Genomic DNA, 229,481 nt, shown 5'->3' with positions numbered 1-229,481 from the left:
GCCACGGGCGCCACGGCAAAGCTGGCGTGGCCGGCGCCGCAGCCCAGGTCCAGCACGACGGGATGTTGGCCCAGACCAGCGGCGATCTCGCGCAACTGCGCCAGGTCGGCGCCTTGCGCATGGACGGTACTGGTCAGGTAGGCACTGGCGGTATTGCCGAACTGTTGGGCGACAACGGCTTGCTGTTGCATGATCTCTCCTCAAAATGGCGCAGTCAGTGCAGAATAGGCGTGTTCTTATCCTGTAACAAGGCAAGGACTTATCCTGGTATAAGGAACTACCATGCAAAGCAAACTTGGCGACTTCATCCGCGCCCATCGTGAACGGACTACGCCGGCCAGTGTCGGCTTGCCAGCGGGCGGCCGCCGCCGCACGCCAGGCTTGCGCCGCGAGGAACTGGCGCAGCTGTGCGAGGTCAGCCCGACCTGGCTGACGTGGCTGGAGCAGGGCAGGGAAGTGGCCGCCTCCAGCAAGCTGCTGGCGCGCATGGCGGAGGTGCTGCATCTGAATGCGGCGGAACGCAGCTACCTGTTCAGTCTGGCCGAACGCCTGGACCCGCAGCACGATGCTGACGCAGGCGAGGCCGACGAATCGTTGGACGCTATCGTTGCCGCTATCGATGCGCCGGCCTATATACTGGACCGGCAATGGGATGCTGTGGCCTGGAACGGCCACGCGCTGGCCTTGTTCGGCGGCTGGCTGGACGTCGAGGAGACTGCGCCTGCGCGCCCCAATCTGCTGCGCTTCATGTTCCGCAGCGCCGCCGCACGGGGCCTGATTGTCGACTGGGATGACCGCGCGCGTCGCCTCGCCGCCGAATTCCGTGCCGACATCGGTAAACACGCCAGCGATACAGTGCTGGCCGCATTGATCGCCGAACTGTCGCAAGACAGCCCGGAGTTTTGCATGCTATGGGCGTCGCAGGACGTCGTCAGCCGCGAGGGCGGACTGCGCCGCTTCCACCATCCCCGCGCTGGCGAACTGAGCTTCAACCAGGTGACACTCCACATAGCCAAGCGTCACGATCTCAAGTTGGTGATGCTGCTGCCTTAGTCTTCAGCAGCTCCGCCAATATCCATTGACATAAGTGCCATTTTTTCTTCTGTATCCATTGACCCAGCATTGTTTTACTGTTGGCGTAGAGGGGATGATTACTGGTGACTCAACTGCAATGTCGTTTGCTTCGCAAGGTTTGCCATCATGGTCACGGTCCAGATAGGTATGTCCAGCAAGGTATAGTGCCTGTGCTACGGACGGCGTCAGCTGTGAGCACTTGTAAATGCCGGTGTCTGGAATAGGTGCTATTGGTACTGCTGAAACAGAAATGCTTACGATTGCTGGGCGGCTAGCCCGGACACCGTCATTTACGGTTAGCGAGAACGTATAAGTACCTACGGCATCAGGGACAAAATAGGGTTTGCTTGCAGATACCGAGGAAAGTGTATTCAGGCTCGTGCTTGGCTTGTTTATCACCGACCATTCATATTTTATCGAATCGTTATTTGCATCGGTGCTCGCGCTGGCATCTAACGTGACAGTAGATTTCATCGTCGTTTGAACATTGCTGCCAGCATTTGCTACAGGGCGATAATTCACGCCGCGTTCGACGTATGCGATACCCTTTTCAACGGTTGAAGCTAATGCGTTTTTGTTCTCTGTACTTTCTGAAAATCCCACAAGCACCTGTGCTCTGGTTAGTCCCAGCTGCATCGCTCTCAGCCAGGAAGCAAGGCCAGCTGCATCTGGATCACGATGTAATGCGTTGTTGTATAACTTGGTGAGGAATAAGGTGTTATCGGGATTGACGCCGTAAAGCTGTTGGAACTCAGCGCTCCCCACAAAACTTTCGGCAATGGTGACAAGTGAGGTACCACTATCCAGTATTGCAAGCCAATGACCCAAACCGGCGAGATCTGGTTTTCGGTTAAACGCGGCTTGGTAGAGACGGTAGATCTGGCTGCTGTAGTCGACGTCCAAGGCGAGCGATACGTCGGCAAATTGTACTCGTCGCAAAACGCTATAAGAGCGACTAGTGCCATCGTCCGGAATGTTTGTGATGACATAGCCGGATTCTTTGCTCTCTATGAGATATTGAGAGCGATCATTGGGTAGTACGACGTCGTCGTCATCGGCAGTCGGAGATGAACCTCCTTGAGTTCGCTGGGCGGAACGCATTTGAACTGACGATGTATCTGATTGGCCGCCACAGCCAATCAGGCTAGTGGCGATAAGCAGTGCTAGAAGACCGGATTGGTAGCGCATAGAAAATCCAATGTGTAAATTGTAAATATAATAACATATTAATTTCCATTTAGACACTTTGAAGAGTTGTTATAATCCATGCGATAGCGTCATGCGCCGTCCTGGCTCCCAACGTCGCCATCATGACGTTCTCCGTTCAAGGAGCTTCTTCTGTCTTCCGTTAGCCGCCAAGAAAATCTGCGCGCGATCTACGCGATGCTGATTGCCGTTGCCATGTTCTCCTTCATGGATACCACCATGAAGCTGCTGTCCGAACACTATCCCGCCCGACAAGTCACTGCCATGCGCGCATTGAGCTCGCTGCCGCTGCTGTGCGCCTATATGCTGTACCGCGGCGCGTTCAAGGGCATCTTCCGGGTGCGCTGGCCCATGCATTTGCTGCGTAGTGCGCTGGGTGTCGGCATGCTGACCATGTTTGCTTTTGGCCTCAGCATGCTGTCGCTGGCGGAAGCGTATTCGATCTTCTTCATCGCGCCAGCGCTCATTACCGCGCTATCGGTGGTCGTGTTGAAGGAGAAGGTCAGCGCTGGCCAATGGGTGGCAATCGCGGTTGGCTTGATCGGTGTGATTGTGGTGCTGCGCCCTGAAGGGGCAGGCTTCCTGTCGATTGGCGGTCTGGCGATTCTGGGCTCGGCGTTCTGCTATGCGACCACCGCTATCGTCAGCCGCGTGCTGGCGCGCAGCGATACCAACGAGTCCATGATGTTCTGGTATCTGATCCTGATGTCGCTCGGCGGCCTGGCCATGTCTGTGCAGAACTGGGTGCCGGTGCGGGCCGAGGATGGCTGGGTATTGCTGGCATTGGCGCTGAGCGGTTTCTTCGGCCAGCTGGCGATTACGCGTGCGTTCAGCACCGGCAAGGCTTCGGTGGTGGCGCCGTTTGAATATTCCGCACTGGCCTGGGGCGTGGCGATTGACTGGGTGTTGTGGCATACGCTGCCGGATGGCTATACCTTGCTGGGCGCGGGCATCATCATTGCCAGTGGCATTTACCTGGTGCGCCGCGAAGCCGTCCATGTGGAAGCTGAGCACCCTTAACCGCAGTTCGCTATAATCGCTGGATGTTAAAACAACGCACTATCAAAGAACTGGTCCGCACCACAGGTGTTGGCCTGCACTCCGGCACCAAGGTTGAACTGACCCTGCGCCCGGCCGCACCGGATACCGGCATCGTGTTCCGCCGGGTTGACCTGAATCCCATCGTCGAGTTTCCCTCGAGCGCCATGGCAGTGGGCGACACCCGCATGGCGTCGGTGCTGGTCAAGGATGGCGCGCGTGTCTCCACGGTTGAGCACCTGATGTCCGCCTGCGCCGGCCTCGGCATTGATAATTTATACATCGAAGTCAGTGCCGAAGAAATCCCCATCATGGATGGTTCGGCCTCGTCTTTCGTATTTTTATTGCAACAGGCGGGCGTGCTGGAGCAGCCGGCGGCCAAGAAATTCATCCGCGTACTGAAGCCGGTCGAAATCCGCGAAGGCACGGGCGACAAGGAAAAGTGGGCACGCCTGCTGCCGCACGACGGCTTCAAGCTGGACTTCTTCATCGAGTTCAACCACCCGGCAGTGGACGGTACGCAGCAGCGCGCCCAGGTGGATTTCGGCGACGTCTCCTATGTGCACGATGTGGCGCGCGCGCGCACCTTCGGCTTCATGCAGGACGTGGAAATGCTGCGCGGCATAGGCCTGGCACGCGGCGGTTCGCTGGAAAACGCGATTGTGATGGACGAGTACCGCATCCTGAATTCGGACGGCCTGCGCTATGAAGATGAGTTCGTGCGCCACAAGATCCTGGACGCGATTGGCGATCTGTACCTGGTAGGCCATCCGCTGCTGGCCAGCTATGAGGCGCACAAATCCGGCCATGCGCTGAACAACCAGCTGCTGCTGGAGCTGCTCAAGCATCCGGATGCTTATGAAATTGTCACATTTGAGAGCAATGACGTGGCGCCACAATCCTATGTGCGCCAGATGGCGCGCGAGTGGGCGCTAACTTGATTTAGCCTTGTCCGGCGCGGCGGCGGGCCACCATGGCCTTTACCGCGTCGATCAGCGCGCTATTCTGCGGGCTGGCTTCCAATGTGGTGCTGAGCTGGTCGAACGCGTCCACGGCAGCCGGCGGCAGTTCCAGCGAACGCATCTTCTCCTTGATTTCGGCGGCCTTGGTCATCTGCACCTTGAGGCGCACGCCAGTCACCTGCCAGCCGCGCCGCCCCAGCGTGTCTTGTAATTTAGGTAATTGCTGCTTGAGTTTGGCGGCCAAGGCGGTGGTCGGCAGCGATAACAGCAATTGGCCATCCTCAAACGCCAGGATTTCGCAGTGCTTGAACATGGCCGGCAGGGTGTCGGCACAGTCCCTCTGCAAACGCGCCATGCGTTCAACCGCCGGCAGCAAGGCCGCCATGCGGTCGTTGCGGCGCAGGAAATCGGTGGCGCCCACGGCCGTCGGGCGCTTGAGCGAGATGTTGGAGGAGTTGAAACGCATGCGGCGAACCATATCACAGCGCCCCAAAATCGTCACCACCGGGTAAAATCGGTTGATTTTGTGACATTGTGAACGCTTGGACTATTGTTATATAGACCAATAACCCAATGTAGCACCGGACGCGTGATAAAATCACCGTCTTTTGCCATAGTCGAATTCCGTGCGGTAAGGCGTTTTTCCCCTAAACAGGCTTTTTTTAACGGCGTTTTTTCAAGAATTCAAGCATGTCTTTTCTGACCAAGATTTTCGGCAGCCGCAACCAGCGCCTGCTCAAGCAATACCAAAAAACGGTACGCGAGATCAATGCGCTCGAACCGGCAATGGAAAAACTGTCGGATGCCGAGCTGCAAGCCAAGACGCCGGCTTTTAAAGAGCGCATCGCCAATGGCGAAACGCTGGACCAGATCCTGCCGGAAGCGTTTGCGGTGTGCCGCGAAGCGTCCAAGCGCGTCATGAAAATGCGCCATTTCGACGTGCAGATGATCGGCGGCATGGTTCTGCACTACGGCAAAATCGCTGAAATGGGCACGGGAGAGGGTAAAACCCTGACCGCAACCCTGCCAGCCTATCTGAATGCACTGTCCGGCAAGGGCGTGCACATCGTGACCGTCAATGATTACCTGGCACAGCGTGACGCCGACACCATGGCCAAGCTGTACAGCTGGCTGGGTCTGACCACCGGCATCAACCTGTCGCAGATGGAACACGCGGCCAAGCAGCAGGCTTACGCGTCGGACATCACCTACGGCACCAACAACGAATTCGGCTTCGACTACCTGCGCGACAACATGGTGTTCGACGCCAAGGACCGCGTCCAGCGCGTGCTGAATTTCGGCATCGTCGATGAAGTGGACTCGATCCTGATCGACGAAGCCCGTACCCCGCTGATCATCTCCGGCCAGGCCGAGAATCACACGGACCTGTATTACAAGATTAATGAAGTGCCACGCTTGCTGACGCTGCAGGTGGGCGAAGAAACCCCGGACGGCAAAGGCAAGGTCGACGTCCCGGGCGACTACACCAAGGACGAGAAGGCCCACCAGGTGCTGCTGACCGAAGCTGGTCACGAAAAAGCCGAAGCGATCCTGACCAAAATGGGTCTGCTGCCGGAAGGCGCGTCGCTGTACGACTCGGCCAACATCACGCTGGTGCACCACCTATACGCGGCGCTGCGCGCGCACGCGCTGTACTTCAAGGATCAGCACTACGTGGTGCAGAACAATGAAGTGGTGATCGTCGACGAATTCACCGGCCGTCTGATGACGGGCCGCCGCTGGTCCGATGGCCTGCACCAGGCGGTGGAAGCGAAAGAGGGCGTGAAGATCCAGAACGAGAACCAGACCCTGGCCTCGATCACCTTCCAGAACTACTTCCGCATGTATTCCAAACTGTCCGGCATGACCGGTACTGCGGATACCGAAGCTTACGAGTTCCAGGAAATCTACGGTCTGGAAACCGTGGTGATTCCACCTAACCGTCCCTCGCAGCGCAAGGACCGTCAGGACCAGGTCTACAAATCGGCACAAGAGAAGTACAACGCCATGATGCTGGAAATCCGCGAATGCTACGACCGCGGTCAGCCAGTGCTGGTGGGTACTACCTCGATTGAAAACTCGGAACTGCTGTCGGGCATCCTGACCAAGGCCGGCCTGCCGCACAACGTGCTGAACGCGAAACAGCACGCCCGCGAAGCAGAGATCATCGCCCAGGCAGGTTCGCCGAAAGCCATCACCATCGCCACCAATATGGCGGGCCGTGGTACCGACATCGTATTGGGCGGTAACGTTGAAAAACAAATCCAGTTCATCGAAGCCAATCCTGAGCTGAGCGATGCCGACAAGGCGGCGCAAGCGCAGGCGCTGCGCGATGGCTGGCAAGCGCTGCACGAGCAAGTGGTGGCGGCTGGCGGTCTGCACATCGTCGGCACCGAGCGTCACGAATCGCGCCGCGTCGACAATCAGCTGCGCGGCCGTGCTGCGCGCCAGGGTGACCCGGGCATGTCGCGCTTCTTCCTGTCGCTGGACGATCCGCTGCTGCGCATCTTCGCCGGCGACCGCGTGCGCGCGGTGATGGAACGCCTGAAAATGCCGGAAGGCGAACCGATTGAGGCGGGCATTGTGTCGCGCTCCATCGAGTCCGCTCAGCGCAAGGTGGAAGCACGTAACTTCGATATTCGTAAGCAGCTGCTGGAATACGATGACGTTGCCAACGACCAGCGTAAAGTGATTTACCAGCAGCGTAACGAATTGCTGGAAGCGACCGATATTTCGGAGCTGATCCAGTCGCTGCGTCATGGCGCCTTCACCGATCTGGTACGCGAATACGTGCCGGAAGAGTCGGTGGAAGAGCAGTGGAATATCAAGGGTCTGGAAGCTGCGCTGGCATCCGAGTGGCAGATCGACGTGCCGCTGCGTGCCATGCTGGAAAAGGATTCCAGTCTGAACGACGAAGAGATCCTGCACGCCGTGCTGGCGGCAGCGGATGCGCTGTACCAGTCGAAAGTGGATATCGTTGGCAAGGAATCGTTCGGCGGCTTTGAGCGCAACGTCATGCTGCAGTCGGTGGATTCGCACTGGCGTGAACACCTGGCGGCGCTGGACCACCTGCGTCAGGGTATCCACCTGCGCGGCTACGCGCAGAAGAATCCTAAGCAGGAATACAAGCGCGAAGCGTTTGAGCTGTTCGGCCAGATGCTGGACATGATCAAGAACGAAGTGGTCAAGCTGATTATGACCGTGCGTATCCAGTCGCGCGAAGAGATCGACGCAGCGGAAGCCGCGATGCAGCAGTCGCATGTTGAGAACGTGAGCTACCAGCACGCGGACTTCAATCCGAACGCCGCACCGGAAGACCTGCTGGCGCCAACGCCATCGCAGCTCGGCGGCCTGCCGCCAGAGCTGCAAGGCCTGAGCGGCGAGCAGCTGATGGAGCTGGGCCTGAAGGTTGGCCGCAACGATCCATGCCCATGCGGCAGCGGTAAAAAGTACAAGGCTTGCCACGGCAAGCTGGCTTAACCGTTTAAGCCACTCATGAAGACCCGCAGCGCCGCAAGGCCTGCGGGTTTTTTTATGTGTATTAGCTCATACTCGACCTGACACAGGGTGTCTGACTGATGACCGGCAGCATCCGCCCCTGACCTGCTACCCCAACTCGGACCTTCGTGCTTATTGTCGAATTCGCCCCATTGTGGAAGCCCAGCATTCCTAATTTTTAACCTTTCTTTTTGATGTAAAGGTGAAGTCGCGTAGCCAGTATTCCGCAGTACATTGAAGCTGCATTCTCCAATTTCCCATCTTTTCGAAGGAGACCAGCCGCCATCAACTTCGAGTCAGTGTCATCTTCAATATCCTTGCTCCAATATGCGTCACCAATTGCATCAAGCCCTCCTCGGCATATCTCAATGGCACTTTCAAATTTGCGTTGAGAAATCGCGGACTCGCCATCCTTTAGCTGCCTGCTGACTTCCTCAACATCAGGCGAATGCCCTGGAACTATCCCCTCACCATTTTCTCGCAGCCGAGAGGACACAACCCACGCCGTAATCTCTCGGTCACTCTTCTTCATGGCGATGAATGAGACTTTTGTAAATCCCTTGTAGACGAACTTTGCAAACAGAGTATCTCCGGGAAGGACAAACCAGCCAACCATCTTGCAACTTACGTCCGGTGCCGAGTAAAACTGCAACCGTCCATTACCCACGATATCGCGACCAGAGTCGAAATCTGGAATGACGTTTGCAATATTTTCACCAACTTCGTTCAGCTTGTCACAATCGACTCCGGCAAACGCTCTGAAGGGCAACAAAACTAGTGCGATAAATAAAAGCTGGACTCTGCTCATGCTGTGTTTAATTGATAAAATTTTTATAAGGCTAAATGCACACCGGAAGTTTAAGGAAACGGCTGTTTTTGGTTGCGGCATCATCGCTCTAGCACTTGAACCGTATGTTCGTGACCCGTTTTGAACATTTGCGCAAACGCGACTACCTCTTCTAGCGATTCGTTCCGATGACAGGTAGTGATGATGAGATGCTGTCCATTCCCGTCCTCACCAACACAAATCCAGTCCAAAGCATCCTCCCATTTATCAGCGTCCTGACCGAGTACACAGAAGAGCTCAATACGGTCCTGTAGTAATTCACGCAGAAAGCCATCGTCCTGCTCTGAACGATACCCAGATTTCGAAAGCAAAACAATTTTTCCAGAGTGAGCCATATTCTCAAAGGGTCTGTATTTGGCCGGTACACGTCATGTGCATAATTAGTTGTTCAGACGATAGATGCCCTCAATTTCATCCGAGGCCAACTTGCTAAGGCTATCTTCTATGTCAGCTAATAGTGCAGACTCAGGGAAATGTAAGGTGATAATTTCGCCTCCGGGCCGTTCGGCGGTGGTCCGGTAATCGTAGGGTAAGTCGCATTTGTCGCCGAGATAGTCTTCGATGAAGTCAGCCAGCTCATAATCGCCCACAATGACAACGACATGCTCATCGTTGTGCAGTCCGATTTGAATATGAGGTAAAACCTGCTTCATCTTTTCCCTACGAATTCATATAAAAACGCCGACGTGACCGGCAGCTTATGGCCGAACGCAGCCTTCAGCCAATACCCTGTCATTGATAACGCTGCCATTCCGCCCAAACTTTTGAGGCGATATCAGTATATGCCTCAGCAGGTCCGGCAGTTTCAACATCGAACCATTTGCAAAATTCGTCGTGAATTATGTGCTGCACTTCATCTTCAGAACTTGCGTGTCTTAGCCGTGATTATGCTACCGACTTCGGGCTCGTACTCGTCAGTATTCGTTTCAAAATTGATGCCAAGCGGATCGGCTTCAAACAATATCTTCGAGAGCGCATCGAACAGGACAGCATACTCTCTGCGGATAGCCTTCCGCTTCTCCACTTCGGCGCTACTGACCATGAATCTTTTCCTATGTATTGTTACCGACCGGCGGCTCCTGGCCGCCTGCCGTCGAATCCATTTATTCTGGTAAGGATTGGTCTCTCATCCATCGAAACAATTCACCGCCGTACGTATCAGGAACGTTAAATAATGCGTCACCTGTCGTAAGATCCAAAGATCTACTCAATATCTTGATGGGCCCTTGATCAGTTTCCATGCTCCACGGCGACGCCTGAAATAACCTGTCTGGTGGCAGCCGCTCACCCGCTCGATCTAAGTACCAGTCTTCGGGCTCAGACTCAACCAGCTTTCGCAACTGAACCTTTTGCTCCAAATTGAGCAGGAAGATACCTTCAAACGGAGAGCGGATGATTCTAAATTCAAATTTCTGGTTGCTGTGAGTCAATATCATTGAGATCGATAGCGCAGTTGAGTAAATTTTGTCCGCTTCTGGCCGACTCCTGCCTGTCGTGAGCGGCAAAACCTGACCCTTAGCGGAAGTTGAAGTAAAAATGAATGCGCCTAGTCTTCTTCATGCTTTAGAGTTTCCAGTCTCACACCCACTGCCGACAACTTGGCTGTGAGCTCCTGCTCACGATGTAGCGGAATGTCGCCGACCATTAGACCGCCGTCCGATATCAGCTCGTTGCGTAAAGCTCCCAGGGACATAACCCTTGCAGGCAGATGCTCCGCACGAATAACTTTCAGCGCATCTGCAGACACTGGAGGCGCTGCCTTAGCAACGAGAAATTTCGTGTGTATTGAAGAAAATAGTGGCTGACTACACGTGCCCTCTTCAGACCAGCCACAAAAATAGCATTTAATTAAAAACAATCCGCCTTGCGTTTCCATTGAAACGCGAGCGTGACATTGCGGGCAAGACGGCTTCATAAGCCAAGTCCAAGGCGAAATAATTGAGGATACTCAGGGAAATAAGCTGTCATTTAAATCTGTCTAGTGACTGTCTGCTGCTGGCCGAATGTGGGATCGTACATTCTAACCCCAATGCGTAGGTACAAAAAACGCGACAGTTGCTGCAAATAGACCGATACTAACGCCTGTCGAAAATGCGTACGCTACTGGGCCTCTCGACCAAGGAAAATAGTGCCATACGCCCCTGCCAACAAAGGCAAAAACAATTAACATAACTCCGAATAGCAATCGAGTTTGTAGCACATGCGTGAGAGCATAGAACGATAGTGCAGCGGAGCTGACTTTATGCGCTGAATAGATGTTTCAGCGATTCGGCTTCGGGTAGTCCATCGCTCCAGGTGCCCAGTTGCGCCATGCTGGCTTTGGCGAGCTTTTTGCGCACGGGTTGTGGTAACGGACCGAAGCGCCGGGTGAGTTGCCTTTCCAGTAACGCCACGGCGCCTTCCTGGCGGCCTTGCTCCAAACCTTGCTCCAGGCCTTTTTCCAACCCTCTTTGCCACCCTTTGTCGATAAACGACTGTTCCAATGAATTGAAAAGTTCCATCTCATGCTCCTTTTCAAGCTCAACGATCGCCTGCCAGTAGCGTTCCTGATATGGCTCCGGCAGGGCCATCATCCAGTTAATGACGTTGAATAATACGATTATGCGCCGTTTGCTCCACCCGTGCAGATAGAGGAGTTTCGTCAACTGCCATTTGGCGGCGTAGAGTTCTTCCGGGTCATGATGAGCCTGCTGCGTGCGCAAGTGGGCCAGCGTCACCCAGGCAAAAGGGTTGCGCGAGGCGAGCAATTCCTCACTGCGGGCGGCGTAATCGAGCAGCTTGGCGGTGGCGAAGGAAATGCCCATGCTGGTCCCCAGCAACTGGTTGTGAAAAGCGTGCGGACGCCAGTTGGGTTCATCATCGGCCAGTAGCACGAGGCTCGCCACTGGCCGTTCATACTCTTTGAAAATCCGGTAGTTGTAGTCGAGTACGCGCCGCGCCAGCGCGGGATCGCGTTGCGCCTGCACTTCAATGTGGATCAGCACCCACTGCAGGCGACCGTCATGCAGACACACCTCGATCAGTTTGTCCGCGACCAGGCCGTCCGGCGTGTTGCCTACGCCAACCCGCATCAACTCCTTATCGCGGAAGCGTGGCTTCTTTGACCAGTCTATCTGGGCGCTGAGATCGCTAAAGAAAAACCCCATGAAGGCTCTGAAGGCGTGCGTTAGTGCAGCTTTCCACGGCAGGTCGTAGCGTGCGGGAGGGTTCGGCATCTATCGAGTCTACGACCAGGCGCTGGCTGGCCGTATTGATGCGCTGCAAAGCTTATTTGCCGCTGCGTGTGCTGCCCATGGATGCGAGGATAATCAGGCCGATCGCCAGCCATTGCAGTGCGCTCAGATACTCGTCGAGCAGGATCAGCGCAAGGACGGCGGCTACCGCAGGTTCGAGGCTAATCATGATGCCAAAGGACTGGCGCGACAGACGCTTGAGCGCCACCATTTCCAGCGAAATCGGAATCGCGCTGGACAGCAGCGCCACGCCGACACCAACCGCGAGCACCGTCGGCGACAGCAAGGCGCTGCCGACGTGGATGACGCCGACCGGCACCACCAAGAGCGCCGCCATCAGCAGGCCCAGTGGCACTGACAGCCCGCTATGCAAATGACTGGCCCGCTTGCCGAAGACGATATAGGTACCCCAGCACACGGCAGCGGCGATGGCATAGGCAAGCCCGGCCGGGTCCAGCGCCTCGGCACTGGGGACAACGGGCAACAACAGCCCCAGTCCAGCGGCGGCCAGCGCCACCCACAGGAAGTCGATCGCGCGCCGCGACGACAACAGCGCGACGGTCAGCGGCCCGGCAAACTCGATGGCCACCGCTATCCCGAACGGAATCGTACGCAAGGCCATATAGAAGCACAGATTCATCGCGCCCAGCGCCAGGCCATACAAGGCCACCGTTCTGGCATCAGCCCAGCTGAGCTGGCGGCGCCACGGCCGGTAAAACAGCAGCAACAGCAGGGCGGAGAAGCCGACCCGCACCGCTGTCGTTCCCTGTGCCCCGACCAGCGGAAACAGCACGTGCTTGGCCCATGAGGTGCCAATGCCAAGAAAAGTCACGGCGCCCAATATGGCAAGAAAGGGAATCAAAGCACTGCGGGAAGTCGTCATGATGAAATGCCGGTTGAAAACAAAGTGATGAAAGTTTATTGTGTATGCGTGCTTATTTGGACTCGATTTTCACCCAGTTCATGCAACTTTCGCTCACTATGGACCTCGACACCTTCGATCTGGCGATACTGGACATCCTCCAGCGCGACAACACAAGCTCCCAGCGCGAGATCGCGCAGCGGGTGCATTTGTCCGCGCCTGCCGTACAGCGCCGCATCCAGCGCCTGCGGGACAGCGGGGTCATACGCGCCGAGGTGGCCGTGCTGGACGCGACCCTGCTGGGCCGTCCACTGACGTTGACAGTGGAAGTCCACCTGCATGAGGACCACCCGGACCGTTCAGCCGCGCTGCGCGCACGCATCAAAGCCGAACCGGCAGTGCAGCAGTGCTACGTGATTACCGGCGAAGCCGACTTCCTGCTGATCGTCACCGCCGCCACCATGGCGGATTATGAAGCGCTAACCGAGCGCCTGTTTGGCAAGGATGACAATGTGCGGCGCTACCGCACGTCTGTGGCATTGGGATGCCTGAAAGCCGGTTTTCATGTGCCTCTTGGTAACACAAGTTGAATTTCTGCTAGAATTGCGTTACCTACCTTAATTCGGCAGAGAAGCACCTCGTCGAATGCCCCTCGGCCCAAAAATCGCCGATAGCTGATTAATCCCTATCTGTCATTTTTGGAGCATTGCGTCATGCGCATTCAATCTATTTTGTTGTCTCTGTCCGCCGTTGCCGCCTTGAGCGCAGGCATGGCCCAGGCCTCGACCAACCTGGTGACCAACGGTAATTTCGAATCGACCACCAACGGCACCAACAAGCAGCTGTCGTCCGTGATGACGCTGGATGCCCACCGCACCACGCTGACTGGCTGGACCAGCAGCAATGGCAACGACGGCGGCTACAACTTCGTGTTGAGCAGCGGCCTGGCCAATACCTGGGATTCGGCCATCTGGCTGAAGAACAGCTATACCTCGTCGGCCAATGGCGGCAACATCTTCGCTTCCGACGCCCTGTACTACCCTGGCACGCTGTCCCAGTCCATCAGCGGCCTGACGGTTGGCGGCAAATACACGCTGACCTTCGATTACGCGCTGGGCCAGCAGGTGGGTTTCGATGGCGCCAACAGCAATAACTACTGGCAGGTTGGCCTGGGCGGCAGCACCCAGAACTCCACGGCGCTGAGCATTGCCAACGGCGGCTTCAGCGGCTGGAAAACCGCCAGCATGACCTTCACCGCCACCAACGCCAGCGAAGTGCTGTCGTTCCTGGCCAAAGGCGCCTCGCCAGGCGCGCCGCCATTCATGCTGCTCGATAGCGTATCGCTGACCAGCGCCGTGCCTGAACCGACGACCTGGGGCATGCTGCTGGGCGGCCTGGGCCTGCTGGGCTTCGTGGCGCGCCGCCGTTCGCAACAGGTCTGACGCACCCCGCATCAGCCATGGATACCGTACTGCGCCTCTTTCTGTGGCTGGTGCTGCTGTCGCTCCTGTTCGTTCCACTGGAACGCTGGTTCGGCGCGGCGCATGCGCCGCGTTCGCGCCGCGAGCAGTTGCAGAATCTGGCGTACTACGTCATCAGCAGTCTGGTGCCCATTGTCCTGTTGAGCGCACCGGCGGCATTGCTGGCGGTCGCGGCGCGGCATGTGGTGCCGGACGCGCTAGTCCTGGCAGTGCAGTCCTTGCCGCTGGCAGTACGCCTGCTGCTGGCTTTCGTCGTCGGCGAAACCGGTTTCTACTGGGGCCATCGGCTTAGCCATGAGCTGCCGTGGTTGTGGCGCTTCCACGCGCTGCATCACAGCACGGAGCATATGCATTTTCTGGCGAATACCCGCACGCATCCGGTGGACATGGTGGTGACCCGCCTGTTTGGCCTGGTCCCGCTGTATTTGCTGGGACTGGCCAGTCCCAATGTCGCTGGCAGTGGTGCACCTGCGCTGCTGCTGGTATTGGGAACACTGTGGGGCTTCTTCATCCACGCCAATCTGCGCTGGCGTCTGGGGCCGCTGGAGTGGCTGGTCGTCACGCCGGCCTTCCACCATTGGCACCACAGCCGCAACGACCATATCAACCGCAACTACGCCTCCACCTTGCCGTTCCTGGACCGGTTGTTCGGCACGCACTATCTGCCGCGGCACTGGCCGGCCGAATATGGCACCGATACGCCACAGGCGCCGACCTTGAGCGGCCAGCTGCTTGATCCGCTGCTGCCGGCCAAGAAGACCGCCGCCAGTTAGAGCTGCTGCTCGTACACGGCGCGTATGCCCACGCGGCCTGGCGTGGTGCTGTTGCGCGTGATCGCATACACACCGTCATCGTAAGCTTGCCCCGCCAGCTGCTGCTGGTGCAGCATGTTGAGCAGCGCGAAGCGCAGCTGCCGTTTGCGGTCGATTTTCCACAACGCGTAGCTGTCCAGCGTGCGCGTGACACCGGTATAGCTGCTCAAGCGGTCGCTCACGCGCACCGTTCCGCCGGTCTGGATGCCGGCGTTCAGGCCCAGTGTCCACGCGGCGCTTTCCTGGTAGTCCATGCCAATGTTGGCGCTCAGCGGCGTTTGCGTCGCGAGGCGATTGCCCGGCCCCGGTACGGCGTCAAGCCGCGACCAGTTGCGGGCCGCGTTGGCGCGCAAGTCTATTGGCGGTGCGCCGGGCAGCAGCGTGGACATGCGCGCGTGCATATCGAATTCCACGCCCATCGTGCTGGCTTTGCCGTCGTTGGCAGGTGTCGTCACCCATGTGCCGTTTTGCTGGAATAGCCGCTGCATCGTGACGTCGCGGATGCTGCGCGCATAAGCGGAGATGCTCAGCGAGCCGTTTTGCGCGAAATAGGATTCATAGGCCGCATCCAGTCCCCACGCCAGTTCCGGCCGTAGATCAGGATTGCCTTGTACGTCCGGCGTGGCGGGGCTGTTGCCGTTGTTGACGGTGTAGCGGCGCGGCAGCAGATCGCGTGTCGGCGGCGCCTTGTAGGTGCGTGCCAGCGCCAGGCGGATCTGGTCGCGCTCCTGGTTCGGCAGCTTCCACATCATCTGGGCGACGGGGCTGAACACGCCGGCGCGGTTGCGTACTGGCGTCAGGGCTGCACCTTCGGTGCGCGTATCCAGCGTTTCCCAGCGCAGGCCAAGGTAGGCTTGCAGGCGCGGCGTAACATCCCATTCATCCTGGGCGAACAATGCCATGCGGCGCACGCGGGCCTGGTAGGCTTGCAGCAGCTCGCCAAGGAAGGCGCCATCGGCGGCGCTATCGTGCTGCTGGCGCACTTCGCCGCGGCGTGTGTCTGCCCCATCCCAGCCCAGCGCCAGGCTGTGAACCGCGCCGATGCGGCTCAGGTACTTGCCGCTGGTGGTGACGCTGTCGTCGTTGGCGCTGGAGATGACGCTGCGTGCCAGGCGCGGCGTAGCGTCGGCCGCTGCGCCTTGGAATAGATAGTCGGTGTTGCGGTGGTTGTAGTCCCATCCCAGTTTGGCGGTCAACTTGCCCGCGCTGAGATTGTGCATCCACGTCAGGCCGCTGCGCAGAAAATTGGTGCGGGATGCCGAGCGCCAGTGATTGAGGGGATAGGTTGTCGCCGGACCTGAAACGTCGGTTTCGTGTGAGTCGCCATGAGCGCGTGTACGCACCACGTCCAGCAGATTTTGCCACGCCAGCGTATCGCCGCCGTCCAGGCTCCAGTTCAGGCGCGGCGCCAGATTCAGCTTGGCTTGCCGTGAGATGTTCAGGTCGACGATGTCGCGCAGCGCGGCCGGGCCGCGCGTCTGTTCGGTGGTGCCGGAGGTGTTGCGGAAGCCGCTATCACTGATGGTGCCCGTCAGCCCGTAGGCAAGGGCGTCATCGCGGCCGGCGATTTGCAATGTCGCGGCTGGGCTGTCGATGCCTTGCAGGTTTTCGTAAGCGAGTTTGATGTCGCGCTGCGGGCGAGTACTGCGGCGCAGAATCACGTTGATGCTGCCAGCCATCGCCTGCGCACTGTATTCCGCCGACGCCGTACGCAGAATTTCGATACGCTCGATCAGTTCCGGCGCGACGCTGTCAATGCTCATGCCCTGTGGCGCCGGTTCGCCATTGATCAGCAATTGCGTGTAGCCAGCACCCAGGCCGCGCATGCGGACCTCGCTGCCGCTGACAGTGATGCCCGGCTGGCGCTTGAGCAAGGCAGTAACTGTGGAGTCGCCGTACTGTTCGATATCGGCGCGGCCGATGACGATTTTGGCGGCAGTATCATTGCGGCGCAGCGCTTGCGTGGCGGAGCCGCTGATTTCTACGCGCTGTATTTCGTCCTGCGCATGGGCGCTGGCAGCCAGAAAAAGTAGTAACAGATGTTTCATGATGGGGGGCGTGAGTTGTTCCGGCGCCGAGTATCCAGCCTTTGCACGCACCGCCGAATACCTGTGTGACGAGTGGGCCTAACGCCGTGACGAGGGCGGCGAAAGCGGTGCAGGGCGCTGCTATACTCGCCGCCATGGAACGACATCAACTCACATTGCGCGAGGTGCGCAATACGCTGCTGATTAACCTGCTGGTCTGGGGCGTAATTTGCGCCAGCGGTGCAGGAGGCGTATATAGCGATGCACTACGTGCCGGTGATGGCCGCAGTTATGACCACATCATGTCGGCATGGGTTGCAAATCATGCGCTGATTGCGCTGTTCAGCTTTGGCCTGTACCTGGCGCTGCGCCACTGGCCCGCACTGGCGGCCAGCATGCAAAACATCCTGCGCAGTTACTTGCTGGTGCTGCTGATTTTCCTGCCGCTGCAACTGCTGTACATCGCGGCGCTGGATGGCGTACGCGAAGGAGGCGGACCATTGCTGGTGGCACCGCGTGGCTTCAATGTGTTTCTGGAGCTGGCCTGGACCACGGGCACGTTCACGGCGGTGACAGCCATCTGTCTCTGGCGTCGGGGCCAGCAGCGTGAACGCGCCTGGCAGCAGGCGCAGACCGAAAATCTGCAACTGAGCCTGGCGCTGGAACAGCAGCGCATGCAGGCCCTGCGCGGACAGCTGGAACCTCACTTCATCTTCAATGCGCTGAACGCCATCAGCGCCATGGTGCGTACGGGCGATGGGCAGCTGGCGCTGGGCGGCATACATCGGCTGAGTGATTTGCTGCGTTATGCTTTGGCGGCCAGCAGTTGCGATCACGTGAGCGTGCGGGAGGAGCTGGATTTCGTACGCGATTATCTGGCCTTGCAGGGGCTGCGCTATGGGGAACGGCTGCAGGTGCGGCTGGATATCGATGATGCGGTACTGGACGCTGTCTGCCCGCCGCTGCTGCTCCAGCCATTGGTCGAAAACGCCGTACGCCATGACCTGGAGTGCCATGAGGGCGATAGCGACATCCACATCAGGCTGTGGTGTGACGATGCGCAGCTGCTGGTTTGCATCAGCAATCCGGTGACGGCCGATGCACCGCCCAATCCTGGCTTGGGCATGGGCTTGTCGAACACGCGGGCGCGCTTGCAGCTGGCCTATCGTGGCGAGGCGGCATTGCAAAGCGGTGAGCAGGATGGACGCTTTGTGCTCCAGATCCGCATGCCGCTGGAATAAGTTCAGCGCGCAGGTTCGCGCTGCGGCGCCACCAGCGGCAGTAGCATGCGGACCGCAGTGCCGGCGTTGGGAGCGGAATCGATGGTGATGCGGCCACCCAGTACGCCAGTCACGAGGTTGTAGACGATGTTCATGCCCAGGCCCGTGCCGCCCTGGCCCATTTTGGTGGTGAAGAAGGGATCGAATACCCGCTTCAGGACGTCATCCGGCATGCCGCAGCCGTCGTCGCTGAACATCAGCTCCACGATGCCGTCGTCCACCCGCTCTGCGCGGACGGTGAGGGTGCCGCCGTGGCGATGTTCAAAAGCGTGGTTCAAGGCGTTGTTAATCAGATTGTTCAGGATCTGATACAGCCCGCCCGGATAGGAGTCGAATACCAGCCCCGCTGGAATTTGCAGCACCACTTCGCATTGCAGGCGGCGCAGGCGCGGCATGTAGGTGGCGACGGTGTCCTGTACTGCGGCCAGCAGGTCAAAGGCGCGGCGCTGGTCGTTGGTCTGATCGACGGCAATCTGTTTGAACGACGATATCAGCTCGGCGGCCTTGTGCAGCGAACCGGAAATCAGTTCGCTGGCCGTGCCAACTTCCTGCAGGTGCGTATTCAGTTCGGAGCGGCGCAGCGCGCCAGAGGCAACGTGCGCCTCGAATTCGTGCACGCGGTCGCGCAGGGCGGTGGAGGCCAGCAGGCTGTTGCCGATCGGCGTATTGAGTTCGTGGGCGATGCCGGCGACCAGTGAGCCCAGCGAGGCCATCTTCTCCGATGCCAGCAGTTCGTCCTGCGTGTGCTGCAGTGTCTCCAATGCCTTGCTGAGGTCCGCGTTGGCGCGTTCCAGTGCGGCCGAGCGTTCGCGCACGCGGCTTTCCAGCGAGACGTTGAGGTCTTTCAGTTCGCGCTTGGCGTTGAGTTCTTCCGTCAGGTCCAGCAAGGCCCAGATGATGGAGGCATTGCCGTCCAGCGTCAGCGAGGAGGACCAGATGGCAACGCTGCCCACGCTGCCGTCGGGCAGCAGCACGCCCGCCACGGCGCCATCTACGGCGCCATCGTCGCGGTACATTTTCCAGATGCGTTCCCGTTCCAGCCTGCTGGCCCAGAATGGCACTTCGTCGCTGCGCTTGCCGATCAGGTTGAGGGCATTTGAGCCAAAGGTCTGTATCAGCGCGCGGTTGGCGGTGATGATGCGGCCCTCGCGATCGGATACGGTCAGCGGCAGCGGCGCCATGTCGAACAGGGTCTTGAAGCGCGCTTCCGATTCCGACAGGCGCTGCTGCGACGTCTCCAGTTCGGCGATACGCTCGCGCAGCGTCGCGCTCATGGCGTTCAGCGTGCGCGTGAACACGGCGATTTCATCATCGCCGTGCACCGGCAGCGCCTTGTTGTAATCGCCCAGCGCCATCTGCTGCGAGTCGCCGGTCAGCGCTTCCAGGCGGCGGCCGATGCCGCGCGTGAAGATGTAGAACATGAGCATACCGGCGGCAAAGCCGATCAGCGAAATCGCCACGCCTTGCATCATCACTTCATCCCGTGCCTGCTTCAGGTCTTTGGTGGTGAGGCCGAAGTTGATGCTGCCGATGCGGTTATCCTTGAGCAGCAGCGGCGAACGAGCGTGGATGGTGGCGTCGCTGATGATGGTACGCACACCTTTGAAACTGGTGCCGCCGCCGTTCCGCAGCACCTCGGGCAGCGGCATGTCACGCTTGCCCACGGCGATGATGGGATGCCCGTTTTCGTCGAGGATGGTCAGGTAGCGCAGAAAGCTGTCGTCCGGGTCGGACAGCATTTCGGTGAGGTAGCTATTCAGCTCGGGCAGGCGCCCGCGCGTGGCATAGGGGCTGAGGGAGAGATTGAGGGTGACGGCGTATTCCTGGGCGACGCGTTCGGCATTGGTATTGACCGCGTGGTTCATCAGGCGCAGGCTGTTCCAGATCAGCAGGCCAACCACCAGCGCCTGGATCACGGCGCTCAGCATCAGAAACTTCGCACGTAGCGAGAGACTCAAAACGTTCACTCCTTGTTGGGCAATGCCAGGAGCTCACGCGCCTGCCGCACGGTGAGCGCGGCAGGCTGGCAGGGCGACCTGGGATTAAGGCAGGGTCAGAATCACTTTGACGGTATCGTCAACTGCCGATTTATCAATATACCCGATTGCCTTCGGATCGGCAGCAACTGCTTTCTTCACCTCGGCGCTGTTCGGGAATTCTTTCGGCGGCGTGGCTTTACCGGTGAACACCAGTTTGGACCACAGCGCCTTTACCTGTGCGGCATCCTTCTCTGCCACCTTGTGGTAGAACTCATTGCGGATGGCCGAACCGTCAGCCTGGTCGACAGGCGTGAACAGGTTGGATTTACCCAGGAAGAACTGCGATGCCTGTTCCGAGAACATGCGCGTCGCAGGATTCTGCTTGCTGACGATGACGACGATTTCCGCCGATGCCGGCGCGGAGGCCAAGGCGGCTGCTGCAGCCAAAGAGGACAGCAGGAGGGTGCTCATTATCTTTTTCATTGTGTAGTTTCCCCGATCAGAATACGAAGTCCAGCGCGACACCAACCACGGTCAGGTCCTTGTTGTAGCCAGCGGCTGGCACGTTCTGCAGCCAGCCCGATTTGGCCTTAGGATTGACGCGGTCGATTTGTACTTTCAGTGCCAGCGATTTGGCGAAGTCCCAACGCACGCCGATCAGGTCGGAGCTTTGTTCGGACGACGACAGCAGGCCGGCAACGGCGGCGTTCAGTGGCGGCACCTTGGCCAGGCTGGCAGGTGCGGTCACGCTGGCGCCAGCGCCTTTCGACGATGCGTGCGCGTAGTAAGGCAGCACTTTGCCGATGCGGTAGCCCACCATGGCGTACCAGGCGTTGCTGTCGGCCAGGTAGACCGGGTCTTTGGCGCGGCGCTGGGCGTATTCGGCCTGGGCGACGATGTTGTTCCAGTCCATGGTGCCGCCGACCGAGGTGAAGGCGATCTTCTTGCCGCCGCTGAAGGTCAGGTCCGACGCCAGCTGGCTGAAGCCGTAGGTGTTCAGGGTGCTGGTCAGGCTGTTGATCGGCGCCAGGTCGTTGATGTTCATGTCAGCACGAGCGTGGGCAACGCGGAACAGGAACGGACCGTATTCGGCTGCCAGGCTCACGCCAGCTGCCGGTGCGCGGTAGGTCGCGGTCGAACCGGAGCCCGATGGGACGTACAGCTTGCCGCGGCTAACGCCTGCGAAAGCCTGGGCGGTGAAGTTCACATCGCCGAATGCGTGCTGGTAGTTGATGTCGGCGCCATCCGAGTTCTCGATCGGAGCCTGGCCGTACATTTCAATCGGTGGACGCATCATGGTGTTGGCGTAGCCAACGTTCTGGTAGTCCGAAATCAGGAAGGTTGGCACGACCACGCGGCCGACGCGCACCGAGACTTCATCGTTGATGCGGGCTTTCAGGAAGGCCCAGGTCAGGTCGGTGGTGAACGTCGGGCTGGTGTTCTTGCGGGTCAGTACTTGTGCGGTGCCCGACAGCCAGTCATTGATTTTGTAGGTGGCTTGCAGGCCCAGGTTGGTGTCCAGACCGATGCGGGCTTTGTTGCCGACGCCTTCGGCCTGGTTGTAACGCGCGAATTGTGCCTGGTCGGTATCGCCTTTGGCGACGCCCAGGGTGCCGAAACCACTGATGCTCAGGTTGCCGTCATCCATGGCGCCCGCTTGCGCCGGCATGGCGGCGGTGGCAGCGACGAATGCAGCGGAGACTGCAGCTACTAAAAGTTGCTTTTTCATGAGTTCTAATCCTAGGGGGTTATTGTGGTTTGACGGTTTTGCCGTCGAGTCTATCTAGTAAAAATGCGGGGATGGGGCATTGGTTGTTACCTTAGACCAATTTCCTTGGAGCATGAAATGAAATTTGAATAAATCGAACGAACGTACTAAATTTTGTATCTTTTGTGCAAAAATCGCTGCAAAAACAGTATGTTGTACGATATCTCTACAGTGATGTTTTAACAAATTTGAGGTTTTGCCATGTCTTGACTATTGGTTACAGACCGCGCACGCGGCATGTCAGGCATTACAATAGCGGCTCCCTCTTTCTACCCACGAGATCACGACTATGGCCGTCAATTCCCCTCTGCCCATTGCCTCCGAACTGAAGCCTGTCGCGGGCATTGAAATCGGCTTTGCCGAAGCCGGCATCAAGAAGCCGAACCGCAAGGACGTATTGGTCATGAAACTGGCGCCGGGCGCGACTGTCGCCGGCGTGTTCACGCTGAACCGCTTCTGCGCCGCGCCGGTGCAGATCGCCAAGGCCCACCTGGCCGCCGCCAAAACCAGCGGCAAGCCGATCACCGCGCTGCTGGTCAACACCGGCAACGCCAATGCCGGTACCGGTGAACTGGGCCTGTCGCTGGCCAATGAAACCTGCGCCGCGCTGGCCTCGCAACTGGGCTGCGAAGCGTCGCAGATCCTGCCGTTTTCGACCGGCGTGATTCTGGAGCCGCTGCCGGCCGCCAAAGTGATCGCCGGCCTGCCGCAAGCCGTGGCCGGTCTCAAAGCCGACAACTGGTTCAACGCCGCTGAAGCCATCATGACCACCGACACGCAGCCGAAAGCCGGCTCGCGCACCGTGACCATCGGCGGCCATAGCGTGACCATGACCGGTATCTCCAAAGGCGCCGGCATGATCAAGCCAAACATGGCGACCATGCTGGGCTACCTGGCGCTGGACGCCAAAGTGGCGCAGCCGGTGCTGGATGAACTGGTCAGGCATGCGGCCAACCACTCGTTCAACTGCATCACCATCGATGGCGATACCTCGACCAACGATTCCTTCATGCTGATCGCCACGGGCGCCGGCTCGCTGGAAGTGAGCTCGGTCGACCAGCCGGAATACGCCGCGCTGCGCGACGCTGTGACCGAACTGTCGCTGTTCCTGGCACAAGCCATCATCCGTGACGGCGAAGGCGCCACCAAATTCATGAGCATCGTGGTGGAAGAGGGCAGCAGCGTGGAAGAGTGCCGCAAGATCGCGTACTCGATCGGCCACTCGCCGCTGGTGAAGACTGCCTTCTTCGCCTCCGACCCTAACCTGGGCCGCATCCTGGCCGCAATCGGCTACGCCGGCGTGGACGATCTCGACGTCTCCAAACTGAACCTGTACCTGGACGACGTGTGGGTGGCCAAGAACGGCGGCCGCAATCCAGACTACAAGGAAGAAGACGGCCAGCGCGTGATGAAGCAGAGCGAAATCACGGTACGCGTCAAGCTGGCGCGCGGCGCGGCGACGGCCACGGTGTACACCTGCGACCTGTCGCACGATTACGTGTCGATCAACGCCGACTACCGTTCTTAAGATGTCGGCCGCCCTCGAACAATTCCTGGTGCGTGCGGAGGCGCTGCTGGCGCGCGTGGAGGCGATCCTGCCGCCCGCCGCGCCGCAGGTCGACTGGGAGCGTGGCTACGCTTTCCGCTGGCGCCAGCGCAGCAATGGCGCCAGCTATCTGCAGGCAGTGGCGCATGTATCGTCGATCGCGCTGGACGACCTGCAGCATGTCGGCCCGCAGAAGGAGCAGATCGAGCAGAACACGCGCCAGTTCGTGGCGGGCAAGCCGGCCAATAACGTGCTGCTGACGGGTGCGCGCGGTACCGGCAAGTCCTCGTTGATCAAGGCATGCCTGAATCAGTTCGGCAAGGATGGCCTGCGTCTGATCGAGGTGGACAAGGCCGATCTGGCCGAGCTGCCGGATATCGTCGATCTGGTGGCCGGCCGTCCCGAGCGCTTCATCATCTTCTGCGATGACCTGTCGTTTGAAGAGGGCGAGAGCGGCTACAAGGCGCTCAAGGTGGCGCTGGATGGCAGCATTTCGGCGCAGTCGGACAATGTGCTGATTTACGCGACCTCGAATCGCCGCCACCTGCTGCCGGAGCGTATGTCCGACAACATGAGCTACAAGCATGACGAGAACGGCGACCTGCATCCGGGCGAAACGGTGGAAGAGAAGATTTCGCTGTCCGAGCGTTTTGGCTTGTGGCTGACTTTTTATCCATTCAGGCAGGACGATTATCTGGCCATCGTCGCCCACTGGCTGTCGTCGCTGGGCTGCACGGAAGCGCAGATTGAAGCAGCACGCGCCGACGCGCTGCGCTGGGCATTGCAGCGCGGCTCGCGCTCGGGCCGGGTTGCGTGGCAGTTCGCTAAAGATTACGCAGGGAAGCTCGCATGACCAAGCCCGTTGATGTTGCAGTTGGTATTTTGATCAAGCCGAATGGCGATGTGTTGCTGGGCCAGCGTCCTGCCGGCAAGCCGTACGACGGGTATTGGGAATTCCCGGGCGGCAAAGTGGATCCGGGCGAGACGATCCTGGAAGCGCTGAAACGCGAGTTCGTGGAAGAACTGGGCCTGACCATTCACAGCGCGGAACAGTGGTGCGGTGTCGAGTACGTGTACCCGCACGCGCATGTGCGGCTGCATTTCTACATCAGCCGCGACTGGTCGGGCGAACCCCAGAGTCTGGAAGGGCAGGCATTTGCGTGGCAGGGCACGGTAGGTGTTGAGCCGCTGCTGCCCGCGACGATTCCATTGCTGGAGTGGCTGGACCAGATGCGCTACAGCTGAACCCCGAACCGACGCCGGGTCTGACCCCGTACGGGGTCAGACCCTTGCGGCTGGTTTGCGGGGCTGCTTATTCTTCGTCGTGCGCGTCTTTGGGCGGTGCGGCGGGGATGGCGTATTTTTCCTCGGCCCAGGCGCCAAGGTCGATCTTTTTGCAGCGTTCCGAACAGAACGGGCGGAATTTGTTTTCCGGCTTCCACTCCACTTTGGCGGAGCAGGTCGGGCATTCAACTACAGTGGTCATGAGCGTACGTTAGAAGTTACAAAGCGTGAGCTCGAATGGTACATCATCTTCCAATGGCTTGGGTTTCAGGTCGCCGCCTTGCGAGGTAAAACGCACCCACAGCATGTACTTGTTGGCAGAAATTTCCGGAATCGCGCCCTGCGATTCATCCAGCGTCAGGCGCAGCATCTGGTACACCTTCCCTTGCAACATCTGCTGATAGCTGCCGGCCACGGCAATCATCTTGACCGGGCCGCCGGAATCGCGCAGCAAACGCAGCACCAGGGCCAGCGCGTCAAACAGCGGCGCCAGCGGCGTGAACCAGTTGATGATGTCGTTGAAACGGGCTTCCGCTGGCCGCTGCTGCCAGGCGTAGTAGGACGGCAGGTCGAATTCGCAGGCGCCGCCAGGGATGATGGTGCGGCCGCGGATGCTCATGAGCCATTCATTGTCGCGCACGTTCTGGCCGGTCTTGCCCTGGGCCGCGACCAGCGCGCTGCTCACGCCATCCAGCTCGGCCAGGATGGCGTCGAGCGCTTCCGGCTGGACATTGGGATTCATGCGGTAGCTTAACAAGGTCTGGCGCTGACGCTCCAGTTCTTGCAGCAGGTCGGATTTCAGGTCGGCGCGTCCCGCCACTTCCAGCATGTCGAAGATGGTGGCCAGCGCCACATGGTGCTGCATGGGATGTTCTTGATGGACGAAGAACTTGAATTTCTCGTACAAATCCTCCAGGCGCAACAACGTGCGTATGCGCTCGTTGAAAGGATATTCGTAGACGATCAAAATAACATCCCTCTATAGATGGACCTGAATTCTCGTGATTTTGAAGCAAGCCAAGCAAAATTACAAACGTTGCGAAGGCATTATTGCCGTTCTTTGTGAAAATGCCAGATATAAATTGTGCAAACGGTCGATTTGGGGCGTCAAATCGGCAATTCCTGCATTATTGATAATCACATCGTCCGCTGCGGCCAACCTTTGCGCGCGGCTCACCTGCGTCGCCATGATGGCGCGCACCTGTGCTTCCGGCAGATTGTTACGCGCCATCACGCGGGCAATTTGCACTTCCTCGGGACAGTCTACCGCCAATAGCCGCGTTACGCGTGCACGCCACGTTCCCGATTCGATCAGCAGCGGCACGGCGTAGATCACATAGCAGCCGGTTGCGGCCGCGCCAGCCGCCAGTGCGGCGTCGCGGATGCGTGGATGGAGGATGGCTTCGAGCCGGGCCTTGGCGGCGGCGTCGCTGAACACCAGCGCACGCATGCGGGCGCGGTCCATGGCGCCGCTGGCGTCGGCAAACTCGGGGCCGAAGGCTGCGACAATGGCCGGCATGGCCGGGCCGTATGGCGCTGTCATGCTATGGGCGATGGCGTCGGTATCGACGATGGTGGCGCCGCGTTCGGCAAACAGGTCAGCCACGGTGGTCTTGCCGCAGCCGATGCCGCCAGTCAGGCCGACAGAAAAGGGCAGGGCTTCCATCAATGGCTCAAGCTCATGGTCAAGCCCAGCAGCGGGCCGCCGTACAGCATGGCGATGAGGCCGGCCGCCGCCAGATAGGGGCCGAAAGGAATCGGGTTGTTTCGGCCGCGCTTGGCAAACACGATGAGGCAGATGCCGACCACCGCGCCCACCACCGAAGACAGCAGGATAATCGCCGGCAGCATGGTCCAGCCCATCCACGCGCCCAGCGCGGCCAGCAGTTTGAAGTCGCCATAGCCCATGCCTTCCTTGCCGGTCGCCAGCTTGAACAGCCAGTAAACCGACCACAGCGCCAGATAGCCGGCCGCCGCGCCAATCACGGCGTCCTGCAATGGCACATAGGTGCCGTTGATGTTGATGAGCAGGCCAGCCCAGATCAATGGGTAGGTCAGGTCGTCCGGCAGCAGCTGGGTGTCGGCGTCGATGAACGTCATGGCGATCAGCGAATACAGGAAGAACAGCGCAGCCAGGCCGGCATAGCCGCTGCCGAAGCGCCATATCACCAGTGCGGACAGCGCACCCGTCAGCAGTTCCACCGCCGGATAGCGCGCCGAGATGGGCGCCTTGCAGTTGCTGCATTTACCGCGCAATACCAGCCAGCTGACCACGGGGATATTCTCCATGGCGGTGATCTGGTGCTGGCAATGCGGGCAGGCCGAGCGGGGCACCATGAGGTTGTAGCGTTCCGTGTGCGGATGCGGCTTGCCGCTTTCTTCCGCCACGTAGTTGTCCGATTCGCGCTGCATCATGATCGGCAACCGGTGGATCACCACGTTCAGGAAGCTGCCGAACAGCAGGCCGAACAGGCCGGCGATCAGACTGATGGCCAGGTCGCCCGCAGGGGCGAACAACAGGGTGGATTGCAGCATGGCGTCAATAGGCGTAAATAGTCACTGGCCCATATTAAAGCATTACAGCAACATCGCGCTGGCTTTTTCAGAATGCACTCCCCCGTCAGCCAGATGGGAAAAACCGGATATTGGTGGCAAGGTGTCAGCTCTGTTTTTCCGCTCCTGGAGCACTCTTTGCCGTCGTTTTCCCAGACACCGTTATTCCTGATGCTCGGGCTGCTGCTGGTCTGCCTGGCGTTTCTTGCCGCGCTGGTATTCTGCCTGCGCCGATTGCGGCGCGGCTACGAGGCGCGCCTGCGGCTGCTGGCCGAGCGCGAGCGCATCGCTACCGGGTTGCACGATACGCTGCTGCAAAGCATGCAGGGCTTGATCCTGCGCTTCCAGGGCGTCAGCGACAAGCTTGCTGCGGACAGCCCGCAGCGCGCCGCCATCGAACGCATCCTCGACCAGGCGGACGACGTGCTGGCCGAAGGCCGCCACCAGATCCTGGCGCTGCGCATGCCGGTGGTGTACGGCGATAACCTGAGCCAGGCCATGGCGGCCATGGGCAAGTCCTTGCAGGACAGCTTTGGCATACCGTTCCGCATGGTGGTCAGCGGCTGTCCGGTCACGATTGATGGCGACCGTGGCGAGGACATCTACTGCATCGTGCGCGAAGTGCTGTACAACGCCTTCCAGTACGCGCAGTCCAGCGACGTGGAGCTGGAACTGACGTATGGCCGCGAGTTCTTCATGCTGTACGTGCGCGACAACGGCAAAGGCATGGCGCAGCCGCCGTCCGGACTCAGCGCCCTGCAGCAGCGTGCCGCGCAGCTGGGCGGCAGCATCGAGGTGCTGAGTCTGCCGGACCAGGGAACCGAGGTGATCCTCAAGGTGCCGGGCGAAGTCTGCTACCAGACGCCACGCCGGCGTGGCTGGCGGCACTGGCTCAAGGCCTGGCTGGGCCGCACGGAAACGCAGGGTTAGCCGAGCACGGGCCGTGGCCGGTTACGGATGCTGATGATGCCGCGGCCCAGCGCAAGCAGCACGGCGTGGGTGCGGTCGTTGGCCTGCAGCTTGGCCATCAGGTTTTTCATGTGCACCTTGACGGTTTCTTCGGCGATGCACAGCTGCTGGCCAATCAGGCGGTTGCTCTTGCCCAGCGAGGCCAGTTCCAGTACCTGGATTTCACGCGGGGTCAATTCATCGCCGGGCGTCTGGCGTGCCACGGCCTGGATCAGCAGCGGCGGCACATGGCGCTGGCCGGAGTGAATGGCGCGCAGCGTCTCCAGCATCTCGTGGCGCGCGGCGCTTTTCAGCAGATAGCCGGCGGCGCCGGCCTTCATGGCGCGCATTACCAGCGCGTCGCCTTCGTAGGTGGTCAGCACGACGATGGCGGCGTGCGGGAATTCATGGCGGATGCTGTGGGTCGCTTCGACGCCATCAAGGTCGGGCATCTGTATGTCCATCAGCACCAGGTCCGGGCGATGGCTGCGATACAGGGCAATCGCCTCGCGGCCACCCGTGGCTTCCGCCACCAGGCGAAATCCCGGCGCGCTGGCCAGCACGCTGGCGATGCCTTGCCGGAAGACCGGATGATCGTCTGCCGTCACCACCGTAATCGGAGCCTGTTCCATCGCATCGCCATGTAGTCGGAAAAACGTAAAGTGCCACAACAGTAGCACTTTTGCCATAACCCGGTGGTGGTAGTTACACCACCGAACCCAGTTTGAAGATGGGCAGGTACATGGCCACCACCAGGCCGCCGATCAGCACGCCCAGGATGACCATGATGGCAGGCTCCATCAGGCTGGACAGCGAAGCGACGGCCTCGTCGACTTCCTCCTCGTAGAAGTCCGCCACCTTGGCCAGCATGGCGTCCAGTGAGCCGGACTCTTCACCGATGGAAACCATTTGCGTGACCATATTGGGGAAGACATCGGCGTTCTGCATGGCGACGGTGAGGCTGGTGCCGGTGCTGACTTCGGTCTGGATCTTGCGTGTCGCATCCAGGTAGACCGCGTTGCCGGCAGCGCCGCCCACCGAGTCCAGCGATTCCACCAGCGGCACGCCAGCCGCAAACATGGTCGACAGCGTGCGGGTCCAGCGCGCCACCGTGGCCTTGCGGATCACGTTACCAAAGATCGGCAGCTTGAGCAGCAGCTTGTCCATGAAGCGCTGCATCTGCAGCGAGCGCTGCCACGCACGGAAGAAGAAGTAGATGGCCGCGAACAGGCCGCCAAAGATCAGCCACCACCACTGCACAAAAAATTCCGACACGGCCATCACAAACAGCGTGGGCGCAGGCAGGTTGGCGCCAAAGCTGGTGAACACCTCCTTGAAGGCCGGCACCACCCAGATCATGATGACCGCCGTGACGATGAACGCCACGGCCAGGATGGACACCGGGTACATCAGCGCCGACTTGATCTTGGCCTTCATGGCCAGCGTCTTTTCCTTGTAGATGGCCAGCCGGGTCAGCAGGTCTTCCAGGATACCGGCCTGTTCGCCAGCGCCCACCAGGTTGCAGAACAGCGGATCGAAGTACAGCGGGAATTTGCGGAAAGCCTGGTTCAGGCTGGTGCCGGTCTCAATATCGGCGCGCAGGTCCATCACCAGCTTGGAGACGGACGGATTGGCGTGGCCCTTGCCGACGATGTCGAACGATTGCAGCAGCGGCACGCCGGCTTTCATCATGGTCGCCAGCTGGCGCGTGAATAGCGAGATATCTTTGTCGGTGACTTTCTTGCCCGAGCGGTAAGCCTTCTTCTTGACCTTGGTGACCATGATGCCCTGGCGGCGCAGGGTGACGTTGACCACCGCCTCGCCGCCGGCCCGCAGCTCACCGCGCACAGTCTTGCCGGTTTTATCCTTGCCTTCCCAGGCGAATACCGATTCCTTGACCTGATTGCCCGATGTCGCCATGATCGTCGTCCTATTCGTTGGTACAGCCTAGCACTTCTTCCAGGCTGGTCAGCCCGGCCTTGACTTTGACCAGGCCGGACTGGCGCAGCGACTTCACGCCTTCCTGCTCCGACTGGGCGGCGATGTCCATGGCGTTGCCGTGGGCGAGTATCAGCGCTTCGATCGCTGGTGTGATCGGCATGATCTGGTAGATGCCGACCCGGCCTTTGTAGCCGCCGCCGTTGCAGCGTTCACAGCCGACCGGGCCGTAGGGTTTCCAGCTGCCGTCCAGCTCTTCCGGCTTGAAGCCGGCCTTGACGAGCAGGTCGGGCGCGATCTCCACCGGCTGCTTGCAGGTGCACAAGCGGCGCGCCAGGCGCTGGGCGGTAATCAGGATCACCGACGAGGCGATGTTGAACGGCGCCACGCCCATGTTCATGAGGCGCGTCAGCGTGGACGGCGCATCGTTGGTGTGCAGCGTGGAGAACACCATGTGGCCGGTCTGCGCCGCCTTGATGGCGATGTCGGCGGTTTCCAGGTCGCGGATCTCGCCGACCATGATGATGTCCGGATCCTGGCGCAGGAAGGACTTGAGCGCGACCGGGAAGGTGAGGCCGGCCCGGTCGTTGACGTTGACCTGGTTCACGCCAGGCAGGTTGATCTCGGCCGGGTCTTCCGCCGTGGAGATATTGATGCCGGGCTTGTTCAGGATGTTGAGGCAGGTGTACAGCGATACGGTCTTGCCGGAACCGGTTGGCCCCGTCACCAGCACCATGCCATACGGGCGTTCGATGGCGTCCAGCAGCAGCGCTTTCTGGTCGGGATCGTAGCCGAGCGAATCGATGCCCATTTGCGCCTGCGTGGCATCCAGAATCCGCATCACGGTTTTTTCGCCGAACAGCGTGGGTAGCGTCGAGATGCGCAGGTCGATCGTCTTGGTGGGCGAGACGATCAGACGCATGCGGCCGTCCTGCGGTATGCGTTTTTCCGAGATGTCCAGCTTGGCCAGCACCTTGATGCGCGACACCAGCTTTTCCTTGATCGAGATAGGCGGCTGCGCGTGTTCGATCAGCACGCCATCGACGCGGAAGCGGATGCGGTAAAACTTCTCAAACGGTTCAAAGTGCAAGTCGGACGCGCCCATGTTGACCGCGTCCATCAGCATCTTGTTGAGGAAACGGACCACGGGCGCGTCTTCAACCTCGTTGGCGGCGGCTTCGGCAGCGTTGACGGCTGCGGCCGGTTCCTCTTCCTCCGCGAATTGAATATCCGCCTCTTCACCGGCCAGGTCGGCGATGCTTTGTTCGCTGCTCTTGTTGATGCGGGCCAGCAGTTGCAGCAGGGCGTCGTGCGCGACGATGACCGGCTCCACCGTGGACTCGGTCTGGAACTTGATCTGGTCCAGCGCCTGCGTGTTGGTGGGATCGGAGATGGCGACCGACATCTTGTTGCCGCGTTTGGACAAGGCTAGCACGCGCTGCGTCTGCATGAGCTTGTTGTCGATGACCTTGGGCGGCAGCGCTTCAATGCTGAGCGCGCTCACATCCATGAGCGGATAGGCAAAGGTTTCGGAACAGAAGGCGGCGAGCGCCTTGGATTCGATGGCGCCGCTGGAGAGCAGCACGTCAATAAAGGCTTGCTTCTCCGCGACCGACTTTTTTTGCAAGGTCTCCGCCTGCGTGGCGGACAGGCGTCCGGCCTGCATCAATGCCCTCGCCAACCCCGGCATCGGGGTGCCTGGCGCTGCGTTCGGAAGGACTGCTGCCATAGTAGCGTCTATCACATGGGGGAGAGCGGATCAAGGAATGATGCTCTCGGGCATCACTTTTGTAAAGCCGTTTGTCGCCATCGAGAAACGATTGTACTCCGCTCTGCCGCGTGCGCCCACGCGTTTGGCGTACCTAGCGCCTGGCCGGCTGTCGCAATTTGACGACTTTGATGGACTGACCGTGAACCTGCACCACCTCAATGATGCACTGGTCGACCTTGATGCTGATGGGCGCGTCTGGAATTTCTTGCAACAGTTCCAGCAGCATACCATTCAGGGTCTTGGGACCGTCGAGCGGAAAATTCAGGCCCAGGCGCTTGTTGACGTCGCGCAGCGGCGTGGTGCCGTCCAGCAGGCACTCGCCATTGCCGTCCCAGCCGAAGCTTTCCGCCTTGCTGGCGCTTGGCGTGGACGTGGTGAATTCACCGATCATCTCTTCGATGATGTCATCCAGCGTGACCAGGCCCTGCACCTCGCCATACTCGTCAACGATGATGCCCAGGCGTTCCTTGTTCTCCTGGAAGTACTGCAACTGCGTGAACAGGCGCGTGTCTTGCGGGATGAAATACGGCGTGGTCAGCAGTTCGCGCAAATGGTCGGTGGTGAGTTCGTCTTCCTGGTTGAGCAGGGCCACGGCCTTGCGCACATGCAGGATGCCGATGATGCGGTTGATCTCGCCTTCGTAGACGGGCAGCTTGTTGTGGTAGCAGGTGGTCAGCTCGCGCATGATTTCTTCGACCGGCATCTCCAGATCCAGCGCTTCGACTTGCGCGCGTGGCGTCATGATGTCCTCGACCGAGATGGTTTCCAGGTCGAACAGATTGAGCAAAATGCTCTTGTGCTTTTGCGGAATGAAATTGCCGCCTTCCAGCACAATGGAGCGCAGCTCTTCCGGCGACAGGCGCGGATCGTGCGCGTGCGAACCGGCCTTGATGCCGAACAGCTTCAACAGCATCGACACGAACAGATTCACAAACCAGATGATGGGTTTGGAAACCGACATCAGCGGCTTGAGCACCATGCTGGTGGGCTGGGCGATTTTTTCCGGGAAGGTGGCGCCGATCACCTTGGGCGAAATCTCCGCAAACACGATGAGCAGGAACGCCACGGCGCCGGTGGACAGCGTGATGACGTTGTCGTCGTGACCGAACGCCTGAATGGCAATCGACGTGACCAGCGCGGTAGCGGCGGCGTTGAACAGCGTATTGGCGATCAGCACCAGGGACAGCAGTTTATCGGTACGGTCGAGCAGCCACAGCGTCGTGATGGCACGCCGGCTGCCGCGTTTGGCCTCGTGGCGCAGGCGATAGCGATTTGCCGCCATCAAAGCGGTCTCGGCCATCGCGAAGAAAGCCGAACAGAGTATCAAGAGGAAGAGTGCAAGGAATTGCACCCAAAAGGGCACGGTATCCAAGGGTCACCGTAAAGAATCTTGCATGGGGATAGTAGTCGAGGCAACAGCTTTGAATTCTAAGGCAATGATGGAACGCATGCAAGTTCCTGCGGATTTAGAAAAGCTCGTCGAGTTGTTCGAAGAACTGGCGTCTGGAGGGGGAATCGGGACGGTCAAGGTTTTTCAGGAACTGGGTGGCGGCTTTGGCGGAAAGGTCTTCACGCAGGTTGCGGTGGATGAAGGCGATGTCCAGCCAGCGGTCGGCTTTGCCGCCGCGGCCCAGGTCGATGAAGTAGAGTTCGTCTTTGTCGGTGACGAAGATGTTGCTGTCGCCCAGGTCGCCATGGGAGAAGACCAGGTCTTCCTGCGGCATCGTTGCGTGCAGGCGGGCCAGCAGGTCTTGCGGGGTGTCGAGGCCGGGCCAGGCGTCGAAGTCGTAGTCTTCGTCGATCAGGCCCTGGCTGACCAGGAATGCCAGTTCACGCAGGCGTACGGCGGCGGTGGCGTCGAATGGGCAGTCGGTGATGGCGATGGATTGCATTTGCCGCAGCGCTTCTTCAAACAGCGCTACTGACAGGCGTTCCGCCAGCGGTACGCCGGGCACGGCGCGCGTAATCATGTATTCCTGCTGTTCATCCTGCGCGGTGAGGATGACTTCCGGCACCTTTACTTTGCCGGATAGCCACTGCAGCACCGCAGCTTCGCGCAGAACGCTGTAGGTGGTCGAGGCATAGACCGTCGGCGAAGTCTTCAGGAAATAAAGTTCGTTCCCGCGTTTGAAACTGTGGACCTGGCATGGTGACTCGCCGATTTCGTCGCGGTGAAGTAATGCATCTCCAATAAAGCGTTTTACGGTAGGCGTCATGTCATCAATATTTGAAAATGAGGGGCAGGTGCGGACGGAAGTCTTGCGTCAGGCCGCGCTTTTCGTTGTCAAAGCTGATTTCCAGCAGGTGCTCATTGGCTGGGATGAAGTGTAAGCCGGTGGCCAGCGCTGCTGCTGACAGTGGCGCTGTTGCCGTAAGTCTGATGCCGCTGATCTGCGTCAGTCCGTGGTGTGGTTGCAAGGGCTGGCGGCGCTCGGGCGGCCATGCTGCCGGCGCCTTGGCACTGGCGAGGAAGAACCACATCGGTTCCGACAATGGCGCGTCGGATGCGATGCCGATGCTCATGCCCGGCGGCAGATAAGCTGGCGCGTAGTCGAAGGTGGCGAATGCGGCGCGTTCTTCTGCGGCGCCCGGGCGGAAGCAGACGCCGAACGGCGATGCGGTGCTGTCGGACAGGCGTTCATGCAGCATGGTCGGGCGGGTTTGCTCGCTGCCGGCTTCCGCCGCATCGGCGATCCATAGCAATTCAATGAACGCATTGTTGAAGAAGAAGCGGCGGTTCGCTGTGCCCTGGCCTGGGTGCCGGTTGCCTGATCCTTCAATAAGGCCGAAGTCGCGCAGGGCCTGGCCTTCCGGGCCGTCGGCCTGAACGCGAATGAAGAGATGGTCTAATTCCATGGCCACGGTGCGAAGGTGTCGAGGAATGCGTGGCTGGCCCGGTTGTTCCCGCCCAAGTCGTCATGGTGTGCTTGCACGTTCACTTCCTCATGATGATGGCGTGGGCGGCGATGGGGGCGCCGTTTTCCTCGCGTGCCACCAGTGCTTGTGAGGCGAGGACGGTGAAGCCGGTGTCCGCGGCCAGGCGCTGCAGGTATTCCAGCGTGTGGGCGTAGCGGTTCGATGGTCGCAGTACATAGTCGGCGTCGTCGCCCGCTTCGACCGAGAAGCAGAAGCGGCCGCCGGGCCGCAGCGCGGCATGGACCGCGCGGAATACTGGCGCCAGATCGCCGATGTAGACGAAGACGTCGGCCGCGACGGCAAGGTCGTACGCGGCGTTGCGGTCATCGAGGTAGGCCAGCAGGTCGGCGCAGGCCAGTTCATCGTACAGCTGGCGCTCGGCTGCTTTGTCCAGCATTGGCTGCGACAGGTCGACGCCATCGAGCCGGCGCGAATAGGCGCGCAGGTAGGGGCCGCACAAGCCTGTGCCGCAGCCCAGGTCCACGGTGTTCAGCTCCGATGCCGGTGCGACGTGGCGCAGCAGGGCGTCCAGCACGGCGGGCGTTTGGTAGCCCAGCACTTCGGTCAGATGCTGGTCAAAGTGGTTGGCGTACTGGTCGAACAGCGAGCGGACATAGTCATTCGGCAGGGCCGGCGGCGTTGTGCCTTCGCCCACCGAGGCCAATGCGAAGGCGATGGTTTCGGGGTCGTCGCCATGCGCCAGTGCCGCGCGATAGGCGGCGACGGCTTCTTCACGACGGCCCAGCGAACGCAGGGCATTGCCGCGATGGTAGTGGGCCAGTGCGTAATCCGGCTGGTGTTTGAGTGCCTGGTCGTAGCTGTCGAGCGATGCCGCGAACTCGCCCAGCTTGTGCAGCGAGGCGCCTTGCGCGCTGTAGGCTTCCGCCCAGTCGGGACGCAGGTGGATGGCGCGGTCGAAGCTTTCCACCGCTTCCGGCAGGTAGCGCAGGCAGTGCAGCGCGCGGCCGCGCGCCAGCCAGGCGTCGGCATAGCGGTCCTTGATGGTGAGCGCAGCTTCGGCCGCGCCCAGGGCGTCGAGATAGCGGTTGAGGTCCTGCAGCACGATGGCGCGGTTGCAGTGGGCTTCGGCGTACTGCGGCTGAATCTCCAGTGCGCGCTGGTAGCTGAGCAGCGCTTCGTCCAGCCGTCCAAGGCGGCGCAGGGCGTTGCCGCGATTGCTCCAGGCCATGGCGTAAGCTGGATTCAGGGCCAGTGCGCGTTCGTGGCTGGCCAGGGCGTCTTCGATCCGGCCGGCGTCCAGCAGGGCCGCGCCCAGATTGCAGTGTGCATTGGCCTGCGCACTGTCGATGGCGATGGCGCGGGAAATGAGGCCGATGGCGGTGACGGCGTCGCCCTGCTGGCGGGCGATCACACCCAGCAGGTGCTGGGCATCGAATTGTTGGGGATTCAACGCCAGAACCTGCCGGTACAGCGCCTGCGCCGGTTCCAGCCGTCCCTGCTGATGCAGTTCGACGGCCTGTTGAAGTAAGGATGCGGCCAATGTGTCAGTCATAGTGCCCGCATCTTATCAGACGCTTAACTGCCCCGGTACGTGGAGTACGCCCATGGCGATACCACCAGCGGCACGTGGTAATTCTGGTCGGCGTGCGCGATGCCGAAGGCGATGGTCACTTCATCAACAAAGCGCGGTTCCGGCAGCGCGACGCCCTGCGCGGCGAAATAGTCGCCGGCGCTGAAAATCAGTTCATACTTGCCCTGTTTCAGTGCATCGCCCTCCAGCAGGGGCGTGGAGCAGCGGCCGTCGCTGTTGGTGACGTCGGTTTTCAACAGCTCCCGGCCCTGCGGCCCCACGGCGTACAAAGCCACTTTGACGCCGGCGCCCGGCTTGCCCTGCGTGATGTCGAGAACGTGCGTGCTGAGTTTGCCCATGATCGGTCCTATATTTGCTTGTAACAGGTATCTATTGTCCAAATCATATACTGCCATGGATCTGGGCATATATGATTAGCGTTATATTCCCCATAGACTTGCCAGCGCCATGACCACTTACGATAACTACCCGCGCGACATGATCGGCTACGGCCCCAAACCGCCGCACGCACAATGGCCCAACAAGGAACGCGTCGCCCTGCAATTCGTTTTGAATTACGAAGAGGGCGGCGAAAACAATGTGCTGCACGGTGACGCTGGTTCGGAGACTTTCCTGTCCGAGATTATCGGCGCCGCCTCGTTCAGCAACCGCCATATGAGCATGGAGTCGCTGTACGAGTACGGTTCGCGCGCTGGTCTGTGGCGTTTGCTGCGCATGTTCGAAGACCGCAAGCTGCCGCTGACGATTTTTGGCGTGTCCATGGCGTTGAAGCGCAATCCGGAGGCTGTCGCCGCATTCAAACAGCTGGGTCACGAAATCGCCTGCCACGGCCTGCGCTGGATCTCCTACCAGAACATGGACGAAGCCACCGAGCGCGCCCACATGAAGGAAGCGGTGGACATCATCCGCGAGCTGACCGGCAGCGCGCCGCAGGGCTGGTACACGGGCCGCGATTCGCCGCAGACGCGCCGGCTGGTAATGGAGCATGGCGGCTTCCGTTACGACGCCGACCACTATGGCGATGACCTGCCGTTCTGGCAGAAGATCGATTACACCGACGAGCAAGGCAAGGCGGCCAGCGCGCCGCAGCTGATCGTGCCGTACACGCTGGATACCAACGATATGCGCTTCGCCGCCGCGCAGGGCTTCAACTCCGGCACCCAGTTCTTCGATTATCTGAAGGACGCGTTTGATGTGCTGTATGCCGAGGGCGACCCGAACGGCTTGAATCAGCCCAAGATGCTGTCCATCGGCCTGCACTGCCGCATCGTTGGCCGTCCGGCGCGCGCGGCCGCACTGGCGCGCTTCCTCGACTATGTGCAAAGCCACGAGCACGTGTGGATCACACGCCGTATCGATATCGCCGAACACTGGCGCAAGGTTCACCCATTTGTAGATTGAGATTGTGATGTCCGAACCAATTCGCTTTTACTTCCGTGGCGCAGTCCAGGAGATTCATCACGCCGCGCCGACGCGCACCGTGCTTCAGCACCTGCGCGAAGACCTGCATTGCACCGGCACCAAAGAAGGCTGCGCCGAGGGCGACTGCGGCGCCTGCACGGTGGTGGTGGGTAGCCTGAACGCGGCCGGCCAGCTGGAGATGAAGGCGGTGAACTCCTGCATCCAGTTTGCGCCTACGCTGGACGGCAAGGCCCTGTTCACGGTCGAGGACATGCAGCAGCCGGATGGCGCGCTGCATCCTGTGCAGCAGGCGATGGTGGAATGTCACGGGTCGCAATGCGGCTTCTGTACGCCGGGCTTCGTCATGTCGTTGTGGGGCATGTACCTCGACAAGGATGGCCAGCCCGCGCAGCGCAAGGAGATTGACGACTGCCTGTCCGGTAACCTGTGCCGCTGCACGGGCTACCGTCCCATCATCGATGCGGCGCATCGCATGACGGAACTGCCGAAGGTGGACTTCGACCGCGCTGCGCTGACGCTGCAGTTGCAGGCCTTGCAGCGCGATGCTGGCGCCAGCTATACCGCGCAAGGACAAACCTTCCATGCCCCGCGCACGCTGGAAGAGCTGGTGGCGCTGCGCGCTGCGCATCCCAAGGCCACCTTGCTGGCCGGCTCCACCGACATCGGCCTGTGGGTGACCAAGCAGATGCGCGAACTGGGCGACATCATTTATCTCGGCCACGTCACGGCGCTGCAAAGCGTGGAGCACAAGGACGGCATGCTGGAAATCGGCGCCGGCGTGTCGCTCAACGATGCGTACGGGGCACTGTGCAAGTTGTATCCGCAGGAGCTGGGCGAGTTGTGGCAGCGCTTTGCGTCGCTGCCGATCAGGAATGCCGGCACCTTGGGCGGCAACGTCGCCAATGGTTCGCCGATCGGCGACTCCATGCCGTGGCTGATCGCGCTGGGCAGCGAGGTGGTGCTGCAAGGCGCCGCCGGCCGCCGCGTGCTGCCGCTGGAAGCGTTCTATCTCGGCTATCAGAAGAAGGATTTGCAGGCTGGCGAATTCGTCGCCGCAGTGCGTGTGCCGCTGCCTCGCGCCAACGTGACATTCCGTACCTACAAACTGGCCAAACGCTTTGACCAGGATATCTCGGCAGTGTGTGCGGCGTTTGCATTTACGCTGGACGGCAACACCGTGGTTGACGCGCGCATCGCCTATGGCGGCATGGCTGCGACACCGTGCCGTGCGCCACGCGCCGAAGCTTCGCTCACCGGCTTGAGCTGGAGTGAAACCAATCTGCGCGTGGCGATGGATATGCTGGCGCAGGATTATGCGCCACTGTCGGATATGCGTGCGTCGAATACTTACCGCATGCAGACGGCGCAGAACCTGTTGCGCCGCTTCTGGCTGGAGACGCGCGCCGATGCGCCACTTGCGGCCGATGCCGTCAACGCCTTCGCTTGCCGCGCCTGAAAGGAGCCATCATGAATCAACCCGTTGCTCCAGCTGCGATTGCCGAATCGGCGTGGAAAGCCGTCGGTGTCGCGCGTCCGCATGAATCAGCCGAGCTGCATGTGCTGGGCCAGGCCACGTACACGGACGATATCCCCGAGCTGCAAGGCACGCTGCATGCGGCGCTCGGCCTGTCGTCCAAGGCGCACGCGCGCATTACAGCGATGGATCTGTCGCCGGTGCGCAGTTCGCCGGGCGTGGTGGCGGTGTACACGGCTGCCGATATTGTCGGCACCAATGACTGCGGTCCGATCATCCACGACGATCCTATCTGGGCGGTGGAAGAGGTGATGTACGTCGGCCAGCCGATGTTTGTGGTGGTCGCCGATACGCACGACAACGCGCGCCGTGCTGCGCGACGCGCCGTGGTGTCGTATGAAGAACTGCCTGCGATCTTTACGCCGCAGGAAGCCAAGGCTGCCGGTTCATACGTGCTGCCGCCGATGCAACTGAAGCGCGGCGATTATCAGGCCGCGTTCGAGCAGGCACCGCACGTGGTGAAGGGCCAGCTGTTTGTCGGCGGCCAGGAGCAGTTCTACCTGGAAGGGCAGATCGCCTACGCGATTCCGAAAGAAGATAACGGCCTGCTGGTGCAGTGCTCGACGCAGCACCCGAGCGAGATGCAGCACGTCGTGGCGCATGCCATCGGTGTGCATTCGCACAAGGTGCAGGTGGAGTGCCGCCGGATGGGCGGCGGCTTTGGCGGCAAGGAATCGCAGTCGGCACTGTGGGCAGCTTCTGCCGGTATCGCTGCTTCCAAGCTGCGCCGCCCCGTCAAGCTGCGCGCCGACCGCGATGACGACATGCTGGTCACCGGAAAACGCCACTGCTTCTATTATGAGTACGAGGTGGGCTATGACGACAACGGCAAGATTCTGGCCGCACGCGTGGACATGACTTTGCGCGCGGGCTTTTCGGCTGACCTGTCCGGCCCCGTGGCGACGCGGGCCGTGTGCCACTTCGATAATACTTACTACCTGTCGGACGTGGATATCCGCGCCGGCTGCGGCAAGACCAACACGCAGTCGAATACGGCGTTCCGTGGCTTTGGCGGCCCGCAGGGCGCGATTGCGATTGAGTACATCATCGACGAGATCGCGCGCAATCTGGGGCGCGACGCGCTGGACATCCGTTGCCTCAACTTCTATGGCAAGACCGAACGCAATGTCACGCCCTATGGCCAGGAGATTGTCGATAACGTCATCGAAGCGCTGACGGCGGAACTGGAGCAAACCAGCGAATACCGCGCGCGCCGCAAGGCGATTGACGCATATAACGCCACCAGCCCGGTGCTGAAAAAAGGCATTGCATTCACGCCGCTGAAATTTGGCATCGCCTTCAACGTCACGCACCTGAATCAGGCCGGTGCGCTGGTGCATGTGTATGTCGATGGCTCGGTGCTGGTCAACCATGGCGGCACGGAGATGGGGCAGGGCATCAACACCAAGGTGATGCAGGTGGTGGCGCATGAACTGGGCCTCGACCTGTCTCACGTGCGTGCGACGGCAACGGATACCAGCAAGGTGGCGAATACCTCGGCTACGGCGGCATCCACAGGGGCAGACCTGAACGGCAAGGCGGCGCAGGATGCGGCGCGGCAGATACGCGAGCGCTTGGCGGCGTACGCGGTCAAGCTGTATGGGGATGAAGACGGCCAGCCGGTGCGCTTCTTCGACAATCACGTACACGTGAATGGCCACACGGTGGCGTTTGCGGAGCTGGTGCAAAAGGCTTATCTGGCACGCGTGCAGCTGTGGTCTGACGGTTTCTATGCGACGCCTAACCTGCACTGGGATCCGAAGACCATGAACGGCCACCCATTCTCCTATTACGCTTACGGCGCGGCTGTCTCGGAAGTTGTGGTCGATACGCTGACGGGCGAGTGGAAGCTGCTGCGTGCCGACGCACTGTACGACGCCGGCCGTTCGCTGAATCCGGCCATCGACCTTGGCCAGGTGGAGGGGGCGTTCATCCAGGGCATGGGGTGGCTGACCACGGAGCAGCTGTGGTGGAACCCTGCCGGCAAGCTGATGACGCACGCGCCTTCGACCTACAAGATCCCTGGCATCTCGGACTGCCCGGAAGACTTCCGCGTGAAGCTGTTCGATAACGGCAATGTGGAAGACAGCATTCACAGCTCGAAGGCGGTGGGCGAGCCGCCGTTGCTGCTGCCGTTCTCGGTGTTCTTTGCGATCCGCGATGCGATTTCGGCGGTGGGCGGGCATCGCGTCAATCCGCCGCTGAATGCACCGGCAACCAGTGAAGAGATACTGCGGGCCGTGTCCGTGGTGGAAATGGCGGCGTGATGAACGAGTGGCTGACAGCGCAAGTGTCGGAACCGGCAGTGCTGGTGACCGTGGCAATCGTGGAAGGCTCCGGCCCCCGCGAGCCCGGCGCCAAGATGCTGGTGACCGCGCGCGGCCAGCACGATACGATAGGCGGTGGTCATCTGGAGATGTGCGCCGTCGAACTAGCGCGCGCGATGCTTGCGGCGCCGCCTGGCAGCGCAGCCATGGCGCGGCTGGAGCGCTATCCGCTCGGCCCCAAACTGGGGCAATGCTGCGGCGGCGTCGTGCATCTGGCGTTTGAGCTGGTGACGCCGGCCTTGGGCGCGGTGCTGGCCAGTCTGAATATGCGTCGCCGTGAGGACGGCTGGCGTGTTAGCGCCATTGATGGTCCGGCAGCCACGCTGCTGCTGGATGCCGATGGTCTATTCGTGGTCGGTTCACCGCAAGCGCGCAGCACAGGGGCGAAGGTGATCGATGGCGCTGTCAGCGTACCGGCCGTGGACCGTGAACGGGGCACGCATATTCTGCGGGACGCCGCCGGCCGCCGCTGGCTGGTTGATCCCTGTCTGGCTCCGCGCGCGCATCTGGTGTTGTTTGGCGCCGGTCATGTTGGTGCGGCCATCGTGCGGATGTTGGGTGAGCTGCTTTGCACCGTGACCTGGGTGGATGAGCGTGACGAAATGTTCCCCGCCAGCGTACCAGCCAATGTCAGCGTCGAAGCGACTGATATGCCGGAAGCCTGCGTGGCCAGCGCGCCCGCCGGTGCCAGCTATCTGGTCATGACGCACAGCCATGCGCTGGATCAGCGCCTGTGCGAAGCCATCCTCGCGCGTGAGGATGTGGGCTGGTTTGGTTTGATCGGTTCGCAGACCAAGCGCGTGCAGTTTGAACGCCGCATGGCCGTGCGCGGCCTGCCGCAAGAACGCATCGACAGCATGGTTTGTCCGATCGGCCTGCCCGGCATTACCAGCAAACTCCCTGCTGCCATCGCCGCCTCCGTGTGCGCCCAATTGCTGATGGTGTGGGAGGCGCAGCAGATCGCAGCGCTGAATGCAGCAACGCCGGTCCGCCTGGTTGCCGTGCTATAGCGCGCCCGCGCCGCTTCTCCGCTAATATTCGAATTCAAGCTTAGAAAGAACGACATGAAATCCAACCTGCAAGCCTACCGTGGCAGCTTGCTGCACTTTCTCGCCGATCCGGCTTTCAGCGACCAGTCACACGACTGGTTTGAAGATGGCCTGCTGATCGTTGAAAATGGCAAAGTCAATGCGGTGGGCGACTACGCCGCGCTGCATGCCAGCCTGCCGCCAGGCACCGTGGTGCATGACTACAGCGGCAAGCTGCTGATGCCGGGCTTTATCGACACCCACATCCATTATCCGCAGACCGACATGATCGCTTCGCCGTCGGAAGGTCTGCTGCCATGGCTGGAGACCTACACTTTCCCGTCCGAACGCCAGTTCGAGGACAGCACGCACGCAGCCAACGTGGCGGACTTCTTCCTCGATGAGCTGCTCCGTTGCGGCACCACCACTGCCATGGTCTACTGCACGGTGCATCCGCAATCGGTGGACGCGTTCTTCACCGCCAGCGAACAGCGCGGGCTGCGCATGGTGGCGGGGAAGGTGATGATGGACCGGAACTGCCCCGACTTCCTGCGCGATACGGCCGAAACCAGCGCGCGCGATACCGAGGCGCTGATCCAGCGCTGGCACAAGCGTGGCCGTTCGCTGTACGCGATCACGCCGCGCTTTGCGCCGACATCGACCGAACAGCAGCTGCATCTGGCCGGTGAGCTGGCACGCGCCTACCCGGATACCTTCATCCAGACGCACGTGTCGGAAAACGAAGCGGAATGTTCATGGGTGCGCGAGCTGTTCCCCGCGTCGCGCAGCTACATCGATGTGTACGACAGCTACGGCATGATGCGTCCGCGCGCGATGTACGGCCACTGCATCTGGCTCAATGAACGCGATCGCGAGCGCATGGCGGAAACCCAGTCTGCCGCAGCGATCTGCCCGACCTCCAACCTGTTCCTCGGTAGCGGCCTGTTTGACTTTGAACGCGCCGACCAGGCCGGCGTACTGCTCTCGCTGGCGACGGACGTTGGCGGCGGTACTTCCTTCTCCATGTTGCAAACGATGAATGAAGCCTATAAAGTAGCGCGCTTGAAGGGCAGTTATCTGCCCGCGTTGCGGATGTTTTACCTGGCCACGCTGGGCGCCGCGCGCAGCATGCAGCTGGAAGGCACGATCGGTAATTTCAGCACAGGCGCCGAAGCGGATTTCATCGTGATCGATCCGCAGGCGACGCCGCTGCTGCAGCGCCGGACTTCGCGTAGCGGCAGCCTGGAAGAGCTGCTGTTCGCGCTGGCCCTGCTCGGCGATGACCGCGCAATTGCTGCCACCTATGCCAATGGCCGCCAGGTGCATGTCCGCGAAACGACTTAATTAAGGAAAGCCTCATGAAGAAAAACATCGCCAGTCTCAAAGCCGCTGCGCTTGCCGCCGCTGTGTTCTGCGCCATGCCGCACGGTGCGCAAGCCGCCAATGCCAACGAGGAGGCGACCAAGCGCCACTTCGCCTCGCTGGTCGCGCCAGGCAAGGAGCCCAAGCTCGCCGAACTGACGATGTTCTTCACCATGATGCCGAAAGGCGGCGACCTGCATCACCATTACTCCGGCGCGCTGTATGCCGAGCAGTATCTGGAGTGGGTGGACAAGGAAGGCTTCTGCGTCAACAAGAATACCTATCTGATCGACGTCAGCAAAGCGGTGGCGCAGGCGGAGCAGGGCAAGCCGCTGGCGGACCGCGCGTGCCTGTCCGGTCAGGATGTGATGAACAATAACACCGTGCTGGCCAACCTGCTGCAGCGCTGGTCGGACAAGGACTTCTACAACCACAGCGGCCTGCAGTCGCCGCCGGACCGCCAGTTCTTCGACACCTTCGGCTACTTTGGCCCGGTATCCTCGACCAACACGGCGGATGGCCTGCAGCGCCTGAAGCAGCGCGCGATCCAGGAAAACGTCAGCTACATCGAAACCATTTTCGAGATCGCGCCGATTGCGATGGATGCGGACTTCGACAAGAAGGCGCAAGCTGGCGCCCTGACCGACGCCGACTTTGCCGCGCTTGGCGCCAGGCTGGATCAGGACAAGGCCTACCAGGGCTGGATCGCTTCCTATATCGACAACGTTGACAAATCCGGCGCCGGCATCGACGACGCCAATTTCACGCTGCGCTACCAGCCGTTCGCGCTGCGTTTCCTGACGCCGTCGCAGGTGTATTCGCAAATCCTGTCCAGCTTCAAGCTGGCGTCCACCCATCCTAAGATCGTCGGCATCAACATCGTGGGCCAGGAGAGCGTGAACGTGTCGATGCGCGACTACGCGCTGCACATGCAGATGTATAAATTCCTCAAGGCCAAATATCCAAAGGTGAAGCTGGCGCTGCACGCGGGTGAACTGGCGCTGGGCATGGTGCCGCCGGAGGGCCTGACCTTCCACATCAAGGATGCGCTCGATGTCGCCGGCGCCAACCGCATCGGCCACGGCATGGATATCGCCCACGAAAGCAATCCGCTGGCGATCATGAAAAAAATGCGTGATGAGAAGATCGCGGTGGAGGTCAACCTCAGCAGTAACGACTTCATCCTGGGCATCAAGGATCAGGCTCACCCTGTCACGCTGTACCGCAAGTATGGTGTGCCGTACGTATTGTCGACCGATGACGCCGGCGTATCGCGTAATAATCTGTCCGGCGAGTACGTGCTGTATGCGGCCCGCTACCAGCCGGATTACGCGGAAGTCAAAAAGCTGTCATATGACAGCATCCGTTATTCCTTCCTTGCGGACACCGACAAACAGCGCCTTTTGAAGGCATTGGACGACAAATTCGCCAAATTCGAAGCGGAAATTGCCGGTTCGAAAACCAAACCGGCCCGCTGATCCCGGCCGTCAGGCGCGCGATGTGTGGGATGCATGCCACACATCGCCGCTTTGTTACAAACTATCCCACCTTTTAACGACCACGCTGTCGTTGTCATAAAACACAGTAATTATCAAAAGCAAGAGTTTTCTTGTTAATGCTGTTGTCTTTGCGCCACAATATTTAGTGGCCACACTCGGTCTTTTTGTGCATTTGGCAATGAAAGGAATTCATGCTGCGCTGCGTGGCATATAATTCCGCCTGCTTATTATCAGGCTGGCATGAAGGGCATTTTTTTATGACCTAAGTATGACTTATTTATACGTTTATCGTCTGAATTCCTAAGCTAAAACGTATTTGTCACGCATTTTTCCTTAATGGCATAGTTCGGGAAATGATCCAAAAAAGCAAGTTTATTGCTTTCTCTATAGTCCAGAATTCGTAAGTATTGCGGATGACGCGGCGCGCAAGATGCGTGGGTTTATGTCACAAAGTTGTCATAAACGCGTCATCGTCATGACATATTCGGTCGTTACACTCACCCGCTGCCCTTGGCACGCCGGGAAATATAACGGCCAGACCAGTTGCAGCAAAAGTAAGAGGGAATACCTGCTATCCGCAAGGGTTTCATATAACTATTAGTTAATTTAGTCTTTTTTGGGGTTATACAATGATCAATCATAAACGGCTCAAGCTGACGCAAATTGCGCTCAGCCTGTCTATCGCGCTAGCGGCAGCACCGGCCTTTGCACAGAACACCACCTCGGCGATTGGTGGCCGCATTTCCGTGACCGATGGCAAACCAGCCTCCGGCGCGACTGTCACCATCACCCACGTTGAATCTGGCACGGTCAGCAGTGTTGTTACCGACGCCGAAGGCCGTTATGTACAGCGTGGTCTGCGTACCGGTGGTCCATTCACCATCACCATCACCAAAGATGGCGTGACCGAAACCCGTGAGAACGTGTTCACCCAGCTGGCGGAAACCGCCACCGTGGACGCGACCCTGGGTCCAGTCATGCAAACCGTGACCGTTGCTGGCTCCGCTAGCCGCTCGGAACGCTTCTCGAAATCGAACATGGGCGCCGGCACCAGCATCACCGCGACCGAACTGGCGATCCAGGGTTCGATCAACCGTAACCTGCAAGACTATGCCCGTTCGGACCCACGCGTTTCGCAGACCGACAAAGAGCGCGGCGAAATGTCCGTGGCCGGCCAGAACTCGCGTTACAACTCGCTGACCATTGACGGCGTGGCCGTGAATGACACCTTCGGTCTGGAATCGAACGGCAGCCCGACCGCCAAGCAGCCGATCTCGATCGAAGCGATCCAGTCGGTGCAGGTCAACGTGGCCAACTATGACGTCACCCAGAAGGGCTACACCGGCGGCAACATCAACGCCGTGACCAAGTCCGGTACGAATACCGTCAAGGGTAACGTCTACTACGTGTTCCGTAACGACCGCCTGGCCGGCGACCGCTACAACGCGTCGAACGACACCTACACCGCACCAGCACCGTTCAAGGAAACCACCAAGGGTGCGACCGTTGGCGGCCCGCTGATCAAGGACAAGCTGTTCATCTTCGCGGCCTACGAAAAACTGGAATCGACCCGTAACGCGCCGTCCTTCGGCCCGATCGGCAGCGGTTACACCAACGTCGGTATCAACCCGTCGGCCATCAGCGCGGCGCAAGACATCGCCAAGAACACCTACGGCGTCAACATCGGCGACTCGACCCTGACCGCCGGTTCGCAGCTGACCGTGGATGACAGCCTGGTGAAACTGGACTGGAACATCAACGACAACCACCGCGCCATGGTGCGTTACTCGAAGACCAAACAGGCAGAACCACAATTCACCGGCATGAGCGCCACTGGCCTGTCGCTGAATTCGGAATGGTTCTCGCAAGGTAAAACCATCGAGACCCTGGTCGGCCAGTGGACCGCCGACTGGAGCCCGAACTTCTCGACCGAGTTCAAAATCTCCTCGCGCGATTACGACAGCGTTCCTGCGCTGAACTCGACCCTGCCGCTGATCAACCTGTCGTTCACCGGTAACAACGCGCCAGGCACCCCGGCTTCCGTGCCGACCACCGCGCGTACCCTGTCGTTCGGTACCGACAACAGCCGTCAGCGCAACATCCTGGGCACCAAAACCAAGGATGCCTACCTGGGCGCCAACTGGAGCATCGGCGACCACGAAATCAAATTCGGCGGCGACTACAGCAAGAACGACGTGTACAACGCCTTCCTGCAAAACATCTGGGGCAACTACACCTTCTCGTGCGTCCAGAACTGGAACTACGCCTTCCTGGGCGGCGGCAACCTGGCTGATTGCAGCAAGCTTAGCAACGCTGACATGCAGGCTGCCGTGCTGGAAAACTTCCGCATCGGCCGTCCATCGTCGTACACCGTGCAGACCCCGAATTCGGGCTACTCGCTGGATCAGGCAGTATCGAACTTCAGCATGAAGAATCTGGGCGCCTTCGTACAGGACACCTGGAACGTCAGCAACAACCTGACCGTGAGCTACGGCCTGCGTCTGGACGCGACCCGCATGGGCGACCGTCCACTGCGTAACGTACTGGTGGCTGCACCGGTGGGTCCGGTCGACGCCAATGGCCGTCAGACCGGCGGCTTCGGCATCGACAATACCCAGACCTTCGATGGCCAGAACGTATGGCAGCCGCGCGCCGGCTTCAACTACAAACTGGACCGCGAACTGCCAACCCAGGTACGTGGCGGTGTCGGCCTGTTCCAGGGCGCGGCAGCGACCGTATGGCTGTCCAACCCGTTCTCGAACCCTGGCGTGGCGACTTCCAGCATCAGCTGCAACTCGTCGACCAAGGCTTGCCCTTCGGTTGGTGGCACCTTCACCCCGGACATCACCAAGCAGCCTACCGTCCTGAGCGGCGGCACCAGCTCGGCGCAGATCAACGTCGACGCCCTGGCGCCTGGCCTGAAACAGCCTTCGGTCTGGAAAGGCAATATCGCGTTTGACACCGAACTGCCATGGTATGGCATGGTGCTGGGCCTGGAAGTGCTGAAAACCCAGGTTAAAGACGGTATCTACTACCAGAATATGAACCTGGGCAAAGCCACCAAGATCGGTACCGATGGCCGCGAACTGTACTACACCTCGGGCGGCTACAACACCGCTTGCTGGCAGTCGACTGGTTCGTTCGTGACCACCGGCGGCGTCTGCGGCACCACCGGCACCACCCCGGCACGTAACAAGGCAGGCAGCAACCCAGCCTACAACAACGTGCTGGTTGCCACCGGTACCCATCAAGGCGGCAGCAACGTGATCACCGCCTCGCTGAGCCGTCCAATGACCAACGGCATCCAGTGGTCGGTGGCTTACTCGTACACCGAAGCACGCGAAGTGTCGCCACTGACCTCGTCGACTTCGAGCTCGAACTTCTCGGGCCGCTCGGTACTCAACCCGAACGAAGAAGTTGCCGCCAACTCGGGCTACCTGGTGAAAGACCGCGTCAACGCGCTGGTCAACTTCCAGAAACGCTTCTTCGGTACCTACAAAACCACCTTCGGCATGTTCTATGAAGGCCGTACCGGTAAGCCATACAGCTGGACCATCAACAATGACTTGAACGGTGACGGCCTGTCCGGTAATGACCTGATGTACATCCCTTCGGCGCCAGGTTCGGGCCAGGTCGTGTTCTCTGGCGATACCGCGACCAACCATGCTAACGAAGACAAGTTCTGGTCGATCGTCAATGCCAACCCAGTGCTGAAGAAAGCTGCTGGCGGCGTTGTAGGCCGTAACACCGACTTCTCGCCATGGACCAACACCTTCGACCTGCGTATTGCCCAGGAATTCCCAGGCTTCTTCAAAGGTCACAAAGGTTCGTTCTCGCTGGACATCTTCAACTTCGGCAACCTGCTGAACAAGCGTTGGGGCCGTATCAACGAAGTGGGCTTCCAGGCTGCTGGTGCGCAAGCACGTAGCTTCGTCGACTACGTTGGTCTGGATTCGGCTGGCCGTTACGTCTACAAAGTACGTGACACCGTTGAAGCCCTGGACGTACGTCAAGTCAAAGGCGAATCGCAGTGGGCGATCCAGGCTACCGTCAAGTACGAGTTCTAATCTCGACAAGACTGGTCTGAACCACACATGACAGAAAACGGCTGATGGCAACATCAGCCGTTTTTTTATTTGTAACGTAGTCTGCCTGGCATTTTTGAAGGCGGCGTTGCGCTGTACAATATTCGATTCCAACCCAGTTAGTTCGCAATGAAAAAATATCTGAGCCTGGTGGCGGTGACAGCACTGGCAGGCTGCGCATGGCTGCAGCGCACCCCATCCTTGCCGCCCGGTGTGGCGGAAGTGCAGCTGGTGACACTGAACGATTTACACGGCAATCTGGAAGCCAGCAAATTCAGCTGGGACAGCGCAGCCGGCGGCGGTGAGCGCATCATCCAGGCCGGCGGCATCGATACGCTGGGCGCGGCGCTGCAAGCGTGGCGCAAGCAGGACCCGGAGCTGCTGCTGGTCGGCGCCGGCGATCTGATTGGCGCCAGTCCCGCGATCTCGTCGATGTGGGCGGATGAGCCGACCATCGGCGCCCTCAACCTGCTTGGCCTGCGCGCCACCTCGGTGGGCAATCACGAATTCGACCAGGGCCGCATCGAACTGCTGCGCCAGCAGAAGGGCGGCTGCGTGTCGCCGCGCGCGGACAAGGCCTGCCAGTTTGACGGCCCATACAAGGGCGCGCAGTTTCAGTACCTGGCCGCCAACGTGATCGACATGGTGACGCGCAAGCCGGTGCTGCCGGCCTACAAAATCGAGACCGCGCATGGCGTCAAGGTGGCCTTTATCGGCACGGTGCTGCGCGATACGGCGGAATCGTCGCTGGCGTCGGGCATTGCCGGCCTCGAGTTCATCGATGAAGCGGACGCCATCAACCGCCAGTTGCCGGAATTGCGCCAGCAGGGCGTGGGCGTGTTTGTGGTGCTGATCCATCAGGGCGGCCGCACCACCGATAAATTCGACCAGCAGGACTGCGCCAATCTCAAAGGGCCGATTGTGGACGTGGTCAAGCGTCTGGATCCGGCGATTCGCGTGGTGGTCAGCGGGCATTCGCACCAAGGCTATCTGTGCAAGGTGGATGGCCGCATGGTGACGCAGTCCGACATGGGCGGCCATGTGCTCGGCCGCATCAAGCTCACGGTGGACACCAATACCAACACGGTACGCAGCGTCAGTGCGGGTCAGGAGGTGATGATGCCGGGCGCCTGGCCAGCCGATCCCGTGCTGACGGCCTATATCGACAAGGCGCGCCAGCGCAGCAACGCCGCATTGGCGAAACCAGTGGCCAGGCTGGCCGTTTCCGGCATCAAGCGCGAGAAGCACCATGACCGCGAGTCGGCACTGGGCGATCTGGTGGCGGATTCCATGCTGTACGCGGGGCGTTCTTTCGGCGGCCAGATTGCGCTGCAAAATCCCGGCGGCATCCGCCAGGACCTGGAGACGCTGGGTGGCAATCATGTGACGCTGGGCCAGGCCCTGGCCGTGCTGCCGTTTGGGAATACCCTGATTGCCATGAATCTGCGTGGTGCGCAGGTCGTGCAGCTGCTGGAAGAGCAATGGATGGGAGGACGCGCCACCTCGCGCGGCTTCCTGCAAGTGTCGGACGGCTTTTCGTACGAGTGGGACGCGGCGCAGCCCGAGGGCCACAAAATCGTACCGGGCAGCGTCAAGCTGAATGGCGTGCCGCTGGAGATGGATGCGTCTTACCGCGTCATCACCAATAACTTCCTGGCCGAAGGCGGTGATGGCTTCCCGACTTTCACCAAGGGCAGCGGCCGCGCGCCGACCAATATCCGCGATATCGATGCGCTGACCGGCTATCTGGCCCGGCGCGACCAGGACGGCAAGCCTGCCGGCGCCACCGCGCCAGCCGTCCGTTTCAAGAGCATACAAAAGGAGTAAAGATGCGTCGTATTTTGATTTCCACCCTGGTCGCGGCTAGCGTGCTGGCAGCGCCGGCCTACGCCGAATTTGCCATTCCCGGCTATGAGCTGGTGCAGACTGCACCGGTAGAAACCCCGCTGCACAGCGATGACCTGCGCAGTGCCGCGCAAGTGTGGACCGAACTGTTTGACAACGCCAAAAGCGAAATCGTCATCGGCCAGTTCTATGCCGTCATCAAGCCTGGCAGCGTGTTTGAAAAAGTGGTGGAGCATCTGGAAGCCGCAGGCAAGCGCGGTGTGAAGATCCGCTTCCTGCTGGACCAGAAAGGCGTGAACCTGTCGGAGCAGCCCAGCATTGAACGCCTGAAGGCGATCCCGAATATGGAGTTCCGCGTCCTCGACTTCAACAAGCTGACCGGCAACGGCATCATTCACGCCAAGTATCTGGTGGTGGATGGCGCGACCGCCTATATCGGCAGCCAGAACTTCGACTGGCGCTCGTTTGAACATATCCATGAAACCGGCTTGCGCATCACCGATCCGAAGGTGGTAGGGCAGGTGCTAGCCATCTTCAACCAGGACTGGCGCGCGCAGGCGCTGACCTCGCAGGGCCAGACCGCGCCGGCGCTGAATGCGAAGACCGTCATGGCAGACATTCACCAGAATGCCTTCCTGCTGTCCAGCCCTAACCAGTACAACCCTGCCGGCGTGGGCGATTCCGAGACCGGCCTGCCTGCCCTGCTGGCGGAGGCCAAGGAGGAAGTCCGCATCCAGCTGCTGGACTATGCGCCGCTGAGCTATGGCCCGAAAGGCACGCGTCCCTACTACGCAGTCATTGACAACGCGGTGCGCGCCGCTGCCAACCGTGGCGTCAAGATCAAGCTGATGGTCTCCAACTGGAACCTGGAAAAGCCGGCGCAGGCCTACCTTAAAAGCCTGGCGGTGCTGCCCAACGTGGAGATCCGCATTGTGACGCTGCCGGTGGCATCGACCGGCTTCATTCCGTTCGCGCGCGTCATCCACAGCAAGACCATGGTGATCGATAACCAGATCGCCTGGGTCGGCACCAGCAACTGGTCCGGCGGCTATATGGACCTGTCGCGCAATCTGGAAGTGGTGATGCGCAACGAGAAAATGGCGCAGCGTCTGGCGGCCTTGCAGGAGCAGACCTGGAGCTCGTCGTATGCACAGCCGCTCGACATCAACAAACAATATCCGAAACCGGCAAAAGGCAGCCCTGAATGAACAAGCTTGCATGCATCCTGGCGCTGAGCAGCGCCTTCGTATCGTTCAACGCCCACGCCTGGGGCAACGATGGCCACCGCACGGTGGGCGCGATTGCCGATCAGCTCATCAAGGGTAGCGCTGCCGAGAAGCAGGTGCAGGCCTTGCTGCTGCCGGGTGAAAGCCTGTCCAGCATTGCTACCTGGGCGGACTGCGTGAAGGGTACTTACTGCGGCCCGCAGTCGGACGAGATGGTGGCCTACACCACCGCCAATCCCAAACACGCCGAGTATCACTACACGGATGTGCCGTATCAGCTGGCGCATTACGAAGACCATGGCGTGGGCACGGCCGATCATGACATCGTGCAGACGCTGAAGCAGTGCATCGCTGTACTGCAAGGGCAGGGCAATGCCACCACCAATCCGCACAACTTCACGCCGCGCCAGGCGCTGCTGATGCTGACCCACCTGACTGGCGATATCGCTCAGCCGCTGCATGTGGGCGAAGGCTATGTTGGCAAGAGCGGCGGTTTCGTGGTGCCGACGCAAAAGCAGCTGGACGACAAGGAAGCCTTTGCCACGCAGGGTGGCAACAATCTGCTGCTGGATGATATCCGCCTGACGGCCAGCAGCACCAGGCTGATGCCGCCGGACGACAAGCCGGCGCCGGCCACGCCACAAGCCACGCGCGCCTTCCATTCCTACTGGGACACCACGGTGGTGAACTACGCCTTCCGCCGTCTCGGTGTGCGTACGCCGGAGCAGTTCGCGCAGAAAGTCATCGCGGACAATCCTGTTGTCGCGCCCAACAGCGGCGACGCCGTCACCTGGCCATACCAGTGGGCGGATCAGACGCTGGTGGTGGCCAAGCTGGCCTACGCCGATACGCTGCCGGGTGCCATGGCCCAGCAGACCAGCAAGACTACCGGCGAACTGTATAACGTCTGGCCGCTGTCGATTCCTGACAATTATCCGGTGCCGTCATCGGCGGCCGCCAGATCGCAGCTGATACAGGGCGGCTACCATCTGGCCTCGGTGCTGAAGGCGATCTGGCCCTGATTACTTGCCCGTTAGTGGATTGAACCAGAGTTCGCTGCGTGACAGCGGCGTCTCTGGTGTCAGGTGCGGATTGCGTACGTGGAGTACGCGCCGCTTCTGTAGCTCTCCCGCCTTGATGCTCGCCCCTTTGTATTGCTGGAACAGGGTGTTGAGCGATCCATCCCTGATCATCACTTCCACCCCTTCGCTGATGCGCCGCGCCAGCAGCTTGCCTTCGGCATCGCGGCGCAGGAAGAAGTACAGCGGCAGGGGATATTGCAGCAGCAGCGTCGGCTCCACCACCAGATGCGGGTGCACGCCGCGGCGCTCCCGGTACTCGCGTTGCGCCTCGTCGATGCCGCGTGAGAAAAAATCAAAACGGCCCGCGCTCAGCATGCCGAACAGACCCGGGTAGTTGGTGCCTTCCACTACATTGAATCCCGCCGCGCGCAGGATGGGAACATCAATCCAGTCTTTGCCTTGCCCCACACTCAGCTTGCGCAAATCGTCCAGCGTGCGTACGGCCGCAAAACGGGGCAGGTCACTGTCGCGTACCAGGAACATGCGATAGCCCAGCAAGCCTCTGTCTATCGGCAGGCGCACCGGCAGGAACTGCTGTTCCAGTTCCGGCGATGTCGCGCGTGCAAAGATGTTGATACGGCCACCTGGCGTGAACAGTTCCTGGGCCACGCGCTGCGACGACATGGGATGTGTGGACTGGTGCAGTTCGAACGGACCATAGCGCGCTTCGGTCTTCTGCAAGGCCACGCGCAGCACCGCCCAGTCGTATTCGTAGCGGCTGTCGGCATCTTCGCTGGCCGTCAGCGGATACACCACGCGCGCCATGGCGGCGACCGCGTTGGTACTGGACAGGCAGCAGGCCAGCAATAACAGGCAGCGCGTCAGGTTTTTTTTGTATCCAGGCTGGTTCATCCCAGCAGTGTGCCATGCCTGCATCGCCTCTATCAAGTCGCTATGGCCGTGCAGCTTAACAACGAATGATTCCCGCCTGGGCGGGTTCAGTTGACTTAGTCATTCCTGACTGTCTATGCTAGGGCATCTCGGCCCAGACCCCGCCGTTCTTATTGTATTTTCAATCAGATCAAAGTTGTCAGACAAGGGGAGGCTTCATGAAGTATGCCTGGAGTGCATGTGCATTGATGATGCTGTTCGGTGGCGCGGCGCCAGTCCGTGCGCAGACGGCGCCAGAGGTATCACCGTTCACCGCGAACGTCACGCTGGCTTCACAGTACATCTCGCGCGGCTTCCGCCAGACCTGGGGCAAGCCCGCACTGCAAGGCGGTTTCGATTACGCCGCCCCGAACGGATTTTCGGCCGGCACCTGGCTGTCCACGGTCAGCAATCGCTTCGTTGAAAACGGCACCGTTGAATGGGACGTGTATGGCAATTACGGCGCTACTGTCGGCGATGTGGGCTACAGCGTCGGCTACTACCACTACCTCTATCCGGGCGCCGAATACAACGCCACCCACACCACGTATAACTACGGCGAAGTGGCGCTGGGCCTGACCTACAAGTTCGCCTACGCCAAATACAACTACACGGTGACGCCGGAATTCTTCGGCATCGAGAACGCGCGCGGCACCGGCTATCTGGACATCGGCGCCAATCCGGACTTGGGCAATGGCTGGACGCTCAATCTGCACTTTGGCCATGGCCGCGTGGCCCACAACAGCATGTGGAACTGGCGCGATTACAAGGTGGGTGTCAGCAAGCTGGTGGCGCCTGGCTGGACGGTGTCGGCCGCCTACACCAGGGCGCATGCACTGACCAACGCCTATGACAACTACACGCTGGGCATTCCCAATTCTGCGGGCGTGATCGAAACCTCCAATCCCGCGCAGGGCACGCTGGTGCTGGCGCTGACCAGATCCTTCTGATTCTTACAGCGATTATTTATGGCGATTTCACTTTCCTTGAATGGCAAAATCTGCGCGGCGGCCACCGCGCTGGTGGTCCTCAGTCTGGCGGTCACGGCCACCGTCACCGGCATACGCAGCAGCGCCAGTGCGGAAGCGGCGGCGATGAATCTGGCGCGGACCTCGGCGCGCGAAGTGGCCGGGACGCTGCAAGCGCGTATCGCCACCAATCTGTCGGCGGTGATCAACCTGTCGGCGGCCATGCGCAGCACGCGCGGCGCCAATCAGACACTGGCGCGCGACCAGATCAACGAGATGGTCAAGGCGACGCTGGCGGGATCGGATGACCTGATCGGCGCCGCCGTCACCTGGGAGCCGAATGCGCTGGATGGCAAGGACGCCGAGTTCGCCGGCAAGCAGCCGCTGTACGATGCGAGCGGGCGCTTCATGCCGTACTGGACGCGCACCCCGAGCGGTACGCCGCATGTGGAGCCGATCGTGTTTGACAGCGCGCCCGGCGCCAACGACTGGTATGACATCCCCAAGCGCAGCGGCAAGGTGTTCTTCACCGAGCCGTATATCTATCCGGTGGATGGCAAGCCGACGCTGATGGCGTCGCTGGTGTCGCCGATTATGATAGGCGGCCAGTTCAAAGGCACGGCCAGCGCGGACTTCATGCTGACCCGCCTGGGCAAGATTCTCGCTGAGCTGAAAGTCATCGAAGGCGGCAAGCTGACGCTGATCTCCAGTGGCGGCCTGTATGCCAGCCATCCGGTGGCGGAAAAGCTGGGCAAGAAAGCGGATGACCTGCCGCCAGCGGCGCTGGAACGCATACGCCAGGGGCAGACCTATGAATACGAGGATGACCAGGGCACGGTGCACTTGCTGCAGCCGCTGTTCATCCACGCCGAGACGGCGCCATGGTCGGTGCAGCTGACCTTCCCGAAACGTGTGGCGACCGCGCCGGCGCGCGAACTGCTGCTGTACACGCTGATTGTCTCGCTGGTGTGCGCGGTGGCGACGGCGTTTATCCTGATTACCGTGGTGTTCCGCCTGACCGAGCCGCTGCGCAAACTCGGTGAACGCATGACGGCGCTGGCCGGCGGCGATGCGGACCTGAGCGTGAAGCTGGAAGTGAGCGGCAACGACGAGCTGGCGGTGATCGGCACCGGCTTCAATCAGTTCGTCGGCAATATCCATGACGTGCTGTTGCAGGTCAGCGCCAGTGCCGAGAATGTGGAGCGCGGCAGTTCCGAGATCTCGCACGGGAACAGCGACCTGTCCGCGCGCACCGAGCAGCAGGCCAGCGCGCTGGAAGAGACGGCGGCCTCGGTGGAGGAGCTGACCAGCACCGTCAAGGAAAATGCCGACAATGCGCGCCAGGCCAATCAGCTGGCGGATTCGGCGTCCGCAGTGGCGCAGCGCAGCGGTGCGGTGGTGGCGCAGGTGGTGGCCACGATGGCGTCGATCAATGAGTCGTCCAGCAAGATCGTCGATATCATCAGCGTCATCGATGGCATCGCTTTCCAGACCAATATCCTGGCCCTGAATGCGGCGGTGGAAGCAGCGCGCGCCGGCGAGCAGGGGCGCGGCTTTGCGGTGGTGGCGTCGGAAGTGCGTAGCCTGGCGCAGCGCAGCGCCGCTGCGGCCAAGGAGATCAAGGTGCTGATCGATGACTCGGTCGGCAAGGTGGCCGATGGCAGCCGCCTGGTGGACGAAGCCGGCAGCACCATGGATGAAGTGGTGGCCAGCGTGCGCCGCGTAACGGAGATCATGAGTGAAATCACGGTCGCCACGGCGGAGCAGAGCCAGGGCATCACGCAGGTCAACCAGGCCATCACCGAGATGGATGGCGTGACCCAGCAGAACGCGGCGCTGGTGGAGCAGGCTGCAGCTGCGGCGGAAAGCCTGAAAGAGCAGGCGGCGACGCTGGCGCAGGCGGTCAGCGTGTTCAAGCTGGATCGTGGCGCCGCTGGTATGCCGGCCCGCGCTGCCGCCGCGCCGCAGGATCGCCTGCGTTTGCGCTAAGCGGCGTCAGTTTGTTGCTATAAAACAACTTCACAAAAAGCGATTATTGATGCTAGGATTGCATCATTGCACATTTTGCAATGTGTGCATTTCCTTTAACTTTTTGAGAAGAACATGACTGCTGTCGTAACCAATCCCAATCTGACCGGTGTCTGCACGACCAATGGTAATTCTAGTGAGATCACCATCATTCTGCCATTCAAAAATGAGAGCGCTGTCGATTCGAGCACTATCATAAATTCAACAAAACAATTTGTGGATGGAAATTATCATACAGCAGATGGCAGAGATATCTCGGTCAATGTGGCGCTGGTCGATGGCGCGGGCGGCACGGTGTTCCACAACGGCGTTGCGACCAACGATGCTGCGCCGCGCGCCTATGCTGAAGTTGGCGGGAATAATGTCTACCTTTACCCGTCTTCCGATAATTACACCGTTGCGCATGAACTGACCCACAATATCGGGTTGAAAGATAGCTATACCGAAGGTAGCGCAGGCGTTGTCAACCAGCCTGGCCTGATGGGGACCTATGGCGACCATATGAATGCGAACGAGGCGGCCGCCTTGTATGATAATTACTGCGGTGGTAACGCGGGTATCCAGATCATCGGTGGCGGCGGTGGCGGCGGTGGCCCGCGGGTTGAAGCGATGGACTCCGCAGACTGCATGTTCTTCGATAACTATTCCGGTATGCAAATTTACTGAAAATTCTCTATGGGAAATTTGAAAAGTATCGTTCTGGCGTTGGCCCTGGTTGGCGGGACTGGTTCCGCCATGTCGGCGGAGGCACTATGTTCCGGGAAGGCCATCCAGCCTGTTGCGCCGTCCGTCGCCGCTGACGGCGTGGTGCAGCTTACGGGTGAACAGTTGGTGAATGCCGAGCGCATATTAGGCGAGGCCAAGCTGAAAGAAGTCGATCCGGCGCTGATGGGGATGGCGGCGGTGCCTGGCCAACTGCATTATCTGGTGCGTGCCGCGGCTTTTACCAAAGCATCCAATCATTTCAAAGGCAGAATCCTCGACCATACGCTGTACATTTCGGCGCATATGCTTGGTCACGCGCGCGAAGTTGAACCGGCAGTGCTTAGCTTATCCTCGCCGGTGTCTGTTAATGCGGTGGAGTGTGCTCACTTCGCCACTGAATAAGGCTGGACCGGTTCGGGCAAGGCGCGCTTGCTGCCTTGCCCGATATGGCTCCGGGTTTTTTTATGCGCGCTTATTTTTTGTTGACGCTGTTGTTGGCCGGGCAGGCCGCTGCCGCCGGTGATCCAAAGAATGGTGCGGCGCTGTTCCAGCGTTGTGCTTCCTGTCATGCGGTAGGACCGTATGCGAGTGCGGGTTACGGGCCGCAGTTGAACGCCATCGTTGGCCGCCGCTCCGCATCGACCAGGGACTATAAATATTCGGAAGCGATGAAAAAATCCGGACTGGTGTGGGATGAGAAGACGCTGGCAGCATTCCTGCGTGCGCCGCATGATGTGGTACCGGGAACCAGTATGCGCTTCTGGGGAATCAAGGATGAACAGCAGCTCGCCGATCTGCTGTCGTATATGAAAAAATTTTAGCTAGGAGTGTGTATGCGCGCTGCGCTGATGGTCATTGATTTTCAAAATGCAGTCTTTACCGAATCGCCAGCGGGCTATCAGGCCGACGTGGTGATGGAACGAATCCGCAAGCTGATCGCAAAAGCCCGCGCCAGCGGTACGCAGATTATCTACATCCAGCACGATGAAGCTGGCACCGAATGGGCATTGAATGGCAAAGGCTGGGCGTTTCCGGAAGCGATTGCGCCGCAGGCAGGTGACTTTGTCAGTCCTAAAAACCAGTGCGACGGCTTTTTCAACACCGGGTTAACAGCGTTCCTGAACGAGCAGGAGATCCAGCGCCTGGTGATCTGCGGCTTCGCGACCGAGTTTTGTGTGGATACGAATGTACGGCACGCCGCCAGCAGCGGCTATCCGGTCACGCTGGCGATGGATGCCCACACCACGCGCGACCGCGCGCACCTTAACGCGGCCAGCATTATCGAACACCATAATGCGACCTGGCGCAATTTCGGCGGCATCCAGTTGCTGAACAGCGAAGAGATCGTTTTCTAGGATACAGACAGCAGGCCACCGGCCTGCTGTCCTGCAGGAAGAGGCTTTAGCGGGACTTGACGAACGGCGTACCCAGCGCTTTTGGCGCCACCGACTTGGCCATCAGGCCCGCCAGCACGATCACGGTCAGCACGTACGGTACCATCTGGATCAGCGCGCCCGGCAGGCGGCCAACCACAGGCAGTTCCACGCCTTCGATCTGGATCTGCACGGCGCCGAAGAAGCCGAACATCAAACAGCCCAGGAAGGTGTACAGCGGACGCCAGTTACCGAACACCATGGCGGTCAGCGCCAGGTAGCCCGCACCGGCCGACATGTCGCGCAGGAAGAAGCCACTTTGCACGATCGACAGGTAGGCGCCCGACAGCGAGCACAGTGCGCCCGCGATCAGCATGGCGAAGTAACGCTGGCGTTCCACGCTGACGCCGGCGGCATCGGCGGCATGCGGGTTCTCGCCACAGGCGCGCAGGCGCAGGCCGAAGCGGCTGTGGTAGACCACCCAGTGCACCAGCGGCACCAGCAGGAAGGCCACATACACCAGCACCGAATGGCCGCCGATCAGGTGCGCGTACAGCCAGCCGAGGAAGGGGATATTCTCCACGGCCGCAGAACCGGGCAGCACCACGTCGAACAGGCGCGCCGAGCCCAGGTCCGGCGTACGTCCGCCTTGCTGGAAGATGTACTGCGCCACCACGAAGGTCAGGCCGCTCATGGCGATGTTGATGGCGATGCCGGCCACCAGCTGATTACCCTTTTGCGAGATGGCGACATACGCCTGCAGCGTTGCCAGCAGCACCGACACCAGCATGCCGGCCATTACGCCGTACCATGGGTTCTGGGTGGTGAGGGCGACGGCGGCCGAGACGAACGCCGACGCCAGGATCTTGCCTTCCAGGCCAATGTCGATCACGCCCGAACGTTCGGCGAATAGGCCGGCCATGCCGGCGAAAATCAGCACCGGCGCATTGCGCACGGTCGATACCAGGATACTGCCGATATGCAGGTCATCAAAAGTCATATCGTCCTCACTTCTTCAGTTTGAGCATTTTGGCGATGGCCGGGCCGTACATATTTTCCATCGCGCCGCAGAACAGGATGATTACGCCCTGCACCAGAATCACCATCTCTGGCGGGATGTTCTGCTTTTCCAGCGACAGGTCAAAGCCGCCTTGCGTCAGCGCGCCAAACAGCACGGCCGACAGGAAGATGCCGACCGGATGCTGGCGTCCCATGAGCGCAATCGCAATGCCGATGAAGCCTGCGCCGCCAACGAAGTTGAGCGACAGGTAGTGGGTCGAACCCATGATGGAATTGACCGCGCCCAGGCCGGCCAGACCACCCGAAATCAGCATGACAATGATGATCATTTTGCTGATGCGGATGCCGGCGTAGTGCGCTGCATGCGGATTGAGGCCGGTCGCACGCAGCTTGAAGCCCCACGCGGAACGCGATACCACCACGCCGTAAATCACCAGCGCGATAATCGCCAGGAAGAAGCTGATGTTGAACGGCGTCTCGCCGAGGATGGGGAACCACTGGTTCAGGCGCGGCATTTCGGCAGCGGCGGCAAACGCGCGGCTGGCCGGATTCTGCTCGCCGTCCGGGATCATGTATTTCACGATCACGAAGTTCATGAGCTGCGAGGCGATGAAGTTGAACATGATGGTGGTCACCACCACGTGGCTGCCGCGCTTCGCTTGCAGGAAACCGGGCAGGAAGGACCACAGCGCGCCAAACAGCGCCGCGCCCAGGATGCCGACCGGGATCAGGATCCAGGCCGGCAGCGTGTGGTCGAACGCCAGCATGGCCCAGGCCAGACCCAGGCCGCCCACATACATCTGGCCTTCGGCGCCGATGTTGAACAGGCCGGCCTGCATGGCGATCGAAACCGCCAGGCCGGTGAAGATAAAGGTCGAGGCATAGAACAGCGTGTAGCTCAGGCCTTCCGGATTGACGACGGCGCTGTTGACCAGGATGGCCAGCGATTCGGTCGGGCTTTCGCCCAGCAGATGGATCACCAGTGCCGTCACCAGCATGGCGGACAGCAGATTCAGTACGGGCATGACAAACGCAGTGGCCCAGCGTGGCAGGTCTTTATTCATGATTTATGCATGCCCCCCATCAGCAGGCCGATGCGGGTGGTGTCGAATTCTTCAATTTTCAGTTCGCCGGTGATGCGGCCGCCGCACATGACCAGGATACGGTCCGCCAGCGCGCGCACTTCTTCCAGCTCCACGGAGACCAGCAGGATGGCCACGCCTTCATCACGCAGCTTGAGCAGCTGGGTGTGGATGCTTTCGATGGTGCCGATGTCGACGCCGCGCGTCGGCTGGCCGACCAGCATCAGCTTGGGCTGCGCCAGCACTTCGCGCGCGATCACCACCTTCTGCTGGTTACCGCCGGACAGCAGGCCGATACGCAGGTCGTGGTTGTTCGGACGCACGTCAAAGTTCTTCATCAGCTCCGCGCAGCGCGCCGCGATGGCCTTGAAGTCCAGCAGGCCCCAGCGATTTTTCAGCTTGTCCTGGTAGCCGAAGATGGTGTTGTGCATGACCGAGAAGGCCTTGATCACGCCATCGCGCAAGCGGTCTTCCGGCACGTGGGCGATGCCCAGTTCGCGGAAGGTGCGCGGCAGGCCATCGGCATCCGAGCGGCCGGCGAAGGGCAGGGCCTTGTTCAGGAAGTTCAGCTTGCCGGAGGTTGGCAGGCGCATGCCCGACAGGATCTCCATGAGTTCACTCTGGCCGTTGCCGGACACGCCGGCAATCGCGACGATCTCGCCAGCGCGCAGCGTGAAGCCGATGTCGGCCAGCAGCTTGACGCCCTGGTCGTCCAGCAGCTGCAGCTGGTCTACTTCCAGCACCGGTGCGCCCGGGTTGTACGGTTTGCGCGGCAGGTTGTTTTCAATCGGACGGCCGACCATCATATTGGCCAGGTCTTCCTTGGTGGTGCCGGCGGTCGGCACGGCGCCGATCACGCGGCCGCCGCGCATCACGGTGACGGTGTCGGTGATGTCGAGGATCTCTTGCAGCTTGTGCGTGATCAGGATGATGGTCTTGCCCTGTTCCTTGAACAGGCGCAGGATCTCGAACAGCGATTCGGTTTCCTGTGCAGTCAGCACCGCAGTCGGCTCGTCCAGGATCAGGATGTTGGCGCTGCGGTAGATCTGCTTGAGGATCTCCACGCGCTGCTGCGCGCCCACCGACAAATCATGGATGGTGGCCAGCGGATCGACTTCCAGGCGGTAGCGCTTGCAGATCTCGCGCAGTTCCGCTTCCACCTTGGCGCGCTTGGCGTTGAGTTTGAAGCCGCCTTCGCTGCCCAGCATGACGTTATCGAGCACGGTCATGTTCTCGACCAGCATGAAGTGCTGGTGCACCATGCCGATGCCGAGGGCAATCGCCTCCTGGCTGCTATGGATGCGGCGTGCCTGGCCATCGAGCAGGATCTCCCCGCCGTCGGCGCGGTAGTATCCGTACAGGATGCTCATCAGGGTCGATTTGCCGGCGCCGTTCTCGCCCACCAGGCCATGGATGGAACCCTTGGCAATGGAGAAGCTGACGTCCGTGTTCGCTTTTACAGCTCCGAAATGCTTGGAGATGCCGCGAAATTCTACTGCTGGCTGCATAGGATCGTTTTCGGTGCAGTTAATTAAAATGTTAAACGCGCCGCACGGGGGAAAAGCCCCGGCGGCGCGTTTCGTGTTCAAACAGATGTTAGACCGGGCAGGCAGTACCCGAACGGATATCGATGACCTTGACCTTGCCATCGATAATGTCCTTACGCGCACCCGTCACACGCTTTTCGATTTCCGGCGTGATCAGCTTGCGGTTGTTCTCGTCCAGCGCCCAATCGACGCCGCCTTCTTTCAGGCCTTTGGCGGTGACGCCGGCCTTCCAGGTGCCTGCCTTCATTTGCATGAAGGAGTCGTACACGGCGTTGTCGACGCGCTTGACCATCGAGGTCAGCACGCTGCCTGGGTACAGGTGATTCTGGTTGGAGTCGACGCCGATCGCCAGCTTGCCTTTTTCCTTGGCGGTCTGCAGCGTGCCCAGGCCCGAACCGCCGGCCACGGCAAACACCACGTCCACGCCGCGGTCGAACTGCGAACGGGCCAGTTCACCGCCCTTGGCCGGATTGTTCCACGAGTCGGAGGTGGTGCCGACCATGTTGGAGGTCACTTCCACTTTCGGGTTGACGGCCTTGGCGCCCTGCGCATAGCCGCACGAGAAGGTGCGGATCAGCGGGATGTCGACACCGCCGATGAAGCCGATCTTTTTCGACTTGGAGGCCAAGGCCGCAGCCACGCCCACCAGGTACGAACCTTCTTCTTCCTTAAAGGTGATCGAGTTGACGTTGGCGCCCTGCGCCACGCCGTCGATCAGCACAAAGCGGACTTTCGGGAATTCCTTGGCGACCTTCTGCACGGCAGCCTGCTGGGCGAAGCCGATCGAGGCGATCAGGTCCAGGTTCTTGCGGGCGAGGCCGCGCAGCACCTGTTCAGCCTGGGTGTCGCTGGAGGCTTGCACCTCGATGAAATTGATATTGGTTTCCTTCTTGAAGCGCGTGGCGCCTTCAAAAGCGGACTGGTTAAACGACTTGTCGAACTTGCCGCCCGCGTCATACACGATGCCCAGTTTTGGGTCAGCCGCGGACGCGCTGGCAGCGATAAACAGTGCTGCAACCGTCAAACTAAGTTGTGAAAGTTTCATGAATAGGCTCCTGGAAGATCGATATTGTATATTTTTATTGGCCGAAACATGTAATTCCGTGCCGTTAAATTCCTCTAAACCCCTGATTTCACTCGGTAAGCGCTAGCAACTTGCTAAAAGCTTGCTCGAATTGCAGCAGCCCGGCATCCAGCAATTGCTTGCCGATCGTCTCCAGATCGATGCCTTGATGGGCCAGTTGCGCCAGTACGGCGCGCTCGGCCTGGACCTCCGTGCTTAAGCTGGTTTCAGCCTCGCCATGGTCGCGGAAGGCGGCCAGGGTGGCGTCCGGCACGGTGTTGATGGTATCGGCGCCGATCAGGCCTTCGACATAGCGCACATCGCGTTCGGCCGCGGTCTTGGTAGCGGTGCTGGCCCACAGCAGCCACTGCGGCGTGGCGCCAAAGGCGGCAAATACGCCGAAACCGCTGTCATTCTTCCAGTCGGCGTAGGCGATGCGGGCGGCGGCGATGGCGGCCTTGCCGCGCAAGGCGTCGCCGGGTGGCAGCAGGGCGTCCACCGCGACGTCGATGCGGCTGATGAAGATACTTGCCACACTGGCAATACGTTGTACCGATAATTTGTCCTGCAGGCGGCGTGCCAGGCCGCGGCGGTGGGCGGCGCGCACGGCCTGGATCTGGCTGGCGCTGAAGATCAGCGTCATGTTGACGTTGATGCCGGCATAGATCACTTCTTCCAGCGCGGCGATGCCGGCCGGCGTGGCCGGAATCTTGATCATGGCGTTGGGACGGCCGATCAGCGCCCACAGGCGCTTGGCGTCGGCCACCGTGCCCTCGGCGTCGTGCGCCAGGCGTGGCGCCACTTCAAAGCTCACGAAGCCGGCGCGGCCGTGGCTTTGTTCATAGGTGGGCGCGAACAGGTCGCAGGCGCGTTGCACGTCCGGAATCACCAGGCCTTCAAAGCGCGCTTCCGGCGTCGCATGCGCCGTGCGCAGCAGGGGCAGGGCGGCCTGGTAGGCGGGATCGTTCTGGATCGCCTGGTAAAAAATGGCCGGGTTCGAGGTCAGGCCTTGCACGCCATCCTGGGCGATGAGCCCGGCCAGCTGGCCGGAAGCGAGCAGGTGGCGGCTCAGGTTGTCGAGCCAGATTTGTTGTCCCAGATTGCCGACCGCGCGAACGCGGCTCAAGCTGTGTTCCAAGGTGTTGTTCATCTACCGTTCCAAGAATAATGTCGCACTGCAACAACAAAGGCCGCCGAATTAAATATTTTTGTATTGTTGCTTTTTTGTCCGTTTGGAAAAAAAGTCAGGCGTTGGCGGTCCCTTGCTGCCATCTCTCTTTCATAGAGAAAGTGGCTGTCTGCCCGGTGTTAAAGGCAGTCCACTACTATGCCCCAGTGCCGATATGTACGACAAATTCGTTTTTTCTTGCTTATTTATACAAAACAAATATGAATCATTTGCCTGCAAAAGGGGGATTGGAAGCGTTTTTTTCCGTGCTAGCATGTTTGGTAATTTGTATATCGATATACGCAAATTGTTCATATTCGATACACATTTAATAACTAAAAAGCAATTTTGATCTACACAATATCAAGGGAGCAGGACATATGAGCAAGCAAAGCAGTTTCGCAGTGCGGTCGCTGATCGCACTAGCTGTCGCCAGCGCTTTCCCGCTGCATTCGGCCATGGCCGCAGAAGCCGCCGCCGCCGCCGCTGAGGCGCAGGACACCCCGGCCGCCGCTGAACCAGCCGCCAACAAGAACCAGCTTGAAACCGTGATCGTGACCGCACAGCGCCGCGCGGAAAACATCAAGGACGTACCGATGTCCATCGCCACCATCAAAGGCGACAAGCTGGACGCGCTGACGTCGGGCGCGGGCGATATCCGTGTACTGTCCGGCCGCTCGCCTTCGCTGAACATTGAATCGGACTACGGCCGCGCTTTCCCGCGTTTCTACATCCGCGGCCTGGGCAATACCGACTTTGACCTGAACGCATCGCAGCCAGTGGGCTATGTGATGGACGATATCGTCCAGGAAAACGCCATGCTCAAGGGTTTCCCGGTGTTTGACGTCGACCAGGTCGAGGTGCTGCGCGGTCCGCAGGGCACGCTGTTCGGCCGTAACTCGCCAGCCGGCGTGATCAAGTTCGACTCGGCCAAGCCAGTCTTCAAGCAGGAAGGCTATTTGCTGCTGGGCGTGGGCAACTACTCGGCCAAGAACGTTGAGGGTGCGTATAACTTCCCGATCAGCGACACCGTGGCAGTGCGTTTCTCCGGCACCAGCCAGCACCGCGATAACCGCGTGCACAATACCAATCCAACGCCGAACAAGGGCACCCAGGACTTTGAAGGCTACGGCGACAACGCCTTCCGCCTGCAAGCGCTGGTACAGCCGAACAAGGACTTCAGCGCGCTGTTCAATTACCACGAGCGCGACTACCACGGCAGCGCCACGCTGTTCCGCGCCAACATCATCAAGCAGGGCACCAACGATATCGTTGACGGCTTTGACTATGGTTCGTATCCGACCGATGGCGTCAACTACCAGCGCCTGAACACCAAGGGCGGCAGCATCCGCCTGAAGTACAACCTGAACGACATCACGCTGCACTCGATCACCGGCTACGAAAAGCTGAAGTTTGACAGCCGTGCCGACGTCGATGGCGGCTATGGCGCCGTCTTCGCGCCACCATCGGGTCCTGGCCGTATTCCATTCCCGGTCGAGACGGCCGACCTGCTGCCTAACCACAAACAGTTCACGCAAGAGTTCCGCGCCGAGTCGAATTACAGCGGCCCGCTGCAATGGATCGGTGGCCTGTTCTACTTCAACGAAGCGATCGAGATTGACAGTATCAGCTTCAATTCGCTGGCCCCAGGCAATCCACAGAACATCCCGTTTGCGCTGCAAAACCAAAAGGCGAAATCGTGGGCGGCATTCGGCTCGCTGAACTACACCGTGACCGACAAGCTGAAGGTGCGCGGCGGCCTGCGCTACACCTCGGACAAGAAGGACTTCTTCGCGTCGCGTACCGACTATGACGCCAGCAACACGCTGATCACCCTGCCATATAACCTGAGCAGCACCTCGCACAATGTCAGCTGGGATCTGAGCGGTACTTATGAGCTGGACAAAAACACCAACCTGTTTGCCCGCGCTGCTACCGGCTATCGCGCGCCATCGATGCAAGGCCGCCTGAATGGCCTCAGCGATGTGCCGTCGATGGCGGGTGCCGAGAAGGCCTTGTCGTTTGAAGCCGGTATCAAGCAAGACCTGTTTGACAAGCGTGCGCGTCTGAGCGCGGCGGTCTTCCAGTACCGCGTCAAGGACAAGCAGCTGACCGCAGGCAGCGGCACCATCAACATGAACCGTCTGATCAACGCCGACAAGGTCACTGGCCAGGGTATCGAGCTGGATCTGCAAGCGAACCTGGGCTATGGCTTCAGCGGCTCGCTGGGCTACAGCTTCAACGATACGGAGATCAAGGACAAGAATGTGCGCGTGGCTTACTGCGGTAACGTCGCCAACAATGCTGGCCTGGGCTGCACGCCGACCAACACTCCGGCGCCTGGCTACCCTGGCTACTCGCTGATCGATGGTAACGACCTGCCGCGCGCACCGCGCCACCAGGCCAACTTCTCGCTCAAGTACAGCACCGAAGTAGGCAATGGCGAGCTGTATGCGATGACCGACTGGAGCTACCGCAGCAGTTACAACTTCTTCCTGTACACCGCCACCGAGTACACCGCCAAACCGCTGACCGAAGGTGGCGTGCGTATCGGTTACAAATGGGGCGACGGCAAGTATGAAGTGGCTGGCTTTGGCCGCAACATCACCAACAAGATCGTCCTGCTCAGCGCAATTGAGTTCGATAACCTGACCGGTATGTTGAATGAGCCACGCACCTGGGGCGCGACCTTCAAGGTCAACTTCTAAGATAGCGTAAGCCAGAGTCCCCGCACATCCGGAAGGAGTGCGGGGATTTTTACATTGGAGACAGCAAGTGCAACACACCATCAACCTGTGGCCGCTGCTAGGCGTCGCCGTTATCGTTCTGGGCTTCGCGCTGCGCGCCCATCCTGTGCTGGTGGTGCTTGCCGCCTTTTTTGTCACCGGGATTGCCGCCGCCATGCCGATGGAGCATCTGCTGGCCTCACTCGGCACCGCCTTCATCAAGACACGCAATCTGCCCATCATCCTGCTGCTGCCGATTGCGGCGATCGGACTACTGGAGCGGCATGGCCTGAAGGAGCATGCGCAGGCGTCGATTGCGCGCATCAAGTCGGCCACCACCGGCCGTCTGCTGATCGTCTACCTGGCGATCCGCGAACTGGCTGCCGCTTTCGGCCTGACCAGCATCGGCGGCCATCCGAACATGGTGCGCCCGCTGATTGCGCCGATGGCGGAAGGCGCGGCCGAAGTGCGCTATCCCAACCTGTCCATCGAAATGCGCTACCGCATCCGCGCCATGTCCGCGGCCACCGACAACGTTGGCCTGTTCTTTGGCGAAGACGTGTTCGTGGCCTTTGGCGCCATCGTGCTGATGCAGACCATCCTGCGCGGCGAAGGGCTGGAAGTCGATCCGCTGCACATGGCCTTGTGGGGCATACCGACCGCGATTTCCGCTTTCATCATTCATTCGTGGCGGCTGTACCGTCTGGATAAACACATCGCCCGGAGCGCGGCATGATCATCAAGCTTGATTACTTCTTCTACGTGCTGGGTGCGATGCTGCTGATGGTGGCGTGGATGGCGCTACGCGACCAGCACAATCCCAAGCGCTACAGCAGCGCCCTGTTCTGGGCCTTGTACGCGGTGATCTACCTGGCCGGCGACCAGTTGCCGCCCGTGGCATCGGGCCTGCTGATGGTGGCGATGGGGTTGATCGCCGGCTTCGGCGGCGTCACCCTGGGCAGCTATGGCGACCGTAGTGTGGAAGAACGCCGCAGCAGCGCACAGCGCCTGGGCCACAAGTTGCTGATCCCGGCGCTGCTGATTCCCGTCACTACGGTCATCGGTTCCACGCTGTTCAAGGACGTCAAGCTGGGCGATTTGTTTCTGCTCGATCCCAAGAACCTGACCCTGGTCAGCCTGGGCTGCGGCTCGCTGTTCGCGGTGGCCACCGCATGCTGGCTCACGCGCTCCACGCCGATGCAGGCGATGCGCGAGTCGCGCCGGCTGATCGATCATCTGGGCTGGGCGGTGGTGCTGCCGCATATGCTGGCGGTACTGGGGCTGCTGTTCACCGAAGCCGGCATGGGCAAGGCGGTGGCGCATGTGGTCACGTCCTACATCAATATGGACATACGGCTGGTGGCGGTGGCGGTGTACTGCATCGGCATGGCGCTGTTCACGGTCATCATGGGTAATGGCTTTGCCGCCTTCCCGGTGATTGCAGGTGGCGTCGGCATCCCGGTGCTGGTCGGCGTGTATCACGCCAATCCGGCGGTGATGGCGGCAATCGGCATGTTCAGTGCTTATTGCGGCACGCTCATGACGCCGATGGCGGCCAATTTCAACATCGTGCCCGCTGCGCTGCTGGAACTGCCGGACAAGAACGCCGTCGTGAAGATACAGGTGGCGACTGCGTTGCCACTATTGGTAGTCAATATCGCGCTGCTTTATTTTTTGATGAATATGTGAGACGCTTCCGCACTTAAGCATCACCGGAGCTGTCGAGATGAAAAAGATAATATTGTTAACCGGCTTTGAACCGTTTAACAACGAGACTATTAACCCGTCGTGGGAAGCGGTACGTCAGCTCGATGGCTGGCATGAAGGTGAATTCGTGGTCCATGCGCGCAAGCTGCCATGCGTGTTTGGCCATGCCCTCAAGGTTGTGCATCAGGCGGTGGAAGAACTGCAGCCAAGTATTGTGATTGCGGTCGGCCAGGCCGGTGGCCGGGTCGACATGTCGGTGGAACGCGTGGCCATCAACATCGATGACGCGCCGATTGCCGACAACCAGCAGCGCCAACTGGTCGACCAGCCGATTGTGAACGGTGGTCCGGTGGCCTACTTTTCCACCTTGCCGATCAAGGCCATCGTGCACGAACTGCGCGAAGCGGGCCTGCCGGCCTCGGTGTCGCAGACGGCAGGCACCTTTGTCTGCAACCACGTGTTCTATGGCCTGATGCATCAGGCCCACGAGTGGGGCACCACCATGCGCGCCGGTTTCATTCATATTCCCTACCTGCCGCAGCAGGCTGCCAAACATCCCGGTTCGGCCAGCATGAAGCTGGAAGATGTGGTCGAAGGCTTGCGCATCGCCGTGCGTACCACGCTGGCGCATACGGTCGATATGCGCGAAGCGGGCGGTCTGACACATTAGTCAGATCAGTCGGCGCGGGCGGGCGGATTCAGGATGTTGAGGAAGGCCCGCACCACCGGCGCATCGTCGGTGGTGGTGTAGGTGATGTACAAATTCGCCGACGGCGGATTGCTGCGGATCGGCAGGAACACCACACCCGGCCAGCCGATGCGGCTGGTGGTTTCCGGGATCAGCGTCACGCCCAGGCCCGCGCCTACCATGGCCAGCAGGGTTTGCGGCTCGGACGCTTCCTGGAAAATGGTCGGCTGGAAGCCGGCATTCACACAGCACTGGATCAGGTAGCGTGGGAAGGACGACTTGTCCAGGGCCAGCGTCAGCATCGGCTCGTCCGCAATATCGATCAGTTCAATCGCATCCTGCTTGGCCAGCGGGTGGTGTTCGTTGATGGCCACGCAGACGTCTTCGCGGAAACACAGTTCCTGGCGCAGGTTGTCGTTTTTGAGGTCGTCCTCATCCAGCCTGGGTTCGCGCCAGAAACCAACGTCGATCTGCTTGGCGCGCAGCGCGTCATATTGCGCGGTCGGCCCCAGTTCGTGCAGGGTCCAGGTCACGCGCGGGAATTTGCTCTGGAATTCTTCCAGCAGGCTGGGTATCGGCCCCCACATGGCCGAACCGACGATGCCCACGCGCAGCCGGCCCACTTCGCCGCGGTCGATCTGGCGGATGGTGTCGATGGTCATGCGCATCTTGGCCAGCAGCTCGGAGGCTTCGCTCATGAGCGCCTTGCCGGCCACCGTCAGTTCAAAGGTGCGCGTGGTGCGCGCAAACAGTTTGACGCCCAGTTCACTTTCCAGTTTCATGATCTGCTGGCTGAGCGGCGGCTGCGATATGTGCAGACGCTCGGCAGCGCGGCTGAAACTCTTTTCTTCTGCGACGGCGAGGAAGTACTTTAGTTGTTTCAGATCGATGGACATGGCGTTTTGGCGTCAGTGTTTCAGTGCGTCGATTGCATGGCCACCGCCAGTGCGGCGCCGCAGCGGGCGTTGTTCTTGACCAGGGCGATGTTGGTTGCCAGGCTGCGGCCTTCGGTCAGCGCCTTGATGCGGCTGAGCAGGAAGGGCGTGACGTTCTTGCCGGTGACGCCTTGTGCATCGGCTTCCTGCAAGGCCTGTGCGGTGATGCGGTCGATTTCTTCCTTGGGCATCGCTTCGGCGGCCGGCACCGGATTGCTGACGACGATGCCGCCTTTCAGGCCCAGTGACCATTTGGTCTGGATGAAGGCGGCCTGCTCGGTCGCCGTGTCCAGCTGGAAGTCGGCATTGAAGCCGCTCTCGCGCGTGAAGAACGCCGGGAAGCCGCGCTGGCCGACGCTGACCACGGGCACGCCGAAGGTTTCCAGGTATTCCAGCGTCAGGCCGATGTCGAGGATGGACTTGACGCCGGCGCACACCACGGCCACCGAGGTCTGCGCCAGTTCCTGCAGGTCGGCCGAGATGTCGAAGCTGGTTTCCGCGCCGCGGTGCACGCCGCCGATGCCGCCGGTGACGAACACCTGGATGCCGGCCAGCTCGGCGCAGATCATGGTGGCTGCGACGGTGGTGGCGCCCAGCTTATTTTGCGCCAGCACGTAAGGCAGGTCGCGGCGGCTGACCTTCATCGCATCCGGCGAGGTGCCCAGCAGTTCCAGCTGTTCTTCCGACAGGCCGACACAGATTTTGCCGCCAATGATGGCGATGGTGGCCGGCACGGCGCCGCCGTCGCGGATGATCTGTTCCACTTCACGCGCCATCTGCACGTTTTGCGGATACGGCATGCCGTGCGAGATGATGGTCGATTCCAGTGCGACGATGGCTTTGCCGGCGGCGCGGGCGGCGGCCACTTCCGGCGAGAACAGCAGGTATTGGTGCATGGTTTTATCCTTTATTGGGGAAGAGCAGGGTTTCAAAAGGCTGGCTCATATCAAAGTCGTGAATCTCGTCGAGGACGTCGGCGGCCAGCACCGGCGACACCGTCTCCGGACTTTCCAGCGTCATCGCGGCCACTTTCAGGCCACGGCGGCAGGCCAGCGTCAGGTCGGGGCTGCCCTGGTAGAGCGACCAGCAGACGGCGGCCGAGAAGGCATCGCCGGCGCCGGTCACGTCGACCACGTGTACCTGGTGCGCGGCCAGCCATACCAGCTCCTGGCCGCGCGTGTGGTAGACGCCCTGGCTGCCGCAGGTGACGATGACATCCTGCGTGCCTTGCGCCTGCAGCTCGTTGCAGGCAGCGCGGACGTCGGCCTCGGTCGGCAAGGCGCGGCCGACGCGGGTTTCCAGCTCGCCGCGGTTCAGGATCAGCAGGCGCAGGCCTTGCAGGTGTGCGGGCAGGCGTGCCATCTTCGGCTGCGACACGGCCACAATCACCAGCGGCACGTTATCAGTGCGTGCGCTTTCCAGGAGCACGGTGATGCTGTCGGCGGGGAGATTGAGGTCGGCCACGGTCATGGCGGCGGCCGCGCGCTGCGGTGCGCGGCTGAGCAGGAAGTCCGGCGTGATGCGGTCATACAGCGCCATGTCGGCCAGCGCCACTACCATCTCGCCCTTGTCGTCGAGGATGGCGGTGTAGGTGCCGGTGGCGGCGTCCTGCAGTTTGAGGCTGCCGCGCGTGTCGATGCCGGCGCTCTCGGCGTGTTCCTGCAGGCTGCGGCCGGCGCCATCGTCGCCCAGCGCGGTCAGCAGCGCGGTCGGCAGGTTCAGGCGGGCCAGGTTCTCGGCGATGTTGCGCGCCACGCCGCCATACACTTCTTCGGCGGTGGCGGGATTCGAGGTACCCAGCTGCATGGTGGCGATGGTGCGCAGTTTGCGGTCCAGATTGGCGGCGCCGATGCACATGACGGGGCGCTTGTCCGGCAACACATAGGCGCGGCCCAGCAGGCGGCGCTCGCGGATCAGGCCCGCGATATGGCCGGCCACGGCGGAACGCGACAGGCGTAGCTCGACCGCCAGGTCTTGCTGGGAGATGAAAGGATTGGCGCGTATCAGCTGGTAGAGCTGTTCTTTTTTGGAAGAGTCGGTCACGGTAGTGGCCTCATAAAACATTTGTCCATCATGGTAAACATTTGTCCGAAATGAGTCAACGGCACGTCCACGTCTAAGTTTGCCTTGGTTTATAATACTCCTCATTCATATTTATTTAATATAAATGGCTAAGAAAAATGGTATTTGCCATACATATGGACGATGATGCATAGTGTCAGCTTCCCCAGCCATACCAAAAAACCAGAGGATACCCATGTCTAATAATTCCCCATTCCAGGCAGCTGACATCATTCGCTCCCGTCTCCCAGCTGGCTTCAAGCCGCGCGTCGCGATGATTCTCGGTTCCGGCCTGGGCGTGCTGGCGGAACAAATGACCGATGCCATCACCATCGGCTACGACGAACTGCCAGGCTTCCCGATTTCCACCGTACACGGCCACGCCGGTGAGCTGGTGATCGGCACCCTGTCGGGCGTGCAGGTGGTGTGCATGAAGGGCCGCGGCCACGTCTACGAAGGCTACGGCCTGGGCGTGATGACCAGCGCCGTACGCACCATGAAGCTGCTGGGCGCCGAGATGCTGTTCGTGACCAATGCAGCTGGTTCGCTGCGCACCGAAGTGGACGCTGGTTCGCTGGTGGCGCTGACCGACCATATCAACTTCCTGCCAGGCACCCCGATGATGGGCCCTAACGATGAGCGCTTCGGCCCACGCTTCTTCAGCATGGCCAACGCCTACGACGCTGACCTGCGCGCGCTGCTGCACACCTCGGCAAAAGAGAAAAGCGTAACGCTGCATGACGGCGTGTACATCGCTTACGCCGGTCCTAACTTTGAAACGCCTGCGGAAATCCGCGCGTTCAAGACGCTGGGCGCCGATGTGGTTGGCATGTCGGTGGTGCCGGAAGTGGTATCGGCCCGTCACTGCGGTCTGAAAGTGGTTGGCGTGTCGGCGATCACCAATCTGGCCGAAGGCCTGTCGCCGTTCCCGCTGTCGCATGACCAGACGCTGAAATATGCAGCCGTCGCAGCGACGTCGCTGATTGAAGTGATCCTGGGCTTCCTGGCAAACGTGGCAAAAACGCCGCAGGCTTAAGGAACCGAACAGGGGCGGCTAGTCCGCCCCTTTGCTTTTTAGGAGTTGATTATGAAACGCGCATTTATCCTGTTGCTCGATTCGTTTGGTCTGGGCGCGACGCCTGACGCGGCCAAGTACAACGACGCTGGCGCCAACACCTTCGGCCACATCGCCGAGCAAGTCGCCAAAAGCGGCAAGCCGATGTCGCTGCCGACCATGGAAAACCTGGGCCTGACCGCCGCCGCCCATCTGGCCAGCGGCGAGTGGGCCACCGGCTTCACCCAGCGCGAAGGCTTCACCGGTGCCTACGGCGCCGCGCGTGAACGTTCGACCGGCAAGGACACGCAGTCCGGCCACTGGGAAATCGCTGGCGTGCCAGTGGAATTCGACTGGGGCTACTTCCCGAAAACCGTACCATCGTTCCCGGCCGAGCTGACTGCCAAGCTGCAGGAGCTGACCGGCGTGCCGGGCTTCCTGGGCGACTGCCACGCATCGGGTACGGAAATCATCAACAAGCACGGTGACGAGCATGTCGCCACCGGCAAGCCGATTATCTACACCTCGGCCGACTCGGTGCTGCAGATCGCGGCGCATGAAGAATCGTTTGGCCTGGAGCGCCTGTATGAAGTGTGCGAGATCGCCTTCAAACTGGTTGAGCCGTACAACATCGGCCGCGTGATCGCGCGCCCCTTCCTGGGCGCGAACGGCAACTACACCCGCACCACCAACCGTCACGACTACGCCGTCGCGCCACCTGCGCCGACGTTGCTGGACCACGTGAAGAACGATGGCGGCGAAGTGATCGCGCTGGGCAAGATCAGCGACATCTTCGCCACCCAGGGCGTATCGCGCGTGGTGAAGGGCAAGGACAATATGGCGCTGTTTGACGCGCTGCTGAAAGTAGCGGATGAAGCAGGCGACAAGTCGCTGACCTTCGTCAACTTCGTCGACTTCGACCAGGCCTTCGGCCACCGCCGCGACGTCAACGGTTATTCGAATGCGCTGCACGAGATGGATGCGCGCCTGCCGGAATTCATCGCCAAGCTGCAAGAGGACGACCTGGTTGTGATCACCGCCGACCATGGCTGCGACCCGACCTGGCCAGGCTCCGACCACACGCGTGAACACATCCCGATGATCTTCTTCGGTCCGAAGGTGAAAGCGCAGTCGCTGGGCATTTCCGAATCCTTCTCCGATATCGGCCAGACCCTGGCCCATCACCTCGGCGTCAAACCACTCTCGAACGGAAGCAATCTGCTATGAGCATCATTACTGACTTCAAGCGCAACGAAGCAGTCCCGCTGGACCTGGGCTGGATCAATCACATCCACGTCAACAAGTCCGCCGCCGACCGCCGCGCCGCCAGCCTGGCGAACCGCCGCACGGTGAAGAAGGAATACCAGGCCGCCTGGCTGGTCAAGGCGATCGGCCTGATCGACCTGACCACGCTGTCCGGCGACGATACCCCAGGCCGCGTTGAGCGCCTGTGCCGCAAGGCGCTGCGTCCGCTGCGTACCGACCTGGTCGAGGCACTGGGCCTGCAGGACACCAACCTGGCCACCGGCGCTGTCTGCGTGTACCACGAGATGATCAAGCCGGCGGTGGATGTGCTGCAAGGCCGTCTGCCTATCGCTGCGGTGTCGACCGGCTTCCCGGCTGGCCTGACCAGCATGGAAACCAAAGTGCGCGAGATCGAATTGTCGGTTGCCGCTGGCGCTTCTGAAATCGACATCGTCATCACCCGTCAGCACGTGTTGACCGGTAACTGGCAAGCGCTGTACGACGAGATGCTGGCTTACCGCAAAGCCTGCGGCGAAGCGCACGTCAAAGCGATTCTGGCGACCGGTGAACTGGTCACGCTGGAAAACGTCGCCAAGGCATCGTGGGTGTGCATGATGGCTGGTGCAGACTTCATCAAGACTTCGACCGGTAAAGAGCCAGTCAATGCCACGATTCCCGTGTCGCTGACCATGGTGCGCGCGATTCGCGAGTACCACGAGCAGACCGGCTTCAAGATCGGCTACAAGCCAGCGGGCGGCGTCGGTACGGCCAAGGCCGCGCTGCAGTACCTGACCCTGATGAAGGAAGAATTGGGCAATGAATGGCTGGAACCGCATCTGTTCCGCATCGGCGCCTCCAGCCTGCTGACCGACATCGAGCGCCAACTGGAGCACTATGTGACCGGTAACTACTCGGCCGCTCACCGCCACGCGCAACCTTAATTACGGACACCGTCATGCCAACCATTAAAGAGATCCTCAACACCATGGAATACGGCCCAGCACCGGAAAGCACCAAAGAAGCGCAAGCGTGGCTGGAACAACGCGGCCGCCAGTTCGGCCTGTTCATCAACAACGAATGGAGCGAAGCCGGTGAACTGTTCGCGTCCATCAATCCAGCCGATGGCGCCAAGCTGGCTGACCTGACCCAGGGCAGCGCTGCCGACGTTGACCGCGCAGTCGCTGCGGCACGCGCCGCGCAGCCAGGCTGGCAGGCACTGGGCGGCCATGGCCGCGCCAAGGTGATGTACTCGATCGCCCGCCTGATGCAAAAACATGCGCGCCTGTTCGCCGTGCTGGAAACGCTGGACAACGGCAAGACCATCCGCGAAACCCGCGATGTCGACCTGCCGCTGGTGGCGCGTCACTTCTACTACCACGCCGGCTGGGCGCAGCTGCAAGCCGAAGAATTTTCGGCCTACCGCGCGGTTGGCGTGGTCGGCCAGATCGTGCCGTGGAACTTCCCGCTGCTGATGCTGGCGTGGAAAATCGCGCCGGCGCTGGCCGCTGGTAACACCGTTGTCTTCAAACCTGCCGAATTCACCTCGCTGACCGCGATGCTGTTCGCTGACATCTGCGTACAGGCTGGCGTGCCGGCTGGTGTGGTCAACATCATCACCGGCGATGGCCGCGTGGGCGAAGCCATCGTCAAGCACGAAGGCATCGACAAGCTGGCCTTCACCGGTTCGACCGAAGTCGGCTGCCTTATTCGTGAAGCCTCGGCAGGCAGCGGCAAGAAGCTGTCGCTGGAGCTGGGCGGCAAGTCGCCATTCATCGTGTTTGAAGATGCGGACCTGGATGCTGCGGTTGAAGGCCTGGTCGATTCGATCTGGTTCAATCAGGGCCAGGTGTGCTGCGCAGGTTCGCGCCTGCTGGTGCAGGAATCGGTACAGGATAAATTCCTGGCCAAGCTGCGCGCCCGCATGGACAAGCTGACCCTCGGTTCGCCGCTGGACAAGTCGATGGACATTGGCGCGCTGGTCGATCTAGTGCAGAAGCAGCGCATTGAAAGCCTGGTGCAATCGGCACGCGACGAAGGCTGCACCGTGTACCAGCCAGCATGCGAGCTGCCAGCCAACGGCTCGTGGTTCCCGCCAACCCTGATCACCGGCGCGTCGACTGCAGCTGCCGTGGCGCAGGCTGAAATCTTTGGTCCGGTGCTGGTAGCGATGAGCTTCCGCACGCCGCCAGAAGCAGTACAGCTGGCGAACAACACCGTGTACGGCCTGGCCGCATGCGTGTGGACCGAGAATATCTCGCTGGCGCTGGACGTCGCACCGGCAATCAAGGCTGGCGTGGTGTGGATTAACACCGCCAACCAGTTCGACGCTGCTTGCGGTTTCGGTGGCTACCGCGAATCCGGCTACGGCCGTGAAGGCGGCCGCGAAGGCATGTACGAGTACCTGACCGCCAAAGCGGAAGATGCGCGTCCTGCGGCGCCAGTGACCGAGCCGAAAGCAAAAGCCAAGGCCGCGCCAGTCGCTGCCGGCGGCGCTTTCGCCATCGACCGCACCGCCAAGCTGTACATCGGCGGCAAGCAGGCCCGCCCTGACGGCGCCTACAGCCGCGCGATTCACGGTGCGGACGGTTCCTTCATCGCCGAAGTGGGCGAGGGCAACCGCAAGGACATCCGTAACGCCGTGGAAGCTGCGCACAAGGCAACCGGCTGGACCAAGGCGACTGCGCACAACCGCGCGCAAGTGCTGTACTACATCGCTGAAAACCTGGCTGCGCGTGGCGAAGAATTCGCTGCCCGCATCGCCGCGATGACCGGTTCGAAAAACGCCGAGAAGGAAGTGCAGGCGTCGATCGAGCGTCTGTTCTACTACGCAGCATGGGCTGACAAATACGATGGCCTGGCGCATCAGCCGCCAATGCACGGCATTACCGTGGCGCTCAACGAACCGCTGGGTGTGATCGGTATTGTGTGCCCGAACGAAGCGCCGCTGCTGGGCTTCATCTCGCTGGTGGCGCCGGCGATTGCGCTGGGTAACCGCGTGGTGGTGGTGCCGTCGGAAGCGCATCCGCTGTCGGCGACCGATCTGTATCAGGTGTTCGATACCTCGGACCTGCCGGCTGGCGTGGTGAACATCATCACCGGTTCGGCCGATGAACTGGCGCGTACGCTGGCAACGCACTCGGATATCGATGCGGTGTGGCGTCATGATGGTTCGGCCGAAGGCTGTGCGGAAGTGGAGCGTCTGTCGGCCGGTTCGCTGAAGCGTACCTGGGTGGGCGGCGCCAAAGGCCGCGACTGGTACAGCACCGCGCAAGCGGGCGGCCGTGCCGTGCTGGCTCACGCATCGCAAGTCAAGAACATTTGGATTCCTTACGGCGTATAAAGCACCCCTGACAGCAGGGTCTGACCCCGTACGGGGTCAGACCCTGGCGCCGCCGCAGTGCGGGGTTCGCGGGTGCCGCGAGCCTCTACTGCGGCGTTATCAATTAGTTTTATGGAGAATTCCATGTCCTATTTACCCCAAGAGATCATCCGCAAGAAGCGTGACGGCGGCGCGCTGTCGGCCGAAGAGATCCAGTTCTTCGTTGGCGGGATTACCTCCGGCCGCGTCACCGAAAGCCAGATCGCCGCACTGGCGATGGCCGTCTACTTCAACGACATGAGCATGGACGAACGTGTCGCCTTCACTCTGGCCATGCGCGACTCCGGCGAAGTGCTGGACTGGCGCTCGCTGGACCTGAATGGTCCGGTCGTCGACAAACACTCCACCGGCGGCGTCGGCGACGTCGTCTCCCTGCTGCTCGGCCCTATGGTCGCAGCCTGCGGCGGCTACGTGCCGATGATCTCGGGCCGTGGCCTGGGCCACACCGGCGGCACGCTGGACAAGTTTGATTCCATCCCTGGTTACACCACGGTGCCGGACAACGCCTTGTTCCGCAAGGTGGTAAAAGAAGTCGGTGTCGCCATCATCGGCCAGACCGCGTCGCTGGCGCCATCGGACAAGGTCTTCTACGGCGTGCGCGACGTGACTGCGACCGTGGAATCGGTGGCCATGATTACCGGTTCGATCCTGTCGAAGAAACTGTCGGCAGGCCTGGATGCGCTGGCGATGGACGTCAAGGTCGGTAGCGGCGCCTTCATGCCAAGCTACGAGAAATCGGTGGAACTGGCGGAGAGCATCGTCAAGGTCGGCAACGGTGCGGGCATGATGACCTCCGCTATCCTGACCGACATGAACGAATCGCTGGCGCCATATGCCGGTAACGCGGTGGAAGTACGCGGCGCGATCGATTACCTGAGCGGCAAGTCGCGTCCTGCGCGTCTGCACGAAGTGACCATGGCGCTGTGCGCCGAGATGCTGGTGCTGGGCAAACTGGCTGCGACCGAAGAGGAAGCGCGCGCCAAGCTGCAGGCATCGCTGGATAGCGGCGAAGCGGCGGAACGCTTTGCGCGCATGGTGGTGGCGCTGGGCGGCCCTGCAGACCTGATGGACAATCCGGACAAGTACCTGGAACGTTCGCCGATCATCGTGCCGGCGCCGGCGCTGAAATCGGGCTACGCTGTGTCGGCCAACTGCCGCGATATCGGCCTGGCAGTGGTGTCGCTGGGCGGCGGCCGTCGCCGTGCTGCGGACCCGATCGACTTTGCTGTCGGCCTGACCGGTCTGGTTGGCCTGGGCGATAAAGTGGAAGCCGGCCAGCCGCTGGCGATGGTGCATGCGCGTACGCAGGAAGCGGCCGAGCAGGCGATCCGCGAAATCCAGGCGGCCTACCAGATCACCGATGCAGCAGCTGCCGCCAACCCGGTTGTCTATCGCACGATTCGCCCGTAACCATGTCGTCCCCGCGCAGGCGGGGACGCATATTCAGCATGGACTTCCGCGTGCGCGGGAGTGACGGCTGGAGGAACTCATCATGAACAAGCAAGAACTCATCGCCGAAGCCGCCGCAGCGCGTCTGAAGGCTTACACCCCGTACTCCAACTTCAAGGTCGGCGCCGCGCTGCTGACCAATGACGGCAAGGTTTTCCACGGCTGTAACGTGGAAAACGCATCCTATGGCCTGTGCAACTGCGCCGAACGTACCGCCTTCTTCAGCGCGTTCGCCCACGGCTATCAGCAGGGAGATTTCCAACAGCTGGTGGTCATTGGCGAAACCGATGGTCCGATCGCTCCGTGCGGCGCTTGCCGTCAGGTGATCCTGGAACTGGGCGGCAATGAGCTGCCTATCCTGTTGACCAACCTGAAAGGTGACGTCTACGAAACCACCGCAGCCGCACAGCTGCCGAATGCCTTTGGTGGCCAGGACCTCAAGAAAAAGTAATGGCACACAAGAAGACGATTGATGTGCAAGCGGCGGTCGCCATCGCGGCAGCCGAAGCGATAGCCGCCAAGACGCAGGGTACGTTTGGTGTCGGCGGCCTGATGCTCGACCAGCACGGCAACGTGCTGCAGTCGCTGCACAACAACGTCATCAAGGATGGCCTGATCTTTGACCCGACTGCACACGGCGAACGCCAGCTTATCGACTGGTACTACGCCGAACGCGCCAAGGGCCGTGATCTGCCGGAGCCGCAGGACATCACCATCGTCACCTCGCTGGACCCGTGCTGCATGTGCAGCGGCGCGATCCTGGCCGGTGGCTTTAACGTGGTGGTGGCGGCGCCGGACAAGAACGCCGGCATCAATTACGACGCCAGCGCCACTTTCCCTGCGTTGCCGGAACCGCTGCGCGCGCAGGCGGAGCAGAGCTTCAGTTATCCCGCCATCCTCGGCACGTCGCTGTACTCGCGCGCCAGCACCGGCGCCACGCCGAAGTCCTTTTTCATCGGCAAAACCATCTCCGAACCAACGCAGGCATTGTGCTCGCTGGTGTTCGAGGCCACGTCGGCCGAAGTGATGGAGATGTTTAATACCGACCTGCCGCAAGAGCTGCTGAAAGATCCTGCCACGCTGCCCGCCGATCACTACATTGTGCGCGCGCTGAAACAGCAATATCCCGATGCTTTGACCTATCGCGGCAAACCGCACGCGCCGGATGCAGGCCTGGCGCCGTTCCTGAAGCAGGCCATGGCGCGCGACCGCGAACATGGCGGGGCAGGGGATGCGGTGGCCTTGCTGGATTCGTTTGGCAATCTGCTGCTCTGCATGCCGGGCCGCATGACGCAATCGGGCATTCGCAGCGCCTTCATGGAAACCACGCGCGCCTACGCACAGCTGCGCTATAAACTGATGCATGGCGCCGTGCCGGCGCGGCATGAAGAAATACGCCACTACCTCGGCCATCCGAAAGACGGCACCTTCGTGTTTGCCAAAGGCCCGGATGGCAGCGCCGTCAGCTTCATGAACCTTGGCGCCTATGGCTCCACGATGGAAGGCCCGCTGCCGTTGAAGAACCCGGCGCAATTCCAGTACGTGCTGCCCTCGTTGCCAGAGGCCGAACTGGCAGCCGTCTGCGCCGCCATGCCGCCCCTTTATCGCAGCGTCATCCGCATCCGCCCGACGCAGGTTGCGGATCATGCGCTGGTCGCCGCGCTGGCCTGAATTACAGCAGCCGCAGGGTTGAGGCTTTGAGTGTGGCGGCAGCGCGCGTGTTGCAGCCTAGCTTGCGGAAGACGTTTTCCACGTGAGTGCGTACGGTGCTGGGACTGATTGCCAATTCCCGGGCGACTTCCTTGTTGGTCAGCCCAAGGCTGATACGACGGAATATTTCAGATTCCCTTTGTGTGAGCAGAATGTTCTTCACCGCTTCGGCGGACGTGGGTGCAGCGCCGCTGACGGCGCGTACTGCGTGAACGTCAAAGCGGCCATTCCCTACCTCCGCCTCCAGCGTAGCGCGTGCCTGGTCAGCCGTCATCGCTGCGCGCCATGGCCGCGTGGATTGCAGCGCGATCCAGGCCGTGGCTGCGGCGATGATTTTTCCTTCCAGCGGGATCGCCGTGCGCGTGCAGGCGCGAAAGGCGCCGCTGCCATTCAGCCGTTCGCCGGCATAGGAGCCGATGTCCGCAGCGGCGCCGAGTGCTCCGATGCGCGCCGCGGCACGGCTGGTCCAGTAAGGCGCAAGCCGTAGCTGTTCGCGCGCGCCCGCGCTCAACTTTCCGCTCGTGTTCCAGACGCTGTTCGGTACCGCCGCCCGGCCGATGCCGTGTACCAGCGCTGCGCGGTAGCAACGTAGTTGGGTGTCCGTGTCCAGCCCCATCACGCCGGCGGCGTTGCAGGCCACTTGTGCGACGCGGCGCGAGTAGCCCGTCATCCAAGGCAGTTTGAGGTCGATGACGTCGGCCAGCAGTTCAAGCGGTACGGCGCCGCTGCGGGTGCAGGCTTCAAAGTCCAGGGCAGCCTGCCAGTCTTCGTCGCGCTCCAGTTGTTCCAGCCACGTGGCGGCATGCTGAACGGCGATAGCCACCAGTGCTGCCGGATAGGCTTTGCCGCTTTTGTGCGCGATGACGTCCAGCGCACGCGCCACACCCTGTTCGCGGCCGAGGATTTCAATATCGCTGGCCAGTGCAACCACGTACACGCTGTCCGGTACGGGGCCATCGCGCAGATGCGATGGGCCGACGCCGTCGTAAGTGGAGAAGATGCTGCGCAGCGCCCGTTCAACGTCTGCAGAAACGCGCAGCATGGCGGCAATTTCACCGGAGACTTCACAATGAATCTCTGACAGCTGGTAGATCTCACGGAATACCGCTTCGGCAGACTGCATGAAAGCCGGGTCATTTTTTTGCGACAGCATCCTGGCGCGCATGCCGACGTCGTCCCCGATCAGCGCACTGAATTCCGGTGCGTTGGCGGTGCAGCCGGACCAGCGCAAAAGCGCCACTTGCTGGACGGCCGCGCAGTGATCGCCCGCGTGTCCTGCCGCTTCGGCGATGCGCGCCGCCAGCCACGCGGTACGCAGCGAGTGCTCGGTCGGCTGGCCCATGCTCAAGTCGCCGATATAGGCCAGCGTGTGCATGGTGTCGGTGATGGAGGCGGTGGTCTCAGGGTACATGGCGCGATTATAGCGACCCACGCCGTCCGGCCGGCATCGGATGTTTGACCGATGGCGGCCGCCAGGGCAGGGCGGCATAGTGCTGGCTCTCGTTCACTCAATCAAGGAATGCCATGAAACTGCTCAATCTACTGGTCGCCAGTGCCGCCCTCGTGACCGCAAGCGCCGGTTTTGCCGCCGATCGCCAGGTGCATCTGCGCGGTGAGGTCAGCGCCGTGAGCGCCACTGAACTCACTGTTACCGACCGCAAGGGCGTGAAAACCACGGTGAAACTGCCGGAGCAGGCGCAGGTGCTCGATGTCTCGCGCAGCACCGCCGCAGCCATCAAGGAAAACGCCTACCTTGGTATCGCCGCCGCGCCGGCGCCCCAGGGCAAGGTGCGCGCCATGGGCGTGATGGTTTTCCCCGACGCCGCGCGCGGCATGAATGAAGGCCACTTCCCGTGGGATATGGGCGACCGCAGCACGATGACCAACGCCACCGTCGCCAAGGTGAGCAAGAAGGCCAGCGCCACTGAACTGGAAATGCGCTTTGGCGAGAAGACGCAGCAGGTCGTGCTGGATAACGCCACCGTCTACGGCCAGTTCGTGCCGGGTAAGCGTGAGCTGATTGTTGTGGGCGCCAAGGTGCTGGTGATCGGCGCTGCGGGGGTGGATGGCGTGACCAGCGCCAATGCGGTGCTGGTTGGCCGTGATGGTTTCCTGCCACCGATCTGATGTCTGCTATTGTGCCGCCGCTGTGGGTGCGGCTGTGTCACTGGACAAATGCCGCCGTCTTTGCAGTGATGCTGGGCAGTGGCTGGCAGGTCTACAACGCCGATCCGTTCTGGATCGGCAGCTTTCCACGCTACCTGACGCTGGGCGGCAGCTTGCCAGGCGCGCTGCTGTGGCATTTCGCCGGCATGTGGCTGCTGGCGGCGAATGGCCTGGTCGCTGTCAGCCTGCTGTTGCTGAGCGGCCGTCTGCGGCGCCTGTACCTGTCGCCGGATGCCGGTCACGACGGACATGGACGCAGCCGCGTGCAGCAGCTTGCATATCTCGGTGTGCTGTGCCTGCTGACGATGATGTTTTTGTCCGGCCTGGCCATCTGGAAGCCGGTGCAGCTGCAGTGGCTGACGCAGGCGTTCGGTGGTTATCAGATGGCACGGCAGGCGCATTTCATGTGTATGGCTTTGCTGACCGTGTTCGCTTGCGGGCATATTTCTCTGGCGCTGCTGTCGCCGCGCCTGTTGTTGGCGATGTTAGGAATCAGAAAATGACGCAAAAGATCTGGACTGGCCGCCGCCAGTTGCTGTGCCTGTCACTGGGTGGCGCGGCGCTGGCACTGCTGCCCGACGGGGCAACCGTGGAAGCTGCACTAAAGCGCGTCTCGCGCTTCAACGATGTGGCGCAAGCCGCGCTGTTTCGCCCGCAGACGCTGGCGCCGACTTTCACGCGGAGTGAGTTGACGCTGCCGTTTCGCTTCAACGCCTTTTACTCGGAAGCGTCGGTGCCGGAAATCGATGAGCAGCAGTGGCGCTTCAAAGTCGATGGGCTGGTCCGCAAGCCAGGTGCGTGGACGCTGAAGCAGCTCAAGGCGCTGCCGCCGCGCACTGAAATTACGCGGCTCGTTTGCATTGAGGGCTGGAGCGCCATCGGCCAGTGGACGGGCGTGCCCTTGTGGCATTTTCTTGCGCTGCTTGGTGCGGACATCAGCGCAAAATATGTCGCATTCACTTGTGCAGATGGCTATTACACCAGCATCGATATGGCAAGCGCGCTGCATCCGCAAACCATGCTGGCGTTTGGCTTCAACGGTCAGGATAGTTTGCCGGACGAGTTGGGTTTTCCGCTACGCTTGCGCATTCCCACCAAGCTGGGATTCAAGAATCCCAAACACTTGACGGGAATGATCGTCACGAACCGGTTCACCAGCGGCTACTGGGAAGACCTGCACGGCTATAACTGGTTTGCAGGCTTGTAGGGATCGTAAGTACCGATACTCCAGACATGGCCTTCCAGATCGCTGCAGGTGAAGCCGCGGCCGCCGTAGTCTTCGTCCTTGATGTCCAGCAGAATACGGCCGCCGGCTTCGAGTACGCGGCCGTAGACGACGTCGGCGTCGTTCACCACCAGATAAGTGCTTTGGGTGGCGAAGCCGCCGATTTCCACCGGCTGCTTGAGTAGTCGGCCATATTCCGTATCGAAGGCGGAGCCCAGCATAATCATGCTGTTGCCGAACGCGAGCTGGGCGTGGGCGATGCCGCCGTCGCCGTCGGGCACGATCAGCTGCGGTACAAAGCCGAAGGTGTTGCACAGCCATTCGATGGCGGCGGGGGCATCGCGGTAGCGCATGCAGGGCATGACGCTGCTGGTGGTTTGCTTGGGTATGCTGGACATCGTTCCCTCCCTCAGTTGAGCTGTCCAGTATAGTCCCAACGACAGCGGGAGCACGTTACATTTGCTGGAATAAATGCGTGTGGCCGCGGCTTACTTCCAATAGTTCCGGATGATTGCGGATGCGGACCATTTGCCGCCCGCGCAGATCACGCGTCACTTCTTCAATCGCATCCACGCGCACCAGCGTGGAGCGGTGGATGCGCCAGAATTCGTTGGGATCGAGCTCGTCGGCGAGCTCCTTGAGTGTCTTGCGTATCAGGACTTCAGACTGCTCGGTCTGCACGCGCGTGTACTTTTCATCCGCCTGGAAGAACAGCACTTCGCGCGTGGAGATCATGCGCAGATTGGCGCCCACCACCGCCTGTATCCAGCGCAGGTATTCCTGCCTGGCGGCGGGTTTGCTGTGATGCGACAGCAACTGGCTCAGCTGCCGCTCGATATTGGACGGCTGCTGGCCGATCAGCGTCTGCAGGCGTGCGCAGGTGGTCTTGAGGCGCTCGCCGCCCACGGGCTTGAGCAGGTAGTCGAGCGCACCCTGTTCAAACGCTTCAATTGCATACTGGTCGTAGGCGGTGACAAACACCAGGTGACAGCGGTTGAACAGCATGCGCGCCGCTTCGATGCCGGATAGCCCCGGCATGCGGATATCCAGGAACACGATGTCGGGCTGATGCTGGCCAGCGAGCGCCACTGCCTCGATGCCGTTGGCTGCCTCCGCCACGATGTCGAGCGCCGGCCACACATCCTGCAGGCGGCTGCGCAGCTGCTGGCGCATGCCTTCCTCGTCGTCGGCGATCAATGCGGTGGGACGGTTCATTTGGGCGCTCCTGCGAAAATGTCCGGCGCATACGGCACGCGGATGCTGGCGCGGGTGCCGCCGGTCAGCGGCGCCTCAATCACCAGTTGCGCGCGGTTGCCGTACTGGATGCGCAGGCGTTCGCGCACATTGGCCAGGCCGACGCCATCGCTGGAGAAGGGATTGAAGCCGACGCCATCATCAATCACATCCACTTGCAGCATCTGGTTGTCGACTGAAGCGCGGATGTCGATACGGCCGCCGTCGATCTTGGGTTCGAGGCCGTGCTTGATGGCGTTCTCGATCAGGATCTGCAGCATCATCACCGGGAAGGTGGCGCTCAGCATATCCTGCGGCACGTCGACCGACACCGCCAGCCGCGAGCGCATGCGCGCCTGCATGATGGCCAGGTAGGCGCGCGACATCTCGATCTGCCGACCCAGCGTACCCGCGCCTTTGGCGCGCATCTGCGGCAGCGTGGCGCGCAGGTAGTCGATCAGGTTCTGGTGGATGCGTGCGGCCTGCGGCGGATCGGTTTCAATCAGCTGGCCGATCAGCGCCAGGGTGTTGAACAGGAAGTGCGGTTCGACCTGTGCTTGCAGCGCCGCCATGCGGGCTTCGACCACGCGCCGTTCGATGCTCTCTTCATCGGCGTGCGATTCGGCGCTGCGCGCTTCCAGCTCGGCCTTGCGCTTGCCGCCTGCCAGCACCTTGAGGCCAAAAGAGGCGAGGATAAAGCCCCAGGCCTGCTCATTGACGTGGAACAGCGACGCCGACAGGATCAGCAACAACAGCCAGATGATGACCAGCTTGCGCCATTCGACCTGTGCCAGCCAGTCGAAGAAGTGCCACCACAGCGTGACTGCGGTTTCGCCTATTTCGCGGATGATGTCCAGCAGGCTCTTGGCGTTGTTGTAGCCGGCTTGTGCCAGCCGATTCTTTTTCATTCAACGTGCTCCTGATTGCGGCGAGCGCGGCGGCCGCCAATCACGCACGCGCCCACCGCCAGCTTGATTAACATGAAGACCACGAACAGCACCAGCGCCAACGGCAGGATGGAGCAGATGAACGCCAGCAGCAGTGCGGCGCCCAGCAGTGCGGGCGGCGACATGCGGCCGATCAGGCGCACGCCGTAGCGTACGGTTTGCATAAAGGCGCGCAGGATCTCTTCCATCAAGTCCAGCACTGCTTGCGTGTTCAATTTGCTCATGTTGCATCTCCATCAAAACGTGTTGCGATGGGATCACTGTATCAAAGCAGTTTTGCCGTTTGTAGCGAATTCCGATCAACTGCGCTTTGACGGGGACAGCCGGTTATTGCGTGCGATGGATGGCGGCGTGCCAGTCCTTGCGCAGCAAGCCGTAAATGATGCTGTCGGAGATCTCGCCACCGACAAACCAGCGTTCGCGCAAATGGCCTTCGCGCTGGAAATGCAGGCCCTCCAGGATGCGGCCGGATGCAATATTGTCGGGATGGATATCGGCTTCGATACGGTGCAGTTCCAGTGCGCCGAAACCATGGGCGATCAGCGCGGCCAGCGCTTCCTGCATGTAGCGCTGCCCCCAGTGCGGCCGCGCCAGCATGTAGCCGATCTGGCAACGGTGGTTGCGGCGGTCGAAATCGTACAGGGTAACGGTGCCGATCAGCTCGCCGTCGGGCAAGACCATCGCCAGGCGCAAGGCCGTGCCGTCCTGGTAGGCCTTGAGCGTCTGCTCGATATTGTCCGCAGCCTGGGCGATGTGCAGCCATGGTCCGCTGCTCCAGTAGCGTAGCGCTTCGGCATCGGAGAACAGGCGGAACAGGGCGCCCGCATCCTCTGGTGTGACGAAACGCAGCAGCAGTCGCGGGGTGCTCAGGGACAAAGAATGAAAGGCTGATATTTTTATTTCCATGGAGCAAAATAATTTAAATTGTGATATCCTGTTGGAAACTTAAGTTTCTTATGGGGAAATTCATGGCTGTCTTAAAGAAAACCGCTGTTTCCGTTCTTCTGCTGGCAATTGCTTCGCTGGGCTCCGCACAAGCTGGTGTTCTGGACCTGAGCTCGATGGTCGGTGGGGCCAATGTGTTTTCCTTTACCGACTTCAGCGCACCCAGCGCGGACGTTGAAGGCGCCATCGTTGCCGCTGGCAACGTTAGCCTGAGTTCCTACACCGTCAATCTGAAAAACAAGGACGCCTACGGCCACTATGCCCTGATTGCTGGCGGCAACCTGACCTTCAAGGGCGGCGACATCCTGAATGGCGATACCTATGTCGGCGGCAAATCCAAAATCAGTAACGCTACCACGGCTTCGGCCGTCAAGGGTGGTACCGCGCCGGTGAAATTTGCGACGGTGGAATCGAACCTGACGCAGACGTCCAAGTCGTTGTCGAGCCTGTCGTCGACCAGCAGCGCTCAACAGAAATGGGGCGGTGTCTACATCACCGGCAGCAACAAATCGGTCGAAGTGATTAACCTGGATTCCAGCTGGCTCAAAAATAGCACTTACTACGACATCTCCGGCATGGCCAAAGGCGCCACGCTGATCGTCAATGTCAAGGGCAGCTCGGCGCTGCTGCAGGGCGGCTACCAGGCGTTTGACGGCTACAACGTGCTGTTCAACTTCAGCGATGCCACCGCGCTCAATATCGCCACCGGCGCCAACGTCAGCCTGCTGGCGCCGAACGCCCGCGTCAATGGCGGCAGTGGCGTCATCAACGGTAACGTGATCGTGGATTCCTGGTCGTCGCAGGTGCAGATCAACGCCAGCAATTTCTTCAAGCAGGCCAACATCCAGGCCTTCGCGGCGCCGGTGCCTGAGCCGGAAACCTATGCCATGATGCTGGCTGGTCTGGGCGTGGTCGGTTTCATGGCGCGCCGCCGCAAGCAGGCTGCTGCGGCACGCTGATCGCCGACAGCACCATATCGACGATGACCTTCTCGGCATCGTCGAAGTCTTTCTTTGTCAGCTGTTTGCGGTTCAGGACCAGTGCCATCTGGGCCGAAAAATCCGCATAGGACTGGGTCATCGCCCAGATCGCAAACAGCAGATGCGTCGCGTTCACCGGCGCCATCTTCCCCTCGCTGATCCACTGCTCGAACACCTCGATATCCTGGCGCACCAGCGGTACCACGCGGCTTTGTATCTGGCCGCCGTACAGCGGCGCACCGCTGATGACTTCCATCGCGTACACGCGTGAAGCCCACGGATTCTCGCGCGAGAACCTGAGCTTGGCCTGCACATAGGCGCGCAGCACTTCGCGCGGGTCCTGGTCGGCGTGGGCCAGGCTTTCCATGCGCGCCAGCCAGTCATCCAGCACTTCATCCAGCACACGCTGATACAGCGACTGCTTGGTGGGGAAGTAGTACATCAGGTTCTGTTTCGACAGCCCGACGTTTTCCGCCACGGTGGCGATGGAAGTGCCTTCATAACCGAATTCGGCAAACACGCGCACGGCTTCGGCGGTGATTTCCGCTTCCAGCTTGTCGCGGTTGAGCACCCGGCGATTGATTTTTACTGTCGGCATATGCGTCTCAGGAAGGTTTGCAGTTGTGGGTGGTCTGCGTAAGCTACGTTAAAACGGAACCAGATCGATTCCGGTGCGCGCAGCATGAAGAAGTCGCACGGCGAGAGCAGTATGCCGTGCTTCAGCGCCTGGTCGGCGATGATCTTGCCATTCCATTCCGGCGTGGGCGCATCGTGCCAGCCCGCGCTCACGAACATGCCGCCGCGCGGCCGTGCCAGCAAGGTCATGCCGACTTCGCGCAGGCTGCCCATGGCGCGCTCGCGGCCGGCGTCCAGCTGCGTGACCAGCTTGTCCACCATGCGGCGGTAGGGCCGCGCGGTGATGGCGTGGTAGACGGCGCGCTCATTGATCTCCGAGGTGGTGAGGCCGGCCAGCATCTTCACGCGCAGCAGTTCGGGGACCAGCGACGCGGAGGCGCAGATGGAGCCGACGCGCAGCACCGGCGACAGCGTCTTGGAAAAACTGCCGACGCGGATCACGCGCCGCAGCCCATCCATCGCCGCCAGCGACGCTTCGCCGCGCGGCGCCAGTTCGCGATAGATGTCGTCCTCCACCAGCCAGAAGTCGAACTGCTCGGCCAGGGCTAGCAGCCGGTGCGCCTGCGCGATGCTGAGCGAAGTGCCGAGCGGATTTTGCAGCACCGTGTTGACGAACATGAGCTTGGGCTGGGTTTGGGCCGCCTGCTGCGCCAGCGCTTCCAGGTCCAGTCCATGCTCGCCGCGCGGAATGCCCACCGCGATACAGCCGTGGTGGCGTATCAGCGACAGCAGGTTGCTGTAGCCGGGATCTTCCACCAGCACCGTATCGCCGGGCCGGGTCAGCGTGCGCAGTATCAGGTCAAAGGCGTGGGTGGCGCCGTGGGTGAGCAGGATCTGTTCCGGTTCAACCGGGAACAGCTCATCGGCCAGTGTACTGGCCATGTACTGGCGCAGTGTCGGAAAGCCCAGCGGATGGCCGTAGCCGCGCAGGCGGTTGGCGGGAATCCGCATGGCCTGGCGCACGGCGTCGAGGATGGTGTCTTCGCCATACCACTCCGGCGGCAGCCAGCCGGCGCCCACGGGCAAGGCTTCCGAGACGCCGGAATACAGTTCCGGCGTAAGCGCGTCGATGGCGCTGGGCGTGGCCTGAAACGCGGCCGGCGCCAGCGCCGCCGGCAAGTCCTGGCGCGCGACAAAATACCCCGAGCCGCGGCGCGACGACAGCAGGCCCAGTGTCACCAGCCGGTCATAGGATTCAACAACTGTAAAGGTACTGATGCCATTACACTTGGCGAACTGCCGCACCGACGGCATTTTGGTGCCTATGCGCAACTCCCGCCGCGCCACCATATCGCTGATGGCGGCGACGATCTGTTCGACCAGGCTGCCCTTTTGTCTGCGCTCGATGACCACGCAGGGCCAGCTTCCCGGCCCACCGGTTTGATCGATCACAGGACTTGTCTCTTCCATCCTTGACTCCGCGCAGCGTAAATGAAACTGTAGTGTTTTTGTTGCCAGTACGGTTGGACAGTTTTGCGATTTGTGTATCTGTGCGATAGTTGTCCTGCTGTCTATTATTGCATCATCATTTTGCCAACTGGTAAATTTTTTTACGGTTCGTCAAAAAAATCCGAAAGCAGTTGTTTCCTAGGAGATGTGCATGAACGAGTCCCGACCAGAATCGATGGCGTCCTTCTGGATGCCATTCACGAACAACCGAGATTTCAAAGCTCATCCGCGCCTGCTGGTGTCGGCGGAAGGCATGTACTACAAGGACGTTGATGGCCGCAGCATCCTGGACGGCACCGCCGGCCTGTGGTGCGTGCCGTGCGGCCACGCGCAACCGAAGATCGTCGCCGCCGTGCGCGAGATGGTGGGCCAGCTGGATTTCGCGCCAACCTTCCAGATGGGCCACCCGGCCGCCTTCGATCTGGCCGAGAAGCTCATGGAGTACACCAATCACCGCTTCGGCCATGTGTTCTACACCAACTCGGGTTCCGAGGCGGTGGACACTGCGCTCAAGATCGCGCTGGCGTATCACAAGGCGCGCGGTGAGGCGAGCCGCACGCGCCTGATCGGCCGCGAGCGTGGCTACCACGGCGTTGGCTTTGGCGGCATCTCGGTGGGCGGCATCGCCGGTAACCGCAAGCCGTATGGCGTGATGCTGCCGGGCGTGGATCACCTGCCGCACACGCACAACCTGGACAAGAACGCCTTCTCGCGCGGCGAGCCTGAATACGGCGGCAATCTGGCCGACGAGCTGGAACGCATCGTCACGCTGCATGATGCGTCCACCATCGCCGCGGTGATCGTGGAGCCGGTTGCTGGTTCGACCGGCGTGCTGATTCCACCCAAGGGTTATCTGAAACGCCTGCGCGAACTGTGCACCAAGCACGGCATCCTGCTGATCTTCGATGAAGTGATTACCGGCTTTGGCCGTATGACCACGCCATTTGCCGCCGACTACTTTGACGTCGAGCCGGACATGATGACCACTGCGAAGGGCCTCACCAACGGCACCATTCCGATGGGCGCGGTGTTCAGCAAACAGCATATCCACGATGCCTTCATGGATGCGCCGGCCGGGATTGAGCTGTTCCACGGCTACACCTACTCGGGCCATCCCGTGGCCTGCGCCGCCTCGCTGGCGACGCTGGAAGTCTTCAAGGAACAAAAGATCCTGGAGCACGCAGCGGGCATCGCCGAGTACTGGGCCGATGCAGTGCATTCGCTGAAAGGCCTGCCGCACGTGATCGACATTCGCACCATCGGCCTGATCGCCGGCATCGAGCTGGCGCCGATTGCGGGCAAGCCTGGCGCGCGTGCATTTGCCGCCTTCAAGCAGGCGTTTGCGGATGGCGTCTTGATCCGCGTGACCGGTGACATCATCGCCTTGTCGCCACCGCTGGTGCTGGAGAAGAAACACATTGACGAGTTGTTTGGAAAGCTGAGGGAAGTACTTAAAAATCTGGACTAAAGCGCATAGCGCAGAGGAGACAACCATGCTGGTCGGCGTCCCAAAAGAGATCAAGAACCAGGAGTCCCGTGTTGGCCTTACCCCGGCCAGCGTGAAAGAACTCGTTTTGCGTGGTCATCAGGTACTGGTACAAAAAAACGCTGGCGCGGCCATTGGCCTGGCGGATGCGATGTATGAAGCGTCCGGCGCCAGCATCATCGACAGCGCGGAAGAAATCTTCGCCCGTGCCGAGATGATCGTGAAGGTGAAAGAACCGCAGCCGCAGGAATGCGCCATGCTGCGCGAAGGGCAGATCCTGTACACCTATCTGCACCTTGCGCCGGACCCGGAGCAGACCAGGGCACTGGTCAAATCCGGCGCGGTTTGCATCGCCTACGAAACCATCACCGGCGCCAACGGCGGCTTGCCGTTGCTGGCGCCGATGAGTGAAGTGGCGGGGCGCATGTCGATCCAGGCTGGCGCCGCGCATCTGGAGAAATCCAAGGGCGGCATGGGCCTGTTGCTGGGCGGCGTGCCAGGCGTGGCGCCGGGCCATATCGCGATTATCGGCGCAGGCGTGGTCGGCACCAATGCCTTGCAGATGGCGGTCGGCATTGGTGCGCGCGTGACGATCCTCGACAAGAACGTCGACCGCCTGCGCCAGCTGGACCTCGTATATGGCAACCGCGTCGCCACCATGTATTCCAACGCGCACTCGATTGAAGAGGCGGTGCTGGACGCGGACCTGGTGATCGGCGGCGTGCTGGTGCCCGGCGCGGCGGCGCCCAAGCTGGTCACCGCGTCCATGATCGCGCGCATGAAACAGGGCGCGGTAGTGGTGGACGTGGCGATCGACCAGGGCGGCTGTTTCGAAACCTCGCACGCCACCACGCACGAGCAGCCGACGTATGTGGTGGACGGCGTGGTGCACTACTGCGTGGCGAATATGCCGGGCGCGGTGGCACGCACCTCGATCTTCGCGCTGAATAACGCAACGATAGGCCATGCGCTGGCACTGGCCGACAAGGGCTGGCAGAAAGCGCTGAAAGCCAATCCGCATTTGAAGAACGGTTTGAATGTCTGCCAGGGCCACGTCACGTATGAAGCGGTGGCGCACGGCCTTGGTTATACCTATGTAGACGCGGACAGCCTGCTGGGCTGAACCGCACACTTGAAAGAGCATCATGGATACCATCACCCATTATATAAACGGCGTCACCGTCGATACGCAAAGCGGCCGCCATGCAGACGTGTTCAATCCCGCATTGGGCGAACCGGTAGCCAGGGTTGCGCTGGGCACGGCGGAGGAAGTTAACGCCGCCGTGCGCGCTGCGGAGCAGGCATTTCCTTCATGGTCCGCCACGCCACCGCTGACGCGTGCGCGTGTGTTGTTCAAGTATCTGCAATTGTGTCAGCAGCACACCGACGAATTCGCGGCCATGGTCACGCGCGAACATGGCAAGACCTTCGCCGACGCGCAAGGCGAGGTGGCGCGCGGGATTGAGATGGTGGAGTTCGCGGTCGGCATACCGCAGATGCTGAAAGGCGAATTCACCGACCAGATTTCGCGCGGCATCGACGCCTGGTCAATGCGCCAGGCGCTGGGCGTGGTGGCGGGCATTACGCCGTTTAACTTCCCTGTGATGGTGCCGATGTGGATGTTCCCGGTCGCCATCGCGTGTGGCAATACCTTTGTGCTCAAACCTTCGGAGCGCGACCCGTCGGCGTCGCTGTTGCATGCGCGGCTGTTGAAAGAAGCTGGTCTTCCAGATGGCGTCTTCAATGTGGTGCAGGGCGATAAGGTCACGGTTGATGCGCTGCTGGATCACCCAGTGGTGCAGGCGATCAGCTTTGTCGGTTCGACGCCGATTGCGGAATATATCTACTCGCGCGGCTGCGCTGCCGGCAAGCGCGTGCAGGCGCTGGGCGGCGCGAAGAATCACATGGTCGTGATGCCGGATGCGGATATGGACATGACCGTCGATGCGCTGATGGGGGCAGCCTTCGGTTCGGCCGGCGAGCGTTGCATGGCGATCTCGGTGGTGGTGGCGGTGGGCGATGCGGGCGACAAGATTGTCGATGCACTGGCAAAGCGCACCGCTGCACTGAAAGTGCGCGACGGTATGGCGGCCGACGCCGAAATGGGACCGGTCGTCACCAGCGCCGCCAAGCAGCGCATAGAGCGCCTGATCGGCGAAGGCGTTGAGCAAGGCGCCAAACTGGTGGTCGATGGCCGCAACCACAAGGTGCCTGGCCGTGACAATGGCTTCTTCATCGGCGGTACCCTGTTCGATCATGTGACACCGGATATGTCGATTTATAAGGAAGAGATTTTCGGGCCGGTGCTGTGCATGCTGCGTTCGCCGGACGTGGGCAGTGCGGTAGAACTGATCAACCGCAATGAGTATGGCAACGGCGTAGCAATCTACACGCGCGATGGCGGCGTGGCGCGCGAGTTCGTGCGCCAGATTCAGGTCGGCATGGTTGGCGTGAACGTGCCGCTGCCGGTGCCGATGGCCTTCAATAGTTTCGGCGGCTGGAAGCGTAGCCTGTTTGGCGATCATCATGCATATGGTCCGGAAGGCGTGCGCTTCTACACGCGGCATAAAGCAGTCATGCAGCGCTGGCCAAATACGGCAAGCGCTGGCGCAGAATTTGCATTCCCTCAGATGAAATAAAAACACCCACCGAGGACCATCATGATCGAATCGATTAGCTACCTGCCCAAAGCGAAGGAAGCCAACGAATCACTGGCGAAAAACTTCACTGACCTTGCACCTGCACTCAACGCGCGCCAGGCTGCGATTGAAGCATCGCGCTGCCTGTATTGCTACGATGCGCCGTGCACGCGCATCTGCCCATCGGAGATTGATGTGGCGAGCTTCATCCGCAATATCCACGACGGCAACGTCAACGGTGCCGCCGTCGGTATCCTGAAACAGAATATCCTTGGCGGCAGCTGCTCGCGCGTCTGTCCGACCGAGATCCTGTGCGAAGACGCCTGCGTGCGGAATCACGATGCGGAAGGCCAGCCCGTCAAAATCGGCCTGCTGCAACGCTACGCCATCGACAACATGCGTCTGGACGCGCATCCGTTCCAGCGCGCTGCTAGCACCGGCAAGAAGATCGCCGTGGTTGGCGCTGGCCCGGCAGGCCTGTCGTGCGCGCACCGCCTGGCCATGCTGGGCAACGACGTTGTGATCTACGAAGCGCAGGAAAAATCCGGCGGCCTCAATGAATACGGCATCGCGAAGTACAAGCTGACGGATAACTTCGCGCAGAAGGAAGTCGACTTCCTGCTGCAAATCGGCGGCATCACCATCCAGCACGGCCAGACCCTGGGCGGCAATGTGCAGCTGAAAGACCTGCACGCCGCATACGACGCGGTGTTCCTGGGCCTTGGCCTGGGCGCCAGCAAGCAGCTGGGACTGACCGGCGAAGATGTGCCAGGCCTGCTGGCTGCAGTTGACTACATCGCCGAACTGCGTCAGGCGAATGACCTGAGCAAGCTGCCCGTGCCATCGCGCGCCATCGTGATCGGCGCCGGCAATACGGCCATCGATATGGCGGTGCAGATCCAGCGCCTTGGCGCGGATGAAGTCACGCTGGTCTATCGCCGCGGCTTCGAGGCCATGAGCGCAACCGGACATGAACAGCACATCGCCAAGGAAAATCAGGTCCGCATGCGGACCTGGGCGCAGCCGCAGCAAGTGCTGCTGGATGACGCCGGCCGTGTGCGCGGCATGCGCTTTGAGAAAACGGCGCTGGTCAACGGCCGCCTGTCCGGCACTGGCGAAACCTTCGAGATCGCGGCTGACGCCATCTTCAAGGCCATCGGCCAGAGCATGGACGAAACGAGCATCAGCGATCCGCTGGCGAAAACGCTGAAACGCGACGGTGACAAAATCCACGTCGACGATCAGTTCCGCACAGTCCTGCCGCGCATCTACGCCGGTGGCGACTGTGTGGCGCCCGGGCAGGATCTGACCGTGCAAGCGGTCCAACACGGCAAGCTGGCGGCGCATGCCATCCACGCTGACATCAACGGTATGAAGGAGGCTGCATAATGGCTGACCTGAGCATAGAATTCTGCGGCATCAAATCCATCAATCCGTTCTGGCTGGCCTCCGCGCCGCCAACGGACAAGGCCTACAACGTGGTGCGCGCATTTGAGGCCGGGTGGGGCGGCGTGGTGTGGAAAACGCTGGGCGAAGATCCAGCCGCCGTCAACGTGTCGTCGCGCTATTCGGCGCACTACGGCAAGAACCGGGAAGTCCTCGGCTTCAATAACATCGAGCTGATTACCGACCGTTCGCTGGAAATCAATCTGCAGGAAATCACGCAGGTCAAGAAGGACTGGCCGGACCGCGTCATCATCGTTTCGCTGATGCTGCCTTGCGAAGAAAAGCTGTGGGCCGATATCCTGCCGCTGGTGGAAGCGACGGGCGCGGATGGCATCGAGCTCAATTTCGGTTGCCCGCACGGTATGCCGGAACGCGGCATGGGGGCGGCAGTGGGCCAGGTGCCGGAATACGTCGAGATGGTGACACGCTGGTGCAAGCAGAACACCCGGCTGCCGGTGATCGTCAAGCTGACGCCGAACATCACCGACGTGCGGGCGCCAGCGCGTGCGGCCAAGGCCGGCGGTGCGGATGCGGTTTCGCTCATCAACACCATCAACTCGATTACCCATCTGGACCTGGACCAGATGGTGGCGATTCCTGTTGTCGGCGGCGCCAGCACGCACGGCGGCTATTGCGGCTCGGCCGTGAAGCCGATCGCGCTGAACATGGTGGCGGAGATTGCACGCGATCCGCAGACGGCCGGTTTGCCGATCTCCGGCATCGGCGGCATCGGCAACTGGCGCGATGCGGCAGAGTTCATCGCCCTGGGCTCGGGCTGTGTGCAAGTCTGCACGGCAGCGATGCTGCATGGTTTCCGCATCGTTGAAGAGATGAAGGATGGCCTGTCGCGCTGGATGGATGAAAAAGGCTACAAGAGCATCAGCGAGTTTTCCGGCAAGGCGGTACCCAACACCACGGACTGGAAATACCTCAACATGAATTACCAGGTGATCGCGCAGATCAACCAGAACGACTGTATCAAGTGCGGCCGCTGTTACGTGGCGTGCGAGGATACCTCGCACCAGTCGATTGCACAGCTCATCGACGAGGCAAGTGGCGTGCGGACCTATGAAGTCATCAAGGAGGAGTGCGTTGGGTGTAATCTATGCGAGATCACCTGTCCGGTGCAGGGCTGCATCACGATGGTGCCGCAGGATACCGGCAAGCCATATATGAACTGGACGCAGGACCCGCGCAATCCGCGCGCGGAAAGGGTTGCAGAGACGGCGTGATGGCTGCATGCCGCCACCTGCCTGCGGCGCAGCGCAGTGCGGGTGGCGCAGGCGTCAAGGTACGGAACTTGCTGTGGTGGACGGATACATTAACCCTTTGGAGAACGCCCCGTGAGCAAAGAACTCTCTGGCAGCACGCAACTCTGGAACGAAGACCTCGCACCGACCACCGCCGCACAACGTACCTGGCGCTGGTATCACTTCTCCGCGCTGTGGGTCGGCATGGTGATGTGCATACCGGCTTACACCTTGTCGGCCAGTTTGATCGAGGGCGGCATGTCGGGGTATCAGGCGGTGCTGACGGTGTTCCTGGCCAACGCTATCGTGCTGCTGCCCATGCTGCTGATCGGCCATGCCGGCACCAAGTACGGGATTCCTTACGCGGTGCTGGCGCGCGCTTCTTTCGGCACGTCGGGAGCGCGGCTGCCGGCGCTGATGCGCGCGATTGTCGCTTGCGGATGGTATGGCATTCAAACCTGGTTCGGCGGCCAGATGATCTACACGCTGCTGGGCGTGATGATGGGCGGCGAGATCGGTGGCGAGAAGATCGCGGGCCTTGGCATCAATGGCGGCCAGTTGCTGTGCTTCCTGGCTTTCTGGGCGATCCAGTTTTATTACATCGTGCATGGCATGGATGCGATCCGCAAACTGGAAACCTACACGGCGCCGCTGAAAATCGTGATCTGCTTTGTGCTGCTGGGATGGGTCTACAACAAGGCCGGCGGCTTCGGCGAGCTGCTGTCTGCGCCGTCGCAGTTCGTCGAAGGCGGCAAGAAGGCCGGCCAGTTCTGGTCCACATTCTGGCCGTCGCTGACGGCCATGGTCGGCTTCTGGGCGACGCTGGCGCTGAACATTCCCGACTTTACCCGCTTCGCCAAAACCCAGCGCGATCAGGTGATCGGCCAGTCGGTTGGCCTGCCGGTGCCGATGGGGCTTCTGGCGGCAATGGCGGTGATCGTGACCTCGGCCACGGTGGTCTTGTACGGCAAGGCGATCTGGGACCCGGTCGATCTGTCCAGCCGCATGACCGGCGTGGCCGTGCTGGTGGCGCTGCTGATCCTGTTGATCGATACGGTGTCCGTCAATCTGGCGGCAAACCTGGTCGGTCCGGCGTATGATTTCTCTTCGCTGGCGCCGCGGCAGATCAGCTACAAGGCCGGCGGCTACATCACCGCCGCCATCGCGATCCTGATGATGCCGTGGAAGATACTGGAGTCCACTCAGGGCTATATCTTCACCTGGCTGATTGGTTATTCGGCGCTGCTGGGACCTATCGCGGGTGTGCTGATCGTGGACTACTACATGGTCCGCAAGACGGAGCTGAATGTGACGGAACTGTATCGCGAAGATGGCCAGTACTCGTATGGCAAGGGCTGGAATATGGCGGCAATCGTGGCATTTGTCATCGGCGTGCTGCCGAATATCCCCGGCTTCCTCAACGCCGCTTTCCCGGCATCCTTCCCGGATGTCGCGGACGCCTTTAAAACAATTTATACCTACGCCTGGTTCGTTGGCATCGCCATTTCGGCCGTGGTGTACGGGATTATGATGAAAGGGAAGACCGTGCCTGCAGTACGGGCGCCGGCTCACCCATAAGGAGACGCTTATGAAAACAATCATCCGTGGCGGCACTGTCGTCAACGCCGACCGCGCTTTCCGCGCCGATGTGCTGTGCGATGGCGACAAGATTATCGCCGTGGGCGAAAATCTGGAGGTGCCGTCCGGCGCCAAGATCATCGATGCGGGCGGCCAGTATGTGATGCCGGGCGGGATCGATCCGCACACGCATATGAACCTGCCGTTCATGGGCACGGTGACGCAGGATGATTTCTACACCGGCACGGCCGCCGGGCTGGCGGGTGGCACCACCACCATCATCGACTTCGTGATTCCGTCGCCGAAGCAGAATCTCATCGAGGCCTACCAGCAGTGGCGCGAGTGGGCGAAGAAGTCTGCCGGCGACTATACCTTCCACGTGGCGATCACCTGGTGGGACGATACGGTGCACCGCGACATGGGCATCCTGGTCAAGGACCATGGCGTCAACAGCTTCAAGCACTTCATGGCGTACAAGAACGCCATCATGGCGGATGACGAAACGCTGGTGAAGAGCTTCCGCCGCTGCCTGGACCTGGGCGCGATTCCGACCGTGCACGCGGAGAACGGTGAGCTGGTCTACCAGCTGCAGCAGGACCTGCTGAAGCGCGGCCTGACCGGACCGAGTTCGCATCCGCTGTCGCGTCCACCGGAAGTGGAAGCGGAAGCCGCCAACCGCGCGATTGCCATTGCCAATGTGATGCATACGCCAATCTACATCGTGCACGTGTCCTGCGCCGAGTCGCTGGAAGCGATCAGCCGTGCGCGCGCCCATGGACAGCGCGTGTATGGCGAGGCATTGGCCGGCCATCTGGTCATCGACGACAGCGTGTATCACAGCGATGATCTGGAATTTGCGGCGGGCCACGTGATGAGCCCTCCGTTCCGCGGCAAGCATCACCAGAAGGCTTTGTGGGAAGGCCTGCGTGGCGGCAATCTGCATACGACGGCGACCGACCACTGCACTTTCTGCGCCGAGCAAAAAGCCATGGGCAAGGACGATTTCACCAAAATTCCAAACGGTTGCGGCGGGGTCGAGGACCGCATGTCTGTGGTCTGGGATGCGGGCGTCAATACCGGCATGCTGACGCCATCGGAATTCGTCAAGGTCACCTCCACCAACACGGCGCAGATTTTCAATATGTATCCGCGCAAGGGCGTGATTGCACCGGGAGCGGATGCCGATGTGGTGGTGTGGGACCCGGAAGGCACGCGCACCATTTCCGCATTGACCCAGTTTGCCAAAGGCGGCTTCAATGTGTTTGAAGGCCGTACGGTACGTGGTATTCCCAGCACCACGCTGGCCGCCGGTAATGTCGTGTTCCACCGCGGCGTGCTGATGGCAGTGGAAGGTGCTGGCCGTTATGTGAATCGTCCGGCGTTCAAGCCAACGTCCGCGCGTTAAGGAGTCAAAGATGAAAATTAATGGTGACCGCCTGTGGGCATCGCTGATGGAACTGGCCAAAATCGGCGCAACGGAAAAGGGCGGCGTGAAACGCCTGGCGCTGACGGACCTCGACAAGCAGGGCCGTGATCTGGTCGTCGGCTGGGCCAGGGAGGCTGGCCTGTCCATCACGATCGACCAGATCGGCAATGTCTTCATGCGCCGCGATGGCACGAACAACGCGCTGCCGCCCGTGATGACGGGTAGCCATATCGATACGCAGCCGACCGGCGGCAAGTTCGATGGCAATTACGGCGTACTGGCCGGCCTTGAGGTGGTGCGTACGCTCAACGATCTCAAAATCAAAACCGAGGCGCCGATTGAAGTCGCCTTCTGGACCAATGAAGAAGGCTCGCGCTTCGTGCCGGTGATGATGGGCTCTGGCGTCTTCTGTGGCGCGTTCAGTCTGGAGACTGCTTACGCTGCGCGCGATGTTGACGGAAAGTCGGTCGGCGAAGAACTGGAGCGCATCGGCTACAAAGGTCCGCAAGTGCCCGGCGATCATCCCATCGGCGCTTATTTTGAAACACACATCGAGCAAGGGCCGGTGCTGGAGGATGCCGACAAGGTCATCGGCGTGGTGCCTGCGGTGATGGGTCTTTCGTGGTACGACTGCGTGGTCACCGGCATGGAGGCGCACGCAGGTCCCACGCCGATGCATCTGCGCAAAGACGCGCTGCAAGTCTCGACCAGGATCATGCAGGAAGTCGTCGCCATCGCCAACCGTTATCCGCCCTATGGCCGTGGCACGGTGGGCATGGTGCAGCTGTTCCCGAACAGCCGCAACGTCATTCCGGGCGAAGTCAAATTCAGTATCGACCTGCGCAACGTGAACGATGAACTGCTCAACACCATGCATGGCGAGATGCTGGCCTTTATCGACAAGACCCGCAGCGAAACGGGCTTGAAGATTTCGATTGAGCGCGTGTCGTATTATCCGCCTTGCCCGTTCCATCCCGAGTGCGTGGAAGCGGTGCGCAACGCCACCGCCAAACTGGGTTACTCGACCATGGATGTGGTGTCCGGCGCTGGCCATGACGCCATCTATGCGGCGCGCCTGGCGCCAGCGGGCATGATCTTCGTGCCCTGCAAGGATGGCATCAGCCATAACGAAATCGAGGACGCCAAGGCCGAACACCTTGAGGCGGGATGCAATGTCCTCCTGCACGCGATGCTGGAGCGCGCACGCGTGGTGTGATGAGCGTTTGACCGCAGCACAGCCGGAGCGCATACTGTTTGCTCAGATCAGAGCGCACCGGCTACCAACATGCAAGGACCACACGAATCTCATGCGGAAGCGCTGCAGGCAGCTGTCCTGACGGCCACGCTGGAAAGCATCTCGGATGCAGTCCTGATGCTGGGCCATCACTGGGAAATCCGCTACATGAACGGCAACGCCGAGCGGCTGACCAAGGTGAAACGCGGTGAAGTCACTGGCCGCAGCGTGTGGGACGTGTTCCCGGAAGCGGTGGGTGGTCCCTACTACCGCGCGTATCACAAAGCCATAGAAACCAATACCCCCGTCACGTTTGAGGAGCACTATGCTCCGCTGGATCTGTGGACCGAAATCCGCGCCTACCCGTCGGAAGAAGGGTTGACCATTTACTTCCGCGATATCAGCGACCGCAAGGCTACCGAAGCGGAGATCCATCGCCTGGCTTTTTACGACAAGCTGACCGGCCTGCCCAACCGCCAGCTGCTGCTGGACCGCATGGAGCACGCGCTGGCCCTGGGCCGGCGTACCGGCCGCGTGGGCGCCACCTTGTTCATCGATCTGGATAACTTCAAGAATATCAACGACACGCGCGGCCATGACAAGGGCGACACGCTGCTGCAACTGGTGGCGGACCGCTTGAACGATGCCGTGCGCAGTTGCGATACCGTGGCGCGTTTTGGTGGCGACGAGTTTGTGGTGCTGTTGGAAGACCTGGGCGCCAGTGCGGAGGCGCAGGCGCACGAGATTTCGTCCAAGCTGCTAATGGCATTTCATGCACCGTTTGAGGTGGCGGGCACGGAGCACTACACCTCGGCCAGCATCGGCGTCGCACTGTTTGGCCGCGAGACGGCGGGCATCGAGGAGATATTGCAGCGTGCCGACCTGGCGATGTATCAGGCCAAGGCAGCCGGCCGCAGCGCCATCTGTTTCTTTGATCCGGTGATGCAGTCGCGGGTATCGGCACGTGCGGCGATGGAGGCTGACTTGCGCCGGGCGTTGGCCAATCAGGAATTTGAACTGCATTATCAGCCACTGGCGGGAATGACGCGGGAGCTGGCCGGCGTGGAAGCACTGGTCCGCTGGCGCCATCCAGAGCGTGGCCTGATTTCTCCGGTTGAATTCATCCCGGTCGCGGAAGACACCAACATGATACTGCCGCTCGGACGCTGGGTGCTGACGGAGGCCTGCCGTCTGCTGGCACGCTGGGCGAGCGATCAGCGTACCGCTTCGCTGGAGATGGCCGTCAATGTCAGCGCCATCCAGTTTCACCGGCCTGACTTTGTCGAGCAGGTGCTGGCGGCACTGTCGCAGACTGGCGCGCGGCCTGACCGGCTGCGGCTTGAACTGACCGAAAGCCTGTTGCTCAAGGACGTGGAAGGTACGGTGGGGAAGATGCAGCGCCTGCGCGCGGCAGGTGTGCGCTTTGCAGTCGATGATTTCGGCACAGGCTATTCGTCGCTATCCTATCTGCACCGGCTGCCGATATCCCAGCTCAAGATCGACCGCTCCTTCATCTGGGACGCCTCAAAGGGCGGCCACGGCGCCGCCATTGTCCGCATGATTGTCGCGCTGGGTAAGACGCTGGAGATGTCGGTGCTGGCGGAGGGGGTGGAGACGGCCGAACAGCTGGCATTTGTCACGGAAGAAGGCTGCTATTATTATCAAGGCTATTTGTTCAGCAAACCGCTGCCGCACAACGAACTGGTGGCGTTCATCGCACGTTATTGATGCATACCGATTCCCAGCAAGCCTATCTCGACGCAAACCACCATATGGCCGCAGGCGACTTTGCCGCTGCGGAGGACTGTTATCTGCAAGCGTTGGCGCTACAGCCATGGCATGCCGCAGCGCGCGCCAATCTGGGGTTTCTCAAGGAGCAGCAGGGCGCCAATGCGGAAGCGGAGTTCCACTATCGCCAGGCGATAGCGCTGATGCCGGATCACGCGCAGCTGCACCAGAATCTGGGCGCATTGCTGTTGAAGGAAAAGCGTTTTGCCGAAGCTGAACTGGCGATGCGAACCACCATTGAGCTGGAGCCTGAGTCGCCTTCGGCATGGAGCCAGCTGGGCGTGCTGATGGTGTGTACGCATCGGGAAGCTGAAGGAGAGGCCTGCTACCGGCAGGCGCTTGCGCTGGACCCGCAGCATGCGCGTGCGCAGTTCAACCTGAGCTATCTGCTGTTAAGACAGGCGCGCTTTGAAGAAGGCTGGCGCATGCTGGAAGCGCGCTGGCAATTCGATCAGTTCCCGCTGTCGTTTGACTGTCCCTTCTGGGAGGGCGAACCGCTGGATGGCAAGTCCATCGTGTTGGGTCTGGAAGCTGGGCATGGCGACATGATTCATTTCTGCCGCTACGTGCCGCAGCTAAAGGCGCGCGGTGCTGCCCGTGTCGATGTGGTGTGCCATCCGGGTCTCGTACGCTTGCTGGCCACGCTGCCTGGCGTCGATCAGGTGCATGCGCTGGGCGAGACATTGCCGGATGCCTGGGATTACTGGACGCGTCCCATGCGTCTGCCCGGCTTGTTCCATACCGCGATGAGCACCATTCCGGCCGACGTGCCTTACCTGCACGCTGAACCGGATCTGGTGGAACATTGGCGCGAAGTGCTGCCACAGGGCGGCTTGCGCGTTGGCCTGGCGTGGCGCGGCAATGTCAATTTCGAGAACGATGCCGACCGCTCGTTGCCGTCGCTGATGGCGCTCGCGCCGCTGGCTGCGGCAAACGGCGTGGACTTCGTCAGTTTGCAAAAAGGCCCCGGTGAGGAAGAGGCCTTGATGCCGCCGTCCGGCATGGCGCTGCATGCCGTCGGTCCGCAGTTGGCGGATTTTGCGGAGACGGCGGCAGTAATCGCCAGCCTCGACCTGGTCATCAGCGTGGATACCGCTGTGGCACATCTGGCGGGGGCATTGGGCAAGCCGTGCTGGCTGCTGCTGCCCGATTATCGCTGCGACTGGCGCTGGATGGCCGGCCGTGACGATACACCATGGTATCCGTCCATGCGCCTGTTCCGCCAGCCGCGTAACGGCGGCTGGGCGCCAGTGATCGCCGACGTGGCAGCGGCGCTGCTCAGCCTTGGAAGTAGTGCTGCGCCATATCCTCGATCAGCGCCAGGCCAGTAGGCGACCAGCCCAGCTGCTGCTGCGTCAGCGTGCTATCTGCCGGGCAGTCGGCAGCGAAAAAGCGTCCCAGGAAACCAAAGTGGTCCGCCGCTTCGGCAGGGGCAACGCTGACCACCGGCAGATTCAAACCCTTGCCGATAGCCGCCGCGATATCGCGCGTGGCGATGCCTTGTTCAGCGACTGCATGATAGCGCTTGCCTGCAACGCCAAGTTCCAGCGCCAGGCGATATAGCCGCGCCGCGTCGAAGCGGTGCACTGCCGGCCAGCGGTTCCGGCCTTCGCCGATGTAGGCCGACACACCTTTGGCGCGGGCGATATCGACCAGGCGCGGTACGAAGCCGTAATCGCCATCACCATGCACCGATGGCGGCAGGCGTACCAGCGTGGCCCGTACGCCGCGCTCCACTAACGACAGCGTCTGTGCCTCCGACGCTGTGCGATGCTGCGCCGGGCCTTGCGGATCGGGACCATCGTTCTCGCTGCCGTTGACGCCGTGCTTCAGCAAGGCGCTGGCGGAGGTCGTGACCAATGGCTTGCCGGTGGCGGCCAGTGCATCGCCCATGGCAGCGATGGCGGCGCGGTCGGTTTCGCCAGCGGCGTTGAAGTCCTTGAAGTCGTGGATGAAGGCAGTGTGGATCACGCCATCGCAGGTGCGGGCGCCGGCGACCAGGCTGTCCAGGTCCGACAGCTCGCCGCGATGCACGGCGATGCCGCGGCGTGCCAGCGTTTCTGCTCCCTCATCCGTGCGGGCCATGCCCAGAACTTCGTGGCCTGCGCCCAGTAATTCCTGAATGACGGCCGAACCTACCCAGCCGGTTGCTCCTGTTACGAATACTTTCATTGCATATCTCCTTGGTTGGATGATGTACATGATAGGGTGCGGAAATCAGACGATCAATGCTGTAGAATCCGTACTTTCTTTGTATTCGTCCTGAAATCATGGATCCACTATCAGACGTGCTGTCGCTGCTGAAGCCGCGCAGCTATATGGCGGGCGGCTTTGATGCTGCCGGTGACTGGGCGCTGCAGTTCCATCGCCCGGAGGGCATCAAGTGCTACGCCGTGGTGAACGGCGAGTGCTGGCTGGCGGTGGAGGATGTGGCAGAACCGGTGCGCCTGAAAGCCGGTGACTGCTTCCTGCTGCCGCGCGGCCGTGCATTCCGCCTCGCCAGCGATCTGTCCCTGCCGCCCGTGAATGCGCTGGATCTGCTGCACCGGCGGCGTGTGGGCGGCATCGGCATCATCAACGATGGCGGCGGCTGCATGATCGTCGGCGGCCACTTTGTTTTCCATGGCAAGCACACCAGCGTGCTGCTGGAGGCGTTGCCGCCCATCGCCCACGTGCACAAGGATACGGACCGCGAAACGCTGCGCTGGTCGCTGCAGCGCCTGGCGGCCGAGCTGCGCGAGCAGCGGCCCGGCCATGTGCTGATCGCGCAGCACATGGCGCACATGATGCTGGTGCAGGCTTTACGTCTGGTGATGGCGGAGGCGGAGGGCAGTGGTGTGGGCTGGCTGTATGCGCTGGCCGATCCGCAGATCGGTGGCGCCATTGGCGCGCTGCATGCGGAGCCCGCGCAGCGCTGGACGCTGGAGAGTCTGGCGCAGCATGTCGGAATGTCGCGCTCCACATTGGCCCTGAAGTTCAAGCAGACCGTCGGCACCTCGCCGATGGAATACCTGACGCGCTGGCGCATGCTGCTGGCGGGCGACCGGCTGGTGCATTCGAACCAGCCGGTGTCGGCGATCTCGCAAGCACTGGGCTATGAATCGGACAGCGCTTTCAGTACAGCCTTCAAGCGCGTGATGGGATGCTCGCCGCGCCAGTACGTGCGCGATCAGGCGGCGTAGCTGCGCAGGAAGTCCAGCAGCACGCGGGCGGCGATATCGGCATCGTCAGCCGTCATGGTCTCCAGCGGATTGTGGCTGATGCCGCCGTTGCCGCAGCGCGTGAACAGCATGGCGACATCGGTGATGGCGGCCATGGCCATCGCGTCGTGGCCGGCGCCGGACAAGAGATCGAAGCGCGGCAGGTCGGCACGTTCTATCGCAGCGCCGAATTGCTGCATCAGGCGCGCTGCACATGGCGCCGCGCTGGCATCGACGATCTGCTCGATGCTGCATTCGATCTGACGGCGTGCGCAAATAGCGGCGATGCCGTCCAGTACATCCTTCACTGCTGCGAGACGCACAGCGTCGTCGGCCGCGCGGATATCCAGCGACAGCTTGCAGGCGCCGGGAATCACGTTGACCGAACCTCCAGGCACTTGCAACTGACCGACCGTGCCGACCAGCGAGGGCGCTTGCGCACAGCGCTGTTCAACCAGCAGCACGATCTCCGCCGCCGCAGCAGCAGCGTCTTTGCGCATGCTCATTGGCGTGGTGCCGGCGTGGCTGGCCAGGCCGGTAAGATCGACCAGGTAGCGCGAGCTGCCGGCAATGGCGGTGACCACGCCCAGCGCCAGATCACGCTGCAGCAGCACGGGGCCTTGTTCGATGTGAACTTCCACAAAACCCAGCAGGTCAGCCGGATTGCGGGCAATCGCGGGAATACGCGCGACATCGTGGCCGGCAGCCAGCAGCGCATCGCGCATGCTGACGCCATCGGCGTCCGTCTGGTCCAGCAGCGACAGGTCAAAGTGGCCGGTAATAGCGGTGCTGCCGAGGAAGGTGCTCTTGAAGCGTACGCCTTCTTCCTCTGCAAAGCCGATGATCTCCAGATTGAACGGCAGCTTTTCGCCGCGCGCATGCAGGCTGCGCACAATGGCGACCGGCAGCAGAATGCCGAGGCGACCGTCGTACTTGCCGCCGTTACGCACGGTGTCGTAGTGCGAGCCGGTTATCAGCGTTTTGGCGTTTGCCGCGTCGGAATGGTAGACGCCGACCACATTGCCGACGGCATCGATGTGCGCGTCCATGCCGGCTTCGCGCATCCAGTCCAGCAGCTGGGCAGCCGTCTTGCGGTGCGCCGGTGTCATGTAGGCGCAGGTCAGTGCGTCCTCGTCGTCGCTCCATGCGCCGATCGTCTCGCACCATTGCATGATGGTGGGGCCGAATTCCAGCTGCACGGCCAGCAGGTCGTTGATGCGGATTTCGGCGATGCGTTTGATCTGGCGTAGGCACTCGGCGATTTCATCGGCGCGCTGGTTTTTCAGGCGGCGCGTAAAGGTGGCGATCACGCTCTGGCGCGTCAGGCCTTGTCCGGTGGGGCCTTTGACGGCGAGGATGAAGGGGAATCCGAATCTGGCGTTGTAGTCCGCATTCAACTGGTGCAGCGTGGCGAATTCCTCCGCACTGCAAAGGTGCAGCCCCGACCTGGCTTGTTCGCTGGTCGATTCCGCCGTCAGCTGGCCGGCCACCGCAGCTTTGCCTGCCAGTTCGGGGTGGGCGCGGATCAGGCCCAGTTGTTCATCCAGCGTGGCGTTGCTGACTACAGTCTGCATGGCCTGCTTCAATGCGGTGACGCTGTTGAATGGCCGTTGTGCGGCAGCGCGTTCCGGTATCCACGGCGAATGCTCGTAGATGCCGCGCAGGCGTTCAACGAAGGTGGCGGCGTCGCAGCTATTGAGGTCGGAGAGTGTCATCATAAGCTCCATCATATCGTGCCAGCGCCGCCGCAATATATGCGGTATGCCGTAAGGTTTATATCATTGCGCTTACTTCTGCGCCAGCGACTTGGCGGCGGCGGCGACCTGGTCGCGCAGCCATTTGTGTTCGGGCGCCTGATGCACGCGTTCATGCCACAACTGGTAGAAGCGCATGGCCGGGAATTTCACCGGCACCGTGTAGGTCTTCAACGGCATCTGCTTTTCATAGTGGCGCACGAACTGGCTGCCGGTGGTCAGTACCAGGTCGGTCTGCGCCAGCATATTCGGGATCAGGCCAAAGTACGCCGACTCGACCACCACGTTGCGCTGCAAGCCCTGGCGCTCGAGGTAATCATCGATGACGCCGAGGTAGCCGGGCAGGATCTGCGTGGGCGCCACATGCGGCAGCGTGAGGTAATCGTCCATGGTCATCTTGTCGCTGGCGGTGCGCAGCGCATACGGGCAGTCGGCGCGCATCACGCAGATGATGGGGTCCTCGAACAGCTTGGACATGTGCAGATGCTCGGGCGGCTCGTCCCAGTTGGCGATGACCAGGTCCATGTCGCCATCGGACAGCAGGCGCACGTAATCGACGCCGGGGCCGAGGCTGTGAATCCTGATGCGGCTATTGGGCGAACCGCGGCGCAGCGCCGCCACCAGGTTGGGCAGGAACTGGCTGTCCAGATAATCCGGCGCGGCGACGTGGAAGGTGCGCGCTTCTTCCTGTGGTACGAAAGGTGCTTTCTTGAGGAAGAGATTCTCGGTTTCGTCGAGAATGCGCTTTGCCGGTGCAAGCAGGCTTTCACCGTGCTGGGTCGGCACCATGCCGCGCGCGCCACGCACCAGCAGCGGATCGCCCGTCAGTTCGCGCAGCTTGCGCAGCGATGCGGAGATCGAAGGCTGCGGCTGATTCAGTTTGAGGGCGACGCGGGAGACGTTCTTCTCCACCAGCAGCAGATAGAGAATGCGGATCAGGTGGAGGTCCAGGTGTTGCGGCAAAGCGGACATGAGCAGACTAATGTTATACGGGATCGGATATGTCTAATATACTCTAATGTTCATGTAGCAGGAATCAAATCCGTTTATCTTCTGTAAATTAGCCACATCTTTGACCTGTCAAATTACATGGAATATCTGATCCCGTACGGCCTTGAGTGGGCAAACCTGCTGGTGCGCTGGCTGCATATCATCACCGGCATCGCCTGGATAGGCGCCTCGTTCTACTTTGTGTGGCTGGACAATTCCATCCGTCCGCCGGCGCCCGGTTCGGAACTGGCAAAGAAGGGTGTATCGGGTGAGCTGTGGGCCGTGCATGGTGGCGGTTTCTATAATCCGCAGAAGTACCTGGTGGCGCCGGCCGAGCTGCCGAAAGAACTGCACTGGTTTAAATGGGAGGCTTACTCCACCTGGCTGTCCGGGATCGCGCTGCTGACCATTGCCTACTACTTCAACGCGCAAGCCATGATGATCGATAAGTCGGTCGCGGACATCAGCAGTTTGCAGGCCGTGGGTATCGGCGTCGGCACGCTGGTGGTCGGCTGGACCGTGTATGACCTGCTGTGCCGCTCGCCGCTGGGCAAGCGCGATGGCTGGTTCGGTGTGGTGATCTTTGCGCTGATCGTGGCGGCGGCTTATGGCCTCACGCACGTGCTGAGCGGACGTGCGGCCTACATCCACATTGGTGCGCTGATCGGCACCATCATGGTGGGCAATGTGCTGATGCTGATTATTCCTGGCCAGCGCAAGATGGTGGAAGCCATGTCGGCCGGCCGCATGCCGGACCCGGTACACGGCCAGAAAGCCAAGCAGCGCAGCGTACACAATAACTACTTCACGCTGCCGGTGCTGTTCATCATGATCAGCAACCACTACGCGATGACTTACCGGAATGACCATGCGTGGCTGGTGCTGGCCTTTATCATGGCGGCCGGCGTCTTCATTCGCCACTTCTTCAATCTGCGCCACAAAGGGCGTGTGGAGTGGCGCTATCCAGCCATCGGCGCGGCGCTGCTGGCTGGTGTCGCGGTGGCGATTGCACCGGCCAAGCCAGTTGCGGTGGCGCCGGCGGCAGATCCGGCGGCGGAATTCGCCAAGGTGAAAACGGTGATCGAGCAGCGCTGCGTGGCGTGCCACTCGGCGCATCCTACGCAGGCCGGTTTTGCCACCGCGCCGCTGGGGGTGACGTTTGACAATGCAGACCAGATTCACCAGGGCGCAGAAAAAATCTACAAGCAGGTAGTGCAGACCAAGGCGATGCCGCTGGCTAACCTGACCAATATGACCGATGCCGAGCGCGCGCAGATCGCTGCGTGGTACGAGGCCGGTGCGAAATGAAGGAACGAGAAATGAACACGAAAGAACAACTGGCGCAGTGGATCGATGCACACTTTGACGAAGAAGTCGGCGTGCTGCAGCAACTGCTGCGCGTGCCGACCGATACGCCACCGGGCAATAATGCGCCGCATGCGGACATGGTGGCGGATCTGGTCAAGACCTATGGCTGGACAGCGGAAAAGCATGCCGTGCCTGAGCAGACCGTGCGCGATTACGGCATGGAGACCATCACCAACCTGATCGTGCGCCGTCCTTACGCGGCGGGTGGTCCGACCGTGGCGCTGAACGCGCATGGTGACGTGGTGCCGCCGGGCGACAACTGGACCTATCCGCCATATGGTGGCGTGGTGGTCGATGGTTATATCTATGGCCGTGCGGCGGCGGTGTCCAAGTGCGACTTTGCGACCTACATCTTTGCCACGCGCGCGCTGGAGGCGCTGGGTGTGCCGCTCAAGGGCGCGCTGGAGCTGCACTTCACGTACGATGAGGAATTCGGCGGCCTGCTTGGGCCGGGCTGGCTGCTTGAGCAAAAGCTGACCAGGCCGGATTATGTGATTGCTGCTGGCTTCAGCTACAACATCGTCACCGCGCACAACGCCTGCCTGCAGCTGGAGATCACGGTACACGGCAAGTCTGGCCACGGTGCGATGCCGGAGACGGGCCACGACGCGCTGCAGGCGGCGACGCGGATACTGAATGCGATCTACGGCCAGCTGCCGGAACTCAAAAAGATCAAATCGAACATCGCCGGCATCGATTCGCCGACCATGCTGGTGGGCCGCATCGACGGCGGTACCAACACCAACGTCGTGCCGGGCAAAGTGGTGCTGAAGATGGACCGCCGCATGATCCCGGAAGAAGATCCGGTGGAAGTGGAAGCGCAGGTGCGTGCGCTGATCGAGCATGCGGTGCAGGGCGTGCCGGGCATTACGCTGGAGATCCGGCGCCTGCTGCTGTCGCACGCACTGCGCGAACGTCCGGGCACGGAAAAGCTGGTGGCCAGCCTCCAGCAGAACGCACAAACCTTCATCGGCGAGACTATCCCGGCGCAGGGCACCCCGCTGTATGCGGATGCGCGCCTGTACGGTGAGCATGGCATTCCGGCGGTGCTGTATGGCGCCGGCCCGCGCACGGTGCCGGAGTCGAATGCCAAGAAGGCCGATGAACGTCTCAATCTGGAAGATCTGCGCAAGGCAACCAAGGTGGTAGCATGCACCTTGGTCGACTTCCTTGGAGCGTGAGATGTTTTCTAAAAAGTTAATGGCTGGCTGGGGCGATATGGACTTCAACAGCCATATGCGCAATACCGCTTTCCTCGACAAATCGGGCGATGTACGCATGCTGTTCCTGTCGGAGCATGGCTTTCCGATGAGTGAATTCATGCGGCTCAATATCGGCCCGGTGGTGATGAAGGACGAAATCGCCTACGTCAAGGAAGTGCTGCTGCTGGAAGAGATCACGGTAACCTTGTCGCTGGCCGGCCTGGCGGAAGACGGCAGCCGCTGGATACTGCGCTCCGACATCATCCGCCCGGACGCCAAGCTGGCCGCGCGCGTGAACAGTACCGGCGGCTGGCTGGACCTGGCCGCCCGCAAGCTGATTGCGCCGCCGCCGGCACTGATGGCGACCTGGCAGAAGCTGGCCAGAACCGACGACTTCCAGGAACTGCCGTCCAGCCTCAAGTCGAAGTAAGGCTTGAGCGGCGCCGTTATTTGGCGCGCAGCAGCTCGCGCTCCAGCTGCTGCGGCACACCTCGGGCGCGCAGGCGGTCCATGGCGGACTTCAAGGTGCGCGCCAGTTTCTCGTTGCCGGCGTTGACGACGATGTAGAGGTCCAGTGCCTCCAGCGGTCCCTGCATGACCAGCGGCGGTACGCGCGCCTTGATGGCAGGGGTGATCGCGCCGGAGTCGAGCAGGCAGGCGTCATCGTGACCACGGATGACGACTTCCACGCAACTGACTGAATCCGGGACATCATGTGGACGCAGGGTCGCCGCCATGCTCTCCAGCCTTTTCTGATAGACGTAGACGCCGCGCCGGTAAGCCACCGAGCGTTGGTGCGCCCCCAGTTGTTCCCAGCTGGCGGATGCGGGAGCGTCAGCCCGCGTGAAAGCGTAGGTGCTGACGGTGATGACCGGGGTATCGACCAGGATGTTGCCGCTCTGGCGCGCAAATCCGGGAACCCTGCCGATGTCGCCGTCCAGCGTACGGTTGGCCAGCATGGCTTGCGAGCGCCGCAAAGGCAGCTCGATTATGGTGCAACGGATCTGCGCCTCCTTGCAGATGGCTTGCATGTGGCGCTGAATGTAGATCATGCCCAGCGAGTCCTCGGGATAGCTGTTGGCGAAGCTGTACACGGGAGCGGCGCTGACAGCTGCAGAACAGGTCAGCACCAGTATTGCCATGGCGCGGCAGGAACGGGCAAGCAAGGACGTCCTCCCGAAAAGAGTTTTGCTTATGTTAGCAGAGTGCCCACGGTTTTAAGCAGCGGAATGACGTATGATGCCGGTTGGATTACAACCTGTCTCCGCCCGTGCATCGATACGATTTAATCAGTTGCCACGATTGCGGCGTGCTGCATCAACGCCGTCCGGTACGCCCGCGCGAAAAAGCGCGTTGCGTGCGCTGCCGCTCGGTCCTGTACCGCGGCATCCATTCGGACGCCAGCCGCATGGCGGCCATCACCATGGGCGCGGTGTTTACCTTCCTGATCGCGCAGTTTTTCCCTATCGTCCAGCTGGAAGTAGGCGGCTACAGCACCAGCGCTACGCTGCTGGGCGCCATCCGCGTGCTGTGGACGGAGCAGATGCAGCTGGTCGCGGCCATCGTCTTCCTGTTCACCATCCTGCTGCCGGCAGTGGAGCTGGGGGCATTGCTGTATGTGACGCTGTCATTGCGAAACGGCGTGCGGCCGCCGGGTTTCGATCACCTGCTGCGGGCTGTGGGGCTGGCCAGGCGCTGGGGCATGACGGAAGTGCTGATGATCGGCATACTCATCACCATCATCAAGATGACCAGTCTGGCCGAAGTGGTGGTGCAGCCAGGCCTGTTCGCTTTTGGCGTGCTGACGCTGATGCTGGCGATCGTGGTGTCTTTCGATCCTAAAATCTTATGGAATATCGGCGAGCATTTGCCGGGGCCGCGCCGGGTGGCGCAGAAGACGTTTCACTATGCGGCGCTGAGCAAGGGCGCGCCGCTGCTGGCCTGCCATAGCTGCGGGCTGGTCGAGTCGCTGAAATACACGGTGCGGCACCAGTACTGCGCACGCTGCGGCGCGCGTCTGCACCGCCGTCATCCGGATAGCGTAGGGCGCACCTGGGCGTTTCTGCTGGCGGCGGCGATCCTGTACATTCCGGCCAACCTGCTGCCCGTGATGTACACGCACTCCCTGTTCGGCAAGGAGGACGACACCATTATCAGCGGCGTTGTATTTTTCTGGACCAGCGGCTCGCCAGGCCTGGCGGCGATTATTTTCGTAGCCAGCATTGTGGTGCCGGTATTGAAGCTGGCGGCGCTGGCGTTGTTGGCGTGGACAGCGCAGCGGCGCTCACGCTGGCGGCCGATGCAGCGTACGGTGTTGTATCGCATCGTGGAGTTTGTCGGCCGCTGGTCGATGCTGGATATTTTCGTCATTACGCTGACGGTGGCGCTGGTGCGCTTCCAGTCGCTGGCGGTGATCACGGCCGGTCCTGGCGCACTGGCGTTTTGCGCGGTGGTGGTGCTGACCATGATCGCGTCTATGCAGTTCGATCCTCGCCTGATCTGGGATCCTATCGATACACATGGAGAGAAGCATGTCTGAAAACGAGAGCGGTACTCCGCCCTTGCCCGAGCCGGATGTGGAGAAGGCCAATCGCTGGCTGCCGTCGCTGGTCTGGCTGATTCCTTTGCTGGCGGCCTTGATCGGTCTGACGCTGGTGGTCAAGATGGTGCTGGATCAGGGACCGACGGTGATCGTCAGCTTCCGCAGCGCGGACGGGCTGGAGCCGGGCAAGACCAAGGTCAAATACAAGGATGTGGACATCGGCCTGGTGCGGTCGATTTCGCTGGAGCGCGATTTGTCGAATGTGCTGGTCACCATCGATATGAGCAAGGAGGCCAAACGCTTCATCGCGGCCGATACGCGCTTCTGGGTGGTCAAGCCGCGTATTGGCGCCAGTGGCGTCTCGGGCCTGAATACGCTGCTGTCGGGTTCCTATATTGGCGTTGATGCGGGCAAGTCGGAGGAAACAAAGACCCAATTCGTCGGGCTGGAAAAGCCGCCGCAAGTGAGCCGCGATGAAAAGGGCACCATGTATACGCTGCGTGGCGATACGCTGGGCTCCATCGACGTCGGATCACCAATCTTCTACCGCCGGATCCAGGTAGGGCAGGTGACGGGCTTTGATCTGGATGAGAAGGGGCGCGGCGTGCAGATGTCGGTGTTTGTCAGCGCGCCGTATGACCAGTATGTCGGGAAAAATACGCGCTGGTGGCATGCCAGTGGTGTGGATGTGCGTCTGGATTCAAATGGCTTCAAGGTCAATACCCAATCGCTGGCGGCGCTGCTGGTGGGCGGGATTGCGTTTGAGTCGGTGAGCGGGCAGAAGCCAGCCACTGTGGCGCCGGCCGGCAGCGAGTTTGCGCTGGCGGCGGATCAGGCCAGTGCGCTACGCGAGCCGGATGGCGTGCCAATTACCACGGTGCTGTATTTCGACCAGTCCTTGCGCGGTTTGTCGCCGGGCGCACCGGTGGACTTTCGCGGCATTGTGATGGGCGAGGTGCGTTCGGTGGGCGTGGAGTTTGATCCGGTGAAGAAGAACTTCCGCATGCCGGTGACGGTGGATATGTATCCAGCACGGCTGGGCCACAGTTTTGCGCAAACCATCGCCAGTGACCACGAACGCAATGCCGGGCCGCTGGTGCTGGAGCGTCTGGTGGCGCGCGGCTTGCGCGGGCAGCTGCGCACGGGGAATCTGCTGACCGGCCAGCTGTATGTGGCGCTGGACTTCTTCCCGAATGCGGCGCCAGCCAAGCTGGATCTGACGCAGGAGGTGGTGGAAGTGCCGACAGTGCCAAACAGCCTGGATGAGTTGCAGACGCAGATTTCGAGCATCGCGCGCAAGCTGGATAAGGTGCCGTTTGAAGACATCGGCAAAAATCTGCGCGATACCCTGAAGAGCGCGAATATTCTGTTCAAGCAGCTGGATGCGCAGGTGGTGCCGGAGATGAAAGACACCCTGGGCGCGGCGCGCAAGACGTTTAGCGAGGCGGATCAGCTGCTGCAGAAAGATTCGCCGGTGCAGTCGGATCTGCGCGAAGCCTTGCAGCAGTTGACGCAGACCTTGCAGTCATTGAATGCGCTGTCGGATTATCTGGAGCGGCATCCGGAATCGCTGATACGCGGGAAGCAGGATAAACGGGAGGAGCGGAAATGATGCGTGCATGCGTTGCGGCTGCTGTGGTGATGCTGGCCGGTTGCGCCAGTGCGCTGCCGGAGCATTTTTATAGTCTCAGTAGCGGCATGGGCGTGGTGCAGGCACCCGCTGCCCGCGCGGCCTATTACATCGAGCTGCCTGCAGTGACGGTACCGCAGCAGGTGGCGCGCAATCAGCTGGTGGTGACGACGGGGACTGGCCGCGTCGATTTGCTGGAGCTGGAACGCTGGGCGTCGTTGCCGGCGTCGGAGATAGGCCAGGCCCTATCGCTGACGATTTCGGGCGAGCTGGGAACGATCGATGTCTTCCGCTCCCCGGTACCGGACAAGGCGCCGGTCTACCGCATCAGCACCAATGTGCAGCGCTTTGAATCTGCGCCGGGACAGTACGCGCTGATTGATGCCGTTTGGAGCGTGCGCCTGGTGGGCAGCACGCAGGTGCTGACTTGCCGCAGCGTGGCGCAGGAGACGGTTGGCGCGGGCTACGATGAACTGGTGGCTGGCCATCGGCGCGCTGTTGCACGCATCGGCGGGGATATCTCCAGGGCCGTAAAAGCACTGGCTGCCGGCGCCAACTCAGGTTGCTGACGCAGCGTCGGCGCGGATCAGCCAGCAGGCGGCGGTGAAGCGGACTTCATCGCCATGCACAAATGGCGCAAAGGCTGCACGTACGGCCGTGATGATTTGCTGGCGCGTTGATTCGTCCAGCTGATCCAGCATGCGACCCAGCTGGCCCATGCGCGTAAAGTAGTCTTGCAGATGCTGCTCCGGCATCGTCAGCAGCAGATCGATGGCACCTATCTCGATGTGCTGCCAGCCGCTTTGTTCCAGTATGGCCTGTACGTGCTGGCGGTCGGCAAACCCGAACTGTCCGGGCGCGCTGGCGGCGCGTGCTGGCGCTGGCGGCAGGAAGGGCGCGGCAGCCTGCTCGGCCATCGTCATGAAGGGATTCTCGGCGGGGCTGCGCCATGCTGCAAGCCGCAGTTTCGCCTGCGAGGTTGCCGCCGTGCGCAGGTTGCGGAATGCGCTTACCGGGTCTTCAAAAAACATGACGCCGAAGCGCGACATCAGGACATCGTAGCTGGCCGGCGTGAATGCGTAGGTCTGGGCGTCTGCGCATATGAAGCTGGCATCGGCGTCAGCGTCAGCGTGTGCATTGGCGGTGGCAATCATCGTGGCGGAGATGTCGATGCCGGTCACGTGACCATGTCCACGCAGGCGCTGCGACAGGGCCAGCGTGGTCGCGCCGGTGCCGCAGCCAATGTCGAGAACATCGGTGGGCGCGCAGGCGCAGACTTCTTCCAGCAGTAGCGCGGTGACCGGCTGGAACAGGTCGTCCAGCACGTCCTTTTTATCTATCCACGCGCGGCCTGCAACGCCGTTCCACAAGGTAGCTTGCTCCTGATTGGTGTCCATAGTGTTCTCTCGCTTGATTTGGGAAAGCAGAGATGGCATTGTTCCACTTGAAGTCAACTTCAAGTCAAGCGAATTATGACATTGGATATTTCTGAAGTCGCCAGCCGTTCCGGCCTGGCCAGTTCCGCCTTGCGGTATTACGAAACCAAAGGCTTGATCGCATCGAGTGGACGGCACGGCTTGCGGCGCTTGTACGATCCATCTGTGCTGGAGCGGCTGGCATTGATACGCCTGGGACGCGCAGCGGGATTTTCGCTCGACGAAATCGCCCGCATGTTTGGTGCGGACGGAGCGCCACAGATCGACCGTGCGCTGCTCGCCGCCAAGGCGGATGAACTGGACCAGACCATCCGCAAACTCAGCGCCATGCGCGACGGCTTGCGGCACGCGTCCGTCTGCCCCGCGCCCAGCCACATGGAATGCCGCAAATTCCGGCGCCTGGTGAATGCAGTCAAATGACGGGCTGGTTGGGTTGTTTAACTTGGATCAAAGTTGTTGTACTTGCTCACACCGAAGTGTGAGCATATAGTGAAAATTTGCTTTCACTAGCGAGGCACCTATGCCTACCAACACGCAAATGATTTCCAAGGGAAAAGGCCTCGATATCAGTGCGCCTGTGGAGAGTAAGCCGGTCTCATGGGAGGAGTTTTTCCGTGAAGATGCGTCAAAGGTTGTTCCTGATGACTTCATGACTGATGCTGACCGCCGGCAAGGACAGCAGCATCGCGATCCATTTCAAAACATCAAACCATGACTACTTACTTGCTCGATACGAGCATCGCAAGTCATATTATTCGAGGTGATCGCCCTCGAGTCGCGCAGCGTCTGCTCAGTGTCTCCGACAGTAGCATTGTTATTTCCGTTATCACAGAGGCTGAGTTACGTTACGGAGTAGTTAAGCGCGGCGGGCCAGCCGGGCTCAAGAGGCGCGTCGAGAACTTTTTAATGCTTGTTGCCGTTTTGCCGTGGACGCGAGATGTAGCGATTGCATATGCTTCGATGCGTGTTAAGCGTGAGCTGGCTGGAGCAGCGCTTGCTCCGCTGGATCTCCTGATAGCAGCACATGCTTATGCTGTAGGCGCAACACTTGTTAGCTGTGACCGGGCCTTTGGCGTGTATCCTGCTGGCCTGGTGTTGGAAGATTGGACCCAGGATTAACCCGATATCAGCTTATCGCCATGGCGGCGAGGATTTGTTCGCGCAGCCAGAGGTTGGCGGGGTCGTTGTCGACGCTGGTGTGCCAGTAGAGGTAGATGTCGAGTGCGGGCATGTCGAGCGGGAAGGGCAGTAGCTGGTTGTTGAATTGCTGGTTGACGATGCGTGCCAGGCCCTCTGGCATGGTTAAAGCCAGATCGGTTTCGGCGACCACGCGGCACGCGGCAAAGTAGTGCTGGCAGCGCAGGCGGATGCGGCGTTGCAGTCCTTGCCGGCTCAGTTCCACGTCTTCCAGCCCCGGCCCGCGGCGGCGGGAGCTGGTCTGGATATGCTCCAGCTGCAGATAGGTGTCCAGCGTCAGCGCGCGCCGCTTCACCAGCGGATGGCCGCGCCTTACCAGTACCACGGTTTTGTCGCCCGCCAGCTGGGTGCGGCGGATGTCGTTCGACAGCGGCAGCAGGATGTCGATGGCGGCGTCCAGTGTGCCGGCTGCGAGTTCGCTTTCCAGTTCGCGGCGGCTGACCTGCAGTGTGTTCAACGTCACTGCTGGCGCTGCGCGCGCGACACCCGCCATCAGGGGCGGCAGCACGCTAGCTTCCAGCACATCGCGCAGCGCCAGTGAGAAACTGCGCTCGCTGCTGGCAGCGTCAAAGCGCGCGGCGCCATTCAGCGTCACTTCAAATCCACGCAGGGAGCGCCGTACCGGTTCGATGATGGAGCGCGCCAGCGGCGTCGGCGTCATCACGTGGCCCTGGCGTTCAAATAACGGATCGTCAAACAGCTGCCGTAACCGGTTCAGCGCGTGGCTGATGGCGGGCTGGGTCAGGCTCATTTTCAGGCTGGCGCGGGTGATGCTGCCTTCGGCGTAGATGGCTTCGAAGACGATGAACAGGTTCAGATCAACTTTTGATATATGCATGAAATTTATCCTGTGCAATGAATACTATTCATTTGATGAATTATAGGCCAGCCGGTAAGCTAGTGCTTCACAGAGGATGCGATATGGGACAAATTTATCTGGTGCGCCACGGGCAGGCGTCGTTTGGCGCGGCCAACTACGACCAGCTGTCGGAGCTGGGCTATGAACAGGCGCGCCTGCTGGGGCAGTGGTATGCCAACAGCCATCAGGCGTTTCACAAGGTGGTCACGGGCGGCATGGTGCGGCACCGTCAGACCGCTGATACCTGCATGGCCGAGCTGCCCAAACCGGCACTGGCCGACACCGAGTGGGTCACGGACGGTGACTTTGCCGAATTCGATCACCACGAAGTACTGCTGCGGCACTGCCCGGAGTTTGGCGATGCGGCGGCGTTCAAGGCGCTGATGGCCAGCCATGTCGATCCATCGCGCGCGCTGGAACATCTGTTCCGCGCCGCCATGCAGCGCTGGATGGGCGGCTGGCATGACGATGAATACACCGAGACCTGGCCGGACTTCCGCCGCCGCTGCGTGCGCGCACTGGAGCGACTGGATACGCCGGGCGGCAAACAGACCACGATCGTGTTCACCTCCGGCGGCGTGATCTCGACGCTGATGCAGCACCTGCTTGGCCTGCAGGATTTTCAGGTGATGGAGCTGAACTGGACGCTGGCCAATTGCGGCGTCACCAGGCTGCTGCACCGCCCCGGCCAGTTCACGCTGAGCTACCTGAATAATTATTCGCACCTGGAGTGGCTGGGCCAGCCAGGTACGGTCACCTATCGTTAAGGAGTTACCATGAATTTCGATTACAGCCCGAAGGTAAAGGAACTGCAGGCCAGGCTCACGGCCTTCATGGACGAGCATATCTATCCTAACGAGGCGGCATTCCACGCCGAAGTGGATGCCAACCGCGCCGCAGGCAACGCCTGGGTGGCGACCAGGATCATGGAAGAACTCAAGGGCAAGGCGCGCGCGGCCGGGCTGTGGAATCTGTTCCTGCCGGAGTCGGAACTGGGCGCGGGCCTGACCAACCTGGAATATGCGCCGCTGTGTGAAATCATGGGCCGCGTGCACTGGGCGCCGGAAGTATTCAACTGCTCGGCGCCGGACACCGGCAATATGGAAGTGCTGGCGCGCTATGGCACGCCGGCGCAGCAGCAGCAATGGCTGGAGCCTTTGCTGGATGGCCGCATCCGTTCCTGCTTCGGCATGACCGAACCGGCGGTGGCGTCCTCCGATGCGACCAATATCGAAAGCTCCATCGTGCGCGATGGCGAAGAATATGTCATCAATGGCCGCAAGTGGTGGTCGTCTGGCGCCAACGATCCACGCTGCGCCGTGTTCATCTTCATGGGCAAGAGCGATCCGCACAACGAGAGCCGCCACAAGCAGCAGTCGATGATACTGGTGCCGCGCGATACGCCGGGCGTGACCATCCTGCGCCATCTGCCCGTGTTTGGTTTTGACGACGCGCCGCATGGCCACGCGGAAGTGGTGTTCGAGAACGTGCGCGTACCAGCGGCTAACCTGATCCTCGGCGAAGGCCGCGGCTTTGAAATCGCCCAGGGCCGGCTGGGACCTGGCCGCATCCACCACTGCATGCGCCTGATCGGCTTGGCCGAGCGCGCGCTGGAGCAGATGTGCAGGCGCAGCCTGGCGCGCGTGGCCTTCGGCAAGCCGGTGGCGCAGCAGGGCGTGACGCTGGAACGCATTGCCGAGTCGCGCATCCTGATCGATCAGGCGCGCTTCCTGGTGCTCAATGCGGCCTACATGATGGACACGGTCGGTAACAAGGTGGCCGCCAAGGAAATCGCCATGATCAAAGTGGCGGCGCCCACCATGGCCTGCAAGGTGATTGACTGGGCGATTCAGGTGCAGGGCGGTGGCGGCATGGCCGATCCTTTCCTGGCCCACGCCTATGCCAGCGCGCGTTCGCTGCGTCTGGCCGACGGTCCCGATGAGGTGCACCGTTCGCAGATCGGCAAGATGGAACTGGCCCGCTACAAATGACGGCGGCGGGGACGCGAATGTTAGAATCGCGGCATGAACGACACCCCGGCGAATAAACCAGCAACCATCACGCCAGCGCCGCGCCGCAGCCGGCGCAAGAGTGGCGGCATCACACTGCGCGACGTGGCGGCTTTGGCCGGCGTCGCGCCCATCACGGCCTCGCGCGCGCTGAATACACCCAGCGCGGTGTCCGAACATATTTTGCAGCGCGTGAAAGAAGCCGTCGAGAAGACTGGCTATGTGCCGAACATGCTGGCCGGCGGCCTGGCTTCGCGCAAGAGCCGTCTGGTGGCGGCGGTAATTCCCACCATCTCCGGCAACGTCTTCCTGGAAGTGGTGCAGTCGCTGACGGCGACGCTGGCCGGCTACGGTTATCAACTGATGCTCGGCCAGTCCGGCTATGAAGATTCGCGCGAAGACGAACTGCTGGAAGCCATCATCGGCCGCCGTCCGGACGGCGTGGTGCTGACCGGGATCATGCGCTCGGCCCAGGGCCGCCAGCGCCTGCTCAACAGCGGCATCCCGGTGGTGGAGACCTGGGACCTGACCGACAATCCCATCGACATGCTGATCGGCTTCTCGCACGAAAAAGTGGGACAGGCCGTGGCGCAGTATCTGCACCGGCGCGGCAAGCGCCGGGTGGCGACGCTAAGCGCCAACGACCAGCGCGCGCAGCGCCGCATGAAGGCGTTCTCTGATACTGCAGTGGTGCTGGGCATGGCGCTGCCGGGTGAGACCACAGTGCCGGGCGCGATGGTGCCGGCGCCCACCAATGTCGGCATGGGACGCGCCGGCCTGCGCGAACTGCTGGCGCGCCACCCGGACATCGATGCGCTGTTCTGCAGCTCGGACACGGTGGCGCTGGGCGTGCTGACCGAAGCGCAGGCGCAAGGCATTCGCGTGCCCGATCAACTGGCGGTGGTGGGGATGGGCGACCTGAGTTTTGCCGCCGACCTGTATCCGTCCCTGACCACGGTACGCATCGACGGCGCCCGCATCGGCGCGCTGGCCGCCAGATTCATCGTCGACCGTTCGCAGGAACGTGAAGTGCGCGACGGCATTGTCGACATCGGCTTTTCTATTGTCGAAAGAGAAAGTGCTTGAATGTCAGTTAATCGTTTTCCGTAAGACCTGTTGCGCGCCTATTACAAACGTATTGACTTCGCCGGGGTGCTGCATTAACCTTTGTCATCGTACAACTGGTACCGGTACCTCTAAGAAGTTAAACGATTAACTAAAAGGGACAACAGTGTTGGATAACAATTACAAGCAGGAGACGAGCATGAAAAAAACCATCAACCTGACGCCGATGGCGTCGGCTCTTGCGCTGGCCGTACTGGCCATGAACGCCCAGGCGCAGCAGGAAGAATCGAACACCAAACCCGGCACGCTGGAAACCGTGGTGGTGACCGCCAACAAACGCGTGGAAAAGCTGGAAAACGTGCCGATGGCCATTTCCGTGATGAGCGAGCAGGAAATCCAGCGCACCAACATCCGCGAGATCGAAGACGTGGTGGCGATGATGCCGTCGCTGACGCTGAACTCCGGCACCACGGCCGCCAACAACGCCATCTTCATGCGCGGCATCGGCACTGTCTCGGTAGGCATCGGTGTGGAGTCGGACGTCGCGGTCATCATCGATGATATTCCGATCGCCACCCAGTTCCAGGCCTTCAAGGACCTGGCTGACGTGGCGCGCATCGAGGTGCTGAAAGGCCCGCAATCGACGCTGTTCGGTAAATCGGCGGTGGCGGGTGCGGTCAACATCGTGACCAAGCAGATCTCCGGCCCGATGGTGTACCGTGCCAGCACCTACCTGACCAATGACCAGGAATGGCGCGTCAATGCTTCGGCCGGCGGCCAGCTTGACGAGCACTTCGCCATGCGCCTGTACGCCGGCAAGACGCGCATGCCGGGCAACTTCCACAATCTGACCGACGGCAAGGACGTCAACGGCTCGGGCGGCAAGACCTTCATGGCCAAGCTGCAGTGGAATCCGATTGAAAACGTGCAGGTCGACCTGACGCCGCGCTACAACTACCAGGACAATTCGCGCGGCGTGACTGCTGTCAATGGCTTCGTGCTGCGGACGGGATCGGCGGCGGCCGGCAATGTGGTGTCGACGCCGATCGGCCTGGATGGCGTCTACCTGAACGGCAATCCACTGCTGCCGGCCAGCACGGTGCTGAAGGGGATTAATGTCAACGATCCGGGCAACCGCAATGTGCGCCGCGATTTCCCGACCGGCCTGATTTCCAGCGACCGTGGTGTCGGCCTGAAGGTATCGTGGACGCTGCCGAACGATGCGACGCTGATGTCGATTACCTCGTGGAGCAAATACCTGGCCAACGACTTCCGCGACCAGGACTTTACCGACGTGCCGACCATCGCGGCAGCTGGCCAGACCGTGCCGACCATCGGCAATTACCAGTTCGGCACCTACGATATCCGTTCGAAGACGCAGGAGATCCGTTACGTTTCGCCAGACACCGGCACCTTCAAATACCTGGCCGGTTTGTGGGCCGCGCATAACGAGATTTACCGTCACTTCATCCGCGGCTATTGCGTGGCGCCGACCGCGTGCAACGCCAATTCGCCATCCAGCCCGACCAACTACTACACCGACATCTACAACACCAACAAGTCGATCTTCGGCCAGGCGTCGTGGGAGTTCATGCCGACGTGGACGCTGACGGCGGGCATGCGCCTGAACGAAGAAATCTCGGGCTACCACTACAAGCGTAACTACTACACCGACCAGCTGGACGAAGCCTCATTCAAGCCAGGTCCGGTGGGCGTCGACCAGTTCCAGAGCACCGGCAATACCGACCGCGCCACCACCGGCAAGGTCAGTATCCAGAAGCAGATCACGCCAGACTGGATGGTCTACACCCAGGCATCGACCGGCTACAAGGGCGAAGCGTATGACGTGACCTCGGGTCTGAAAGCGGTAGCGGCCTTCCCGGTCAAGCCGGAAACCAGCCAGAGCTTCGAGATCGGCACCAAGGCCAATCTGTTCAACAGCCGCCTGTCGGTCGCGGCGACCTACTTCAATTCGGACTTCTTCAACTACCAGCAGAACGTGACCTATGTGCTGCCGAACGATCCGACCATTTACAGCCAGCTCAATTCCATCCCGCACATTGCCACGCACGGCTTTGAACTGGATGTGAATGCGCTGCTGGCCCGGGACCTGACGATGAATGCGGCGCTGGCCTTCACGCTGCCAACCATCGAGAAGTGGGCCAATGGTCCGTGCTATGGCGATTCCACCAATGTCGCGGTGAATGGCACCAAGCTGGCTGCCAACGGTTCGATCGCCGGCCAGAACTCGGCCTGCTTCCCGATCGCGCCAGGTTCCACGACCGGTGTGCAGAATCTGGACAACTCGGTGTTCCCTGGTACGCCCAAGATCAAGCTGAATATCGGCGCCAACTACGAATTCCTGATTCCGTCGATGCCGTTCAAAGGCTTCGTCAACGCCAACCTGCGCTATCAGGGTGAGTATTACACCAACATTAACAATGATCCCAATTCGAAAAATGCCGGCTATGCCATCACGGATCTGGGCTTTGGTGTGCGCGCGCCGGATGACAAGTACAAGCTGAGCTTCCGCGTGAACAATCTGTTTGACCGCTTCTACATTCCGAATGCGAACGCCAGTGGCCCGTCGTCGTTCCGTGCCGGTCCTACCGCCACGTCGCCGCAGGTCTCGGCCAGCAGCTGGGTGCCGCCGCGCGACGTGTTCCGCTACTTCAGCGTCAAGCTGGATGTGAAATTCTAAGCGTTATACGGTATGTGAATCTCTGGCATCAGAAAGATAAATTGGCTTAATGGCTGGAGATGCCTCATCATTCATCTGTCTCCTCTATCTCCTCCAAGGAAATAGATTTAGCCCGCTCACGTAGCGGGCTTTTTTTTATCTTCAGCCATTGCGGACCACTGGCAGCCACAGCGTGAACAGGGTGCCCGCGGCGCTTGATTGCCAGCGGACGTGGCCGTCGACCGAGGCGGCGCGGCGTTGCTGGTTCTGCAGGCCGCGGCCGCTGCCATGGCTCAGCGTCTGGGATACATCGAAGCCGCCACCGTTGTCGGCGATGTGGACTTGGACGCCATCGGCGCTGGCGGTGGTACCGACGCGGATCTCCGTGGCGCGTGTGTGGCGCAGGATGTTGGCGATGCTTTCTTGCACAATACGCAAAATATGCAGCGCGCTGGAGGGATTCAGCCAGGCCAGCGTCGGCAGCTCGCGCACTTCCCACAGCAGCGTGACGCCGGTGCCTTCCAGACGCGGCTCCAGGCGGAAGCGCAGGGTCGCCAGCAATAACAGCAGGTCGGCTTCCACCGGTTCCATTGAATCGATGGTGAGTTTGAGGTCATCCAGACAATCTTTCAGGATTTGCGATACGCGTTCATCGCTCATGTTGCCGCGCTCCACCGAACGGATCGCGCTGATCAGCGAAGAACCCAGGCCATCGTGCATGTCCTGCATCAGGCGCTGGCGCTCGTCGCTGATGGTTTGCCGCAGTTCGATCTCGCGCAGGCGGCGGTGGCTGGCCTCCAGTTCCGCCTCGCGCTTGGCCAGCCGCTGCGCCAGGCTGGCGTTGACGCGCTCCACCTCGGCAATCGCGTCCACATAGCGCCGATACATCAGAACGCCAAAGGTGATAAAGCACACGGCCGGCGCGTAGGCACCCAGATACCAGCCTTCCGCGCTGATGACGTTGTTCTGCAGCAGCCAGTCCGTGCTGCCCATGGCTGTGCAGGCGAACAGGCCATACACCACCAGCCGCCCCTCGGCCGAGTGGCGCCATGCCGAGATGCCGCCCACCACGCAGGCCATCACGCTCATGAGCGCCGCGACCGGATACACCAGTGGCGTCACCGTGGGCATATTGGGCAGCACCGCCAGCACGGGCATGGTCAGCGCGCCGATCACCAGCGTCACCGCGACCAGCGCGCGCGTGAGCCAGCGCAGCGGGCGCTGGTGCAGCTGGCACAGGAAGAAGTGCACGGCCAGCACCAGCCAGAACAGCGAGTTCACCGTCAGCCAGGCAAACCAGTCGTTTTCCACGCGCAGATCGACGTAGAAATGCAGGCCGCGCAAAAATGCCGTGGCCGACAAATTGAAGAACAGCAGGTACGCAATCTCATGCTGGCGGCGCAGCCAGACGAAGGCGGCAAACACGCCCACCGCCATGAAGGCGGCGCTGAGCATGCCCGGCAACTGCTGCTGCAGCCACATGCGCAGATGGTAGGCGGGGCGCAGCACGTCGGCCGGCCCCAGTCGCAGCGATGATACCGCCGTCTGCGAGGCGCTGCTGTGCTCCAGCCGCAACAGGATTTCGCGTACCGGCGGGCTGCCGGGGCTGTTGTCCAGCGTGAACCACAACGGCGTGCGCGTGCTGTTCCACGATGGCCCGTTCTGCTGCGCCTGGTGCGTGAGCTGGCCGTTGATGTAGACGGCGATCGTGCCGTCGGTCTTGACGCGCACGCCGTACAGCGCCAGATGACGCACCTGCAAAGGCATGCCATCGACCGTCACCCTGAGCCAGCTGGTGCGTACCGCCTGTGGCGCCGCGCCGCTGGTGCCAGAACGTGCCTGGCGCAGCAGCGCAATCGGCGGATTGAACGGCAGCGCTACCTGCTGCCAGGCCGCCGGCAAGGTGGTGCTATCGACACGCGCGGGCGGCGGCGCATAGTCCGGCGCGACGGTTTCCTGCCAGCTGGCCTGGGTCAGGCGCAGGCTGGGGCCGAGGCGGCTGTCGCTGTTCAGGTAGAGCGAGGCGGCCGCGATCAGCACCGCCACCGAAAAGCACAGCAGCAAGCTGCCCAGCAGCCGTGAGGAACGCTCCATCAGGGTAGCAACCCCTGGGTGCGCGCTTCAAAGATGGCTTCGGCCTTGGAGGAGACTTTGAGCTTGCTGTAGATACGGCGCACAAAAGTCCGCACGGTGAAATGCGACAGCTGCATCAGGCCGGCAATCTCGTGCACGGTAAATCCCTTGGTGATGTAGTCCAGCACTTCCTTCTCGCGCTGGGACAGCAGCGGTGGCGCATCGTCGCTGGCCACGCTGGTGGCGGCCGCTGTGGTGGGCGTGTTGCGGAAGCGTGCCAGCACCTGGCGCGCGATGATGGGGCTGATCGGACTGCCGCCGCTGGCCAGGCTGCGGATCTCGTCGGCCATCCGGGAGGGCGAGCTGTCCTTGAGCAGATAACCGGCCGCACCGGCCTCGATCGAGCGCATCACATGCGTCTCGTCGCCGAAATTGGTACTGACCATGATGCTGCATTGCGGCCACTGCGCCGCTGCCGCGCGGATCACGGCAATGCCCGATCCATCGGGCAGGCCGAGGTCAACCAGCAGCACATCGGCCGGCGTGGCCGACAGCAGCGCCAGCCCTTCGGCCTGCGTGGCGGCGCAGCCGGCCAGCTGCATGTCGGGCGAACCCTGTATCACCAGGCGCAGGGCGCTGCTGAAATCGGGATCGTCCTCAACGATGGCGACGCGGATCGGGCGGATATCGGAGTGTTCGGTGTGCTTCATGACGGCCATTTTACGCCGAGGCGGACGCCGGTTACGGCCGTGTAGCACATTCGTGCTACATACAGGCCAAGGACGGCCCACCTACAATCACGCCATGCACGTCCATCCCGATTTACCACGACCGGGCGCCCAACCGTCGCGCCGCCCCATGCTGGAGCTTTCGCTGACCGGCCAGCCGCGCTCGTGGCAGGTGCGCGATCACCGCTACCGCTGCCATGGTTATGGCCGCGCTCACTGGGGCATGGAGCTTGCCGCCGTGGCCGCCCTGATCGCGGCGGAACATCCGCAGGCGCAGCACCTGCTGTGCCACGACATCGACCTGCTCAGCGGCGAGGAGCGGCTGGAACTGGCCTTGCCTGAGCTGCCGCCGGGTCCCGGCCCGGCGCGCTTGCGCTACATTTTCGCGCCCGAAGAGCGGCGCCTGACCGAAGTGCATCTGTACTGGATCAGCGGTGGCGATCCGTCGTATGAACAGCGCTTGCCGCTGGTGCAGGCGGCCACGCGCCTGTGTGGTGAGCTGATGAGTTATCGCTGGTCCGGCCTCACTACCTTGCGCGGCGCGGTACGTGGGCCGGGCGCCTTACTGCTGTTTTCCGGCTGCGACGAAGAGGGCGGCATGGTCGAGATCAGCCTCGATGGCGTGGCGCTTGACGTCGAGCGGCCGGGCAAGCCGGGGCGTCCGGAACACCGGCCGGCGCCGCGCGGGCCGGCTGCGCTCAGGCTGTCCTATCTGGCGGGACCCCGGGTGCGGACCAGTTGACGTAAGTGCTGCAAACTGTATGTGCATACAGTATAATTATGGCATGACGCTTACCGCACATACCGGATTTATCCTGACCCGTCACTGGCGCGACACGCCCAGCGGCACGGAGATCGATTTCTGGCTGGCGACGGACGCCGGCCCCAGGAAAGTCCGCCTGACCGCCCAGACTTCGGTGGCTTTTGCCGAGGCTTCCGTGCGTGCGGCCATCGAAGCGCAGATTGGCCCGGGGGCGGGCATCGAGCTGCGTGAGCTCCAGCTCAAGACTTTTCAGCAGCAGCCCGTGGTAGGCGTTTATGCCTCGCGCTACAAGCAGCTGACGGCGCTGGAGCGCACGCTGCGCGACCATGGCATCAAACTGTACGAGGCCGACATCCGGCCGCCGGAACGCTACCTGATGGAGCGCTTCATCACCGCCTCGGTGCAGACCGAGGGCGGTCACGCCAGCGGCGCCGTGATCCACAACTGCAAGCTCAAGCCCGCGCCCGACTACCGGCCTACGCTCAAGATGGTATCGCTGGACATCGAAACCAGCGCCTACGAAGACCTGTACTCGATCGCGCTGCAGGGCTGCGGCCAGCGCCAGGTGTATATGCTGGGCGCAGCGCCGGAGCACGCGCCGGAGCAGGATTTCGACCTTGAATATTGCGCCACGCCGCGCCAGCTCATCGAACGCCTGAACGCCTGGCTGGCGCGCCACGATCCCGATGTTGTCATCGGCTGGAATGTGGTGCAGTTCGACCTGCGCGTGCTGCAAAAGAACGCCGACAAGTACAAGGTGCCGCTGGCGTTCGGGCGCGAAGGCAAGGGCATCGAATGGCGTGAACATCCGGGCAAGCAGGGCTATCTGTTTGCGCCGGTGCCGGGGCGCGTGGTGCTGGACGGTATCGATGCGCTCAAGGCCGCGTCATGGATGTTCCCGTCCTACAGCCTGCAGAACGTGGCCCAGACCATGCTTGGCGAGGGCAAGGACATCGGCGACGACTACGACAAGATGGCGGAAATCGAGCGCCGCTTCCATGAGGACAAACCAGCGCTGGCGCTGTACAACCTCAAAGATTGCGAGCTGGTTACGCGCATCTTCGACAAGGCCAACCTGCTGGCCTTCATGATCGAGCGCGCCACCGTGACTGGCTTGCAGGCCGACCATCTGGGCGGTTCGATCGCCGCGTTCAACCACCACTACCTGCCGCGCATGCACCGCGAAGGCTATGTCGCGCCCAACGTCGGCGACGTCAGCGGCGGCGCTTCGCCGGGCGGCTTTGTGATCGACTCCAAGCCTGGCCTGTACGATTCGGTGGTGGTGCTGGACTATAAAAGCCTGTACCCGTCCATCATCCGCACCTTCCTGGTCGATCCGGTGGGCCTGGTTGAAGGCGAAAACGCCAGCGACCCGGCTGACATTGTGCAAGGCGTCAACGGCACCGTGTTTTCGCGCGAGAAGCACTGCCTGCCCGCCATCACCACCGACATCTGGAAGCAGCGCGACGCCGCCAAGCGCGCGAAAAACGAGCCGCTGTCCACCGCGCTCAAACTGCTCATGAATTCCTTCTGCGGCGTGCTGGGCGCCACCGAGTGCCGCTTCTTCAATCCGCGCCTGGTGTCGTCGGTGACGCTGCGTGGCCACCAGATGCTTAAGCAGACGCGCGAGCTGGTAGAGGCGCAAGGCTACGATGTCATCTACGGCGACACCGACTCCATCTTCATCTGGCTGAAAAAAGAATATCCCAACGATGAAGCGCTGGCGATCGGCGAGGGACTGGCGCAGCATATCAACAACTGGTGGCGCACCATGTTGAAGGAACAGCACGGCCTGGAGTGCCATCTCGAAATCGAGTTCGATACGCACTATCAGAAGTTCTTCATGCCGACCATACGCGGCACCGACATGGGCAGCAAGAAGCGCTACGCCGGCCTGACCGTCAACAGCAAGGGCGAGGAAGAAGTCATCTACCGCGGCCTGGAAGTGGCGCGCAGCGACTGGACGCCGCTGGCGCAGCAGTTCCAGCAAGGCCTGTTCACGCGCATCTTCAAGGACGAGCCGTACCAGGAATACGTGCGCGAATATGCGCTGAATACCCTGGCCGGCGCCTACGACGATCTGCTGGTGTACCGCAAGCGCCTGCGCCAGCCGCTCGATGAGTACAAGGTCAACGTGCCGCCGCAAGTGCGCGCGGCGCGCATCGCCGATGAATACAACCAGTCGCAGCGCCGGCCGCTGCGCTACCAGAACGGCGGCTGGATCAGCTACGTGATGACCACGGGCGGGCCGGAACCGCTGGAGGTGGTGCGCTCGCACATCGACTACGAACATTATCTGACCAAGCAATTGCAGCCGATCGCCGACTCGATCCTGCTGCCCATGCACGACAGTTTTACCAACCTGACGACGGCGCAAGCCAGTCTTTTCTAAGGAGACGTGATGTACGAGTTCAAGAAACTGCACGACGGCAGCAAGTTGCTGATGCTGGCCAACGCCTGGGATGCGGGCAGCGCGCGCCTGTTTGAAAGCCTGGGCGCACCAGCCATCGCCACCACCAGTGCCGGCGTCGCATGGGCGCAGGGCTATGCGGACGGCGACTACATGCCGGCCGAAGTGGCGATCGGCGTAGCCATCAACATCGCGCGCGTCGTCAAGGTGCCGCTGTCGGTGGATTTTGAAAACGGCTATTCGGCCGAACCGGAACAGGTGGCGCACAATGTGCTGCGCCTGATCGACGCTGGCGTGGCCGGCATCAATCTGGAGGACGGCAGTGATGCGCCGGCGCTGCTGGCGGCGAAGATCAGCGCCATCAAAAAGCTGGCGGCGCAGGCGGGCAAGGACATCTTCATCAACGCCCGCACCGACGTCTATCTGCGTGGCCTGGCGCCGGAGGGCGAGCGTGTGGCGGAAGTGCTCCGGCGCGCGGCGCTGTACAAGGAAGCGGGGACCGACGGCCTGTTCGTGCCGGGTATCAGCAAGGCCGATGAGATCAAAGCCGTGGTGGCTGGCGCTGGCTTGCCGGTGAATGTGATGGATGTCGCCGGTCTGCCATCGGTGGCCGAGTTGCAGCAATTGGGCGTAGCCCGCTTCAGCGCTGGTTCCGGCCTGGCGCAAGCCTTGTGGGCCGTGGCTGGCGGCATGACCAGGGACTTCCTCGCCACCGGCAATGCAGGGCCGCTGATCGCCCAGGCCATGCCTTACGGCGAATTGCAGGCCTTGTTCGTCAAGTCTTAAGCGTCTTTGAGCATGGCCGCCAGCGTGGCCATGTGCGTTTGCGCTGCCTTGTGCGCCGCCGCTTCCATCTTGCGGAACTGCGTCAGCACCGCCAGGCCGGTTTCCGTGAGTTGCGCGCCGCCGCCATGCGAGCCGCCGGCAGCGCTGTGCACCAGCGGTTCGTGGAAGCAGCGGTTCATCACGTCCACCAGCAGCCATGCGCGGCGATAGGACATATTCATCGCGCGGGCGGCGCCGCTGATGGAGCCGGCGTCGGCAATGGCTTCCAGCAGATCGGCTTTGCCGGGGCCAAAAGCCACGTCATCGTCGTGCTGGATACGGAGTTTGAGATTGAGTTCGGCAGGCATGGCGCCAGTATGCCGCATCCTCATTGAAAAAGCGTTATATATGAAATTACACAACCCTGGTGGCGTGCGCTGGCTTGATACGTTATATTTCAGTATATATAACGTTCTGAGCGACCTGACCATGCCTTTTCTGCCCGTCCAGTCCGAGCCCACTTATGTCCACCGGATGCTGAATCTGCAGCCGGACGCCTGCTGCACGCCGGACCAGGCACACAAGGCCGCGACCACGCCGCCACCACGGCGCGCCCGGCTGGCGGAGCTGGACGCCAATCTGCATTGCTCCATCATTGGCACTTGTCTGACCACGGGCGAGCTGCGCAAGCTGGTGCCGCGCTACGCCACGCACCTGGACCGCAAGAGCGCCACCGACCTGGACATGCACCACACTGCGGTCGAGCTGTCGACAGCGGGCGAGGGCGCCGCCAAGGAATTGCACAAGGCGCTGGATGCGCGCCACGAACTGGCGATCAAGCGCTTCCGCCAGGCGGCGGATGACGACGAGCTGGCCGCCTTGTGGAGCGATGCGCTGGCGCATGGCGACGTTCCCGGCGCGTACTGGGCGCTGCTGACGCATCCACGGTGCAGCTACGAATTGCGCCGCCAGGCGTTCGGCGATGTGCACATGCTGTCGCATCTGGTGGGCGCATCCAACCGCGCCGACCTGCGCCGCCTGACGGCACTGGAAGAGGAATGCGTCCGCCTGCGTGAACAAACCACGGGCCAGCAGATCCGCCTGCAGGATCTGGGCGCGCAGCATCGCCAGGCCCAGGCAACCATCGATCAGCAGGCGACCGAGCTGGCCCAATTGCGCGCGCAACTGGCCAGCCTGTGCGACGACAGTACGCGCGCCATCAACGATGAAGCGGTGCAGCTGCGCGCCGCACTGGCCAGCACCGAAGAACAGCTGTCGCTGCAAATCGTCCGTGGGGCGGCAGCGGAAACGCAGCACGAAGCCGCATCCGCCGCCCGCGAGGCCGCGCGCCGCGATGCCGAGCAGCTGCGTAGTGACATGCAAGCTGCGCGTACGGAAGTGCTGGCGCTGGAACACACACTGGCCCAATTGCTGGAGAGTGAAGAGACAAGCTTGCCGCAACTGCAAGGCCGGTGCGTGCTGTATGTGGGCGGCCGCGTGCAATCGAACCAGGTGCTGACGCGGCTGGTTGCGGCCGCCGGCGGCGAGTTGCTGCTGCACGACGGCGGTCTCGAAGACCGCAAGGGCATGCTGGCCACACTGTTGCCGCGTGCCCACATGGTGGTGTTCCCGGTGGACTTCATCAGCCACAACGCCATGCACGTCACCAGGCAGCTGGCGGCCCGCGCCGGCATCCCCTGTCACCCGCTGCGCACGGCCAGTGTCGCCAGTTTTGTCGAGCTCATGCAACGCGAGCTCAGCAATCAGCGATAGATTTGGTGATTTTCATAGAAACAAATAATCGCTAATCATTTGCTGGTCTGATATAACTGGGACGTCGCGCCCAGCCCCCGCGCATTTCGCATCACCGCCTACCTAAGGAGTTTGCAAAATGCGTACCTTTCTCAATCTCCGCCTGTTCAACAAACTGCTGCTCTCATTTGCCGTGGTGCTGGCCCTGAGCCTGGGTCTGGGCATCTTCTCGGTGGTGCAGCTGGCCCGCGTGAACCAGACCTCGACCGACCTGGAAACCAACTGGATGCCCAGCGTGCGCGTGCTGCTGGAGATGAAGTACGACATCTCGCGTTACCGCGCGCAGGAGGCGCAGCACCTGCTGTCCTCCACCGAGGAGGATTGGGCCAAGTACGAAAAACGCATGAACGAGTTTCTCGACAACCTGGCCCAGCACCGCGCCGAATATGAAAAGCTCATCACCGAGCCGGAGGAGCGCGCAGGCTATGCGGAGTTTGGCAGCCAGTGGGAACAATACCGCGCGATGAGTATGGAAATCCTCAAGTTATCGCGCCAGCAGAAGGTTGAAGAGGGCAAGACCATCCTGCGCGGCAAAGAGTCTGCATTGTTTAATGCCGCAGCGGCGATGCTGGAAAAACTCTCCAAGGTCAACATCGACGGCGGCATCAAGGCCAGTGAACAAGGCAACGCGCTGTACGCGTCGGCGCGCTGGTGGATCATGGGAATTCTTGCTGCCTGCATTGCGCTGGGCACGGTGCAGGCGGTATGGATTTCCGGCCTGATTTCGCGTCCGCTGGTGAACGCGGTGCACATCGCGCAGACCGTCGCTGCCGGTAACCTGACCAGCAAAATCGAAGTCAGCACCACCGACGAAACAGGCCAGCTGCTGCTGGCGTTGAAGGAGATGAACGACAACCTGCAGAGCATCGTCGGCCAGGTGCGGCAGGGGACCGATGTCATCTCCACTGCGGCCAGCGAAATCGCCACCGGCAATCTGGACCTGTCGGCGCGCACCGAGCAGCAAGCCAGCTCGCTTGAGGAAACCGCGTCGTCGATGGAAGAGATGACCTCCACCGTCAAGCAGAACAGCGACAACGCACGCCGCGCCAATGAGCTCGCGCATTCGGCGTCCGGCATCGCCATCCAGGGCGGCGATGTGGTGTCGCAGGTGGTTGAGACCATGGGCTCGATCAATGCGTCGTCGTCCAAGATCGTCGATATCATTGGCGTCATTGACGGTATCGCGTTCCAGACCAATATCCTGGCGCTGAACGCAGCGGTGGAAGCAGCGCGGGCCGGCGAGCAGGGGCGCGGCTTTGCTGTCGTCGCCAGCGAGGTGCGCAATCTGGCGCAGCGTTCGGCCAGCGCTGCCAAGGAAATCAAGAGCCTGATTACCGATTCCGCCGCCAAGGTGGAGACCGGCAGCAAGCTGGTGCAGCAGGCCGGCAAGACCATGGACGAAGTGGTGGCCAGCGTCAAGATGGTGTCCGATATCGTGGCGGAGATCACGACTGCCGGCAAGGAGCAGGAAGTCGGCATCGAGCAGATCAACCAGGCGATTTCGGAGATGGACACGGTCACGCAGCAGAACGCCGCGCTGGTCGAGCAGGCGGCTGCGGCATCGGCCTCGATGCAGGAGCAGGCCGAGAATCTGGCGCGCGTGGTCAGCATCTTCACGCTGGACAGCGGTGCTGCGCGGCCGGCACTGGCGCGTACTCCGCGCCCGCAACTGGCGCAGCAGGCCAGTACCCAGCTGGCAGTGGTGCGCCAGCCGGCGATGAAAGCCAAGGTTGCGGCAGGTGCGGACTGGGAAGAGTTCTAAGCGTACCGCCGACGGCTGCTGCGGGTAAAATGCATCGCATCGTTACCCGTGGAGCAGCCGTCTATGCAGGAGCAGGAGCACCGTATCGCCACGCAGCATGGCCAGTTATATGCGCGCAGCTGGACGCCAGCCGGAGAAGCAGGCGCGCCCATCATCCTGTTTCATGATTCGCTGGGTTGTGTCGCACTATGGCGTGATTTTCCTGCCGCGCTGGCCGCGCGTACCGGCCGCAAAGTGATTGCCTACGACCGCTTCGGTTTCGGCCAGTCGGCGCCGCATCCCGGCGGCTGGTCGATTCATTTCATCCGCGATGAAGCACGCCTGTATTTCCCTTTGCTGCGCAGCGCACTGGCGATTGGCCGCTTTGTCGCTTTTGGCTACAGCGTCGGCGGCGGCATTGCCGTGCAGTGCGCGGCCATGTATGCGGGTGCGTGCGAGGCGCTCGTCACCATGTCCGCCCAGGCCTGGGTGGACCAGGGCATCACCGACGGCGTACGCCAGGCGCAGGCCGCGTTTGCCGATGCGGGACAACTGGAACGGCTGGCCCGCTACCACGGTGCACAGGCGCACTGGGTTCTGCACGCCTGGATTGACACCTGGCTGTCGGCGGAGTTTTCCGCGTGGCGCATCGGACAGGATGCCGACGGTATCCGTTGCCCGATGCTGGTCATCCACGGCGACTGCGACGAATACGGCTCGCTGGAACACCCGCGCCACATCGCAAGCCTGAGCAGCGCCGGCGGCGAAGTCCTGATACTCCCCGGCTGTCACCACATGCCGCAGCGCGAGTACCCCGAACTGGTGCTGGCCGCCGTGCAGCGCTTCTTGCGGGATCAGGCGAAGTGAATCCGCTTGCGGTTTTCGGTCGGCTGCATCACGTGATCGAGCGGCAGCACGTGGGTGTGTTTGATCTTGCGTAGCGTGACGGTGGACTTGACCTGCGCCACGCCGGGAATGCGCAGGATCTTCTCCGTCATGAATCTCGACAGCGCCGCCAGGTCCGGCGCCACCACGCGCAGCAGATAGTCGGAGCGGCCGGCCAGCGTATAGCACTCCATCACTTCCGGCATCTCTTCCACAGCTGTCTCGAAACGCACGCTGGCCGAGTTGCTGTGGTGGTCCAGCGAAACCTCCGTAAAGGCCATCACATCCAGCCCCACAGCCACCGGTTCGATGATGGCCGCATAGTGGTCGATCACGCCCGCTTCCTGCATGCGCAGCACGCGCCGGCTGACCTGGGAGGTGGACAGGTGTATCTTATTCCCCAGCGCGCTATTGGTGGCCTGGCCATCGCGCTGGAGCTCTGTCAATAGCTGTAAGTCAAATTTGTCGATGGTGATAACCGTCATGTGCATCTCCGGGCTGTTTTGTGAGAATTTTGTGCATAAATTATACAAAACTGCGCGTATTGCGGTTACTTTTATCGCGTTTTGAACGTTAAGCTGTTCCTGTTTTTCTATCAAAAAGAATCAGGAGATATGATGTTTCAGCACGTTGAAGCATTTGCTGGGGACCCTATCCTCACGCTGAACGAACAATTCGCCGCCGACCCGCGTCAGGACAAGGTCAACCTGAGCATCGGCGTGTATCTGAACGAGCAGCAGCGCATTCCGCTGATGGGCGCCGTGGCCGCCGCAGAGGAGCGCCTGGCGCAATCGTTCCACCCGCATCCCTACCTGCCGATGGCCGGTTCGCCGAGCTACCGCGAACATGCGCGCCGCCTGGTGTTTGGCGTGCAGGCAGGCGAGCCGCTGGCCGACCGTGTGGCCACCATCCAGACGCTGGGCGGTTCCGGCGCGCTGAAAGTCGGCGCCGACTTCCTCAAGGCCTGGTTCCCGCAGGCGAAGGTGTGGGTCAGCGATCCAACCTGGGACAACCACAAGGGCATCTTCGGCGGCGCTGGCTTTGAAGTCGGCACCTATCCTTACTACTCACGCGAAACCCATGGCGTCAATTTCGACGGCATGCTGGCCGCACTGCGCGCGCTGCCGGCTGGTGACGTGGTCGTGCTGCACGCCTGCTGCCACAACCCGACCGGCGCTGACCTGAGCCTGCAACAGTGGCACGACCTGGCCAAGGTAGTGCAGGAGCGCGGCCTGCTGCCGTTCTTCGACATCGCCTACCAGGGCTTCGGCGAAGGCATCAACGAAGACGCTTACGCCATCCGCTACTTCGCACAGCAGGGCATTCCGCTGCTGGTGGCCGGTTCGTACTCGAAAAACTTCGCCATCTACGGCGAGCGTTGCGGCTCGCTGCACGTCGCCTGCAAGGATGCGGACGATGCCGCCAAGGTGTTCGGCCAGCTGCAATCGGCCGTGCGCAAGATCTACTCCAACCCGCCAGGCTACGGCGCCCGCATCATCAGCACCGTGCTGGATGACGCCCAGCTGCGCGCCCAGTGGGAAGAAGAACTGACCGCCATGCGCGTGCGGATGAAGCAGATCCGCGCTGAACTGTATGCACAGCTGAAGGCCAAGCTGCCGGGCGGCGACTTCGAATACCTGCGCGTCCAGCAGGGCATGTTCAGCTACACCGGCCTGCCGGTAGAGCAGATCCGCAAGCTGCGCAACGAGCATGGCGTGTACTTCATCGAATCGGGCCGCATGTGCCTGGCCGCGCTGACCAGCGTGGGCGTGACGCCAGTGGCAACTGCCATGGTCAAAGTCATCACGGAGGTGTGAGATGCAAAAACTCGAACTGTCCCAACTGCCCGTCAGGCTGGTCACCGTGCCAGCGTGGGCGATTGCCGGCGACTCGCTGTCGATCAGCCGTGAATTCGTGTTTGCGGATTTCGTGGAAGCCTTTGCCTTCATGAGTGCCGTGGCGCTGCAGTCGGAAAAGCGCAACCACCATCCCGAGTGGAGCAACGTCTACAACAAGGTCCGCATCACCTGGACCACGCACGACGCCAGCGGCCTGACGCAAAACGATTTCGACATGGCGCTTGCCTGCGACGCCGCTGCCAGGGGATTCGGCCATGCACCTGTCTGACCTGCCTCCTGGCCAGCGCGACGACTGGACCATCGACCAGCAGTGGGACCGCTACACGCCGGAGCAGCACCAGGTCTGGGCCACGCTGTTTGAGCGCCAGACCAAGCTGCTGGAAGGCCGCGCCTGCGATGAATTCCTGGCCGGCATGCGCGCACTGCCGATCGCCCCGGACAAGATTCCCGACTTCCGCCAGCTCAGCGCCGTGCTGAAACAGCACACCGGCTGGGAAGTGGTGGCCGTGCCTGGCCTGGTGCCGGATGAAGTGTTCTTCGAGCACCTGGCCAATCGCCGCTTCCCTGCGGGGCAGTTCATCCGCGAAGCCAGCCAGCTCGATTACCTGCAAGAGCCGGACGTGTTCCACGACGTCTTCGGCCACGTGCCGCTGCTGATGAACCCCATCATCGCCGACTACATCCAGGCCTATGGCGTGGGCGGCTTGCGCGCGAAAGAGAAGGGCGTGCTGGATCTGCTGGCGCGCGTCTACTGGTACACCGTGGAATTCGGCCTGGTGGAACAGAAGGATGGCCTGCGCCTGTACGGCGCCGGCATCGTGTCCTCGTACACCGAATCGATTTTTGCACTGGATGATCCGTCGCCGAACCGTGTGCGCTTCGACCTGCCGCGCGTGATGCAGACCGACTACCGCATCGACGACTTCCAGGAAACCTATTTCGTCATCCGTCATCTCGACGAACTGCTGCAACTGGCGCACACCGATTTCGCGCCGCTGTATGAACAGGTAGCACAACGGCCGGTCCTCCAGCCGGGCACCATTCTGCCGCAGGACCGGCTGGTCCACCGCGGCATCGGCACCTATCACAACGCTAAACGATAATTTTAAAGAGGAAAAGAAAATGGCAGACTTGTTTGAAAATCCTATGGGCCTGATGGGCTTTGAATTCGTTGAATTCGCATCGCCGGTACCGGGCCTGCTGGAAAACATCTTCGCGCAACTGGGCTTCATCAAGGTCGCGGTGCACCGCTCCAAGAAGGTTGACCTGTACCGCCAGGGCGGCATCAACTTCATCGTCAACAATGAGCCTAACAGCCCGGCTGCCTACTTCGCCGCTGAACATGGCCCGTCGGCTTGCGGCATGGCTTTCCGCGTGCGCAATGCGCACCAGGCCTACGCCCGCGCGCTGGAACTGGGCGCACAAGCGGTGGACACCCAGACTGGCCCGATGGAACTGCGTCTGCCAGCCATCAAAGGCATCGGCGGCGCACCGCTGTACCTGATCGACCGCTTTGAAGAAGGCAGCTCCATCTACGACATCGACTTCGAATTCATCGAAGGCGTGGAACGCAATCCAGTGGGCCACGGCCTGCAGATCATCGACCACCTGACCCACAACGTCTACCGTGGCCGCATGAGCTACTGGGCATCGTTCTACGAGCGCCTGTTCAACTTCAAAGAGATCCGCTACTTCGACATCAAGGGCGAGTACACCGGCCTGACCTCGCGCGCGATGACCGCGCCGGACGGCATGATCCGCATTCCGCTGAACGAAGAAGGCAAGGCAGGCGGCGGCCAGATCGAGGAATTCCTGATGCAGTTCAATGGCGAAGGCATCCAGCACATCGCGCTGCTGACCGAAGACCTGATCAGCACCGTCGACCGTCTGCGCGCTGCCGGCGTACCGCTGATGACCGCGCCGCCAGAAACCTACTATGAAATGCTGGACGGTCGCGTACCAGGCCACGGCGAAAACGCGGCGGAACTGAAAGCACGCGGCCTGCTGCTGGATGGTAACGTGGTTGACGGCAAACCGCGCCTGCTGCTGCAGATCTTCTCCGAAACCCAACTGGGTCCGGTGTTCTTCGAATTCATCCAGCGCAAAGGCGACGATGGCTTCGGCGAAGGCAACTTCAAAGCCCTGTTCGAATCCATCGAGCGCGACCAGCTGCGTCGTGGCGTGATTCAGGAAACCGCAGCAGCCTAAGCAAACCGTCATTCCCGCTTGTGCGGGAATGACGGCATCAGGCCGGAGACGGCAGTTTTTTCTGCGGATCGGCGGCAATCAGATCATCCAGCGTGCGCTCGGTCAGTACCGTGGTGGCGCTGGAGACTGAATTCAACAAGGTCATGACCTTGCCCGCGTTGTCGCGCACCAGACCATCCACATCGCTCAGATAGCCCGCCATCACCAGCGAGATATCTTCCTTGTTCTGCGACTTGCGCAGATCCTCCACCAGCGCGTTATTCCGCGTCAGCAGGCTTTGCAGCACTTCCTTCTGCTGCGCCACCAGATCCGTCGACAGGCCAAACGGCAAGGCCAGCAGGTTTTGCGCCGAGATGGCGGCACCTGGCGGTTGCAGCAGGTCCAGCTGCGTGTGCAGCAGCTTGGTGCCGGCTTCGGCTTGCCAGTCGCGCCACTGGTTGAACACCGCCAGCGTGGACTTGACGATCTGCGCGAACTGCGACTGCGCGGTGGTCACGGCGGTTTTGCCAAAATCGAATGAAGACAATGCGGTAGTAGTCATGACGGTTCCTTTATTGTGAGTCGGACGAAGCAAGCGCAGGGCGCGGCTGGCCCAGGCGTTTGAGCATGGCCATGATGGCTTTCATCTGTGGCGCATTTTTGGTGTAGAAATCCTTGTGCTGCTGATCTTCGCTGGAGTAGCCCCAAAAGTCCCAGCAGCCTTTGGGATTCGGCGGTATGCCTTTGGACTTGTGGACTTGCGGGTAAAGGATAATCAGCTTGTTGGTATCGGCGAATTCGTTGTAGCCAGTACCGCTGTAGAAACGCTTGCCAATCACGGTCGCCCCTTGCTTGCAGCCGTGGAACGCCACGTGGATGGCACAGGCGGTGCGCTGGCATACCGAGGGAATGTAGGCATAGGCGTCCGAGTCCATGCTGGTGCGCGTCCCTTGCACAAACTCGCCCTGATTGAAACGCAGTATCGCTTGCGATGGCGTGTCCGCAGGCGCCTGCACATTGGGGCCGTAGATATGTGCCAGCAGCACTTGCGATTGCTTGAAGCCGCAGTCGTTGATGTAAGGCGATTGGTTATCAGGGCAGGCCAGGTCGGATGGATTATCGGTGACGATAGAGTGCCCGGCATCCGTCTGGTTGTCGTAGATGATGTTCCCGGGGCGCGCGCCGGCCAGGCTGTAATATTTCGGGACCTCGTTTACCACCATCGTCTTGACGATGTTGTCGTTGGAGCCACTGAACACATACACGTGCTGGCGTGCCAGATTGCTGACAGGGTCGATCAGGCCCTTTCTCTCGAAGCGGATCGCGTTGGCCCAGGATGCCGTGGCGTTGGCCGTCACTGCGGGGGATGCTGGACTCATGCACGTGGTCGTGGCGTTTTGCAGATAGTCGATTGAAGGGTAAGTGCCGGCGCAGTAGTACGGCCCCGCAGCGATCACGCCGACTCCCATGAAAGTGGCGGAGTAGGCGGTCGCCAGTTGCGCGGCCATGAAGCCGCCGGACGAGATGCCGGACACCGACACCTGTGTGAGATCCGCCCCCATGGCGGGCAGCGGTTGAGAGTCCGCCCGTGCCGCATGCGGCAGCAAAGCGAGTAAGACGACAAGACCCAGCCTGGACATGATACCCCCTCGTTTGGACGTGGTTTATTTAATAACTACGCCAAAAAGTTTAGCAGGATAAAATGACAGGAATTCTACAAAATACTCACAAAATAAAAAGTTAACTCTTTGATTTATATAACTTTATTCCCGTGTGGATAGTGACGTTACTGGTAGTCCACACCCTTGCCCCAGCGGTCTTCCCAGTGGCGGAGGTAAGCACGGGCAAGCTGGGTGTCGTTCCACACGACGAGTACATTTTCGCTATTGCTCAGCGCCGCATCCTGGGTGTAATTGAAGCTGCCGTTTTGCACCGTATGGCCGTCTGCGATGATGTATTTATCGTGGTGTAGTGCATACACCGACACCGTGCGGACCGGAATGCCCGCCTGCACCAGCTGGCGCAGCGCAGCGATATTGATCTTCTTTTGATTGCGGCGGTAGTCCGCCAGCACCTTGACGTCCACGCCGCGCTGCCTGGCTTGCAGCAGCGCCTGCGTGACGGCCGGCGAACTGAATGAATAGGCGGCGAGACGGAGCGTCGTAACCGACGTATCAATCACCTTGAGCACCAGCGCTTCCGCGCCGGCGTCCGGCGAGAATGCGCTTTCGATCAATGGCGGCTGCGGCACTGGCGCCGCCTGTGCGGCGGACGCCAATGCCATGGCCACGCTGAACATGATGGTGAACCTGGTCACGAAGACTGCTCCATAAACGCCACGATGTCAGCGATTATGGCTCAAAAGCTGATGACCATGCCGAGATCGAAGGAACGGCCATACCCAGGTAACGGGCGCAATGCGCCTTTGTTCACCTTTATGCCAGACAGGTAGACACCGCCCATCGGATCAGCATACTGCTTGTCGAGCAGGTTGCTGACGCCGGCCGACAGCTGCACATTCTTCTGCACCTGATAGCTGGTGCGCAGATTCAGCAGCGCATAGCCCGCGGTCTCGGGTTCCAGACGGCGCGCATCGACATTGTCCTTGTGCGCGACCAGCCTGGTTTCGATCTGGCTGGCCCACGCGCCTTGTTGATACTCCAGAGCCAGCAAGGCATTCAGCGGCATGATGTGATACAGGTCGCCGCCGTCGTTGCGCTTGCCGCGTGTGTAGGCCGCGTTACCGGTGAACTTCAATGCGCTGACCGGCACGCTCCACGACAGATTGGCGCCATACAGCCTGGCGTCATGGTTGGCAAATTGCAGCAGCGCGCCACGTGCGTTCATCGCCATGTAGGGATTGAACTGTCCCAGCACATCGACGTCGATGTAATCCTTGACCCGGTTGTAATAGGGATTGAGCTTGACGAACCAGCTGTCCGGTTGCGCGCCATGCCAGTGCGCCGTGAAGCCCAGCGTATAAGCCGTCTCCGGCTTCAGGTCGATGTTGCCGACGTAGCCGTTGCCATCGCCAAACCAGTTGGTCATGGTCATCGCCATGGTGCCGCGTCCCCACGAGTAGCGCTCATACAGATTGGGCGAACGCGTCTTGCGTGCTGCCGCCAGCTCGTAGCTGGTGTTGGCGTTGGCTTCAAAGCGGCCCATCGCGGTCAGATCGAGATTGCTGTCGCGCTGATGGCGGTCGCGCGCGTTGAAGGCTTTTGCGGCTTTGGCATCCGCCGCATTCATCATATTGTCCGCGTAGGGTTGAACATTGCCCGCATCCATACGCACCGATTCCCAGCGCGCGCCGAGCAGCGAGGTCCATTGCGCATTGTGCTGCGTTTCAGCCTCGCCATACAAGGCCACGCGGTCACGCTTGCCGTCGTTGATGTTCATATAGGTCTGTGGCCCCATCATAATGGAACCTGGAATGCCGGGCCAGAAGTCGTCCAGGCGGAAACTGTGATATTCCTGTCCCACGCGCAGTTTGCTGTTGTCCGCCAGCGGCAGGCTGGCTTTCAGCGTGTAGCCGGAATTGCGGCCGTGCGTCACCATCGGCATCATGCCGGTGCGCTCGGGCGAGAAGAAACCCATTTCGTGATCGGTCTTCTGCCAATAGGCTGCCGCATCCAGTTCGCCCCAGCCGAACTTGCCCACATAGGCCAGGTTGGCGTAGCGGCCGGTGTTGTCGGTCATGTCCATGTACTGGTTAGGGAAGCCTTGATACGGAATGTGCTGGGTGCCGACGCGCACCGTCACCTGCTGGTCCTGGCGACGCAATGCCAGCACCGCGGACTGGTTGATGCTTTCATACAGGCTGCCCAGCACGCGGTTGCCGTCGCCGTCTTCGTAGCTATGGCCGCGTGCATAGGCCGCGTTGTAGCCGAAGCTCATCGTGTCGCTGGCAATCGCCGCCGAGACGCCGCTGTTGATGACCTGGCCGTTGCTGCGGCCATTCAGCGACAGCTTGCCGCTGGTGCGCAGGCTGTCCGGCGTGTTGGCAAATACCGGTGCGACGGATTTGACGTTGATGCTGCCGCCGATGCTGTCGCCGCCGGCGCTGACGGAGGTGACGCCGGCCAGCACGTCAATGCGGCTGACCTGGCTCGGATCGATATACGACAGCGGCGCGTTCATGTGGTTGGCGCAGGCCGACGTGATCTCCATGCCGTCAATGCGGATCTTGAGGCGGTCGTCGCCCAGGCCATTCACATACGGCAGGCCGGACACGCCGCCGCCTGCCGCCACGCTGTAGCCAGGCGTGTCGCTGAGCAGTTGCGCTGCATCGCTGGCGCCGTTCTGGCGCGGCTGCCAGCTGCTGGCCAGCGCGGAGACAATCACTTTGTAGCGTGGCTCGGTATTCGGATCAACGGTTTGAGCGTGCGTGTTCAGGGATACGCCGGCAGCAGCCAGGCACAGGGAAATGTAGAGCGGTTTCATTTTGTGTTCTTTTTAAAAGTGATGCGCGAGCGCAGACTGCTGCGCAGCGATCAGCGCCGCGCAGGCATGTAAAACAGGAATGGGAGACGATCAGGCCAGGAAAGGCGGCGCGCGCGGGTTGGACGCAGACCAGGTGTGCTGGGACTGCGGTGCGCTGTAGAACAGGGGAGGGTAGATATCGCGGCCGGCGTGACGTGCCAGCGCTATCGCAGAAGCGGTGGGGAGTGCATCCGTACCACCGTGGACAGTACAGAAGGCGCAATGCTCCATGCCATGCTTGGTGGTGGTGGGCACCTTGCCGTCATCGCTGCCGTTGACGCTACACATTTCCAGCATGCTGACTGGATTGCTGGCGGCGACAGCATGGGAGACTGTCGGTGCGAGTACGCTGAACAGGATGGCCAGCAAGGCAATCCATGTATGCAGCAGTTGTCGCTTGGTCAGGGAGATCATGGCAGCATTATAAGGCAGACGAAAAAAATATGGATTTAGACGCTTGAACGCTATATATTTTTAGCCTTCATTCAACGGCATACAGGGGCGAGCGTTTTGACTGGTTTTAAGAACGAGCGGCAGTCCACCCTCATCGGCATGGCCGCCATCCTGATGTGGAGCGCTTCGCTGGGTCTGTTCCGCAGCATCTCGGAAGTCTTTGGCCCGGTCGGCGGCGCTGCACTGATCTTTACCACGAGCGGCGTGCTTGGTGCATTGATACTCGGCCTGCCCAAGCTGCGGGAACTGCCGCCCATGTATCTGTTCGGCTGCGGTACGCTGTTCATCGCTTATGAGATCGCGCTGGCCTTGTCTGTCGGCCTTGCGCATGACCGGCATCAGGCGATTGAACTCGGCATGATTAACTACCTGTGGCCCAGCCTGACCGTGCTGCTGGCCGTGGTCACACGCGTTCAGCGCGGGTCCTGGTTGATGGCGCCGGCGATCGCGCTGTGCTTTGCCGGCATCGCCTGGGTCATCAAGGGCGATGGCGAGCTGTCTGCGCAACTGCTGTGGCGCCATGTGCAGAGCAATCCGGTTGCGTATGGGCTGGCGTTTGCAGCAGCGTTTCTGTGGGCCGCCTACTCCGTCATGACGCGCCGCTTTGGCAGCGGCAAGAACGCCGTGCCGCTGTTCCTGCTGTTGACGGCGACAGCGCTGTGGATCAGGTACAGCATCAGCAACGAGCCTGTGCTGGCCATGAACTACAGCGGTGCGGCGCAGGTGCTGTTGCTGGGCGCACTCACCGCGACCGCATACTCGTGCTGGAACTACGGCATCCAGCATGGCAACCTGACCGTGCTGGCAACCGTGTCGTACTTCACGCCGGTGCTGTCTGCGACCTTGACCAGCCTATGGCTGGGCATACGGCCAGGCGCCAGCTTCTTCTACGGCGTGGTCATGGTGACGGCCGGTTCGCTGATCTGCCTGTGGGCGACGCGTTTGAAAAAATAGACGGAAAGGCGCGCTGCGGGCAGTCGTTGCGTTCGCAGACCTTGCAGCCGTTGCCGATGGGCGTGGCGACGTCGGGTGCGCTCAGGTCCAGGCCTTTGGCGTAGACCATGCGGTGGGCCTGGCTGATGTCGCAGCCCAGCGCGATGGCGAACGATTTACCGGGCGCCATGAAGCCCGCCGGTCCGCTATGTACCTGCCGCGCGATCCAAAGGTGGGTACTGCCGTCCGGCATGCGCGCCACCTGCCGCAATACCTGCCCCGGATGGCTGAATGCCTCGTACACCACCCACAGCGGACAGGTGCCGCCAGCGCGCGAGAAGTGAAACGCCGCCGCCGACTGCCGCTTGGAGATATTCCCCGCCCGGTCCACGCGGACGAAGAACACGGGCAGGCCCGCGTAGCCGGGCCGCTGCATGGTGCTCAGGCGATGGCACACGGCCTCGAAGCCGACACCGAACTGCTGCGCCAGCAGTTCGATATCGTAGCGGCAGTCTTCGGCCGCTTGCAGGAAGCGCCGGTAGGGCAGGCGCACCGCGCCGGCAAAGTAATTCGACAGCGCCAGCCGTGCGCTGTCGCGCGCCGTTTCGGAAAATGCCGCAGCCTGCACCAGCGCCTGCACCGTGTCCGCATGCTCCAGCAGGCCCAGTTGCGCCGCCATCTGGAAAGCTTGCTGGCTTTCGGTCAGCGCCTGCGGCAGCCAGAGGATTTTCTTGTCCTCGTCATACAGGCGGCGACCACGGGCCGGACCACTGTCTTCCGACGGCAGCACGGTAACGCCATGCTGCTCCAGCCGCGCACGTAGCGCGCTGGCGCTGCTGTCGCCTATCTGCTCGGCAGGGCGGTCCAGTTCATCGATGTAGTTCTGGCGCTGGTTCAGGTAGTCGCGCACTTCCTCATCGACGGATGGCGGCGCCAGGCTGATACCACGGTTGCCGTCATCGAACTGCGATTCCAGCGCCGCCGCGCGCTCGGCCGCCATGTGGTAGCGGCTTTGCAGTTGCAGCACCGCACGCGCCACGCCGGGCATGTTCTCCACCAGTTTTTTAATTTCGGTCAGCGAGGTATCCGCTTCGGGCAGTTCGCTGAACGCGTCACGCAGGTCGGCCACCAGCGCCGCGCTGTCGTGTTCCGAAAAGATCTGCGGATCGACGCCGAGCACTGCACCCACGCGCAGCAGGATGGCCACCGTGAGCGGTCGCTGGTTGCGCTCGATCTGGTTCAGATAGCTGGGCGAGATGCTCAGCATGGCCGCCAGCGCGGCCTGGGTCAGTTTGCGCTCCTCGCGCAGGCGTTGCAGTCGCACGCCCATGAATACTTTCGACATCTTCGCAACCTTTGCAAATTCGCGCTGCAATCTTCACAATTTCTCGCATTTTTACGCCTATGCAGCGTATCCCGTTAAGCGAATAATGCAAAGAAATAGCAAAAACCGCAAGCTTTCGGTTCGATTACTTTTCGATTATTCAGAAGGAGACCGTGATGACCCAGGCTGTTCCTACCGTACCGTTGCTGATTAATGGCGAATGGGTTGAATCCCGTTCCACCGTCTGGCGCGATGTCGTCAACCCTGCGTCGCAGGAAGTGCTGGCGCGCGTGCCATTCGCAACCGCCGATGAAGTGGCGCAGGCCGTATCGGCGGCGCAGCGCGCGTTCAAAACCTGGCGCAAGACGCCGATCGGCACGCGCGCCCGTATCTTCCTCAAGTACCAGCAGCTGATCCGCGAGAACATGGCCGACCTGGCCGCCACGCTGACGGCAGAACAAGGCAAGACGCTGCTCGATGCGGAAGGCGATGTGTTCCGCGGCCTGGAAGTGGTGGAGCACGCGGCCAACATCGGCAGTCTGCAAATGGGCGAGTTCGCGCAGAACGTGGCCAGCGGCGTCGATACCTACAGCGTGCTGCAGCCGCTGGGTGTCTGTGCCGGTATCACGCCATTCAATTTCCCGGCCATGATCCCGCTGTGGATGTTCCCCATGGCGATCGCCTGCGGTAACACCTTTGTGCTCAAGCCTTCCGAACAGGATCCGCTGGTGACGGTCAAGCTGGTGCGCCTGGCGCTGCAGGCTGGCATTCCAGCCGGGGTGCTGAACGTGGTGCACGGCGGCGAGGATGTGGTCAATGCGCTGTGCGACCATCCGGACATCAGGGCGGTGTCTTTCGTCGGCTCCAGTCATGTCGGCAAACACGTCTACCAGCGTGCGACGCTGGCCGGCAAGCGCGCGCAGTGCATGATGGGCGCGAAGAACCATGCCGTGGTGCTGCCGGATGCGAACAAGGAGCAGACCATCAATCAGCTGCTGGGCGCAGGCTTTGGTGCGGCAGGCCAGCGCTGCATGGCCGCCTCGGTCGCGGTGCTGGTTGGCGAGGCGCGTGCGTGGCTGCCGGAACTGGCGGAAAAAGCCACGGCCTTGAAAGTTGGCGCCGGCAAGGACAATCCGGATCTCGGCCCGGTAGTGTCGTGCGCCGCCAAGGAGCGTGTGCTGTCGCTGATCGCCCAGGGCGTGGAGCAGGGCGCCAGGCTGGTGCTGGACGGCCGCAACATCAAGGTCGATGGCTACCCGGACGGCAATTTCATCGCACCGACGATTCTGGCCGGCGTCAAACCAGGCATGGCGGTCTACGACCAGGAGATCTTTGGTCCGGTGCTGGTGGTCGTGGAAGCGGACACGCTGGACGACGCCATCGCCCTGGTCAACGCCAACCCAAATGGCAACGGCGTGGCGTTGTTCACGCAAAGCGGCGCCGCTGCGCGCAAGTTCCAGGAGGATATCGACGTCGGCCAGGTTGGCATCAACGTGCCGATTCCGGTGCCAGTACCGCTGTTCAGCTTTACCGGCTCGCGCGGTTCCAAGCTGGGCGACCTGGGACCTTACGGCAAACAGGTGGTGCTGTTCTACACGCAGACGCAGACCATCACCCAGCGCTGGTTTGCCGATGCCGCATCGGTGGGCCAGGTCAACACCACCATCAGCCTGAAGTAAATCATGGACTTCGCGCTCAACGACGAGCAGCGCGCATTTCAACAAGCCGCGCGCGATTTTGCCGAAGGCGAGCTGGCGCCACATGCCGCAGGCTGGGATGCGGAAAGCGTGTTCTCGCGCGAGGCGCTGGCCAAGGCGGGCGAACTGGGATTCTGCGGCCTGTACACGCCGGAGAATTTCGGCGGCCTTGGCCTGACACGGCTGGACGCCTCAGTGATATTCGAGGAACTGGCAGGCGGCTGCACTTCCACTGCGGCCTATCTGTCAATCCACAATATGGCAACCTGGATGGTGTCGCGCTGGGGCACGCAGGCGCTGTGCGGGCAATGGGTGGCGCGGCTGGCTGCAGGGGAAGCATTGGCCAGCTATTGCCTCACCGAGCCGCAGGCCGGATCGGATGCGGCTTCGCTGCGCACACGCGCTGAACGCCAGGGCGACCATTACATCATCAATGGCAGCAAGGCCTTCATCTCCGGCGCAGGCAGCACGGATCTGCTGGTGGTGATGGCGCGTACCGGCGAAGCTGGCGCTGGCGGCATCTCCGCGCTGGCCGTTCCCGCCGATACGCCCGGCATCAGCTTCGGCAAGAACGAAGAGAAGATGGGCTGGAAAAGCCAGCCTACCCGCACCATTCACTTCGACCGCGTCGCCGTCCCGGTGAGTCACCGCCTGGGCGAGGAAGGGCAGGGCTTTGCGATTGCCATGAAGGGGCTGGATGGTGGCCGCATCAACATCGCTGCCTGCTCGGTCGGTACGGCGCAGGCGGCGCTGGCGCGCGCCGGCAACCACATGAAAGAGCGCGCGCAGTTCGGGCGCGAACTGGCGCAGTTCCAGGCGCTGCAGTTCAAGCTGGCCGACATGGTGACGGAACTGGTCGCCGCGCGCCAGATGGTGCGGCTGGCGGCATGGAAGCTGGACCAGGAAAATCCGGACGCCAGCGTGTTCTGCGCCATGGCCAAGCGCTTCGCGACCGACACCGGCTTCAACGTCGCCAACGATGCGCTTCAGCTGCACGGTGGCTATGGCTACATCCGCGAATATCCGCTGGAGCGCCATGTGCGCGACACGCGGGTGCATCAAATCCTAGAGGGTACCAACGAAATCATGCGCGTGATCGTGGGCAGGGCTATCCTGCGCGACGGCGCTACGGAGACTTTAAAATGAAATCAAGCTACGCCAATCTGCAAGTTGAACGACGCCAGCATACCGCCATCATCACGCTGGACAACCCGCCCGCGCACACCTGGACGCTGGACAGCCTGGCCGCGCTGGCCGAACTGGTGACCGACCTGAACGCCGAGCGCGATATCTACGCGTTGGTGGTTACCGGCAGCGGCAGCAAATTCTTCTCTGCCGGTGCGGATCTGAAATTGTTTGCCGACGGTGACAAGGCGGTGGCGCGCGCCATGGCCCAGCGCTTCGGCCAGGCATTTGAAGCGCTGGCCGGCTTCCGTGGCGTCAGCATCGCCGCCATCAACGGCTATGCCATGGGCGGCGGCCTGGAATGTGCGCTGGCCTGCGACATCCGTATCGCCGAAGAGCATGCGCAGATGGCGCTGCCGGAAGCGACGGTCGGCCTGCTGCCATGCGCGGGCGGTAGCCAGCGCTTGTCCTGGCTGGTCGGCGAAGGCTGGGCCAAACGCATGATCCTGTGCGGCGAACGTATCGATGCTCAGCGCGCATTGTCCATCGGCCTGGTGGAAGAAGTCGTCGCCAGCGGCAGCGCACTGGAAGCGGCACTGGCTCTGGCAGAGAAAGCTGCGCGCCAGAGCCCGAGCAGCGTCGCGGCCTGCAAGACACTCATCGATGGCGCACGCACGCTGCCGCCGCAGCACATGCTGCCGCTGGAGCGTGAACGCTTTGTCGACCTGTTCGACACGCAGGACCAGAAAGAAGGTGTACAGGCCTTCCTCGAAAAACGTACTGCGGAGTGGCGCAATGCCTGACATGAACCCTGACGCTCCGGTACTACTCGAACAGCGCGCCGGCAATGGCGGCCTGCGTGTCGGCATTGCGACGCTGAATGCGCCGGCCAGCCTGCATGCGCTCACGCTGGAAATGATACGCACGCTGTACATCGCCCTGCGCGACTGGGCCTCCGACCCGGCCATCGCTTGCGTGGTGCTGCAGTCCAGCACCGACAAGGCCTTTTGCGCAGGCGGCGATGTTCGCAGCCTGCGCAATGCCATCCTGGAAGCGCCGCAGGCCATGCCGAACCCGGAGGCGCTGGCCTTCTTTAGCGAAGAGTACCGGCTGGACCATCTGATACATGTGTATCCCAAGCCGATTGTGGTGTGGGGTGGCGGGATTGTCATGGGCGGCGGGCTTGGCCTGCTGGCGGGCGCCAGCCATCGCGTGATGACGCCGACCACGCGCATCGCCATGCCGGAAATTACCATCGGCCTGTTCCCGGATGTGGGCGGCAGCTGGTTCCTGCCGCGCATGCCCGGCCGCACAGGTCTGTTCCTCGGGCTGACTGGCGCCGCGCTGAACGCACACGACGCGCTGTTCACAGGGCTGGGCGACTACTTCATCGCGCAAGAGCAGCGCAACGATGTTATCGCCGCGCTGTGTGACGCCGACTGGCGTGATGATGCACACAGCGTCGCCGACAAGGTGCTGCGCCGCGCCAGCCTGAGTGCGGACGCGTTGCCGGAGTCTGAAGTGCGCCGGCATTACGACACCATTAACGCGCTCACCTGCGCGCGCAAGCTGGAGGATGTCGTCACCGCCATCAAGGCTTACGATGGCGACGCGGTATGGCTGCAACGGGCAGCGGCCGCGCTGGCCAAAGGGGCGCCGTCGTCGATTGCACTGGTGTGGGAGTTGCAGCGACGCGCGCGGCATCTGAGTCTGGGCGACGTGTTCCGCATGGAGCTGGTCGTCGCATTGCAATGCTGCGCCCACGCAGATTTCGCCGAGGGGGTACGCGCACTGCTGGTTGAGAAAGACAACCAGCCGAAATGGGCACCACTGAAAAACATCGAAGAATATTTCGCATCGCCGTGGCAGCAGCATCCACTGGCCGATCTGCGCTAAAAAAGGAGACAACCATGCAGCACATCGCTTTTATCGGACTGGGAAATATGGGCGCGCCAATGGCGCACAATCTGCAACGCGCCGGCTATCGCCTGTCGGTATTCGACTTATCCGCCGCCGCAGTGGATAGCCTGAGCAGTGCAGGTGCGCGGGCTGCTTCGTCGGTGGCGGATGCCGTACGTGAGGCGGATGTCGTCATCACCATGCTGCCTGCCGACCGCCATGTCCGCGAGCTGTATCTGGGCGAGAGCGGCGTGCTCAAAAACGCCTTGTCCGGCAGCCTGCTGATCGATTGCAGCACCATCTCCGCCGATGTCGCGCGGGAAGTCGCCAGCGCCGCCGCTACTGCCGGCATGGCGATGATTGATGCGCCGGTGTCCGGCGGCACGGCCGGTGCGGCAGCGGGCACGCTGACCTTTATCGTTGGCGGGGATGCGGCGGCGCTGGACCGCGCACGCCCTGTCCTGGGCAGCATGGGCAAGAACATCTTCCATGCCGGCGGCGCCGGTGCAGGGCAGGTCGCCAAAATCTGCAACAACATGCTGTTGGGTATATTGATGGCAGGGACAGCGGAAGCCCTGAATCTGGGCGTGGCGCATGGCCTCGATCCGAAAGTCCTGTCGGACATCATGGCGAAGAGCTCCGGCCGCAACTGGGCGCTGGAGCTGTACAACCCGTGGCCGGGGGTGATGGAGAACGCGCCGGCGTCGCGCGGTTACAGCGGCGGCTTCGGCGCCTCGCTCATGCTGAAAGACCTGGGCCTGTCGCAGCAAGCCGCAGCCTCCGCGCAAACGGCGACGCCGCTGGGCAGCCTGGCACGCCAGCTGTATCAGCTTCACCAGCAGAACGGCAACGGCGCGGATGACTTCTCCAGCATCCTGCGCCTGTATCACCGCTCATAAAGGGTAGCGGTCGGCCTGGCGCGCGAACTCGATGAAGGACTGCAGATAGTCGGTGCTGTAGTCCGATTCGCGCGCGCCGAGGTAGATGTGTTTCTGGATGCCGGTGGGACCCAGCCGCAAGGTGCGCAGTTGCAGATGCGGTGCGTAGTCTGTCACCAGCCACTTGGGCAGCGCTGTCACGCCACGGCCGCTGGCGACCATTTGCAGCATGATGTCGGTGGTCTCGATGGTCTTGTGCTTGCGCGGCGCCACGCTGGCCGGCAGCAGGAACATATTGTAGATGTCGAGCCGCTCCACCGGCACCGGGTAGGTGATGAGGGTTTCTTCATTCAACTGCTCGGGCGCCACTTCTTCCTGCTTCGCCCACGGGTGGTCTTTGTGCACCACCAGCACCTGCTCGTAGTCGAAGACCGGCTCAAAACGCAGGCCGGGTTTGAGTAGCGGATCAGGCGTCACCAGCAAATCGATCTCGAAACCGAACAGCGCGCCGATGCCGCCGAACTGGAATTTCTGCTTCACGTCCACGTCCACCAGAGGCCAGGCGGCCAGGTAGCGCGAGACGATTTTCAACAGCCATTGATAGCACGGGTGGCACTCCATGCCGATGCGCAGCGTACCGCGCTCGCCCTGGGCGAACTGGCGCAGGCGCTCTTCGGCCAGTTCCAGTTGCGGCAGCATGCGCTGGGCCACGGCCAGCAGGTACTGGCCCGCTTGCGTCAGCCGCAGGTTGCGGCCTTCGCGCAGCCAGATGTCGGTGCCCAGCTGCTGCTCCAGCTTCTTCATGCTATGGCTCAGCGCCGATTGGGTGACATGCAAAACGTCTGCGGCGGCGGTCAGTGAGCCCTGTTTTTCAACCTCCAGCAGGGTGGCAAGGTGGATGCGTTCCAGCATGATCGATGAATTTTGCTCATGGATGTGTGAGAAAAGACCATTTTACTTCATTGATTGCGCTATTTACCATGCGTGGATTGAATTCTTTTGGAGCACACCATGACCATCGTCCACAACCTCGGTTTTCCCCGTATCGGCGCCAGGCGCGAATTGAAGTTTGCGCAGGAGGCTTACTGGAAGGGCGAATCCTCGCGCAGCGCGCTGCAGGCCGTGGGCGCCGATCTGCGCCAGCGTCACTGGCAGCATCAGTCGGGTCTCGACCTGGTGCCAGTGGGTGATTTCTCGTTCTACGATCAGGTGCTGGACATGAGCTTCACGCTGGGGAACCTGCCGGAGCGCGTGCGTGACTTCCACGGCGACCAGCTGGATAACTACTTCCGCGTGGCGCGCGGCAGGTCGGCGCAAGGCGCTGACGAACATCACGCCTGCTGCGGCGGCGTGGCCGCTGGTGAAATGACCAAATGGTTCGACACCAACTACCACTACATCGTGCCGGAGTTCACCGCCACCACCGAATTCAAGCTGGATGCCTCGCGCCTGCTGGCGCAACTGGCGGAAGCCAAAGCGCAAGGCGTCAAGGCCAAGCCGGTGCTGGTTGGTCCGGTGACGTATCTGGCGCTGGGCAAAGCCAAGGACGATTCCGACAAGCTGGCCTTGCTGCCATCGCTGCTGGCGGTGTATTCGCAGCTGCTGGATATGCTGGCGGAGCAGGGCGTGGAGTGGGTGCAGATCGATGAGCCTATCCTCGTCACCGAACTGGATACCGACTGGCAGCACGCTTTCAACCTGTCCTACCATCAGCTGAAACCTTGCCGCGTCAAGATCCTGGTCGCGACCTATTTCGGACAACTGCAGGAAAACCTCTACCTGCTGGCCAACTTGCCAGTCGCCGGGGTGCACGTGGATGCGATCAACGGCCAGGACGACGTGCGTCCGCTGCTGAATCTCCTGCCGGACCACAAAGTGCTGTCGCTGGGCGTCATCAATGGCCGTAACATCTGGAAGACCGATCTGGTCAAGGTGCTGGACTGGCTGGAACCGCTGGCCGAGCGTCTCGGCGACCGCCTGTGGATCGCGCCATCGTGCTCGCTGCTGCACGTGCCGGTGGACCTGAACAGCGAACAGAAACTGGATACGGAAATCAAATCGTGGCTGGCCTTCGCGCTGCAAAAGCTGGAAGAACTGCACGTGCTGGCGCAAGCGCTGCGCAATGGCCGCGACGCCGTGAAAGCCTCGCTGGACGCGAACCAGACCGCACTGGCCGCGCGCCGCGCTTCGCCGCGCGTCAACAACCCGGCCGTGCAGCAGGCCGTCGCCGCCATCGATGCCAACCTGGGCGCCCGCAAGAGCAGCTATTGGAAACGCGCTGGCAAGCAGTCCGCGCTGCTGAAACTGCCGGCCTATCCAACCACCACCATCGGCTCCTTCCCGCAGACCGCCGAGATCCGCCATGCCCGCAGCGAGTTCAAGGCCGGCAAGCTGGATGACGCAGGCTACAAAGCCGCGATGCAAGCGGAAATCGGCCGCAGCGTGCGTGAACAGGAAGCACTGGGCCTGGACGTGCTGGTGCACGGCGAGGCGGAGCGCAACGATATGGTCGAATACTTCGGCGAACAGCTGGAAGGCTATGCCTTCAGCCAGTTCGGCTGGGTGCAGTCCTATGGTTCGCGCTGCGTCAAACCGCCGATCCTGTTCGGCGACATCAGCCGCCCGCAAGCGATGACGGTGGAGTGGATCAGCTACGCGCAGTCGCTGACCAGCAAACCGATGAAAGGCATGCTGACCGGTCCTGTGACGATTCTGAACTGGTCCTTCGTGCGCGACGACCAGCCACGTTCGGTGTCGTGCAAGCAGCTGGCGCTGGCAATCCGCGCAGAAGTGCTGGACCTGGAGCAGGCCGGTGTCCGCGTGATCCAGATCGACGAGGCCGCGCTGCGTGAAGGCCTGCCGCTGCGCAAGTCGCAATGGCAGGAGTATCTGGACTGGGCCGTCGAGTCGTTCCGCATCACCGCCAACGGCGTGCAGGATCAGACCCAGATTCACACCCATATGTGCTACTCGGAGTTCAACGACATCATCGCGTCGATCGCCGACATGGATGCGGACGTGATTACGATTGAAACCTCGCGCTCGGACATGGAGCTGCTGGATGCCTTCGACAACTTCAAGTACCCGAACGAGATCGGCCCTGGCGTCTACGACATCCACTCGCCCAACATCCCGACCCAGGAGCACATCGTGCAGCTGATGAAAAAGGCGGCCGAGCGCGTGCCGGCGGAACGCCTGTGGGTCAACCCGGACTGCGGCCTGAAAACCCGTCAATGGGCGGAAGTGATCCCGGCGCTGACCAATATGGTGGCTGCCGCCAAAGCCTTGCGCCAGGCCGCTGCCTGAGTGCAGCCCAGGCGCAGCAAGGGGCGCACTCACGTATAATCGGCTGATTGACGGCCACCGCCCCTTGCGGCTTGACGAATGAAGCGACTGCATATCACCTTGCCTTTGTCCCTGGCCGCACTGGCCGTCTGGCTGATGTTGACCTTGGGCGGCCGCTGGCTGGAGTCTGGCGGTCATGCGCAGTCGCTGGCGGATGCGGCGGGCGGCAGCATCGGCTGGTCGTGGGCTGTCGCCGCGCTGTTTGCGGCTGCGCTGGTATTTCTTGCCGATGATCGCCGTGGCGCCGGCGTGCAGGCGCCGCAGCCGCTGCAATCCGCACGGCTGGTCTGGCTGCCGTTGCTGTACTCCTTGCTGATGCTGTTCCTGGCCTGGGCCGGCGGAATGCCGCCGCGCGGTGTAGTGCTGGTGGTGGCCTGTAATACGCTGCTGGTGGCGCTGTCGGAAGAACTGATGTTCCGCGCCGTGCTGCTGCAGGGCTTCCTGGACCGGCTGACGGTGTGGCCGGCCGTGCTGACTTCTTCCGCCGTATTCGGCATCGTGCATGCGGCGAACGGATTTGCCTCCGGCGATATCAGCGGCGCGCTGTGGCAATCACTGGCCGCCGGTCTGCAAGGTGTGGGCTATGCGGCGATCCGCTTGCGCACCCGCTCCATCTGGCCGATGACAGTGGTGCATGCGCTGTGGGACTTCTCGCTCATGACCTCCATGCTGGCCGCTGCAGCCGACGGCGAAGGATCCATACTGCCGTTTGCCGCCTTGATCGCGGTGCTGCCATTGTGCCTGTACGGCCTCTATCTGCTGCGCCGCATGCATGGGCAACCCGCATTGCCCGTCAGCCCTCGTATGCGTTCCGGGCTTTGACGGTCAGCACCACTTCTGTTCCCTCGCCGGGTTGGCTGAGGATGGAGAGCTGGGCCTTCATCGACTCTGCCCGTTCGCGCATGCCCACCAGGCCCCAGTGGCCGGGACTCTGTCCGCTGGCCAGCGTCTGGTGATCGAGGCCGCGCCCGTTGTCTTTGACTTTCAGCGTGAACAGGCGAGGGGTGTAATGCAGCTCCAGCCAGATGTTGTCGGCTTCCGCGTAGCGCGCGGCATTGAACAGCGCTTCCCGGCCGATGGCATAGATCTCTTCATACGCCTTGGACCGCAGGCGGCAAGGCGTGCCGGTGATCCTGACGCTGAACGCGTGCGCGCCGTGTTCGGCCTGGCCCTTGCCGAATTCTCCCAGCGTCAAGCCCAGATCATCGGACGATGACGAGGCGCGTAGGTCCATGATCTGGTCACGTCCCTGTGTCAGCAACTGCTCCGCCATATCCAGCGACTTCTCCATGCGTTCGCGTTCGCGCGATCCGGGTTCGTATTTGTTGGCGAAGCTCTGGAAGGTCATGATGAGGCCTTGCACGCTTTGCAGCAGCGTATCGTGCAAGGCGCGGGCGATGCGCGAGCGCTCTGCCATGCGCGCCCAGAAGGTCTCCTGCATGCGGCGCTTGATGACACGCACGCGCAGCTGGTAGGCGGCGTATCCCAGCAAGGCGATGCCCAGCGCCACCAGCAGCATGAACCACGGCGTTTGCACAAACGTCGGCGGAATGCTGATATCCAGCGCCGCGCCCTGCGTGTTCCAGACGCCATCCTCGTTGGCCGCAATGACTTCAAAGCGATAGTTCCCCGGCGGCAGATTGGTGTAATACGCCTCCCGGCGGCCGACCGGTTCCTCCCATTGATCTTCCAGGCCCACCAGCCGGTACTGGAAGCGCACGCGTTCCGGTATCGACAGGCTTAGCGCGGTAAAGGAAATGGTCAGCTGCTTGCTGCCCTTGGGCAGTACCAGCGCTTTCACATCATCGACCAGGAATTTTTTGCCACCCGATTCCGCCCCGCGGATATATACCGGCGGCGGCACCGGGTTGCGCCGCACATGCGACGGATCGATGCTGGCCACAGTGTAGTCGGTGGTGAACCAGAGCTGGCCGTCCCGCGTACGCATCAGCGAGGGATTCGATGGCAGCTGCTGCGCGTGGCCGCGCAAGCCATCCAGCGCGTCGAAGCGCTCAAAGTCCACGGCCATGCGACTGTCCTGCAGCCACGCGGCAACCGCACCAGCGTTGATGCGGTAGATGCCGTCCGCACCGTGCAGCCACAATTCGCCATCCGGCAGCCGGACGATGCCGGAGACACCACGGAATACCTCGTCGTTCTTGCCTTCGAGCGCGGCAAACCGGCCGTCGCGATACAGGTAGACGCCACGCTCGCCACCTACCCACATGGCATTGCCGTCGCGGTATAGCTGCATGATGATGCCCGCGCCCAGGCCATTGCTGCCGTCCAGCCGTTTCAGCGTGCTGCCCTGTTCATGTTCGCTGACCAGGCTAATCGTATTGTTGGCGTGGCCCAGCCACACCGTGCCTTGCGCGTCCATGGCCATCGACGTGGTCATTTCGCGTGGCATGCCTTGCAGGCCGCCGTCCCGTATCCACACGCCGTTGACGACCTTGAACAGGTCGCGGCCATGGTAGGACACCCAGACATCGCCGTGACGGGTGGACTGGATGGCGTGCATCAAGCGGTTCTTGAAACCGTCCGGCGGCGCAATGGCTGTGACCTTGCCATCGAGCGTGCGGTGGCGCAGCGCCTTGTTCCATGAGTACCACAGCGTGCCGTCGACCGCCCAATGGCTGGCGCCGATCCGGCCGTTCTCCACCAGCCGCGATGTGCCATCTGGATTCACGCTGCGCAGGCCATTCCAGATATCGCCGATCCACAGTTCACCGGCCGGGCCATGCAGCATGGCCGGGCCTTCGAGCTGCAACTCGGGCAGCACGGGCTTGAGCCGGTTGGGCCGCAGCCGGTCCACGCCGGTGGCTGTGCCGATCCAGATGCTGCCTTCGCGGTCCTGAAAGATCGCTCCTGGCGTGGTGCCGCTCAAGCCGTTCTGCGGCGTGAGTTTTTGTGCCGGCGAGGAGGGGCCGAAGTCCAGCTTGCGTTCTATCCCCTCATTCAGCAGGAGCCACATCACGCCATCGCGGTCGAAGCGCATGCCACGTCCTTTGAGTGCCGGCTTGGCGCTTGCACTGGCCTTGGCCGGCTGGCTGGTGCTGACGCGGTAGTAGTCATTGTGCGGATCGCAGGCCCAGATGGTGCCGTCCGGCGCCTCGCCCATGGCGTACAGCTGCGTGTGCGGCCATGCGGGCGTGAAATTGCTTGCGCCCGGACGGCGGTAGTACATGCCCTCGATGGTGGCGATCCATTGCGTGCCATTGCGGCTGAACAGAATCTGGAATACCGAGATCTCGGGCAGGCCCACGTTGACGCCCAGCTTCTCGACCTTGCCGCCGCCGGGCAGCAGGCGCGCGGCGCCGCTGCGTGTGCCGACCCATACCGAGCCGTCCGGCGCGGGCTCGATGTGATAGACGATACCGTTTGGCAGGCCATCGGCTTCGGTATAAGTGCGCGTGTAGCCTTTGCGGAACACGCTGACACCGCCCAGCTGATAGCCGACCAGCAGCGCACCATCCGGCGTGGCCGCCAGGCCGATCAGGATGTTGGACTGCAGTGGGTGGCCGTACACCGAGTCCACGCGCTCAAAGCGCACGCCGTCGTAGCGCCACAGGCCGGTGGGGGTGGCGATCCACAGCCAGCCGTCCGTGGTCTGGGCAAACTTCATGACATCGACCGGCGCGCCATCGAGCACGCCCCATGCCTTGTGGTTGAAGTCCGATAGCAAGGGCATGGCGGGCGCCGCTGCCGCCAGCGCGCTGGCCAGCAGCAACACAATCAAAGTGAGCCGCCTGATGTGGGCAATAATCATCAGCTAGTTGCAGTCTGCCGTTATGGGGAAAGCAGCACTATAGCTGATGGGGCAATTCCACAGTGAAGGTGCTGCCCAGGTTCGCGCCCGCGCTGTGCGCCGTGACCGTACCGTGGTGCAGCTGGACGAACTGGTACACCAGCGCCAGTCCCACGCCCATGCCGCTGTAGCGTGGCCGGTCGCTCAGCGCCACCTGCATGAACATATCGAAGATGCGCGGCAGTAGTTCGGCCGGAATGCCGATGCCGGAATCGCTGACCTTGAGCGAGACGCACTGCGCCAGCTGGCGCGCCTCCAGCGTAATCAGGCCGCCGCTGGGGGTGTACTTGACCGCGTTGTTGAGCAGGTTGACCAGCACCTGCGTCAGTTTGGTGCCGTCGCCTTCGAGCCGGATCGGCGTCTCGGGCATGTCAACGATGAGGCGATGCTGTTTGTCGCGCAGCGCCGCGCCGCAGCTGTCCAGCGCGCGGGTGACAATCTCCTGCAGCACCAGCGCCTCCCGGTGCAGCGTGACATGGCCGCTCTTGATGCTGGAGATGTCGGTCAGGTCGTTGACCAGCGCAAGCAGCTGCGCCAGCTGCCGTTCGATGCAGTCGATGGGCTTGCGGTAGGCCGGCGTCGCTGCGCTCAGGTGCTTGAGCAGTTCGGTGGACGCGGTGATGGCCGACAGCGGGTTGCGCATCTCATGCGACAGCGCGGCGAGAAAATGGTCCTTGCGCTGGTCCTCGTCGCGCAGGCCATTGACCACGCCCACGGTTTGCGTGGCGATGGCGGCAAACTTGGTGATGCTGAGCACCTGGCGCAAGTCTTCGGCATCGAAGGTCTTGTGTTCATCGTGGCTGACCACCCACACGGTACCGGCCGGGCGGCCGCCGCGGTGGAACGGCACCAGCAGCAGCTCCTTCACAGGCAGGTCCAGCTCGCGGATATAGCGGTAGTGCGCGGCCGGGCGGTGCAGCAAGATCACGGCATTGCGCTCGACCACCTGGCTGCACGGACTCACATCGTAGGGCACGGTGCCGTTCAGATAGCGCTCCAGTGCGCCCGCCGTGGCGATCCAGCGGAACTGGTGCTCGCCGTTGCAGTCCTCTTCGATGCTGATGCCGGCGGAACCGGCTTGCGTCAGCCGCATGGCCGTGTTGGCCAGTTCCTGGGCGATGTGGTCCGGCCGTTCCGCCAGCGTGTCGGCGAGCCAGGCCAGCGCTTCGTTTTCACTCTGGTAGTCCGGCGCGCGCAATTTCCTGGTATGCAGCTCAGCGCTGAGGTCGATGCTGGAGAAGGAAGTCATGCTCTGGGTGCACATTCTGTGAGGCGGCCGGCAATATGACATGGGTGGTCCGCCGATTGTACGCTGCATTTATGCAAGTGCCGCGCCGCGCTGGAAACATCTTGGCGACATGGCGCGCACTGTTGCATAAATCACAGCAGGCGTTGCCAGTTGGTCCGTATAATGACCTCAGCCATGTTTGTCACAGAACCGACAGGCCCGAATTTTTTTAGCTTCTACGACCGGAACCGCCGTGGCCTCGCAGCTCGCATCAAGAAAGATTCTGATTGTCGATGACAACGTCGACTCCGTAGACCTGATCGCCGATCTGCTGTCGATGTACGGTCACGTCACCGCCAAAGCATATGGCGGCGCCGGCGGCATCGAAACCGCCATCAACTTCCAGCCGGACGTCATGCTGGTCGACCTGGGCATGCCCGAGGTGACCGGTTATGCTGTTGTCAAAAAACTGCGCCAATATCCCCAAATGGATGACGTCGTCATGGTGGCCTACACCGCGTGGGACGACGCCACCACCCGCAAACAGACCAGCATCGCTGGCTTTGATGAGCATCTCGCCAAACCTGCGGACATCGAGCGCCTGCTCGAAGTAATCTCGCTCACCCGCCCAAAACCGCAAGTAATCTGAGTTAGCTTGAATAGCGGAGTTACAAAGTAAGCGGCGACGTGCTGCCTCTTTCGGCTGCGCACAAAAACATCATGAATACGCCGTGCTGCCGCGGCCAGCAGGGGCAGGGCCTACCGGCCGTCCAGAACAGGAATGCGCAGTTGCATAGGAAAACGGCTGGCAAGGATTGGTCGGGGCGAGAGGATTCGAACCTCCGGTCTCTACGTCCCGAACGTAGCGCCTTTTAAAATAAGAGGTTGCTGAACGTTCTGATTTATTCTATCACTCCCTTTAAAATCATAGGGTTATATTTTTGTTCGTTTCTTTTCGCGAAATTTCGCGAGCCTGAATGAACGACCAATTGGCACAGATTTGGCACAGATTGGCGCAGCTCTAGGTTGGGCCGCGAACTCAGCCTTTCATGTCGTCGGCCATTTTGCGAATCTGAAGTTCGAGAGGTAAAGTGTCGCCCGATATGAAGCTATATAAGGGCGAAGATGAGAGACCGCGATGTGTACTATCGAGCAGTGCACGTGAAAACGAGATGGCGTAAGGTGAAGGGTCATACGTCCATCGATAACGCACTGTATGGGCCACGAGACGGTGCTCCAGGGCTTTTTTCCAATAAGGTCCGCATCAATTACGTGCAGCACGGAGTTCCGTTGTTTGTCTTGGTCTGGAGGGATGGGGAAGAGTACGGGTACGTAGCAAAGCCAGATGCGTCTGAATCGACAGGAGTGACTGTTCGGGAAATCCCGGTAGACCAGTTGTTGCGGTACGAAGAAAGCGGGGAAGCTCCGATTACTGAATTGCAGTCTTTCTTCGTAAGCGCGGCGAAAAGTGCTGAAGAGAGTCCATCCGTTGCCGAGCAGGCGAAAGTGCTGCCCGTAGAGGAGTTTGTTGCGGAAGAGGGTGGGTTTGTACTGGCGGTGCATATCGAGCGTGAGCGAGACAGTGCTCTGGCCGCGATGAAGAAGAGAGCCGTGCTAGCGGCCTTAGGATATTTGAGATGTGAGGCCTGCGACTTTGATTTCTCTGAAGTCTATGGCGAAATTGGTGAGGGATTTTGTGAGGTACATCATATTCGTCCGCTCTCTGAACGAGACGTGGCCGAAGGCACTGGGCTGGAAGATTTAGCTGTGCTTTGCTCCAACTGCCACAGCATCATTCATCGCACATCGCCGCTCTGGACAGTTTTGGATTTGAGGGCGCATTTGGCGCATGTCAGATGGAGTCGATTGAATGATGCTGTAGCTAGGTAGCCCTAATGGGCTGGACGTTCAGTTCGGTACTTCGTGATGTCGATACGGTTTAAAGCGTGATTGTTCGGGTGCTCGAAGGCGAGTCATGCGAAGGTCAAGGTTTTGCGCTGGCGGGCTAACATGCGCTGAACGGCGGTCGTTTGCCCCATTGTTATGCGCGGTGATTTTTTTGCTCGTTGTTCGGTTTGGATTTTCGGTTCGGTTACTTCTCGAGCACCTTCGTCATCGTGATTGCGGAAGCGGTCATCGAACCATTTTCGGAACATATCCGGATGCCACCGAACCATACCGCCAATGTGCGTGGGCTTCAGCACGGTACCGTTTTGAATCATGATTTCTACTTGGCGAATCGAGCAGCCCAGGGCTTCCGCGATATCCTTTTTTTGCAGCGCTTTAATTGGTGCGGTCATAGTGTCGTTTGACTTTGTAAGTTAATTTGGTTGGGGTGTTGGCGTTTTGATGCGACATGAGGTTGTTCCTTTCTCTGATTGCGAATTGAGGGATATCTGAATGGAAAGGGCTCTTCCTGCCGTTGCTGCTCGGGAGCTCCTGCATAGGATGGAGTCCTCGCTGGCGAACATTTTGAAGAAATCTGTCCGTAAAAAAGCCGCACTTTCAGCGCTGAAAGTGCGGCATCACTAGTGTGAGCTTTGCTTAGTGAACGGTCTGTGGTACCTCGGAGACATGAAAGTATTTCGCTTCGTGAGACGAGCTATCGAAGACTTCAACTAACACACGCTCGGCGTCTGCACCGCGTTCCTTCACTGCTTTATAGGCACGGTCGGTTGCCTCATGGAGCACCATCTCGGTCTCTGGGAATTCTTCGGCCAGACCACCGTTATGTCCCCACCAGCGCTTAGCGTCTGCAATGCAGGAAGCCTTCGTAGTTCCTGCACCCCAAATCAGTTGAGGTGAGCGTGCAATGTACTTTCCGGAGAATTTCGGGAGTCGTTCCTGATATTGTTCGAAGAGAGCTTTGACGACGTCTGCGTCAGCAAGCTGTTCTGATACGAAACCAAGTTGAGACTTCGTGAAGTCGTACTGTGTATCGAGGTCGCGTTTTATCGATGTAGCGAAACGTTCTAGCGGGACGGGATTGAAGGTGTCTTGCAGGGACTCAACCCATTCGTCGACTTCGTCACCAAAGGCGTACCAATAAATGTCATTGCCAAATTCGTCTTTTTTCGTTTGATTCATATTTTTCTTTCAGTGATTGTTTGATGAGCTGCGATGCCGCAGCCCGATTGATTTGCATTTCTAGTCGCTCAGTCTGCTTCGTCTTCTTCGAGTTGGAGCCGGAAGTAGCCAGCTTCAAAATCTTCTGCCCACTGCTTCGCGGTTTCATAGCCTGTCGTTTGTTTTTGGTAGTACGGTTTGCCAATGCCCTCATAGCGACGGCTAACGCTCACGTTATCTGAGTTGCACGGGTCATAGAAGATGTCCACGTTGTTGTAACCTGCGGCGATGAGCGCTTCGTTGACGGTGTCGATGTTGCATGGGGTTGGAACGGTAAAGGTCATTTTTCTCCAGTTTTTAGATGTAAATTTGAAGTCGGGTTAGGCGCCAGAGCACCGATTGGAATCCTGTGGCATCTGCCGTCCTGTAAAGAGTAGGTACTCGTTTTAAACGGCGCGTACTGTCAGTGCTCAACCAAGCATTGCGCTCATTAGCGCGAAAAAAAGACCGCTCATGGCGGTCTTGGATTGCGCTTCTCGATGCGCTCACGCAGTACATTGCAGCTCTTCAACTGCCAATGAGCTTTCTGTCAGGCTATCAGTTGGAATTTTTTAAGAATGCGCCTGATGCAGCTTGCAGCTTGTGCATAGTCTTCAGGTCCTTTGAAGAGTTATGGCGCTGAACGATGTCGCTGAGTTCTTCAGGCTGGAATGCAGTCAAGGCTTCTTTAATCTTAGTGAAATTTTCTCGTACCAACTTCTGGACTAGCGCGGCCAATGCCTCGAACTCTTGTGTGTCTGGGGCGTTGAGCTTGTATTGGATATGACAAATAACGAACCATTCAACGAAGTGTGTTACGGCTGCGTCGCTGTCGCTCAGGCGTCCCAAATCAATTAAGTGGTTATTCACTCGATAGAATTCGTCAAAGTTGAGATATTGAGCGTCAATGACCTGCGAGGAAAACATGAAGTGTGGAAATTTTGGCACGAGCGTTTTCAGCACGTAGTCTAGATTGAGCATGTCTTGCAGGGCTTTACCTTCAGAAGGAGTAGAGCTTTTTGGGCTGTGACGCATGGTGTTTACTTGGTTGGTGTTATTCATAGGTTTTCCAATTAATTTGTGGGTTGTGATGATTAGCTTTCAGTCCCCAGCGCGCGTTTTGGAGCCGAGGGGTAGTAACAATACTCTATGGCAACTCTGATGTCAAATTATTAATTCTCCAAAAAACTGTTATTTTGGAGGCTCGTGTTCCGTGCATATTTGTCGGCGTCAGACGCTATGGGTGGTATCGAGCGCAGCCTGTCGGAGTCCGATAAATGCTAGTGCTTGCCGACGGCGGGATATGTGACAAACTGCTTGAAGTAGGTGACGGCCGTTTCGGAGCTGGAGAACGTGGCGTCTCGTGTGGTGCTCCGAAGGTGCTCTGGCAGCATGCCAGCGACAAATTGATATTCGGCGCTGTTCTTGGCGTCCGGTTGAGTCTGCAATTGAATAAATCCCATCAGGACGTCATGCCAGACGATTTGGTCTTCGATTGCTCCAAACGGTCTATCGTGGGTGCTCTCCTCTGGCGAGACTGTGTCGATGAGTTGGACGAAGCTCTCAATTCCGATTTCGTGTATTGCACATGCCAGTTGTTGTCCGCTGGTGGTAGCGAAGGCGAGCTCACCATTCACGAGCAAGTTGACCACGAGGAAGCCCGGAGCGTTTCGGGAGGTATTCAGTTTGATTTGATTCATATTGTTTATTCTGTTTTTGAGTGCCAGGTATGGGCGTAAAAAAAGCCGCTGTCTGCGGCCGTCGTATTGGGTGATGTATTACTCAGACAATTGGGTAGTAGATGAACTGCTTGAAGTATTCGATGTCTTTCTCAGAGCATTCGGTTGCTTCAGGACCTGGCCCAGTCACCAGGCCTTGGGGGAGAAGAGTACGAACCAGATGATATTCAGGGTCGTTTCCTCCGCCCGACAGCATTGCCAACATCATTCCGCCTGTCAGGTTGCCGATGAAGACACTCTCCTTTGCGCTTCTTCCGAATTTGTGACCCAAGAAGGCTCCGTTCTCGTCGACCGCAAGTGTAAATCCAGCTCCTGAACTTTTAAGTCCAGTAATTCCCAGCGCATGCAAGGCGCAGCCAAGTTGATAGCCTTTCGAAGTGGCGAAAATCTCTTCGTCATTGATGTACAAGTTGGCGACCAGTGCATGGGAAGAGTTGCGGGACATGCTCAGTTTGATTTGGTTTGCGTTCATATTTTGTTCCTTTGTTTGTTCTTGAATTTTAGGTAATAGGGTGCCTCAGGCGTTGGCCAGGTGAGAGGCGAACGCGAAGCGTATGGTGTAACGCGCGCCGAGTGGCATGCGGTGGGCGTTACGAGCAAATTGTTAAAGAAGCAATGATTGGATTAGTTTTTAAGCCAAGCGGAGCCGTAGGCTCTCACTAAAAAAGGCTCGAATGTCGCGGAAAGAAGAACTCTCCGGAGGGTGAATTTTGTGACGCAATACTACTAAAACCACTAAAACTACTAGCAATACCAATACCGCCGGTGCTGCTTTAACGCTTACTACATCCTCAGAACTGCACTGAGGAATTAATAATGCCATACGGCAATTCTAATGTCAACACTGTTTGCTTTACCAGAAAGACTAGTTGGTATGTTGTAATTTTTTCATCCAAGGAGTATCGTCCAGCTATATGTGTTTTCTTGGCAATTTAAGTGATGGTAGGGCTTTGCCATCGTGAGCTAGATTTGAGGAAAGTTATATGGCTGCACAAAAAATCCCCCGTGAAACTCTGGGACTTGCGGGGGAGTTCGCCGTCGCGAGTGAGCTTTGTAAGCGAGGGGTGTATGCGCAGCTGACATTGGGAAATCGCAAGCGCACGGACCTGTTAGTTGACAACGGAACGGATGTCCTGCGTGTTGAGGTTAAAAGTAAACAAGGCCCAGAGTGGCCAGGAGTGAAGGGCATCAGTCGGGACGATGCAATCATCGTCTTTGTCGACTTTGCGGCGAAAAGTGTTCTCCAACGTCCCGACTTTTACATTCTTACGTTCAAAGACTGGAAGGCGTTCGTCCGTAAGAAGCGCAGAGATAGCCCGCCAGGTTCGGTCGAGTTGACGAAGGACTTTTCATTGGTTTGGAACGATGGAAAGTATGTTGGCGTTGGGATACGACCCAAGCATATCGATAAGCATTTTGAGGCTTGGGGTAAGTTTGGTCTTCCTGACTCGCTTGATGCTGGAGTACTCGAGGACCTCCCGCGCAACGATTAGTGCGGTTTGTCTAGCAGTTCGATTTCTGTAGGAGCCGTATGTTCAACTATCTTGTAACCTCCCGAAATGGTGCTTGGAATCTTGGATTCTACGAATGGGACAAGTCGCGAATTCTCGAATTCACCGAGAGCGGTATTTCCGTAGATTTTGAGAAATTGGGACAGAAGGAAATGGAGGCGGTTCGGAACTATCCATGCCTCTTCGCGTATGAAGGCTCCAGCGAGCCTTTGAGGGTAGGGCGCATCACTTCATTCACTATCCGCGCAACGACTATACTTATCGAGTTTGAGTTCGATGACGAGATTCCTGAAATTCCGTTCGAAGCAATATCTGTCATCTTTGAGCTATTGGATATTCGGAAGTGGGAACTGACCAGAACGCATTGGGCCATTAAGGATGCAGACCTCTTGGAGCGCTTGCGCCTGCACAATCTCATTCCTGCACGAGCGAACAAACTCAAGGGCATCACCAAGCCCGAGGTCCTTCCACCTCCTGGAAAACATAAGAATCCCCTCACGTCGCTTCAACAATTCGTCGCTGCTGTGCTGCGCAGAAAATATGCGAAGGGCGAAGAGGTATTCTATCGGGGGCACTCGAGCCAAAGTCGCTACAAGCTAGAACCATCGCTCTTTCGTAAGGACCCAGACGGTAATTACATGTACCTCGCCAGCGAGCATTTGCTGTATCGTGAGTTACTGGTATCCAACGCTGCTGATTTTTCCAGTGATACATCTACACTGGACAGATTGGTCCGCATGCAGCATTTTTCGCTTCCAACTCGGCTTCTGGACATTACTTCCAACCCATTGATTGCGTTGTACTTCGCATGCAAATCAAATCCGGATGAAGATGGCGAGGTCATCGCTTTCGTGGTCAAGAGCGAACAAATTAAGTATTTCGATTCGGACACGGCCGGGTGCATTGCCAATCTTGCGCGGCTTCCCCGCGCCACTGATGACGACATTATTTTTCCTGTTTTAAAGCCGAGCGAGAAGCTCACGGAACCCACTATCGCAGCCTTTAATCAACAGCCTGTGATTAAACGACTGGTTCATTTTATCTGCGAAGAGAAGCCATTTTTTGAACCAAAGGTTAATCCAAATGACCTTAAGCGAATCATCTGCGTAAAGGGGAAGAAAACCAACAACCGCATTTCGTTTCAGTCTGGCGCCTTTCTTCTATTTGGCTTAGATGCGAAGCTGAACGAGACGGGGGACAAAGATGTCCGGATTGCGCGTTTCCGCATAGCAGAGAAGCGAAAAATTCTTAGAGACCTCGACGCACTAAACATCAACGAAAGCACAGTTTTTCCTTACATCGAGAACTCAGCCAAATATTTTGCGGAAAAGCTCAAATTTGATAAGGGTGGAGCAACGTGAAGCTAACTCAAAATCGCGATGCAAATTCGCCGGACAAGCTACTGAATTTGAACCGGGAATTCGCCACCAATGTTGGAGAAGATGATGACGGAGAATGGTCCCACTATTTTTCCTCAAAAAAAAACAACTTAACATGGGACTCGCTAGAGAGTCGAAGCGTTGTGGTGGTGCTAGGAGAAGCAGGCGTCGGTAAAACTTCGGAGTTCCTCAGCCGGGCGAAGGTCCTTCGCGAACGCGGGCATATGGCTGTGTTCGTAGCACTCAGTGGAATTATCGACGCACAGAGGTGGTCTCTTGGGCCGGAGGATGCCAAGATGCTCAAAGACTGGATGGAGTCGAAACAGAATGGGTATTTCTTCCTTGATGCGATTGATGAGTCTCGGCTGAAAGATAGTGGTGCTCTAATGCAAGCGCTGAATGCGGTGTATGAAAAGCTGCAAGACCACATGGAGCGCGCGTATTTTGTTTTATCAAGTCGGCACTCGGACTGGGCAGTATTAGACGTAAAGGAGGCGGTTCATACCTATCTGACCCGCCCTACGACAATCGCGCGACTACCTCCTGTTCGCCATAGTGAGCCATCAGAGAACTATGCACCCAGCGAAGAGAAAATCGAACGAATAAAGCCGATATTGCTGACGCCACTATCGAAGTCTGACCGCGAGCGTCTAGCGGAGCATTTCAGAGTTAAGGACAGCAGCGAATTTTGGACGGCTATCTCAGATGGTAACTACATGGAGATGGCCACACGTCCGAGAGACCTCAGTTGGCTCGTGGAGTACTGGAACGTTCATCGTGACCTAGGAGACTATTTAGCGCTGATGCAGGCATATGTGGGCGCTCGCTTAGTAGAACACAATGTCGCGTACAAAAAGGTAGCGCTTTCGAAAGAGAAGATTTGGTTTGGTGCTCGAGAGTTGGCCGCTGCGTCGGAAGTAACTAGTCTACCGTTTATCTCGCTTCAGGTTTCCCCAAGAGAGAACGAGCTGTCGGCGCTTGATGCACTACCCAAGTGGCGAGGGGATGAAATTGATTACCTTCTGAATGCTGCGATTTTCGATTTGTCGACCTATGACCGCGTCAAGTTCAACCATCGTTCGATGAAGGAGTTCTTGTTTGGCAGTTGGGTGGTGGAAAACCTAAAAGTTGGGGTTCCGTTTCACCTGTTGTGCAAGGTGTTCGTATCGGAAACTTATGGCGGTGAGGTGCTAGTCCCATCCAGACGATTTGCTCTTGCGTGGGCATGTTCGTTACACCCAGAATTTAGACAGTGGGCGGCGATTCATCATCCAGAAATTTATGTTTTCGATGGTGACCCTTCGCAGTGGGACACGGCAAGTGCCGAGACTGCGTTTGCGGGCTACATCGAAAACGTAGCGCAGGGACGTAGAGGCGATTGGGTAAACTCGCCTAGCGAAATTCGGCGGGCTACTGTCCGACTCCGGCCCAGCTTTCTTAGCAAACTGTTGCGTCAATATTCTGCTGATGATGGCCCTTGCTCGGTAATATTGAATTACATCCAGCATGGCGGATGCACCGAGTGTCTCCGTGCTACTCAGTTCATCGTTGATTCGACTCCCAAAGAAAGCTTCCGCTATCGTATGGCGATTTCCGTCTTGTCTGAGATTGGAACTTCGGCGCAAAAAAAACGCGTCAAGAAGGCGTTACTCGGTGGTGAATTCAACGAGAAGAACGACTTAATTGCAGAGGTGGTTGAAGGTTTTGGATTGGCGTCTTTTGACTTAGTTGAGATGACTACGATTATTGACCAGACAGCTGCGGAGGACCGATTTGGCGGAGGTCCAATGTCCCGTTGCCTATTACGTTTGCTCGAGAATGTTGATAGCTTGCCCGTGGCAGAAGAGGTCTTGGGTGCAGTCTTGGCGGGCCTTCCACCACTTCCTAGAGGACGGAAGTTTCGACCGTTCGATGAGCAGCCTCAAACAAGGAAAGCCTGGTTGTATGAGATATTTTTGGAGTCGTTTGCTCGCGTCTTGGAACTTGCTCCTAAAGAGTCTTCCGCTGCTCCGCTTCTGGTTGAAGCTGCACAGCATGTGGAACGGATACGGCATACCGAATACATCGACAACGATGAGGCATTGAGAATTCAGAAACTCATAAGTCAAATTCCCAAATTGCGTTGGAACTTGATAGAAGCCATAGCTCAGTCTGACTCACAAAATAAGTTATCAAGGCTGGAGTATGGGAGTCTAGTGTCGGTGTCTATTGCAGATTTAGATGACCTAATTGCACGCGCGAACAATCGACGACGGTCATCGAGTTATCGAGAAATTTGGTTTGCGATTGCGCATAGGGTTATTGTCCGTAATTTGAAGGGAACAACTAAACGGTCGAACCTTGAACGATTGTATATTGGAAAAGAGCGAGAGGAACGTATCGCGAAGGCATGCGGTTGGCGCAGAGACATGGTCAACGGAGTTGGGCAAATTAGGGAGTATCGTCGAGACTCAAGGAAGTCGAAACTCGACGCCAAGCAAAGTCGTTCAAAGAACATCGCCTTAATCACTGCGGACCTGCAACTGATTGAATGCGGTGACCGACCAAAGCTTTTTCAGGCGTTCCGTTACGTTATGTCAGAACTCCGAGGTGCGTTTTTTGACGGATTGGATTTCAAAAAAGTGAAGGCGGTGTTTGGCTCAGAAATTTCTGAAGCCTTATTCAAGGGGTTGAGTACATTTTTCAACTCCCTAGATATTCCGGACCCAGCTAACTTTTCTGATGGGACTGTTCCTTGGGATGTGTTGATGGCTAACGCTGCGGTACAAGAGGCGTTTTCGCGCGGGCTTTGGAAAACATCTCCTCCGATTGCCAAGCTTACTCGACTTGAAGTATGGACTCCGAATGGTCCGTCTGAGCTCTTTAAGTCAATTTCCGTTGGGCATGCGGCCGAAGTTGTTGGAAGCCTCGAAGACTGGGTGGTAGCTGAGGCGAAGACTCAATCTGCTGGGAAAGGTGTGCGTAGCTCAATTCGTTTTATGCTTCAACAAGAGCCTGGTGTTTGCTTCTCTCTGCTCGAAAAACTTAGGGCTCTGAAAGTTCCTTCAGGCGTTCAGCATCCGACACAACGTAAAGGGATTTTCGACGCGATGGTTCGCGAGAACTTACTGTCCTTCGTGGAGCAGGCGAAGATTGCGAAACGTATCGTCGTTGGTGGGGGCGAGAACGATGATTCAAGCCTATCCGTAGATTGGTTTCTCAGGTGGATGTTCGCTTCGCCACAAGCAGCTTGGGATTGGTATGAAGTGAACTTGGGTGACGAGACTTCAAAGCGCGTTGAGCAACTGATTCACTTGGTACAGTCTATCGGCAACCTTCGAGCTAAGCAAAACTTCAAAGGAGATGCAAGGGTAGCAGTCCTAATGGGACTTCACGCATCTTTGCGTTCCGTTAGCGCTGATTCCGAGTCCGATTCCGAAGCGTCACTTCATGAACTCTATTCCAGAATTCCTGGACTTATACGCGAAGAACAGGGAAGCGCGGCCAATATGGCTTTGGCGTCTTTGGCGCGTAGTGAGAAGAACCCATTCATGCGTAAGTGGCTGTTCGCTCAGCAGTTTGAACACTCAGCCAGCGAAGCTCAGGTGCAATCGGTCATTAATCCACAACAGCTGCACGATTTGGTATCAGGATTTGATTCTGAGCCAATGTCGGAGGAGGACCTGTTTCGCCAGGTTCTCGGCCGATTGGAAGAGATTCGCCTTGGCGTCGAGGAGGGACCATTTAGTGACCGTGTCCTTTTCAATGACGATACACCTGAGAAGAGCTTGCAGGTGTGGCTCGCTGCACGTCTAGCGGACAGACCGGCTACTAGACGCTTTGCTGTGCAGCGCGAAAGTGAGGTTGACGATGATAAGGAAACCGACATACAGATTGGCAGCAAAGGATTTACTGTTTGCATCGAGATAAAGCCGCTCAACACTAAACGATACTCTGCCGCAGAGCTTGTAGAGACTCTAAAGGAGCAGTTGTTGGGACAGTACCTTAAGGGGTATAACAGTGGACACGGAATTCTAGTCCTTTTCAGGATGGTGAAGCGAACTTGGAAGGTGGGTGGCAAGACTCGGCAACCGTTCGAGGCGCTTCGAGCCTATTTGGAGGAACAAGCTGAGTCCATTCTAGCTAAGCACAACAAGGGGCGTACGAACGTTCCTGTACGTGCGATGAAGATTTTTGACATCTGCTGCTACATCGACTGACTTATACACTTTCGAAGTACGTATTATTATCAGGCCTTGCGTCGCCAATTTGAAAATTTTTGAGGAATCGATGGCTCTTAAAAACCCTGGAAAACCCATTTTACAAGCCATGATTCCAAACACGTTTCTTGGCAAGCAAGTTGGAGCAGGAGGAAATGGTTGTGTGTATTTCGCGGTTCATCCTTCTCTAGGTGACATTGCAGTTAAATTCATGCTGAATGATGACGTCCGGCGATATAGTCGATTCAAGGACGAAGTCAAGGTAGTCACTAAGACTCTACTGGAGTTTGATTGCGTACTGCCTATCTTGGAGTCCAATCTCCCTGACACGAACGCTGGTACTTACCCGTGGTACATCATGCCCAGGGCACAAGGGTTGGCTGAATCCCTGAAATCCAAAAGTCCATTGGAGCGACTGAGTGCACTTGTCGATTTAAGCGACGCGCTGGTAAAGCTGCATTCGGTGAACGTAGCTCATCGGGACATAAAACCTGAAAACCTTTTTTGCTTCGATGGACGGTTTGTTTTCGGTGATTTCGGCTTGGCATCGTTCCCCGAGAAATCAGGGGTTACCAAGCAAGGTGAGCCGATGGGGCCTTTCGCATACATCTCGCCAGAAATGCTCTCGCAACCCAATGATGCTGACCCATTTAAATCTGACGTCTATAGCTTTGCGAAGACAGTCTGGACGGTTCTGACAGGCGAAAAATATCCATTTAGCGGCCAATATGACCGAAATGGGGAGGAAGGTTTGACGCATGTGCTAAGTGTTGGAGGCTTCGTTTTTGAGCCTTTGGAGAAGCTCCTAAGGGCTAGCACTTCGTCCACGGTCGCTTCGCGTCCGAATGCCCAGGAGTTCGCTCAAAGGATGCACGAGGTTTTGCGCGTCCAAGAGGAAATACTTGAATACAATCCGTTGCAGTGGGAAGCTGCCGAAGTCGACGCACTACTTAGTCACGGGGCTGAGCAAGTCATATGGCGGAACGCCTCGGAAATAGCGAAGGTGCTAGTAATACTATCGAGGCGAAATGGGCTGAACCATTTTTTTCTGCCCGGAGGAGGAGGACTTACACTCACCCATGCCTCGATTTGTGAAGGCGGAGCCATGCTCGACCTGGACTGCGATGGGAGCCATTTTGTTGTAAATCCTCTGCGCCTCACACTCGAACGCTTCCCTGACTATCCCAAGTACGGGTATGCAGTTTTGGAAGTGGGCGAGGCTGCTCCTCTTGGCGCCGACCTGAGGTACCGGAGCGACCGCTTTGAGTACTTGAGAAAAGTAGGGGATTTTGATTACGTTGTAAATGACAGTGACAATCCCGAATCCGAGATGCGAGGTGAGAGATGCGAGCGGTTTTTCGGCGCAGGCAAATTTATCATCGCACCGACTGCGGGGATTTATAACCAGGTTGATGGATACGATGGCTCGTTATTGGCGTTAGACCGCGAACACCTGAGAGCTCAATTCGATTCGCTTTTCGCGAAACTCACTGGAGAAAAAAATGTCCCTATTTTGGTACTTAGACCCTTCCCACGTTTGCTGATGTCTGACCAAGGTGCTCGTGTTCCCTTCAAGCTCGAGCACATTAGTGACGAGACGCTGCACAGTCTCTTACTTGCCGATAAGGCGCTTGCCGAGCGACACCGAGCAAGTAATGGAGTAGGTGGCCGGGTGCTTAGCGCTGCGGAACTCATGGACCGAATACGGGCTCCCCGAAGTGCCGAGGAAATCGAGGCCCGTCGATTGGTTCAGTCGCTGAGTCCAGAAGAGGGGGCCGAATACTTGGCATTGGCAAATATTGGCCGTGGCTATGCCAGCGTAGAAGATTTTGCAAGCGAGGTGGAGAGTAATTTGTTATCCCAACATCAATCGGAATACCTTGCTGAAAAAATTGGACACGGCTATTTGGGAAAAGCGTTATTGCAATTTGGGGTTGTGGCCATCTTTGACAGCTCTCCAGAAGTTCTTGAGGGGGATGCAGATGAGCTCGACTGGTAAAGGTTGTGAAGTAATTGGTAAATTTTTGCTCTTTTTAGGAATTCCTGTATGCGACCGATACACCAGTGTTCACTGTATTCAATTTTTTTAGAGCCTATTGGAATAGTTGAAAGCACCGGAGAAGAAGTAGTTTTTGGAGGCGCGACGGGGTTCTTGTTTCGGGAAGATGAGAAAGTCTTTTTAGTCAGTAACTATCATGTTTTTTCTGGGTTGAATGCGGAAACAAACGTGGTCTTACATAGCACGGGGCTCGTACCTTCAAAGGTCCGAGCTCACTTTCTGCTTGATGACTCAGAGATGTCACTGGACATCATTGAATGCCAGCTTCTCACTGAGGATAGACGTATGTGGCAAGAGCATCCTAGTGGAGGCATGGTTGACGTCGCTGCGTTGGAAATCACTCCTCCTATTGGGCATGCACACTTTGGTATGGATGAAATTGTTGAGGCCCCCGGGTTGGGTGATGACTTTTTCCGCGTGAATCAGGAGGTCTCTGTTATAGGGTTTCCAGCTGGCGTTCGGGTGAATGCGCGCCTTCCTGTTTGGAAGAGGTCTGTTATTGCTTCCGAACCCTTCTCTCCCCTTGCAGGGAATCCGAACAGGCTTCTTATCGACACAGCATCACGTCCTGGCATGTCAGGTTCCCCGGTGTTATATGTTGGGAAGAATGTGTCGCCAATTGGTTTCGACGACCGGAAAGGTTTGATTGATTTTCCATCGGTTAAGGTTGCGCTGGGTATTTACTCAGGGCGAATCGGTGGAATGGATGAGTTTTCTGCACAGTTAGGAATCGTGTGGAGTATGGACTGTGTCAAGCAAGTTGTGCGTAACCGTAGGCTGAATGAAACTGGGTGAGCGCGGTGAGTCGAGTAGGGAGAGCACCCCATTCAAGACTTTATTGGGATTGATACCATCGCTTAAGAGGAAGTGGCCCAAGTCGACTTCTCGAAGATAAATGTTTGAGGTGGAGCGGTTCCCCATTCGGGTTTTGTCAGACCAAGCTCGACAGGCCCTAGAAAGAACGCGATGTTCCAACCGCGTGGATGGACTGTGCTGCCATATGCGACTCCATCGAGAGGACCCTCTGAAAATTTATAGTCACGCATAAATTCGGTGACTACCTGTGAAGGTAGATATTCGATATGGACGCTGTTATTACGTGCGACCGGCTTCATGATGTCGTCGGAAAAATTATGTAGGAAGCGTATTGTGTGCGCTAAGGCCCGAGGTTCATCTGAGAATACTGTTGGTACAGGGGGGAGGCGTCTCAGGTCCAGCACTCGAATTGAGCGCTGCGAACGCCAGAGTCCAACTTTTGCTTGCTCCACGCGAGTTTCCTTAACAGCTGTCGTCGCCGACGATGCGAGATAAAGCATAGGGATACCCGCCGCGTTCATGCGGTTGCTTTGGAGTGCGAACTCTATTGGTGGAGGCCCGAAGTCCGATGCGCTCACGCGCCTCCGTTTGGCAAGGTCAGGGCGGGCTCTCCAGAGCCCTAAGCCAGCAGAAAGGTCGACGACCAATCCAAGGTTTTCAATGTCAATTGCAATGCGATTTAAAAGTGATGCTGGAGTGAGTGAATCTTGGCTGTCTCTGCCGCTAGCATGAAAAAAAAATCTTCGTTGGTGTTTGATAGTATTGCAAAACCGCTCCCAGCTAGTCCAAAGAGCATCGTCAAGGTCAAGGGCCCCTACGTCAAAGGCGCACCAAGGCTCGTCCCGCATCTTCCGAACAATCGCCCCGTGTAAACGACCGTCGGAATCTCGAGGCAATGCAAGCCCTACTTTGTCTAGCATATCCCATGAATCCCAGTGCTTCCCTAGATATCCACCTTCTGCCGAGCAGAAACTCATCTGGTCCACAGCCCTCCCATAATAGCGTTCTATGCAACTCTCAATCCTAGTGACGACGTCCTCTAGGTCGGCGGTCGGGGAGTCGTGCTTGCCACAATAGCCGCAACCACGGGGGCCACCATTTTCGCGAACCCAGTCACGCAAGTCTGGGTCGGAAAAGCAGGAGGAGCAAACGCGATTTGAGTTCATATGCTTAAGATGGGAAATAACATTAATTGTGCTTCGAGCGCTGAGCAAGTGTACCCGCTTCGAGTCGGTCGGTAGTAGATGGACGGAGGCAGAGGCACATGCGGGCTCTGTTGACCGGAATTCATCGTTATAGTTCTTTTTTACAATCCTCCCGATACTATCTCTTTGCAAGTTAACCGGTTCAATTTTATTTGTAAAAAATAAATTGAGGTTGAGGAAAATATTTCAGTATGTAAATTTTGTTTGAGAAATATATTTTCGCCAGGCAACGTACGAAAATGGCAACAAATTTCATATTTATAAAATAAAATTAATTTTGGCAATAATGATGGGTTAGAATTGTGTTTGCAATTTGATACTAAAAAATCGTGTCCAAATCTACTACAAGGGGTCATAATGCGCACTTTTTTTTCCATTCTTATTACGTTGATGTTACTTAGTGGGTGTGGAAATTTAGTTTCTCAAAAGCGTGCCGACCTCTTATTAGAAAATAAGAATGATATGTCGGGGCAGTTGTTGACTTTACCTGCACAGTTACGTGTTGTCTATCTTAGAGTAAAAGCTGATAAGACTTATGTTAGTTTTGCTGAGCCCGGTCCTGACGCTGCATTGTCAGATACTTTTAAACTGATTGCAGGAGCGACTCAGGACGTTACTACGGAAGCTAAAACTGACACAACCTCGGCATCAGCCGGTAAGAAGCTGGCAGTAAACTCGGATTTTCAGACTAGTACAACAGCAATGGAATTGGCTGGTCGTACACAATTAGTGCTTCTTTCGCGAGAACTTCTTTTTCGTACCTGCGAGTATGCTGCCAATGGTTGGATTAAGGACGATGATGTAAAGAAAAGCCAAGCTGATATCTTGCAAGCCCTCGTGAAAATGACTGAAACTGAAAGTAAAAACGCTGATACAAAAGCCAAAAATGCAGATACCGCTGCAAAGCAGGCCGAAACTGTTTCAAAGCTGGACTCTAAAATTCTATCCCAAACAGCGGCTCGATTGGACGCTGCTGAGCAGAAGATTTGTACAGCGAATTTCGAGGCGTGTTTGGGAAAAGCTATAAACGAAGATGAAAAGAAAATTTGTCGTGCGAACAATTCGATTTGTCTAAAATGAGGTGAAAAATGAGTATCATTGATTATGCCGAAGCCAATATAAATCAAGAAAATTACTTTCTCCTTGCTGGGCAACCTGTTAAGGCTAAGATTACAAAAATTCTTGATGAAGCCGTCACGTTGGAAATTTTAGATGGCGGCCGAAAAGGAGATATTTACGTTCTTCATTATAGTCAGTTGATTTTCATTAAATCTGCTGGATGAATTTTTATAAATTTGAGGTGATATCTTGAAAGGCATAATAATAGCTTTACTTGGTGTTCTTACAGCTATATTCACCAACGTCGAAAAAATTAATGATGTTATTGTTAGTTATATCACAAAAAGCGAGCCTCTTATTCAAGAAAAGTGGCAAGGAGTTGCTCGTGAATATGTGGCACAAAAAGGTAGGGAAGTAATTTCCAGCGAAATAGTTTCATTTAAGCTGTCCAATGGGAATCTTGTTGGAAGTGTAACAAATACTCAGGAACAGGTTAGAAGTTGGGATATTTTAGGTAGAAAGACAAAAAATGGTGACGACGACGAATATTTGATATTGAGCTATGTCGGAACCAATCCAGGTAGAAGAAGCGCAGGTGCCTACGTTCTGAAATATAAGAAGGCTAAAGATGCGTATTTTGGATATTGGTTAGGTTACGACCCTGAGCAACGTCAAATGGTCAGTTTTCCATATATTCTTTCCAAAAAAGACGCCGCTGACATAGAGAAGGAATATAAGGAGTTTCTTGAAAGCAGGTCGCCTAACTCTATTCAGCCATGTGTCCCGGACTGTGACTCTAAGCAAGAGTATTTAAGCCGGTAGAATTTTTCCGATGAAATCAGCTCAAAATAGCTCCGCTTGTCCCTGAGGAGATGCTTGCTTTGAGGTCGATTGTGCGAGCTCTCCATCCTTCGCGTGCTTCGGTGCTGGTCGAGCACGCATAAGTTCGGCCGGATAGAGTTGAACGAGTGCACGCGCGAACTCCGGATTCGTCGAGCTAAGCCAGTCGTCGTAGTCCTCGGGGCGAAGGATGGCGACACCACGCTTTTCTTTGTCTAAGTGGAACCTCTTTAACAGCGGATGTTCGTTAGCGTTAAGAGTGAAGTGATTGAAGGTGTTTTTGACTGTGCCGTCCTTGTCTTCCCAGGTCCGCCACATACCAGGCAATCCGAACGGCTCACCACTCGCCAGTTCGATGGCCCATCTCTCATGCTTTCCGCTCTCGTAGTTTGGCTCAAATACGTTCAATGCTGGCACGATACAAAGCTGCTGTTGAAGCCAAAATCGTTTGTAGTTCACCTTGCCGGTGACCTCTTCAAAGCGGGCATTCATTGTTTCCATCGGGATGCGAGGAGGGCTGGGCGGTTCCTTGCCTTGGGCCTTTGCTTTCTCGAGCGCTCGAGCATACTTTGCTTGCTCTTCTTCGGTAAGCTTCTTGAAAGGGCGATGGTCTTGTGGCACGAAGGCATACGTGCCCACCATGCCCTTACGTTGCCCCTGGTCGTCATGGATGATGAACGGCGCCTTGTGGTCGCGGTAGATTTCCTCACGCCAGTCGTCATTTACGTCGATGGGTGTGCGGAACCAATCGAAGGCCATTTGACGACTAACGGTGATGTAGTTGACGCACATGACTCATTTTCCGGTCTTGATTTTGAGAGAAGCAGCTCTCTGTTTCCGCAGGTCGTCTACGACGGTCTTGTTATTTGCAATGATTTTTACAAGACCATCTGAATAATCTTGATACTTTTTCTCAAACTTTTCTTCTGTTAGGCCGCTTCGAAAGGCGAGTGCTAATTTAAAGAAGCTATTTAGTGTAACTATTGGCCAAATGTAACCGTCATCGCTTGCAATCACACATTTGAAGGGGGTTCTATACGAATCTTGGGTTCCATCTTCCTGTTTGCCATCGTCATCTTGAATGGTTTCTTGTTCGTCGAAAATTACCGAAAGCATCTTTAGATAAACACAAATATCCTCGAATTTCGTACCCAAGGTAGGGGTGTTATTAAATAATTTTTTTATACTCGTGATTTTTGATTTGAAAGGTTTGAATGATGCAGGCGCTGCGATATGTCTATGATATATTAAACTTTCTATATACGGTTTACTATTGAGTTCTACAGAGTAAGTTAAAAGAGGTTTTGATGTGTGATTAGTTAGTGAGGTAAGCGATTTTTTTTCTGCAAATACTATATGATGACATGCTCTTGATAGATTCAGAAATTGTGTGCATGAAGGGTCATTCCAGTTCACTTTGGTAAAAATATTGTATAATAATTTTCCAACCTCATCATTAATGGCGGTAGCGTCGCTCTTGAACTCAAACAGGTAAAATTTTCTGCCAGCTTGGGCAAATACGTCCGCAGTAACGCTTTCTGTGTTGCCGTCAAATTTGAGAAGTGGTGGCATCGATGAGCGTCGAAGTTTTAATAATTCTTTTAAATCGCAGATTACGCCATCCATTTTATCGTCAAATTTTTCTGGCGTTTCGAGCATGCTTGTGAAATCAGCACTGGCGAAATTAATTTTTTGAATTAATTCTTCAGTTCTTCTGGCCCATTGCTCATCGCGGAACAAAATTATTAAACTATCTTCCCAAAGTCGATTAAATTTTTCTTTTTCTTCTTTAGTTAAAGATGGAATGGAATTCATGAATTATTTTTGAGTTGTGTGAAATTAATGGAAATTTCTGCTGCGAGTCTCAAGTTGTCCTAAAATATGCGAGCAATCTAAAAATCTTTTCGCGATTAGATTTCGTACACCTTGCCTCGATTGCCAAATTCCGTAGACTCCTAAAAGCTGAGATGTCATTAGCTCTCGTCGCTGCTTCTCTACTAAATTTGGCCAGACAATTACATTTATAGTACCGAATTCGTCCTCCAGCGTCAGGAAAATCACACCATTTGCTGTTTCAGGACGCTGTCGCACCGTGACGATGCCGCAACCGCGCGCAAGTTGCCCGTCTTCAAACGTGTTCAGTATTTCCGATGGAGTGAACCTCATTTTGTACAGCCGGTCGCGCAGCAGGGCGAGGGGATGTCGTCCAAGTGTTAGGCCGATGTGTCGGTAGTCGGCGACGATGTCTTCACCCTCGGTTGGGGCCGCCAATTCGAGCATAGGCTCGGCAATTCCTGCCTCCTTCAGTAGTCCCTTATCTGGAACACTGGCTGCGGCATTCCACATCGCTGTGCGTCGATTGCCGGTAAGTGATGCTAGTGCATTTGCCGAGGCGAGTTCCTTCATGTTCTCTTTTGTGAGGTCTGCTCGCATTGCTAAATCTCGGGTGCTCTCAAACTGCCTTGCTGCACGTGCTTCTTCAATTCGGAACGCAGCTTCCCGCTCCATACCTTTTATACTGTTTAGTCCCAGTCGCACAGCGGTCAATTGGTGATTGGACGGCTCTAACGAAGCCTCCCAACTGCTTGTGCACACGTCAATGGGACGTACCTCAACGCGATGGCGTCGAGCATCCTGCACCAGCGATGAGGGACTGTAGAATCCCATCGGCTGGCTGTTCAGCAGTGCTGCTAGGAACTCGGCTGGATGGTGGCACTTCAACCAGCTGCTTGCGTATGCTAAGAGCGCAAACGAATGTGCGTGAGACTCTGGGAATCCATATTCTGCGAAACCTCGTATTTGGCCAACAATCGATGTGGCGAATTCGGTGGTGTATCCGCGTTCGGCCATACCGCTCATAAGCTTCTCCTCGAATTGCTCCAGACCTCCTTTGCGCTTCCAGGCGGCCATCGCGCGACGAAGACGGTCCGCCTCACCTGGCGAAAAGCCAGCGGCAATCATCGCGATGGACATGACCTGTTCCTGAAAAATCGGAATACCCAAGGTACGGCTCAACACCGATTCCAGTTGCGGAGGATAGTCGACCGGTTCTTCACCGCGACGTCGACGAAGATACGGATGAATCATCCCGCCTTGAATAGGGCCAGGGCGGATAATCGCTACTTCAATCACTAAGTCGTAAAAAATTTTAGGAGCCATCCGAGGCAGCATCGACATCTGTGCCCTCGATTCAATTTGAAATACACCGACGGTGTCAGCCTTCGAAATCATTGCGTAGGTTGCTGGGTCCTCATGTGGGATGTCTCCTAACTCGAATCGTTCACCTCGTTGCTGAGAAATGAGTTCGAGCGCGCGTGACATACAGGAAAGCATACCCAGCGCCAAGATATCTATTTTTAGCAGACCCACTGCATCGATGTCGTCTTTGTCCCATTGAATTACGGTACGGTTAGGCATGGTCGCGTTTTCAATCGGAACCAGACGAGATAAGGGACCTCGCGAAATTACGAAGCCGCCTGGATGCTGAGACAGATGACGAGGGAAGCGCATCATCCGGTCGGCAATCTGTCCCCACTGCTCGGCTACGAAGGAGTTCGGGTCGAATCCACATGTTAGGAGTCGTTGTTGAAGGTCCGACTGTCCTCCCCAACCATGACTAGCCTTCGATACTTTATCGACCACTGACAGGTCCACTCCCAAGGCTCGGCCGACATCACGAATGACGCTGCGCGGGCGATAGCAGATGACCACAGCGGTGAGTGCTGCTCTGGCCCGGCTATATTTTTCGTAGATGTATTGAATGACCTCTTCGCGACGTTGGTGCTCGAAGTCCACGTCGATGTCTGGAGGTTCGTTACGCTCTCGCGAGATGAATCGCTCGAAGAGCAGTGTGCCGCGCGAAGGGTCAACTTCTGTGATGCCGAGGCAGTAGCAAACAGCAGAGTTTGCAGCGGAGCCGCGTCCTTGGCAGAGAATTTTTTGAGACCTGGCAAATCGAACGATGTCGTAGACCGTTAGGAAGTACGGTTCGTATTCCATTTCACCGATAAGAGCTAGCTCGTATTCGAGCTGGGCCTGTACGTTTTCTGGGATGGCTTGTGGGTAGCGCCAGTGTGCCCCGATGTAAGCTTGTTCGCGAAGATAAGCTTTGGGTGTCTTCCCTTCAGGCGCAATTTCGCCCGGGTATTCATACTTCAGTTCATCGAGCGAGAAGGAACATTGTTGGGCGACACGGATAGTTTCGTCTAAAGCAGAACGTGGATATAGAATGCCTAACCGCAGGCGAGAGCGTAGGTGTGCCTCAGCATTCGATGCGAGGCCATAGCCACACTGAGCAATTGGCTTTTTCAAACGAATCGCAGTCATTGTGTCCTGCACCTCTTTCATCGACCTGCGATGCATCATCACATCTCCCGTTGCGACGATGGGTAGACTAAATTCTTCTGATATCGCTTCGACCATGGCACGATGCTTGTCGTCCTCCGCACGATAGTGAAGCGTTAGAGCCACACGTGCTCGACCAGGTGCGCATCGAACAAGCCATTCGGCTTGCCTTGCGACTTCTTCAAATTCAGCGTTGTAAGTCGGGCATAGAATAAGTTGGCAGTCTGGTAGACCCTTTAGGTGTGCGTACGTAATCGCCGGGGTAGCAATGTCCCTGGGGTGCACCAAATACTGTCCTTTATCTGCTCGGCGCCGGGCTTCCGTAATTAGCTCGCTCAAATTACCGTATCCATTTCGGCTCATTGCCAATACGAGCAAATTGAAGGAAGGGGAGCCATCTTCGGGAGTCACGGTCATCTGGCTGCCAATAATCAGATGGAGTCCGTACTCTTTGGCTTCGACGTGGGCTTTCACCACACCTGCTAATGAGCACTCATCAGTAATCGCCAGCGCACTGTACCCGAGCTCCGCCGCACGCTGAACCAGAAGCTCAGGCGGAGAGGCTCCTCTTAGAAATGAAAAATGGCTCACGCATTGGAGCTCGGCATAGTCGGGCAGCGTAAGTTCCGACTTGGTCTTTTGGCCGTTCATCAGAATTTCCCATGCAGGTACCAACTTCCACCAGGCACTCGTTCTAGATAAATCCAGTAACACGATGCATCTGCTGCTTGTGCGATGTAGTAGTCACGCGCGGCCGTTTGCCCATTCCACCAATGGCCTTCAATGCGTTCCGGCCCTTTAATCATCTTTAAAGGTGAACCGTAAAATGGGCGGTCATCGCGGACCAATAACTTGTGTGGCTCATCGAGCAACCAGAAAGGGCGCTCAAAGGCTGCTTCAGTTCCCGCTAACTTTGCAGGAGCGTGGCTCATTGGAATCCACGCGTTAGCGGCCTCTGGAACGTGGTCTGGGGCGTTGACAGGCACGCAGACGTTTTCAGGCCCCAAACGGGCTCCTAGCAGCTCCATGAGGCGTTTGAAGTCCGCCGGACTTCCTCCCGGTTCGGGGAATAAGTCTTCCGTCAGTGGCACCATGGCGGCGAGGAGTCGAACTTCGAGTCGGACTGCGATGACGGGAGCCACCAACTCAACGCGTGGAAATCGCTCTTTGAGAAGTCGGCTCATGTGGTCGACACGCCATGCAGGCTCTCCGAGGCGAATCTCGACCTCTGTTGCGGGAATAGCTTCTCTCCCGCGTTCATGCTCGAGCATGAATGCGAAGGTACTTACAGCTTGTTGGCGTGCTACCAGCCATCCAACGAACTGCTCAAGTAGACCTGTGGCGCCATCGAGAAGCGCTTCCGCATTTTCAACCCGGTCAAATGTCTCAATCCTTGCTGCGAATGTCTCTGGAATTGCAATCCACCTGTGCATCTCCGGCATAAGTCCAAACGCTCGGTCCAGCTCTTCCAGAACTTGTTTGCTCATTCTGCGCTGGATACCTTGTCGTGGAAGGCGACGTAGGGCAGCGAGATTGGTGGCGCCGATGCCTGCCAACCATTCGAGGTGAGGTACTGCGGCGGGCAAATAATCACATGGAATGTGGTCCAGTTGCCGTTCCATCGAAGCCATCTTTATAGTTCTTCGCAAAAGGGACTGGCGCTTCGAAAGAGGTAAGCGTGCAAGCAACCAGGCACCCATGGCAGTTGGGCCAGTTCCAATCCGGACGGTTACTCCAATGGCTTGCGTGCTTGCTCGAATTCTTCGGCCGATAGATGCATACCCACGGAAGAGGCGAAGGCTAGCGGTGACATCGAGTAGGATGCTGAAGTCGTCAGCATGTGCCACTTCCGGCGTAAATTGAAGTAGTGCCAAAGCGACTGCATTGCGAGTGATTTCCTCTCGCTGAAGGTCACGCTCTAACACAAGGGTTGATGGTGCTATTGCAGATACCCCGCCCGGTCGCATGCCGACACGAACCCCCAACGCAAATGCCTCGCGCGATACAGAGATTACTTTCCCTTTTTCGATAACGACGTAAGGCGCGGGCTCACACCAGCGCGGCCTGACGGACTCGAGTGGTAGTAGAGGGAGATGAACGCTGAACCAATACCGCATTTTGCTCATCCAGAAATCGTTGGCGTGCTGGCATTTTGGCCAGTGGAATAATTAGTGGCTGGTCGTGATGTGGGCCACGCCGCTTAATGACTTCTGCTGATATTCCGCCAGCCGACGGTCGCAGTGCGATTCGAAGTGGTGCCGGTGAGGCATCGGCAGCTGCACTTAACGGTCGTAAAAGCCAGAATGTCGTATCTGTTGATTGTGCGGCCAGATTGAGGCGCCGGAGTGCCTCAGTGCGAATGTTCTTCTGCCATAGCAAGACCGCTCCACAACTTCCATTCCGGAGAATTTGTTCAGCCGCCCAGAGTGCATTTGCCGTGGTCGGCGCACGTATCCATAAGATGTTTGAGCATGTAAGGCCTAAGAACTTGCAGGCCGCCGCATTGGGCCTATGAGGTGGTTCAATGAGCGCGACATATCTCGTTTTCGACAAAGCAGCGAGAGCAGGGCGTAGTAAATGCATCTCACCGATACCAGGCTGTTGAACCAATAGCTCAACAAGCGAAGACTGTGGCCACCCTTTATCCGGCAGTTCTGCATCTAAGCACTCATAACCGGTTGACGCCGATAAGGTTCGGCTGCGACTGAGCTCGTCCGCTCGCCAAACATGTTGACGTATAGCGGCCTCAGCGATTCGCTGGGCATCACAGGATTGAGAAAAGGGCGAGCACAACATATCTTTTTTGAAAGTCCGTTAGCTGTACGTATGTACAGTACTTTTTTGAAGTATAGTCGGCTACCTCATATACGCGCAAGAAGATTTTTGTTGCCATGAGGGAATCGTTCCATGTCCGCAATACAGCATGTAGAATCCTGCCCCTTGTGAGGTCGGCAGGAGGTGCAATGGATAAGTGGAAGGTGCAGGTCGTTGGCGATGACGTAGACATTCGCCTGGTTATGCAGTGTTTTGGGAGTGAAGGCACCTTTATCGAAGAGTGTGAGAAAGAATTTTTCATGTTCAGCGAAAGCTTCGGGCAGCTTTCCTCCCACCACGAGGTACTCCTCAAGGCGATGTCAATCCTGAGTAGTTGGAATGCTATTGTCGTTCTTCAGTGGCCCAGCTTTAGTTTTTTGAAATCGGGTCTGGTTATCGAGACGCATGAAGACGGGAGGAGTACTCGTTATCATTCCGGCTTCGCGGCACTGAACATCAGATTTAGATTTGACATTCGACTTGGATGCGCTGAGAAGGAGACTAGTTCTCAGGCGGTGTGGCGAAATCTGTCGGACAACCCGAGAAAGGAGCTAGTACTGAAGTTATGGGGTCACCCCAATAGGACTTGGACGCAGTTGTATCGAATCGTGGAAGAAATGGAGGCTGAGGTCGGCGGCTTGTCAGATGCAGGGATTGCCGATAAATCAGAGCTGAAGCGCTTTAAAAGTTCTGCAAATAATGCTGCTGTCGCTGGCCTTGAGTCTAGGCACCGCTCGGGGCAATTTGATGCGCCCAGCAACCCAATGAATTTGACTGAAGCGGAGGAGATGCTGAGACACTCAGTGTGGAAATTTCTGAAGCGTGAACGGACTGAAAAAAAATAGGCCTAGCGAATGGGAGCTAGAGCAAGTCAAGGTCACGAGAATCGTAGCGTGTAATTGCCGCTACAACTTGATGGACCTCCGGCTTCACAAGCTCCACAGTATCAGGGCTAAAGAAAACGCAGCCATGCAGCCGAGCGAGGTCAGTCAATAGCACGAGGAACTGGGGAGACTCGTTCCGCATGTCCACTCTCGCGGAAAAGTTCGCGCTTCCATCTGCCTCGAATAGAACATCGACGCGGCTTCCGTTTTCCGGTCCGAAGACGAGCCAGTCTTTAAGCATGCGCCATGGCGTGCCCAGGTAATGGCAGAGGTCCTCTTGAACCGCGTATGCCACTCTCTGCGGAAGAAAAGGCTCCCATCCAGGCTTCCCAACGTCAGGCATCGCCATGTCCCGGGGAATCAAATGTAGGTCAAACTGCCAGACTGCCATGAGTCCTCCCGACTATATTTGCCTGAGGTTAGTGTATCACTTGGAAACACAACGCCATAGCCGTGCTTAATGCACTCCATGAATCATGTGTCTAGGTGATTTTCTGCGCTCGCGGTGCTGCCGACAAAACTCTGGGCCACTCAGTACACGCATCGCAGTGCTTGGAGAAATTCCGTTTTCGTACATGTACTGAACCGCTGCGGAAATTCCTTCTGTAGCGGCAATACGAAGCGCGGTATCTACGGAGATTGCTTTACCTCGGAACATTCGCCTGTCTTGACTACACATTTTAGCTCCATGCCATTCCCGCGCAGAGGCGGACGCGTTGAGTTGAAGATTATGTAGGTGTCTTGTTGAATTGCTCGAAATACTCGGCTTTCAGGAGGTAGCGGTCTTGAGCCTCAGGCCATTTCTTGATGTACTTCAGCGCATCGTCCCATAGTTGCGACTCGCTCGGAGCCTGTGCCTCGACTACACCATGTACGCCAATCAGGCGCCAGAGCTTGCCGTCTGGTGAGGCAGCTGCTCTCGCAGTTGGGAACTGCTGGAGTACTTTGAGTTTGCTATTACTCATCTCGCTCTCCCTTAGTTGCAGTGGCGAATTAGCGGCTATGCCAAAGCACAGCTGATTGGATTCGACTTCTCAGGAATAAGAGGAAGTGTTATGAGTTTGCTGCGACGCAGCATAAATAGCAAGCACTTCGCCAATCGTGCTTAGATTATTGCAACTGAGAACCACTTAAAGTTACAAAAAATTTCCTAATTTCAATATCTTGTCACAATGAATTTGTAGAATTCGTTGTGAAGACAGTGAGAGTGAACACCTCACCATCTTTTTTGATAACAGGGATTTAACAAATGCATGAGCGTGACCAGGCAATTCAGGAAATCGTTGCGAAGGGTCTCGCAATCAATGCGGCTCATGGCACAGCTCGCGCTTGGGTCTATCTATTGCACCATCAGATTCCTCGCGATACCGTGTCGGCCGTGTTGGGCGAAGCCGCGAGCCTAACAAGCTCACGCCTACGGCCGCAGCAGCGATGCCTCAGCAAGAAGCCTAAGCAGGGGACTTGGGCGTATAGGTCTCTGCCCTAGGTTTCTTACGACGTTCAGGATACGACAGCGTTGGAAACTCCCCCATAAATGAGCACGCGGCCAACAACCTCAGTGCAGGCATCACTTCTGTAAATGGAATCTCAGCCGCTGCCACAAGGGTTTTTTCAGACGTAGGCAATATGGTCGAAAATTTGCCTTCAATCTGAAGTTCGCGGACCTGTCGTATTTGCAGTTCCAGTACCATTGACTCTGCGCTAGAAGTCCGTGCAACGGTCGCGCCATCGATTTCTAGGAGCATCTCCACATGTCCTTGCATCCGTGTGAACGAAACATTGGCAGAGCCCATAAATGACCTTTCAGGTATTCGAAAATCACGTTGGTGAGAGGCAGGCGTTTAGTCGCCTAAGGGTTAGCATGGCTTGAGCAAATGGAGTCACCATACCAGATTTCCACTGAGTTGACCTGCTGACGGCTCGTCTTTCTTCGTGATGACCTCGCACCTGTAAGGCCGCTTGCATCGGCTGCTCGGCCAACCAGAAACGTCACTGCACAACAAGGTGTGAGTCAAACGCCTGTCACAAACCGTCGTTAAGATGCAGACCGGCTTGTTCCTAAGAGCCACCATAAGCACCATTCGATGGCTGCTCTACCGGCGTCGGCGGTCGGGAAATATACCGACACCAAATTCATACATCGGACAAATGCTGTCCGATTTCTTACTGCGCCTCGCAATTTTTTTTGGCCGCACCCAAGCTTGGAAAGCTGCGGCATCAGGTCAATGAGTTTAAAGAAGGAGAGTCAAGATGAGTCTGCACGCACCAAGGGAAGGGCAGTTCAAATGCATGTACAAGTACTGTGGTCGACGACTTCCGCTAGTCGCTATTGAGCCTATTTGCGACGCGCATGGATGGGCATTCGTCTGCCCGGTCTGTTCTCACAAATCGAAACTAGTGAATGCAGGTGGAGATGGCGAGGCAGACATTTTCGTGCAGCCCGAAGCTGACGAGCACGGACGGTTTGTTTTCGGCGGAACCTGGGCTGCATGAGCGTCGCTTGATGAATATGATTGTTTTGCAATGATTTTATATTCATCAATAGAAATTTTCACAGTGTAATGATGGTGAAACAATTGGTGAGTATTCTGCTTGCCAATCCCCGCAGTTCACACCTTTCGTCAAAGTCATGAAATCACTCAATCTCAAAACGGGCCCACGGGTCCTATCGGCGTTCGCCATCGTCCTGTTTGTCATGGCCTGCATCACTGGAGTGGCGTTGTGGCGATTGGATGCTGCAAACGATACGACTGAGTACTTAGTGAACGATAAATTGGCCAAGCAGCTGTTGGCGTCCGATTGGCTTGGGGCCGCAAAAATTAACGGTGTGCGCGCTTTGTCCATTGCGAAGAGTGACAGCCTGGAGGTTGGAGAATTCTTTCAGGCGCAACTAGCGGAAGGTGACAAACAGGTCCTTGCTGCGGGTAGCCAATTGTCAAAGCAAGCCCATGCACCCGAGGAAGATGCGTTAATTCGTACCGCCATCGAGAAAGAAAAAGCTTATCTGGCCGTGCGAAAAGAAATTTTCGGATTCAAAGAATTAGGCAAGACCCAAGAGGTAGAACAGCTAGCCGACACCACATTCAAAACCACCTTTGCCAGCTATACGAATGCGCTTGAGCAACTGCTCGGATACCAGAGTGGGCAAGCGAAAATGCTTGCCGCCCAATCATCTACGCAATACCAAAGCAGCAGAGCAACGCTGCTCGCCTTTGGGGTTCTCGCATTGGCATTGGGCGCAGCGTTCGCCTGGGTTATCACGCGCAGTATTGTCTCCCCGTTGCAGCACGCAGTTGACCTCGCTACACGTGTATCTGAAGGCGATTTGCGGACGTTTGAACGTCCACAGCGCGTAGACGAAATCGGTCAACTGCTAGACGCACTTCATAACATGACCACGCGCCTGGCCACCACGGTGAAACAAGTTCGGGATGGTGCTCACACCATCGATGACGCATCAAAAGAACTGGCCTCCGGAAATCTCGACCTTTCGCGCAGGACTGAACATCAAGCAGGAGCGTTGGAGGAGACTGCATCTTCTATGGAAGAGCTAACCTCCGCAGTAAGGCACAACTCCACAAGCGCACGCACGGCTAACGAGCTTGCGGTTTCAGCGTCGAACGTGGCGAGCAAAGGTGGTGATATGGTTGGTGAGGTGGTTGTCACAATGGACGAGATTAGCGCGTCAGCTAAAAAAATCGTGGACATCATCGGAGTCATTGATGGCATCGCATTCCAGACGAACATCTTGGCGCTGAACGCAGCTGTCGAGGCTGCACGAGCTGGCGAGCAAGGCCGTGGCTTTGCGGTAGTCGCATCTGAAGTTCGCAATCTTGCTCAACGTTCTGCCACTGCCGCACGCGAAATCAAAACACTGATTAATGACTCGACAAGCAGAATCGAAGTCGGTACAACGTTGGCGCATGCTGCGGGTGACACGATGTCGGAAATCGTCGCCAGCATCGCTAGGGTGACAAGCATTATGGGCGAGATAAGCTCTGCGAATGCTGAACAAGAATCTGGCATTCATGAGGTCAACAGCGCAATCAGCGATATGGATACGGTGACTCAACAGAACGCCGCTCTGGTTGAGGAGGCTGCTGCGACGGCTGAAGCAATGCACAAAGAAGCGAACAACCTGACTCAACTCGTTGCGTTCTTCAAAGTTGATGGGAGCGAAGGCGGCGCTAGCGCTTTCATTCACTCAAAAGTAAAACCTGTTCACGTACAAAACCGGCTTCTTGCTGCTACCTGAAATTTGCGAAGAACAAACAGCACATTTCAATTGATGAGCGCATCGTAGAGAGCTAGAGTCCTCATTGGACCTGTACTGAATACATGGTTCATAATTGGAAAAATGAGGACGAATCACAAAAATGGACTCTGTGCGATTGAGACTAATTTACGATGGCGACGGGCCATTGAAGTGGGGGAGGACGCCGGGTACTTTCGGTATGCAGGACAAGGATGGGCGCCTTCAACTAGGATTGCAGGGAGAAGCCGGGGAAGCTGTATTTGATGTGACGCTCCAGGTGAAGGCAGGAAAATCTGAAGAGCTCGTATTGCTCGGCTCATTCGCACACGGCCCCCCCGGCGGACGTTTTTTGTACTTGGCGTGGGCGGAAGAAAACGGAACGCTGGCCCAGCGCTTAAAAATTCCACTGGGTGGCATCAACTGGAACGATGTACGCGATTCCATCGAACAGCAGAAGCCGGTGGTGGGCTTATTAGTCGACCATCATCCACGAGTGACTTCGACGGGGGCAAACATTGGCGGCAGTCGTCCAGTTTCTTGGCGAGTGCTCTAACACGCTAATTGCCGTGTTTAGGCGCTACATGCCAGGTCAAGGTGGAGCTATTCTCGCCCAGTTTTTCGGAGCGAACTGAAGTAGCATCCGCGACGGCGAAACGTAGCGCATTGGGATGTGGTTGAATGACTGCGTCAAGGCTGGGAAGGAAAAAGTAGCAGCCCAGTTCATTCGCCAACCTGCACGCCAAGGCGCCGAACTGTACGCTATCATTCCGCATATCTAATCGAATGACGACCGCAGCACTTGCTTCGTTCTCAAAAATTACATCAGCGCGACTACCTCCCTCGGGGCCGAATACGAACCACTGCTCAGTGATAGACCACGGGTGTCCCAAATATGTACGCAGAACTTTTTGTGCGTCAAGTAATGCGGAGCCGTTTAGTGCGGGAGGTATCCATCCATCTGACGATACATCGGGTAGTGTTTCGGTGTTCCGGAAGAGGTACAAATCTAACTGCCAAGGTGCCATTCAAGTATTACTTTCAAAATTCATCGGCTGGTAGAGAATCTACCAACGGATTCAATCAAGTGCAACGTTAGCAACGCGGCATCGGTGTTCTATACCGCTTGTCAAACTCCTGTCACAAACGAGGGGTAGCCTCTTCGTTCACCCACCTGAATCACCCCAGTTAAACTCATCTGCAAACGTCCCCAAGATAACGTATGTACAAATGCGTATGTAAGCGCTGTGGTCATCGCGTTAACCGCCTCTTCTTGCCCCCGTTGCAGATAGGGGAGCGTGAGGTGTTTGCATGTCCTGAGTGCAGGCACAAAACCAGTCTCCCTGATTTTTCCAGTCTTGGTCTTCACGTACTCAAAGCGGGAAAATGTTTGGTTCCGCTTCTAGCGACGGCCACCCGCAAATGGCCGACTACTAAGCTGCAACAGAATACCAATCCTACATCAAAGAAAATCATGTTGGTTGCCAAGGTCGCGTTGGAACGACTACGGTACCAGCACGGTCGGCTAAAGAAAGCTTCGAAATCGCGCCGATGTGCCGCACTCGCCCAAAGCCGTGTCATCATTTTTCGGATGCGCTTGAAGCCTACCTGAGCGATTTTGCACACCCCCCCCAGCAGCACACGCGATTAAATTGCTACGAAGTTAGCGCCCGCCCGTAAACGAAGGCGTGCCGCTGGATGTCGCAGATATCCATGCTTGTGAAAAGCAGTGTTCCTTCCCCGTTAGGGTCATCGCGCCGCCCTGTAATAAAGCGTCCTTCTTTCACTACCAAATTGGTAAACAATCGGCCATCGCGTAGCTCAACGCTGACTAAATAATGTCCAGCGTTCATTTCGACGCCGAGCTTGGGTGTAAGGTAGTAGGGGATTTCAATTCTGGCCATGTCATACCTCGGGATTTTGCAAGGCGACACTGTCGAAATCAATATGCACTGCTTCAGACACGGTGACACCGTATGCGGAAATGAGGATTTGCTTTGAGAGTAGCGAAAGTAGCTATCGCTTTTTTACATAAAAAAACTGCCTCGATTAGGAGGCAGCGAATCCATCGGGAGTTGAATCAAGAGACATGTGGTTATCGTATCTCTTCAACGTTACCGTGTAATGACACGGGCCTCGGATTCACTGATTGTTCACGTAGTGCTGGCACATGGTAAGCAGCCGTTTGAGGCTGCCAGAGTCCTCTCGAGCTTTGAGCAAGCCTATCACTTGTTCAATTTGTATGCGGCTCGGAACTATTTCGATAGGACTATGCTCCATCCAGCCAATCAGTAGCGGTGTTAGCACTTCGACAGGAAGTGATTGCACTTCCTTCCTTGTCGGGACCCTAGTGTGGTAGTGATGACGTTTTCGGTGCAGGTTTGCCCACTTCTGCGCTGCCAGAATATTTTCTGCTGGCACACCGAACCGTTCGTGCTCCTCACTCATGACAATCTTTTCATTTGAATAAGCGCCACAGCATACCACCACCGGTCGCAGAACGGGATTGAAGTAGACCCGCGATGGCACGCATGATGCAAGAAAGTCCGTAGGTTATGTTTTCTGTTAAGCGAAATGATATGCTTTTGCCAGGCAAGGTTTCACCAACTGATTCGTAACTGGTCTCCATTTTCTAGCGACAACCGATTTACCAAAGAGAGATGAGATGAAGCCTTGGAGTTTTGATAGAAGCTTGCAAAGCGGCCTGCTCATGCTTGGCTTGGTGCTTACTATCCCCGCGAATGTGTCGGCAGGCGATGGTACTCTGAAATTCAAAATACTGTTTTCTCAAGGCTCGATTGGAGAGCTGTACTCTAGGCGATATCTATCGGAGGTGTGTAGGCACATTAAACGGACCTGCGAATTCGTAGTTGTCCCTGGAAAGAGGGCTGTAGTCATGATGCAGGCCGGACAGTTGGACGGCGAGATTGGCCGACTGGATAAATTCGTGCAACTGACAGGCAGCTCTGCATATGTTAAAGCTAGCCCATCCTATATTGACCGTCGCTTGCTCATCGCGACACGCCAAGACAATCCTGCCGCCATCAACACGTTGGACGACTTGGCGAGGCGGCCGATTGTGATTGGTTACCTTCGCGGATACGCATATTTTCAATCCGTTGCTGAGCGGTATTCACGCGCGCCCTCATTTGCCGTGAACACCATAGACCAATGCTTTGCCATGCTCAAGATACGGCGAGTAGACGCTTGTATCTATGATGACCTTGAACTGACAGATGCCTCGTATCTCCTGCTTCAGGCAGGTGAGCTTCGGAGCACGCATAGTCTCGAGAAGACTTACGCTAATCTTTATTTGCAGGATAAGAGTAGGGCGTTACTTCCGGCGGTCGAAAAAGCAATGGACGAATTGCGCAAAAGTGGTTTTGAAAAAGAGTTACAAGGAAAAATTTTTTCTAATCATCGCATTCAGTAGTCTTCAGGATGACCCAGACGATAGCTATGACCGTTTTTGATGGGAGATGTACCATCCGGAAGAGTTAAGAGAGGCATGCCCATAGCTGACCAACTTCACCAGTTTCAGCGCTGAAATTGAGCTTCGCCGCGCAAGCACTTCTTGACCTTTCATCCGGATAAGAAAGGTAGTCGAACCTAGAAGAAGCTTTTTCCAATGCCAGTTTCAGCGCTGAAAGTGGTCGTGCCTTACTTGCCCAAGCTCACTAGATGAACACTGTTTTTTACCTTAAAGAAGGCAAGGGCGATAACGCAGATTGATGCATGGTTTGTCGGAACGGCGCCAGCAGCATCTCAGACATTTCTCTGAGAATCCTGAGTTGAAATCATCTTCAACACCACGTTCGAGTGAGTGTGTCGTGCAGCCCCACTCTTACTAAGTGTGTCTCGCCTTCTTGCTGCTATGGCGGACACTTCTTCTTCAACGACACTGAATTATAGCCACTTAACGGCGATGCGTGTTAGCTTGAGACGGCTATGTAAATTGATTTATACTGTTTACCTAAATATGGCTTATCGGGGTGAGTATGCGACGATTCGACCAGTTCTTCTCACGCGATGATGATGTGACCGGCTATGAAAAATATAGACGTATCATCGTATTCGCCACGATTGCGGCATGTGCGGTCGTGCTGATATTGATGATGGCGCTTTGGGCGGCGGCAGCCTAATCCCTCTTGCACTTTCAGCGCTGAAAGTGGTCACCCTGCGAAGAACTGGCTCGCTTCCTTTAGACTGTCCAGCGTAAATCCGTGGTTGCCGACGCAGGACACAGTGCGACTCCAGATTTGAGGGGCCAGCGTGTGCCATTGTCGCTCCTGGTCATCGTCGATGATGATGAACTGCACATGTCTCCGCTGGTAAAGACGAAGTCAGTCATCGATTTCCTCAAACTTGAACGCACAGTCATCGAACGGAATTTTCCAGTGCTTGTGGAGGATTGCCGTGATGAAGTGGAGCTCGCATTTTCCGAGAAGGGCGCACAGCTCCTCTTTAAGCAGGATGTCACCCCAAATAGATGTGATGACAAACTGTGAATTGTGTTGCTGCTGAAGTGTAGCGAGGTTCTCGCATGCGTCGCGACCGAACAGCGACTGTAGAAGCGCATCGTTTACTCGTTGGCGGCGCAATGTAGTGTTGAGCACCTGACAGACAACCGCGTTCGGAGCGAGAGACAGGACTCCTTCGAAGCCTAGAAAAAATAATAGGTCGGACCATTGTCTTCCTCTGTTAAATTTTTCGGTACGAAATGGAGAAAGCGTGCAACGTACCGAAAAGCCTGCAATATCAATGAGGTCCGCTGCCTTTATGGGACTGGACGAGCAGCCACGACACGCGTTGGTTCTGCACAGAGCTTTGGTTACTGACGTTGCTTTAATCTGTTCCCGCTCTCGTCAAACTTCTTAGTAAACACCAGATTCCCCATGTCTGGTTTGCCTTTGCTGACAACCTCATTTCGTCCACCGAGGTCTTTCTTCGAAAGGTCTTGGCAGGCGCTATCGCTAGCGCTACAGACAAATCGAACGATAATCGGTGCTTTCAGCTCGCCATAATTCATGGAGCTCCAAGGTGGTACATAAACATCGACCAGGTCACCTGAAGAGAGTATTGGGAATCCATCGGGAATACGAGCCGGATTATTTGCTTGGCCGTACAAGTCGCGCCGAAGATTGGCTTGTACCGGTATCCAGCGATACTGAATGGAGTTTTCGCTCCAGTGGAAGTAATTCCCCATGACGCTGTAGGACGCAGGAGACCAAGCCTTAGAATCCTTCTCATCCCAGTTCACAGTCATGCGAACGACGTTGTTTGCGATGAGGTTCTCAACGCCTTCGTTCGTGTGAGGAGTTGTACATGCGGCTAAGATACCGGCCACGCAGATGACGCTGAAAATTTTAATTCTGGCAGACATAGGTAAATTCGTAGTTAAGGACACACTGTAGCAACTGTGGTCGCCATTCGGTGCTTCGAACTATTGAAGGGGGATGAGTCGCTTGCCGGTTTTGTCGAACGTCTTGGTAAAGGCGACGCGGCTCAAATCTGGACTACCTTTGCTGACTATCTCATTCTTACCGCCGAGCTCTTTTTTCGATTTTTCTATGCAGTCGCTATCATCGGCTTTGCAAACTAACCGAATGACGATAGGAGCTTTCAACTGACCATAGTTGTAGGTTTCAAAGGGGGGCACAAAAACGTCGACTAGGTCGCCGTGCCGCAAGAACGGAACCCCATCCGCAACGACGGCAATTTCGTTCACTTGTGCATAGAGGTCTCGTCGCATCGTTGCCTGAGGCCATATCCATCGATATTGAATCGAGTTTTCGTCCCAGTGGTGATATCTCGCCATGACGTTGTATGACGCGGGCGACCAAGCTCTGTCCGGATATTCTCCCCAATTCACCTCCATTCGAACCACATTGTTTGTTATGTGGTTGACGACGCCCTCATTACGATGAGGAGTAGTGCAGCCCTGAAGCGCTATAGAGCTCAACGTAGCGCTCACCAGTACCAGATTTTTAAAAGTGATGTGCATGGATTTTTGTCAAAGAAAGGTCAACAGGGTTAGCGCAGGCCACCGCGCAGAATTTTTTGTGCAGTCACCAATTTGGGGTATGTGAAGCCGGTCCATGCGTCGCAGAAGACTGTACGGTCCTCCAAATGAGAACCAAGCAGGGATTGGCCGCTGACCACATCATCGATAATCAAGTACGAAGTAACGTAGGCTTGAGATAATGTGGGAGCTAGATACGTATCCAGCCATGCATCTATTTCCACCAGACGATATGAATCTTCGTCGCGCGGAGTAAACGGCACCTGGTGCAGGTTGTCGGCCACAAAACCGATACCAGTAAGCCGGAAAGTTTCGCGCAATTGCTGCTGGTCGAGATGCAAAGTCCACGACGAACTAATGACGTAAATTGGGCTGAACTCTTCATCCAGTGCTCGGAGATTCTCACGCGCTGCTGGATGAAAAATATGCTGCCACACTTCATCAGCATCTACGGTCTCGTCGCCCGCCAAGGCAGCAAGTACTTGACGCGTGTTGAGCGTGCGATGCACGCACAGTACATCATCGATATCCAGAAAGATAATCGGTTTCACCTGTGGGATGTTTTGGAGCTGCGTGACGCTAGACATGATTGGTCCTTAGGTGATGAGGGTCATCGCTAGTTGGGACGTTGAGTTAGATTGTTTGAGCATTGATGTGGACGCCTGCTCCAGCATCTGCGCACTGGTTGCTGCGGCAGATTCGGCTGCATAGTCAGTGTCCAGAATACGCCCTGTAGCGGTCTGGGTATTTGCAGAGACGTTGGCCAGGTTTTGATACACATGCTCGAGGCGGTTTGATACGGCACCCATCGCGCTACCCAACGCGGCCCAGCTATTAATCGCGTTGACGGTGTCATCGATGGCCGCGTTGGCATTTTGAGTCAGAATGGTTTCCAGCGCAGTGTTGTCGTATTTGAGGGAATCGAATGTCCCGAGAAGCTGCGGCTGCAAGTCTACCGTCATCACATTATCTGAGCTTTCACCGATTTGCATCTGCACCGGGAAGAACAGCTTCGCATGGTTGTTCGGCGGCTGACTGATGAAGAGGTCCTCGCCGTTGTAGCGAGTTCCAACCTCATTCCAAACCTCTTGAAACAACCCTACGAACTCGTTTTGAAGCGCCTCTTTGTCGGTCTGAGTAGCAGAGGCGTCGGCGGCCTGAATTGCCAAGTCGTGCATCCGGCCAAAAATGGTGATGATGCTGTCGACAGCGCTGCTCGCCGTCTGCATCAGCGAAATGTCGTTTTGGGTATTACGCATCGCTACAGCCATGCCACTGGTTTGCGCCTTTAAGCGGGTGGCAATTTGAAGGCCCGCCGCGTCGTCCATGGCTGAATTGACGCGGTACCCTGTAGATAGCCGGGTCATCGAAGTACTCGCTGCGCGGCTGGCTGAATCAGCGGCACGGGGGGCAGACATCGCCGAGGTGTTTGTTCTTAGACTAAGCATTATTTGGCGACGTCGGATTCATTTGGGCACGCAGAATCATCTGCGCATGTTCTAGTTTTTTATCGGTGAAACCGGACCAGGCGTCACAGAGAACTGCATACTGCTCGAGTCTTGTGTTGCGAATCGGGTGACCGCTGATTACGTCGTCAAGTATCAGGAAAGGTCGTGGAGACACCTGATTGTGGAGGTGAAGCCACGCTTCGATATCGGCTGCACGCTCCGGTACCTTCAAATGTGGCAGCTTCCACTCATCGTGCATGTCGTTTGCGACGAACTGCATTTTCGTGCGACGCAGCACTTCGAAAATTTGTTCACGAGATAGCATCCCTGCCCACGACGAGCTTATGACGTATGTCGGACTAAATTCTTCATGCAGCATGAGCAAATTTTGACGGGCGAGTTTATCGAAGATGTTCTCCCATAACTCTGGGACTTCGTCGAGCTTGCCGCGTAGAAGGGCGGTCAAAACCCGCCCCGAAGGGTACTGATGGTCAATCGCCAGAACATCGTCAAAGTCCAAAAAGAGGAGAGGGCTCATTTCGAATTTCCAATCAGCGTATTCAGAACCACAGCCCTATCTGGAATTTGCCATCCCAAATCGGCAGCCGTTTTTCGTATCACCCAGGCCATCTCGGACGGGCTTCCCCAATCTGTACCGAGTAGCTGCGCGAGCAGGCGCTCTAGAATCTGCACTTCCGACAGCTCGGCGTATTTAGTGCTTCGATTACGCCGACATTTGGCTACGAGTTGCTCAACAAGGTCGATGCAAACTGCATAGCGCTCGCCAATCGCCTCCTCGTTGGATGACCCGACATATTTCCCGCTCGTTGCATCGAGCCGAACAGACACCTTCGGCTGCGAGCCAGGCAGAGACGTTATGGACGGTGTGCGGGGAAAATCGTCGGGGATATTCATCTTCATTTAGGTCTAGAGGTTGTTGAGCTGAGGGCGGCACTCTCTCGCGAAGTCCGCAGCTTTTTGCACTATTCCATCACGGACTTTACGTGCTGCTTCTTGTGTGTTCGAGCTGGTTCTCCAAGCCTGAATGCTCGTAACGCAAAGGAGAATGGGGCGCTCAAAATTGCCTGCGCCTGGGCGTGGCACCTTCAGCAGGATTGTGCCCGACACGATTCGTAGAGAATTGAACTGTGGCTCATAAGACTCGACCATTTCAACGCTTACTAGCGCGTCCACGTTGCCACTATTGGCAGTTGCAGCAATACCACCGGCGCGTAGGCCTTGACGGACCGCGTTCGAGATTGCATCGGGGGTCAGTACCATATCGGTCTGCCCGGTACCGGGGATATAGTCGAACCAATAGCCAATTGAGGGCGTCGCATGTGCAGCCGGTGTTACGCAGATGGTTACCCCAACGGCCACTGCTGAAACGGCAGTCGCCATGCGCTGCACGAGCCAAGTGCACACCTGAGATATCTTTCGGTTCATGATGGCCTCACTTCGCACTGAGCTGGTCCACCGCTGGAAGAGGTCCAAGCTCTGGTTGGCCTTCTACATGAACAGCACGAGTTCCGGCCGCACGTTCAATTGACCGTACGGCGTCCACGATGGTTTTGTTGACCCATGCCTCAGGAGTTCCCGCGATTGCGTTTGCGCCTTCGCGGATGACTTGATAAAGCCCTCCGGATTCTTTAGTGAATACGGCGTACATATCCAGGTTGTAGCCATCGCGATATTTGTAGAGGCAGGAATACAAAGTCAGATTGTTCGAGCCGGTGATGTTGCGAACTGCTTTAGACGTCCAGACGGCGCCCTCGCAGTTGGCAACTTTAAGACCGAGGCCGCCACTTTGATTCGCCAGCATTTTCAACATTGCGGAGTTTTGGCCGTTCATTCCGGCCGCGACATCGTCAATGCTGAAGCGACCAGGCGTGACTGGGATGGTCTTGCCAAGCTGAAGTGGCATGGCTGTCTGGATGTTATTGGTGTTCGCGCTAAGACCGTCTGAGGTGGCCTTTGCGATAGCTGCGGTGTCAGTCTTGGTCTTGATATCGAACACATGGTACATCTCTACGACCTCGCGGCGCTCCGCAAGCGTAGTGTTCACGGTAGAGCAAGCCGACAGCGCAACACCTGCGGCCAAGAGTGCGATGGAATTCAAGTGCTTCATTAAGTTTACGCTCCTTATTTGCTGAAGTTCTGTCGCGGCCGATGCGGACGGAGGCGATATCGAAACTTAGACGCAAAATGCGTCAAAGATTTCATTATGGAAACTTTATTGTAGATTCAAAACGAGTAGAAGTAAATAGAGTCGAGTGATGATATGTATCTTTGAAGGTAGCAGTGTCACGAAGTCGAGCCACGAACACGTTCCCTGTCGCTATATCCGATGGAACTTTTCGTGAATGATGTCCAAGGAGCTTGCCTGCTGCGCGTGATAGGCAGCAATTAGCGTCGGAAATTAGCTCGTGCGAGGTCGACGTCATCGTTCTTAGCTACTCACGCTGCTTTTCGTTCCTGCTGAATTTGCTTAGTAAGTACGCTCTCATTGCTGCCTCGAAGTAATCCGCGCCGAGAGCCTGCGCCCCGCCAATGGAGCAGTACACTTTTTTGCAGTCTTCAGTAGTTTCAAACTGCGGGTTATGGGCTTGAACTTGGCCGAGCGCCACAATTAGTTGTTCGGCGTAGCTCAGTACAGATACGCTCGGCTCTTGTGAGTCGTCCGCCTTGAGAACGAGAATCCTGCCGCCGTTATCGATGGCGATTAACGGTCCGCAAGCCTCTCCGATTACCTCCGGGTAGCTGGCTTGGAAAAACGCGCGACACAACGCCTTTCCTTCTAGCAGTTCGATGTCAGCTACGTGCATTTCTTTCCTCATAACGTCATCCCTTAGTTGCGTCTTGGAAAGACTCTAGGGGCAGCGCCTTCCGTATCCAAGCGCTTTGCGACGGATGCGACCATTCATGGGATGGGGGAGGGGAAATAAGGGATATGCAATATTCCGACTGACTCGAAGGGCGTGGAGTCCTGGATTTTGAATTTGTGCAGTCAACATCCTTGAGATGGCTCGCTTAGAATACGTTTTTTCATCATCCGTCGCGCGAACAGTGCCCGTGCTGTTTCGTTATGCGAAACTCGCGGCTCTATCGTTTGAAGACTCAATACATGAAAAAGCAAAAACTGCATGACAAAATCCGCTTCGGCGACGTGACGTTTGTAGTTCTAGCCCTATGTATGACGGGGGGCGGATATTTTCTCGCCCTGACCCACGAAGTATCCCTTTCAGAAAAAATGATTTACTTGATTCCGCTGCAAATGATGTTCTTTGCTTGGACAACTAGCGGAACTTCAAAACGTTGCGGAAGACAGGTGGCGCTGGGTTGTGCTTTGAAAATTCAGATTCAGTCTATTGTTGAACTCTTTATCGCTGGATATTTTTTAGCCCTCTCTGCTGCGTTTGTATACCTCGCATACGTATCTCAATACCAAGCTGATTTGCTACTGAAGGAAATAGCTTCTTGGCGGGAGCAGGTTGTCCCGGTATGTTTTTCGTTTAGCTATGGGTTGATTGTCACGGGGATATTGATAGCTGCATTACGAATGCATTGGCTAAAGAGAAAAAATGTCAGCCTTGAGGATGTCTATCACTCTAAAATTGAAAAATTGCAGTACTTCATATTGGATGAAACCCCTAATATTTTGGAACGACTTGAGTGGTACTTGGGAGACCTAAATTCGCCTAAGAAGCCGAATTTTTATCGTTCCATTTACGGGAGAAGACCTACTATCAAGAAAGTGGATGGTCAAAATTGCAATGGATACGATATCTTATTCTCATCTTGTCCAAGCAAAATGCGGATTTCAGTCTCGCGGACAGAAGGAAAATCAATCATCGATGTGGAAGTGAGTCTTCGCTCTTGGGTGTTTAAGTTATACCTTTTTCCGAATCCTATTGATGTGGTTACCCTCATTATGTATGCGGACGCAAATGTGATTTCGCCGTTGATGGCCGAGTTTACTGCTGGCGCCGCGCGAAAAAAACAGGAGGAACTGCGCCAGGCTGCGCTTGAAATGCAGTTGCGGGTATTGCAGGCTCAAATTGAGCCTCATTTCCTCTTCAACACCTTAGCTACGCTTCGTCATGTCTACCGGACCAGCTTAGATGACGGCGAAAAAATGATGAATCACTTGATAGGTTATTTGCGCAATACGATGGAAGAGTTGCGCTCGGATAGCTCGACAGTGTCCAAAGAGCTTGACCTAGCTTTGCATTATTTGGCAATTATGAGGATACGCCTGGGGGACCGGTTGTCCTATTCGTTTGAACAGCCTGAGGAGATTTCCCATGCGTTCTTCCCGCCCGCGATGCTCATTTCATTGGTGGAGAACGCAATAATTCACGGCGTGCGCAACATAGCGTCTGGTAACGTACGTGTTTCGGCCTTGGCGGAGGCGGGCTGTATCAGAGTCACGGTGACCGACAACGGCCCTGGCTTCTCAAGTGCCCAGGGAACAGGAGTTGGTCTCAGCAACATTCAGCAGCGTCTGGAGGCAATGTACGGAAACCAGGCATGGCTGGAAGTGGGGGCATTGCAAGAGGGGGGATTCATGGCTAGCATAGTGGTCCCAATCGCATCGAAAAGTACTTAATGCCTACAGCATTCATAGCGGAAGACGAGCAAATTTTGCGCTCGGAATTACGAGAGGTTCTTGCGGCCTTATGGCCAGAGCTGGAGATTGTTGGCGAGGCGGATGATGGAGTCAGTGCTCTCCGTGCAGTGCGTGAGCTGGTTCCTGATGTTCTTTTTTTGGACATCAATATGCCTCACCTCACTGGCATTGATATCGCTAAGGTCATCCAAGCAAAGACTAGCATCGTATTCCTTACTGCCTATGAATCGCATGCAGTTGAGGCATTTGCCCTAGGTGTTGTGGATTACCTAGTCAAACCCTTGAATAAAGGTCGACTGCTGAGCACCATTGAGCGGCTGCAAAGCCGCCTGGAGAAAGGTACTGTGTCTGTAACGCCACCTACCTCTCCGCCAGCAGTGGAGCGGTCGGAGCCTAAGTATTTGCGGTGGATACAGGCGTCCGTTGGAAACTTGTTGAGGCTCATTACGACCGACGAGATTTATTATTTCCAATCAGATGCCAAGTACACCAAAGTCGTCACGGCTCATCTTGAGGCACTCATCAGAAAGCCGATTAAAGAGTTGATGGACGAGCTTAACCCGGACGACTTCATTCAAGTTAGCCGGAGCGCTATTGTCAACCTACGTCGCGTTGAATCGATATACAAAGTAGATGGATACATGGAAGTGCGCTTAAAAGGTCACTCGGCCAAGCTACCGGTCAGCACGGGCTACCAGTCAGGGTTTCGTCAGCTTTGACAGGGGCGATATAGATGTTTATACGACTGCGACTAGTGAATTGTGCACCAGCAGATAGCTAAACCGTTACGCAGCCCCTTTCCAACGCGAAAAATAGCGAGCAAAAAATCCCGGGATTAGAAATTAGCGTGCCTACGATTATCGTACAGAAGTCATGTGCATTCCTGTGTATTACGAGGTCATCCCAAACATCTACGGCGACATCGACTTCAGTGAGGTAAGACTGGGCGGTGTGCTGCTTAAGTCGTCGTTAAAAAATTGTTCCACCGCCTGGTGGATACGACGTGCTCAGCTTCGATGGGACTTACCTCCAGAGGGTATTGGCGGTCAAACCTGTCGAGCGCTGGCAGCACGTAGTAAGGAATCTGCTCTCTCAGCACATAGCTATTGCCTTGGCTGTCTGTATGAGAGCGCAAGCGGAGTGCTGGCGGAAGTTCGTGTAAATTGAACTGGGCATGTTGTAACTGTGAGAGTACCTTCAGGGCCACGGCAAACGGGACTGCATGGTAGTCATCGATGTCCATTGGCCAGTAAGCCCGACCTGGAGCTGTTTGATTTACGGCGCATTTGCCTTCTAGCTCTGGTCGACGGATGAACGACAGCGTCACGAGCTCGACACCGGCATCATTTTCATGGAGGTGGTGTCGAACAGTTACCTCCATCGTTCTAACCACGCCGCTCGAGAGCGACAATGGAATCGATGAGAAGTAAGACATACGCCACAGATGGAGAGCGCGAAGTACCAGAGCCGCCGGTTGTTCTGACCAAATTGCATATTCGCGGATGTGACCAGTACCTACGGTTGATAACTGTATATCGCTGGCATCTTGTACCTTAAAGGTCAAGCACTCCGTTCTGGTCAAGCGGCGGCTTTTTGAAGTGAAGTCGATTTCAAACTGACCAGATTTGACCAGGTCGCTTGTGAACGTGAAAGTTGCTCTAATCATGATTTTCTCTTGGCGCAGCTGGGAATCGTGTCGGCTATGAACGCTGCATTTACATAGTTGCCAGGACTTACACGCAAAATGCATTAAAGATTGTGTTTTGGCAACTTCATTGTAGATTTAAAACGAGTAGAAGTAAACACGGTTGATAACTGTTCTGTAGATGAATAGAGAGTAATAAATGATGCTCGGGTCATGAAAACATCAAGTCCCGAACCAACCGGCCTGTCTTTCCGCGAGCGCTGTGCTCGATTTCTGCGCGTAGAACGAGAGCGCCAAGGAATCAGTCAAGAGAGGCTGGCAGTACGTGCCGGATTTCATCGCACGTACGTCAGTCACATGGAGCGAGCTGTTCAGAACATGTCGCTTGAAAATGTAGAAAGTCTGATGCAGGTACTTGGGCTACAATCTGATGAGGGTCAGATAGCACTTAGTCGCTTTGCTCAAAACCTACGGGAGAAGCGATTGGAGAAAGGTTTGTCGCAGGAGAAGCTAGGAGAGCTCTCCGGCGTGCATCGCACTTATGTGAGTCAGGCCGAGCGAGCGGTTGTCAGCATATCGATAGATAGTATTGAGCGGCTGGCGCTGGCTCTGGAAGCGAGACCTGAAGAATTGGTTGGCTTCGAGACAATATAAGCTACTCGCACGTTGGCGCTGTCCGGTCTCACCTAAGGATATCCCGGTCTGGGAGGGGAAAATGGCGAGCATTGCGCTCGCCATAAATCATCGTGGTGACTTCCTTTGTGTATTGGCCACGTACAGCAGATAAGCCCGCATCCCTGCCTCAAAGAAGTCTTTGCCATATGCTTGAGAGCGCTTGACTGTACAGTACACACCTCCTTGGTCGTCAGTAACTTCAAAGCATGGCGAGCGACTCTGTAAAAACAGCAGAGCCGCTACCTTTTGCTCTGCCACGCTCATTATCTTGAACTCCATCGCGTCGTTGAAGACGACCGCCTCGCCGCTGTGCAGGGCTGAATCCAGTGGCCCTGGTTCAGCGCAGATGACCAACGGAAAAGCCGCTTTCAAAAATGCAAAGCGTAGCGTGTCGCCCTCAAGTCTAGAAATCTCATCCTCGTTCATGTGCCCTTATCTAGTTGCGTAGGACGTCCCTACCCAACGTATAGGCAATAAGTCAGCGGGTTGTGACTAGGCCGGGGGAGGATGAGAAGGCATGCCAGCGAGTTTGTCAAATGCAGGTGGTTGACGAGCTTTACCGAAGGCGCCACGAATTGTCGTTCACCCTGAATTTCACCAACTATTGGTACCGATTGGCTATTGCTAAAAAATTTCCATGTGGTAATATTTTGGTATGGTAATTTCGCCAGTATCAATTTATTGAGGTCGACTTGAGCAGCAAATTAGTTTCGAACGCAGTGAGCATTGTTAATAGCTTAAGCAAAGACATTTCCGGCAACTTGGTGACCGGACAGGAGTCACGCGTTGCCGAGTACCTGCAAATTCAACGCACTGTTCTCGATGCATTGGTAGACAAGCTGGAAGCAGGAAGCGACTTCAAGGCAGAGCAAAACCTCGAGAACGTCTTGGAAGCAATCAATGGAAAGCTTGACGCGATGACTCCATACGACCAAGGAGTCGTTGACGAATCACTCAAAAAATGGGCTGCGAAAGGTGTGACGTTGTCCTCCTTGGTGGACCGTCAAGCTGCGTGACAAAAAGGAACTGGAGCCCGTCAAATAAGACGGGCTTTTCTTTTTCATTGACTCCAGTGCCGCCTTATCTCAACTTGTTTTCGACCAAATACCAGAGGTAATAAATGTCAAAGCAGTCCGTCGAAGTCGTTTCACTAAAGTCCACACAGGCCGACCTGAAGCACTCATGCATTTTCACGGGAGTTCCAGTCTCTAAAACCAATGGAGAGCACGTTATCCCCAACTGGATGCGCACGGCGTACGACCTACATCATCTTCCTGTCGAGATGGGGGAGACCCTCCAATTCGCTAAGGTGAAAGAATTCCGTGCTCCAGCTGAGTCCAAGGCAAACAACGATTTCGGTAAGGTGGAGGATAAGGTTAGAAATCAAGGAGCAAGTCTGGACGAGTTGCATTTGTGGTCTAAAAAAATCGCAGTTGGGATGCTTTGGAATCACTGGCGTCTGTCCGCTAACGAGCGTCACCCCAATGCGCCTTCTCCCTTTGACGAGCGCCATCTTCGGTTCGCGCTACAGAACTTCCAAGAGGAATTTAAACTCTGGCGCGAAAATCGATATGTTAGAACTGGCAGTACCGTAATCCTGCCCAGGGACATTGAAGGAATATCGCTGGCCCATGCGTTTGGAGCTACCGTCAATGAAGGTTACTCCATGACCCACGATGCGATTCAGCCATTTGGCTACATGGCGATTAGCTATAAAAAGAGTCTCATCGTATCTTCCTTCTACGATGACAAGACGCTTGAAGAAGGAGGCATTCGGGGACAATGGGAGGAGTCTGGACTCAAGGCAGAAAAAGAAATTGCTCGAATTCGTGCAGGCCTGTCGACTATCTTCGCTGAACATGCGACAAAAGCTATCTCGGAATTTGCCGAGCAGGAGGTGGCGTTCGATGACCTTTTCAAATTGATTGCGTATCAACTTGGCATAGTTGTTTTGGACGACAAGCGGTCGTATAGATTGCGGACGCCTGAAGATGCGTGAGACTCAAAAAAGGCTAGATTTTCATTCGGCGAGATATCGGAATCCAGTATGTGTACAAAGGTAGAGATAGGTAATGAAGAGACGTGAGCGCGACTTCATTGCGTTGTTCAACGCACTTTGGTATCAGGACTTTCCCGTAATACCTGGCCATGAGGACCTCGGTAGACGCGCAGTGTGGACGACTCATATCGCGTCGACCGTCAAGAAGTGCAGCGACCTAATGGGCCTGTTCACATGCTTCGAAAGCGGCGGTCGTACAGACGCTGTGGTACAGAATGCGAATCGAGAGACATGGGCGAAGGTTGAATGGGAGTGGTACCAGCCGAAGAATGAGAAGGTCAATGAAATCCATAAGCTTGCAGCGGCCTATGAGCAGGCAGATGCGTTCATATTCATTGGATATAGCCGCCCAGAACATCATGCAGAGAATCTGGCGAAGATAAAGCAAACTTGGGGTAACCTTGATAGGCCCTTAATCGTAATCCTAGTAACGTTTTCTTTCCACGGGAAGCAGCGCCGATTTGAGCTTGTGCAAACCCACTACATCAAGAACGGAAGCCATAAGCAGGTCAGGAAGCAACCAGCGTTGCCATGGCATGTGGAGGGGACGAAGTGGGCTGCGTTGTCGAACGCTGGTGCAACTCTTGACCTATCTGAAGGCGAGTAAGCTTGGTACGAAGGTCTTGAACCGATGCAGTCAATCGAGAAGACGAAGTTTTAATGGAAGAGCGGTGGGATAGTTTGCGACTTAGAAAGGCTTACGATGAACAGCAGGAAGGCAGCGATGACAGGGCCGGAGAAGAAGCGCCTAATTATCGAGGAGAAATGTTTTAAACCGTTTGAGAGGTTTCTTGAGTCGGAAAAATACAGTGAAAATATATACTCCGAGCTTGAGGCCGAGGGAGCTCGTTTGTGCGAAGAATACATGCCGGATACCCCCCATTTCTTCCTAGTCGAAAGCGCCCGTTCTCAGGCAGTCACGATTCACGAATATGCTGTGGTGATGGTGTATAGGGGGATGCTGGACTTAATCTTTAACCTATCATCTATGATGGCTGCTGTTACTCAAACACCGACCCCTCCGCCAGAACACGCAAAGATGCCGTGGCAAGTCAACATGCTGGCATGGTTGGAGGAGCGAGACTTCTGGTGGGAAAATGAAGAGTATTGGTGGTTGCACTGTGCCGAACACAGAACGGTCTTTGATTACTACGTGAAAGGACTGTTTAAATTCATTGTACTGCACGAAATAGGCCATCAACATAACCTACATAGTCGAGGTCGAGTGCTTCAGTCGTCGAAGGATGTTGAGGCTGCAACTGAAGACTTGGGGGACGACAATCCATCGTTTATGCATAAGGTAGAACCTGACGATAGTGACACTGCTACCTTGAGTGCTAAGCAGAATATCGAGAGTCAGGCGAGGGAGATTGTCGCTGATACGTATGCATTCCAGTTTCTCGTCGAGGAAATGTACGACGATGTTTGCTGTGACGAGGAGGACAAAGGTAAGGAGGCTGGGCTAGCACTTGCGGCAGCCTACTCTGCACTGTCTGTAGCACATCTATATTTTTGGGGGCGGGCAGCATTAGCAGGTCAAGCTTCTGCTGAAGAGATTGGAATGCACGGGTATCCTTCGCACCTCTTTAGAATTCATGCGATTGAAGCTGCCTTCCTTCAACATGGATTCGCCGCAATGTGTGATATTCCGGCGTCCTACGCTGTCTCGACTGCTCTAGCCCAGAGTAACCACACGTTTGCAACAATTTCGAAGAGGTACTCATTCGTGGACTGGCGCCTTGGGGCAAATCATCCTGAGTATGAAAAGCATTATCGAAAAATCTGTGATGAAGTCCCTAAATGGTCAAATGGATTTTTTGGAGTAAAGGATGATGAGTTGTTCGAGCTGATTTCGAAGGCTATGGAAGCAGGTCTTGAAGCAAGTCCCGATGTACCTAATAAGGAGTAGCTTGACGTCGATTCGGTTCAGCGAACCACCTAAGGTTTTTGTGATGAGAAGCCACCCCTCGCGGGGTGGCTCAAATGATTCAACTCATGCTGGCAATGGCTCTTCAACTTCCGTTGCCGACATCTGCTTAACTATTTTTGTCGCTTCGAATGCAATGATTAGAAGCGTACCTGTCGGTTTCCCTTCGCGAGACAGATAGAAGTCCGCCTTCAACTTCCCTGTCACCTTGACGAAGTCACCCTTTAGAAGACTGGGGTCCTCGTCTTTCATGATTCGGACGGTGTACCAAGTGGGAGCATCGTCTTTGCCTCGCTGGCTTTCACACATACGAAACTCGTAATACCCTTTGCCGCTGACCTTGGCGACTTTACGTTCTGGCGCCGTGGCCACGTTACCAAATGCTTGCATAGTTATGTCCTTTTCTAGAAAAGGAGGCAGCAAAAAACTGCGCTCCAATTCGTATAGCAACTTCGCGTAGTAGGGTAAATTTCTTCAGCGTTACCACGTCCACTGACAACCGCATTCGATGCTCAACCGGCTTCACCTTCATGAGCATAGATAGCCAAGTGTCGGATGGTCGGCGTACAATCGGTGGCGGCATCCATGAGCGCGTTCGGGGCAGTGAGCACTCCGTATGATTGCCAACGGGGCCAACATATGGCGCTATCGGCGGTCAATCCTGACCCTGGCGGGCTTATCACTTGAACAGATGAGGTGGGTGATGACGAAATCGAACAGAGTAAAAGCCAAGAAAAAATCAGTCGTCGAAACATTAGAGAACTTTCAGTCTATGGCTGCAAACGGCCATTTGGAAGGTGCTTTGATGGACGGTGCGATACCGGAACTTGCACTGCCGACTAAAGCAAGACCAAAACGCTTTTCGCAGCTGATACCTTTCGAGCGCAGCACATTGGACTATGAAAAGTACTGTGATTCGCTAGCTACGGATTCAATGGCTCAAAAGCCTCACAAGGAATAGCGAATCCAACGTCCTGGCGCTATTGAAAGGCCGCTCCCGCTTGGGAGCGGTCGTGCGTCAATCATTGGCTAGTACGGTCAAGAGAGTTTCACACAGCGGCCGCACTGAGCGCCCATTCTTCCAGCTGTCGCGAGGCCGTCCTTCTCCAGTTTCAGCGCTGAAACTGACCGTTGCTTCTCGTCTAAAGCCGCTTTAAGTTCAACGGGAACTGCGACACTGGCATGGGCCATTTTCCAAGGGAAGTAGGGCGATGATACGGAAGATAGTTCTGCTCGAACCAACCAGCCGGATTAGATTTCTCCTCATCGCTACCCTTGTAGTTTGGCAGCCATGTTGGCAGGAGTTGGAGAATTACCTGTCCAACGCAAGCATCCTCCAAGCCCGTTGCGCAATCCCGTGCTCGCCAAATCTCAAAGATATAGCTGTCGCTATTAGAGGCCGGAAGACACTCGTCGCAGTCGCCGCTATCAAACTCTTCCTTGGTGTTCTTGACTTGTACAACCCGAAAATTGTTATCGCTCTCCGTCAAGATAATTGATTTTGTTTCGCGAACCTCCTTCATCAATCTGTTTCGTAGAAGCCTAAAGTAGGAGGGGTTCGTCGCGTGTATAGATAGGCGCAGTAGTGAGGACTGTTCGAGTGGTAGCGAGTAAGCTGTCGCCAGTTCGCTAACGGGTGCACCTATTTTTCGAATGAGCCCCATTAGTCGCGCAGCTCTGGCGGGACCTCGACGACTGGCGTCTATTTCAAACCATGTGATGCCGTCGTCTTCCAATGCGACCGCATCTGGTAGCAGCTTAATTTTCCGACGACTAGCCGTACTACTGTTTGCGCTGGGTTGAGGGGTTACCTCTACTATGCCGCGCTTCTTCATTTTATTGAAGTTCGTGACATCCGGATTTAAAGCACGAATGATTTCCGATTCGGTAAAGGCACTCAAACCTCTGGCCTCGCACGCCAGCGTGATGAAGTCGAGCCAGAGTGTGTGGTTCGGATTGACCATATTTGCCGCGCGACGAATTGATGCTGTCCCTTCAAAGCCATACTCCTCAAGAAAACGCTTTCCGGCTTCAGTCATCGCGTAGATGGTTTGATGTCGCTCGGTGCGGTAGCTGAGGATGCAACCGCGTTTGAGTAGGCCGTTAAGCGCACGTCGAGCCGCCTGGCGAGCGGCGGTATATGGTCGTTCAGCGAAGCAGTACACCGCTATGTCCACGGCTCTGATGATGCGAAATCTGGCAAGGCAGCGGAGTACCTCAACTGCAATCTGCTGCTGCAAATCGCCCGGATGGATGCGGATGGTGATACCTCGTTGTACCGAGTGGCGCTCTCCTCTGCAATTCAAATTGCTTGACCGTCCAGTTGCAGAGCGCATCGTAGTGTTCGAGCTTACAATTGAGGTGACAACGCCTGTGTGTGATAGCGCGATGTCCATTTGCTTTGGACTGCCAGATGGGACCGTCTTTCTAACTGATGGTCTGCCGCCGACTTTCGTCGCGAGGTTATGGCCTGCTAAATAGTCCTTCTCCTTAGCTGCGCTGGTTTTCAATGGGATGTGTTTCATCGGGTACTTTCTATGGTTATCGTTATCGAGGAAGGCCAGCCATCTGGGTTCTTCCGAACGCGTTTTGGCCGCCTTCTTTCGTATAGCTAACCGTGAACCCTCGATGTAATAACCTGAACCGTTCGCGTCCTATTGAATGTTGGTACCGCCAAAGAATCGATGCGCGGCCGGATGCGGGCAGGGGGCAAATGTGTTTTCCCCTTATCCCGCCTTGCACGCTTGCGCGTGCATCATCTGTGTATTCGTCGCGACGTTCGCCAAAGAGACTGTTCTCCCAGTCCGGCTTCGCCGGGGCGCAACCCCGCCGACGGCCCAATATCGTCCCTGTTAGGCCACCCTGTTACCGGTGGGCTCGTCGGCACGCAGCTGTGTCTTCACATGCCGTGCTTTCCTGGCTACCCCAAATAGCGAAATCAACCGTGCTCTCGACGCAATTTGTGGCCCCGCGCCAGCGCCTCTCGCACTCGTGCTCGGGTTCATCAATGTCGGTCATGCGCTACTGCGTCGGCGGGGTTGCGCCCCGCCTCAGCCGTACCCGGTCGCGAGCAACTGCGCCTTCTTTGCCGTGACTCGATGGCATCCGCGACCCATACACGCGGATAACCGACTCACTAGGCACACTCCTGAACGTCGTGCAGCACCTCCTGCTACATCCATCGAGCTGAATGTCTCGTGCCATCAGGCAGGGGGTGTCAGTGCTTCGCATGTGTGCTGTCCTATGGTGAGGGTGCCGCCAGAAAGACTGAGCGGCCGGGGCTCTTTCACTGTCTTTTGTCTCACGGCGCATGCAACACCTTCTGCCGGTTGCTATATGTCTTTTTGAACTGAGAGGAGAAGCAAAATGCAGGTAAGAATTAGAGGGCGACAAGTTCATCTGATGGTGTCGCACTACCACCGCTACGACCCCAATACCCAAACAGGTGGCCGAAATACGGTAGAAACGAAGCACAAGTTTCCGGCGAGCGCGTTGGAAATACCTGCCAACATCGCGGAGCAGCTGACTGATGAGGAGACCGAGAAGGTAATGCAGGTTGCGATTCGTCCAGCGCGGGAACGTGAACGTCAACGTCTAGAACGCGTGCAGGCTGAACAAGTAGTCGCTGCTATGCATGGTATCGACCCAAACTGGCGTATCAAAGGCGCCACTGAATTTCTAACAGATGTACGGTCCGTTTACGATGAAAAAGGTCCTGAGTTGGATATGCCAGCACTGGCGAACATAGTCGTGCAGTGCGCAGAAATTGCGGTACGGGCTTCGTCTATAAGCAGGATGCCAGCAGAGACGTCGGCGTTGTTTCTAATGTCTTTGGCGACATCAATTTCGAGAATAGCGACACAGGTCGGAAGCGATGCTTTCCCCGCTGCCGATAAGGGCAATGTCAAAGAGAGCCCCATGTATAAGGTTTGGATGGAAGTGGGGGAGGCTAGGGCCGCTCTGCAAACTTCATTACAAAAAAAAGCCTTTGTACAAAAGCGCGAGAAGAAAGATTAGTGAACCCTCTCAGTAGAGGCGGATGCCGCCTCTACTTCTTCTCTGTACTAGCTCACACTTGACCGGATACATGACGTCCGATTGACGCCTAGTGGCTTTCGCCCCATTGCCACCATTCGCTTGGGAGGTTTGCCGCACTTAGGCGGTATTTCCAATGCTAGAATGTTCCCGTTTTTTTTACACCTGCTACCACACAATGGCTACTATTCGACTATCTCGCCCTGAAGAAGGCGCGCGTGCTGTTGAAATCTGGCGTCGAGCAGTTGATGCCACACATGATTTCTTGAGTCCAGCGGACCGCAAAGCCATTGAGGAATTAGTTTGCGACTTCCTCCCAAAAGCAGCGCTGTGGTTAGCAGTGGACGCCAACGATTATCCCCAAGCATTCATGCTTATGGATAACGCTCACATGGAGGCACTGTTCGTTGAACCCACCTCTAGAGGACTGGGTTTTGGTGCGGCTCTAGTCAGTCACGGCCTCACGCTCCATCCCATAATGACAACGGATGTCAATGAGCAGAACGGGCAAGCTATTGGATTTTACGAAAGAATGGGCTTCAAACGGATAGGCCGCTCACCACTGGATGGGCAGGGAAGACCTTATCCACTGATTCACTTAGCTCACGGCAGCTTCTGAGTTACTGCTGTGGGGCGGTGGACTCCGCCGAAGTCGCCTCGCAGCGGTCACCTGGTCCGGCAGTCCCGGGAACTGGTAGAGAGATTTCACCGTGTTGACACAGACTCAGAATCGGTCATGTCCGCTTTAACAGAAGTGTTGGGGGCAATATTGGTACAACCTGCCAATAGGTTTCCAATATCAGATTTTCGAAGTCAATTTTTTGTTCTTCACATAGTCCTGGACAAGGCTCCGGCAATATCCGAATGCGGGATTTGGCAAATGTTTTCCGCTCGCCAAGGATGAAGCCCCAAAACTCTATCTCTAGGAATTCACCTTCCGCTCTGGCCTCAAAATCAGTGAACTCAGAGTGAGACCACGGAATGGTAGCCGGTGTAGTCATCATTCCACCTGATGCTCCGTCTTGGGTCCATAGCTCAAAAATCATCTTGAATGCTGGAGCACCTATACGTTCTGGAACCTTAGCTACCCACTTGCCAGTGAGTTCGCTATCGTGCCTTCGCCTTGCCATTACATCGGCATAGGTTTCGTAAGCAATTTTCGGAATTTTAGGAATACTTCGGACGTTGTCCGGCCCTGCGACTATTACTGCAACCAGAATGGATGTAACTAACGTGGCGAGACTACCCAATTTCGATAGCCAGTCGCTGGCGGGCTTCTGAACTGGCGATTCGGTTTTGCGTGGCTTGATGTTCCTCCGCAACTGAACTCTTACCAATCGAGGGGGCGGAATACGGCGCACTGTATAGCTCTCGGATAATTTGATTTGAAGGTCTGGTGTCTAAGTATAACTAGGTGTCCGGTACTGGCTGGTAACGACCTCCCACAACTCTAACTCATCCGAAAGCTCGTGTCAGTTCAAGTCTGAATTGGTGCATCTTACCTAACAGATGGGTCGTCTCTGTCTTGGAAAAATCTCGTCAACCTTCCAGCCCTTTTGGCATGCTGTACTCGAAATAATTTTCATCCGTGCCATAACGATTTGAATATCGCGCGCCAGAAACCTCCGGTAACAAGTCACGGTATCGACCCCAGTTTAGAACATGGACGTCATGCAAATCCTCACCGAATTTAACGTTGAGGCCTGATGAGTTACCGGCTGGCCAATGCGAGTAAATCAAAAGACGCTCTACCATCGAAATTTGGTTTGCCCAGGTATCGTCATCGGGAGTTCCGTCGTAGCCGGACAATTTTCCAACGTAGACTTGCACGCGAGTCGAGTCTTGATTGTGATAGTTCCAGAATTCTTGAGAGAGCCTTCTGCCAAATGTCTGCTGCACTGCTTTTCCGAGGTAGAGCAGAACACCAGAGCCATAGATGGGGTGTGAACCATATATCTGGTAGACGCCGAAGTCAGCGTTGCCTTTTAGCTGCAACGCTTCTTCGTAGGTAAATGGTCCGTCCCATTGAACGTGGATGTGAACACGACTAGTAATTTTCAAATTGCTCCTCACTTTGATTGAGCTACTGCTTTTGTCGCATTCTGCCGAAGTATCGATGTGACTAAAACGCCCGGATAAGAGTAAACGCCTGTGCTGCGGCGATTAGGCACAGCGTCGAGAATCCACGATTTTCATCAAATGGCTAGCCATCACTATCATCTCACTGGCATCGACGGCGTTGAGGTGTACCCTTCGGTGGCTATGCGGATTCTTGTAGGAGCCTAGAGCTCCAGTCATAATGTTCAGAAGCGCGACACGCTCGCCAGCTGGCGCACTTTTATCGGTAAGAGGCCCTTTTTCGCCAAATGCCTTCTGGGCCAAAGGAACGCCAATATCATCAGCGGAGTAGCCACCAACAGCACGAATCGCTACCTCAAGCTCCCTGAAAGCCTGGAAAACAGCGGTGTCGTATTCTCCTCGCATAAACGCTGACCAACAACATTGCAGCGTGCTTGGATGAAGCATTCCTCGCGGTAGAATGACCGAACTAGCATACGCCTCAACCCCCGCGCGGTTATTCAGTTGCTTGCCTCTTCGAGTCACAAAGTGCCAGCCGGAGGTATCTCCAGGCTTCGGGGCAATCAGTCCTTCGCGCACGAGCCAGTTCCACCCCTCAGCCATCGCGTGTGCAACCTCGTCTCGCGACTCCACTGGAAATGCACCAAGCGTTTGTGGGTGGGTAAATGAAGACGGGTGTAAGGGGGAACCGATGCCATCCTCGGGAGTGACGGAAGTAATGAGTTCGAGTCCAAGCCCCGCAAGCTCTTCGGGTTGAAGAGCAAGCAGTGCTTCTGCATCGGGAACAAGCGCGTAGAGAGTGGGCATAGTCGCTTAAAGTGTTGAGAGGAAGGTTACCAGTGGGCAGCTGCCGAATTTAAATGGGCCTTTTATGGCGGTTTAGCTCCCGAAGACGGAGCATAGCAAGCGCTGTACTCCTTGTCGTGTTTTCCGGCTGGAACAAGCGTTTTTTTTTCAGTCACGCGTCAGGTCTCTCAGGCGCCCCGCCGCTTGCCACTCGCGCGCCTTCTCGAAACCGAAGTCCTCGGCGGCTTCGTCAAAATCTGCGTCTATAACGCCCAAGTGCCTTTCTTTTCGTCCTTTTCGGGCTTGACGTCGCTCTGCAATGTCTTTTTTCGTGACCGACTTCGTCGAGCGTGATAGCGCTGAGATTGCGTCGAACAGCTTATCCTTCACCGCGACCGTCAATGGTAATGAATAAGCGAACTGCTGGGCCTTCGCATCCCAGCTGCCCAACTGTGCGAGCTTCTTGAAATGAGTGATAGGCAGCAGCTTGGAAGCTGAGAATTGGAGGTTGAATTTGTCGACTACAACTTTGTGCAGCTTTCCATTCGAGGTCTGTTCGATGAGCACTGCGAATTCTTCCGCTGTAAGGGCAAGAAATTTCTCTCTGTCGTCCTGAAGTCTAGGTGCCTGCTCCTCGCGTTCTACGAGTTCAGCAATGGTGACCTTTTCCAGAAATTGGAGGATACCCATTTTGCTTTGTTCGTCCAACCAGCTGAATCGTAAATACCTCGCGGTCTGGGAAAAACCTCTTTTTGCCAGTGCTGCCTCTTGAATCATATCAGCTAGTGCGGGCAGTAAGTTCACGACGGGTTGTGTCAGTTCGATTTGCAGTACTTCGTTGGTATCTAAAAACGAATAGTGTTCATTGATGTTCATGTAGGAGCTCTCTTTTTGATGGGTTTATTTGCCGAACTAAGCCAGAGGTCTCTCTGCGCAAAGTGGCAGCGGTATTGCTGTAAACCGTATACACAGCTCCGCCTCGATTTTTTATCCGTTCCCGAATTTTTTTTCAGATTCACGATTTGCCGTTGCGTGCGCGAGTCCTGCCGCCGGTAGAGAAGAAATTTTTTTGAAGGTTGACGCTGCCAAATTCTGAAAAATCTAAAAGCAGGGACTACACATTCCAGCTACTCGCTGTGGCACCGCGTGGCGCCTAGTGGCGCCGTATTGAAAATTTTATGGAAGTAGAAGAAATGGATAAGCTTTTAGATGTGTTTGAACTTGCAGATGTCTTAGGGAGAAGCGCTGAGACGATAAAGAAAGACCTGAAACGAAATCCCGTGGCGGTGCCACCGCGAGTGCATCTGCCAGGTACTCGACTCCTCCGGTGGAGGCCTGCCGATGTTGATGCGTGGCTCGCAGAATATGTGATTGGAGGCGAATGATGGCTACTTCGTTTCAACCTCATGACTATGCGTGTCATCTTGAGCTGAGTGGTAACTACGTTAGCGATGTTAGTGGTCTGTTCCACTGGAATGAACTGTATTGGCAGTCGATACCTTTTTCCGACGCGGAGACAGCAGCATACAAGTGGCTTGTCAAACACCAACGCGATTTCGTCAGCGCATCAAATGCTACTGCGGCAGTTAAAGCAGCGATGCTTCATTGCCCGAGGCTGCCGAAGCCAAATGGAGACTTGGTCATACCGTGCCAAAACGGTTACCTAAAGTTTGCGGATAATGAGATAGTTCTTCTAAAACCATGGCAAGAGGCAGGGTTGCGATATGCACTTAAATGTTCCTATGAGCCAGGACACCGTCCGCAAGGAAAATTTCTCGCATTTCTGAACCGAGTTCTCCCGGACCAAGAGGTGCAGAAAAGGGTGCAGGAATACGTCGGACTGACTCTCACGCCAGATACTACGCATCAGCGAGCTCAACTATGGATTGGGAATGGTGCGAATGGTAAGGGGGTGCTGTGCAATATCGTTCAAGCTCTACATGGAAATCCCCGCTCAATCGACCTGGGGCAACTCCAAGAAAATCAATTCGCTCTTTCTGAACACCTCGACGCTAGCTTGATTTGCGCGGACGAAGTTCCTGCACGTCATATCAATGAGGGTTTGCTTAAGTCGCTAATCGCAGGTGAGTCAGTATCAGTAAATCGAAAATACAAAGACCCCATCAGCACGAGGATTACCGGAAAATTTCTGGTGCTAGGAAACCATCTTCCTCGCATCACTGACCATTCGGATGGCTTCTTGCGTCGCTGGGACATCGTGCCATTCGATGTGTCAATTCCAGAGCGGGAGAGGGACCCGCAACTCGCAGACTACATCATCGAGAATGAGTTATCAGAAGTTCTGAACTGGGCGCTAGAAGGGCTTGTGCGTTTGCGCAAGCGGGGTAGATTCGACCCACAAATACCAGCGTCAATGTCGAAGATGCTGACCAAAGCTAAAGCGGAAACCAATTCAGTCATCGCATGGGTTGAGGATGCAGATGTAACTTTGGCAGGAGAGGGCGAGCTCCGTGAAAAAAGCGCCGTATATGCCGACTATGTAGGGTGGTGCAAGCGCAATGGCTTTGTTGGAATGGCGTCCCCACGTTTTTGGACAGTCCTCAGTAGTGTTCTGCCTTGGACCGCCACGAGACCTAGAACGAGCAGTGGTATACAGACAAAGGCTTGTAACGTTTTTGTTCCTGGCGTAGAGCTGTGGAGACGATGACGTTCATCTGGCATTGATAACCGCGCTTACAGCGCGCTTTTTTTTGTGTCCGTGAGTCATAACCTGAGTCGAGTCGCTCGAAAGCATGGCTCATCAGAAAGCTATATTTTTTATGGAATTTCTATTGTTGAGTCGGGTGAGCTGGGTAAAAACTGAAACTTCTTTCTTCCTCCTGATAGCTGCAAAATTAGTTTTCGAAATCACCCGGCTCACCCGACTCAGATACGAAAAACCATAGAAACCTTAGGAAAAATGTGAGCCGGGCAGTTTCCTCCATCGAACTCACCTGGCTCATCGGCGGCATCCTACACGAATCCAGACTTTGACCAAAACGTTGCACTAGCCAAGGCATGGCTCATCGAAGCTTCGATATCGTCAAGGGGATAAAGGTTCGGTTTCTCACCGCCACGAAGGCACTGTTGCCTATACTATTTGCCGGAATTTTCCGGGGCCAGACAGGAGTTCACATTGAAAGACCAAAAGAATTTCATTACCGATTTTTTGCACCTTACTCTAGAGAGAGGCGACCATGACGATGATGTGGCAGTGTTGCTGTTGAAAGACCTCGTGAGCGACTATGCTCGTGACCAAGGCGTTGCCTACGATGACGCCGCAAGGCAGCTTAGTCACATGCCAGATTACCAAGGACGATTTGAAGTCTCGCTAGATGAGGAGGATGGGCAAAGAGTCGAAACCTTTGTATATCCTGGTGATAGCTTAATGAGCCTGCAAGCCATTCTCGATGCGATAGAAAATGGCGTGGACGGTTGGCTTGCGCGGGACTCTGCCCAGTCCGTATGAGTCAGATTTACAGCGGTAGGAAGGCGGGGTGTTTGCCCGCCTTTATTGTTTGGTCCTGATTCAAGCGGCATCCTTACCGAATAAAGGGATGACGTTGGAAGAAGAAGCTTCCGCTTGCGATATTCGCGCTACCTCAGCGAGTTTCAGACGTTTTCGTCCACGATGCACGGTTACGGATATCTCCGAACTGAAGGCCTCATCGAGCTTGTGGGCCATGTGGGTTGTACAAAGGTGTGCGTACCGCAGCAGCATTCGTACATCTCGATGGCCACTGAACTTTTGCAAATCAATGAGCGAAAACTTAGCGGTCTCTGCTACCTGGCTAATTCCCTCATGTCGGAGGTCATGAATTCGCAGGTCGGTAATCTTCGCTCGTTCGAGAATTCGGTCCCAAGCCTTGCGGAGGTGAGCGGCGGTGATGGGGAATACGCCACCCTCGCATTGTGGTAGCTCTTTCAGTTGCTCAACCAAATCGCCGCGCAATGGCAACGAGCGCGGCTGCCCATTTTTGGTCTCCGCGATGTACGCTGAGCGCTTTTCGAAGTCGACGTCTGCCCAATTCAGCTGGAGAGCCTCGCCGCGCCGCGCAGCCGTCATGATTTGAAAATTCACGAATGTTTCGAACAGCGGGATGTGGATGTAGTTTTGCTCCGCGACTTTTCTACATTGCTCCAGTGCTGCCTTGACCAACAGCTTTTTCTTGTATTTTGTCGGGAGGTGTTGAGCGGCCTCTCTGTCCAGGGCCATCAACTCTTCAACGCGCAAGTCGACGCTGCGTTTCTTGTCCTCTTCAAAAGCGGAGTCCAACAGGCGCTGGTGTTCATCTTGCTTTAAGCGGCGGTCGCGTTCATTAAAGTATTTAGGACGGCGCACAGCTTCCATCGGATTTTCGACGAGCCGATACTTCCAGACTTTCGTCGCCACTGTGAATACGGCACGTAGGCAGTCGATTTCGCGGTCTACTGTGGCGGGTTCGACTACCTCAAGCCGTTCGTCGATGTAGCCCTCGATGTCTTCCGTTTCGATGGCAGTGAAGGGCTTGCGCATCCATTGAATTTCGGATGAGGGGACACGCATTACCGCTTGGCGCGGCTTGTCGCTACCATCCTTCTCTTTGACGCCCTTCGTGGTTTGCCCTTCAAGGTCTGCCAGCCACCCTTTGAACTTGTACTTCTGGCTCTTCTCCCACCCCTTATGTTTGGGCCCTTCCTCTTCGATGTAACGCTTGAGGAGATGCTCGAAGGTCACATTGTGCGCTTTGGTGTAGTCGATGAATACGCCACTCTTACGCTCTGCCTCAATCCTGGCAATCGCCGTATCGGCATCCTCCAGCGACTTGAAAGTCTTCTGAAACAGCGGATATCCGGTCTGGCGGATTCGCACGAAAAAGCTGTCTTCCTTTTGTTTTAGCTTGGCCTTGTAGCCCTTTTCGGTCTCGAGCCAAGCGCAGTATTCATCCGCAGCGTCGCGGTTGGTGAAGGGGAATTCGCGATAGTACTCGTCTTTGTTTTTGACGGATACAACGAAGCGAGAGCGGTTTTCGATGGTTGCCATAGACACGTAATTTCCAAGAGTTGAAAAGACGTTTAGCAACCCTGGTGCGCGCTATTCTATCCGTCAGATTGCCTTGAGGCAAATAGGCGAATTTGGCACAGATTTGGCACAGATTTGGATTTGACACAGATTTATAAAAATCAAGTCTGGCGTTTATCCTTATAAGTAAAGGCTTTCTTGGTCGGGGCGGCGGGATTTGAACTCGCGGTCTCTACGTCCCGAACGTAGCGCTTTACCGGACTAAGCTACGCCCCGACTGTTGCAATAATTAAAACAGAATTTTGCATCCTTTTCAACCGAGCACAAGTAGTTGATGTACCTCTTCCGCTGGTTGTGGCACTATTTTTCCCTGACCATTTCTGGAGGAGTTATCGATGCGTATTCATCCTGCTTTGACCACTATCGCTGCCGCGTGTTTCGCTACCTGCGCGTCGGCCGCGCCGTCCCTGGTTGCCGTTCAGTGCGGCCAGCTGCTCGATACGCAGACCGGCAAGCTGCTGGGGGAGACGACGGTGGTCATTGATGGCAAGCGCATTACGCAAGTCAGCGCCGGCCGTCAGGCGCCTGCGGGCGCCACGGTCATCAGTCTGGCTGGCCAGACTTGCCTGCCGGGCCTGATCGATAGCCACACCCACCTGACCGGCCAGACCAGCCCGACCGGCTACTCCGACCAGTTCCGCTGGAATATCGCCGACTACGCCATCCGTTCCACCAACTACGCGCGCGTGACGCTGCTGGCCGGCTTCACCACGGTGCGCAATCTGGGCGATGCAGCCAATACTTCGATCTCGCTGCGCAATGCGATCAACGCCGGCGTGATTCCCGGTCCGCGCATTTTCACGGCGGGCAAAGCGGTGGGCTCCACTGGCGGCCATGCGGACGACTCGGATGGCTACCGCGCCGACCTGATGACCGACTACGGCCCCAAGGACGGGATCATCAACGGCACGGCCGATGCGTGGAAGGCGGTACGCCAGCACTACAAGGATGGCGCGGATCTCATCAAGATCATGCCGTCCGGCGGCGTGCTCGATGAAAGCAAGAGCGCGGACAATGCGCAGATGACGGTCGAGGAAATCAAGGCGGTCGTGGCTGCCGCGCACGATTACGAAATGACGGTGGCCGCACATGCACATGGCGCCGAGGCGATCCGCCGCGCCGTCATCGGCGGCGTCGATTCGATCGAGCACGGCACCTATATGAACGATGAAGACATGAAGCTGATGAAGGAACATGGCACTTACTACGTGCCGACCATCATCGCCGGCAAATACGTCGAAGGCAAAGCCAAGGTGCCGGGCTACTTCCCGCCGCAAGTGGCCGTGAAGGCTGCGGCGATCGGTCCGCTGATCCAGGGCACGGCAGGCCGCGCCTACAAGGCCGGCGTGAAGATCGCCTTCGGCACCGACGCCGCCGTGTATCCGCACGGTGAAAACGCCAAGGAGTTCGGCTACATGGTGGAGGCGGGCATGCCGCCGCTGGCGGCGATACAGGCGGCGACCACGCATGCGGCCGCGCTGCTCAAGCAGGACAAGGATCTGGGCAGCATCAGCGCTGGCAAGTTTGCCGACCTGGTGGCGGTGCCGGGCAATCCGCTCAGCGACATCAATCTGATGACCAAGGTCAGCTTCGTGATGAAAGAGGGTGTGGTCTACAAGCACAACGATCAGCCGCTGCCGTTTGTCGCCGCAGTCAACGAGGGAATCGCGCCCAAGGACGTCGATTACGGCCTGTAACGGGTATGCATGCGGTTGAAGGAAAGTTGTCTTTGTGGCTTCTTTCCAACGCCTTGGCAAACTTCTTGCTTTGTAAAAAGATCAATGTGGTTAATATAAACAATTAGCCCGAATTGCATCAATTTGGAGCAGCCAAGGAGAACACCGCACATGGATATCCGCCGCAAACTCATCGCCTCCGCCGTCCTGACGGCATTCAGCGCCCCAGCGTGGGCGCAACAGCCGCAGCCGTCGGACGAGATCGAAGTCGTCAAGGTGACCGCGCAGAAGCGCAAGGAAGACCCGGCCAAGGTCGCCATGAGCATCAGTGCGGTCACCGGCGCCCAGCTGCAGTCCGAGCATGTGCGTGACATTACCGACCTCACGCGGGTGGTGCCAAATATCTCCTTCACGGCGGCCAGCGGCAATGGCGGCGCGGGGCCGGGCACGTCCAACGTGGAGATACGCGGCATCAGCTCGACGGCGGGGGCGGCCACGGTCGGTATCTACCTGGGGGATACGCCGGTCACGGTGGGCAACGTCTACACGATGGGGAATATCGAGCCGCGCTTTTTCGATATTGATCGTGTGGAAGTGCTGCGCGGTCCGCAGGCGACCTTGTACGGCGCCAGTTCCATGGGCGGCACCATCAAGTTCGTGCCGAATGAACCGGACCTGAAAGAGCGCGAGTTCACCACCTACACGGAAGGTTCCAACACCAAGGGCGGCAGCGCGAACTATGCGGCCAATGTGGTGGCCAACTTCCCGCTGATCCCCGAGGAGCTGGCGCTGCGCATCGGCGTGCAGGCGCAGCAGACGGGCGGCTTTATCAACCAGGTGGATGGCAACGGCAAAGTCATCGCCAGTAACATCAACAAGATCAACGACCAGGAATTCCGCGCGGCGCTCAAGTGGCGGCCGACGCGTTCCCTGACGGTGACGCCGTCGGTCTACTATCAGCGCATCGATGCCAAGGATATCGGGGCATTCAATCTGGACCTGCCGCTGTACCAGGCGCAGAAGCAGGTGCGCGAACCGTCCATCGACAAGCTGTTGGCACCCAGCGTGACGGTCAACTGGGACCTCGGCGAGTTTGACCTGACCTCGGCCACCAGCTACTTCCAGCGCAAGTTCGACCGCACGCAGAACGGTTCGGCGTACAACAGCTATTCGCTATCGACCTTTCTGACATCGACCGAGGATGGCGGCAAGGCGCCGCCGGAACTGATTGCGGCGGTTGCCGGCTTGCCGTCGGCGGTGTATCTGAATAACCAGGTGCGGCAAGTGGCGCAGGAATTCCGTCTGGCCTCGCATCCGTATGACGAGAAAGTGTCACCGTGGACCTGGCTGGCGGGTACCTATTTCTCGCGCCAGCATACCAACATCATCGAGAACGATCCTATCTTTGGCGTGACGGATACCTTCAAGCAGTTCGGCTTCGATATCGCCGATCCTGACCTGCTGCCCGACGCGAAACCGGGCCAGTTCCCGAACGATAACTCGTTTGCGGGCGCCTTCCATTATCGCGAAAAGCAGGCCTCGATCTTCGGCGAACTGAATTACTATTTTTCGCCGACGGTACATGCCACGGTTGGTGCGCGCTATCTGAGGGCGAATACCACGCTGGAGCAGCGCAACGGTAACTACCTGGCCGGCGCCGGCAATAACAGCAGCGCCGAAACCAGCTCCAAGGCGTTCACGCCGAAGTACGCGCTGACGTGGGAGGTCAATCCCACCAATACCGTTTATACCAGCGTGGCGAAAGGCTTCCGGCTGGGCGGCGCCAATATCTATGTGCCGCCGACCACCTGCGGCCCGGATCTGGAAAAGAACGGCATCACGGCAGGCCCGCCAGCGTATTCGCCGGACAGCTTGTGGAGTTATGAGCTGGGCAGCAAATCGCGCTTCCTCAACAACCGCGTGTCGGTGAATGCGGACGTGTTCTATGTGAAGTGGAAGAACATCCAGCAGGGCGTGTACCTGCCGACCTGCGCCTACACCTACAACGCCAATGCAGGCGATGCCACCACCAGGGGCTTTGAGTTCGACATTAAGGCCAAGCCACTGCCTGGCCTGACGCTGAGCGCATCGGGCGGCTACGTGAAAGCCGAACTGTCGAACGATATCGGCATCGACAACGGCGTGGTGGGCGCGGTGGCGGGCGCGCAGATCCAGGGCGTACCGAAATATAACGCCGCGGTCAACGCGACCTACAACTTCTCCGCGTGGGAACGGCCGTCGTTTGTGATGGCGGGCATGCAGTGGGTAGGCGCCAGCAAAGGCTCGCTGGACCCGACGCAGACCGACCATGATCGTCCGGCCTATCACACCACCGATTTCAGCGCGGGCATGACGTTTGGCAGCTACGCCTTCACCGCGTTTGTAAAGAACGCATTTGATACCGACACCATCATCCAGCATCCGCAGGTGGCGTCGATCGTGCAGGGCTACCGCCTGGCGCCGCGCAGCATCGGCGTGAGCCTGGCGACCAAGTTTTAAGCCATAATGCTGCCTTTGGAATTGAGTACAAGGGCAGCATCATGAGCATCACCATCTATCACAACACCGCTTGCGGCACCTCGCGCAAAACGCTGGAAGCCATTCGCGCCAGCGGCGTCGAGCCGGAGATCGTTGACTACGTCAAAAACCCGCCATCGCGCGCGGCCCTGCAGGCGATGATCGCCAAGGCCGGCATCACCGTGCGCCAGGCCATGCGCAACAAGGGTGACCTGTATGTGGAGCTGGGTCTCGCTGACGCCGCGCTGCCGGACGAGGCGCTGCTGGATGCGATGATGGCGCATCCCATCCTGATCGAACGTCCATTCGTGGTGACGGACAAGGGCGTGCGCCTGTGCCGTCCGTCAGAACTGGTGCAGGACATTCTCTGACCATGTTGAATCCGCGTCCGGTAGTGCAGGCGGCGGTCATCGAGGATGGCCGTTACTGCCTGGTGGTGGACGATTTCCTCGCCGAGCCGCATGAAATGGTGGCGTATGCGGTCGCGCAGCGCGAAGCCTTCCGCGCGGCGCCCGTCAACTGCTACCCCGGCATCGAACAGCCGTTGCCGGCGGAATTCGACCGGGCGATGGCGGCGTTCTTCAACACCCATCTGGCGCCCGCGTTTGGCGCGATGCAGGCGCTGGGCCTCAGCACCCGCATGTCCATCGTCACACTCAAGCCGGAAGAGCTGATGCCGCAGCAGCGCATCTGTCACCGCGACGCGCGCGAATGTGCGCCTGGCGAGGGCGCGGCAGCAGCGGTGCTGTACCTGTTCGAAGACGCGCGCATGGGCGGCACCAGCTTCTACCGGCCGCGCCGGCATCCCTTGGAAATCGACCACCTGCTGCACCAGGCGCGGCACATGGAAAACGACGCCTTCAGCCGCGTGATCGGCGCCGCGCCGCAGTACTACAACGGCGACGTCCACTACTTCGAAAAGCTGGGCAGCGTGCCCGCCAAGTGGAACCGCGCCATCTTCTACGACGCCACCATCTTCCACAGCGGCCAGATCGGCGCGCCAGAACTGCTGAGCGCCGATCCTGCCACCGGCCGCCTCACCATCAACGCCTTTATCCGCTACCGCTAATCCGGGGTCAGATACCGTCTTGAATAGCAAGCCCTTTGATCTGGTAATTCGGATCAAAGGGCTTGTCGTTATGAATCACGCCATAAATCAAATGCACCAGCTTGTGCATGACGGCAGCGATCACAGC

Annotated in this window: 210 protein-coding genes, 1 tRNA gene and 2 pseudogenes (1 of these 213 running past the window's edge); 118 read left to right on the top strand and 95 right to left on the bottom strand. The window is 58.4% G+C overall.

The features are described 5' to 3' along the window. On the bottom strand, nt 1–191 hold the beginning of the coding sequence (locus GTP58_RS21065; protein ID WP_161079112.1) for a class I SAM-dependent methyltransferase. It extends 580 nt beyond the left edge of the window; the window shows 191 of its 771 coding nt (coding positions 1–191); it begins with the start codon at nt 189–191; its stop codon lies off the left edge, out of view. Nucleotides 192–282: 91 nt separating this feature from the next. On the opposite strand from GTP58_RS21065, the gene GTP58_RS21060 reads away from it, so the two are divergent. Continuing rightward, entirely contained in the window at nt 283–1,053 is a 771-nt protein-coding gene (locus GTP58_RS21060) for a helix-turn-helix transcriptional regulator (RefSeq protein WP_161079111.1), read from the top strand. A gap of 3 nt (nt 1,054–1,056) precedes the next feature. Here the strand turns inward: GTP58_RS21060 and GTP58_RS21055 are convergent, their stop codons facing one another. Further along, a complete protein-coding gene (locus GTP58_RS21055; RefSeq protein ID WP_161079110.1) occupies nt 1,057–2,262 on the bottom strand; it encodes a DUF4214 domain-containing protein in 1,206 nt (401 codons plus the stop codon). 177 nt (nt 2,263–2,439) lie between these two features. On the opposite strand from GTP58_RS21055, the gene GTP58_RS21050 reads away from it, so the two are divergent. Together GTP58_RS21050 and lpxC are read left to right on the top strand one after the other, a co-directional pair. Next, the gene (locus GTP58_RS21050) at nt 2,440–3,300 is read left to right on the top strand and encodes a DMT family transporter (RefSeq protein ID WP_255490725.1); all 861 of its coding nucleotides are present in this window, start codon (nt 2,440–2,442) and stop codon (nt 3,298–3,300) included. 23 nt (nt 3,301–3,323) lie between these two features. Beyond that, nucleotides 3,324–4,259 (top strand): UDP-3-O-acyl-N-acetylglucosamine deacetylase, encoded by a 936-nt coding sequence (lpxC, locus tag GTP58_RS21045; protein WP_161079108.1) that lies wholly within the window; start codon nt 3,324–3,326, stop codon nt 4,257–4,259. 1 nt (nt 4,260) lies between these two features. Here the strand turns inward: lpxC and GTP58_RS21040 are convergent, their stop codons facing one another. Next, entirely contained in the window at nt 4,261–4,746 is a 486-nt protein-coding gene (locus tag GTP58_RS21040; protein WP_229215682.1) for a DciA family protein, read from the bottom strand. 224 nt (nt 4,747–4,970) lie between these two features. On the opposite strand from GTP58_RS21040, the gene secA reads away from it, so the two are divergent. Beyond that, a complete protein-coding gene (gene secA, locus GTP58_RS21035; protein WP_161079106.1) occupies nt 4,971–7,760 on the top strand; it encodes a preprotein translocase subunit SecA in 2,790 nt (929 codons plus the stop codon). A gap of 196 nt (nt 7,761–7,956) precedes the next feature. On the opposite strand, the gene GTP58_RS21030 is transcribed toward secA, so the two are convergent. From GTP58_RS21030 to GTP58_RS21005, 6 genes are all read right to left on the bottom strand, one after another. Continuing rightward, nucleotides 7,957–8,670 (bottom strand): hypothetical protein, encoded by a 714-nt coding sequence (locus tag GTP58_RS21030; RefSeq protein WP_161079105.1) that lies wholly within the window; start codon nt 8,668–8,670, stop codon nt 7,957–7,959. A 335-nt stretch (nt 8,671–9,005) separates the two neighbouring features. Next, nucleotides 9,006–9,278, bottom strand: a complete 273-nt coding sequence (locus GTP58_RS21025; RefSeq protein WP_161079104.1) for a hypothetical protein — start codon at nt 9,276–9,278, stop codon at nt 9,006–9,008. A 206-nt stretch (nt 9,279–9,484) separates the two neighbouring features. After that, nucleotides 9,485–9,667 (bottom strand): hypothetical protein, encoded by a 183-nt coding sequence (locus tag GTP58_RS31120; RefSeq protein ID WP_202413803.1) that lies wholly within the window; start codon nt 9,665–9,667, stop codon nt 9,485–9,487. A gap of 504 nt (nt 9,668–10,171) precedes the next feature. Further along, on the bottom strand, nt 10,172–10,501 hold the full coding sequence (locus GTP58_RS21015) for a hypothetical protein (protein ID WP_161079103.1): 330 nt from the start codon (nt 10,499–10,501) through the stop codon (nt 10,172–10,174). Between the two features lie 364 nt (nt 10,502–10,865). Next, nucleotides 10,866–11,840: a DUF4351 domain-containing protein gene (locus GTP58_RS21010; protein WP_161079102.1), complete on the bottom strand. Its 975-nt coding sequence runs from the start codon at nt 11,838–11,840 to the stop codon at nt 10,866–10,868. A 52-nt stretch (nt 11,841–11,892) separates the two neighbouring features. Beyond that, nucleotides 11,893–12,741, bottom strand: a complete 849-nt coding sequence (locus GTP58_RS21005) for a DMT family transporter (RefSeq protein ID WP_161079101.1) — start codon at nt 12,739–12,741, stop codon at nt 11,893–11,895. A gap of 80 nt (nt 12,742–12,821) precedes the next feature. Here GTP58_RS21005 and GTP58_RS21000 point away from each other — a divergent pair, with 80 nt between their 5' ends. From GTP58_RS21000 to GTP58_RS20990, 3 genes are all read left to right on the top strand, one after another. Next, nucleotides 12,822–13,310, top strand: a complete 489-nt coding sequence (locus GTP58_RS21000) for an Lrp/AsnC family transcriptional regulator (RefSeq protein WP_161079100.1) — start codon at nt 12,822–12,824, stop codon at nt 13,308–13,310. A 123-nt stretch (nt 13,311–13,433) separates the two neighbouring features. Continuing rightward, complete coding sequence (locus GTP58_RS20995; protein ID WP_161079099.1) at nt 13,434–14,162, top strand: PEPxxWA-CTERM sorting domain-containing protein; 729 nt, start codon at nt 13,434–13,436, stop codon at nt 14,160–14,162. Nucleotides 14,163–14,179: 17 nt separating this feature from the next. Continuing rightward, nucleotides 14,180–14,974 (top strand): sterol desaturase family protein, encoded by a 795-nt coding sequence (locus GTP58_RS20990; RefSeq protein ID WP_161079098.1) that lies wholly within the window; start codon nt 14,180–14,182, stop codon nt 14,972–14,974. Here the strand turns inward: GTP58_RS20990 and GTP58_RS20985 are convergent. Beyond that, nucleotides 14,971–17,061 carry a TonB-dependent siderophore receptor gene (locus GTP58_RS20985; protein ID WP_202413802.1) on the bottom strand — a complete coding sequence of 697 codons (2,091 nt, stop codon included), beginning with the start codon at nt 17,059–17,061 and terminating at the stop codon, nt 14,971–14,973. The genes GTP58_RS20990 and GTP58_RS20985 overlap by 4 nt on opposite strands. 134 nt (nt 17,062–17,195) lie before the next feature. On the opposite strand from GTP58_RS20985, the gene GTP58_RS20980 reads away from it, so the two are divergent. Continuing rightward, nucleotides 17,196–18,281, top strand: a complete 1,086-nt coding sequence (locus GTP58_RS20980) for a sensor histidine kinase (RefSeq protein ID WP_161079097.1) — start codon at nt 17,196–17,198, stop codon at nt 18,279–18,281. Between the two features lie 2 nt (nt 18,282–18,283). On the opposite strand, the gene GTP58_RS20975 is transcribed toward GTP58_RS20980, so the two are convergent. The 3 genes from GTP58_RS20975 to GTP58_RS20965 all read right to left on the bottom strand — a co-directional run bounded on the left by GTP58_RS20975 (nt 18,284) and on the right by GTP58_RS20965 (nt 22,028). Continuing rightward, complete coding sequence (locus GTP58_RS20975) at nt 18,284–20,287, bottom strand: ATP-binding protein (RefSeq protein ID WP_373924764.1); 2,004 nt, start codon at nt 20,285–20,287, stop codon at nt 18,284–18,286. A 75-nt stretch (nt 20,288–20,362) separates the two neighbouring features. Next, on the bottom strand, nt 20,363–20,770 hold the full coding sequence (locus GTP58_RS20970; protein ID WP_139260543.1) for a hypothetical protein: 408 nt from the start codon (nt 20,768–20,770) through the stop codon (nt 20,363–20,365). Between the two features lie 28 nt (nt 20,771–20,798). Next, entirely contained in the window at nt 20,799–22,028 is a 1,230-nt protein-coding gene (locus GTP58_RS20965; protein ID WP_161079095.1) for a porin, read from the bottom strand. Between the two features lie 328 nt (nt 22,029–22,356). Here GTP58_RS20965 and argJ point away from each other — a divergent pair, with 328 nt between their 5' ends. From argJ to mutT, 3 genes are read left to right on the top strand one after another with little or no spacing between them, the layout of a single operon-like run. Continuing rightward, complete coding sequence (argJ, locus tag GTP58_RS20960) at nt 22,357–23,595, top strand: bifunctional glutamate N-acetyltransferase/amino-acid acetyltransferase ArgJ (protein WP_161079094.1); 1,239 nt, start codon at nt 22,357–22,359, stop codon at nt 23,593–23,595. Nucleotide 23,596: 1 nt separating this feature from the next. Further along, entirely contained in the window at nt 23,597–24,466 is an 870-nt protein-coding gene (locus GTP58_RS20955; RefSeq protein ID WP_072785203.1) for an ATP-binding protein, read from the top strand. Beyond that, nucleotides 24,463–24,858: an 8-oxo-dGTP diphosphatase MutT gene (gene mutT / locus GTP58_RS20950; RefSeq protein WP_161079093.1), complete on the top strand. Its 396-nt coding sequence runs from the start codon at nt 24,463–24,465 to the stop codon at nt 24,856–24,858. The genes GTP58_RS20955 and mutT overlap by 4 nt, the downstream gene beginning before the upstream one ends. A 67-nt stretch (nt 24,859–24,925) precedes the next feature. Here the strand turns inward: mutT and yacG are convergent, their stop codons facing one another. The 4 genes from yacG to GTP58_RS20930 are packed head-to-tail and all read right to left on the bottom strand — an operon-like array spanning nt 24,926 to nt 27,432. Then, on the bottom strand, nt 24,926–25,099 hold the full coding sequence (gene yacG, locus GTP58_RS20945) for a DNA gyrase inhibitor YacG (protein ID WP_072785201.1): 174 nt from the start codon (nt 25,097–25,099) through the stop codon (nt 24,926–24,928). A 9-nt stretch (nt 25,100–25,108) separates the two neighbouring features. Beyond that, complete coding sequence (gene zapD, locus GTP58_RS20940) at nt 25,109–25,864, bottom strand: cell division protein ZapD (RefSeq protein WP_161079092.1); 756 nt, start codon at nt 25,862–25,864, stop codon at nt 25,109–25,111. Nucleotides 25,865–25,924: 60 nt separating this feature from the next. Continuing rightward, a complete protein-coding gene (gene coaE / locus GTP58_RS20935; RefSeq protein WP_161079091.1) occupies nt 25,925–26,563 on the bottom strand; it encodes a dephospho-CoA kinase in 639 nt (212 codons plus the stop codon). Then, nucleotides 26,563–27,432: an A24 family peptidase gene (locus tag GTP58_RS20930; protein ID WP_161079090.1), complete on the bottom strand. Its 870-nt coding sequence runs from the start codon at nt 27,430–27,432 to the stop codon at nt 26,563–26,565. The genes coaE and GTP58_RS20930 overlap by 1 nt, the downstream gene beginning before the upstream one ends. Before the next feature lie 156 nt (nt 27,433–27,588). On the opposite strand from GTP58_RS20930, the gene GTP58_RS20925 reads away from it, so the two are divergent. Next, nucleotides 27,589–28,380 carry a sensor histidine kinase gene (locus GTP58_RS20925; protein ID WP_161079089.1) on the top strand — a complete coding sequence of 264 codons (792 nt, stop codon included), beginning with the start codon at nt 27,589–27,591 and terminating at the stop codon, nt 28,378–28,380. Here GTP58_RS20925 and GTP58_RS20920 read toward each other — a convergent pair. The 8 genes from GTP58_RS20920 to uraH all read right to left on the bottom strand — a co-directional run bounded on the left by GTP58_RS20920 (nt 28,377) and on the right by uraH (nt 36,913). Next, nucleotides 28,377–29,030, bottom strand: coding sequence for a response regulator transcription factor (locus GTP58_RS20920; protein ID WP_161079088.1), 654 nt, complete (start codon nt 29,028–29,030; stop codon nt 28,377–28,379). The genes GTP58_RS20925 and GTP58_RS20920 overlap by 4 nt on opposite strands. A gap of 73 nt (nt 29,031–29,103) precedes the next feature. Beyond that, complete coding sequence (locus tag GTP58_RS20915) at nt 29,104–30,318, bottom strand: type II secretion system F family protein (RefSeq protein WP_072785195.1); 1,215 nt, start codon at nt 30,316–30,318, stop codon at nt 29,104–29,106. Between the two features lie 10 nt (nt 30,319–30,328). Then, the gene (gene pilB / locus GTP58_RS20910; protein WP_161079087.1) at nt 30,329–32,065 is read right to left on the bottom strand and encodes a type IV-A pilus assembly ATPase PilB; all 1,737 of its coding nucleotides are present in this window, start codon (nt 32,063–32,065) and stop codon (nt 30,329–30,331) included. 133 nt (nt 32,066–32,198) lie between these two features. After that, nucleotides 32,199–33,479, bottom strand: a complete 1,281-nt coding sequence (locus tag GTP58_RS20905) for an HlyC/CorC family transporter (RefSeq protein WP_161079086.1) — start codon at nt 33,477–33,479, stop codon at nt 32,199–32,201. Nucleotides 33,480–33,573: 94 nt separating this feature from the next. Next, the gene (locus GTP58_RS20900) at nt 33,574–34,323 is read right to left on the bottom strand and encodes an APH(3') family aminoglycoside O-phosphotransferase (RefSeq protein ID WP_161079085.1); all 750 of its coding nucleotides are present in this window, start codon (nt 34,321–34,323) and stop codon (nt 33,574–33,576) included. Between the two features lie 4 nt (nt 34,324–34,327). After that, complete coding sequence (locus GTP58_RS20895; RefSeq protein WP_161079084.1) at nt 34,328–34,963, bottom strand: VOC family protein; 636 nt, start codon at nt 34,961–34,963, stop codon at nt 34,328–34,330. Between the two features lie 79 nt (nt 34,964–35,042). Then, nucleotides 35,043–36,536, bottom strand: a complete 1,494-nt coding sequence (locus tag GTP58_RS20890) for a tetratricopeptide repeat protein (protein WP_161079083.1) — start codon at nt 36,534–36,536, stop codon at nt 35,043–35,045. 23 nt (nt 36,537–36,559) lie between these two features. Next, nucleotides 36,560–36,913 carry a hydroxyisourate hydrolase gene (gene uraH, locus GTP58_RS20885; RefSeq protein ID WP_161079082.1) on the bottom strand — a complete coding sequence of 118 codons (354 nt, stop codon included), beginning with the start codon at nt 36,911–36,913 and terminating at the stop codon, nt 36,560–36,562. A gap of 109 nt (nt 36,914–37,022) precedes the next feature. On the opposite strand from uraH, the gene puuE reads away from it, so the two are divergent. The 10 genes from puuE (at nt 37,023) to GTP58_RS20835 (ending at nt 53,925) form a co-directional block, all read left to right on the top strand. Continuing rightward, nucleotides 37,023–37,976: an allantoinase PuuE gene (puuE, locus tag GTP58_RS20880; protein ID WP_161079081.1), complete on the top strand. Its 954-nt coding sequence runs from the start codon at nt 37,023–37,025 to the stop codon at nt 37,974–37,976. A gap of 7 nt (nt 37,977–37,983) precedes the next feature. After that, on the top strand, nt 37,984–39,453 hold the full coding sequence (gene xdhA / locus GTP58_RS20875) for a xanthine dehydrogenase small subunit (protein ID WP_161079080.1): 1,470 nt from the start codon (nt 37,984–37,986) through the stop codon (nt 39,451–39,453). An 11-nt stretch (nt 39,454–39,464) separates the two neighbouring features. Then, entirely contained in the window at nt 39,465–41,798 is a 2,334-nt protein-coding gene (xdhB, locus tag GTP58_RS20870) for a xanthine dehydrogenase molybdopterin binding subunit (RefSeq protein ID WP_161079079.1), read from the top strand. Continuing rightward, a complete protein-coding gene (xdhC, locus tag GTP58_RS20865; protein ID WP_161079078.1) occupies nt 41,798–42,868 on the top strand; it encodes a xanthine dehydrogenase accessory protein XdhC in 1,071 nt (356 codons plus the stop codon). Before xdhB ends, xdhC begins: the two co-directional genes overlap by 1 nt. Nucleotides 42,869–42,922: 54 nt before the next feature. Next, the gene (gene guaD, locus GTP58_RS20860) at nt 42,923–44,230 is read left to right on the top strand and encodes a guanine deaminase (RefSeq protein WP_161079077.1); all 1,308 of its coding nucleotides are present in this window, start codon (nt 42,923–42,925) and stop codon (nt 44,228–44,230) included. A gap of 14 nt (nt 44,231–44,244) precedes the next feature. After that, complete coding sequence (locus tag GTP58_RS20855) at nt 44,245–45,726, top strand: adenosine deaminase (protein WP_161079076.1); 1,482 nt, start codon at nt 44,245–44,247, stop codon at nt 45,724–45,726. A 650-nt stretch (nt 45,727–46,376) separates the two neighbouring features. Further along, entirely contained in the window at nt 46,377–49,814 is a 3,438-nt protein-coding gene (locus tag GTP58_RS20850) for a TonB-dependent receptor (RefSeq protein ID WP_161079075.1), read from the top strand. A 147-nt stretch (nt 49,815–49,961) separates the two neighbouring features. After that, nucleotides 49,962–51,659, top strand: a complete 1,698-nt coding sequence (locus tag GTP58_RS20845) for a bifunctional UDP-sugar hydrolase/5'-nucleotidase (RefSeq protein ID WP_161079074.1) — start codon at nt 49,962–49,964, stop codon at nt 51,657–51,659. Nucleotides 51,660–51,661: 2 nt separating this feature from the next. Next, nucleotides 51,662–52,885 (top strand): phospholipase D-like domain-containing protein, encoded by a 1,224-nt coding sequence (locus GTP58_RS20840; RefSeq protein WP_161079073.1) that lies wholly within the window; start codon nt 51,662–51,664, stop codon nt 52,883–52,885. After that, nucleotides 52,882–53,925, top strand: a complete 1,044-nt coding sequence (locus GTP58_RS20835) for a S1/P1 nuclease (RefSeq protein WP_161079072.1) — start codon at nt 52,882–52,884, stop codon at nt 53,923–53,925. Before GTP58_RS20840 ends, GTP58_RS20835 begins: the two co-directional genes overlap by 4 nt. Here GTP58_RS20835 and GTP58_RS20830 read toward each other — a convergent pair whose 3' ends face one another. After that, nucleotides 53,926–54,837 (bottom strand): hypothetical protein, encoded by a 912-nt coding sequence (locus GTP58_RS20830; RefSeq protein ID WP_229215681.1) that lies wholly within the window; start codon nt 54,835–54,837, stop codon nt 53,926–53,928. Nucleotides 54,838–55,034: 197 nt separating this feature from the next. Here GTP58_RS20830 and GTP58_RS20825 point away from each other — a divergent pair, with 197 nt between their 5' ends. From GTP58_RS20825 to GTP58_RS20800, 6 genes are all read left to right on the top strand, one after another. Then, nucleotides 55,035–55,805, top strand: coding sequence for a TorF family putative porin (locus GTP58_RS20825; RefSeq protein ID WP_161079071.1), 771 nt, complete (start codon nt 55,035–55,037; stop codon nt 55,803–55,805). 18 nt (nt 55,806–55,823) lie between these two features. Further along, nucleotides 55,824–57,812: a methyl-accepting chemotaxis protein gene (locus GTP58_RS20820; protein WP_161079070.1), complete on the top strand. Its 1,989-nt coding sequence runs from the start codon at nt 55,824–55,826 to the stop codon at nt 57,810–57,812. A 114-nt stretch (nt 57,813–57,926) separates the two neighbouring features. After that, nucleotides 57,927–58,517 carry a zinc-dependent metalloprotease family protein gene (locus tag GTP58_RS20815; RefSeq protein ID WP_161079069.1) on the top strand — a complete coding sequence of 197 codons (591 nt, stop codon included), beginning with the start codon at nt 57,927–57,929 and terminating at the stop codon, nt 58,515–58,517. A 9-nt stretch (nt 58,518–58,526) separates the two neighbouring features. Further along, nucleotides 58,527–58,958 carry a hypothetical protein gene (locus tag GTP58_RS20810; RefSeq protein WP_161079068.1) on the top strand — a complete coding sequence of 144 codons (432 nt, stop codon included), beginning with the start codon at nt 58,527–58,529 and terminating at the stop codon, nt 58,956–58,958. Between the two features lie 62 nt (nt 58,959–59,020). Next, nucleotides 59,021–59,377 (top strand): cytochrome c family protein, encoded by a 357-nt coding sequence (locus GTP58_RS20805; RefSeq protein ID WP_161079342.1) that lies wholly within the window; start codon nt 59,021–59,023, stop codon nt 59,375–59,377. Between the two features lie 12 nt (nt 59,378–59,389). Then, a complete protein-coding gene (locus GTP58_RS20800) occupies nt 59,390–59,911 on the top strand; it encodes a cysteine hydrolase family protein (protein WP_161079067.1) in 522 nt (173 codons plus the stop codon). A 46-nt stretch (nt 59,912–59,957) separates the two neighbouring features. On the opposite strand, the gene GTP58_RS20795 is transcribed toward GTP58_RS20800, so the two are convergent. From GTP58_RS20795 to tal, 5 genes are all read right to left on the bottom strand, one after another. Beyond that, on the bottom strand, nt 59,958–60,929 hold the full coding sequence (locus GTP58_RS20795; RefSeq protein ID WP_161079066.1) for an ABC transporter permease: 972 nt from the start codon (nt 60,927–60,929) through the stop codon (nt 59,958–59,960). A 7-nt stretch (nt 60,930–60,936) separates the two neighbouring features. Next, entirely contained in the window at nt 60,937–62,013 is a 1,077-nt protein-coding gene (locus GTP58_RS20790) for an ABC transporter permease (protein WP_229215680.1), read from the bottom strand. After that, on the bottom strand, nt 62,010–63,539 hold the full coding sequence (locus GTP58_RS20785) for an ABC transporter ATP-binding protein (RefSeq protein WP_161079065.1): 1,530 nt from the start codon (nt 63,537–63,539) through the stop codon (nt 62,010–62,012). The genes GTP58_RS20790 and GTP58_RS20785 overlap by 4 nt, the downstream gene beginning before the upstream one ends. Nucleotides 63,540–63,627: 88 nt before the next feature. Beyond that, entirely contained in the window at nt 63,628–64,623 is a 996-nt protein-coding gene (locus tag GTP58_RS20780) for a BMP family protein (RefSeq protein WP_072785130.1), read from the bottom strand. A gap of 88 nt (nt 64,624–64,711) precedes the next feature. Then, entirely contained in the window at nt 64,712–65,791 is a 1,080-nt protein-coding gene (gene tal / locus GTP58_RS20775) for a transaldolase (protein ID WP_161079064.1), read from the bottom strand. Between the two features lie 398 nt (nt 65,792–66,189). On the opposite strand from tal, the gene GTP58_RS20770 reads away from it, so the two are divergent. The 4 genes from GTP58_RS20770 (at nt 66,190) to pcp (ending at nt 70,912) form a co-directional block, all read left to right on the top strand. Then, complete coding sequence (locus GTP58_RS20770; RefSeq protein WP_202413801.1) at nt 66,190–68,517, top strand: TonB-dependent receptor; 2,328 nt, start codon at nt 66,190–66,192, stop codon at nt 68,515–68,517. A 67-nt stretch (nt 68,518–68,584) separates the two neighbouring features. Then, nucleotides 68,585–69,271: a DUF969 domain-containing protein gene (locus GTP58_RS20765; protein WP_072785128.1), complete on the top strand. Its 687-nt coding sequence runs from the start codon at nt 68,585–68,587 to the stop codon at nt 69,269–69,271. Next, the gene (locus GTP58_RS20760; RefSeq protein ID WP_161079063.1) at nt 69,268–70,224 is read left to right on the top strand and encodes a DUF979 domain-containing protein; all 957 of its coding nucleotides are present in this window, start codon (nt 69,268–69,270) and stop codon (nt 70,222–70,224) included. Before GTP58_RS20765 ends, GTP58_RS20760 begins: the two co-directional genes overlap by 4 nt. Before the next feature lie 37 nt (nt 70,225–70,261). After that, on the top strand, nt 70,262–70,912 hold the full coding sequence (pcp, locus tag GTP58_RS20755; RefSeq protein ID WP_072785124.1) for a pyroglutamyl-peptidase I: 651 nt from the start codon (nt 70,262–70,264) through the stop codon (nt 70,910–70,912). 5 nt (nt 70,913–70,917) lie between these two features. Here pcp and GTP58_RS20750 read toward each other — a convergent pair whose 3' ends face one another. The 3 genes from GTP58_RS20750 to GTP58_RS20740 are packed head-to-tail and all read right to left on the bottom strand — an operon-like array spanning nt 70,918 to nt 73,908. Beyond that, nucleotides 70,918–71,826, bottom strand: coding sequence for a LysR family transcriptional regulator (locus tag GTP58_RS20750; protein WP_161079062.1), 909 nt, complete (start codon nt 71,824–71,826; stop codon nt 70,918–70,920). A 20-nt stretch (nt 71,827–71,846) separates the two neighbouring features. Continuing rightward, entirely contained in the window at nt 71,847–72,761 is a 915-nt protein-coding gene (locus tag GTP58_RS20745) for a pseudouridine-5'-phosphate glycosidase (RefSeq protein ID WP_161079061.1), read from the bottom strand. Nucleotides 72,762–72,765: 4 nt separating this feature from the next. Continuing rightward, complete coding sequence (locus GTP58_RS20740) at nt 72,766–73,908, bottom strand: carbohydrate kinase (RefSeq protein WP_161079060.1); 1,143 nt, start codon at nt 73,906–73,908, stop codon at nt 72,766–72,768. A gap of 214 nt (nt 73,909–74,122) precedes the next feature. Between GTP58_RS20740 and xapA the strand changes: the two genes are divergently transcribed. The 7 genes from xapA to GTP58_RS20705 all read left to right on the top strand — a co-directional run bounded on the left by xapA (nt 74,123) and on the right by GTP58_RS20705 (nt 82,724). After that, the gene (xapA, locus tag GTP58_RS20735; RefSeq protein ID WP_072785118.1) at nt 74,123–74,962 is read left to right on the top strand and encodes a xanthosine phosphorylase; all 840 of its coding nucleotides are present in this window, start codon (nt 74,123–74,125) and stop codon (nt 74,960–74,962) included. Nucleotides 74,963–75,013: 51 nt separating this feature from the next. Continuing rightward, entirely contained in the window at nt 75,014–76,207 is a 1,194-nt protein-coding gene (locus GTP58_RS20730) for a phosphopentomutase (RefSeq protein WP_072785116.1), read from the top strand. Next, nucleotides 76,204–77,166, top strand: a complete 963-nt coding sequence (gene deoC / locus GTP58_RS20725) for a deoxyribose-phosphate aldolase (protein ID WP_161079059.1) — start codon at nt 76,204–76,206, stop codon at nt 77,164–77,166. The genes GTP58_RS20730 and deoC overlap by 4 nt, the downstream gene beginning before the upstream one ends. Before the next feature lie 14 nt (nt 77,167–77,180). Beyond that, nucleotides 77,181–79,565 carry an aldehyde dehydrogenase family protein gene (locus GTP58_RS20720; RefSeq protein WP_373924763.1) on the top strand — a complete coding sequence of 795 codons (2,385 nt, stop codon included), beginning with the start codon at nt 77,181–77,183 and terminating at the stop codon, nt 79,563–79,565. 123 nt (nt 79,566–79,688) lie between these two features. Next, nucleotides 79,689–81,014, top strand: a complete 1,326-nt coding sequence (gene deoA, locus GTP58_RS20715) for a thymidine phosphorylase (protein WP_161079058.1) — start codon at nt 79,689–79,691, stop codon at nt 81,012–81,014. An 82-nt stretch (nt 81,015–81,096) separates the two neighbouring features. After that, complete coding sequence (locus tag GTP58_RS20710; RefSeq protein ID WP_161079057.1) at nt 81,097–81,504, top strand: cytidine deaminase; 408 nt, start codon at nt 81,097–81,099, stop codon at nt 81,502–81,504. Then, complete coding sequence (locus tag GTP58_RS20705) at nt 81,504–82,724, top strand: nucleoside deaminase (protein WP_161079056.1); 1,221 nt, start codon at nt 81,504–81,506, stop codon at nt 82,722–82,724. Before GTP58_RS20710 ends, GTP58_RS20705 begins: the two co-directional genes overlap by 1 nt. 1 nt (nt 82,725) lies before the next feature. On the opposite strand, the gene GTP58_RS20700 is transcribed toward GTP58_RS20705, so the two are convergent. Further along, a complete protein-coding gene (locus GTP58_RS20700; protein ID WP_229215679.1) occupies nt 82,726–84,174 on the bottom strand; it encodes an HD domain-containing phosphohydrolase in 1,449 nt (482 codons plus the stop codon). A 113-nt stretch (nt 84,175–84,287) separates the two neighbouring features. On the opposite strand from GTP58_RS20700, the gene GTP58_RS20695 reads away from it, so the two are divergent. Genes GTP58_RS20695 through GTP58_RS20685 form a run of 3 tightly spaced genes read left to right on the top strand, consistent with a single transcriptional unit; the run spans nt 84,288 to nt 86,136 of the window. Continuing rightward, on the top strand, nt 84,288–84,890 hold the full coding sequence (locus GTP58_RS20695) for a hypothetical protein (RefSeq protein WP_161079055.1): 603 nt from the start codon (nt 84,288–84,290) through the stop codon (nt 84,888–84,890). After that, complete coding sequence (locus tag GTP58_RS20690) at nt 84,890–85,432, top strand: cytochrome b/b6 domain-containing protein (RefSeq protein ID WP_161079054.1); 543 nt, start codon at nt 84,890–84,892, stop codon at nt 85,430–85,432. Before GTP58_RS20695 ends, GTP58_RS20690 begins: the two co-directional genes overlap by 1 nt. Beyond that, the gene (locus GTP58_RS20685) at nt 85,429–86,136 is read left to right on the top strand and encodes a molybdopterin-dependent oxidoreductase (protein ID WP_161079053.1); all 708 of its coding nucleotides are present in this window, start codon (nt 85,429–85,431) and stop codon (nt 86,134–86,136) included. Before GTP58_RS20690 ends, GTP58_RS20685 begins: the two co-directional genes overlap by 4 nt. Here the strand turns inward: GTP58_RS20685 and GTP58_RS20680 are convergent. The 5 genes from GTP58_RS20680 to GTP58_RS20660 form a co-directional block, all read right to left on the bottom strand. Further along, nucleotides 86,112–86,552 (bottom strand): VOC family protein, encoded by a 441-nt coding sequence (locus tag GTP58_RS20680; protein ID WP_072785098.1) that lies wholly within the window; start codon nt 86,550–86,552, stop codon nt 86,112–86,114. The two genes, GTP58_RS20685 and GTP58_RS20680, sit on opposite strands and share 25 nt — an antisense overlap. Nucleotides 86,553–86,607: 55 nt before the next feature. Further along, entirely contained in the window at nt 86,608–87,369 is a 762-nt protein-coding gene (locus GTP58_RS20675) for a LytTR family DNA-binding domain-containing protein (protein ID WP_161079052.1), read from the bottom strand. Next, the gene (locus GTP58_RS20670) at nt 87,366–88,295 is read right to left on the bottom strand and encodes a sensor histidine kinase (protein WP_161079051.1); all 930 of its coding nucleotides are present in this window, start codon (nt 88,293–88,295) and stop codon (nt 87,366–87,368) included. Before GTP58_RS20670 ends, GTP58_RS20675 begins: the two co-directional genes overlap by 4 nt. Further along, a complete protein-coding gene (locus GTP58_RS20665) occupies nt 88,292–88,558 on the bottom strand; it encodes a hypothetical protein (RefSeq protein WP_072785091.1) in 267 nt (88 codons plus the stop codon). The genes GTP58_RS20670 and GTP58_RS20665 overlap by 4 nt, the downstream gene beginning before the upstream one ends. A gap of 103 nt (nt 88,559–88,661) precedes the next feature. After that, complete coding sequence (locus tag GTP58_RS20660) at nt 88,662–89,210, bottom strand: GNAT family N-acetyltransferase (RefSeq protein ID WP_229215678.1); 549 nt, start codon at nt 89,208–89,210, stop codon at nt 88,662–88,664. A gap of 92 nt (nt 89,211–89,302) precedes the next feature. Here GTP58_RS20660 and GTP58_RS20655 point away from each other — a divergent pair, with 92 nt between their 5' ends. Beyond that, nucleotides 89,303–90,238 carry a choice-of-anchor A family protein gene (locus GTP58_RS20655; protein ID WP_161079049.1) on the top strand — a complete coding sequence of 312 codons (936 nt, stop codon included), beginning with the start codon at nt 89,303–89,305 and terminating at the stop codon, nt 90,236–90,238. Here the strand turns inward: GTP58_RS20655 and GTP58_RS20650 are convergent. Next, complete coding sequence (locus GTP58_RS20650) at nt 90,198–90,857, bottom strand: TetR/AcrR family transcriptional regulator (protein ID WP_072785085.1); 660 nt, start codon at nt 90,855–90,857, stop codon at nt 90,198–90,200. The two genes, GTP58_RS20655 and GTP58_RS20650, sit on opposite strands and share 41 nt — an antisense overlap. Continuing rightward, nucleotides 90,845–92,305, bottom strand: coding sequence for a PLP-dependent aminotransferase family protein (locus tag GTP58_RS20645; RefSeq protein ID WP_161079048.1), 1,461 nt, complete (start codon nt 92,303–92,305; stop codon nt 90,845–90,847). Before GTP58_RS20645 ends, GTP58_RS20650 begins: the two co-directional genes overlap by 13 nt. A gap of 190 nt (nt 92,306–92,495) precedes the next feature. Between GTP58_RS20645 and GTP58_RS20640 the strand changes: the two genes are divergently transcribed. The 10 genes from GTP58_RS20640 to GTP58_RS20595 all read left to right on the top strand — a co-directional run bounded on the left by GTP58_RS20640 (nt 92,496) and on the right by GTP58_RS20595 (nt 106,522). Continuing rightward, nucleotides 92,496–93,812 carry an aspartate aminotransferase family protein gene (locus GTP58_RS20640; protein ID WP_072785080.1) on the top strand — a complete coding sequence of 439 codons (1,317 nt, stop codon included), beginning with the start codon at nt 92,496–92,498 and terminating at the stop codon, nt 93,810–93,812. Nucleotides 93,813–93,837: 25 nt separating this feature from the next. After that, entirely contained in the window at nt 93,838–94,953 is a 1,116-nt protein-coding gene (gene ald, locus GTP58_RS20635; protein WP_161079047.1) for an alanine dehydrogenase, read from the top strand. 22 nt (nt 94,954–94,975) lie between these two features. Then, complete coding sequence (locus GTP58_RS20630; protein ID WP_161079046.1) at nt 94,976–96,469, top strand: CoA-acylating methylmalonate-semialdehyde dehydrogenase; 1,494 nt, start codon at nt 94,976–94,978, stop codon at nt 96,467–96,469. Between the two features lie 18 nt (nt 96,470–96,487). Beyond that, nucleotides 96,488–97,858, top strand: coding sequence for an NAD(P)-dependent oxidoreductase (locus GTP58_RS20625; RefSeq protein ID WP_161079337.1), 1,371 nt, complete (start codon nt 96,488–96,490; stop codon nt 97,856–97,858). Further along, nucleotides 97,858–99,147 (top strand): NAD-dependent dihydropyrimidine dehydrogenase subunit PreA, encoded by a 1,290-nt coding sequence (gene preA, locus GTP58_RS20620; protein WP_161079045.1) that lies wholly within the window; start codon nt 97,858–97,860, stop codon nt 99,145–99,147. Before GTP58_RS20625 ends, preA begins: the two co-directional genes overlap by 1 nt. 111 nt (nt 99,148–99,258) lie before the next feature. Continuing rightward, nucleotides 99,259–100,743: an NCS1 family nucleobase:cation symporter-1 gene (locus tag GTP58_RS20615; protein WP_161079044.1), complete on the top strand. Its 1,485-nt coding sequence runs from the start codon at nt 99,259–99,261 to the stop codon at nt 100,741–100,743. Between the two features lie 10 nt (nt 100,744–100,753). Further along, nucleotides 100,754–102,148: a dihydropyrimidinase gene (hydA, locus tag GTP58_RS20610; RefSeq protein ID WP_161079043.1), complete on the top strand. Its 1,395-nt coding sequence runs from the start codon at nt 100,754–100,756 to the stop codon at nt 102,146–102,148. A 10-nt stretch (nt 102,149–102,158) separates the two neighbouring features. Then, the gene (locus GTP58_RS20605) at nt 102,159–103,385 is read left to right on the top strand and encodes a Zn-dependent hydrolase (protein ID WP_161079042.1); all 1,227 of its coding nucleotides are present in this window, start codon (nt 102,159–102,161) and stop codon (nt 103,383–103,385) included. A 69-nt stretch (nt 103,386–103,454) separates the two neighbouring features. Beyond that, nucleotides 103,455–105,131, top strand: a complete 1,677-nt coding sequence (locus GTP58_RS20600) for a bifunctional diguanylate cyclase/phosphodiesterase (RefSeq protein ID WP_161079041.1) — start codon at nt 103,455–103,457, stop codon at nt 105,129–105,131. Beyond that, nucleotides 105,131–106,522, top strand: coding sequence for a tetratricopeptide repeat protein (locus GTP58_RS20595; protein ID WP_161079040.1), 1,392 nt, complete (start codon nt 105,131–105,133; stop codon nt 106,520–106,522). Before GTP58_RS20600 ends, GTP58_RS20595 begins: the two co-directional genes overlap by 1 nt. Here the strand turns inward: GTP58_RS20595 and GTP58_RS20590 are convergent. Further along, complete coding sequence (locus GTP58_RS20590) at nt 106,470–107,363, bottom strand: SDR family oxidoreductase (protein WP_161079039.1); 894 nt, start codon at nt 107,361–107,363, stop codon at nt 106,470–106,472. The genes GTP58_RS20595 and GTP58_RS20590 overlap by 53 nt on opposite strands. A 98-nt stretch (nt 107,364–107,461) precedes the next feature. Between GTP58_RS20590 and GTP58_RS20585 the strand changes: the two genes are divergently transcribed. After that, nucleotides 107,462–108,373 carry an AraC family transcriptional regulator gene (locus GTP58_RS20585; protein WP_161079038.1) on the top strand — a complete coding sequence of 304 codons (912 nt, stop codon included), beginning with the start codon at nt 107,462–107,464 and terminating at the stop codon, nt 108,371–108,373. Here GTP58_RS20585 and GTP58_RS20580 read toward each other — a convergent pair. Continuing rightward, on the bottom strand, nt 108,361–110,109 hold the full coding sequence (locus tag GTP58_RS20580) for an allantoate amidohydrolase (protein WP_161079037.1): 1,749 nt from the start codon (nt 110,107–110,109) through the stop codon (nt 108,361–108,363). The genes GTP58_RS20585 and GTP58_RS20580 overlap by 13 nt on opposite strands. A 69-nt stretch (nt 110,110–110,178) precedes the next feature. Then, nucleotides 110,179–111,117, bottom strand: coding sequence for a LysR substrate-binding domain-containing protein (locus GTP58_RS20575; RefSeq protein ID WP_161079036.1), 939 nt, complete (start codon nt 111,115–111,117; stop codon nt 110,179–110,181). A 117-nt stretch (nt 111,118–111,234) separates the two neighbouring features. Here GTP58_RS20575 and GTP58_RS20570 point away from each other — a divergent pair, with 117 nt between their 5' ends. The 3 genes from GTP58_RS20570 to GTP58_RS20560 are packed head-to-tail and all read left to right on the top strand — an operon-like array spanning nt 111,235 to nt 114,135. Continuing rightward, nucleotides 111,235–112,443, top strand: coding sequence for a urate hydroxylase PuuD (locus tag GTP58_RS20570; RefSeq protein ID WP_161079035.1), 1,209 nt, complete (start codon nt 111,235–111,237; stop codon nt 112,441–112,443). An 11-nt stretch (nt 112,444–112,454) separates the two neighbouring features. After that, complete coding sequence (locus GTP58_RS20565; RefSeq protein ID WP_161079034.1) at nt 112,455–113,684, top strand: M20/M25/M40 family metallo-hydrolase; 1,230 nt, start codon at nt 112,455–112,457, stop codon at nt 113,682–113,684. A 1-nt stretch (nt 113,685) separates the two neighbouring features. After that, nucleotides 113,686–114,135, top strand: a complete 450-nt coding sequence (locus GTP58_RS20560) for a thioesterase family protein (protein ID WP_161079033.1) — start codon at nt 113,686–113,688, stop codon at nt 114,133–114,135. Between the two features lie 16 nt (nt 114,136–114,151). On the opposite strand, the gene GTP58_RS20555 is transcribed toward GTP58_RS20560, so the two are convergent. Continuing rightward, nucleotides 114,152–114,871, bottom strand: a complete 720-nt coding sequence (locus GTP58_RS20555) for an ABC transporter substrate-binding protein (protein ID WP_161079032.1) — start codon at nt 114,869–114,871, stop codon at nt 114,152–114,154. Nucleotides 114,872–114,975: 104 nt separating this feature from the next. On the opposite strand from GTP58_RS20555, the gene GTP58_RS20550 reads away from it, so the two are divergent. The 3 genes from GTP58_RS20550 to GTP58_RS20540 are packed head-to-tail and all read left to right on the top strand — an operon-like array spanning nt 114,976 to nt 118,446. Then, nucleotides 114,976–116,244, top strand: a complete 1,269-nt coding sequence (locus tag GTP58_RS20550; protein ID WP_161079031.1) for a paraquat-inducible protein A — start codon at nt 114,976–114,978, stop codon at nt 116,242–116,244. Next, nucleotides 116,237–117,859 carry an intermembrane transport protein PqiB gene (locus tag GTP58_RS20545; RefSeq protein WP_161079030.1) on the top strand — a complete coding sequence of 541 codons (1,623 nt, stop codon included), beginning with the start codon at nt 116,237–116,239 and terminating at the stop codon, nt 117,857–117,859. The genes GTP58_RS20550 and GTP58_RS20545 overlap by 8 nt, the downstream gene beginning before the upstream one ends. After that, complete coding sequence (locus GTP58_RS20540; protein WP_161079029.1) at nt 117,856–118,446, top strand: membrane integrity-associated transporter subunit PqiC; 591 nt, start codon at nt 117,856–117,858, stop codon at nt 118,444–118,446. Before GTP58_RS20545 ends, GTP58_RS20540 begins: the two co-directional genes overlap by 4 nt. Here GTP58_RS20540 and GTP58_RS20535 read toward each other — a convergent pair. Then, nucleotides 118,435–119,274 (bottom strand): class I SAM-dependent methyltransferase, encoded by an 840-nt coding sequence (locus tag GTP58_RS20535; protein WP_161079028.1) that lies wholly within the window; start codon nt 119,272–119,274, stop codon nt 118,435–118,437. The two genes, GTP58_RS20540 and GTP58_RS20535, sit on opposite strands and share 12 nt — an antisense overlap. A 72-nt stretch (nt 119,275–119,346) precedes the next feature. On the opposite strand from GTP58_RS20535, the gene GTP58_RS20530 reads away from it, so the two are divergent. The 3 genes from GTP58_RS20530 (at nt 119,347) to GTP58_RS20520 (ending at nt 120,432) form a co-directional block, all read left to right on the top strand. After that, the gene (locus tag GTP58_RS20530) at nt 119,347–119,733 is read left to right on the top strand and encodes a helix-turn-helix domain-containing protein (RefSeq protein WP_161079336.1); all 387 of its coding nucleotides are present in this window, start codon (nt 119,347–119,349) and stop codon (nt 119,731–119,733) included. A 100-nt stretch (nt 119,734–119,833) separates the two neighbouring features. After that, nucleotides 119,834–120,028 carry a hypothetical protein gene (locus tag GTP58_RS20525; RefSeq protein WP_161079027.1) on the top strand — a complete coding sequence of 65 codons (195 nt, stop codon included), beginning with the start codon at nt 119,834–119,836 and terminating at the stop codon, nt 120,026–120,028. Next, nucleotides 120,025–120,432, top strand: coding sequence for a PIN domain-containing protein (locus GTP58_RS20520; RefSeq protein WP_161079026.1), 408 nt, complete (start codon nt 120,025–120,027; stop codon nt 120,430–120,432). The genes GTP58_RS20525 and GTP58_RS20520 overlap by 4 nt, the downstream gene beginning before the upstream one ends. Nucleotides 120,433–120,439: 7 nt before the next feature. On the opposite strand, the gene GTP58_RS20515 is transcribed toward GTP58_RS20520, so the two are convergent. Next, complete coding sequence (locus GTP58_RS20515; RefSeq protein ID WP_161079025.1) at nt 120,440–121,348, bottom strand: LysR family transcriptional regulator; 909 nt, start codon at nt 121,346–121,348, stop codon at nt 120,440–120,442. A gap of 83 nt (nt 121,349–121,431) precedes the next feature. Between GTP58_RS20515 and GTP58_RS20510 the strand changes: the two genes are divergently transcribed. The 4 genes from GTP58_RS20510 to GTP58_RS20495 all read left to right on the top strand — a co-directional run bounded on the left by GTP58_RS20510 (nt 121,432) and on the right by GTP58_RS20495 (nt 127,144). Then, nucleotides 121,432–122,136 carry a histidine phosphatase family protein gene (locus GTP58_RS20510; RefSeq protein WP_161079024.1) on the top strand — a complete coding sequence of 235 codons (705 nt, stop codon included), beginning with the start codon at nt 121,432–121,434 and terminating at the stop codon, nt 122,134–122,136. A gap of 9 nt (nt 122,137–122,145) precedes the next feature. After that, complete coding sequence (locus GTP58_RS20505) at nt 122,146–123,360, top strand: acyl-CoA dehydrogenase family protein (protein WP_161079023.1); 1,215 nt, start codon at nt 122,146–122,148, stop codon at nt 123,358–123,360. A gap of 33 nt (nt 123,361–123,393) precedes the next feature. Continuing rightward, nucleotides 123,394–124,464 carry a LacI family DNA-binding transcriptional regulator gene (locus tag GTP58_RS20500; RefSeq protein ID WP_161079022.1) on the top strand — a complete coding sequence of 357 codons (1,071 nt, stop codon included), beginning with the start codon at nt 123,394–123,396 and terminating at the stop codon, nt 124,462–124,464. A 178-nt stretch (nt 124,465–124,642) separates the two neighbouring features. Beyond that, nucleotides 124,643–127,144: a TonB-dependent receptor gene (locus tag GTP58_RS20495; protein WP_161079021.1), complete on the top strand. Its 2,502-nt coding sequence runs from the start codon at nt 124,643–124,645 to the stop codon at nt 127,142–127,144. A gap of 141 nt (nt 127,145–127,285) precedes the next feature. Here the strand turns inward: GTP58_RS20495 and GTP58_RS20490 are convergent, their stop codons facing one another. Together GTP58_RS20490 and GTP58_RS20485 are read right to left on the bottom strand one after the other, a co-directional pair. Further along, nucleotides 127,286–129,217, bottom strand: coding sequence for a sensor histidine kinase (locus GTP58_RS20490; protein WP_161079020.1), 1,932 nt, complete (start codon nt 129,215–129,217; stop codon nt 127,286–127,288). Further along, entirely contained in the window at nt 129,217–129,906 is a 690-nt protein-coding gene (locus GTP58_RS20485; protein WP_161079019.1) for a response regulator transcription factor, read from the bottom strand. The genes GTP58_RS20490 and GTP58_RS20485 overlap by 1 nt, the downstream gene beginning before the upstream one ends. Nucleotides 129,907–130,054: 148 nt before the next feature. On the opposite strand from GTP58_RS20485, the gene GTP58_RS20480 reads away from it, so the two are divergent. The 3 genes from GTP58_RS20480 to GTP58_RS20470 are packed head-to-tail and all read left to right on the top strand — an operon-like array spanning nt 130,055 to nt 133,883. Next, the gene (locus GTP58_RS20480; RefSeq protein WP_161079018.1) at nt 130,055–130,666 is read left to right on the top strand and encodes a hypothetical protein; all 612 of its coding nucleotides are present in this window, start codon (nt 130,055–130,057) and stop codon (nt 130,664–130,666) included. A 43-nt stretch (nt 130,667–130,709) separates the two neighbouring features. After that, nucleotides 130,710–133,079, top strand: a complete 2,370-nt coding sequence (locus tag GTP58_RS20475) for a DNA polymerase II (RefSeq protein WP_161079017.1) — start codon at nt 130,710–130,712, stop codon at nt 133,077–133,079. 9 nt (nt 133,080–133,088) lie between these two features. Beyond that, nucleotides 133,089–133,883 carry an isocitrate lyase/phosphoenolpyruvate mutase family protein gene (locus GTP58_RS20470; protein ID WP_161079016.1) on the top strand — a complete coding sequence of 265 codons (795 nt, stop codon included), beginning with the start codon at nt 133,089–133,091 and terminating at the stop codon, nt 133,881–133,883. Here the strand turns inward: GTP58_RS20470 and GTP58_RS20465 are convergent. Then, the gene (locus GTP58_RS20465; RefSeq protein ID WP_161079015.1) at nt 133,880–134,230 is read right to left on the bottom strand and encodes a winged helix-turn-helix domain-containing protein; all 351 of its coding nucleotides are present in this window, start codon (nt 134,228–134,230) and stop codon (nt 133,880–133,882) included. The genes GTP58_RS20470 and GTP58_RS20465 overlap by 4 nt on opposite strands. Nucleotides 134,231–134,351: 121 nt before the next feature. On the opposite strand from GTP58_RS20465, the gene GTP58_RS20460 reads away from it, so the two are divergent. The 3 genes from GTP58_RS20460 to GTP58_RS20450 all read left to right on the top strand — a co-directional run bounded on the left by GTP58_RS20460 (nt 134,352) and on the right by GTP58_RS20450 (nt 138,282). Further along, nucleotides 134,352–135,635 carry a DUF2325 domain-containing protein gene (locus GTP58_RS20460; protein WP_161079014.1) on the top strand — a complete coding sequence of 428 codons (1,284 nt, stop codon included), beginning with the start codon at nt 134,352–134,354 and terminating at the stop codon, nt 135,633–135,635. A 118-nt stretch (nt 135,636–135,753) separates the two neighbouring features. Then, nucleotides 135,754–137,436, top strand: a complete 1,683-nt coding sequence (locus tag GTP58_RS20455; RefSeq protein WP_161079013.1) for a methyl-accepting chemotaxis protein — start codon at nt 135,754–135,756, stop codon at nt 137,434–137,436. A gap of 48 nt (nt 137,437–137,484) precedes the next feature. Beyond that, on the top strand, nt 137,485–138,282 hold the full coding sequence (locus tag GTP58_RS20450; protein WP_373924762.1) for an alpha/beta fold hydrolase: 798 nt from the start codon (nt 137,485–137,487) through the stop codon (nt 138,280–138,282). On the opposite strand, the gene GTP58_RS20445 is transcribed toward GTP58_RS20450, so the two are convergent. Next, complete coding sequence (locus GTP58_RS20445; RefSeq protein ID WP_072785025.1) at nt 138,270–138,785, bottom strand: Lrp/AsnC family transcriptional regulator; 516 nt, start codon at nt 138,783–138,785, stop codon at nt 138,270–138,272. The genes GTP58_RS20450 and GTP58_RS20445 overlap by 13 nt on opposite strands. 132 nt (nt 138,786–138,917) lie before the next feature. Between GTP58_RS20445 and GTP58_RS20440 the strand changes: the two genes are divergently transcribed. The 4 genes from GTP58_RS20440 to hppD are packed head-to-tail and all read left to right on the top strand — an operon-like array spanning nt 138,918 to nt 142,367. After that, the gene (locus GTP58_RS20440) at nt 138,918–140,117 is read left to right on the top strand and encodes an amino acid aminotransferase (protein WP_161079012.1); all 1,200 of its coding nucleotides are present in this window, start codon (nt 138,918–138,920) and stop codon (nt 140,115–140,117) included. Nucleotide 140,118: 1 nt separating this feature from the next. Continuing rightward, the gene (locus tag GTP58_RS20435) at nt 140,119–140,427 is read left to right on the top strand and encodes a 4a-hydroxytetrahydrobiopterin dehydratase (protein ID WP_161079011.1); all 309 of its coding nucleotides are present in this window, start codon (nt 140,119–140,121) and stop codon (nt 140,425–140,427) included. Then, complete coding sequence (gene phhA / locus GTP58_RS20430; protein WP_161079010.1) at nt 140,414–141,262, top strand: phenylalanine 4-monooxygenase; 849 nt, start codon at nt 140,414–140,416, stop codon at nt 141,260–141,262. Before GTP58_RS20435 ends, phhA begins: the two co-directional genes overlap by 14 nt. A 19-nt stretch (nt 141,263–141,281) precedes the next feature. After that, nucleotides 141,282–142,367: a 4-hydroxyphenylpyruvate dioxygenase gene (hppD, locus tag GTP58_RS20425; protein WP_161079009.1), complete on the top strand. Its 1,086-nt coding sequence runs from the start codon at nt 141,282–141,284 to the stop codon at nt 142,365–142,367. Between the two features lie 37 nt (nt 142,368–142,404). On the opposite strand, the gene GTP58_RS20420 is transcribed toward hppD, so the two are convergent. From GTP58_RS20420 to GTP58_RS20400, 5 genes are all read right to left on the bottom strand, one after another. Next, nucleotides 142,405–142,908, bottom strand: coding sequence for a hypothetical protein (locus GTP58_RS20420; RefSeq protein WP_072785017.1), 504 nt, complete (start codon nt 142,906–142,908; stop codon nt 142,405–142,407). A gap of 10 nt (nt 142,909–142,918) precedes the next feature. Then, nucleotides 142,919–143,986, bottom strand: coding sequence for a poly(3-hydroxybutyrate) depolymerase (locus GTP58_RS20415; protein ID WP_161079008.1), 1,068 nt, complete (start codon nt 143,984–143,986; stop codon nt 142,919–142,921). A 146-nt stretch (nt 143,987–144,132) separates the two neighbouring features. Then, the gene (locus GTP58_RS20410; protein ID WP_373924761.1) at nt 144,133–144,663 is read right to left on the bottom strand and encodes a phospholipase D family protein; all 531 of its coding nucleotides are present in this window, start codon (nt 144,661–144,663) and stop codon (nt 144,133–144,135) included. A gap of 41 nt (nt 144,664–144,704) precedes the next feature. Next, entirely contained in the window at nt 144,705–146,789 is a 2,085-nt protein-coding gene (locus GTP58_RS20405; protein WP_161079007.1) for a TonB-dependent receptor, read from the bottom strand. A 90-nt stretch (nt 146,790–146,879) separates the two neighbouring features. Continuing rightward, the gene (locus GTP58_RS20400; protein WP_161079006.1) at nt 146,880–147,242 is read right to left on the bottom strand and encodes a DUF2946 domain-containing protein; all 363 of its coding nucleotides are present in this window, start codon (nt 147,240–147,242) and stop codon (nt 146,880–146,882) included. A gap of 96 nt (nt 147,243–147,338) precedes the next feature. On the opposite strand from GTP58_RS20400, the gene yddG reads away from it, so the two are divergent. Next, nucleotides 147,339–148,235 carry an aromatic amino acid DMT transporter YddG gene (yddG, locus tag GTP58_RS20395; protein ID WP_202413796.1) on the top strand — a complete coding sequence of 299 codons (897 nt, stop codon included), beginning with the start codon at nt 147,339–147,341 and terminating at the stop codon, nt 148,233–148,235. Here the strand turns inward: yddG and GTP58_RS20390 are convergent. Continuing rightward, complete coding sequence (locus tag GTP58_RS20390; RefSeq protein ID WP_161079005.1) at nt 148,180–149,559, bottom strand: short-chain fatty acyl-CoA regulator family protein; 1,380 nt, start codon at nt 149,557–149,559, stop codon at nt 148,180–148,182. The genes yddG and GTP58_RS20390 overlap by 56 nt on opposite strands. Nucleotides 149,560–149,714: 155 nt before the next feature. Here GTP58_RS20390 and GTP58_RS20385 point away from each other — a divergent pair, with 155 nt between their 5' ends. The 5 genes from GTP58_RS20385 to mmsB are packed head-to-tail and all read left to right on the top strand — an operon-like array spanning nt 149,715 to nt 155,158. After that, a complete protein-coding gene (locus GTP58_RS20385) occupies nt 149,715–151,217 on the top strand; it encodes a CoA-acylating methylmalonate-semialdehyde dehydrogenase (protein WP_161079004.1) in 1,503 nt (500 codons plus the stop codon). 3 nt (nt 151,218–151,220) lie between these two features. After that, the gene (locus tag GTP58_RS20380) at nt 151,221–152,381 is read left to right on the top strand and encodes an acyl-CoA dehydrogenase family protein (protein ID WP_161079003.1); all 1,161 of its coding nucleotides are present in this window, start codon (nt 151,221–151,223) and stop codon (nt 152,379–152,381) included. Beyond that, nucleotides 152,378–153,163 (top strand): enoyl-CoA hydratase, encoded by a 786-nt coding sequence (locus tag GTP58_RS20375; protein ID WP_161079002.1) that lies wholly within the window; start codon nt 152,378–152,380, stop codon nt 153,161–153,163. Before GTP58_RS20380 ends, GTP58_RS20375 begins: the two co-directional genes overlap by 4 nt. Continuing rightward, nucleotides 153,156–154,256 (top strand): enoyl-CoA hydratase/isomerase family protein, encoded by a 1,101-nt coding sequence (locus GTP58_RS20370; protein ID WP_373924760.1) that lies wholly within the window; start codon nt 153,156–153,158, stop codon nt 154,254–154,256. Before GTP58_RS20375 ends, GTP58_RS20370 begins: the two co-directional genes overlap by 8 nt. Before the next feature lie 14 nt (nt 154,257–154,270). Beyond that, a complete protein-coding gene (gene mmsB, locus GTP58_RS20365; protein WP_229215677.1) occupies nt 154,271–155,158 on the top strand; it encodes a 3-hydroxyisobutyrate dehydrogenase in 888 nt (295 codons plus the stop codon). Here the strand turns inward: mmsB and GTP58_RS20360 are convergent. Next, nucleotides 155,153–156,049, bottom strand: a complete 897-nt coding sequence (locus tag GTP58_RS20360; protein ID WP_161079000.1) for a LysR family transcriptional regulator — start codon at nt 156,047–156,049, stop codon at nt 155,153–155,155. The genes mmsB and GTP58_RS20360 overlap by 6 nt on opposite strands. A 99-nt stretch (nt 156,050–156,148) precedes the next feature. On the opposite strand from GTP58_RS20360, the gene metE reads away from it, so the two are divergent. Both metE and GTP58_RS20350 read left to right on the top strand, forming a co-directional pair. Then, nucleotides 156,149–158,443: a 5-methyltetrahydropteroyltriglutamate--homocysteine S-methyltransferase gene (gene metE / locus GTP58_RS20355; RefSeq protein ID WP_161078999.1), complete on the top strand. Its 2,295-nt coding sequence runs from the start codon at nt 156,149–156,151 to the stop codon at nt 158,441–158,443. Nucleotides 158,444–158,521: 78 nt separating this feature from the next. Then, nucleotides 158,522–159,304, top strand: a complete 783-nt coding sequence (locus GTP58_RS20350) for a CPBP family intramembrane glutamic endopeptidase (RefSeq protein ID WP_161078998.1) — start codon at nt 158,522–158,524, stop codon at nt 159,302–159,304. On the opposite strand, the gene GTP58_RS20345 is transcribed toward GTP58_RS20350, so the two are convergent. Together GTP58_RS20345 and GTP58_RS20340 are read right to left on the bottom strand one after the other, a co-directional pair. Next, complete coding sequence (locus GTP58_RS20345; protein WP_161078997.1) at nt 159,276–162,251, bottom strand: sensor histidine kinase; 2,976 nt, start codon at nt 162,249–162,251, stop codon at nt 159,276–159,278. The two genes, GTP58_RS20350 and GTP58_RS20345, sit on opposite strands and share 29 nt — an antisense overlap. A gap of 37 nt (nt 162,252–162,288) precedes the next feature. After that, the gene (locus GTP58_RS20340) at nt 162,289–163,539 is read right to left on the bottom strand and encodes a GAF domain-containing sensor histidine kinase (RefSeq protein WP_161078996.1); all 1,251 of its coding nucleotides are present in this window, start codon (nt 163,537–163,539) and stop codon (nt 162,289–162,291) included. Between the two features lie 232 nt (nt 163,540–163,771). Between GTP58_RS20340 and GTP58_RS20335 the strand changes: the two genes are divergently transcribed. Together GTP58_RS20335 and GTP58_RS31815 are read left to right on the top strand one after the other, a co-directional pair. Further along, on the top strand, nt 163,772–164,167 hold the full coding sequence (locus tag GTP58_RS20335; protein ID WP_161078995.1) for a response regulator: 396 nt from the start codon (nt 163,772–163,774) through the stop codon (nt 164,165–164,167). 512 nt (nt 164,168–164,679) lie between these two features. Further along, nucleotides 164,680–165,408, top strand: coding sequence for an HNH endonuclease (locus tag GTP58_RS31815; RefSeq protein ID WP_202413795.1), 729 nt, complete (start codon nt 164,680–164,682; stop codon nt 165,406–165,408). A gap of 83 nt (nt 165,409–165,491) precedes the next feature. Here GTP58_RS31815 and GTP58_RS20325 read toward each other — a convergent pair whose 3' ends face one another. The 6 genes from GTP58_RS20325 to GTP58_RS20300 form a co-directional block, all read right to left on the bottom strand. Further along, entirely contained in the window at nt 165,492–165,818 is a 327-nt protein-coding gene (locus GTP58_RS20325) for a hypothetical protein (protein ID WP_161078993.1), read from the bottom strand. 244 nt (nt 165,819–166,062) lie between these two features. Beyond that, on the bottom strand, nt 166,063–166,605 hold the full coding sequence (locus tag GTP58_RS20320; RefSeq protein WP_161078992.1) for a hypothetical protein: 543 nt from the start codon (nt 166,603–166,605) through the stop codon (nt 166,063–166,065). 68 nt (nt 166,606–166,673) lie between these two features. Continuing rightward, nucleotides 166,674–166,928, bottom strand: coding sequence for a hypothetical protein (locus GTP58_RS20315; RefSeq protein ID WP_161078991.1), 255 nt, complete (start codon nt 166,926–166,928; stop codon nt 166,674–166,676). A gap of 253 nt (nt 166,929–167,181) precedes the next feature. Further along, nucleotides 167,182–167,685: a hypothetical protein gene (locus GTP58_RS20310; RefSeq protein WP_161078990.1), complete on the bottom strand. Its 504-nt coding sequence runs from the start codon at nt 167,683–167,685 to the stop codon at nt 167,182–167,184. A gap of 218 nt (nt 167,686–167,903) precedes the next feature. Then, the gene (locus GTP58_RS20305; RefSeq protein WP_161078989.1) at nt 167,904–168,323 is read right to left on the bottom strand and encodes a hypothetical protein; all 420 of its coding nucleotides are present in this window, start codon (nt 168,321–168,323) and stop codon (nt 167,904–167,906) included. Nucleotides 168,324–168,405: 82 nt separating this feature from the next. Beyond that, nucleotides 168,406–168,834: a hypothetical protein gene (locus GTP58_RS20300; RefSeq protein WP_161078988.1), complete on the bottom strand. Its 429-nt coding sequence runs from the start codon at nt 168,832–168,834 to the stop codon at nt 168,406–168,408. Nucleotides 168,835–169,345: 511 nt separating this feature from the next. Here GTP58_RS20300 and GTP58_RS20295 point away from each other — a divergent pair. From GTP58_RS20295 to GTP58_RS20275, 5 genes are all read left to right on the top strand, one after another. Further along, entirely contained in the window at nt 169,346–169,855 is a 510-nt protein-coding gene (locus GTP58_RS20295; RefSeq protein WP_161078987.1) for a hypothetical protein, read from the top strand. A gap of 38 nt (nt 169,856–169,893) precedes the next feature. Then, entirely contained in the window at nt 169,894–171,234 is a 1,341-nt protein-coding gene (locus tag GTP58_RS20290) for an FRG domain-containing protein (RefSeq protein WP_161078986.1), read from the top strand. Further along, complete coding sequence (locus GTP58_RS20285; RefSeq protein WP_161078985.1) at nt 171,231–175,451, top strand: hypothetical protein; 4,221 nt, start codon at nt 171,231–171,233, stop codon at nt 175,449–175,451. The genes GTP58_RS20290 and GTP58_RS20285 overlap by 4 nt, the downstream gene beginning before the upstream one ends. A gap of 70 nt (nt 175,452–175,521) precedes the next feature. Continuing rightward, nucleotides 175,522–177,450 carry a protein kinase gene (locus tag GTP58_RS20280; protein WP_161078984.1) on the top strand — a complete coding sequence of 643 codons (1,929 nt, stop codon included), beginning with the start codon at nt 175,522–175,524 and terminating at the stop codon, nt 177,448–177,450. A gap of 48 nt (nt 177,451–177,498) precedes the next feature. Next, complete coding sequence (locus GTP58_RS20275; protein WP_161078983.1) at nt 177,499–178,305, top strand: trypsin-like peptidase domain-containing protein; 807 nt, start codon at nt 177,499–177,501, stop codon at nt 178,303–178,305. 62 nt (nt 178,306–178,367) lie between these two features. On the opposite strand, the gene GTP58_RS31960 is transcribed toward GTP58_RS20275, so the two are convergent. Beyond that, the gene (locus GTP58_RS31960) at nt 178,368–179,492 is read right to left on the bottom strand and encodes a HEPN-associated N-terminal domain-containing protein (protein WP_161079331.1); all 1,125 of its coding nucleotides are present in this window, start codon (nt 179,490–179,492) and stop codon (nt 178,368–178,370) included. A gap of 396 nt (nt 179,493–179,888) precedes the next feature. Here GTP58_RS31960 and GTP58_RS20265 point away from each other — a divergent pair, with 396 nt between their 5' ends. Genes GTP58_RS20265 through GTP58_RS20255 form a run of 3 tightly spaced genes read left to right on the top strand, consistent with a single transcriptional unit; the run spans nt 179,889 to nt 181,412 of the window. Continuing rightward, nucleotides 179,889–180,611, top strand: coding sequence for a hypothetical protein (locus GTP58_RS20265; RefSeq protein ID WP_161078982.1), 723 nt, complete (start codon nt 179,889–179,891; stop codon nt 180,609–180,611). A gap of 8 nt (nt 180,612–180,619) precedes the next feature. After that, nucleotides 180,620–180,814, top strand: a complete 195-nt coding sequence (locus tag GTP58_RS20260; protein WP_161078981.1) for a hypothetical protein — start codon at nt 180,620–180,622, stop codon at nt 180,812–180,814. Nucleotides 180,815–180,839: 25 nt separating this feature from the next. After that, nucleotides 180,840–181,412: a hypothetical protein gene (locus tag GTP58_RS20255; RefSeq protein WP_161078980.1), complete on the top strand. Its 573-nt coding sequence runs from the start codon at nt 180,840–180,842 to the stop codon at nt 181,410–181,412. A gap of 21 nt (nt 181,413–181,433) precedes the next feature. On the opposite strand, the gene GTP58_RS20250 is transcribed toward GTP58_RS20255, so the two are convergent. The 6 genes and pseudogenes from GTP58_RS20250 to imuA form a co-directional block, all read right to left on the bottom strand. Then, on the bottom strand, nt 181,434–182,222 hold the full coding sequence (locus GTP58_RS20250) for an SOS response-associated peptidase family protein (protein ID WP_161078979.1): 789 nt from the start codon (nt 182,220–182,222) through the stop codon (nt 181,434–181,436). 3 nt (nt 182,223–182,225) lie between these two features. Further along, nucleotides 182,226–183,245, bottom strand: a complete 1,020-nt coding sequence (locus GTP58_RS20245) for a hypothetical protein (RefSeq protein ID WP_161078978.1) — start codon at nt 183,243–183,245, stop codon at nt 182,226–182,228. A gap of 24 nt (nt 183,246–183,269) precedes the next feature. Continuing rightward, nucleotides 183,270–186,425 carry an error-prone DNA polymerase gene (locus GTP58_RS20240; protein ID WP_161079330.1) on the bottom strand — a complete coding sequence of 1,052 codons (3,156 nt, stop codon included), beginning with the start codon at nt 186,423–186,425 and terminating at the stop codon, nt 183,270–183,272. Then, a complete protein-coding gene (locus GTP58_RS20235; RefSeq protein WP_229215708.1) occupies nt 186,425–187,396 on the bottom strand; it encodes a DNA polymerase Y family protein in 972 nt (323 codons plus the stop codon). Before GTP58_RS20235 ends, GTP58_RS20240 begins: the two co-directional genes overlap by 1 nt. A gap of 69 nt (nt 187,397–187,465) precedes the next feature. Beyond that, nucleotides 187,466–187,891: pseudogene (locus GTP58_RS31450) on the bottom strand (DNA polymerase Y family protein); the annotation flags it as partial. Then, nucleotides 187,824–188,570, bottom strand: a complete 747-nt coding sequence (imuA, locus tag GTP58_RS20230; RefSeq protein WP_161078977.1) for a translesion DNA synthesis-associated protein ImuA — start codon at nt 188,568–188,570, stop codon at nt 187,824–187,826. The gene imuA and the pseudogene GTP58_RS31450, both read right to left, overlap by 68 nt. 167 nt (nt 188,571–188,737) lie before the next feature. On the opposite strand from imuA, the gene GTP58_RS20225 reads away from it, so the two are divergent. Next, the gene (locus GTP58_RS20225; RefSeq protein WP_161078976.1) at nt 188,738–189,433 is read left to right on the top strand and encodes a hypothetical protein; all 696 of its coding nucleotides are present in this window, start codon (nt 188,738–188,740) and stop codon (nt 189,431–189,433) included. A gap of 767 nt (nt 189,434–190,200) precedes the next feature. Here the strand turns inward: GTP58_RS20225 and GTP58_RS20220 are convergent. Then, complete coding sequence (locus GTP58_RS20220; protein ID WP_161078975.1) at nt 190,201–190,437, bottom strand: hypothetical protein; 237 nt, start codon at nt 190,435–190,437, stop codon at nt 190,201–190,203. A gap of 1,664 nt (nt 190,438–192,101) precedes the next feature. Between GTP58_RS20220 and GTP58_RS31735 the strand changes: the two genes are divergently transcribed. After that, nucleotides 192,102–193,727: a methyl-accepting chemotaxis protein gene (locus tag GTP58_RS31735; protein ID WP_161078974.1), complete on the top strand. Its 1,626-nt coding sequence runs from the start codon at nt 192,102–192,104 to the stop codon at nt 193,725–193,727. Nucleotides 193,728–193,926: 199 nt separating this feature from the next. Continuing rightward, complete coding sequence (locus GTP58_RS20210; RefSeq protein WP_161078973.1) at nt 193,927–194,280, top strand: DUF5990 family protein; 354 nt, start codon at nt 193,927–193,929, stop codon at nt 194,278–194,280. A gap of 1,099 nt (nt 194,281–195,379) precedes the next feature. Here the strand turns inward: GTP58_RS20210 and GTP58_RS20205 are convergent. Next, complete coding sequence (locus GTP58_RS20205) at nt 195,380–195,628, bottom strand: hypothetical protein (RefSeq protein ID WP_161078972.1); 249 nt, start codon at nt 195,626–195,628, stop codon at nt 195,380–195,382. Nucleotides 195,629–196,389: 761 nt separating this feature from the next. On the opposite strand from GTP58_RS20205, the gene GTP58_RS20200 reads away from it, so the two are divergent. The 3 genes from GTP58_RS20200 to GTP58_RS20190 all read left to right on the top strand — a co-directional run bounded on the left by GTP58_RS20200 (nt 196,390) and on the right by GTP58_RS20190 (nt 198,232). Continuing rightward, a complete protein-coding gene (locus tag GTP58_RS20200) occupies nt 196,390–197,157 on the top strand; it encodes an ABC transporter substrate-binding protein (RefSeq protein WP_161078971.1) in 768 nt (255 codons plus the stop codon). A gap of 565 nt (nt 197,158–197,722) precedes the next feature. Next, complete coding sequence (locus GTP58_RS20195; protein ID WP_161078970.1) at nt 197,723–197,866, top strand: hypothetical protein; 144 nt, start codon at nt 197,723–197,725, stop codon at nt 197,864–197,866. 132 nt (nt 197,867–197,998) lie between these two features. After that, the gene (locus GTP58_RS20190) at nt 197,999–198,232 is read left to right on the top strand and encodes a hypothetical protein (RefSeq protein WP_161078969.1); all 234 of its coding nucleotides are present in this window, start codon (nt 197,999–198,001) and stop codon (nt 198,230–198,232) included. A gap of 323 nt (nt 198,233–198,555) precedes the next feature. Here GTP58_RS20190 and GTP58_RS20185 read toward each other — a convergent pair whose 3' ends face one another. From GTP58_RS20185 to GTP58_RS20145, 9 genes are all read right to left on the bottom strand, one after another. After that, nucleotides 198,556–199,107, bottom strand: coding sequence for a hypothetical protein (locus GTP58_RS20185; RefSeq protein ID WP_161078968.1), 552 nt, complete (start codon nt 199,105–199,107; stop codon nt 198,556–198,558). A gap of 60 nt (nt 199,108–199,167) precedes the next feature. Continuing rightward, nucleotides 199,168–199,728, bottom strand: a complete 561-nt coding sequence (locus tag GTP58_RS20180) for a hypothetical protein (RefSeq protein WP_161078967.1) — start codon at nt 199,726–199,728, stop codon at nt 199,168–199,170. A 29-nt stretch (nt 199,729–199,757) separates the two neighbouring features. Further along, a complete protein-coding gene (locus GTP58_RS20175; RefSeq protein ID WP_161078966.1) occupies nt 199,758–200,333 on the bottom strand; it encodes an HAD domain-containing protein in 576 nt (191 codons plus the stop codon). Between the two features lie 9 nt (nt 200,334–200,342). Further along, nucleotides 200,343–201,194 carry a flagellin gene (locus GTP58_RS20170; protein ID WP_161078965.1) on the bottom strand — a complete coding sequence of 284 codons (852 nt, stop codon included), beginning with the start codon at nt 201,192–201,194 and terminating at the stop codon, nt 200,343–200,345. Next, on the bottom strand, nt 201,187–201,732 hold the full coding sequence (locus GTP58_RS20165; RefSeq protein ID WP_161078964.1) for an HAD domain-containing protein: 546 nt from the start codon (nt 201,730–201,732) through the stop codon (nt 201,187–201,189). The genes GTP58_RS20170 and GTP58_RS20165 overlap by 8 nt, the downstream gene beginning before the upstream one ends. Beyond that, nucleotides 201,729–202,115 carry a hypothetical protein gene (locus GTP58_RS20160; protein ID WP_161078963.1) on the bottom strand — a complete coding sequence of 129 codons (387 nt, stop codon included), beginning with the start codon at nt 202,113–202,115 and terminating at the stop codon, nt 201,729–201,731. The genes GTP58_RS20165 and GTP58_RS20160 overlap by 4 nt, the downstream gene beginning before the upstream one ends. A 6-nt stretch (nt 202,116–202,121) precedes the next feature. Then, nucleotides 202,122–202,640 (bottom strand): hypothetical protein, encoded by a 519-nt coding sequence (locus GTP58_RS20155; RefSeq protein ID WP_161078962.1) that lies wholly within the window; start codon nt 202,638–202,640, stop codon nt 202,122–202,124. Nucleotides 202,641–202,647: 7 nt separating this feature from the next. Continuing rightward, nucleotides 202,648–203,322, bottom strand: a complete 675-nt coding sequence (locus GTP58_RS20150) for a hypothetical protein (RefSeq protein WP_161078961.1) — start codon at nt 203,320–203,322, stop codon at nt 202,648–202,650. Between the two features lie 325 nt (nt 203,323–203,647). Further along, nucleotides 203,648–204,019 (bottom strand): hypothetical protein, encoded by a 372-nt coding sequence (locus tag GTP58_RS20145; protein ID WP_161078960.1) that lies wholly within the window; start codon nt 204,017–204,019, stop codon nt 203,648–203,650. A 299-nt stretch (nt 204,020–204,318) separates the two neighbouring features. Here GTP58_RS20145 and GTP58_RS20140 point away from each other — a divergent pair, with 299 nt between their 5' ends. Beyond that, nucleotides 204,319–205,803: a sensor histidine kinase gene (locus tag GTP58_RS20140; RefSeq protein WP_161078959.1), complete on the top strand. Its 1,485-nt coding sequence runs from the start codon at nt 204,319–204,321 to the stop codon at nt 205,801–205,803. Continuing rightward, nucleotides 205,803–206,543, top strand: a complete 741-nt coding sequence (locus tag GTP58_RS20135; RefSeq protein WP_161078958.1) for a LytTR family DNA-binding domain-containing protein — start codon at nt 205,803–205,805, stop codon at nt 206,541–206,543. The genes GTP58_RS20140 and GTP58_RS20135 overlap by 1 nt, the downstream gene beginning before the upstream one ends. 239 nt (nt 206,544–206,782) lie before the next feature. Here the strand turns inward: GTP58_RS20135 and GTP58_RS20130 are convergent, their stop codons facing one another. Then, nucleotides 206,783–207,490 carry a hypothetical protein gene (locus GTP58_RS20130; RefSeq protein ID WP_161078957.1) on the bottom strand — a complete coding sequence of 236 codons (708 nt, stop codon included), beginning with the start codon at nt 207,488–207,490 and terminating at the stop codon, nt 206,783–206,785. Nucleotides 207,491–207,682: 192 nt separating this feature from the next. Here GTP58_RS20130 and GTP58_RS31435 point away from each other — a divergent pair, with 192 nt between their 5' ends. After that, nucleotides 207,683–208,123, top strand: coding sequence for a helix-turn-helix domain-containing protein (locus tag GTP58_RS31435; RefSeq protein WP_229215675.1), 441 nt, complete (start codon nt 207,683–207,685; stop codon nt 208,121–208,123). 87 nt (nt 208,124–208,210) lie between these two features. Here GTP58_RS31435 and GTP58_RS20115 read toward each other — a convergent pair whose 3' ends face one another. Further along, nucleotides 208,211–208,570, bottom strand: coding sequence for a hypothetical protein (locus tag GTP58_RS20115; RefSeq protein WP_161078956.1), 360 nt, complete (start codon nt 208,568–208,570; stop codon nt 208,211–208,213). 266 nt (nt 208,571–208,836) lie between these two features. On the opposite strand from GTP58_RS20115, the gene GTP58_RS20110 reads away from it, so the two are divergent. From GTP58_RS20110 to GTP58_RS20095, 4 genes are all read left to right on the top strand, one after another. Continuing rightward, nucleotides 208,837–209,160, top strand: coding sequence for a hypothetical protein (locus tag GTP58_RS20110; protein WP_161078955.1), 324 nt, complete (start codon nt 208,837–208,839; stop codon nt 209,158–209,160). A 104-nt stretch (nt 209,161–209,264) separates the two neighbouring features. Further along, a complete protein-coding gene (locus tag GTP58_RS20105; RefSeq protein ID WP_161078954.1) occupies nt 209,265–210,143 on the top strand; it encodes a hypothetical protein in 879 nt (292 codons plus the stop codon). A 73-nt stretch (nt 210,144–210,216) separates the two neighbouring features. Then, nucleotides 210,217–210,810: a hypothetical protein gene (locus tag GTP58_RS20100; RefSeq protein ID WP_161078953.1), complete on the top strand. Its 594-nt coding sequence runs from the start codon at nt 210,217–210,219 to the stop codon at nt 210,808–210,810. Between the two features lie 96 nt (nt 210,811–210,906). Then, complete coding sequence (locus GTP58_RS20095; RefSeq protein WP_161078952.1) at nt 210,907–212,112, top strand: hypothetical protein; 1,206 nt, start codon at nt 210,907–210,909, stop codon at nt 212,110–212,112. An 84-nt stretch (nt 212,113–212,196) separates the two neighbouring features. On the opposite strand, the gene GTP58_RS20090 is transcribed toward GTP58_RS20095, so the two are convergent. Then, complete coding sequence (locus GTP58_RS20090) at nt 212,197–212,520, bottom strand: single-strand-binding protein/primosomal replication protein n (RefSeq protein ID WP_161078951.1); 324 nt, start codon at nt 212,518–212,520, stop codon at nt 212,197–212,199. Between the two features lie 313 nt (nt 212,521–212,833). Between GTP58_RS20090 and GTP58_RS20085 the strand changes: the two genes are divergently transcribed. Continuing rightward, nucleotides 212,834–213,091 carry a hypothetical protein gene (locus tag GTP58_RS20085; protein WP_161078950.1) on the top strand — a complete coding sequence of 86 codons (258 nt, stop codon included), beginning with the start codon at nt 212,834–212,836 and terminating at the stop codon, nt 213,089–213,091. A gap of 181 nt (nt 213,092–213,272) precedes the next feature. Here GTP58_RS20085 and GTP58_RS20080 read toward each other — a convergent pair whose 3' ends face one another. Continuing rightward, nucleotides 213,273–214,655, bottom strand: a complete 1,383-nt coding sequence (locus GTP58_RS20080; protein ID WP_161078949.1) for a replication-relaxation family protein — start codon at nt 214,653–214,655, stop codon at nt 213,273–213,275. Nucleotides 214,656–215,496: 841 nt separating this feature from the next. On the opposite strand from GTP58_RS20080, the gene GTP58_RS20075 reads away from it, so the two are divergent. Both GTP58_RS20075 and GTP58_RS20070 read left to right on the top strand, forming a co-directional pair. After that, nucleotides 215,497–216,147, top strand: coding sequence for a hypothetical protein (locus GTP58_RS20075; RefSeq protein ID WP_161078948.1), 651 nt, complete (start codon nt 215,497–215,499; stop codon nt 216,145–216,147). Between the two features lie 196 nt (nt 216,148–216,343). Next, nucleotides 216,344–216,784, top strand: a complete 441-nt coding sequence (locus tag GTP58_RS20070; protein ID WP_161078947.1) for an acetyltransferase — start codon at nt 216,344–216,346, stop codon at nt 216,782–216,784. A 115-nt stretch (nt 216,785–216,899) separates the two neighbouring features. On the opposite strand, the gene GTP58_RS20065 is transcribed toward GTP58_RS20070, so the two are convergent. The 4 genes from GTP58_RS20065 to GTP58_RS20050 form a co-directional block, all read right to left on the bottom strand. Beyond that, nucleotides 216,900–217,526 (bottom strand): hypothetical protein, encoded by a 627-nt coding sequence (locus tag GTP58_RS20065; protein ID WP_161078946.1) that lies wholly within the window; start codon nt 217,524–217,526, stop codon nt 216,900–216,902. Nucleotides 217,527–217,704: 178 nt separating this feature from the next. Next, nucleotides 217,705–218,226, bottom strand: coding sequence for a hypothetical protein (locus tag GTP58_RS20060; protein ID WP_161078945.1), 522 nt, complete (start codon nt 218,224–218,226; stop codon nt 217,705–217,707). A 102-nt stretch (nt 218,227–218,328) separates the two neighbouring features. Then, nucleotides 218,329–219,051, bottom strand: a complete 723-nt coding sequence (locus GTP58_RS20055) for a TIGR02391 family protein (RefSeq protein WP_161078944.1) — start codon at nt 219,049–219,051, stop codon at nt 218,329–218,331. 147 nt (nt 219,052–219,198) lie between these two features. Next, the gene (locus tag GTP58_RS20050; RefSeq protein WP_161078943.1) at nt 219,199–219,906 is read right to left on the bottom strand and encodes a hypothetical protein; all 708 of its coding nucleotides are present in this window, start codon (nt 219,904–219,906) and stop codon (nt 219,199–219,201) included. Nucleotides 219,907–220,208: 302 nt separating this feature from the next. Between GTP58_RS20050 and GTP58_RS20045 the strand changes: the two genes are divergently transcribed. The 3 genes from GTP58_RS20045 (at nt 220,209) to GTP58_RS20035 (ending at nt 222,499) form a co-directional block, all read left to right on the top strand. Further along, entirely contained in the window at nt 220,209–220,415 is a 207-nt protein-coding gene (locus GTP58_RS20045; RefSeq protein ID WP_161078942.1) for an AlpA family transcriptional regulator, read from the top strand. Next, complete coding sequence (locus GTP58_RS20040) at nt 220,412–221,698, top strand: phage/plasmid primase, P4 family (RefSeq protein ID WP_202413793.1); 1,287 nt, start codon at nt 220,412–220,414, stop codon at nt 221,696–221,698. Before GTP58_RS20045 ends, GTP58_RS20040 begins: the two co-directional genes overlap by 4 nt. 468 nt (nt 221,699–222,166) lie before the next feature. Beyond that, nucleotides 222,167–222,499 carry a hypothetical protein gene (locus tag GTP58_RS20035; protein ID WP_161078941.1) on the top strand — a complete coding sequence of 111 codons (333 nt, stop codon included), beginning with the start codon at nt 222,167–222,169 and terminating at the stop codon, nt 222,497–222,499. A 60-nt stretch (nt 222,500–222,559) separates the two neighbouring features. On the opposite strand, the gene GTP58_RS20030 is transcribed toward GTP58_RS20035, so the two are convergent. Beyond that, nucleotides 222,560–224,053: a site-specific integrase gene (locus GTP58_RS20030; RefSeq protein WP_161078940.1), complete on the bottom strand. Its 1,494-nt coding sequence runs from the start codon at nt 224,051–224,053 to the stop codon at nt 222,560–222,562. A gap of 178 nt (nt 224,054–224,231) precedes the next feature. Then, nucleotides 224,232–224,308, bottom strand: a tRNA-Pro gene (locus tag GTP58_RS20025). 119 nt (nt 224,309–224,427) lie between these two features. On the opposite strand from GTP58_RS20025, the gene GTP58_RS20020 reads away from it, so the two are divergent. The 4 genes and pseudogenes from GTP58_RS20020 (at nt 224,428) to GTP58_RS20005 (ending at nt 229,354) form a co-directional block, all read left to right on the top strand. Beyond that, nucleotides 224,428–225,789 (top strand): amidohydrolase family protein, encoded by a 1,362-nt coding sequence (locus tag GTP58_RS20020; protein ID WP_161078939.1) that lies wholly within the window; start codon nt 224,428–224,430, stop codon nt 225,787–225,789. 150 nt (nt 225,790–225,939) lie between these two features. Further along, a complete protein-coding gene (locus tag GTP58_RS20015) occupies nt 225,940–228,267 on the top strand; it encodes a TonB-dependent receptor (protein ID WP_161078938.1) in 2,328 nt (775 codons plus the stop codon). Between the two features lie 41 nt (nt 228,268–228,308). Next, nucleotides 228,309–228,653 (top strand): annotated as a pseudogene (gene arsC, locus GTP58_RS20010) (arsenate reductase (glutaredoxin)); the annotation flags it as partial. 5 nt (nt 228,654–228,658) lie between these two features. Next, a complete protein-coding gene (locus GTP58_RS20005) occupies nt 228,659–229,354 on the top strand; it encodes a DUF6445 family protein (protein WP_161078937.1) in 696 nt (231 codons plus the stop codon). Nucleotides 229,355–229,481 lie beyond the last annotated feature (127 nt).

The sequence above is a fragment of the Duganella sp. CY15W genome (assembly GCF_009857555.1).
Taxonomy (GTDB): Bacteria; Pseudomonadota; Gammaproteobacteria; order Burkholderiales; family Burkholderiaceae_D; genus Rugamonas; species Rugamonas sacchari.
The sequence above is the reverse complement of the archived record's forward strand: the minus strand, read 5'-3'. Positions and strand labels throughout refer to the sequence as shown.

Coding starts and splice junctions, on each gene's coding strand:
- GTP58_RS20055 (WP_161078944.1), bottom strand. CDS start 219,051: ATGCCCACTCTCTACGCGCTTGTTCCCGATGCAGAAGCACTGCTTGCT.
- GTP58_RS20655 (WP_161079049.1), top strand. CDS start 89,303: ATGGCTGTCTTAAAGAAAACCGCTGTTTCCGTTCTTCTGCTGGCAATT.
- GTP58_RS20310 (WP_161078990.1), bottom strand. CDS start 167,685: ATGAATAACACCAACCAAGTAAACACCATGCGTCACAGCCCAAAAAGC.
- GTP58_RS20835 (WP_161079072.1), top strand. CDS start 52,882: ATGAACAAGCTTGCATGCATCCTGGCGCTGAGCAGCGCCTTCGTATCG.
- GTP58_RS20745 (WP_161079061.1), bottom strand. CDS start 72,761: ATGCACCAATACCTGCTGTTCTCGCCGGAAGTGGCCGCCGCCCGCGCC.
- GTP58_RS20505 (WP_161079023.1), top strand. CDS start 122,146: ATGAATTTCGATTACAGCCCGAAGGTAAAGGAACTGCAGGCCAGGCTC.
- GTP58_RS20585 (WP_161079038.1), top strand. CDS start 107,462: ATGGATCCACTATCAGACGTGCTGTCGCTGCTGAAGCCGCGCAGCTAT.
- GTP58_RS20520 (WP_161079026.1), top strand. CDS start 120,025: ATGACTACTTACTTGCTCGATACGAGCATCGCAAGTCATATTATTCGA.
- GTP58_RS20460 (WP_161079014.1), top strand. CDS start 134,352: ATGCCTTTTCTGCCCGTCCAGTCCGAGCCCACTTATGTCCACCGGATG.
- GTP58_RS20325 (WP_161078993.1), bottom strand. CDS start 165,818: ATGACCGCACCAATTAAAGCGCTGCAAAAAAAGGATATCGCGGAAGCC.
- GTP58_RS20225 (WP_161078976.1), top strand. CDS start 188,738: ATGGATAAGTGGAAGGTGCAGGTCGTTGGCGATGACGTAGACATTCGC.
- GTP58_RS20985 (WP_202413802.1), bottom strand. CDS start 17,061: ATGAAACATCTGTTACTACTTTTTCTGGCTGCCAGCGCCCATGCGCAG.
- metE (WP_161078999.1), top strand. CDS start 156,149: ATGACCATCGTCCACAACCTCGGTTTTCCCCGTATCGGCGCCAGGCGC.
- GTP58_RS20695 (WP_161079055.1), top strand. CDS start 84,288: ATGAAACTGCTCAATCTACTGGTCGCCAGTGCCGCCCTCGTGACCGCA.
- GTP58_RS20845 (WP_161079074.1), top strand. CDS start 49,962: ATGAAAAAATATCTGAGCCTGGTGGCGGTGACAGCACTGGCAGGCTGC.
- GTP58_RS20790 (WP_229215680.1), bottom strand. CDS start 62,013: ATGAATAAAGACCTGCCACGCTGGGCCACTGCGTTTGTCATGCCCGTA.
- GTP58_RS20780 (WP_072785130.1), bottom strand. CDS start 64,623: ATGAAACTTTCACAACTTAGTTTGACGGTTGCAGCACTGTTTATCGCT.
- GTP58_RS20160 (WP_161078963.1), bottom strand. CDS start 202,115: ATGAAGATGAATATCCCCGACGATTTTCCCCGCACACCGTCCATAACG.
- GTP58_RS20235 (WP_229215708.1), bottom strand. CDS start 187,396: ATGGAACGGCAACTGGACCACATTCCATGTGATTATTTGCCCGCCGCA.
- xdhB (WP_161079079.1), top strand. CDS start 39,465: ATGAATCAACCCGTTGCTCCAGCTGCGATTGCCGAATCGGCGTGGAAA.
- GTP58_RS20080 (WP_161078949.1), bottom strand. CDS start 214,655: ATGAAACACATCCCATTGAAAACCAGCGCAGCTAAGGAGAAGGACTAT.
- yacG (WP_072785201.1), bottom strand. CDS start 25,099: ATGACCACTGTAGTTGAATGCCCGACCTGCTCCGCCAAAGTGGAGTGG.
- GTP58_RS20085 (WP_161078950.1), top strand. CDS start 212,834: ATGACGAAATCGAACAGAGTAAAAGCCAAGAAAAAATCAGTCGTCGAA.
- GTP58_RS21000 (WP_161079100.1), top strand. CDS start 12,822: ATGCAACTTTCGCTCACTATGGACCTCGACACCTTCGATCTGGCGATA.
- GTP58_RS20605 (WP_161079042.1), top strand. CDS start 102,159: ATGAAAATTAATGGTGACCGCCTGTGGGCATCGCTGATGGAACTGGCC.
- GTP58_RS20415 (WP_161079008.1), bottom strand. CDS start 143,986: ATGTCCAGGCTGGGTCTTGTCGTCTTACTCGCTTTGCTGCCGCATGCG.
- GTP58_RS20175 (WP_161078966.1), bottom strand. CDS start 200,333: ATGTCTAGCGTCACGCAGCTCCAAAACATCCCACAGGTGAAACCGATT.
- GTP58_RS20375 (WP_161079002.1), top strand. CDS start 152,378: ATGAAATCAAGCTACGCCAATCTGCAAGTTGAACGACGCCAGCATACC.
- GTP58_RS20405 (WP_161079007.1), bottom strand. CDS start 146,789: ATGAAACCGCTCTACATTTCCCTGTGCCTGGCTGCTGCCGGCGTATCC.
- GTP58_RS31120 (WP_202413803.1), bottom strand. CDS start 9,667: ATGGTCAGTAGCGCCGAAGTGGAGAAGCGGAAGGCTATCCGCAGAGAG.
- GTP58_RS20825 (WP_161079071.1), top strand. CDS start 55,035: ATGAAGTATGCCTGGAGTGCATGTGCATTGATGATGCTGTTCGGTGGC.
- GTP58_RS20185 (WP_161078968.1), bottom strand. CDS start 199,107: ATGTCTGCCAGAATTAAAATTTTCAGCGTCATCTGCGTGGCCGGTATC.
- uraH (WP_161079082.1), bottom strand. CDS start 36,913: ATGGGCAAACTCAGCACGCACGTTCTCGACATCACGCAGGGCAAGCCG.
- GTP58_RS20135 (WP_161078958.1), top strand. CDS start 205,803: ATGCCTACAGCATTCATAGCGGAAGACGAGCAAATTTTGCGCTCGGAA.
- GTP58_RS20645 (WP_161079048.1), bottom strand. CDS start 92,305: ATGGAAGAGACAAGTCCTGTGATCGATCAAACCGGTGGGCCGGGAAGC.
- GTP58_RS20915 (WP_072785195.1), bottom strand. CDS start 30,318: ATGGCGACATCGGGCAATCAGGTCAAGGAATCGGTATTCGCCTGGGAA.
- GTP58_RS20290 (WP_161078986.1), top strand. CDS start 169,894: ATGTTCAACTATCTTGTAACCTCCCGAAATGGTGCTTGGAATCTTGGA.
- xdhA (WP_161079080.1), top strand. CDS start 37,984: ATGTCCGAACCAATTCGCTTTTACTTCCGTGGCGCAGTCCAGGAGATT.
- GTP58_RS20675 (WP_161079052.1), bottom strand. CDS start 87,369: ATGAACCGTCCCACCGCATTGATCGCCGACGACGAGGAAGGCATGCGC.
- GTP58_RS20665 (WP_072785091.1), bottom strand. CDS start 88,558: ATGAGCAAATTGAACACGCAAGCAGTGCTGGACTTGATGGAAGAGATC.
- GTP58_RS20895 (WP_161079084.1), bottom strand. CDS start 34,963: ATGGAATTAGACCATCTCTTCATTCGCGTTCAGGCCGACGGCCCGGAA.
- GTP58_RS20800 (WP_161079067.1), top strand. CDS start 59,390: ATGCGCGCTGCGCTGATGGTCATTGATTTTCAAAATGCAGTCTTTACC.
- argJ (WP_161079094.1), top strand. CDS start 22,357: ATGGCCGTCAATTCCCCTCTGCCCATTGCCTCCGAACTGAAGCCTGTC.
- guaD (WP_161079077.1), top strand. CDS start 42,923: ATGAAATCCAACCTGCAAGCCTACCGTGGCAGCTTGCTGCACTTTCTC.
- GTP58_RS20005 (WP_161078937.1), top strand. CDS start 228,659: ATGTTGAATCCGCGTCCGGTAGTGCAGGCGGCGGTCATCGAGGATGGC.
- GTP58_RS20100 (WP_161078953.1), top strand. CDS start 210,217: ATGAAGAGACGTGAGCGCGACTTCATTGCGTTGTTCAACGCACTTTGG.
- GTP58_RS20720 (WP_373924763.1), top strand. CDS start 77,181: ATGCCAACCATTAAAGAGATCCTCAACACCATGGAATACGGCCCAGCA.
- GTP58_RS20770 (WP_202413801.1), top strand. CDS start 66,190: ATGAGCAAGCAAAGCAGTTTCGCAGTGCGGTCGCTGATCGCACTAGCT.
- GTP58_RS20900 (WP_161079085.1), bottom strand. CDS start 34,323: ATGACGCCTACCGTAAAACGCTTTATTGGAGATGCATTACTTCACCGC.
- GTP58_RS20510 (WP_161079024.1), top strand. CDS start 121,432: ATGGGACAAATTTATCTGGTGCGCCACGGGCAGGCGTCGTTTGGCGCG.
- GTP58_RS20145 (WP_161078960.1), bottom strand. CDS start 204,019: ATGCACGTAGCTGACATCGAACTGCTAGAAGGAAAGGCGTTGTGTCGC.
- GTP58_RS20650 (WP_072785085.1), bottom strand. CDS start 90,857: ATGCCGACAGTAAAAATCAATCGCCGGGTGCTCAACCGCGACAAGCTG.
- GTP58_RS21060 (WP_161079111.1), top strand. CDS start 283: ATGCAAAGCAAACTTGGCGACTTCATCCGCGCCCATCGTGAACGGACT.
- GTP58_RS20570 (WP_161079035.1), top strand. CDS start 111,235: ATGGAATATCTGATCCCGTACGGCCTTGAGTGGGCAAACCTGCTGGTG.
- GTP58_RS20090 (WP_161078951.1), bottom strand. CDS start 212,520: ATGCAAGCATTTGGTAACGTGGCCACGGCGCCAGAACGTAAAGTCGCC.
- coaE (WP_161079091.1), bottom strand. CDS start 26,563: ATGGAAGCCCTGCCCTTTTCTGTCGGCCTGACTGGCGGCATCGGCTGC.
- GTP58_RS20710 (WP_161079057.1), top strand. CDS start 81,097: ATGAACAAGCAAGAACTCATCGCCGAAGCCGCCGCAGCGCGTCTGAAG.
- GTP58_RS21025 (WP_161079104.1), bottom strand. CDS start 9,278: ATGAAGCAGGTTTTACCTCATATTCAAATCGGACTGCACAACGATGAG.
- GTP58_RS20630 (WP_161079046.1), top strand. CDS start 94,976: ATGGATACCATCACCCATTATATAAACGGCGTCACCGTCGATACGCAA.
- mmsB (WP_229215677.1), top strand. CDS start 154,271: ATGCAGCACATCGCTTTTATCGGACTGGGAAATATGGGCGCGCCAATG.
- GTP58_RS20300 (WP_161078988.1), bottom strand. CDS start 168,834: ATGAACGCAAACCAAATCAAACTGAGCATGTCCCGCAACTCTTCCCAT.
- GTP58_RS20805 (WP_161079342.1), top strand. CDS start 59,021: ATGCGCGCTTATTTTTTGTTGACGCTGTTGTTGGCCGGGCAGGCCGCT.
- GTP58_RS20540 (WP_161079029.1), top strand. CDS start 117,856: ATGATGCGTGCATGCGTTGCGGCTGCTGTGGTGATGCTGGCCGGTTGC.
- GTP58_RS20320 (WP_161078992.1), bottom strand. CDS start 166,605: ATGAATCAAACGAAAAAAGACGAATTTGGCAATGACATTTATTGGTAC.
- GTP58_RS20295 (WP_161078987.1), top strand. CDS start 169,346: ATGGCTGCACAAAAAATCCCCCGTGAAACTCTGGGACTTGCGGGGGAG.
- GTP58_RS20795 (WP_161079066.1), bottom strand. CDS start 60,929: ATGACTTTTGATGACCTGCATATCGGCAGTATCCTGGTATCGACCGTG.
- GTP58_RS20115 (WP_161078956.1), bottom strand. CDS start 208,570: ATGAACGAGGATGAGATTTCTAGACTTGAGGGCGACACGCTACGCTTT.
- GTP58_RS20965 (WP_161079095.1), bottom strand. CDS start 22,028: ATGAAAAAGCAACTTTTAGTAGCTGCAGTCTCCGCTGCATTCGTCGCT.
- GTP58_RS21015 (WP_161079103.1), bottom strand. CDS start 10,501: ATGGAAACGCAAGGCGGATTGTTTTTAATTAAATGCTATTTTTGTGGC.
- GTP58_RS20995 (WP_161079099.1), top strand. CDS start 13,434: ATGCGCATTCAATCTATTTTGTTGTCTCTGTCCGCCGTTGCCGCCTTG.
- imuA (WP_161078977.1), bottom strand. CDS start 188,570: ATGTTGTGCTCGCCCTTTTCTCAATCCTGTGATGCCCAGCGAATCGCT.
- GTP58_RS20095 (WP_161078952.1), top strand. CDS start 210,907: ATGAACAGCAGGAAGGCAGCGATGACAGGGCCGGAGAAGAAGCGCCTA.
- GTP58_RS20465 (WP_161079015.1), bottom strand. CDS start 134,230: ATGCCTGCCGAACTCAATCTCAAACTCCGTATCCAGCACGACGATGAC.
- GTP58_RS20140 (WP_161078959.1), top strand. CDS start 204,319: ATGAAAAAGCAAAAACTGCATGACAAAATCCGCTTCGGCGACGTGACG.
- GTP58_RS20595 (WP_161079040.1), top strand. CDS start 105,131: ATGCATACCGATTCCCAGCAAGCCTATCTCGACGCAAACCACCATATG.
- secA (WP_161079106.1), top strand. CDS start 4,971: ATGTCTTTTCTGACCAAGATTTTCGGCAGCCGCAACCAGCGCCTGCTC.
- GTP58_RS20830 (WP_229215681.1), bottom strand. CDS start 54,837: ATGAACCAGCCTGGATACAAAAAAAACCTGACGCGCTGCCTGTTATTG.
- GTP58_RS21005 (WP_161079101.1), bottom strand. CDS start 12,741: ATGACGACTTCCCGCAGTGCTTTGATTCCCTTTCTTGCCATATTGGGC.
- mutT (WP_161079093.1), top strand. CDS start 24,463: ATGACCAAGCCCGTTGATGTTGCAGTTGGTATTTTGATCAAGCCGAAT.
- GTP58_RS20840 (WP_161079073.1), top strand. CDS start 51,662: ATGCGTCGTATTTTGATTTCCACCCTGGTCGCGGCTAGCGTGCTGGCA.
- GTP58_RS20565 (WP_161079034.1), top strand. CDS start 112,455: ATGAACACGAAAGAACAACTGGCGCAGTGGATCGATGCACACTTTGAC.
- GTP58_RS20155 (WP_161078962.1), bottom strand. CDS start 202,640: ATGAACCGAAAGATATCTCAGGTGTGCACTTGGCTCGTGCAGCGCATG.
- GTP58_RS31435 (WP_229215675.1), top strand. CDS start 207,683: ATGAAAACATCAAGTCCCGAACCAACCGGCCTGTCTTTCCGCGAGCGC.
- GTP58_RS21055 (WP_161079110.1), bottom strand. CDS start 2,262: ATGCGCTACCAATCCGGTCTTCTAGCACTGCTTATCGCCACTAGCCTG.
- GTP58_RS20205 (WP_161078972.1), bottom strand. CDS start 195,628: ATGGCCAGAATTGAAATCCCCTACTACCTTACACCCAAGCTCGGCGTC.
- GTP58_RS20380 (WP_161079003.1), top strand. CDS start 151,221: ATGGACTTCGCGCTCAACGACGAGCAGCGCGCATTTCAACAAGCCGCG.
- GTP58_RS20240 (WP_161079330.1), bottom strand. CDS start 186,425: ATGAACGGCCAAAAGACCAAGTCGGAACTTACGCTGCCCGACTATGCC.
- GTP58_RS20250 (WP_161078979.1), bottom strand. CDS start 182,222: ATGTGCGTCAACTACATCACCGTTAGTCGTCAAATGGCCTTCGATTGG.
- GTP58_RS20435 (WP_161079011.1), top strand. CDS start 140,119: ATGCAAAAACTCGAACTGTCCCAACTGCCCGTCAGGCTGGTCACCGTG.
- GTP58_RS20390 (WP_161079005.1), bottom strand. CDS start 149,559: ATGTCGAAAGTATTCATGGGCGTGCGACTGCAACGCCTGCGCGAGGAG.
- GTP58_RS20495 (WP_161079021.1), top strand. CDS start 124,643: ATGAAAAAAACCATCAACCTGACGCCGATGGCGTCGGCTCTTGCGCTG.
- GTP58_RS21010 (WP_161079102.1), bottom strand. CDS start 11,840: ATGCCGAACCCTCCCGCACGCTACGACCTGCCGTGGAAAGCTGCACTA.
- GTP58_RS20105 (WP_161078954.1), top strand. CDS start 209,265: ATGTCAAAGCAGTCCGTCGAAGTCGTTTCACTAAAGTCCACACAGGCC.
- GTP58_RS20245 (WP_161078978.1), bottom strand. CDS start 183,245: ATGAATTCCATTCCATCTTTAACTAAAGAAGAAAAAGAAAAATTTAAT.
- GTP58_RS20220 (WP_161078975.1), bottom strand. CDS start 190,437: ATGAGTAATAGCAAACTCAAAGTACTCCAGCAGTTCCCAACTGCGAGA.
- preA (WP_161079045.1), top strand. CDS start 97,858: ATGGCTGACCTGAGCATAGAATTCTGCGGCATCAAATCCATCAATCCG.
- GTP58_RS20165 (WP_161078964.1), bottom strand. CDS start 201,732: ATGAGCCCTCTCCTCTTTTTGGACTTTGACGATGTTCTGGCGATTGAC.
- GTP58_RS20560 (WP_161079033.1), top strand. CDS start 113,686: ATGTTTTCTAAAAAGTTAATGGCTGGCTGGGGCGATATGGACTTCAAC.
- puuE (WP_161079081.1), top strand. CDS start 37,023: ATGACCACTTACGATAACTACCCGCGCGACATGATCGGCTACGGCCCC.
- GTP58_RS20170 (WP_161078965.1), bottom strand. CDS start 201,194: ATGCTTAGTCTAAGAACAAACACCTCGGCGATGTCTGCCCCCCGTGCC.
- pcp (WP_072785124.1), top strand. CDS start 70,262: ATGAAAAAGATAATATTGTTAACCGGCTTTGAACCGTTTAACAACGAG.
- GTP58_RS20260 (WP_161078981.1), top strand. CDS start 180,620: ATGAGTATCATTGATTATGCCGAAGCCAATATAAATCAAGAAAATTAC.
- GTP58_RS20815 (WP_161079069.1), top strand. CDS start 57,927: ATGACTGCTGTCGTAACCAATCCCAATCTGACCGGTGTCTGCACGACC.
- GTP58_RS20315 (WP_161078991.1), bottom strand. CDS start 166,928: ATGACCTTTACCGTTCCAACCCCATGCAACATCGACACCGTCAACGAA.
- GTP58_RS20265 (WP_161078982.1), top strand. CDS start 179,889: ATGCGCACTTTTTTTTCCATTCTTATTACGTTGATGTTACTTAGTGGG.
- GTP58_RS20150 (WP_161078961.1), bottom strand. CDS start 203,322: ATGAAGCACTTGAATTCCATCGCACTCTTGGCCGCAGGTGTTGCGCTG.
- tal (WP_161079064.1), bottom strand. CDS start 65,791: ATGAACAACACCTTGGAACACAGCTTGAGCCGCGTTCGCGCGGTCGGC.
- GTP58_RS20485 (WP_161079019.1), bottom strand. CDS start 129,906: ATGAAGCACACCGAACACTCCGATATCCGCCCGATCCGCGTCGCCATC.
- GTP58_RS20760 (WP_161079063.1), top strand. CDS start 69,268: ATGATCATCAAGCTTGATTACTTCTTCTACGTGCTGGGTGCGATGCTG.
- GTP58_RS20685 (WP_161079053.1), top strand. CDS start 85,429: ATGACGCAAAAGATCTGGACTGGCCGCCGCCAGTTGCTGTGCCTGTCA.
- GTP58_RS20455 (WP_161079013.1), top strand. CDS start 135,754: ATGCGTACCTTTCTCAATCTCCGCCTGTTCAACAAACTGCTGCTCTCA.
- GTP58_RS20500 (WP_161079022.1), top strand. CDS start 123,394: ATGAACGACACCCCGGCGAATAAACCAGCAACCATCACGCCAGCGCCG.
- GTP58_RS20480 (WP_161079018.1), top strand. CDS start 130,055: ATGCTGGAGCTTTCGCTGACCGGCCAGCCGCGCTCGTGGCAGGTGCGC.
- GTP58_RS20700 (WP_229215679.1), bottom strand. CDS start 84,174: ATGTACCCTGAGACCACCGCCTCCATCACCGACACCATGCACACGCTG.
- xapA (WP_072785118.1), top strand. CDS start 74,123: ATGTCTAATAATTCCCCATTCCAGGCAGCTGACATCATTCGCTCCCGT.
- pilB (WP_161079087.1), bottom strand. CDS start 32,065: ATGGCAGCAGTCCTTCCGAACGCAGCGCCAGGCACCCCGATGCCGGGG.
- hppD (WP_161079009.1), top strand. CDS start 141,282: ATGGCAGACTTGTTTGAAAATCCTATGGGCCTGATGGGCTTTGAATTC.
- deoC (WP_161079059.1), top strand. CDS start 76,204: ATGAGCATCATTACTGACTTCAAGCGCAACGAAGCAGTCCCGCTGGAC.
- GTP58_RS20490 (WP_161079020.1), bottom strand. CDS start 129,217: ATGGAGCGTTCCTCACGGCTGCTGGGCAGCTTGCTGCTGTGCTTTTCG.
- GTP58_RS20045 (WP_161078942.1), top strand. CDS start 220,209: ATGGAAGTAGAAGAAATGGATAAGCTTTTAGATGTGTTTGAACTTGCA.
- GTP58_RS20535 (WP_161079028.1), bottom strand. CDS start 119,274: ATGGACACCAATCAGGAGCAAGCTACCTTGTGGAACGGCGTTGCAGGC.
- GTP58_RS20970 (WP_139260543.1), bottom strand. CDS start 20,770: ATGAGCACCCTCCTGCTGTCCTCTTTGGCTGCAGCAGCCGCCTTGGCC.
- GTP58_RS20195 (WP_161078970.1), top strand. CDS start 197,723: ATGCGACGATTCGACCAGTTCTTCTCACGCGATGATGATGTGACCGGC.
- GTP58_RS31735 (WP_161078974.1), top strand. CDS start 192,102: ATGAAATCACTCAATCTCAAAACGGGCCCACGGGTCCTATCGGCGTTC.
- GTP58_RS20200 (WP_161078971.1), top strand. CDS start 196,390: ATGAAGCCTTGGAGTTTTGATAGAAGCTTGCAAAGCGGCCTGCTCATG.
- GTP58_RS20670 (WP_161079051.1), bottom strand. CDS start 88,295: ATGAAAAAGAATCGGCTGGCACAAGCCGGCTACAACAACGCCAAGAGC.
- GTP58_RS20810 (WP_161079068.1), top strand. CDS start 58,527: ATGGGAAATTTGAAAAGTATCGTTCTGGCGTTGGCCCTGGTTGGCGGG.
- GTP58_RS20955 (WP_072785203.1), top strand. CDS start 23,597: ATGTCGGCCGCCCTCGAACAATTCCTGGTGCGTGCGGAGGCGCTGCTG.
- GTP58_RS20030 (WP_161078940.1), bottom strand. CDS start 224,053: ATGGCAACCATCGAAAACCGCTCTCGCTTCGTTGTATCCGTCAAAAAC.
- GTP58_RS20130 (WP_161078957.1), bottom strand. CDS start 207,490: ATGATTAGAGCAACTTTCACGTTCACAAGCGACCTGGTCAAATCTGGT.
- GTP58_RS20890 (WP_161079083.1), bottom strand. CDS start 36,536: ATGACTGACACATTGGCCGCATCCTTACTTCAACAGGCCGTCGAACTG.
- GTP58_RS20360 (WP_161079000.1), bottom strand. CDS start 156,049: ATGCTGGAACGCATCCACCTTGCCACCCTGCTGGAGGTTGAAAAACAG.
- GTP58_RS20580 (WP_161079037.1), bottom strand. CDS start 110,109: ATGATGACACTCTCCGACCTCAATAGCTGCGACGCCGCCACCTTCGTT.
- GTP58_RS20680 (WP_072785098.1), bottom strand. CDS start 86,552: ATGTCCAGCATACCCAAGCAAACCACCAGCAGCGTCATGCCCTGCATG.
- GTP58_RS20400 (WP_161079006.1), bottom strand. CDS start 147,242: ATGATCTCCCTGACCAAGCGACAACTGCTGCATACATGGATTGCCTTG.
- GTP58_RS20515 (WP_161079025.1), bottom strand. CDS start 121,348: ATGCATATATCAAAAGTTGATCTGAACCTGTTCATCGTCTTCGAAGCC.
- GTP58_RS20210 (WP_161078973.1), top strand. CDS start 193,927: ATGCAGGACAAGGATGGGCGCCTTCAACTAGGATTGCAGGGAGAAGCC.
- xdhC (WP_161079078.1), top strand. CDS start 41,798: ATGAACGAGTGGCTGACAGCGCAAGTGTCGGAACCGGCAGTGCTGGTG.
- lpxC (WP_161079108.1), top strand. CDS start 3,324: ATGTTAAAACAACGCACTATCAAAGAACTGGTCCGCACCACAGGTGTT.
- GTP58_RS20750 (WP_161079062.1), bottom strand. CDS start 71,826: ATGTCCATCGATCTGAAACAACTAAAGTACTTCCTCGCCGTCGCAGAA.
- GTP58_RS20705 (WP_161079056.1), top strand. CDS start 81,504: ATGGCACACAAGAAGACGATTGATGTGCAAGCGGCGGTCGCCATCGCG.
- GTP58_RS20305 (WP_161078989.1), bottom strand. CDS start 168,323: ATGAATCAAATCAAACTGAATACCTCCCGAAACGCTCCGGGCTTCCTC.
- hydA (WP_161079043.1), top strand. CDS start 100,754: ATGAAAACAATCATCCGTGGCGGCACTGTCGTCAACGCCGACCGCGCT.
- GTP58_RS20020 (WP_161078939.1), top strand. CDS start 224,428: ATGCGTATTCATCCTGCTTTGACCACTATCGCTGCCGCGTGTTTCGCT.
- GTP58_RS20785 (WP_161079065.1), bottom strand. CDS start 63,539: ATGCAGCCAGCAGTAGAATTTCGCGGCATCTCCAAGCATTTCGGAGCT.
- GTP58_RS20855 (WP_161079076.1), top strand. CDS start 44,245: ATGAAGAAAAACATCGCCAGTCTCAAAGCCGCTGCGCTTGCCGCCGCT.
- GTP58_RS20350 (WP_161078998.1), top strand. CDS start 158,522: ATGAAGCGACTGCATATCACCTTGCCTTTGTCCCTGGCCGCACTGGCC.
- GTP58_RS20385 (WP_161079004.1), top strand. CDS start 149,715: ATGACCCAGGCTGTTCCTACCGTACCGTTGCTGATTAATGGCGAATGG.
- GTP58_RS20180 (WP_161078967.1), bottom strand. CDS start 199,728: ATGCACATCACTTTTAAAAATCTGGTACTGGTGAGCGCTACGTTGAGC.
- GTP58_RS20075 (WP_161078948.1), top strand. CDS start 215,497: ATGCAGGTAAGAATTAGAGGGCGACAAGTTCATCTGATGGTGTCGCAC.
- GTP58_RS20850 (WP_161079075.1), top strand. CDS start 46,377: ATGATCAATCATAAACGGCTCAAGCTGACGCAAATTGCGCTCAGCCTG.
- GTP58_RS20345 (WP_161078997.1), bottom strand. CDS start 162,251: ATGATTATTGCCCACATCAGGCGGCTCACTTTGATTGTGTTGCTGCTG.
- GTP58_RS20820 (WP_161079070.1), top strand. CDS start 55,824: ATGGCGATTTCACTTTCCTTGAATGGCAAAATCTGCGCGGCGGCCACC.
- GTP58_RS31960 (WP_161079331.1), bottom strand. CDS start 179,492: ATGAACTCAAATCGCGTTTGCTCCTCCTGCTTTTCCGACCCAGACTTG.
- GTP58_RS20340 (WP_161078996.1), bottom strand. CDS start 163,539: ATGACTTCCTTCTCCAGCATCGACCTCAGCGCTGAGCTGCATACCAGG.
- GTP58_RS20280 (WP_161078984.1), top strand. CDS start 175,522: ATGGCTCTTAAAAACCCTGGAAAACCCATTTTACAAGCCATGATTCCA.
- GTP58_RS20980 (WP_161079097.1), top strand. CDS start 17,196: ATGGAACGACATCAACTCACATTGCGCGAGGTGCGCAATACGCTGCTG.
- deoA (WP_161079058.1), top strand. CDS start 79,689: ATGTCCTATTTACCCCAAGAGATCATCCGCAAGAAGCGTGACGGCGGC.
- GTP58_RS21040 (WP_229215682.1), bottom strand. CDS start 4,746: ATGCGTTTCAACTCCTCCAACATCTCGCTCAAGCGCCCGACGGCCGTG.
- GTP58_RS21030 (WP_161079105.1), bottom strand. CDS start 8,670: ATGATGCCGCAACCAAAAACAGCCGTTTCCTTAAACTTCCGGTGTGCA.
- ald (WP_161079047.1), top strand. CDS start 93,838: ATGCTGGTCGGCGTCCCAAAAGAGATCAAGAACCAGGAGTCCCGTGTT.
- GTP58_RS20440 (WP_161079012.1), top strand. CDS start 138,918: ATGTTTCAGCACGTTGAAGCATTTGCTGGGGACCCTATCCTCACGCTG.
- phhA (WP_161079010.1), top strand. CDS start 140,414: ATGCACCTGTCTGACCTGCCTCCTGGCCAGCGCGACGACTGGACCATC.
- GTP58_RS20040 (WP_202413793.1), top strand. CDS start 220,412: ATGATGGCTACTTCGTTTCAACCTCATGACTATGCGTGTCATCTTGAG.
- GTP58_RS20050 (WP_161078943.1), bottom strand. CDS start 219,906: ATGAACATCAATGAACACTATTCGTTTTTAGATACCAACGAAGTACTG.
- GTP58_RS20275 (WP_161078983.1), top strand. CDS start 177,499: ATGCGACCGATACACCAGTGTTCACTGTATTCAATTTTTTTAGAGCCT.
- GTP58_RS20070 (WP_161078947.1), top strand. CDS start 216,344: ATGGCTACTATTCGACTATCTCGCCCTGAAGAAGGCGCGCGTGCTGTT.
- GTP58_RS20730 (WP_072785116.1), top strand. CDS start 75,014: ATGAAACGCGCATTTATCCTGTTGCTCGATTCGTTTGGTCTGGGCGCG.
- GTP58_RS20920 (WP_161079088.1), bottom strand. CDS start 29,030: ATGGAACAGGCTCCGATTACGGTGGTGACGGCAGACGATCATCCGGTC.
- GTP58_RS20640 (WP_072785080.1), top strand. CDS start 92,496: ATGAACGAGTCCCGACCAGAATCGATGGCGTCCTTCTGGATGCCATTC.
- GTP58_RS20600 (WP_161079041.1), top strand. CDS start 103,455: ATGCAAGGACCACACGAATCTCATGCGGAAGCGCTGCAGGCAGCTGTC.
- GTP58_RS20420 (WP_072785017.1), bottom strand. CDS start 142,908: ATGACTACTACCGCATTGTCTTCATTCGATTTTGGCAAAACCGCCGTG.
- GTP58_RS20475 (WP_161079017.1), top strand. CDS start 130,710: ATGACGCTTACCGCACATACCGGATTTATCCTGACCCGTCACTGGCGC.
- GTP58_RS20930 (WP_161079090.1), bottom strand. CDS start 27,432: ATGCTGCAATCCACCCTGTTGTTCGCCCCTGCGGGCGACCTGGCCATC.
- GTP58_RS20445 (WP_072785025.1), bottom strand. CDS start 138,785: ATGACGGTTATCACCATCGACAAATTTGACTTACAGCTATTGACAGAG.
- GTP58_RS20370 (WP_373924760.1), top strand. CDS start 153,156: ATGCCTGACATGAACCCTGACGCTCCGGTACTACTCGAACAGCGCGCC.
- GTP58_RS20690 (WP_161079054.1), top strand. CDS start 84,890: ATGTCTGCTATTGTGCCGCCGCTGTGGGTGCGGCTGTGTCACTGGACA.
- GTP58_RS20525 (WP_161079027.1), top strand. CDS start 119,834: ATGCCTACCAACACGCAAATGATTTCCAAGGGAAAAGGCCTCGATATC.
- GTP58_RS20470 (WP_161079016.1), top strand. CDS start 133,089: ATGTACGAGTTCAAGAAACTGCACGACGGCAGCAAGTTGCTGATGCTG.
- GTP58_RS20015 (WP_161078938.1), top strand. CDS start 225,940: ATGGATATCCGCCGCAAACTCATCGCCTCCGCCGTCCTGACGGCATTC.
- GTP58_RS20590 (WP_161079039.1), bottom strand. CDS start 107,363: ATGAAAGTATTCGTAACAGGAGCAACCGGCTGGGTAGGTTCGGCCGTC.
- GTP58_RS20990 (WP_161079098.1), top strand. CDS start 14,180: ATGGATACCGTACTGCGCCTCTTTCTGTGGCTGGTGCTGCTGTCGCTC.
- GTP58_RS20575 (WP_161079036.1), bottom strand. CDS start 111,117: ATGTCCGCTTTGCCGCAACACCTGGACCTCCACCTGATCCGCATTCTC.
- GTP58_RS20545 (WP_161079030.1), top strand. CDS start 116,237: ATGTCTGAAAACGAGAGCGGTACTCCGCCCTTGCCCGAGCCGGATGTG.